Here is a 226,714-nt window from a genome sequence, read left to right as displayed (position 1 = left end):
GCCACGTAGGGAAATAACCCCATGAATAAGACACAAGCATAAGCAATAGTCATTTTTTCTCCTTATCTACTGTTGGGCTCTTTAGGTTTTGTTCTTTTTTGAACCAATTCGGCTTTCTGTGCCGTTGAGTAAATTTTGGATATTGCTACGATGGCGCCAGATTAAAAGTAGGCACACCACTAACAGTGCAATACCCATTGGCTGAAAACCAAACAAAAATACAAAATACATTGGGCCAAATACGGCGGCAGCCAAAGCGGCCAAAGAGGAGTAGCGCATGAATACAGCCACAATAATCCAGGTACCAAGAGTAGCGATACCAAGGATCACATTGACGCCGAACAAAATACCGCATGCGGTAGCAACGCCTTTGCCACCTTTAAAGCCATGAAAGATTGGAAACAGATGCCCCAAGAAAACGGCAAGCACTACACCACACAGCACCCATGAACCCAAGGAAGAAGTGAGCGATTGATCGCCCAACAAAAGTCGAGCCAGCATCACCGCAAAATAACCTTTAAGAGCATCTCCAAGAAAAGTGAGTCCGGCTGCCAACTTATTGCCTGTTCGCAATACATTAGTAGCGCCCGGATTGCCAGAACCATAAGAATGTGGATCAGGTAGGTTCATGCACTTACTGACTACCACGGCAAATGAAATAGAGCCGATAAGATAGGCAATCGGAATCAACAACAGGTCTAAGGTTAAAGTCATAACGCCATCTTAAACACTTTTAGCATTCCAATCATGAACCACGTGGGTGATGCTGCTGATGAATCGATTTAAGGCGCTCTCTAGCTACGTGGGTATAAATCTGCGTAGTCGAAATGTCTGCATGACCCAGTAATAATTGCACCACCCTCAAGTCAGCACCATGATTGAGTAGGTGCGTTGCAAAAGCATGCCGAAGAGTGTGTGGTGATAGTGCAACAGGGATATTGGCAACAGTTGCATAACGCTTAATCAGAGCCCAAAAAGCTTGTCTTGTTAGGCCTGTACCAGTATGGCGCCCCACAAACACCGCATCAGTCGTTTTACCCTCAAGAAGTGGTGTACGAGCTTCTGCAAGATATCTTCTTAACCACTGCCCCGCTTCGCCACCAAAAGGCACTAAACGTTCTTTACCGCCTTTACCATTGACGACACGTACGACGCCCTCATTCAAACCCAAGGCAACCGTCTTAAGAGAAACAATTTCTGAGACACGTAAGCCAGAGGCATACATGAGTTCAAGCATTGTGCGATCACGCAAACCCAGCGGAGTTTCTATATCGGGCGCATTGAGCAAAGCAGTGACCTGATCTTCGCTCAATGTTTTAGGAAAACGCAAAGCCTGCTTTGCAGCACGCAATCCAATGCACGGATCGCTCTTGACTAAGTTGATACGTAAAGCATGACGATAAAAACGTTTGAATACGGTAAGTCGTCGATTGGCAGTAGTTGCCTTGTCTGCTCTGCGATGCGCTATGTAGGCAGTGAGATCTTTTTCTTGAACCGAATATAGATCAGCGCCAGATTGCCGATATAGCCATTGCGCCAGTAACAACAGATCCCTTCGATAAGCAGACAGACTGTTCTTTGCCAGACCGTCCTCTAGCCAGCAAGCATCGCAAAAGCGCTCTATCGCCTCTTCGCTTGCTGGGGCTATCTTGGGAGATTCATTAGTCACGGAAATTATTAAAGCCCAATGGCGCTTCGGTCACGTCTTTTTTAAGCAGGGCCATTGTTGCTTGCAGATCATCTCGCTTTGCACCAGTAACACGAACCGCATCACCCTGAATACTCGCTTGCACTTTGATTTTGCTATCTTTAATAATACGGACTACTTTTTTAGCAAGCTCTGAAGTGATGCCTTTTTGAATCTTCATGGTTTGCTTGCGCTTATCGCTACCAATAGTCTCTTTTTTATCATCTTTCAGATAACGTACATCTACGTTGCGCTTAGCCATCTTGCCAAAGAGCACATCCCGTACTTGACCCAATTTAAAGTCATCATCACCAAATAAGATGAGAGTTTCATCTTTTTGCTCTACGCGACTATCAGAACCCTTAAAGTCAAAGCGATTGCTAATCTCTTTATTGGATTGCTCAATCGCATTTTTAAGCTCAACCATGTCCGGTTCGCAAACCACGTCAAATGAAGGCATTTTTTACTCCCTATTTATTCAATTACGTAATATCTTTAATTATCTGCGCACTTGGCAAACATTCGAATAAGATTGTGGCATGAACTCTGGCCAGAATGCATCCTCACACTCAAAATCGAGCCCAAACCTCGATCTTCGGGATCGTAATACCTTTGGGTTTGATACCAGTGCAGAACTGGCCTACGAAATTACTGCTGCAGATCAAATTCCAGGGGTAATGAAAGAAATTGCCGAGAAGCAATTGACTTGGCGGGTGCTCGGTGGGGGTAGTAATGTCATCCTGCCCAAGGTTCTACCTGGCGCAACCTTACTCATGAATATCACTGGTCAGCAGATAATTGCTGCTGATGCCAGCTCAACTGTAATAGCGGTTGGCGGCGGAGTGAACTGGCATGAATTCGTTGCCTGGACCTTGGAGAACGATTTTCCAGGTCTAGAAAACCTAGCCCTTATACCGGGCACAGTTGGCGCTGCACCCATTCAGAACATTGGTGCTTATGGTGTTGAGATAGGCGAGTACATTGATTCTGTTGAAGCTTTTGATTCTAAAAGCCATGCCTTTGTCACTCTTACAAAAGATGCTTGCCAGTTTGCATATCGCGATAGCTACTTCAAGAAAAATCCCCATCGCTATATTGTGACAAAGGTCGTTTTTAAAATCCCTAAACAATGGCAAGCGTGTATTCATTACGCGGATTTAGCTAAACAGTTTTCAAAAAACTCGTCCCCAAGCCCAGAAGATATCTTTTTGGCGGTTTGTAAGATTCGCACACATAAGTTGCCTGACCCCAAGGTAATTGGTAATGCAGGTAGCTTCTTTCAAAACCCAATTGTTCCAAATGAACAATACGAGACCCTACTTCATAAATACCCAGAGTTGGTTTCATACCCAGATGCTGTAGGTAAGCGCAAGCTTGCTGCTGGCTGGTTAATTGATCAATGCGGCTTTAAGGGTCAGCGCATGGGCAATGTTGGCGTTTACGGCAATCAAGCGCTTGTCTTAGTAAATCATGGCAACGGTACAGCCCAAGATATTTTAGGTCTAGCCAAATGCATCCAAGATAAAGTCAAAAAAGAATTTGGTGTGAGCTTGGAGATTGAACCCAATATTCTCTGAAGCTCTATTCGTAATGCGTCCACATTCTCAGAATGCGAACCGTTTTCTCTTTACGAAATACCTCATATACAAGCCGATGTTGAATATTAATTCTCCGCGAATATGCTCCCTTGAAATCACCCACTAATTTCTCATACGGCGGCGGATTTTGAAAAGGATCAGCCTGAAGAATATCAAGCAAAGCTTGAGTTTTATCTCTCAATCCAGCGGCTGATATTTTTTTTGCATCCTTTAGGGAGTATTTGGAATAAGCTAAATTCCAAACTACCACTTCAATACCTTTTTACTTTTAGCTAATGGCTCAGCCATTGCATCTTTAATTGATTCGCGCATTCCTGGTATTGACATAAGATATAGAGTCTCTTGAATAGCACTCCAATCTTCTTCAGAGATTAAGACAGCATTGGCACGCTTCCCCGAAATGACCACGGGCTTATGTGACTCGGCCGTCTGATCAATTAAACGGTAAAGACCCGCCCTAGCTTCGCTTGCAGTTAATGTCGTCATTATTAAACTCCTTTTGACATATGGTACGTAAAAACGTACGTTTTGTCAAATAATGTCCATTTGCAACTACGGGCTTATTTTGATATCGGCCAATCTAACTTCTGCCTCACCATCTGCCATCTGAATTTGAAATACTGTTTCAGTAGACAGTTCTCCTGGCCCCCTTACTGCGCGTAACTGATTGTCTTCTCTACTTAAAATCACTGAATAACCGCGCTCCAAAGTTCTCTGGGGATTAAGCATCTCTAGCTGAGATTGATAGTGCACTTGATTTCGCTTCCAGTTATCCATGCGCACAGCCCAGGCTTGATTGAGGCGCTGCTGCCAGTTGGTAATTTGTTCGCGCATACGATCGGGGTTAGGTAATGCATGACTTAATCTCAAGGCTAATTGGTCCAAGGTTTGCGCCTCGCGCTCAACACGTTGGTTAATCCGTTGAAGCAGTGCCTGCATGATGGCGTCAAGCTCCTGCAGCATCTGGTCTCTGCGTGGTGCCGCCAGCTCTGCTGCGCCCGTCGGTGTTGGCGCACGCAAGTCAGCAACAAAGTCTGCGATTGTGAAATCTGTTTCATGCCCAACACCACTTACAACGGGAATCGGAGAGTTTGCAATCGCATATGCTAATTGCTCGTCGTTAAAAGCCCAGAGGTCTTCAATACTGCCACCGCCACGAACCAGCAAGATCACATCAACTGCATGTTCTTTTTCTGCAGCCTTAAGTGCAGTAATAATTCCCGCTGGTGCATCGGGTCCTTGCACCAGTGTTGGGTAAATTACAATCGGAATATGTGGTGCACGTCTTGCTAATGTACTCAGCACATCTTTCAATGCAGCAGCTTGTGGTGAAGTAATAATGCCAATGGATCTAGGATGCGTTGGGATATCACGCTTACGATCCTCATCAAACAAACCTTCTTTTGCGAGTTTGGCTTTGAGCTTTAAAAAAGCTTCGTATAAACCACCCATGCCAGCGCGTCGCAAAGTTTGGATCGTGAGCTGGACGTCACCTCTGGGGACATACATCCCTAAGCTCGCACTAACCTCTACCAAATCTCCTGACTGAGGCATAAAGCCGACTTGACCATTCCGGCCACGGAACATCACGCAGCGAATCTGACCTTCTTCATCCTTTAATGAGAAGTACCAGTGCCCGCTGTCATAAGCCTTGAAGTTGGAAATCTCCCCGCTAACCCAAACAGTATCAAAACGATCCTCCAAAGAGGCAGCAATGGCGCGGTTTAGATCGCCAACTGACAGAATTTCCCTTGATATTTCCGACATTTTTTCTCTTTGCTCTCCAAGCTATCTTGCTTAGACGGTAATAAATATCCACAGAAGCCCATTGGCCCTTGGTTTAATGCCTATAAGTAAGTGATTACTGACCCTAAACGTCTCATAAATACTACAGTTAAATTGCAAGTCCATGATTTATATACTGAATTTATCCCTTCATCGAATGGCGCTTTTGGGCATATTTCACCACGCCGACGATCAATCAAGGACTTAGAGCATCTTCTCAAAAAAGTTTTGCACAGAGTTATCCACAGGCTAGCTTTCTGAAAGAGGCTTTTTAATTCAGCTAAAGTACTGAGCTTATGTACTCCATCTTACTATCCGCCGGCTGGCCCATTTGGCCTCTTTTGATCATCTCCATTATTGGCCTTGCCATCGTTATCGAGCGTAGCTGGTATCTACGGCGTGATCACATTTTTCCTAAGGGTAGCCTGGAAGCAGCCTTTACTCTTACCAATCAATTACTTGGCCAAAAAACCTTGGCCAATGAGCAACTTTCAGAATTAGCCCAACTCTCTCCCGCCAGCCCTTTACTTGCTTGCACTCTGACAGAGAAGCTTGCTGGCGCGAGCGCTGCATCAGCGCTTGAAGAGCTTCAAGCGCTGGCTCAGGCCACTTGGCACAAGTTTGATCGCTACCTAGGCGCATTAGCAACAATTGCCACCATAGCCCCATTATTGGGATTATTTGGTACCGTCGTGGGCATGATTGAGATCTTCGGCAGTCAAGGCGCAATCAATGGTGCTGGAAGCCCTCAACAACTGGCACACGGAATTTCTGTAGCGCTCTACAACACCGCTTTTGGTTTGCTGATTGCCATTCCTGCATTAGCGGCTTGGCGCGCCCTACGTGCAATTGCAAATCAACGCCAACGTGAGTGCGAAGAATTTACGCGCCAACTATTTAAAAAACTCTACCCAACAGAATCTGCGTAATGAGTTGGTTAGACACCCATTCAAAATCAGGAAAGCAATTTTCCCTAGGAATAGTATCCGTTTCTGCTGAGCCAGAAATTAATCTCATTCCATTCATAGATGTCTTATTAGTAGTGCTGATCTTTTTAATGATCTCAACTACTTTCACTCGCTATCAAGAATTAGCGATTACTCTACCCACCGCAAGTGGAGTTGAATCTCAGGCTGAGAGCAAGCAAGTTCACATTGCAGTGAGTCGTGATGGTCGCTTTGCCATTAACGGGAAGGTGACTGATTCATCTCAACTTAGCAATGCCTTGACACAATTAGGCAGCAAAGAAAGCAATCTGCAAGTCAACATTGATGCAGATGCTAAAGCACCTCATCAATCCGTCATGACAGCCCTAGAGGCTGCACGTGATGCGAACCTCAGTAATATAGTTTTTAGCAGTCAGACTAAAAAGTAACCATAAAAGTCATGGCACTTTCTATCTTCCGTAAAGCCCCGAAGTTTTGGGAGAGACGTGGCCCCACGAGTCTTTTGCTGTGGCCACTCTCTTTGCTATATGGACTTATATTGCGCATTCGAAAACTGATTCAGGATTTAGATCTTTCCAAAGCAAAGCCAGCCCCTGTGCCGATCATCATCGTTGGCAATATACGGGTGGGTGGTACGGGCAAAACGCCAATAGTGATTGCGCTTGCTCAGCAATTATCACAACTTGGATGGAAGCCTGGGATTATTAGCAGAGGCTACGGAGCATCAAGCCAAACTGCGCCGCTAGAAGTAAAAAGCGATTCTGATCCCTCGGTGGTTGGCGATGAACCTGTCTTACTTGCCAAACGTACTGGGGATGTATTTCCAATTTGGGTTTTTCCTAAGCGTCAGCAAAGCATTAAGGCTCTACTTAAAAACTCTCCCGAAGTAAATGTCATCATTAGCGATGATGGTCTTCAACACCAAGGATTGGTTCGCTGGCCAGCTCGTGAAGGTGGTCACGATATTGAATTTGTGGTGCGTGATGATCGTGGAGAAGGTAATTGCTTCTTGCTTCCCGCAGGACCGCTACGTGAACCTGCAACGCGCGAGCGTGATGCTACGCTCTTTACTGGCACACCCAAAAAACAAAAGAGTGGCATCCAAGACGAATACTTTTTGGGTCGCCGTTTTTTCAATCTCGCTAGCAATCTTGGTAAGCCCTACCAACTCATTAATACCTCAAACACCCAATCTTTTGAACAGATTGCTGAACAGTTCTTACCAAAAAGTATTACAGCAATTGCGGGCCTTGGTAACCCACAACGCTTTTTTGATGATTTAGCAAAACAGGGTGTTATCGGAAAACAGATTCCCCTTCCGGACCACGCTGCTTACACCCCAGAATTTTTTACCTCTATCAAAGCGCAATGCATTCTCATTACCGAGAAAGATGCCGTTAAATGTACCGACATCTCTGATGAACGCATTTGGGTTGTGCCGATGTCATTACGACTTCCCGAGAATCTGATGGAATGGGTGCAATCGATTTTGCAAAGACCCGATCCTCGTAGGTATACCCTATAGCCTTTGTAAGCCTGCTTAGATGCCCATTCAGATACCTCTTTATGCATTAAGCGCTACACTCTTTTCTCATACACTTGATTGAAATCATTATGGACAGACGACTACTCGATATCTTGGTTTGCCCTTTGTGCAAAAGCCAATTGCATTTAGATGCAGATAAGCATGAGCTGATTTGCAAAGCAGATCATTTAGCTTATCCAATTCGTGATGATGTGCCAGTGATGCTGGTTGAGGAAGCACGCAGCCTAAGCGCTGATGAAGTTCTCTAACTAATTCAGAATGAGTGCCTCTAAAGCCCCAGACTTTTTGGTTGTCATACCAGCAAGATTGGGATCAACGCGTTTACCGCGCAAGCCACTTGCGGATATTGGTGGTAAACCTATGGTGGTGCGGGTTGCAGAGCAGGCCAAAAAATCTTTAGCGCACAGCGTTGTAGTGGCGACAGACTCGACAGAAATTCAAGCGGCTTGTGATGAACATCGCATCGAATGTTTATTGACTAGCGAAAATCATCCAACCGGTACTGATCGCCTTGCTGAAGTAGCACAATTACTCAAACTTCCTAACAATGCATTAGTGGTGAATGTGCAAGGCGATGAACCCCTCATCCCACCCGAGCTCATTAATCAAGTTGCCCAAACTTTGGCCGATCATGTGGAGTGCGCTATTTCTACGGTAGCAGTGCCGATTCATGATGTTGCGGAAATTCAAAACCCAAATGTGGTTAAAGTAGTTTTGAATCGTGCTGGAGAAGCCCTCTACTTTTCAAGAGCCCCGATTCCTTTTGTTCGCGATGCGGAAATGCTAGATAAAACTAAACATTTACGGCATTTAGGCATTTACGCCTATCGCGCTGATTTTTTACAGGCCTACACCCGCCTTGATCCTGCGCCCCCAGAGCAAGCTGAAGCACTAGAGCAACTGCGTGCTCTATGGAATGGGTATCGGATTGCAGTACACATCGCAACAGAGGCGCCTCCTACAGGGGTTGATACCTCAGAAGACCTAGAACGCGTAAGACGATTACTTGGCGCCTCCTAAGCGTCCTTTTGGGGCCCTGGAGCGCATTAGGGCTTCTTGGGGATAATCCTAGGGATTAAATACTAAGGATCCCAACAAAATACGGGACAATTACAGCTCTTCTAAGGGGAAAAACAATGCGGTTGATTCTGCTAGGTGCACCTGGTGCCGGTAAAGGCACTCAAGCTCAGTTTATTTGCGAGAAATTCGCCATTCCACAAATTTCCACAGGCGATATGTTGCGCGCTGCGGTGAAAGCCGGGACTGAACTGGGTGTTGCTGCTAAAAAAATTATGGATGCCGGCGGCTTAGTTTCCGACGACATCATCATTGGCCTTGTAAAAGATCGCTTGACTCAGCCCGATTGCAGTAAAGGTTATTTGTTTGATGGCTTCCCAAGAACCATCCCTCAAGCGCAAGCTATGAAAGATGCTGGCGTACCAATCGACTACGTTTTAGAAATTGATGTGCCATTTGATGCCATCATCGATCGCATGAGCGGTCGTCGCGTTCACCCTGCCTCAGGCCGCACTTATCACATCAAATTTAACCCGCCAAAGGTTGAAGGCAAAGACGATGTCACAGGCGACCCACTCATTCAGCGTGATGATGATAAAGAAGAAACTGTTCGCAAACGTCTCCAGGTATATGACGATCAAACCCGCCCACTGGTTGAGTACTATTCATCATGGGCTGCGCAAGCAAGCTCCAGCGATAAAGTAAAGGCTCCAGCCTACCGAAAAGTTAACGGCACTGGCAGTGTTGATAACATTACCGCGTCAATCTTTGCCGTATTGAAGTAATTTTTTCTGACCAATAAAAAAGGACTGCAATGCAGTCCTTTTTTATTGGTCGCAGTAACCATTTGGATTATTTTTTTGCCATCGCCAAGTATCGGCACACATTCGATCTATCCCAAGCTTTGCCTCCCAGTTTAGGATTTTTTTTGCTAAATGTGCATCTGCATAATACTCAGGTAAATCCCCAGAACGGCGCCCGATGATTTCATATGGAATTGTGACTCCAGAAGCTTTCTCAAAAGCAGAAATCATCTCGAGAACACTATTTGGTTTACCTGTACCCAGATTCACGGTAATTAAAGAATTATCTTTGCTCAATGCATTAAGCGCAGCTAGGTGGCCTGCAGCAAGATCATCTACATGAATGTAATCCCGAAGACCCGTTCCATCCGGAGTTGGATAGTCATTGCCGTAAACCATCAACTTTTCACGCTTGCCTACAGCTACTTGAGAAATAAAAGGCATCAGGTTATTGGGAGTGCCAAAGGGACTCTCTCCAATGCGACCAGACTCATGAGCGCCTACTGGATTGAAATATCTCAGTAACGCAATTTGCCATTGGGGATTTGCCCACTTGATGTCTCGCAAAATATCTTCAACCATCAACTTAGTTTGACCATAAACATTAATGGGCTTTAGGGGCGTGGTCTCGGCATAGCAAACACATCCAGGATCTCCATACACAGTGGCTGAAGATGAAAAAATTAATTTGCTGATGTCTGCATTCATCATCTCTTCAAACAACACAATACTGCCTGACACATTATTATCGAAGTACTTTAAGGGCTCATTTTGTGACTCACTGACCGCCTTAAGTCCAGCAAAGTGTATGACAGCTTCATATGCGTTTTCGCTAAAAACGGCCCTCAGAGCATCTCTATCGCGGACATCAGCATGGATAAACTGAATCGTTTTACCTGTTAACTCTTCTAAGCGTGCGATCACGCCTCGACTGCTATTGGATAAGTTATCTAAAACCGCAACTTCTAAGCCTGCATGAGCCAGTTGAATAACGGTGTGAGAGCCGATATATCCAGCGCCTCCAGTGACCAATACTTTGCCCATGTTTTCTTAATTTCCTTGGAAGTAATCTGATTACTTCAGCTCTTTCAGGGCGCTCTCAAAAGACTCGATATCCGCAAAGCTTCGATAGACTGAAGCAAAGCGAATATAAGCCACCTTATCAAGGCGCTTTAGCTCACGCATCACAAGCTCTCCCACACGCTCACTAGGAATTTCTTTTTCACCCAGACTGAGTAGCTTTTCTTCGATACGCGCTATTGACTCATCTACAGAGTCGGAAGAAACGGGGCGTTTTCTAAGAGCTAATTTGATCGAACTTGCTAGCTTGTCATGACTGTATTCGACACGACTACCGTTTTTCTTAACAATAGCCGGCAGTACCAGCTCTACCCGCTCATAAGTGGTGAAGCGCTTATCGCATTTCGCACAACGGCGACGGCGACGAATCGTATCGCCTTCGTCCGATACCCGGGTATCGAGAACCTGGGTATCGTCGTTGTGGCAAAAAGGGCAGCGCAATCTAAGCTCTTTTCCGCTTCTTTGCTTACTTAACCGTAAACCGGAAAGCGTTTAGTTAGCTCAGCAACTTGAGCTCGAACCTTAGCGATATTGTCTGGGTCATTTGGATTATCCAAAACATCCGCAATGAAATTACCCACTTGTCTTGCTTCGGCTTCTTTAAAACCGCGGGTTGTCATTGCTGGCGAACCCAAGCGAATGCCACTGGTCACCATTGGTTTTTCTGGGTCATTTGGAATGCCGTTTTTGTTACAAGTAATGTGAGCTTCACCTAATACACGCTCAGCTTCTTTACCCGTCATCTTCTTCGCACGCAAATCCACCAACATCACATGTGAATCTGTTCCACCAGAAACAATACGTAAACCACGTGAGATTAAGGTCTCTGCCAATGCCTTAGCATTCGCAACCACTTGCTTTTGATAATCTTTAAAGCCAGGCTCTTGCGCCTCTTTGAATGCAGCAGCTTTAGCAGCGATGACGTGCATGAGAGGGCCACCCTGTAAGCCAGGGAAGACTGCAGAGTTAATCGCCTTCTCGTGCTCAGCCTTCATCAGGATGATGCCGCCACGTGGGCCGCGCAAGCTCTTGTGTGTTGTGGAGGTAACGATATCGGCATGTGGCACCGGATTTGGATAAACGCCAGCGGCAACGAGACCTGCATAGTGAGCCATGTCAACCATGAAAATCGCGCCCACTTCTTTTGCCAACTTACCAATGCGCTCAAAATCAATTTTCTTTGAGTAAGCAGAAGCACCGGCAATAATCAATTTTGGTTTGTGCTCACGAGCTAATCGTTCCATTTGCTCGTAATCAATTTCTTCATTCTTATCTAAACCGTAAGCAATAGGATTGAACCATTTACCGCTCATATTCAATGCCATGCCGTGAGTCAAATGGCCGCCTTCAGCCAAGCTCATCCCCATGAATGTGTCACCAGGTTTTAAAAAAGCCAAGAAAACCGCTTGGTTTGCAGATGCGCCGCAATGGGGCTGCACGTTAGCTGCTTCAGCACCAAACAGCGCCTTCACACGATCGATTGCCAATTGCTCAGCAACGTCAACGAATTCACAGCCACCGTAATAACGCTTCCCTGGATAACCTTCCGCATATTTATTGGTCAATTGCGAGCCCTGGGCTTGCATGACTGCTGGGGAGGTATAGTTTTCAGAGGCAATAAGCTCAATATGGTCTTCTTGACGCTTATTTTCGTTCTGTATGGCTGCCCATAACTCTGGGTCGGTTTTGGCTAAAGTGTTCTGACGGTCAAACATGGTAAAAATCCTGAAGAAGTTGGATTGCTGAATGAATTAACTTAGTAAAATCAACCTACATCATACAAAATCCACCATGACCACTACACAAGACCTCTCATTCCTCTCCCTAGTCCTCAATGCCAGCCTATTAGTCCAGTTGGTAATGGTGTTATTAATGGGGATGTCCATCGCCTCTTGGACCATCATTTTCAAGAAAACCGCTGTTTTACGAGGCGTTAGACAAGATACGGAGCGATTTGAACGTGATTTCTGGTCAGGCGGAGATCTCAACACCCTCCTTGAGTCAGCCCAGCGTAATACCCGCAGCGATGCCGTCTTAGAGCACATCTTTGAAGCGGGGATGCAAGAGTTCATGAAGGTTCGTGAAATCGATGCTGCTCGTCGCGCGATGAAGGCCACTTATCAACGCGAGATGGATGCCTTAGAAGCGAACCTGCCATTCTTGGCATCAGTAGGCTCTGTCTCTCCCTACATTGGTCTTTTTGGAACTGTCTGGGGAATCATGCATTCTTTCCGTGGCTTAGCAAATGTTCAAAATGCAACACTCTCTGCGGTTGCCCCTGGTATTGCTGAGGCATTGATCGCAACAGCAATTGGTTTGTTTGCTGCAATCCCTGCAGTGGTTGCTTATAACCGCGCTGCAACAGATGTAGATCGTCTAGCAATTCGTTTTGAAACTTTCATCGAAGAGTTCACCAACATCTTGCAACGTCAAACAGGGCGCTAATCGAGAACCTTATGGCTGGCTCCACAATGCGCAAATCAAAACGTCGGGCGATGGCCGACATCAACGTCGTTCCTTATATCGACGTGATGCTGGTATTGCTGGTGATCTTTATGGTCACCGCACCGATGGTCAATCCTGGCGTCGTGAATCTACCCACCGTCGGTGGTGCTAAGGTGCAATCGCTGCCTCCAGTCTTTTTAACAATAGATGCCAATGAGAATGTCATTGTTCGTAAAGATGGTGATCCTGTTCAAACCCTGAACCAATTTGAGCTTGGTGCATTTGCTAGAGCACAAGCTGAGAAGTCCGCTGAGCAACCAGTAGTTCTGGCTGCAGACAAGTCCATCAAATACGAAACCGTGATGAACGTGATGTCGAAGCTTAAAGAAAATGGTGTGAAGCGTGTTGGCCTCGCAGTCAAGAGCCAATAAATACTGATGCTAGATACTGATTTATTGATTCATGAATAGCGCATCCACTTTTCAATCACCCCTTTCTCCATTTAAGCGTGGGCGATTCACGAAAGAAGAAAGTACCAAGCGTGCATTTACCTTTTCATTAATCGCTCATTTAGGCTTACTCGCATTTTTAGTAATTGGTATTAGCTGGAACAACAGCACACCCTCTGGTGTTGAAGTTGAGCTATGGGACTCCACGCCGCAAATTGAAACCAAGCCTGAGCCTGAACTTAAAACAGTCATGAAAGAAGAAGCTGCTGATATCGCAGTCAAGAAAAAGAAAGTAGAAAAAGAGCCTCCTAAAAAGGAAGTGAAAGAAACACCTAAGGCCGTAAAACCGCCTCCACCCAAAGAGAAGGAGCAGCCGAAGAAAGAAGAGCCTAAAAAGGCCGAAGCCCCTAAAGCACTATCGCCTGCAGAAACCAAAGCAAACGCAGCGGCGGAAAAAGTTCGCGCCGATCAATTGGCAAGGCTAAGAGCTGCTGCTGGTGCTGAGGGTGGTAGCGGCGGTTCCGTAGGCAGTGGCGTTGGTGGTGGCGGTAATGCGCCCCCAGGATGGACCGATAAAGTTATCAAGAAAGTTAAACCGCTGATCGTCTTTAACCCAGAGTCTGTCACTGGCAATCCAGCGACTGTCATTCAAGTGAACCTTGCACCAGATGGGGCTATTCTTAGTACGAGCGTTTTAACTTCGAGCGGCAATCCTAGTTGGGACCGCGCAGTGCTCTTGGCGCTTTCTCGTGCAGAAAGCCTACCTAAAGATGACAATGGCAAAATTCCACAACGCGAAGTCAAGTTGACCTTTAAACCCAAGGACTAAAGCATGTTGCAGTTGATCAAAAAAATGGTTTTGAAATTACGTCTCCTTGGCATTGCTATTGCCGTCTTCACCTTTGGGCTTACAACTTCTGCGTTCGCGCAAATGAATATTGAAATTACCGGCGTAGGTCAATCTCTATATCCAATCGCTGTGATGCGCTTTAAAGACGAAAATAAATTACCCACAAGTGTTACTGAAATCATTCGTCAAGACTTAGCACGTAGTGGTTACTTTAAAAATACTGAGAACGGCAATGCTGTAGAGAACGATGATGGAACACCAAATTACAAGTCTTGGGCAGCACGCGGTGCTGATGCTTTAGTTGTGGGTTCTGTGGTGCAAACGGGTAACGAGCAATTTGAGATTCGCTACAAACTATTTGATATTCGTAAATCACAAAGTCTAGGCGGCCTGAACCTCAACTCCAGCGCTGATAATTTACGTGCAGCTGCACACAAAATTGCAGACGACATTATTTTTAAACTTCTAGGTGAGCGCGGCGTCTTCTCTACCCGCCTCTCTTATGTCATCAAGGATGGCAAGCGCTACCGCCTGGTGATCTCTGACGCAGACGGCCAAAATATTCGCAATGCCATGAATAGCGGCGAGCCAATTATTTCTCCATCATGGTCTCCTGATGGTAAGAAAGTAGCTTATGTTTCGTTTGAAGATCGCAAGCCAGTCATTTATGTTCATGAACTTGCAACGGGTCGACGCATTGCTCTTTCTAATCAAAAGGGGAATAACAGTGCGCCAGCTTGGTCGCCTGATGGTAAGAAATTAGCTATATCGCTTTCTAAAGATGGCAATACTCAAATTTACGGTATCAACGCTGACGGTACCGGATTGCATCGTTTAACTCGCGGTAGCACCATTGACACAGAGCCGCAGTACTCAGCAGATGGGCGCTATATTTATTTCACAAGCGATCGCGGTGGTAACCCACAAATCTATCGCATGAGTGCGGAGGGTGAGCAAGTTGAAGGCGCTAAACGCGTGACCTTCAAACAAGGCTTTGTTACTTCGCCCAGAATTTCTCCAGATGGAAAATATTTAGCCTATATCGCCAATATTGGTGGCGCATATCGTCTCTATATTCTGAATTTGGCTACGGGTGATGCTCAAGCTTTAACTGATGGCAGTAGCGATGAATCTCCGTCCTTCGCGGCAAACGGTCGCTACGTACTCTACTCAACGAAAGTCAATGGCAAGCGCGTATTGGCAGCCGTTTCAGTGGACGGCAACTCTAAGCAGGTACTGAGCATCCCAGGATCTGATGTACGTCAGCCTTCTTGGGGTCCTTTCATGGACTAAATGCCCTTTTTCAGGGCGAAATAGGCACTTTTGAGGCTCTTGGGGGCATAATATTATCTATAGGCTATATGCCCACTCAATTACGTATGAAATTTATTACCGAGCTTGTAGGAAAAGGAAAATCATGAAAGTTTCTATCGCACGCCGTGCAGCCACCCTGGCATTAATTGGAGCAACTGCATTTTTGATGGCAGCTTGCTCTAGCGTCAAGCTAGATGACACTGACGGCGCTAACGGAAGCGGTGGTAGTGGCAACTTTGGCTCACAACCTTGGAACGATCCTAAGAGCCCACTTTTTGAGAAGAGTGTTTACTTTGGCTTTGATGAATTCACAGTACAGACTAAGTATCAAAAGATGTTGTCTGCACATGCAAGCTACCTAAAAGCCAATCCTAAACAAAAGATTATTATTCAAGGTAACACTGATGAGCGTGGCACAGCTGAATACAACTTGGCATTAGGCCAGCGTCGTTCTGATGCTGTTCGTAAATCATTGAACTTGATGGGTGTTTCTGACGACCAAATGGAAGCAGTCAGCTTCGGCAAAGAAAAACCAAAAGCCGAGGGTGACAATGAAGCTGCTTGGGCACAAAATCGCCGCGCTGACATTGTTTACATCACGAACTAAATGATCATCTCTTTAAAGACATACAAACAAACGCTCTCACGAGCGTTTTGTTTAAGTGCGACACTAGTTTGCTTAAGTGCCCCTAATAGTGCTTGGGCGCTATTCTCTGATGACGAGGCCCGCAAGGCGATTTTGGATTTACGTAAATCCTTGGCCACCACCCAGCTTGAGCTCCAAAGCCAAATTGATAAGCTCAAAACTGAGAATGCAGAGTTGCGTGGGAAAGTAGAAGAGCTTGAGAAACAAGGCGAAGACATTACTTCTAGCCAAAAAACTTACTACCAAGATTTAGATACCCGTTTAGGCAACTTTGAGCCACGCACAATCACCATTGAAGGTGTCAGCGGAATTGTCCAGCCTGGTGAGAAAAAAGCGTATGACGATGCTTTAAAAGCATTTCAGGCAGGTAACTTGAAAAAGGCTGAGGATGGTTTTGCTGCATTTTCTGCTAAATATCCCAAGAGTCCTTATCTACCTCTCGCCCTCTATTGGAGCGGTAACAGCAAGTACGCCAACAAAGATTACGCTGGTGCGATCAGCCAATTACAAAGTCTGATCAAGAAATATCCCAATCATCCACGCATTCCCTCGGCAATGGTGACATTAGGCAACTCTCAATTAGAGAGTGGGAATAAAGTAGCCGCCAAGAAAACATTTAGCGAGATCATTGCAAAGTACCCAGATACTGATTCTGCTAAAGATGCTCAGCAGCTTCTAGCCGCTACAAAGTAATCCATGTCTAAGTTGTCTGCAGCATTTGCAAATCTTGCTCCACGTAAACCTGGAGCACCTGCAGTCATCCTCTTTTCTGGTGGTTTGGATTCAACGACTGTTTTAGCGCTTGCCAAAGATTTGGGGTACACCCCCTATGCGCTATCAGTAGGCTATGGTCAACGCCACTCTTCCGAATTAGCTGCTGCAAAACATATTGCCAAGCAAGTTGGCGTTGCTCGTCATGAAGTCGTGAACTTAGACCTAACCCGCTTTGGTGGCTCTGCATTGACAGATTCCTCTATCGCCGTACCCATCACCCCAGGCAAAGATCAAGAAATTCCAGTCACTTATGTGCCAGCGCGCAATACGATTTTGTTATCGCTTGCCTTGGGTTGGGCAGAATCGCTTGGTGGCTTAGATGTGTTCTATGGCGCAAATTCGGTGGACTACTCTGGCTACCCTGACTGCCGCCCAGAATATGTTGCCTCTTTTGAAACGATGGCCAACCTAGCCACCAAAGCAGGCGTAGAAGCAGTCAATAATGAAAATCGCTTCCGAGTTCACGCCCCCATTATCAATCTGACTAAAGCTGAAATTATTCAGCTAGGCAGTACTCTTGGAGTGGATTACTCGCAAACTGTCTCTTGTTATCAAGCCAATGATTTAGGTGAAGCCTGCGGTGAATGTGAATCTTGCCGCTTAAGGCAAATTGGTTTTAAGCAAGCCAACGTAAGCGACCCAACGCGATATCGCAAGAACAAATAAAGTAAAAGTTAGTTTTAGAATTTATTTAGCTTGAGTCTCAAGCATACGCGCAACATAGCGCGCAATCAGATCAATTTCTAGATTGACAGCATCGCCCTGCTTCAAATTTCCCAGTGTTGTACTTTGCAAAGTATGTGGGATCAAATTAATATCAACTAAACAAGCATTAGCAGCATCTTCTGTTTTGTTAACAGTGAGTGATACACCATTCACAACGATCGAACCCTTGTAAGCTAAGAATGGGGCTAATTCTTTTGGGGCTTCGATTCTCAAAAGCCAAGAGCCATAGGCGTCTTGAGCTACTTGAGCAAAGTGCGCCACCTTACCAACACCATCTACGTGACCGCTTACCAAATGACCGCCAAGACGATCATTTAAACGAAGTGCCTTTTCTAAATTGACTGGGCCAACTTTATCGAGGCCAACTGTTTTATTTAAAGATTCACGAGAAATATCCAAAGCGAAAGTGTTGCCATCAAACTGAGTGGCGGTCATGCAAGCGCCCTGAATCGCAATGCTATCGCCGAGCGCTACATCATCCAAATAACCAGATGGAACTTCAACCAGCAAATGCAAGCCATCGCCTTTTGCTTGAGCACTTTTGATTTGACCAACGGCAGTAATGATTCCAGTAAACATAGGATGATTTTAGTTCGTATCTAAGACTTGATTAATCTGAGCCTAAAATCCTCACCAATTAAGCCCTGCTCAATGATTTTCCAGTCTTGGCGCGACTTTAGGGACGGTAATGCCGGAAGATTTGCCATGCCAATACCTTCCCCCAGGAAGAATGGTGCGTAGTACAGCAAGAGCTCATCCACGCAACCCTCCCTAAGCATCGAGCCGTTGAGCTTAAAACCAGATTCCACATGAATTTCATTCATTTCACGCTCTTGGGCAAGATAAGCAAAGAGTTTGGGTAAATCTACTTTCCCAAATTCATTTGCCATGGCAATGACTTCAATGCCCCTTGCCTCATATGCCCTAGCTTTCTCTTGGCTTTCTGAACTATTCAAATTTGCACAAACAATCATGACGCCAGATGGATCTACGTGATTCAGAATCTTGGCAGCTAGTGGCGTCTCTAATTTAGAGTCCACAATAATTCGCCATGGTTGACGTTGCGTTTGAACTTCTCGCACATTCAAAGAGGGATCATCTTCTTTAACAGTGCCTACTCCAGTCACAATTGCACAAGCTTGTGCTCTCCAGTGATGTCCATCAGCCCTGGCAAGTGATCCCGTTATCCATTGACTCTCGCCATTGGGCAAGGCGGTTCTTCCATCAAGACTTGCGGCAATCTTCAAGCGCACCCATGGCAGACCACGAGTCATTCTGGAAATAAATCCACGGTTTAAAGTTTGGGCGTCTGATTCCATCAGGCCACACTGCACTTCGATACCAGCAGCTTTTAATTTCTCCAAACCATTTCCTGAGACGAGGGGGTTAGGGTCGCCCATTGCAGCAATGACTTTGGCAGGCTTTGCAGCAATCAAGGCATCAACACATGGCGGCGTTCGGCCAGTATGACTACATGGCTCTAATGTGACGTAGATAGTTGAGCCAGCCGGATCTTGTCCATTTGATTTTGCATCTGCAAGCGCTTGAATCTCAGCGTGCGGACCGCCAACACGCTGAGTAAATCCACGCCCAATAACTTGCCCATCTTTAACGATGACGCAGCCTACCCTAGGGTTGGGGTTAGCCAAATAAAGTGCTTTTTGAGCCTCGGCTAATGCCTCGCCCATCCATTGGTGATCAACAGCGGTGTACATGCATCTATTAAACCATTCAATGGCAATGCTTTGCATCCTGAGAAGGGTCGCAGATACGCCAACGCCCACCACTACCCAATATCAGTTGGCGCTCTAAGCTTGGAACCCTTTTGTGGCCCAAGATCAGACGATTGGCCACAAATCCCCCTTGGGCTGTTTTAGCAGCCCCAGCAGCATTAAAAAGAAGGCTCGCTTTACCTGTATGTGGATCAATAAAGTGCTTGCCTGCGCCCTTAAAGAAAATGGGGGGTGTCTCTTCTTGAGAAAACCACACTTTGGCGATGCAATCTGTTCGGATTTTTTTCCCCATGCATCCACTTGTTAAAGTCCAACCACTATCCCATTGACCATCCAATCTTGGCGCCAACCTCACAGACTCACCAAGGTGCAATGCCTGTTGACGAGCAAAGTGGGCATGCGCAATGAACCTTCTGGCAATAGAGTCAATTTCTCGGGCAGCGATCTTCTCTTGCAATAGCGGCATCGAGATTGTTGCTGTGATGGCAATGATTAAAATCACTGCCATCATCTCTAGCAAACTGGCGCCTGATTCATGGTGGTATTTATTCAAATGCTTGACGCCAATTGAGGCGAGTCACAGCACCAGATTTTTCATCGACCAAGACATGCACTTGAATAGCAGGCTTTTCTTTGCTGGAAATTAACCATTGATTCTTGCCTGCGGGCTGAATAAAACAAGGATGTTCGGTTAAGGCAGATAAGTTCGTGATATTGCTTTCACATTGAAGAACTGATTTTTCTGCAGCCATAAATCTTTCTTGAGAAAATTCAATTGATTTCACCTCAATCAATCGCATCGCCGTTAATCGCTCTAAAGACACAATCAAGGATGAACACAACAATATTAATGAAATCGCCCAAACTAAAATCATGGCAGATTTCTTGTGGTGAAAGTGCGCTCGAAATCTCTCTGAATCAAGGCACCATCCGTCATTTCAAGCCTGACTCTAAAGGCTTTCTGTCCCTCTACTGATTGGCTTTTTAGCTCATCAACGATAAAAGCATTGACGCCATTTGCTAAGGTCGTATTTTGTATGCGTCCTTGACGATCTAAGGACTGGCACATCAATGAGCCCCCATTCACCTTTACCCCTTTTGGAAAGCCAGCTTGTTTATCGACGAAAAAACCTTGAAGCGCTAGATTATTTTTTAGGCGATCACTTGTTAATCTATTTCCAATGCAATCAAAATCGACGCCATCCGATAGTTCATGTCTCGTAGTTAAGTAATCCGATCTCTGGTATCCAATTCCTTTCTGCACTTCAAGTGCTAGAGCATTATTTTTTCCGTTATTTCTTTGTTGCTTAGATTTCATATTTTGATAACCTGCCATGCGAATCGATCGACCTATCAACTCTAGCGCGCGCTCTGCTTCCGATGCTAGAGCTTGAGATTTTTCATATTCAATTTGCTTGACTAATAAGTCGGCACTAGTTTTTAAAAGTGGATTTAGTAACAGGATGCACAGAGCGATTCCGACTAGACACTCGAGAAGATTCATTCTTTATGCCCTTAGAAGAAACATTGGAGATGCTGGAGACGTTGGGAAGATTGGTTTGATTTTTATTGGCTCTAACTTGCTCTGCAAGTTCATAGATGTCAAAAGCCTGCCTAAGTTGGAACCGTTTACTTTCTTGCTGAGCCAAGCGCAGAGCTAAACCTTGATAAGCGCCTATCGAAGTCATCCAAACCCCTAAAATGAGCCCCATTGCCACCAAAACCTCTAGCAAGATGAATCCATTCTGGGTATCCGGGGAGATCAGGCGCATACGACATTTTCTAGGGCTTCGTTAGGCACTAAAACAGGCTTCAGAGGCTCTTGCTGTCTGAAATCTAAAAGATTCCTGTGGGAGGCTAACGACAATCGCCTGCTCGGCTTAAAATAGAGGGCTATGCCAAATACCCTTGCCTCCACAGAAGACATCATCGCCGAGCTCAGTGCTGGCCGGATGGTCATTCTGGTCGATGAAGAAGATCGCGAAAATGAAGGTGATTTAGTCTTGGCTGCCGATCACGTTAGCGCTGAGGCCGTCAATTTCATGGCCAAACATGGTCGCGGCTTGATTTGCCTCACCCTCACTCGTGAGCGTTGTCAGCAACTCAATTTACCGTTGATGGTCCGTGATAACGGTACCTCGATGGGGACCAATTTCACAGTATCGATTGAAGCCGCCAGTGGTGTCACTACTGGTATCTCCGCAGCAGATCGCGCACTTACTATTAAGACTGCTGTAGCGCCTCATGCTAAACCAAGCGATTTAGTTCAACCCGGACATATCTTCCCTTTGATGGCACAACCTGGCGGCGTACTGATTCGTTCTGGCCATACCGAAGCAGGATGTGATCTTGCTGCAATGGCAGGCTGTTCTCCAACATCTGTGATTTGTGAAATCATGAAAGATGATGGCAGTATGGCGCGTTTACCAGACTTACTTGAGTTTGCAAAAGAACATCAACTCAAGATTGGTAGCATTGCCGATCTCATTAAATATCGTAGCCAACATGAAAGTATTGTGGTGCGCGAAGGCGTTCGTGAATTTGTCACGCCATGGGGAAAATTTGATGGCATCATTTATCGCGATACCCCAAGCTCTTGCATTCACATTGCGCTCGTTCATGGCAAGCCTTCTGAAGCGCAAGAAACCGTAGTACGTGTTCATGAGCCTGTTACTGTTTTAGACTTTTTAGACTCCAATATCAGCACCCACTCCTGGCCACTGGCACAAGCCTTACAACAGCTAGCCTCGGCACCAGCTGGAGTTGCGGTTCTGCTGAATGCTTCTGGTATTGCAGCGCCTAATGACGAAGACTGGTTAGCGCAATTCCAAAAACTGAATCAATCAAAAGATGAGATCAAAAAACCCCTCGCTCGTAAAACCGATTTCCGCAGTTACGGCATCGGTGCACAGATTCTCAAAGACATAGGTGTAGGCAAGATGCGCTTATTAGCCAATCCAAGCCCAGTACCCAATCTTTCCGGTTACAAGCTTGAAGTGACTGGCTACACTCCTTATCAGCCCAAGTAATACCTTTTAATCCACTAGAAACTCATCATGACCGATTCGAATAACGACTTTGTAGGTGTATTAGAAGCAGACCTCAATGGCCAAGATTTGCGCATCGGTATCGTGCAGGCGCGCTTCAATGAAGATCATTGTCTAGCACTCACAAATGCTTGTATCAATGAATTAATTGCTTTGGGCGTATCCCAATCCGATATCAAGCTAGTGACTGTTCCTGGTGCATTAGAAATTCCATTCGCTCTACAAAAGCTCACTGAAACTGGTGAGTTTGATGGGCTGGTAGCCTTAGGTGCAGTCATCCGTGGCGAGACCTATCACTTTGAGCTGGTGTCCAACGAATCAGCCTCAGGCATTACGCGCATCTCGATTGATTCTGGCCTCCCTATTGCCAATGGAGTGCTTACCTGCGATACCGATGAGCAAGCTCAAGTGCGCGTGAATGTGAAGGGTGCTGATTGCGCTAAAGCGGTTGTAGAAATGGCCAATCTCGCTTTAGCACTGACTCCTGACATTGATTTTGAAATGAAGAACGGCGAAGAGTGATCATTGATATGAGCAAATCTACTCTAAACCCCTCCCAAGGACAGCCTGGCAAGGATAATTCTGACTCCAAGTCAGCCACACCAAAGCGCTCTCTGACGCCACGTCGTCGCGCGCGCGAATATGCACTTCAAGGCGTGTATCAAAGCTTAGTTGTGCGTCGTGCTGGCAGCCTTCCCAATAGTGCAGCTATCGCTAAACAGCTGGCGGAAGACCCTGCTTTCAAGCGCTGCCAACTCGAGCTATTTAATGGTATTTTTCAAGGCGTATTAGATCGTACCGACGAACTAGAGGCCATTATTACCCCTGCATTAGACCGCCCGATTAATGAACTCTCTCCGGTAGAGCATGCTGCTCTCTTAATCGGTACTTATGAGTTGGCTGCTGACCTGTCTGTACCTTATAAGGTGGCTATTAATGAGGCGGTTGAGCTCGCCAAAACATTTGGTGGCACTGATGGCCATAAATACGTCAATGGCGTTCTTGATCTTTTAGCCCAAACACTACGTACTGTCGAAACACAAGCAGGCTAGGCCACTTCATTTAGCGATATTAGCCCCACGAGTAAAAGCTTGTGGGGCTTTTTTCTTTCTAGGGATAAAATCATTCAGTACTGCATACCCCTCTGATCGGAAAAAGCGCATCATGCAAAAAATTGATATTCGTAGCCTTCTAAAAGATCCAAGCCTCCTCAAAGAGCACGCTTTTATCAACGGTAAATGGGTTGGCTCTCAAACTACCTTTGACGTCACTAATCCAGCTACTGACGAAGTAATTGCATCGGTGAGCAACCTTAGTAGCAAAGATGCAGAACTCGCTATCAAGGCGGCTGAGGAAGCGCTCCCTGCCTGGCGCAACAAAATAGGTAAAGAACGTGCCCAAATCATGCGCAAGTGGTTTGATCTCATTATTGAAAACACGCAAGATCTCGCCACCCTCATGACATTAGAGCAAGGCAAACCTTTAGCAGAAGCATCGGGTGAAGTTGCCTATGGCGCATCTTTTGTCGAGTGGTTTGCCGAAGAAGCAAAACGCGTTGCTGGCTCAATTCCAACAACCACTTGGGGCGATAAGCGCATGATGGTACTCAAACAGCCGATCGGCGTTTGTGTTGCCATTACCCCATGGAACTTTCCGATTGCCATGATTACACGCAAAATTGCACCCGCACTGGCTGCAGGTTGCACGATTGTGATCAAACCAGCAGAGCTCACACCCCTTTCCGCATTAGCTCTAGCAGAACTTGCAATACGCGCCGGAATTCCTGACGGGGTTATTAATATTGTTACTGCTGATGCAAATCAATCCATTGTGATTGGAAAAACACTATGCGCCTCACCAACGGTTCGTCACCTTTCGTTCACAGGCTCTACTGAGGTAGGACGTATTTTGATGGAACAGTGTGCCCCAACTGTTAAGAAGCTTGCTCTAGAGTTGGGAGGTCATGCCCCATTTATTGTGTTTGACGATGCCGATATTGACGCTGCTGTCATTGGCGCCATCTCGTCCAAGTTCCGCAACTCTGGACAGACCTGTGTTTGCGCCAATCGCTTTTATGTCCATAAAAAAGTTCAAGATCAGTTTGTTGAAAAATTTGCCAAGGCTATCGCCACAATTAAAGTGGGTAATGGCATGGAGCCAGGCATTACTCAAGGCCCACTAATTGAAGCTGCTGCCTTAGAAAAAGTGGAGAAACATGTCGCTGATGCCCTTAGCAAAGGCGCCAAACTGGTTACTGGGGGCAAGAAAAGTTTTGCATCTAAAAACTTCTATGAGCCCACCATCCTATCCAACGTCAACAATCAGATGCTGATTACCCATGAAGAAACATTTGGCCCGGTTGCACCGATTATTCCTTTTGAAACCGATGAAGAAGTGATCGCGCTAGCAAACAATAGTCAATTTGGTCTTGCTTCTTATTTCTATAGCCGCGACATTGGTCGCATCTGGAAGGTTGCAGAAGCTTTGGAATATGGCATGGTCGGGGTCAATACTGGTCTCATCTCTAATGAGGTGGCCCCTTTTGGCGGAGTGAAACAATCTGGCCTTGGTCGCGAGGGCAGCATCTACGGTATGGACGAATACCTCGAGATGAAATACGTCTGCGTTGGTTTATAAACGCAGAGCCACAAAGTCTTGCCTACTTCTTTTTATAGACTAAATCCCAAACTCCGTGACCTAGCTTGATGCCACGGTTTTCAAATTTTGTGACTGGGCGATAGCTTGGTCTATCAACATAACCCAAATGCTCTGCACTGAGTTGTGAAGTAGATGGCTTAAATTCATTCAACTCTTTTCCAGACTCATCTGGTTTGGCAATATCTTCTGCACCAAAGGTTTCGATCTTAATGAGCTGTCTGGAAGTATTTTGAAGGCTTAACTCAGCATTCAGCACCAAAAGCATCTGTTCTGCATAGTTATGCCAATCGGTTGCCAGATGCAGGTATCCGCCAATCTTCAAACGGCTTACCAGTAACCTAACAAATTCAGCCTGTATCAGGCGACGTTTGTGATGACGCTTCTTGTGCCAAGGATCTGCAAAGTAAATATGGATGCCATCCAAAGAGTTTTGGGTAATCATATTTTCTAAAACTTCAACGGCATCATGGCGAATGAGTCGCAAATTACTAAGCTCATTTTCCCCAATCAACTTGAGGAGCGCGCCCACGCCTGGGGGATGCACTTCAATTGCCAAAAAATCATCGTCACTGCGCAAGGCGGCAATCTGAGCGGTGGTCTCACCCATACCAAAGCCGATTTCCAGAATCTTAGGCTTGGTAGAGCCTGCAAACGTATCAACTAAATCAAGCGTTTTTTCTTGATAGGGAATCAAAAAGCGTGGGCCCAGATCATCTATTGCACGCTGCTGCCCCGCCGTAGTTCTACCAGCTCGTAATACAAATGAGCGAATACGCTCAAATCGCTTCTCTGCTTTTTTCCCTACTTGGTCTACCAACTTAGGCTACAACCTTTTTAAAGTAAGCAATCGTCTCTTTAAGGCCATCTTCAAGGTGGGCCTTAGGCTGCCAACCAAGCTTAGCTTTAGCTAAGTCAATATTGGGTTGACGTTGCTTAGGATCATCGGATGGCAGTGGTTGATAAACAATCTTTGATTTACTGCCTGAGAGCTTCAGAACCGTCTCCGCTAACTGCAACATCGTGAACTCACCTGGGTTACCAATATTCACCGGCCCAGTAAAGCCTTGTTCCGAATTCATCATGCTGACCATAGCATCAATCAGGTCATCTACATAACAAAAGCTACGGGTTTGTTGACCATCACCATAAATCGTAATGTCTTTACCTTGTAATGCTTGCACGATGAAGTTACTCACCACACGGCCATCATTGGGATGCATACGTGGGCCATAGGTATTGAAGATGCGAACAACTTTGATATCTAAGTTATGTTGGCGGTTGTAATCAAAAAAGAGTGTTTCAGCGCAGCGCTTACCTTCGTCGTAGCAAGAACGAATACCAATGGGATTCACCCTGCCCCAATATTCTTCGGGCTGAGGATGGATCTCTGGGTCACCATAAACCTCGCTAGTTGAAGCTTGCAAGATACGTGCGCGAGTTCTTTTAGCAAGGCCAAGCATATTGATTGCACCATGCACACTCGTCTTGGTTGTCTGCACTGGATCGTATTGATAGTGCACTGGTGAGGCTGGGCAAGCTAAGTTATAGATCTGATTTGTTTCTACATAGAGCGGGAAAGTCACATCGTGACGCATGAGCTCTAAACGAGGATTGGACAATAAGTGTGCAAGATTCTCTTTGGAGCCAGTGAAGTAGTTATCCACCACTAGTACATCATTTCCTTCTTTGAGGAGCTTTTCAGTGAGGTGTGAACCCAAGAAACCGGCGCCACCTGTGATGAGAATTTTGTTCATATTTTTAATATTAGGAAATGTATTAATAGCTTCTTGGGGAGTTCCAACCTGCAGATCTGTAGGCATACACTACTTCGGCTAGAACAATTGATAGAGATGTCATGAAGGATATCAGACCCAATACGAAGGTCCAAATCACATAACTTGTTTGCAAAGAGCGGACGGCCCCAGCCTGAAAGAAAAATAACTCAAGAACAGTCAGAGAGATAAAAACACCACTCAAGACGTCAAAAAAGATGGCTGCAGTACAGAGGCGCCCACGAATCTTAGCCTCATTAGCCTCAATCTCCATATGCTTCAGTGCTGCTTTATCATTAATTTTGCCATCGTAAATAGCGTTTTGGATTGCGCGCATACGATCCACCGTTCTTGCTAAGCGGGTGGAAATTGCATTAATTAGAGTAGCCACAGCCGTTAACAAAAACACCGGGGCCAAAGCTAACTGAATGTTATTTGTAATTGCATCTATTGATACGTCCATATTAAATTCTCAGTTCTTTGATTAATGAGACCAGGCAATTAAGCCGCTGTATGAAGTTATTAGCACCAACACACCAAAAACAATGCGATACCAGGCAAAGGGTATGAAATTATGATGCGCCACATAATGAATCAGCCAGCGCACACAAATAAAGGCTGAAATAAATGCAGCAATAAAACCAACTGCAATGGCAATAGTAAATTCACTAGAAATCGCGACGGGATTTTTCCAGATCTTTAACAACTCATAAGCTGTTGCACCACCAATCACTGGAATCGCCAGGAAGAATGAGAATTCAGTGGCGACTGTACGTGGTAAACCAAATAACATGCCGCCAATAATGGTTGCACCTGAGCGGGACGTACCAGGAATCAATGCGGCACATTGAGCTATACCAACCTTCAATGCATCTAAATATGACAAATCATCTACCGAATGAATATGACTGTGAGCAGTAGTGATTTTTTCTTGACGACGCTCAGCCCAAAAAATAATCAACGCCCCAACAATGAAAGCACTTGCAACCGGAACCGGTGAAAATAAAACTGCTTTGATGTGTTTGCCAAAGATAAATGCTAAACCCATCGCAGGGATAGAGGCAATAATGAGGTTCAGTACAAAACGTCGTGAATTAGCGCTCGTCATAAAAGAGGATGAAACCTTCAGAAGCTTGTCTCGGAACTCCCAGCAAACAGCCAAAATAGCGCCAAACTGAATAATGACTTCAAAGGCTTTTCCCCGTTCGTCATTGAAATCAAGCAAATCTCCAACTAAGATAAGGTGGCCAGTACTAGATATCGGCAAAAACTCGGTCAACCCTTCCACCACACCCAGAATGACTGCTTTCAGTAACAATATAAGATCCATACGACAAATTTTATAGGGATATGAATAATTCAAGCTTATTTGGCAAAATGGGGTCTAAATACCCGCCTGAAGCCATTTAGCCTTAAACTTCATGCACCTTAAAAGTAGATGAATTTGATGAACCCGCCCCGCTTTCGCCAATCTAGACAGACCGCCATTGGTCTTATCTTGTGCCAAGCGCTCGGCCTGAGTTCCTGGGGTTCAACAGTATTTGCGCAAAACCCGAATGGCGCTGCTATGTCCGCCTTGCCCACCCCAATTAGCGCCTCTTCGCTGGTAGGCTTGGATCAGCCACCGCAGTTTGTAATGCCCCCCAAGCCGGCACTTCCAAACACTTCAGCACCTTCCAATGTCACAGGCAGCAAAGCAAGCGACAGCAAAGCTCAACTGAGTAATTTGATCCAGCTATATCAGGAAGCCGCCTTTAGTGATCCAGTATTAAATGCAGCACGTTTTAATTACCAGGCAAGTAAAGAGCTTTATTGGCAAGGATTATCACTATTGCTACCTCAAGCTAGTGCTGTTCCAGCCGGAACTCGCTACTACCAACATACCGCAGGAAATGCTCCTGTTGGCGCAATTACTGGCTCACGAGTGTATGACCAAAAAAGCTATACGGTCACTTTGACCCAACCGGTATTTAACGTAGCTGCACTTGAGGCATTTAAACAAGGTGACTTAAATACGAAGATTGCAGATATGCGCTTCTTTTTGGCGCAACAGGATTTAATTATTCGCGTATCTCAAGCGTATTTTGACGCGCTCACCAGCCAAGATAATGTTGAGTTATTTCGCAATAAAAAAGGTTTAATTAAACAGCAGCTAGATGTCGCTCAGGCAAAGTTTGATGCTGGTCTTGCAACCATTGTGGATGTCAATACTGCACAAGCCGCCCTAGATTTAGCAAATTCTCAAGAAATAGCTGCCCAAGCAGACCTTATTGTCAAAAGGGGTGCGCTTGAGCAATTAGTTGGGCGCCCTGTGGGATCACTTCAACCATTGATAAAAGACGCGAAGATTGATGGAGTCCTCAAAGACCCGCGCTCCAAATCTAAGGATGGCAAAGGGATCCCAATTGCTGAAAGCGTGAATCCGGCGCTACCCCCTGGTCAAACTTTAGATGACTGGATTAATCAAGCAGAAGCGGCGAATTTCAACGTACTGGCAAGCCAGCTATCGGTAAGTCTTGCTGAGAGTACTTATCGGGCTTCGCAAGCACTGAACTACCCTTCATTAAGTTTTATAGGCTCAGCTGGTTACAACACCTCTAATGGCACTGCTAATAGCCTAACCCCTTCACAAACAAATATCTATAACAATACCGTTGCATTACAGATGACGATCCCGCTAGTATCAGGTGGATTCAATAGTTCAGTCATCAGACAGAATGCGGCATTGCTAGACACAGCAAAAGCAAACTACGACAACGCACGTCGAACTGCAGCCCAAAGTACGCGCACTGCGTTTACTGGTTTTTATGGTGGTTTAGCAAGCGTTAAAGCCTATGAAGCTGCTGAGCGTTCCTCAAACTCTGCGCTTGAGTCCAGCAAGCTTGGCTTTCAGGTGGGCACCTTAATCAACATTGATGTCTTGATTGCGCTCGATACTCTGATCACTACTAGATCACAGCTGCAACAAGCTCGCTATAACACCATACTCAATGCAATCAAGTTAAAGGCACATGCCGCAGCGCTCACCGATGAAGACTTAATTGCAATTAACTCTTTGTTGCGCTAATAGATTGGCTCAGCAGCTCTAAAGAAGCTGCAATAACTTCATCTGCCGTTGGTGGCGCTTGAATATCCCCAGTATTGCGAATCTGATTAGACCAGTAACCCTCGGTCTTCCATCTTGGCGAGTCACAATAAATCTCCACAGTCGGCTTATTCAGAACAGCAGCTAAATGAGTAAGGCCGGTATCCACCCCCACTACCAGAGCGGCATTAGCAATTACAGAAAAAGCCTCCTCAATAGAGAAAGCATTGGGCACAATGGATCCTGGAATTTGTAGTGCTAGTTCTTGGCTAATTACCTTCTCCGCAACACTACCCCAGGGAAGCACAATTTGATAGCCAAGCACCGCAAGCTTTTTGCCTAATTCAATCCAATGCGCATTACCCCAACGCTTAGCCTCTCGGGCAGTGGAATGAAAAAATAAAACATAAGGCTTCTGCAAACCTCTTGCAGCCATGTCAGAAATATCATCTATAAAACTTGCAGGATAAAACTTGGCTGTTTCAGACCTATCGATCAGTGGCCAGCCCAGAGCTGAGCAAGTGACATAACGTGAGCGATCAACTGCATGACACTGAAATGGGACTTGAACCGACTGGTTATAAAATGCCCGCGCTATTGGCTCATACCCAGAAAATTCAGTAGCATTTGCAAGTCCTGCCACCACAGCATGCGAACTTTTATTAGCCAGAGCACAGACTAACGCCGACTTTATTAATCCTTGAGTTTCAATAATGACGTCGTAAGTCACCTCTTGTAGCTCTTTCTTAAATGCAAAAAATTGCTCCCAAGAACGCAAGCTAAAGGGTAATTTTTTCCAGCGACGCAGACCAAAAGGAATAATGCGATCGATACCCCTAAAGCCCTCACTGCTTAGTAACGGCGTTAAGAGGTGGACATACCCTTCTTCAACCACCCAATCAATTTGTGCTTTAGGTAAGCGCGCCCGAATATCCCGAACAATTGGTAAGTTATGCAGCACATCACCAAGCGATGACAACTTAACCAGCAATATCTTGGGAGATGTACTTGAATCAATCATTAAAACTTCGGGGCTTGACCCCAAAAAAGGCCTGCCGAATCTTTAGCGTTGAGATTAGGCCTTGAATCTAATGGAAGCGGCCACTGGATTGCAACCGCGGGATCATTCCACGCCAAGCAAATCTCACTTTGAGGGTGATAGTAGTCGGTGGTTTTGTATAAAAACTCCGCAGTTGGTGAAAGAACTAAGAATCCATGAGCCAATCCAGCTGGAACCCATAACTGCTGATGATTTTCTGCGTTCAACTCTAGGCCCATCCACTTGCCATAGGTTGGTGAGCTCTCTCTGAGATCTACTGCCACATCATAAACAGCTCCAGATACGACTCGCACTAACTTGCCCTGAGTGTTCTCTAACTGATAATGCATGCCACGCAATGTAAATTGGCGAGAGAAAGAATGATTATCTTGTACAAATTCTACATTTAGGCCCGTTGCATCTGAAAAATCCAGCGCATTAAAGGATTCAGTAAACCAGCCACGCTCATCACCAAATACCTTGGGCTCAATAATCAAAACACCATCAATTGATGTAGGCGTTACGGTAATTTTAGGATGCTGTTTAAAGTCAGGCATTAAATCGCCTTTTTAGATATCAAAGTAGTAGGTTGCGCACCACTTTTCATTTCATTCAGAATCTTTATTAAATACTGACCATAACCACTTTTACTCAACTGTGAAGCTACTTTTTGGACAGCCTCAGCATCAATCCAACCCTGACGATAGGCAATTTCTTCAGGGCAAGCAACCATCAATCCTTGGCGTTTTTGCAAGGTCGCAATAAAACCAGCGGCATCCAATAAAGAGTCATGGGTTCCGGTATCTAGCCAAGCAAAACCACGGCCCATGATCTCAACACTGAGTTGATCTTTTTCTAGATAGATGCGATTGACATCTGTAATTTCAAGCTCACCGCGGGCACTTGGCTTAATTGAGCTGGCTATATCACATACTTGATTGTCATAAAAATAGAGGCCTGTAACCGCATAATTACTTCTAGGCTGCGCTGGCTTTTCTTCTATTGAAATTGCTTTGTGACTTTTGTCAAACTCGACTACACCATAGCGCTCTGGATCGGTTACATGATAAGCAAACACATTTGCACCGTTGTCACGCTTATCTGCACTTTCAAGGTTGGCTACTAACTCATGGCCATAAAAAATATTATCCCCAAGCACTAATGCACTTGGGTGATTATTAATAAAGTTTTTTCCAAGAGTAAATGCTTGAGCCAGACCATCAGGCGAGGGCTGCATACAATATTCAATATTGAGACCCCACTGAGAGCCATCACCCAGCAATTCTGCAAAGCGTGGCGTGTCATGTGGAGTGGAGATTAATAAGATATCTCGTATTCCCGCCAACATTAAAGTGGTCAATGGGTAATACACCATCGGCTTGTCATACACCGGCATCAGTTGTTTAGAAACCGCCTGCGTGACTGGATAAAGGCGTGTGCCCGACCCACCAGCCAATATGATTCCCTTGCGATTTTTTGTAAGGCTATCTGCCATCTTGATTCCTATTTACTAGGATGAAGCAAAACGTCAATTTTTAGATAATTGCTTGACGTAAGCGGTTACTTGCTCATCCCACGGTGTATTCCAATGGGGTAATTTTGACACAAGACCCAGACGTTCAAGCTCAATTTGCAGCTTATTCGTAGATAAACAAGAATTCATGGGTCTTGGGGCTGGCAAGGGATACCCTGAAGCAGGAATCGGAGAAATGGCAGTGGGAGAGACTTGCAATTGCTGGCAAGCATCTAATGCCGATTGAACCACCAAAGAAGCTAGGCCGTACCAATTCGTCTCGCCTAGTGGAACCGCATGATAAACACCGGAGGTAAATTGCTTAGGCTTTTCACCATCAATCGTCAAATAGCAGCCCACTTCTGCTAACCAGGTTGCGCTGGTGGGAACACCATATTGATCATCAATCACTTGGAGAGAAGTTCGCTCTTTTGCTAATTGCAAAATGGTGCGGATGAAATTGCCGCCATCACCATAAACCCAACTAGTCCTCAGAATGGCGTATTGGCCCTGAGAGTCATCAAAAAAAGCATGCTGTATTGCGCGTTCACCAGCTTCTTTTGACTTTCCATAGACGCTCAAGGGGTTGGTTCTATCTAGTTCCGTATATGAGCCTTGTTTAAATCCATCAAAGACATAATCCGTAGAAAAATGAAGTAGCGTTGCTTCATGGCTAGCGGCATATTGAGCCATCACTTCAGGAGCGGTTGCATTAATTGCAAAAGCTAAATCTGACTCTGTCTCCGCCTTATCGACTGCAGTATAGGCGGCAGCATTTATGAGTAAACGCGGCTGGAAAGTGTTTAGTAAATTAGTAATTTGACTGGTATCACTAAGATCGCATTCATTACGCCCAACAAAACGAATCATGTTACCCATCTGAAATGAAGAATGCTGAAGTTGCTCTTGAAAAGCCTTTCCCAGCTGACCATCTTTTCCAAACACAAGGATATTCATTGGCTAATAGGGTTAATTGCGATACTGTTTATCAAGCCAATCGCGATAAGAGCCTGTGACAACCCCTTTTACCCAAGTTGGGTTATCTAGGTACCACTCAACTGTCTTACGAATACCGGTATCAAAGGTTTCAGCGGGACGCCAACCTAATTCTTTTTCAATCTTACTGGCATCAATAGCATATCGACGATCATGTCCCGGTCGATCTTTAACAAAAGTAATCTGCTCTGTATACGATTTTTTATCGGCACGGGGTTTTAGCTCATCCAGAATTTTGCAGATGGTATTTACAACCTCAAGATTAGCTTTCTCATTCCAGCCACCAATATTATAAGTTTCACCTAGGCGACCATTAGCCAGTACTTCGCGAATCGCAGAGCAATGATCCCCAACATATAGCCAGTCGCGAATTTGTTGACCATCACCATAAACTGGAAGGGGTTTACCATCCAATGCGTTCAATATGACTAGGGGGATTAACTTTTCTGGAAAATGATACGGCCCATAATTATTGGAACAATTAGTTGTAACAACTGGCATGCCATAGGTATGAAACCAAGCGCGTACCAAATGATCGGAGGCAGCCTTAGAAGCCGAATAGGGACTATTAGGCTCATAAGGATTGGTCTCTCTAAATGCGTGATCTGATGCAGATAAGGATCCATAAACCTCATCAGTCGAGACATGATGAAAACGAAATTGCCGCTTTTCATCACCGAGAAGATTACCCCAATACTCTCGAGTACATTCCAATAGATTAAAAGTGCCCACTATGTTGGTTTGAATAAAATCTGCTGGTCCATAAATGGATCTATCTACGTGACTCTCAGCCGCAAAGTTCACGATAGCTCGAGGGCGATACTCCTCCAGCAATTGAGCTACCAGTAGCTTGTCTCCAATATCTCCATGGACAAAAGTGTGTCTTGCATCTTTTTCGAGGGTTTCTAGGTTCGCTAAGTTACCTGCATAAGTTAACTTGTCTAAATTCACAATGCCTTCAGCATTTGGCGACATAAGCCAACTTAGAACAAAATTGGCACCAATGAATCCTGCGCCGCCAGTAACCATAATCATCGAATATCCTTATCCATTAGATCAAAATTAACTTAGTCGGCATTAGAAATAGCTCTGTATGTAGCGCCCAAAGCGTTTAATAGATTTGAGCAACCGAGAAATTAAAGATTTTTGAGGCTGTCCAAGGGTGAGTTCAGATTCCCATGCAGACTGGTAAATGATGCCCAAATAGTTTTGCGCCAACTTAGCCTTAGTCTCTCCCAAACGCTTCATCAAGAAATATTGCCAATCATAGTGATACGTGCGAAATAAGGGCTCAATTGCAATCAATGGAATAGCGCGGTATTTGAGCAGTGCTTCCCCATAGATGAGAGTCTCAGGATACTCCGGGGTAATAAAATCCCACACACTCATGCTCTTAGACTGAAGATACTCCGTATCTAACGACATCCACACCCGAGCTGACCAGATAAATGGGGAGGGAGCGCAATAAAAATTTGGCCCTTTACGATCAAACAACCCTTTAACTCGCTCAGCCTCAATTCTTAGACCCCTCTCCACTTTCTCATGCCCACGATCGGTAGCAAGTTGAAACAGTTCCTTATTTTGATGTAGTACGGTATAAGGCACACCATCATTTGATAAGAAGTCAGATTTATAGAAATTTCGAATGAATAAACTATCGGAATCCAAGCATAAATAATTTTCTGCAAGTCCTAGTCGCCAAAATTCCGATTTGATAATTTGCTGAGACAGACCGCCAGACATTGCCTGGTATTTTGAAAAGTCGGCATTTGGGTTCGCAACAACAATATCTTCGTCTGCAATCCAAATGTATCCATCTTGACCCAAGATCTCCTCCAACAAACCTTTATCTGCACTTGGCGTAGAAATGTAGAAATCTAAGTGGTCGGCGTTAAATTGATTGATGGACTCCAGCAGCCGCTTTAGGCGCAAAAAATCTCTTGAGTAGGATTTACAGTAGAGAACAAAATCTTTCAAGCGGTATTCCTATGTTGATTACTAGCGATCTTGCGCCTGGGTCAATATGGTCTTTACTGCCTGATCTACTCCAATTGGCTTCCAAATGGGCTCAATCAAACTCTTTGCCTGCCAGTCTAACCAAATTCTCTCTAGTGTCATAGCAATACCCTCAGAATCACCTTCAGCGCTCAAATAAGCTCCGCGCTCTAATAGCATCTGATCAAGCTGTGGATTGCGATGGGTAATCCCCCAAATTGGCCTACCAGTCCAGAGATAGTCGTAAAACTTGGAGGGAATATACTCAGCGCACCACTCATCATTTCCATGGAGCAAAATCAATACAGCAGCCTCCTGCATCTTCTCTGCTACACGCTCCCTCCCTGATTTTCCGGTAATAGGGTCAATCTCAAGTCGACCATGCGCTAAGAGCACATCACTAAACCCAAGCTTCTCAACAGCTTCTATCGACAATGAGTCCAATGGTGCTCCATATGCATGCACCCGAATTAACTCACGTGCATGAGGATATTTCTTGAACAAAGGAATCAGAGCCCAAAGGACAGTTGATAACGAGCGATCTTTTGCTAAAGAACCAAAGTGACATAAATTTAATTTATCGCTGTACTGATGCTGATTTTTTGATTTAAGGCCACCAGGTGGTTGCGCACCTGGCGTCACCACAAAACCATGAGCATTATTTGGGGTGCTAAGATTGGGATTTCTTACCTTGGCATAATGTAAAGCACCATCAGTAAACCACCATACCTTATCGGAAAAACGTATAAGTTGTTTTTCCAAATAATGTCGAAATCGGGCATCGCGATTTTTAGGCCGCTCAAATCCTTGATCGTTTGGATTTTTTCTAATCACTAGCGGATCATGAACCTCTACGATTAATGGCAATCCTGTTGCCTTTTTTAACCATAGGCCTGCTAAATGCGCCGACCATGCCCCTCCAGTGGAATAAATTAGGTCTATCTTGCCTTGTCGGGCCAAAATGAAACCGTGAATAAAAGCAGGAAAAGCCCAAGACCATTGACTTGAATAACCCAGGATAAATTTTTCTAACCCAATTAAAGGCGCCAATAAAATCGAAACTGTTCTCGTTGTAAGCTTATAAAAGAATCCACGTCCATATTTGTTGGCAATCCAATGTCGAAAATCGAATCGAAATGCTGCAGGGCCCCAAGCTAAATATTGATAATGAGGAAATCTCTGATCTTTTATTCCAGTGATAGCGCTGAATACAACTGGCTCAATACCTGCATGCAAAAAATAAGGAATTTTATCTGTAATGGTTAAGCTTGAAGCACGGCCATCCATATTAAAACCATGTGACAAAATCAACCAACGCTTTTTTTTAATCACCATAGGAATATCAACGCTCACTAGTGATTCCACTTAACTTTTTTAATTACCAGCAACGATAGACATAACAGCCATCCGCACTGCGATACCAAATGTCACTTGATTCAAAATGACAGATTGAGGTCCATCAGCTACAACAGAATCAATCTCGACTCCACGATTCATAGGGCCAGGGTGCATGACGATTGCATCAGCCTTAGCTAGCGCTAAGCGTGAAGACGTTAAACCATACTGCTTAAAGAAGGCCTCACCCTCTGGAACTTGGCCTGCTTCCATACGCTCTTTTTGAATACGCAAAGTCATCACCACATCAACATCCTTCAAGCCTTCTTCCATGCTGTGAAAGACCTTAACACCAAGCATATCTAAATCTCTCGGTAACAAGCTTTCGGGACCAATCACACGAATATCTTCGCAACCCAAAGTCGTCAGCGCATGAATATTCGATTTAGCAACGCGGCTATGGACGATATCACCAACAATCGCCACCTTTAATCCTTTGAAGTTCTGCTTAAAGTGACGCATCGTATACATATCCAACAAGCCTTGGGTTGGATGTTGATGACTGCCATCACCTGCATTAACAACGTGCACATGCGCGGGCACATGATTAGCAATCTCGATTGGCGCCCTTGATACGCTATGACGCACTACAAAAATATCGGCCTGCATTGCAACTAAATTATCAATCGTATCGAGAAGGCTCTCACCCTTTGCAGTGGATGATGTAGAGATGTCTAAATTAATAACATCGGCTGACAACCTCTTGGCAGCGATTTCAAAGGTCGTTCTGGTTCGCGTAGAATTTTCAAAAAATAGGTTAAACACACTTTTTCCCCGCAATAGAGGTACTTTCTTTACCTCTCTAGAGGGGTCAGTCACACTAACAAATTGTTGGGCAGTATCCAAAATATGGAGGATCTGCTCTTTTGGCAAACCCTCTAAGGTCAAGAGGTGCGTCAACTCTCCAGCGGTATTAAATTGATTCACTAAGTTGCTCCCAGAACCCATTATTCACGCTCCTCAAGCTCAAAGCTAAACTTACCAGCGGCGTCTTTTTCTAAAACCAAGATTTGATTATCAGGAACTTGTACTTGCTCGCCCACAAAGTTCGCGCAAACTGGAAGCTCACGATTACCGCGATCTGCCAGCACCATTAACTCCACTTGTGCAGGTCGACCAAAGTCAAACAACTCATTTAAGGCTGCGCGTACTGTTCTACCGGTCAGCAAAACATCATCAATCAAAATAATATTGGCGCCATTCACGTCAAAAGGTAAATGCGTCGTCATTGTGCTCGCAGTCCGTAAAGCAGTCATCCCTTTCTCCGCATAATCATCGCGATGAAAGGCGACATTAATCACGCCAAAATGAGGCAATCCCAAATCTTTAGCTAAGCGCTCTGCAATCCAAGCGCCGCCCATAGCTAAGCCAGCGAGCTCATAAGGCCCTTGCTGTGACCTTGTACGCAGAGCTTCAAGTAGTTTTTTGTATAACAGTTCAGCGTTCATTCGTTTTTCAAAACTTCTCAAGTTCAATCAATTTAAGCCAGTGGCCGTTCTGCGAAATACTGCTCCAAAATCAAAGATGCAGAGTGCGCATCTAGATTGTCCCGCATCTGTGAGTCACCCTCCAAAATAGCGGATGTATAGCGCTCATCGACCCAGGACACTGGTAAATTCAACCTTCCATGCAACTGATTCCCAAAACGTGTCGCTTTCGCAGTCATTTCATGCTCTACTCCGTCGGGATAGACTGGGCGACCTACCACCAACTGCTGTGGCTGCCATTCTCTTATCAGGCCCTGAATCTCCTCAAAGAGCGCATCAATATTAGGCGCAGTAATTGTTTTTAATGCTTGACCTACTTGAGTTACTGAATTTCCTACTGCCACACCAACACGACGTGTACCGTAATCAAACGCCATTACAGTAATTGCACTCATATTAGGCATGCCCCGCTTCACCAGAAAGTGAAGACAAATCAAACCCAAGATGATTCATTGTTTTTTCATATCGCTGGCTTGATGGTGTATTGAAGATAATTTCCATCATTTGATCGCGTGACAAAGGGACATTCATCCAACCATTGAGAGTGATTTCTTCTTCAAGTTGACCAGCACCCCAACCTGCATAACCCAAGGTCATTAAAAACTTTCTTGGTCCGTTACCAATTGCCACCGCTTCAAGCACGTCCTTAGAAGTGGTCATCGTGAGACCGCCCGGAATAATCAGTGAGGAGCTATAAGAAAGATGGGGATTGGACTCATGTAGAACAAAACCACGCTCTACCTGCACAGGGCCACCAAAATAAACTGGTTGCTCCAGCAAAGGCGCGATTTCCAGTTTGAGCTCAATCTTGTCAAACAAAGTTGCTAAATCAACTTCAGTGGGCTTATTAACAACCAACCCCATTGCTCCTCTTGCATTATGCTCAAACAAATAGATAACGGAGTTTGCAAAATTGGGGTCCACCATGCCGGGCATGGCGATGAGAAACTGATTGGCTAAGTGATCGGCAGAATAGGAGATCAAAGACCCTGGGTCTGAATCATGGGGGGCTTTGTTGGCCTTAGTCATGTGACTATTTTACCGAATATCTAGATTTTTCCGGTAATCCAGTAGGCAATTATGCCAACCACCTCATGGAGTAAGTTGCCCCAATTATCTGCGCCCTCACCCAGATCGAAAGAAGTCCAGTGAATGCTATTTGTAGTTTGGTAATCTACTGACAACGGAAAGACGGCGACACCTTGTTTTTCGAATATCTTTACTGATCGATACATGTGACTAGCTGAAGTAATCAGCAACCAAGGTTTTGGAGCTCCAGCCTCATTCTTTAAGCCAAACTCCTGAATCATTGGCTTCATGTAGAGGACGTTCTCATAGGTATTGCGTGACTGATTTTCATAATGAGCCATCTTCTCGCTTAGACCTTGCTCAGCAACTAACCGCTTAAATGCATCAGATTCTGACGCCCCTTTTGGATTAATGCGCCCCGAGTAGCCACTAAAAATAAAAGGAAGACCAGGATATTTTCGGATCAACTCAAAAGCCTTTGTTACGCGCTCGGCAGCAGAACCAATGGATATCTCACCACGATCAAGTGCGATTTCCCCGCCTTCTATAGCACCGCCCAGAATAATAATTCCGCCAATATCATTTTCAGAAATATTTACTAGTGACGTTTTTGGAATCGCATCTTCGAGAGCGCTTAATCCTAACTCTGAAGTAGGCGCCCACCCCACTATCAGAAGATCCAATAGAGCGAGCAGCAGAAAGCGCTTGCACAAATTGAGCTTTCTGAGTGAAAGAAATAGCAAACTCAAAAGAACAAAAACAATAAGCCAATTGAGCGGCTCTATGCAGAACTGCACCACCTTCGAAAGAATAAAAAAGATCGTATCCATCATTAATCATGATCTTAACCCTTTTAACTAGGCCCTCCCCAAACAAAATCCCGCAATTGGCCCTAATATAGGGGCTATGCAAAAAGCACTTGTTTGGCTCCGCCGCGATCTCCGCCTGTATGACAATGCGGCCCTTCATCACGCCCTTAAAGAAAGTAAGCAAGTCTGGCTGACTTTCATTTTTGATACCGAGATCCTGAAGCCACTAATACAAGGCGAGCTCGATGCTAAGGGTTTAAAACATGATCGTAGGGTCGATTTCATTTGGCAAGGTTTAAAACAGATAGACGATGAGCTTAAAAAACAAGGTGGTGGTCTTATTGTTCGGTTTGGCAAGCCAACTGAATCCATCCCCCAAATCGCCAAAGAACTTGGTGTTGAAGCTGTTTTTACCAATCATGACTATGAGCCCTCTGCGATCGCCAGAGATGAACAAGTTAAAACTTTATTGGAAAAATTAGGTATTCAGTTTGAAAGCTATAAAGATCAAGTGATTTTTGAGAAAAAAGAAATTCTCACTAATTCCAATACTGTTTTTTCTATCTTTACGCCTTATAAAAACAATTGGCTAAAGACACTTCAAGAAAAAGATCTGGCTGCCTATGAATGCAATCCCAAGTCAGGGCAAATTGTCCCTATTCCTAAAAAAATAGACTTACCATTTCCCTCCCTAGAGTCCATGGGCTTTTGCCCTACTGGTATTGAGGCCTACCTTCCACCAGGATCAGAAGGTGGTCAAGCCTTTTTAGAAGACTTTCTATCCCGAATTGATCAATACCAAATTGGTAGAGACTTCCCTGCTATCAAGGGCGTGAGCTATCTATCTACCCATCTTCGCTTTGGCATGCTTTCTATTCGAGGCTTGGTTCGAGAGGCTCATCGTCGCATGCTAGCGGGAAGTATGGGTGCCACTATTTGGTTAAGTGAACTGATCTGGCGGGATTTTTATTTCATGATTCTTGCCAATCATCCACGCTTAGCCAGCGGTGCTTCATTCAAACCAGACTATGACAATATTGCTTGGGAGAGTGGCACTCATGCCAAGAAATTATTTAAGGCGTGGTGCGAAGGTAAAACGGGCTACCCACTAGTTGACGCAGCGATGCATCAACTCAATCAAAGTGGTTATATGCATAACCGTCTACGTATGGTGGTGGCGAGCTTTCTAACCAAAGATTTAGGGATTGATTGGCGTTGGGGTGAAGCCTACTTTGCCGAGCATTTGAACGACTTTGAGCTCTCATCGAATAATGGTGGTTGGCAGTGGGCATCCTCCTCAGGCTGTGATGCACAGCCCTATTTCCGAATCTTTAACCCGATTACTCAATCAGAAAAGTTTGACCCAGAGGGCAAGTTTATTCGCCGCTACTTACCCCAGTTAGAAAAACTCTCCAAAAAATCAATTCATGCGCCATGGAAAGCAGGTCATATCGAGCTTGAAGTTGCTGGTATCGCCCTAGGGCGAAATTATCCTTTACCTGTAGTGGATCATGATGAGGCTCGCAAGAAAACCTTAGTTCGCTATAGCGTTGTTAAAAAAGTCAGCTAAGGCAGTTAATAACTGATTAATCCGCTTTAAGATAGGTCATGAGCAAAATCTATGCTGTTGGTGACGTCCAAGGATGCGCGCCCTCACTAAAAGCCCTAGTCAAAAAACTTCCTAAAGAATCAAAAATGATTTTTTTGGGAGATCTAGTCAATCGCGGCCCAGACTCATTAGGTGCGTTACGTCAACTCAAATCATTACAAGAATCCGGTCGCGCTGAATGCATTCTCGGGAACCATGATCTTCATCTCCTCGCGATTGATGCAGGGATTCGGAAAACCAAAGGCCTCGATACGGTTGAACCAATCCTCCAAGCTCCAGACCGAAGAGAGCTCATTAACTGGTTACGCAAACGCCCTATGGCACTGAGTAACGGGCAAGTACTTGCCGTACATGCTGGGGTTCTTCCGCAGTGGGATCTACAACAATCCATTGAATGTGCTCAAGAGGTTGAAAAGGCCTTACGCAGTAAATCCTATAAAGAGTTCCTAGGAAATATGTACGGCAACACGCCAAACAAATGGAGTAACTCTCTCAAGGGTGATGAACGATTACGAGTGATTACCAATGCACTAACCAGAATGCGCTTTTGCACCCCTAGCGGACAGATGGAGTTTGAGAGTAAAGAAGGTTTAGAGGATGGGCCAAAAGGCTATATACCTTGGTTCAAAGTATCCAAACGAAAAACTCAAGATACTGTGATTTACTTTGGCCACTGGTCAACCCTAGGGTTGTTGCGCGACCAGAATGTTGTTGGCTTAGATACAGGGTGCGTATGGGGTGGAAAACTCACCGCCATGGAAATTTCTGACTCCAATAAAGATATGAAGAAGTCGAAAATTATTCAAGTGGATGGCTATGACCACCCACTAAGGATGTAAGGAAAGAAGAAAATTAATTCAGCGGATATTGCTTTTGAATTGCAGCGCCCTGCATATTTGATCCGGACTCTGACAAGTGATTAGAGTCAGTAAATAAGACCTTGCCATTCATCACGGCATTACATATCCCATTGGGGCATAAAAAATTGGCGGGATCATAAGTATTTACTCCCGGATATTTCTTCAAACTCTCGATGATGCTGGAGCGATATCCTGATTGCTTATCCAACTCTCTATCAATAGGGTAGGCACAGCTATTCAGAGGATTTTTTCTGCCGAGGGGTAGCTCCCCAACACAAAGACGGGGCTCAAAGTTTAACTCCGGTAATGCATATGCATAAACCACCCGCTTCTTAGCTCGCAACAGGGTATCGAATGTTTTATTGGCAGCCAGCTGGAAGCTTTCCCGTTCTGCATCACTCGAGATCTCGCGATTCCTATGAAAAATAAAGACTGTCTTAACTGAAGGATTGCTAGCAATCCAACTAATCTGTTTATTGATATTTTCTTTACAACTTGGATATTGGCCAAACTGACCAGCATCTAGAAACGGGAGGCAGGCTCCCTGTCCAATTAGCCTGACTACATGTTGGTCACCATAGGCTTTGGCTATACCCCAATAAGCACTAAAGGCGTGACTATCTCCGATAACAACAATATCAGCGTCCTTAGATTCATGACTTTGGGCGCATACATGCGCCTCAGGGTATATAAAACCAGGCTCGCAATTACCAGTAGGCAGCATCCCCTTTCGTTCCCACTTCACAAAATCCTGTTTCTGATCGGCTGGGATTTGAATATTTTTTGTAAGGCGATGTTCCAAACCTTCTCGGTGATAGGTGTTCCAGCCCTGAAACCCAATACCCACCATCAGCAAACAAAGGGTGATGACTGTTTTTTTACCTAGATATCGAATTCTCTTTTCAACCAGCGCATAGCTTAGATATGCCAAAAATAAACTAATGATCAATAAAAATATTGTCTCGAGCGTGGATAGTGGCATCCCCTTCATTAATCTGCCAAAACTCAAAACGGGCCAATGCCACAAATACAGAGGGTAACTAATAAGGCCTAAGGCAACAATCCAGCTTGTTGAAAAAAACTTCATCAGCAATACATCATTTTGGACGACTGCCAAGAATAAGGCAGCACCTAAAACAGGGGGAACAACTGACCATCCTGGAAAAATAGATTGTGGGGATAAATAAAAGATTGGGGCCAGCATTCCCACAAGACCCAGCAAGGCGATGAGATTATTGAATCTGGTAACTCGCGTACTTGAGCAGTAGATAGCAATTAGTCCGCCCAAACCCAACTCCCAGGTGCGAGCAAACGGTAAATAAAATGTCGCAGATGGGTAAGCCCTCACAAATAAAATATTTACTAAAAATGATGAAAGCACCAAGCCAACCAATACATTTCGCAAACTGAATCTTAATTTCATCAGCGCCAAAATAATACAAGGCCAAAAAATATAAAACTGCTCCTCCACTCCAAGGGACCAGAGATTAAGCAAAGGCTTTAATTCTGCTAATTCATCAAAATATCCAGCCTCCAGCCAATAAACCCAATTAGAAACAAAACTAGCGCCACCTAAAATATGCTTTCCAAGCTGCATGAACTCGCCAGGCAACATGACGAACCAGCCGAGCCCATAAACGGCAATAAAAACTAAAATTAAGGCTGGAAATATTCGCCTAATGCGACGCGAGTAAAAGTCAGTAAAAGAAAATTGATTGGATGCCGCCTGAGTAAAGATAATTTGGGTAATCAGATACCCCGAGATGACAAAAAAAATATCGACCCCTATAAACCCTCCAGGGAAGGTATTAGGAAAGCCATGAAAAAGAATGACTGATAAAACCGCCAGTGCACGCAAACCATCAATCGATGGAATATATTTATGTGTTGTCATGCAAAGCGGATGCTCAATTTAGTTAACTACTTAATCTTTGAAATGATTTACTGGCAGCAGCAATAATCGCATCTAAAACATCATTATCGTGAGCAATCGAAGTGAAGCCCGCTTCATAAGCTGATGGCGCGAGATATACACCCTCATCTAGCATGTGATGAAAAAATTTCTTGAAGGCTTCAATGTCTGTCTTTGTCACAGCCTCATAGGAAGTTGGTACTGCATTCGCAAAATAGAAGCCAAACATACCGCCAACGCTATCAACCGCAAATGGAATGCCTGCTTTGTCGGCGGCTTGTTTTAAACCAGCCATGAGTTTTTCAGTTTGACCAGCCAGACACTCATAAAAACCTTCTCTTGAAATGATCTCTAGTGTCTTGAGGCCAGCGGCGACTGCAACAGGATTACCAGACAGAGTGCCCGCTTGATAAACGCTTCCCAAAGGAGCTAACTTAGACATGATGTCTTTTTTGCCACCAAAGGCTGCCATCGGCATACCACCACCCATGACTTTTCCAAGGCAAGTTAAATCTGGAACAATCCCTTGCAATGATTGAGCGCCACCCAGAGCAACCCTAAAACCAGTCATCACTTCGTCGTAAATCAAAACACTACCGTACTTACTAGTGAGATTGCGAATCGCCTGCAAAAATGCTTTTGAAGGTTGAATTAAATTCATATTACCGGCAATGGGCTCAATAATGACTGCAGCAATTTGATCGCCCTGCTTTTTAAATACTTCTTCAATCGCCTCAACATCGTTATAGGGCAACACCAAAGTATGCTTCACCAGGTCTTGAGGAACGCCGCCAGAAGATGGCGCATTCTGAGTAGAATCTGCAAAGGTCAACAAACCTGAGCCGGCTTTGACTAAGAGGCTATCAGCATGTCCGTGATAACAGCCCTCGAATTTAATAATTAAGTCGCGACCAGTGTATCCACGAGCTAAACGTAAAGCGCTCATCGTTGCCTCGGTGCCGCTTGAGACCATGCGCACTTGTTCAACACTTGGCATCACAGCACAAATACGCTCCGCTAATTCAATTTCGCCTTCGGTTGGAGCGCCGTAACTAAAACTGGTTTCAGCAGCTTTTTGAACGGCCTCTACTACTTCTGGGTTTGCATGGCCAACGATCATAGGGCCCCAGGACATAATTAAATCGATATAACGTTTATTGTCAGCATCCCAAAAATAAGGGCCCTTGGCTTTAGTCACAAAACGCGGTGTTCCGCCAACCTGGCGAAATGCACGTACTGGAGAGTTCACTCCACCCGGAATAGTCTTTTGTGCTCGCTCAAATAAAACGTCATTTTGACTCATATTAGCCTCAATCAATTTCTAATCATCAATGACGACTTAAATCGCCATCATTTCAAAATCATCTTTACGGGCACCACACTCTGGACAAGTCCAATTCATTGGCACATCTTTCCAAAGAGTTCCAGGCGCAATTCCTTCATCAGGTAAACCAGCGGCTTCGTCATACACCCAGCCACAAATCAGGCACATATATGTTTTAAATTCCATGAATTTACTCTCCACTATGATCTCGCTTTTAGAGGAATCAGTTCCATTCTAAAGCGTATTAATCGTTCAAATTATCCTCTGACCCCATTACCCCAGAACGCTTCGCATGCATCTCAAACTTAAATAAGCGACATTCTAGGGGGCCGTTAAATAAGGGTGTGCGCTTTGACTCTTTAATTCGTAGCTGCCCTGGCAAAGCCATGTCTGCGGTCAGCACAAAGACATTCCAACCCCCAAAAGCATCTTTGAGGTGTTGACCAAACTGGCGCAAGAATTCCACAAACTTGGGATCCTGTTCTTCCTGGGCTTGGAGTTTCTTAAGAGATTCCCGGCTTGAGCGTTTAGCGCTTTGTCGCCCCGTTTCTAAATTCAGCTCAAAACGATTTTCTGGTTCTTCAGTTTCATAACTGGCATCCCGAGCGCCCTTTTCCTGACCACGACCACCCTTAATGACTAAGCGCTCGCCATAAGGAGGATTTAATAGCATGACACCATCTTTGGTATTTGCTGGTGGCTTGCTTGCCATAGCATCAATCTGACGCACGACTGGTTGATCAGGTAATTGAGCTCTTTGCCAGTTTCCGCGGAACATAGAAACCAGCTTCTCATTAATATCACTACCACTAATTCCGAGGGATTCGGCACTTGAATATTGCTTACGCTTTTCCAAAATTTCGGTGAGGGATGCCTCTTTTAAAGTAAGCCAACGCTTTTGTTCAGCTGCTTCGTTAAAGGGCTTTAACCTCTGAAAACCAAAACCATGTGCCGAGGTGACCAATGGGCGATAAGCCAGTCTGCTAGCTTTGACATCGTCACCATACATTCCCGCCCGAATTCCTCCAGGAGGTATGGCTAAAGCCATTTGTGCAGCTTCAATTAAAAAGGTCCCACTTCCGCACATCGGATCAAATAAAGTCTGTCCTGGCTGCCAGCCTGTAATAGACAAAATGCCAGCAGCTAAATTTTCTTTTAAGGGGGCGTCGCCTTTTTCATCTCGCCAGCCACGTTTAAAAAGAGCTTCACCTGAAGTATCTAAATAAATAGTGACTTGCGTTGCTGTTAAATGAGCCTGCACCCGAATATCCGGAAAGGCAGTGTCAATATTGGGACGATCCCCTGTGACATCACGTAAGCGATCCACAATGGCGTCTTTAATCTTCAGAGTTGCAAAATTGAGACTCTTTAAAGGCGAACGATGTGCCGTTACATCCACCCGTAATGTTTGCTTAGAGGTAAACCAATCCTCCCAAGCTAAACCGCTGGCTAACTTATAGAGATCATCTTCCTGCCTGTATGGGGCTTGCGCCATTTGCAACAACACGCGGCTGGCAATTCTGGAGTGGAGATTTAAAGCCATTGCGGCAGAGAGTGGTCCGGCAAGCCCGATACCACCAGTAGGACTGGTCGGGGTTGGATCAATCACCCATGCGCCTAATGCTTTGGAATCGGGACGCTTGGCAATCTCTGCGAGCTCCTGTGCAAGCGGAACTTCTAAACCGCCTGGGCAAACAACAAAAAATCTCATGGGGCTAACAGTCTCAAATAAGGGAAAGACAAATAAAGAAATTCAGAATAGTTATTTCATGCTTATGGCTTAAAAATTACTAATGCCACAACTACCAATAATAAGATGACTGGGGCTTCATTAAACCAGCGATACCAAACACCAGGCTTAGTATTGATACCAGCGCGAAACTTCTTTAATAAAGTAAAGCAGGCATGGTGATAACCAATAACTAGAATCACGAAAAATAATTTGGCGTGCATCCATACCTCGCCAGCACCAATTCCAAAAACTAGCCAAAGTATTAAGCCCAACAAGACTGCTGGCACGGCCAATATGGTCATAAATCGGAAGAGGCGATCAGCCATTCCCAAGAGACGAGCATAAGCCTCTGGATTTTTCTCATCCGCCAGATTCACATAAATTCGCGGAAGATAAAACAAACCAGCAAACCAAGAGGTGATCAGCACAATATGAAAGGTTTTAACCCAGAGGTAAGCATTCATCATGGTTTATTTAATTCAATTAATTACGGATCTCGCCATGACCCATGACGATATATTTCAGTGAGGTTAAGCCGTCTAAGCCTACAGGGCCGCGGGCGTGAAGCTTATCATTCGAAATACCAATTTCAGCACCTAAGCCGTATTCAAAGCCATCGGCAAAACGAGTACTGGCATTAACCATCACACTAGCACTATCCACTTCTCGTAAAAAACGATCTGCTTGTACTTTGTTATTCGTGATGATGGCATCAGTATGCTTACTGCCGTAGCGCTCGATATGATTCATCGCCTCATCAATATCAGCGACCGTCTTAATCGATAAAATTGGAGCCAAGTACTCTGTCTGCCAATCTTCCTCTGTAGCATCTACCAAATTTTTAAATCCACTAGCCTCGAGTGTTGATCGTGTTAAAGCATCTACGCGTAACTCAACACCCTTATCTTGATAAATTTTGCAAAGCTCAGGCAGAACCTTAGAAGCAATGCTTTTGTTGACCAAAAGGGTCTCCATCGCATTACAAGGCGCATAGCGCTGTGTCTTTGCGTTATCACAAACTTGAACTGCCATCGCTACATCCGCATCCGCATCAATATAGGTATGACAAATACCATCTAAATGTTTAATCATGGGGACGCGCGCTTCAGCCATAAGGCGGGCAATCAGGCTCTTGCCACCACGTGGAACGATCACATCAATATATTCGGTCATCGTAATCATTTCACCGACGGCGCTGCGATCAGTTGTTGTCACAACCTGAACTGCATCTTTAGGTAAGCCCGCTGCTGCAAGACCGTCTTGAATGATCTGGGCCAACAAGGTATTGGAATCTATCGCCTCAGACCCACCGCGCAGTATTACCGCATTGCCAGACTTTAGGCATAAGGCTGCTGCATCAATTGTGACATTAGGGCGTGACTCATAAATAATTCCGATTACACCTAGCGGAACCCGCATCTGACCCAACTCAATACCTGAAGCCTGTTTTTTCAAGGCAGTAATTTTTCCTATTGGGTCCTCTAGGGAAAAAATTTGCTCTAAACCCAAGGCCATATTTTCAATCGTTTTAGGCATCATGGTTAAGCGATCAATAAAAGCAGCGTCTTGACCATTTGCTTTTGCACGATCAACATCTACTTGATTGACCTTCTGGATTTCACCCGCCTTTTGACGAACCAACTTTGCAATATGCAATAAAGCCTGGTTCTTTTGCTCGCTTGATGCACGAGCCATGGCACGCGATGCACTACGTGCTCGCTTTCCAATATCCTGCATCAATACTTGAATCTCATTACTCATTTACTTTGTTCTCTAAATAACCGTCTAACTATTCTTCTACTTTTCTATTAACGCAATAAATTCCCAACTAAACGCAAGCCATCCCAAGGATCGCCCGGCAATTCTGCTGCAGAAAGCCCTTTCACCTGCCGATCAAGCCCAGCAGCAACCTGCATCGCTCTGCGCAACTTCAGTGGCTGCACCCTTCTTAATGCGGCTGGGTATAGGCGCTCTTTATTGCCCCAAATACGATTTGCCCGCATCAACTGCTGCACTGACTCCCCAGCATCGCTGGCTACCTTTAATTTAGATAGTAGCCTAAGCTCTTCTGTCACGCTCCACAGAATCAAAACCAATGGCTCACCCTCGCCTTTTAAGCCGTCAAGCATGCGATTTAACCTAGGCAAATCACCTGCAAGCATTGCCTCGGTTAATTCAAATACGTTATAGCGCGCCACTTTCAAGATTGAGGACCGAATCTGCTCTTCGGATAACACGCCCTTAGGGTAAAGCAGTCCTAGCTTCAGAATTTCTTGATGAGCCGCAATGAGATTACCCTCGACTTGATCTGCAATGAACTCCAAAGCATGCTGACCCTCAGTGCCGGCCTCGACCTCTTGCTCTTGCATCTTCAATCGACCCGCAATCCATCTAGGCAAATGACTGCGATCTAAAGAATCAACCTGCACTGCCATACCAACATCATCTAAGGCGCTAAACCAAGCTGAAGTCTTTGTCTTACTATCTAATCTTGGTAGCACAATGCACACAACCGTATCTGGACCATCTGGTGAACTTGCTTGTGATTCAAGTTGAGCAGCGAATTGTTTTAAAGCATCAGCACCATCGCGACCTGGTTTGCCAGTCGGTATCCGCAACTCCACCCAACGCTTATCACCAAACAAAGACATGGTTTGACCGGCACTCATGAGTGCACTCCAATCAAATCCGCGCTCTTGCAACATCACCTCACGCTCAGTAAAACCCAATTTCTTGGCGGTAAGACGTAATTGATCCATTGCCTCCATCATCAGGAGGGGTTCGTCCCCGCTAAAGACATAGAGGGGGAGCATCGCACCACCCGATCCCAAGGATTTGAGGTGCACTTGCAAGGCATCGACTTTAACCATGCGGCTTTATCTATCTCTAGAAAGATCTACTTCGTGGGGCTTTAGCGGCAGCAGAGACGCGGCGCAAAATCTGAACAGCTAAATCTTTACGCATCAAAGATAAGAATTGTTGCTGCTGAACATCCGTTGCCAACACGGTCGTATTAGAGAAGTCCATATCTCGGGTCATATAGATTTCACTATCAGGAATAATTTCAGCGCCAGCAAGATCGTAAGCCCTGAAGCCCACACGGATATTCAAACGATAAGCAGAAACTTGACCAGCAGAATTGTAGGCCAAAATCTCACGACCACTAATGTCATTGGTGATATCCAAAATTAAATCGGCATCTTTTGGATTAATAGCAACCTTCACATCCGTGCCCGTCAAAATTGCCGTTTGAATATCAGCACGCAATGGTGGCGATGGATTACCAGTAATCGCTATTGCCTTAAAAGGCAAGTCCACCATGCCGCGCAACCTATAGCCGCAAGCGAGCAAGCCACTGACGGGCGCACTAACAATGAAGCCAAGCATTACACGTCGGAGTAGATTTGCGCTCATATCTTTCGGTTCTCGAATGTTCTGTTCTTGACTATGCAACGATATTAACCAAACGACCAGGTACCACGATGACCTTTTTAGGAGCACCGCCGTTCAGCACTTTCACTGCAGGGTCGCTCTGCAGAGCCAAGGCTTCGATTTGTTCCTTAGAAGCTTCTGCCGGAACCTTAATATCGCCACGTAACTTGCCATTGATTTGCAACATCAAGGTAATTTCAGTTTGAATGAGAGCAGATTCATCCACCGATGGCCATGGGGCATCTAATAAAGGGCCAAAGGTTTTGACGTATCCCATATCCTTCCAGAGCACGTGGGTCAAATGCGGCACTACTGGATAAAGTACGCGCAATAAAATGCCAAGGCACTCACGCAAAACTGGTGCACTAATCGTAGCGCCTTGGTCCAATTTAATAGGCTCAAGAACATTGAGCATCTTCATTGCTGCAGACACCACCGTGTTGTACTGACGACGTTGATAGTCAAAATTTGCTTGCTTCAAAATAGTATGGACTTCGCGACGCAATTCTTTCTCAGCATCATTCAAAGTGCTTGGGATAGCATCCTGTGCCTCACGAATAGCATTCGCCTGACTACTTGAATACATCCAAACGCGACGTAAGAAACGGGAAGCACCATCAACTCCAGCGCCGGACCACTCCAACTGCTGCTCTGGTGGAGCTGCAAACATCACAAATAAACGTGCGGTATCAGCCCCATACTGATCAATCAAGGCTTGCGGATCAACACCATTGTTTTTGCTCTTAGACATCTTCTCAACGCCACCAATCATGACCGGCGTTCCTGAAGTGTCACCCTTTAACTTCGCACCTTGAGGACGACCTTTGTCATCAAGATCTAGCTCCACATCCAAAGGATTGAGCCAAGTCTTCTTGCCGGAGGCTTCTTCGGAGTAATAGGTCTCATTGAGCACCATCCCTTGCGTCAAGAGATTTTGGAAAGGCTCATCGAAGGTAATCAACTTGAGATCACGCATGACCTTGGTCCAGAAGCGTGCATAGAGTAAATGCAAGATCGCATGCTCGATGCCACCAATGTATTGATCCATTGGCATCCAATATTCATTACGCTCATCCACCATGGTCTTCGCATTGGGCCCGGTATAACGCATGAAATACCAAGAAGAATCTACAAAGGTATCCATCGTGTCAGTCTCGCGTCGTGCAGGTTTACCGCACTTGGGACACTTCACGTTCAAAAAGTCTGCACGTTTATTTAATGGATTGCCACTGCCATCTGGCACACAATCTTCTGGCAATACCACCGGCAAGTCTGCCTCGGGAACGGGAACCGCACCACAACCAGGATTGGCTTCATCGCCACAATGAATGATTGGAATCGGTGTGCCCCAATAACGCTGACGAGAAATACCCCAGTCGCGCAAGCGATAGGTCGTCTTGATTTCTCCGATACCCATCTTCTCTAAATCTTGAGCAACAACATTCACGGCTTCCTCATGAGAGAGTCCATTGTATTTGTCGCTATTAAAACAAATAACATCTTCTTTTTGGGCATACCAATCTTGCCAATGCGTGGCATTAAACATCGGCGATTCGCCTTTGAGCGCAACCACTTGCTTAATTGGTAAGTCGTATTTCAGTGCGAAAGCAAAATCACGCTCATCATGTGCAGGAACGCCCATGACGGCGCCATCACCATAAGACATCAAGACATAATTGCCAACCCAAACTGGCACTGACTCATTCGTTAATGGATGGATAACGTACAGACCAGTGAACATGCCCTCTTTTTCTTGAGTAGCTAAATCTGCTTCAATCACGCTACCGGTTTTGCACTTCTCTATAAATGTAGCTAAGGCAGGATTATTAGCTGCAGCTTTGGTGGCTAAGGGATGCTCAGCTGCCACGGCGCAGAAAGTAACACCCATAATGGTGTCAGCGCGGGTTGTAAACACATACAACAAGCCATCTTGTATAAAGTTGCCATGTGCATCAGCAATCTCATGCTTAAACGCAAAGCGCACACCACGACTTTTGCCAATCCAATTTTGTTGCATCGTTTTGACGCGCTCAGGCCAACCCAATCCATCCAAACCAGAAAGTAATTGCTCTGCATAGGCAGTGATGTTGAAGTAGTAGCCTGGAATTTCACGCTTTTCAACTAAGGCGCCTGAGCGCCAACCACGGCCATCAATCACTTGTTCATTTGCTAAAACTGTTTGATCAATTGGATCCCAGTTCACTACTTGGGTCTTGCGATAAGCAATGCCTTTTTCAAGCATCTTTAAAAAGAGCCACTGATTCCATCGGTAGTAATCAGGACTGCAGGTCGCCACTTCTCTTGACCAGTCAATCGCTAAACCCATCGCCGCCATTTGCTTCTTCATATAAGCAATGTTGTCGTAGGTCCATTTAGCTGGCGGCACTTTATTCTGAATCGCCGCATTTTCAGCGGGCATACCAAATGCGTCCCAGCCCATCGGCATCAAGACGTTATATCCCTGCATGCGAAGTTGACGTGCCATCACATCATTAATGGTGTAGTTACGTACGTGGCCCATATGTAACTTACCGGATGGATAAGGCAACATAGAACAGGCGTAATACTTTGGTTTTTTCTTACCGTCCACACCAACTGCGTTTTCGGCTACTTGATAGACTTGCGCACTTTCCCAATCAGCTTGCGCTGCCGCTTCAATACTGCGGTAGTCGTAATCCTTACTCATTCAAAACAACTCTTTTCTGATTTAATTTTTATTGATGTGATTATTTGCGCAAGCCAAGAACATCTTGCATGTCATAAAGACCTGAATTTTGCTTTTGTAAGAAGCGGGCTGCGCGCAGTGAGCCCTGGGCGTATGACTGGCGGCTTGATGATTTATGGCTAATCTCAATGCGCTCACCATCACCTGCAAACAATACGGTGTGATCTCCCACAATATCGCCACCACGAATGGTTGCAAAACCAATTGATCCTGCTTTGCGCTCACCAGTATGTCCTTCACGGGCGTAGACAGCAAGGTCATCTAATTTCTCACCGAGAGCCTCTGCAATTACTTCACCCATTTTCAAAGCAGTACCAGATGGCGCATCTACCTTATGACGATGGTGAGCCTCAATAATTTCAATGTCATATCCTTGATTGAGCATCTTGGCTGCAATCTCTAGCAATTTGAATGTGGCATTAACACCCACGCTCATATTGGGTGCAAACACGATCGCTAATGTTGCAGAAGCCTTTTTCAGATGAGCGATTTGGTCTGCGCTTAAACCAGTGGTACCAATGATCATCTTAGTACCCGTTTTTTCAGCCACAGCCAAATGCGCCATAGTGCCCTCAGGCCTTGTGAAATCGATCAGAAACTCAGCATTTGCTAATACCCCAGCAACATCCGATGAAATCTCGACACCCGTCTTTTTGCCCAAGAAAGCGCCAGCATCTTCACCCAATTGTGGGCAAGTTGAATGCTCAAGGGCACCTACAAGCTGAGCATCTGAGGTATTGAGAACCGCCTCAATCAACATCCTACCCATTCGACCCGTTGCTCCAGCAATTGCAATCTTCATCATGTGTTTCTTCGCTTCTTAATAAAAGTATCTAGGTGCTTTTAGACATTGATATATCTGAAAGCATCTATGTCAAAATTTCTACTGCTTTTTCTCAGTGGCTGGCGGGATATTCATCGCACCAGGCCCCAAAGTTTCAGGTTGCGATACTTGACCATCTGCCGTCTTTGATGAGCCAAAGAAGTCCCAAAAGGAACCTGTACTCGCAGCTGGTACGGGAGGTATCGCAGCCCCCTTAGGCAAGTTATCCGTTGGGCTTGGCACTAACCTTTCTGGCTGCTGCAAAGGCGGGGTCACTGGCGGCTTATTTGAACCTGTCATGACATCCCAAAAAGAACGCTTCGTTTTAGCGTAGTTATCAATCTCAGCAACTAGCTCCACATCTGTAGGCAATGCATCGCCTTCAAATTTAACTAATTTATCGCCATCAAAATAGACAGTGACAACTCGCTCTTTACCTATTCGCTGACCAGCGCGTTTAAATTCAAAAACATAATCCCAACGGTTCGCATGGAAATAGCTTGCTAACAATGGAGTACCCAAAATTTGGCGTACCTGCTCACGTGTCATACCCAGTTGTAATTTAGCGTATTGCTCACTCGAAATAAAGTTGCCCTGAACTATATCCGGAACATAGGGCTGAAAAATTTTGTTCATCCAGGCGCGCTGAGTTTCATTAACCGCCGAAGTACAACCGCCCATTCCTAGCAAGCCAAATATGGCAACGACCAAGACACCCCCTCTAGAGGAGGTAAAACACCCCTTCAGAAGCGGGTTAAAAAAACGACTAAAAAGTTCAAGGCAATTTTGCATGGCTGGCCGTATCATTAAGACATTGATTTTAGCTCCCAAAGCCATGAATACGAACCAAAACCCCACTCCCGAAAATTTGCGTGATATTGGCCTAAAGGCCACTGGTCCGCGTATGAAAATCCTCGATTTTTTTCACCAAAACGGTGGCACCCACTTTAGCGCTGAGGATGTCTTCATGGCACTAGCCAAGGATGACCAAGAAATTGGTCTGGCCACGGTATACCGGGTGCTGACCCAGTTTGAGCAAGCAGGGCTTTTACTTCGGAGTCATTTTGAATCGAGTAAAGGGGATAGTAGGGCTATTTATGAGTTGAATGAGGGTCGTCACCATGATCACTTGGTTTGCCTAGACTGCGGGCACGTAGAAGAGTTTGTGGATGAAGCCATTGAGAAGCGGCAGCGTGATATTGCCAAAAACCTCGGATTTAAGCTGCAAGAGCATTCTTTAGCAATGTATGGCCATTGTCAGAAGAAAAACTGCCGAAATAAGCAAAAATAAGTACTTTTCTGAGTTTTTAATTTGTTTACCAGGACAGAAAATATGAAAAAAGACCTCAAATTGAGGTCTTTTTTACTTTTTAGAAGCTTTTAACTACATTTAATGACTTTTAATTACCTTACCGCCATTAATGCCTCAGCTGCGTTGAGCATTTGAACAGAATAACCCCATTCATTGTCATACCAAGCCAATACTTTGACCAATTTGCCATCCGCTGAAACTCGAGTCTGCGAAGCGTCATAAATACTTGGGCGCGGGTCGTGGTTAAAGTCGATAGACACCAAAGGCAAAGTATTAAAGCCCAAGATGCCTTTGAGTTCACCTTCGCTAGCAGTCTTCAGAATCGCATTCACTTCATCCACACTCGTTGCACGACTTGCTGCAAATGTTAAGTCAACCACTGAAACATTGATTACTGGCACACGCATTGCAAAACCATCAAATCGACCTGCCAATGCTGGCAAAACCAAACCAACTGCTTTTGCTGCACCAGTCTTGGTTGGGATCATGCTGGTAACAGCAGAACGTGCACGACGCATATCCTTGTGATACACATCAGTCAAAACCTGATCATTTGTAAATGCGTGAATGGTTGTCATCAAGCCAGACTCAATGCCAATTTTTTCAAGCAATGGCTTTACCAGTGGCGCCAAACAGTTCGTTGTACAGCTCGCGTTAGAAACAACCACGTCGCTTGGCTTTAATACATTTTGATTAACGCCATAGACAATGGTGGCATCTACATCTTTTTCACCAGGAGCGGAAATTAAAACTTTCTTCGCGCCCTGCTGAATATGAATCATGGCCTTTTCTTTAGAGGTGAACTTACCAGTGCACTCTAAAACTAAATCAACACCCAACTCTCCCCATGGAGTTTCTGCTGGGTTGCGTGTACAGAACATCTTGATGCGATCACCATTCACGACCATGCAATCGCCATCAACTGAAACATCAGCAGGGAAGCGGCCATGGGCAGAATCATATTGAGTCAGATGAGCATTAATCGCAATATCACCCATTGCATTGATTGCAACAATCTTGATATCACGGCGCGGCTTACCGTTAACTTGATCTTCGTACAAGGCGCGTAATACCATGCGGCCAATACGTCCATAACCATTAATTGCGACACGAATTGTCATGTATTTCCCCTTACTAATATTGAATTTATTTCGAGATGCATTGCTGAACAGTCTTCGCAATTTGATCGACTGTTAGGCCAAAATACTCATATAACTGTCCTGCAGGCGCAGACTCACCAAAAGTATCTACGCCATGCACTGCTGCGCACCCATACTTCCACCAGAAATCACTTACGCCTGCTTCAACAGCAATGCGTGGAATATTGGTGGGCAATACTTTGGTTTTATAGGCAGCATCTTGCTGATCAAATACCGTGGTCGATGGCATTGAAACAACGCGCATACCAATTTTTCCTGCACTCTCTTTTTCTAAACGCTCCGCAGTTTGCAATGCCAGCGCAATTTCAGAACCAGTAGCAATAATGACCGCATCAATCTTTCCAGACTGAGGATCACGTAATACATAACCGCCACGTGCAATATCTTTAATCTGCTGACTATTACGTGAAACAAACGGGCAATTTTGACGGCTAAAGATCAGGGCGCTTGGACCATTCTTACGCTCAACCGCCGCGCCCCAAGCTACAGCGCTCTCGGTTGTGTCACAAGGACGCCAAACCATGAGATTTGGGATGAGGCGCAAGCTGGCTACATGTTCTACAGATTGATGGGTAGGGCCATCTTCACCGAGGCCAATAGAGTCATGAGTGAAGACAAAAATACTGCGCAGCTTCATCAATGCAGCCATACGGATTGCATTACGGCTGTAATCAGAGAAGGTTAAGAAAGTACCGCCAAATGGAATATATCCACCATGCAAGGCAATACCGTTCATGATGGCGCTCATACCAAACTCACGCACACCATAGTTAATATGGTTACCCCACTGGTCACCGCGCACCGCTTTGCATGCTGACCAATTGGTTAAATTAGAACCTGTTAAATCCGCAGAGCCACCCATAAATTCTGGCAAGACTGGAGCCAAAGCTTCAATTGCATTTTGACTTGCCTTACGAGTGGCAATGGTTTCTGCTTTGGATTGACAAGTTTTTAAATACGCATTGAGTGTCGATGAAAAATCTTTTGATAATTCACCTTGCATGCGACGCTGCAATTCAGAAGCAAGTTCTGGAAATTTATTTTTGTATTTCTGAAATTCTTTATTCCACTCATGCTCAGCAGCTTGTCCACGCTTTTTAAAATCCCAAGCAGCATAAATATCTTTCGGAATTTCAAACGGAGCATACGGCCAATTCAATGCAACGCGAGTTGCCGCAATCTCAGCTGCGCCCAATGGTGAACCATGCACTTTATCGCTGCCAGCCATATTTGGCGAACCTTGACCAATCGCCGTCTTGCAGCAGATCAGAGTTGGTTTGTCGCTCTTTTTAGCCTTGGCAATCGCCTTAGAAACAGCTTCGGCATCGTGACCATTCACATCCCGAATCACGTTCCAACCATAAGCCTCAAAACGCTTCGGAGTATCCTCGTTAAACCAAGAAACTACCTTGCCATCAATCGAAATACCATTGTCATCCCATAGGGCAATCAACTTATTGAGTTTTAATGTACCAGCCAATGAGCAAACTTCATGACTGATACCTTCCATCAAGCATCCATCACCTAAAAAGACATAGGTGTAATGATCAATGATATTCAGGCCAGGACGATTAAATTCTTCAGCCAGTAATTTTTCAGCAAGCGCCATGCCTACTGCATTGGAAATTCCTTGACCGAGTGGACCTGTAGTCGTTTCTACACCTGGAGTAATTCCGTACTCAGGATGCCCCGGAGTTTTGCTGTGCAATTGACGGAAATTTTTTAACTCTTCAATCGGTAAGTCGTATCCAGAAAGATGTAAGAGTGAATACAGCAACATCGAGCCGTGGCCATTAGATAAAACAAAACGATCACGATCAATCCAATGTGGATCGGTTGGATTGTGCTTTAAATGTTCATTCCATAATCCAACAGCAATATCTGCCATACCCATTGGCATACCAGGGTGACCTGAATTTGCCTGCTGAACTGCATCCATGGATAAGGCGCGAATGGCATTGGCCATGCGAATTTGAAGGTTTGACATCGTAAAAGTGGTCTCGAGGAAAATAAATTGGCTATATTTCAGTAATGCCTCAATTTTATCTTCCCGGACCATGGGAATCCCAAAAGCCCACTACTCTCAGCCCTGAGGTCGCTCACCATCTCCGTGTTCGCCGTATTCAGCCTGGGGAGTCATTTTCCGTATTTGATGGGAAAGGGCAAATTGCCAAGGCAGAACTTCTTTCTTTGAGCGGAAAAAGTGGTTCCGCCCAGCTTAGCGAGATCCACACCGATATCCACCGAGAAACGCCGTATGCCATCACTTTGGCCCAAGGTTTGGCTGGTGGCGACAAAATGGATTGGATTGTGGAAAAGGCAGTAGAAACCGGTGCGCAAAACATTGCGCCACTACAGTGCGAACGCTCGATTCTGAAACTCACACGCTCAAGTGATCAGGATCGCGCCCAAAAGCGACAGATTCATTGGCAAGGGATTATTCAAGCTGCCTGCGAACAATGTGACAGAACAGTATTGGCAGAACTAGAGCCAATTCAAACTTTTGAAGCCTATCTAAAAGCCAACCCAAAACCAGCACTGAAATTACTGCTAAGTCCAGATGCCACGAAAAGCATGTATGCCGTTTTGATGGAAAGCGAACCACAAGATATTGTCTTAATGATTGGTCCTGAGGGCGGTCATTCGCCGGAAGAAGAAGCGCAAGCAGAGGCTGTAGGCTATCAAATAGTTTCCCTAGGGGAACGGGTGCTACGCACTGAAACAGCCGGCGTGGTCGCTATTACAGCGGTTCACAGCGTGTGGAACCCTGAAATGCAAAATCGCCTCAAGTAGAGGCGATTTAAGGAACTTCAAAGCGTATTGCGATTAAGCAAAAGAGTAGAACACGCGATACGGTGTTCGACGCTCAGCCCAATAATCAACAGCATCACGGAAAACATCCAATAAAGTTTCGCGTGCTTCTTTGTCAAATTTTTGCGTACAAGGTAAACCTTCGAGCACGACTACAAATCCAGGCTGTTGACCCGCTTTATCAGTAGTTGTAGTCAAAGCATCTAACAAGGGATCAAAGTTTTTTGCTTGCTGCTTAGTAAAGGAGTAAGCGATAGCAATTGCCTCGAGAACCTCGCCTTTAGTCATTGCATTGGTGCAATTGGCATAGATGAAATGCTGACCGAGTTCTGTAGCTGCTTCCTGTAAATCTGGTGTACGGAAAGCGCGAATAGATTGCACGATATTAGTGCGCACACTGCGCAACATAGCCGGCGGTCCGGCATCACGAACGGCCAAAGCGGCACGCCAAGAAGCTGTCACTTTTTTCCCCGAAACTTGATTTGCTGCATAGGTTTGTAAACGAGATAAGCCGCCCTGGGCATAAATATTGGCAGCGGACGATTCGGTTTCAAGGCGATCATTGCTGTCCCAACTTTCAGCGCGGCTATGTTCTTCGAAGCTGGCTGTATTGCTGTTTTCAGAGCGATTATTCATGATGGGTGCTAGGTTACCCTTAACACGCCATCAAATCAAGCCCAAATACAGGGCTTTTTATATAAGTTATTGATTTATATAGGATTAATTTATGTAAGTCATTGCTAACTTACATAAATTAAAGAGCCTTAAGAGATGCCTCTGGCGTTGCTTGCGGCCTCAACTACAGCCAAAGTAGTCAAATTCACAATGCGACGAACGGTAGCCGCTGGAGTCAAAATATGAATCGGCTTAGCGACACCTAGCAACAGAGGTCCAATAGCGATGCCATTGCCCGCAGCCGTTTTTAACAAGTTGTAAGAAATGTTTGCGGCATCAATATTTGGCAGAACCAACAAGTTAGCATCGCCCTTTAATGGCGATGAGGTCACTGTGCCAGCACGAATGGTTTCGTCCAATGCGCTATCGCCATGCATCTCACCATCCACTTCTAAAGTTGAATCTGCCTTTTGGAGCAAAGCCAACACTTCTCGCATCTTCACTGCGGAAGGTGCATTGCTTGAGCCAAAGTTTGAGTGCGATAAAAGCGCAACTTTTGGAACCAGTCCTAACTTACGCATTTCACTAGCGGCCATTAAAGTCAACTCAGCCAATTCACATGCGCTTGGATCGAGATTAATGTGGGTGTCGACTAAGAAAACTTGGCGACCCGGCAGTATTAATCCAGACATTGCACCATAGACATTTGCCCCAGACTCATGGCCGATGACTTCATCAACATATTTCAAATGCGTCGCAGAATTTCCAATGGTTCCGCAAATCATGCCGTCTGCCATTCCTTTCTGGATCAACAAACTACCGATCAAACTATTGCGGCGACGTACCTCTAACTTAGCAAATGATTGGGTAACCCCTTTGCGCTCAGTGAGTGCAAGGTAGGTTTGCCAGAAATCACGGAAGCGCGAATCATTCTCTGGATTGACGATTTCAAAGTCATCGCCCGCCTTCATCCGCAGGCCAAACTTCTCAATACGATGCTCGATAACCGCTGGGCGACCGATTAGGATTGGCGTTGCCAAGTGCTCATCGAGAATGATTTGGACTGCGCGCAATACGCGCTCATCTTCACCCTCAGCAAAGACAATCCGTTTTTGATTTGCAGGAACTCTCTTCGCAATACTGAAGAGAGGCTTCATCAAAGTACCAGAGTGGTACACAAATTGTTGCAACTGATTGCGATACGCATCAAAGTCTTTGATTGGGCGTAAAGCTACACCATCATCCATCGCCGCTTTAGCAACCGCAGGAGCAATAACGGTAATTAAACGTGGGTCAAATGGTTTCGGAATCAAATACTCTGGGCCAAAGGAAAGGTTCTCAATACCGTAGACCGATGCCACAACCTCACTCTGTTCGGCTCGAGCCAGCTCTGCAACGGCTTTCACAGCTGCTACTTCCATGCCGCGAGTGATGGTGGTTGCACCAACGTCTAAAGCGCCACGGAAAATAAATGGGAAGCACAATACGTTGTTTACTTGATTTGGATAGTCAGTACGGCCAGTCGCCATCACTGCATCAGGACGAACGGCTTTCACTTCCTCCGGCAAGATTTCTGGGGTTGGATTTGCCAAGGCATAGATCAAAGGCTTGTCCGCCATCTTCTTCACCATGTCTTGCTTCAAAACACCGCCCGCTGAAAGACCTAAGAAAATATCAGCGCCAGCAATCACTTCATCCAGCGTGCGCAACTCAGTTTCTTGGCAGAAAGGCTCCTTCTCAGGATCCATCAATTCTTTACGACCTTTATAGGCAACACCTGCAAGATCGGTTACCCAAATATTTTTACGCGGAATACCTAAATCAACCAAGAGGTCTAAGCAAGCTAAAGCCGCGGCGCCTGCACCAGAGGTAACCAACTTCACATTACCCACATCCTTACCCACAACCTTCAAGCCATTGAGGATCGCGGCTGCAACCACAATCGCAGTACCGTGCTGATCATCATGAAAGACGGGAATCTTCATACGCGCTTGTAACTTACGCTCCACCACAAAGCAATCTGGCGCTTTGATATCTTCTAAATTGATACCACCAAAAGTTGGCTCAAGTGCTGCAATGATTTCTACTAATTTTTCAGGATCGTTTTCATTCACTTCAATATCGAAAACATCAATGCCGGCAAATTTCTTAAATAGGACCGCTTTGCCTTCCATCACTGGCTTACTTGCGAGCGGCCCAATATTTCCTAAACCTAAAACGGCGGTACCGTTCGTAATCACACCAACTAAGTTTCCGCGGGCCGTGTATTTGAAAGCATTCGCTGGATCTTTAACGATCTCTTCGCAGGGAGCGGCAACACCCGGTGTGTAAGCGAGCGCTAAATCGCGCTGGTTAGTTAATTGCTTGGTAGGTGCAATCTCGATTTTTCCAGGAACTGGAAACTCGTGATACTGCAGGGCAGCTTCTCTTAAAGCGGCAATTTGTTGCTCTTTGCTATTTTCTTTACTCATCCACTAACTCGCTAACTCGTTTTGACTTTTACGTATTCAGGCTTTAATTCTATTCCTCTCTCGCATTGCAGCCCCAAGAGCCATAAAATGGGGCATGTCTTCTTCATCTGGCCCAATGGGCGAATTCGATCTCATTGAACGTTTTTTCAAAACGGGAACTGCTTCGAACCCTTCTCTGAGTTTGGGTATTGGTGACGACTGCGCACTCATCAAGCCAATCCTCGGCGAAGAAATTGCTATTACGAGTGATATGTTGGTTGAGGGTAGGCATTTTTTTGCCGGAGCTGATGCCGAGCAATTGGGCCGCAAAGCCCTAGCGGTCAACCTTTCCGACTTAGCGGCTATGGGCGCAAAACCGCTGGGATTTACTTTAGCTATCTCCCTGCCAGCAGTCGATACCAAATGGCTAGAAGCCTTTTCTAGGGGGCTATTTGCCCTCGCCAATCCTTTTGCTTGCCCACTCATAGGTGGTGACACCACTGCAGGACCCTTGACCTTGTCGATCACCGCCATTGGCAGTATTCCAACTGGGAAAGCCATTCGTAGATCAGGGGCAAAAATGGATGATGATGTTTGGGTGTCAGGAACCCTTGGCGATGCAAGACTGGCTCTTGCTGCACTGCGTCAAGAAATCAACCTTCCAGACCAAGACTTGAAATCTATTGAACACCGCATGCACCAACCCTCCCCAAGAGTTGAACTTGGAATACAGCTCAGAGAAATTGCTAGTTCGGCCCTAGATATATCGGATGGCTTACTTGGTGACCTTATGCATATCCTGCGTCAATCACAGGTTGATGCTGAAATAATTTTGGAACAACTTCCCAAATCAGCAACTTTGCTAAAACAAAGCAAAGCAATTCAACATCAATTTGCTGCGAGTGGCGGCGATGACTACGAACTTTGTTTTACCGCGCCCAGCACAAATCGTGATGCTATTCTAAATATCAGTAAAGCACTCCAACTTCCTCTCACTCGCATTGGTCGCATCAAGCCAATGAAAAATAATGAAGTGCAGATTCATCTAGTGGGTGAAGATGGCAAATTCATGGATAGCACCAACACAGCTGCACTCCTCAAATCTTTTGATCACTTTGCAAAATGACGACTAGCTATCCATCGCCAGCACAACCGAGTTTGAAATGGATATTTCAGTCTGCTAGTCGCACCCTAGCCTTTGGTTTCGGTAGCGGCCTCAGCCCTGTAGCACCTGGGACTGCAGGGACTCTCTGGGCCTGGGCTGCATTCTTAATTGGAGAGTATTTCCTAAGCACAGAAGATTTTCTGTGGATTATCAGCACTAGCATTGTGTTGGGATGCTGGATATGTGGTCATGTCAGCGAAGAATTGGGTAAGAAAGATTTTGGCGGTATTGTTTGGGATGAAATAGTGGCATTCTGGCTAGTGCTGATCTTCATCACACCTACCAGCATTTGGATGCAAGTTCTTGCATTTGCCTTCTTCCGATTTTTTGATGCTGCTAAACCAGGGCCGATTGGCATGATTGATCGTCACTTTAAAAATTCAGAAAAATCTGATGCGCCATCAAACTTAATGCAAATATTGTGGCGCGGATTTGGCATCATGGTGGATGATCTTGCGGCAGCTTTCTTTACGCTCTTAATGATGGCTGTCATCCAAGTCATTAGTGCTCAAATGGGTTGGATCTAAATATGCCTGCACTGGATACCGTCAAAACCTTAGCTGAAATTTTGCTATCTAAAAACTGGAAGATGGCCGCCGCTGAATCCTGCACTGGGGGCCTAGTTTGCGCAAACCTTACAGAATTAGCGGGCTCAAGTGAGTGGTTTGAGCGGGGTTACATCACCTATAGCAATGAAGCCAAAGAAGAATCTCTAGGGGTGCCATCGGAACTCATTGAATCTTTTGGGGCTGTCAGCGAGCAAGTCGCCAAAGCCATGGCTGAAGGCGCGCAAGTGAATTCAGGGGCGAATACTGCCATCTCCATTACAGGTATTGCAGGCCCAAGTGGTGGCTCAGTAGATAAACCGGTTGGGACAGTCTGTTTTGGCTGGGCCATTCAAAGCGATGCCGGTGAAAAAAGGGTGCTGACAAAAACAATGCACTTTGACGGAGATCGTCAAGCGATCCGCGAGCAAGCTTGCCATTACGTACTGAACGAATTGGCGAAGCTACTCAAGAATTAAATTACTTCATCCAACCTTTGTGATAGAAATAAAACAGAGGAATGATGGCAGAAATAATCATTGCGCCGATTGCCATTGGATAACCCCAAGTCGCATCCAATTCAGGCATATGTTTATAGTTCATACCCCAAACACTAGCGAGCAAAGTTGGCGGCATTAAGGCAACTGATACCACCGAGAAGATCTTGATGATCTTGGATTGATTCAAGTTAATGAAACCGACTGTCGCATCCATTAAGAAGTTAATCTTATCGAATAAGAACGCTGTATGGTTCTCAAGAGAATCAATATCTCGCAAAATTTGCCGCGCTTCTTCTTGCTGCTCATCAGATAACAACTTGCTACGCATCAAGAAAGATAAGGCTCTGCGGGTATCCATCACATTACGACGAATACGTCCGTTGGTATCTTCTTCTTTTGCAATTGTTTCGAGCACTTGCTCTGCGTCGGCATCATTAATGTCGTCTTGCAACACGCGCTTACCAGCTTGTTCTAGGTTTTCATAAACCTCTTCCAAAGCATCGGCAGAGTACTCAGCATCGGTAGAATACAAATCGAGCAATACATCTTTTGCATTGCTTACTGAGCCTGGGCGCAGGCGCGCACGTAAACGCACCAAGCGGAATACCGGCAAATCTTCGTCATGAATCGAAAATAATACTTGCTTGGTAAGTACAAACGCTACTCGCACGTTGCGAGAAGTTTCTTCTTCATCCAATAAGAAATCGGTGCGGATATGGAGATGGCCATCATCGGCCTCAAAATAACGGGCAGAAGCTTCTAAGTCACCCAAGTCATCCAACTCAGGCAAAAGAACGCCAAAAGCCTCTTTAATCCAAATGAGCTCTTCTTCCTCTGGATCAACAACGTCAATCCAGATAGGATTGGCGTATTGCAATAATTCATTGCGATCTTCTACTTGCTCTTGAGAGAGGCGGCCATTTTGCAGGACGAACAAGTTGATCATGGTGAACTCCTAAGGAATGTGCGCTAGTTTATCCTATAGAACATGACAGTTTCACTAAAATAAGCCAAATCCAATGAACTCTCGCTCAAATACCTTTACCCAGCAACTCCAGTCTGCATGGGCTTCCCAAGGCAGCATGCTGTGTGTTGGTTTTGACCCAGACCCCAAGCGCTTGCCCCCAGCCCTACAAGGGAAGCCCGAGGGGATCTTTGAGTTCTGCCGTGAGATAGCTGATGCCACTGCAGATTTGGTATGCGCCTTCAAACCCCAGTTTGCTTACTTCGCCTCACAAAGGGCAGAAAGCCAACTGGAAAAGTTGATACGCCACATTAAGGATCAGTACCCGCATATTCCCGTAATCCTGGATTCCAAGCGTGGGGATATTGGCAGTACAGCTGACCACTATGCTCTCGAGGCTTTTGAGCGCTATGGCGCTGATGCCATCACTGTGAACCCTTATATGGGTTTTGACACGATCGAACCCTACCTCAAACATACTGGCAAAGGCGTCATCGTTTTATGTCGTACCTCTAATCCGGGTGGCTCCGATTTACAGTTCCTCAATGTTGCACCCAATGGTGAGCCTTTGTATTTACATGTCGCCAATTTGGCAGCCACGAAATGGAATAGCTCTGGCCAAATCGGACTAGTAGTCGGTGCGACATTCCCAGAAGAAATTGCCAAAGTCAGAGCGATTGTTGGTGACATGCCTTTACTGATCCCTGGCATTGGAGCTCAAGGTGGCGATATTGAAGCCACTGTTAAAGCTGGCAGCATTCCTGGAAAACCTGGAGCTGGCATGATTATTAATTCTTCAAGAGCGATTTTGTATGCCAGCTCAGGAAATGATTTTGCACAGGCTGCAAGACAAGTTGCGCAAACGACACGCGACGCTTTAAGAGCCGCCACCTAAGCGCAGTTACTTAAAGCAACTGTAACTAATTAGCGTTTTTGTTTGTACTCTTTGGCGCTGGAATAGGCGCCAAAGCTACGCGCCCCATATTTTCTAGAATAAATTCTTGGCGAGCAGCATAGTTAATGCTTCCTCTACGGCAATGCTGCTCCTTATCGAAACACTTCGGCGCTGGAAGTGCCGAAGCCAAAGCCGCGGACTGATCTAGGTCTAGCGCAGCTGGCGAAGTGGCGTAGTAGTGGGCAGAGGCGGCGCCAATCCCGAAGATCCCCTCACCCCACTCTACCGAATTGAGATAAATCTCAAATAATCTTTGCTTGGAAAGCGTTAGCTCTAAAAGCCCGGTAATGATCAGCTCTTGCCCTTTGCGGAAATAATTTTGCTCAGAAGATAAGAATAAATTTTTAGCGAGCTGTTGTGTAATAGTGGAACCCCCACGAAGAGCCGTTTTAGCTTTACCGCCAGACTGTGATTTTTGCTGATTTTTTTCCCAAGCTTTTTGCATGTCTTCAACACGAACTCCTTTGTGCTGAAAAAAGATATCGTCTTCGCTGACTAAAACGGCACGCTTCAAATTATTTGAAATCTTGTCATAAGGAGTCCATTTGGAATAAACCGGACAAGACCAATACCAAGAACATAAACGCCAGCGCTCAGCCCGCTGAAAGGCTGTGCTACCAGGATCGAAACTAATCCACAAGCCAATTTGGACAGCAAAGTACACCTGCATAGCCACAAAGCCAGCCAAGAGACATTTGACTAAATAAGCGATCCAGCGCATGAGTGAGACTGAATTAACTGCGTAATGTGGCTAAGACTGATCGCGGATCAATCTGCTTAGCGAGATCAGTTCCACGCCACAACAAGAATGCATCTGCGGCTTGCTCAACCAGCATACCAAGACCATCACTAATGCGAGCGCCACGCTGCAAAGCTTGCTGCATAAAAGCAGTCGTTTTACCGTAGACCATGTCGTAGGCAAATGAGCTTGGAGTAAAAACATTGACTACAGCAGCAGCGCTCAATGGGGATGCGTCTGATAGGCCGGCAGCAGTTGCATTAATCACCAAATCAAATGGATAAGGTGATTTTTCAGAATTCTCTAAATCAGATAAAGTGCGCGATTCCAAAGCAACCTCTTTAGCAGCAGCTAAATTTGCAAAGAGCTTCACTAACTCATCTGCTTTGGTGCTTGTGCGATTGGCTATTACCAAGCATTTTGGTGATTGCTCTAGTAAGGGCCCGATCACCCCGCGAGCAGCCCCACCAGCACCCAAGAGCAAAATACGTGACTCATGAATAGCAATACCTTGGGCCAATAAATCTCTTACTAAGCCAGCGCCATCAGTATTGTCACCATAGATTTTTCCATCTCGGACCCACAAAGTATTGACTGCGCCAGCCAACTGCGCACGCATCGTTAGTTCATCGGCAAATGCTTGTGCATCCAACTTGAATGGTACGGTCACATTCATACCTTTTCCACCAGCAGAAAAGAATATCTTGGCCGCCTTCACAAAACCATCCAAGTCAGGCTGTAATCGACCATAGTGGATGGCTTGTTTAGATTGCTCTGCAAAGCGCTGATGAATATTGGGCGACTTACTGTGAGCAATAGGATTGCCAGCAACTGCATAGACATCTAATCCCGAGTAGAGGCTAGGGTCAGTATGCAAATCAGCGGATGTATTCGAGCTCATCATGGATACAGAATAAGCGAAATTGTCAGAATGGATGTCGCATTAATGTCTCAACTCTAGATGATCATTGCCATCTCGGGTGAAATCAAAGGTAGAGATCCAATCAAGTACATCAATTTGATTACGCATTTCTGAAGGGAATGGGCCAAATGGGGCGGAGGCACGAACAATCGCTAAGGCTTGTCGATCCAATTCAGGGTTGCCAGAGCTACGCCCTATAGACACCCCATCTTTACCCTGAGCATTATTCGTAATACGGCCTTGAGAATCAACACTCACCACAATGACTAAGCTGCCATATAGCGGCCTACCATTAGCACGCGGGAAAAAGGTACTGCCGTAAGCCTCAATTTTTTGACGCATAGCATCGAAATAGTGCGCGAAGGTAACCGACTTAGTATTGGCCCCGGTGAGCACCTTACGACGAGGCTCGCGACCATCTGCCTGTAAACGCTTAGCAAGCTCTGCCTCTAAAGAATTCAGTTGCGGGGTAATCTTTTGCTCATCGCCACTTTTACGACCACCAGATTTAGCGCGTTGCTCATCTAACTTGGCTAACATTTGTTTTTGTTGTTTTTCTAATACCTCAAGACGTGCGTCGGTACCCAGTCTTGCTCGATGCAAAGCGGTGGCATCTTGATTTTCAGACTTACCGCCGCCCTGCAAATCGGCTTGGGCCAATTTATTTGCTTGCTTAGGAGGCGTCTTGTTGCTGGCATTTACCAACACCACACTCAATGGCGTATTGAGGCGACGATTCTGAATTTCACCAATACCCCAACGAAAAGACAAGAAGAGTGCGTGGATGATGAGTGAGACACACAGGGCCAATCGAAAAGGATGGCGACGCCAAGCATCTTGAAGATAGAGCAATGCTCGGTTGAATTTTTCCGAACGAGGAAGCTGTACAGACTTAATCTGGGCTAGCATCTTCTTCAGCCTCTTCAGCGGCTTTAGTCTCTGGCTCTGCCTTGGCTTCAATCTCGAGAACTCTCACGGCCGCGCTTAATTGCAAAAGATCTATATCGTCAACAACAACTTCTGCCCGCGTCATCCGCGGATGACTTGCCAACTCAGGAATAGGCAAGTGAAGCGGTACAAGCTCTACTCTGGACATGCCCTCTTTTAAATGGCGGACATAAACATTCTTTGCATCTCCATCTTGCACAATCCAGCGCAAGCACCAATACTTTTCTAAGCGATCCTGAAACTCACCATACGTTTGATAGCAAGATTCAAAATCCGCCGCAATTCCCATTAAGGTTGCATCTCGCGGTGGGAATGGCGCCACCATTTTTGCTGTCACGCCATGATTCGCTAATGCGATTAACTGCCATTGATTGACCAGATCTGAGTAACGACGCAAAGGAGAAGTACACCAAGCGTAGTAATCCAAACCCAGGCCCTCATGCGGTCCAGGGGTAGTCTGCATACGAGTACGTAGTGGTCCCCAACCCTTCTGAGTTCTAAATAACCCTGGCAATCCATGATCGGCCAACAATTGGCCGGAGGCGCTATTACAAAAGATCATCCATTCAGCTACGATCGTATCGAGAATAGAGCCACGCTGACGCGGAATAATGTCTACGCGCTGCACTCCATCTGCTTCTTGAATCTGAAAATGAAAATCTCTTGCTAAAGCATTAGGATCAATCATACCTAACTGCTCAGCACGTAGACCATTCGCAATTCGTTTCTCTTGGCGCCCTGCATGTAAGCGCTTTGCTGCTCGCCACAATATGGCTAGCTCTTTTCGATAAGGGTAGCTAGCACCCTCATCTACTAGACTTTCATCGCTCACTAAATGCTCAATATCCTCTAGACGAAGATTGGCGGTCATCGGCACCATCTCTGCCCGCATTTGTAAGGTATCTCGGTTCACAACCCCATCTGCGTCAACATCCACATAGATCGATAGTGCAGGTCTAGGAGCACCCTCATCTAAGGAAAATTGCTCAATTACCGAATCGGGCAACATCGTAATTTTGTCGCCTGGAAAATAAACGGTAGACATCCGATTGCGTGCCACTTGGTCCAAGGGGTCATCTTTAGTAATTGCTAAACCCGGGGCCGCAATATGAATACCAATACGATGCCCACTCCCTGCAAGTTCAGTGACGGAGAGTGCATCATCAATCTCCGTCGTTCCAGCATCATCAATCGAGAATGCCTGCACCTGCGCCAAGGGTAGCTCAGCAATTGCTGCAGCATATGCAGCTTGATCAACACCGATATTGGGGTTATGGGCGGCTCCATTTGGAAAATGGGCTTTCAAGAACATTCCCTGGTGATAGGCCAATGGAGATTCAATTGCAGCACAACGAATCATCAACTGCGCCGGGGATTCACCTGTTTCTGTGCATGCGGCTATGAGGGCCTTATAGGCAGAAGTATTTTTGTCTGGGGAAAACAGTAATTGCTGAGCAGATGATTTCAGGGTCTCTGGGAATGTGCCTGCGACTAATGCCTGTTGCCAGACTGACTGTTGCTCTAATTCTTTTTGCTTACGCTCGAGCGCAGCTAAGCCTGCCTGTAACTGCTCAAGTGGAGCTCTTTGAAAACGCCCTCTTCCTTTGCGACGAAAAAATACTGGGGCGCCTTGCAAAGCAATAGCTAATGCCGCTTGCTGGGGAATGGTTGCCTGAGCGCCAAAATACTCAAGCGAAACATCTATCAAACCAAACTCTTCTTCGGGGGCGCAATCCCAGAGTAATTGCAAGTCAATGTCTTTGGATAAAACCAGCGCCTCATCCATCACAGCCTTTGCTTCAGGCTTTTCAAAACGCAACCAAACTTCTTTCGCTTTGAGTTTTATCTTCTTGCCAGACAAGCTGGTTGCCTGCCAGGATTCGGTATCACCCGATCCTGTTGCAGACTGTACGGTAGCGATTTTGATATCGCCACCCTCTTCATATAAAAGATTCATGCTTAGAGGGAAATCCCGCCGCTAGCTTCTAATGCAACTCCATTGACGTAGCTTGCTTCATCGCTAGCCAAAAATAAATACACATTAGCCATTTCTTCTGGGGTGCCTAAGCGACCTAACCAACTGCGACGCTCAATGTCTTGGAGAATATTTTCTGGCATCGCTTTGACCATCTCAGTCGCGATAAAACCAGGGCACACCGCATTGACCCGAATGCCTTTGGGGCCGAGTTCTCGCGCCCAGGTCTTAGTAAAACCAATCACGCCGAACTTGGTCGCTGAATAATTGGTTTGTCCAAAATTCCCATATAAACCCACCACGCTAGAGGCATTCACAATTGCGCCAGAACCCGCTTCAAGCATATGCGGCACTACCAATTGTGTGCAGTTGAATACGCCTTTGAGGTTGACATCAATTACGGTATCAAATTGCGCCTCGGTCATCTTGATCAAGCGCGCATCTTGCGTGATGCCAGCGTTATTAATCAAGATATCAATACGACCATGCTTCTGCATCACCTGATCTACAACTGCTTGGATGCTAGCGCGATCTGTCACATTCATTACATACGCTTCAGCATTCGAAATTTGGGCTGCAGCACCCTTGACCGCCTCAAGATTGATATCGGCAACAATAACCTTTGCCCCCTCGTCTGCAAAGCGCTGTGCGGTTGCAAAACCTATTCCTTTTGCCGCTCCAGTAACGATTGCTACTTTGTCTTTTAATCGATTACCCATGTTTTGCTTTCAGTGTTAATTCATTCAGTTGCATTGATGCACATTAGGCCGCATCAAACAGATACTGCATTAAGTATTTTTTGATGCACACCGCCAAAGCCACCGTTACTCATCACCAAAATGTGATCGCCTGGTTTAGCCTCTTTGGCAACGGCGCTGACTAATGCACCTAAGTCATCAAAGGCATGGGCTTTCCCAATTGCTTTTGTATTGAGTGGAGCTAAGACTTCAGTCAAATCCCAACCTAAAGATTCCTTACCGCTGTTGGCGCCGTAAGCAAAGACCTTGTCAGCCTGCTGCAGACTATCCGGAAGTTGTGCCTTCATTACCCCTAGTTTCATCGTATTTGAGCGAGGCTCCAGTACCGCCAAGATGCGAGCCTTGCCAACTCGGCGACGCAAGCCATCAACCGTCGTTGTAATCGCAGTTGGATGATGGGCAAAGTCGTCGTATACCGTAATGTCGTTCGCAACGCCGATCGTTTCTAAGCGGCGTTTCACATTTTTAAATTCAGCTAAAGCACGCGCAGAATCTGCTGGTGAAATACCAATGTGATTTGCAGATGCAATAGCGGCCAAAGCATTCAGTTGGTTATGAGTACCCATCACACCAGAATCAGGCGCCCATTTCACAGTCGCCACTTCTTTACCTGACTTGCACACAATAAAACTATCGTTTTCTTGTGATATTAAAGACCACTCGTTCTTCGCATCCTGTCCGAAGCGCTCCACTGGAGCCCAGGCCCCACGGGTGACAACCCGCTCAAGCGCTGGCTCTTGGCCATTGACTACCAATAAGCCATCGCCAGGAACAGTACGTACTAAATGGTGAAATTGCGTTTCGATCGCAGCAAGATCAGCAAAAATATCAGCGTGATCAAATTCCAAATTATTTAATAAAGCAGTACGTGGCCTGTAGTGAACAAACTTACTGCGCTTATCAAAAAAAGCAGTGTCGTATTCATCGGCCTCGATCACAAAGTATTGACTCTCACCCAAGCGGGCCGATACCGTGAAATTTAGTGGCACTCCGCCAATTAAATATCCTGGCTTGTATCCATTAAATTCTAAAATCCAAGTGAGCATGGCTGAAGTGGTTGTCTTACCATGCGTACCGGCGACTGCTAATACATGTCGGCCGTATAAAACTTGCTCTCCCAGCCATTGAGGACCAGAGATATAGGGTAGGCCTTGATTCAGAATAGCCTCCATCAAAGGATTGCCGCGAGAAACCACATTGCCAATCACAAATAAGTCAGGCATGGTCTCAAACTGCAATAATTGGTCTGGTGAGAATCCTTCAATAAGCTCGATACCCTGAGCTTCAAGCTGGGTGCTCATTGGTGGATACACGTTGGCATCACAACCCGTTACACGATGTCCGGCTTGCCGAGCGATTGCGGCAATGCCGCCCATGAAAGTACCGCAAATGCCCAAGATATGTATATGCATTAGCGAATTTTAGCGAAGGAGTTGCAGTGAACCGAAGACAGTGGATCATGATTGGCGGAATTAGTCTTTTGGCGCTCCTTGCTGGAGTCTTTTCTTCGCAATGGATTTCTCAAACGGGCTTAGCTAGCGATCCTTCCATCAAAGCTTTTTTTGCTAACCCCTGGCAAACACCGGATGGAAAATCGGCAAATTCTGAAAATTGGCGTCAAAAAGTTCTAGTTGTGAACTTTTGGGCCTCCTGGTGCCCTCCTTGCGTCGAAGAAATGCCTGCTTTAGACAAAATTGCGCAGGAATATGCCTCTAAAAATGTATTAATTGTTGGCATCGGCATTGATTCACCATCTAACATACGCCAATTTCTTGAAATGACCCCCGTTTCATATCCTATTGTGATTGGTGGATTAGAGGGCAGCAATCTCTCCAAGCAAATGGGCAACACCCAGGGCGCCCTACCCTATACGGTCATCATCAATCAAAAGGGCAAAGCCATTTATACGAAATTAGGAAAGATAAGCGAAGAAGAGCTCAGAAAGGCAATTAACGGGGCTATATAATTACCTTTGACAGCAATTAACCAATAATATCTATTAAAAGACTGCTCAATAATTCAGCATTTAGGCCAATAATTTTCCTGATTTACACCTAAATATGATGAAATTTCGTTTTACCAAGCCCTATTTTGGACCTTTTCACCCCTTGTGAAGGTATACTCCCACCCATAGCAGGTGAAGCATGAAGTTGTGTATGGGTGGCTAAAAGCCAAATTAAACAATTGACACCTAACTGCCTTTAAAAACAGGGATCTATGTCTAAAAAAGCTTCAATTCTCGTCATTCAAGGCCCTAATCTCAATCTATTGGGCACCCGTGAACCTGAGGTTTACGGAAAAACTACCCTAGAAGATATACATCAAAAGCTGGGCGACCTTGCAAAAGCCCAGTCAGTTGACTTAAGTGCCTATCAAAGCAACCACGAAGGCGAGTTAATTGACCGCATTCAAAAGGCAAAACAGGATGAGGTGGATTTCATCATCATCAATCCAGGCGCGTTTACCCATACCAGTGTTGCGCTCCGCGATGTTTTAGCCGGGGTTGCCATTCCATTCACTGAAGTGCATTTATCCAATATTCACCAAAGAGAAGAGTTCCGCAAGCACTCTTATCTATCTGATATTGCTACTGGAGTGATTTGTGGCCTTGGCGCAATTGGCTACGAATTAGCGCTTCAAGCAGCAATCGACCGTTTACAAAAATAAGCATATTTAAAGAATTTCAAGAGAGGGCGTACTCATATGGATCTAAGAAAACTCAAAACTTTGATCGATCTCGTTTCTGAATCAGGCATTTCTGAATTAGAGGTAAATGAAGGTGAAGATCGTGTTCGGATCGTGAATGCCGGCTCTCCAGCTCCTGCAGGTCAAATGGTTTATACAAATCCTGCTCCAGCGCAAGCGATGCATGCGACTCCTGCCGCTACCCCAGCCCCAACTGCAGCACCAGCTGCCGAAGCGCCTGCAGAAGAAACCGGCTTTATTGCGCGCTCACCAATGGTTGGCACTTTCTACCGCGCGCCAAATCCAGAGTCTCCAAATTTTGTAAACGTAGGCGACACTGTAAAAGTTGGCCAAACCCTTTGCATCATTGAGGCTATGAAACTGCTCAATGAAATCGAATCAGAACAAGCCGGCGTCATCAAAGAAATTTTGTGTGAAAACGGTCAAGGTGTTGAGTTTGATCAGCCCTTGTTTGTCATTGCCTAATTTCTTCGTTTTTTCTTCCAATCCTTTTTACCTAACTCAGAGCCGACATGTTCGATAAGATTCTGATCGCCAATCGGGGAGAAATTGCTCTCCGTATCCAACGCGCATGCCGCGAGTTGGGAATTAAAACTGTGGTGGTCTATTCCACTGCAGATAAGGAGGCAAAGTATGTGAAGCTTGCTGATGAGGCCGTCTGTATTGGCCCAGCACCTTCACCGCTTAGCTATCTCAATATGCCAGCAATTATTTCTGCGGCTGAGGTGACTGATGCTGAAGCTATTCATCCTGGATATGGTTTTCTCTCTGAGAACGCTGACTTTGCAGAGCGTGTAGAGAAATCTGGTTTTGCTTTCATTGGCCCTACTGCAGCCTCGATTCGTTTAATGGGTGACAAAGTTTCTGCCAAACGCGCCATGATCAAGGCAGGGGTACCTTGCGTTCCTGGGTCTGAAGGCGCATTGCCGGACAATCCAAAAGAAATTATTGCTACCGCTAAAAAAGTGGGCTACCCAGTCATTATTAAGGCAGCTGGTGGTGGTGGTGGACGCGGCATGCGAGTGGTTCATACCGAAGCTGCACTCATCAATGCTGTCAATATGACAAGAGAGGAAGCGGGCCGAGCCTTTGGTAATCCAGAAGTCTATATGGAGAAGTTTTTAGAAAAGCCTCGCCACGTTGAGATTCAGATTCTGGCCGATACCCATGGCAACGCCATTTGGTTGGGCGAGCGTGATTGTTCTATGCAACGTCGCCACCAAAAAGTCATTGAAGAGGCGCCAGCCCCTGGCATTGATCGTCGCTTGATTGCTAAGATTGGTGAGCGTTGTGCTGAAGCTTGCAGAAAGATCGGCTATCGCGGGGCGGGTACCTTCGAATTTCTTTATGAAAACGGCGAATTTTTCTTCATTGAGATGAATACCCGTGTTCAAGTTGAGCATCCCGTTACTGAAATGATCACAGGTGTAGATATTGTTCAGGAACAAATTCGGATTGCAGCAGGTCTCAAGTTGTCTTATCGCCAAAAAGATATTGTTTTCCGTGGCCATGCGATTGAATGTCGCCTGAACGCAGAAGATCCGTTTAAGTTCACGCCAAGTCCAGGGAAAATTGGCTCATTCCACATGCCTGGTGGCCCTGGTATTCGTGTTGACTCACATGCCTATAGTGGCTATGTCGTACCCTCAAATTACGATTCCATGATTGGTAAGCTGATCTCATATGGCAACACTCGCGAACAAGCGATCCGCCGCATGCAAATTGCCCTATCTGAGATGGTGATCGATGGCATTACTACCAATGTGCCTCTGCACCGCGAACTCATGCTTGATCCCAACTTCATGGAAGGCGGCACCAGCATTCACTACTTGGAGCATCGCTTAGAAGAGCAAGCTGCAAGTCGCGGTAAATCCTAATAACCCCCAGTTAATGCGAGTGCCCCATGTCTTATCGTGAACTGATATTCACGGTAGCTGCTGAAACAGCAGAGCCTTTAGGCGATGCCTTGCTCGAGCTGGGCGCACTCTCTGTCACTGTAGAAGATGATTCTGCCGGTGGTTACGATGAGAACCCACTTTACGGCGAGCCTGGTCTTTCTCCTGAAGTTCAGGCCTGGGATCGATCTGCCGTTACAGCACTGTTTAATCCTGATATCGATGATTCAGATAGCGCAGAATTTATTCCTGAGCTACTAGCGTCCCTAAAAGAAGCAGGCTTTAAATTAGCGCCGCCGCAAGAAAAAACGGTTGAAGAACAAGATTGGGTGAGGCTGACACAAAGTCAATTCGCACCCATTCAAATTGGTAAGCGAATTTGGGTGGTGCCCTCATGGCATGAGGCACCAACTGATCCTAACGCAATTTGCCTAGCAGTCGATCCGGGTCTTGCATTTGGTACAGGCAGTCATCCAACAACACACCTTTGCTTGCTTTGGCTTGAAGAACATACTGATTTAAAAAACCAAAGTCTGCTCGATTACGGATGTGGATCCGGTATTTTGGCAATTGCTGCTGCAAAACTGGGATGTAATCCTGTTGTCGGAACTGACATTGATCCCCAAGCAATGATGGCAGCACGTAGCAATGCGGAAATCAACACCACCACCATTCGCTTTGTTCTGCCAACTGAAGGCGCACTAGAACTTGCTGCTGAAAGCAAATACGACATCGTGATGGCTAATATTTTGGCCAATCCACTGCAAGTGCTTGCACCAGCATTGGTCAATAAAATGCGCCCGGGCAGTCAAATTGTTTTGTCTGGAGTGCTTGCAAGACAAGCCGATGAAGTGATTGCCACCTACAGTCAATGGCTCAAGCTATCCGTTTGGAAAGAAAGTGAAGGCTGGGTCTGCCTGCATGGCGTCCTAGAGAATGACAAGCAAAGCACTTCATCCGCTGAGTTTGCTGCACCCGCTCAAAAAAAAAGTCTTAAACCCGTTCTCTTAACTTGCTTTTTTATGCTGCTCCTCGTTTTTGGAGAGCATTTATCCAGAAATGCTTTGTTACCAGCATTAGCACCACGGATTGATGGAACATCAAATTCATTTTCAGTTGCTGCATTTTCGCTTTTGCAACGCATCGATGAAAAATTATGTAGCGCACTAGGATGCTTTAATCGCCCTGTGAGCGATTTTGCAGCCTGGAAAATAACTTCAGCCACACTATCTCCTGAAAACGCGCGCGAGGGCCTTAAAAAGCCCGCAAATCAATCGATATTGCAAGTTGAAATACAAAATCGACTCGCAATTCCAATTTTGTTACCAAATTTAGAAATTTCTCTGACCGATGCAGAAGAATCTGAGTTGAAATCGATTGAATTAGCTCCAAAAGAATGGCTTCCACAATCCTGGCAAGAATCTCACCCCGATTTTTCTAAGTTTGGCGCTCCTGCTGGAGAAATAATTCAAGCCGAACTACCGATTACTCTGCCACCAAACGCTGCGGGATATCGAGTGCGCATTCTTTACCCTCAATAAACATCCTTTGATTCAATTTTTCTCTACCTCATACCTACAGAAAGTAATTTATGGCTAGTTTGATCTGCGGCTCTATCGCTTATGACACCATCATGAACTTTGAAGGCAAATTTGCCGATCAAATTCTGCCGGAACAGATTCATATCCTCAATGTGGCCTTCTTAGTTCCCACGATGCGCCGTGAATTTGGTGGATGTGCCGGCAATATTGCCTATAACCTCAGTCTTTTGGGTGGCGACCCCATCATCATGGCAACGGTTGGCGGTGATGCCGCCCCATACATGAACCGCTTAAAGCAACTGAACATTGATGCTAGCCATATCCGTCAAATTGATCATGCGTTTACTGCACAAGCCATGATCACCACCGATCAAACCAATAATCAAATCACGGCATTTCACCCTGGCGCCATGGGTGAGTCACACTTGAATCAAGTTTCTGCTGTGGTTGCCGAAAGAAGCAAAAACTCAAAAGGCGCAGCAAAGTTTGGCATTGTTGCCCCAGACGGACGCCAAGGCATGTGGGAACACTGTCATCAACTGGCTGAAGCAAACATTCCGTTTATCTTTGATCCAGGCCAAGGCTTGCCAATGTTTAATGGCCCTGAACTCCTTGAATTAGTCGATATCGCCAGCTATTTGGCGGTCAATGACTATGAAGGCGAAATGCTTTCTCAAAGAACTGGCCTCAGCTTGGCCAAAGTTGCCCAGCGAGTCAAAGCGCTCATCGTGACTAAGGGCGCTGAGGGTGCCGATATTTACGTGGATGGCAAATGCATCTCGATTCCACCAGTACCAGCAGCAAAAGTGGTTGACCCGACTGGGTGTGGCGACGCATTCCGCGGTGGATTGCTATTTGGTCTTGAGAATGGCATGGACTGGGAAACCACTGGTCGCCTGGCTAGCTTGATGGGCTCCATCAAAATCACCCACCAGGGACCACAAAACCATCAACTCAATAAAGCGCAGATTGCCGATCAATTTAAAGCAGCGTTTGGTTTTAGCTTCTGAAACTTCCCAGAAAGTCTAGGCAATAAAAAAGGGGTCTCGTGAGAGACCCCTTCTGATAACACCCGTCCGATTAAGGACGTGTGCCAGTTGGGAAGGGCCAAGCAGCGGCAGGATTCAACGCACTAGTCGCTGGTGCAGCTTTCTTAGCCGCGGGCTTTTTTACAGCAGAGCCCGCTTTCTTCGCAGCAGGCTTACTTACTTTTTTTTTGCTACGCGCTTTTTTGCAGCTTTTTTAGCAGCAGGCTTTTTAGCCGCAGCTTTTTTAGCTGGACGCTTTTTTGCAGCTTTTTTAGCAGCTGGCTTCTTAGCGGCTGCTTTTTTCTTAGCAGCAGGACGCTTCTTAGCAGCTTTCTTAGCAGCAGGCTTCTTAGCGGCTACTTTTTTCTTAGCAGCAGGCTTCTTTTTAGCTACTTTTTTAGCAGCTGGTTTCTTAGCAGCTACTTTTTTCTTAGCAGCTGGTTTCTTTGCAGCAGGTTTTTTCTTTGTTGCCATGTGTGTTACTCCTTCACGTGAGGATTAGTACAAACTACATTAAGAAGACCCGACCATCTAATTCCGCCTGGTTTTGCAACCTTTTGGAGCTGACGAGCGAGCCATTCATCGGCGCGCGGCTTGATGCTAAGTGCTGCACGCTAATGAATCCTGGAAAAAAAGCCGTGGCCCCGAAGGACAACGGCTTCTTAAATGTGCTGGAAAAAATAGAGAGAATAGCCCAGGCACCCTTGAACAAGGGTTTTCGGATTTGAGTCTGTTTTTGCTGACTTCTTAAACTATCCAACCGTCTAATCTCCTATTTAGCCGGCTGTGCGCTTACTTACTGCTGACTACTCCCAACTTAGCGCACCGCCAGTTTGATACTCAATAACGCGTGTCTCAAAAAAGTTTCGTTCTTTCTTAAGATCAATCATTTCTGACATCCATGGAAATGGATTCTCTTCATTTGGGAACATCGCGTCAAGTCCTATTTGCAAACATCTACGATTACAAATGTATCTTAGGTACCCTTTGAACATCGGAGCGTTCAATCCGAGCACTCCGCGAGGCATCGTATCTTCGGCATAACGGTACTCTAATTCGACTGCTTTTTCGAAGATCGATTTAATCTCGTCTTTGAACGCGGAAGTCCATAACTGCGGGTTCTCCAGCTTGATTTGGTTAATTAAATCGATGCCAAAATTGCAGTGCATTGACTCGTCGCGAAGGATGTATTGATACTGCTCGGCAGCACCCGTCATTTTGTTTTGACGACCCATTGCAAGTATTTGCGTAAAACCAACATAAAAGAACAAACCTTCCATTACGCAAGCAAAAACGATGAGCGAACGAAGTAAGGTTTGATCAGCTTCTAATGTGCCAGTCTTGAAATTTGGGTTAGTCAGAACGTCAATATATGGAATTAAGAATTGATCTTTGGCGCGAATAGATTCAATTTCGTTGTACGCATTGAAGATTTCAGCCTGATCTAAGCCCAAAGATTCCACAATATATTGGTACGCATGGGTATGAATCGCCTCTTCAAAAGCCTGACGCAATAGGTATTGGCGGCATTCTGGAGCGGTAATGTGGCGATAAGTGCCCAAAACAATATTGTTGGCAGCCAAAGAATCCGCGGTTGTAAAGAAGCCGAGATTGCGCTTAATGATGCGGCGCTCATCTTCAGTCAGACCGTTGGGATCTTTCCAAAGCGCGATATCGCGGTTCATATTGATCTCTTGAGGCATCCAGTGGTTTGCACAACCAGCCAAATACTTCTCCCATGCCCACTTATATTTAAATGGAACCAGTTGATTAACGTCAGTCTTGGCATTAATGACACGCTTATCAGCAGCATTGACGCGCAAAGCTGCGCCACCAGCTAAATTAGCTGCTGCTACAGATGCAGGCTCAGTCGCGGTTACTTGTGGTGCCATCGCCACTTGATCCGGCTGTGGGCGTTGTGGCTCCACTGCAACCGGCTGCGGTGCAAGACCAGCTTTCGCTAGTGCTGGAGCAACTTCCTCTTCCCAATTCAACATAACTTTCTCCTAAATTCTTCTTTTCTTATATCTGACCAATAAGCGAATAGCTTATTGGCATGCTTCACATTCTTCAAAGCCAGCATCACCTGGGCGCATTGTGCAAACTGGACCGTCAGCCTCTACTGCGCCACCAGCACCTGCGGCAGCTGCCGCATCCGTTCCGTTTACGCCACCACCGCTCGATACCGAGTTCAATTGACCGCTAGCAACAGTTGATTTCTCAACGTGGGTTGCAGCCATAGTGCGAAGGTAGTAAGTGGTCTTGAGACCGCGCAACCATGCCAACTTGTAGGTGTCATCCAATTTCTTGCCAGATGCGCCAGCCATGTAGATGTTCAGTGACTGAGCTTGGTCAATCCATTTTTGACGACGGGATGCCGCTTCAACCAACCAGCTGGGCTCGACTTCAAAGGCGGTAGCGTACAAATCACGCAAATCTTGTGGAATACGATCAATCTTGGACAAAGTACCGTCAAAATACTTCAAATCAGCAATCATCACTTCATCCCAAAGGCCGCGATCCTTCAAATCACGCACCAAGTACTCGTTTACCACTGTGAACTCACCAGAAAGGTTAGATTTCACGAACAAGTTCTGGAAAGTAGGTTCGATACAAGCAGAAACACCAATGATGTTAGAAATCGTGGCTGTCGGCGCGATCGCTACACAATTAGAGTTACGCATACCGTGTTGCTTGATACGGCTACGTAAACCACTCCAATCCATTGTGGATGAGTTATCAACCTCAACGTAACCGCCACGCTCTTGAGCTAGCAGGGCTACTGAATCTTGTGGGAGGATGCCGCGATCCCATAAAGAACCTTTATAGGTACTGTAGACGCCACGCTCTTCTGCCAACTCACAAGATGCTTGATAGGCGTAGTAGCAAACTGCTTCCATGGAAGAATCGGCAAACTTGACTGCCTCGTCACTTGCATAAGGAATACGCTGCATATGCAAGCAATCCTGGAAGCCCATGATGCCCATGCCGACTGGGCGATGCTTGAGGTTGGAATTACGTGCTTTAGCAACAGCGTAGTAGTTGATATCAATAACGTTATCGAGCATACGCATTGCAGTACGCACGGTTTTTTGCAACTTCTCGTGATCCAAGACCAACTTACCGTTTGCATCGGTAGTCATATGAGCAGTTAAGTTCACAGAGCCCAAGTTACAAACTGCAATCTCGTCCTCATTGGTATTAAGAGTGATCTCAGTACAGAGGTTAGAGGAGTGAACAACGCCAATATGCTGTTGTGGGCTACGGATGTTGCAAGGGTCCTTGAAAGTGATCCATGGGTGGCCAGTTTCGAACAACATACCGAGCATCTTGCGCCATAGTTGCTGCGCAGGAATTCTGCGGAATGGCTTCAACTCACCACGATCTGCCTTTTGCTCGTAAGCAACATAAGCTTCTTCAAACGCTTTGCCGAACTTGTCATGCAAGTCAGGGGTGTTCGATGGTGAAAACAAAGTCCAGTCACCGTTTTCCATGACGCGCTTCATGAACAAGTCAGGAATCCAGTTGGAAGTATTCATGTCATGCGTGCGGCGACGGTCATCACCAGTGTTCTTGCGCAATTCCAAGAACTCTTCAATATCCAAGTGCCATGTTTCCAAGTAGGCGCAAACCGCACCCTTACGCTTACCACCCTGATTAACGGCAACGGCCGTGTCATTCACCACCTTGAGGAATGGCACAACACCTTGTGATTTACCGTTAGTACCTTTGATGTGGCTACCTAAAGCACGGACGTTCGTCCAGTCGTTACCCAAGCCACCTGCAAACTTAGACAACAATGCATTTTCTTTCAATGCCTCGTAGATGCCATCAAGGTCATCCTCAACTGTCGTCAAGTAGCAGCTAGAGAGCTGAGGACGGGTAGTAGCTGAATTGAATAAGGTTGGGGTGCTGGACATGAAATCAAATGTCGAGAGGATTTCATAGAATTCGATAGCGCGGCGCTCGCGGTCCAACTCATTCATCGCCAAGCCCATTGCAACGCGCATAAAGAATGCCTGTGGCATTTCAATACGGCGATCTTCAATGTGCAAGAAATAGCGGTCATACAAAGTTTGCAAACCGAGGTAGTTGAACTGCAAGTCACGGCTAGCATTCAATGCAGCAGCCAATTTTGGCAAGTCAAAATCACGCATGCGTGGATCTAACAATTCTGCAGAGATGCCTTCGTTGATGTACTTAGCAAAGTAAGTGCTGTATTCAGCTTGTGTATCGCCTTGCAATACTTCCTTGCCAAAAATTTCTTTACGAATCACGTGCATCAAGATTCGTGCTGTGACTTGGCTGTATGCAGGATCTTTTTCAATCAAAGTACGGGAAGCCAAAATAGCGGAGTCATAGACTTGCGCCATTGGTACGCCGTCGTACAGATTCTTGATAGTTTCAGTGATGATTGGGGTTGCATCAATGTGATTACCAAGGCCTTCACAGGCAGCCTCGATCACTGTACGCAAAGCAGCCATATCGAGATACTTCTCAACACCGTTATCTGTGACTTTAATTCCAGATTCACCGGCTTGATTGGCGGCTTGTGTTTCTTGGCTGACTTCTTGTTGCGCAGCGCGCTCTTGATTACGCTTCTCACGATAGAGAACATATGCACGTGCAACGTTATGCTCACCGCTACGCATCAAAGCCAATTCAACTTGGTCTTGAATATCTTCAATATGGAAAGTGCCGCCATTAGGACGACTACGCAATAAAGCGCGCACTACTGAATGGGTTAATTGCTCAACTTGCTCACGCACACGTGCGGATGCTGCACCTTGACCACCATTTACTGCCAAAAAGGCTTTTGTTACTGCAATCGCAATTTTGGATGGCTCAAATGCAACAACTGAACCATTGCGACGGATGATTTTGTAGTCAGATAACTGGGTTGCCTGGGCGCCACCAACACCGCCAGCAACAAAGCTAGCAGAAGGGGTCTGATTTATTGCCCCTGCAGGACTCATTCCTGGGTTATTTGCTCCAGGTGTTTGACCTGCTGTCTGTGGATTTGCGTATGTCATGTTACTCCTGCGTATATATATAGTTATTTGGACAAAATATCGTTAAAAAACAATGGTGTATTGCTAGATTCAAACACTACATCTAGTGTCTCGAAGCGCATTAGGCACTAAGTATAGGGAAATATTTAGCTATTGGTAAGTTTTTTCTGACAAAAACTTATTAGTATTTTTACTAAGTAATCCATAATTTTTAGGGGTATTTTGGTGCGTAATTTTTAGCCCGTTTTAGGTAAAGGCTAAAAAAGTAAGCGGACACTCACATACAAAACGAGACTATCGAGAAGTGAGCCCGTAAGGAAGATTTTCCAGTGAAATATCTGTCTCTTTTTGGAACTTTTTCCAATCAAAATATTTCCCTGGATCCGTTTTTCGATCAGGAGCAATATCGCTATGTCCCGCGAACTGGAGATTGGGGTGGCAAGACCGCAATTTTTTAATCAAAGTAGCTAAGGTTTTGTACTGCGCCTCTTCAAACATAGATTCTCCGTCACCTTCAAGCTCAATGCCAATGGAGAAGTCATTGCACTTTTCTCTACCCATAAAAGAAGAGAGGCCAGCATGCCAGGCCTTGTTTTGAGTGGAAACAAACTGGATTAATTCACCGGAGCGAGTGACGAGAAAGTGGCTGGAAACTTTTTGTCCAGCAATTTCTGCAAAATAAGGATGCGCATTTGAATCCAGTTTGTTTTGAAAAAAATCAATGATGTATTGGCTAGCGCTCTTATTTTTAAATTCGCCAGGCGGCAGGCTAATGTGATGGATCACCACAAGATCTGGTGAAATATTTTCTGGTCTTACATCCTGATTCGGCGAGAGTCGCCAGTTGGCAGAGCCAATCCAACCTCGCTCATCGAGCGTATCGAGATGCTCTGGACAGCAGTAAAAACGTTGCTCATGCATAATCGCTTCTGATTTAGGAAGATGCACTTTGCAATGTTGACAAAGCACCATTGCTTCAGGCTCAACTACCTTACTAGCCTTATCTGAATTGGGTTTGGGGGTAGAAGCTTCTTTACTTTTGATTTGCTTTTTACCTTTAATCCAAAGATAAAAAAGATATGCGCCGGCAAATAAAAGAAGCCACTTAAACAAGGATCATGCTCTCTGAAGAATAACTTCCAAAACAAAGCGGCTACCAACATAAGCCAAAAGTAATGCGCTGTATGCACTTAATACCCAACGAATAGCGGCGCGACCTCGCAGCCCCACTCGCCAGCGTGCCAACAATAAGCCGGCAAATAAAAACCACGATATCAATGCAAAAATAGTTTTGTGATCAAAAACCAAAGGCTTACCAAATAAGGTTTGGGAAAACAGTAGTCCAGAAAACACTGTGAGGCTAAGCAGTGCAAAACCGACATAGAGCAAGTTAAATAAAATACTTTCCATTGTCATCAATGGCGGCAAATCTTCGAGCCAATGAGCGAATCGGCTATTAGGGATAATCGCAAGCTGGCGGTGCAAAGCCCGGTCCTGAACACTCATCAACATAGCTTGCATAGCAGCCAAACTAAGCAAACCTACTGCAATGGTTGCAACAATAAAATGCCCCTTGAACCAAGGGTCTGCAACTGCCTTTGGAGAAATCAATGTTCCAGAAAAAATATTGGGCAACAAAGAGCAGACTAAAGCAAACAATATCGCCAGCCAACGTAGACTTGAAATAGGCAAAAACCAAGATTGAAACCAATAAAAGGCCAAACCCACCCAGGCAATCAGGGATAGATCTTGAGCAAAGCCAAACACAAAGCCTTGCTCAGCAAAGACTGAGTCATGCAGTTCCTTGCCATGGATGATTAAAACGATCAAAAGGAGGACTTGAATAAGCCCTGAAAAGCGTGGCGATTCCTCTCCCCGCTTGGCTCTGAGGCTCAAAAAAATGAGGAGCAACAAATAAAGTGAAGGGGTAAGCAATCCGTATGCTGGGTGACCTAAAATATCCATCTGGAAAGTCTAATCTATAAATGCTAGAAAACCTCACCGATCGTCTATCTCGCGTTGTTAAAACAATGCGGGGTCAAGCCCGCCTTACCGAAGCCAATACCGCAGAAATGCTGCGGGAGATCCGCCTAGCCCTTCTAGAGGCGGACGTAGCCCTACCGGTAGTTAAGTCTTTACTGGAGCAAATTAAGTTCAAGGCGCTTGGTGAGGAGGTCGTGGGCAGCCTTAGTCCTGGACAAGCCCTGGTTGGCGTAGTCCAACGTGAACTTGCCCAAGTGATGATGGGCGATACCAACCAAAGTGGTGAACTGAATTTAGCGACTCAACCCCCAGCAGTCATCTTGATGGCTGGTTTACAAGGTGCCGGTAAGACTACCTCTGTCGGCAAGCTAGCCAAATGGCTTCAAGAGAAAAAGAAAAAGAAAGTGCTCACGGTTTCTTGTGACGTCTATCGTCCGGCTGCTATCGAGCAATTAGAAACAGTAACCAAGCAAGTTGGAGCCGAGTTTTTTCCCAGCAACATTAATCAAAAACCGAATGATATTGCGACTGCTGCATTAGATTGGGCGCGTCGCCATTATTTTGATGTCGTGATTGTCGATACCGCAGGTCGCTTAGGTATTGATGAAGCACTCATGCAAGAAATTAAAACCTTGCATACAAGTCTTCATCCAATTGAAACTTTATTTGTAGTTGATGCCATGCTGGGCCAAGATGCCGTCAATACTGCCAAAGCCTTCCATGAAGCACTTCCGCTGACGGGCGTCATTCTCACGAAATTGGATGGCGATTCCCGCGGCGGTGCCGCCCTCTCGGTCCGTCAAGTGACCGGTGTGCCCCTCAAATTTATTGGTGTGGCTGAAAAAATGGATGGCCTGGAAGCCTTTGATGCGGAGCGCATGGCTAACCGCATTCTGGGCATGGGCGACATTCTTGCCTTAGTTGAACAAGCTCAACAACACGTCGATGTTGCCAAAGCAGAAAAATTAGCGAGCAAGATTTCTAAAGGTGGATTTGATTTAGAAGATTTCCGAGATCAACTTCTACAAATGCAAAAGATGGGTGGTATGGCTAGCTTGATGGATAAACTCCCCAGTCAAGTAGCGCAAGCTGCTTCCAAAACAAATCTCAGTAACGCAGATAAACAAACCAAGCGGATGCGCGGAATCATTGATAGCATGACCCCGCGCGAACGCAGCAAGCCAGAATTACTAAAAGCCAGTCGTAAGCGTCGTATCGCCGCTGGTGCTGGCGTAGAAGTTCAAGAAGTTAATCGTCTGCTTGCTCAGTTTGAGCAAATGCAAACTATGATGAAGCAATTCAAGGGCGGGAAGATGGCCCGTACTATGGCAGCGATGGCTGCTAAAGGAGCCGCCAAGGGCATTGGCGGGCTCTTCAAAAAATAAATTGATGTATTAAGCGATTGTGTTTTTAGCTGCTTGGACAGCAGCGATCACTTTGTCTTTGATTTGCGCAAGCGGAATATTTTGGGACTCGGCATCGGTTCGGCCCTTAAATTCCACTTGAGAATCTGCCAAGCCACGATCACCAATCACCACGCGGAATGGCGCGCCAATCAGCTCCCAGTCAGCAAACATCGCGCCCGGACGCTCATTACGATCATCCAAAATAACATCGACACCAGCCCCAATTAATTCATCATGCAATTGATCGCATGCTGCTTTTACTGCTTCTGATTTTTCGTAACCCATTGGGCAAATGACAACCTCAAATGGCGCCATGGAGATAGGCCAAATAATGCCCTTCTCATCATGCCCTTGTTCAATTGCCGCACCAAGTAAACGCGTCACGCCAATACCATAGCAGCCCATCACCATAGGCTGTGCCTTACCTTGCTGATCGAGATATGTACAACCCATTGCTTCTGAGTAACGAGTGCCCAATTGGAAAACGTGGCCCACTTCGATGCCACGGCAAATATCAACCACCCCTTTACCGTCAGGCGAAGGATCGCCAATGACTGCATTACGAATATCAAGAACCAATGGCTCTGGTAAATCACGGCCCCAGTTCACGCCAGTCAAATGGTGCCCAGCATCATTAGCACCGCATACGAAGTCAGCCATATGAGCAACGGTACGATCAGCCACTACTGTGACGCCTGAGCTTACGCCGACAGGGCCCAAATAACCTGCGGGTGCATTACAAGCTTGTTTAATTTCTGCTTCAGTAGCAAAGCGTGATTCAGCCATGCCAGGAATCTTGCTAGCCTTCACTTCATTAAGCTCATGATCACCACGCACCAACAACATAAAGAGTTTTGCCGGCCCCTTTTCTTGATCGGCAGCAAATAGCAATGACTTCACTGTCCTCTCAAGAGGGAGATTGAGGAACTTTGCAACATCAGTACAATTGGTTTTTTCAGGAGTTGGCACTTTAGTCAGCGCTTGGGTAGCTGTCGCGCGAGTAGCGATCAATGATAAAGACTCGGCTGCCTCTAGATTGGCAGCGTAATCAGAGCTTGGGCAATACACAATAGCATCTTCACCAGTATCAGCAATCACGTGGAACTCTTGACTACCGGATCCGCCAATCGCACCATTATCTGCAGTCACCGCGCGGAACTTCAGCCCCATCCTTTTAAAGATGCGAGTGTAGGTATCGAACATGATTTGATAAGACTTCTTTAAACCTTCGGCATCGCGATCGAATGAGTAAGCATCTTTCATGCTGAACTCACGACCACGCATGATTCCAAAACGTGGGCGCCGCTCATCGCGGAATTTAGTTTGTATTTGATAAAAATTGACTGGCAACTGTTTGTAACTCTTAATCTCGTTGCGAGCCAAATCGGTAATCACCTCTTCTGAAGTTGGCTGAATTAAAAAATCGCGATCATGACGATCTTTAATACGTAGCAATTCTGGGCCCATCTTTTCCCAACGACCAGTCTCTTGCCATAACTCAGCAGGCTGGATCATTGGCATCAGCAACTCAATCGCACCAGCCCGATTCATTTCTTCGCGAATGATGTTTTCTACCTTGCGAATGACCTTTAATCCTAGCGGCAAGTAGTTATACACACCGGCACTGAGCTTGCGAATTAAACCTGCTCGCACCATAAGCTTGTGCGAAACCACCTCAGCGTCGGAGGGGGCTTCTTTTAGCGTGGCGAGAAATGATTGTGATGCTTTCATGTATGGATATAATCAAATCATTGATTTTAAAGGATTTGGGGCACGATCATGCTTGACCGTGAAGGGTATAGACCCAATGTCGGCATTGTCCTCCTTAACAGCCGTAACGAGGTTTTCTGGGGAAAACGCGTTGGGCAGCATTCGTGGCAGTTCCCGCAGGGCGGAATAGCTCATGGCGAGAGTCCTGAACAGGCAATGTACCGCGAATTGCATGAAGAGGTTGGCTTGCTGCCGGAACATGTCCAAATTATTGGACGAACCAGGGACTGGCTTCGCTACGACGTCCCTGAGGAATACTTGCGCCGTCAACATGCTACCCGAGTTCACCGCGCCGCTTATCGTGGCCAAAAACAAATCTGGTTTCTACTTCGTTTAGTTGGTTTGGATAGCGATATTCAATTACGAGCTACTGAGCACCCTGAATTTGATGCCTGGCGCTGGGTCCCATTTTGGATTCAACTCGATGCTGTGATTGGCTTCAAACGCGAAGTCTATCAACTCGCTTTATCCGAGCTTGCCCGCTATCTCTCAAAGGGAGTGCGTATGCAACAACTCGCTTGGGGCGCCCCTTTGGATCTTCTGCAATCTTTTTACTCCAAGGGCGATGAAAGCCCTAAAGAGTCCACCAATTCGGACAAGCAAAAATAATGAGCGCAATCTTTCGCACCCTTGGTCTTTATCTTGTCTGCATCTTCACAGCACTAAGCTTATTAGCTTGTGCTGGTGACCCCATCGAAAGCGGCCTTGATCCTTTTGCTCCGATGGTATTTAAGGAAGGCACAACCAAGATGCCGCTAAACCCACCTAACCCATCAACCCTTCTGCCCTTTTATGTATCCCAACACAGCATTTTCAAATTTGCAGTTGACACGGACTCTATTTTGATCGGCGCTGATGGCGTCACTCGCTATATTGTTGTGATGACCAATCCAAGTGGTGGTCAACAAGCGCAATACGAAGGTATTCGTTGCGACTCATTTCAATGGCGACTCTATGGAACTCTAGAAAATAATGCCTGGAGAGAAAATCCGCTCTCTAGCTGGAGAACAATTCAGAGCAATGTGCCTAATCGCTATCAAGCAGCTCTAGCTCAAGGAGCATTTTGTAACTTCAATTCTCAAGAAAAGAATATCAAGACCATTCTTCAGTCGCTAAATCCCAATGGCTTTATTGGTGGTGGCAAGCCAACCAACTCATTTGGTATTCAGTAAGTCCCTAGCGCTTTTTATTTGGCGCCTTTAGCGCTCAGGCAAGTACCAATTTTTTCGCCAGCCAGAAGTCTCGTCAATACTTCTGGCTCACGGCCAGAGGCAATCACTGTAGAGGCGCCGGTTTGCACGGCAACTTTTGCTGCCAGTACTTTAGTCAGCATGCCGCCCTTACTCAACTCGCTTGCGGCACCACCTGCCATTTTTTCTAAGGCAGGATCCCCCGCAATGGCATCTAGCAAAAGGGTTGCATCAGGATGTTGACGTGGATCAGCAGTAAATAAACCACCTTGATCCGTCAGAATCACTAAGAGATCTGCATGCACCAGATTTGTCACTAAGGCTGCAAGACTATCGTTGTCACCAAATTTAATTTCATCAGTTACTACTGTGTCATTTTCATTAATGATGGGCACTACGCCTAATGTCAATAGAGTTTCAAGCGTACCTTTTGCATTGGCATTACGCTCGGCATGAGCCAAATCAGCATTGGTTAGCAAAATCTGCGCACTGCGTAAATTGAAGCGGGCGAAACAGCTTTCATACACCTGCACCAAACCCATTTGACCTACGGCAGCAGCAGCCTGCAATTGATGAATCTCTTGTGGACGTTTAGACCAACCCAAACGTTGCATACCCTCTGCAATTGCACCCGAACTCACCATTAATACTTCATGGCCTGCCTTGAGTAAACCTGCGATCTGTTCTGCCCATTTAGCAATAGCAGCGTGATCCAAGCCCTCGCCATTATTGGTGACTAGGCTAGAACCAACTTTGACAACGATGCGTTTAGTTTGTTTATTGTTCATAGCAAATAAAGATGCTCAATTCACTTTTAATCTGGTGTTTTATCTTTGTCTTGCGCTTGATCTTGATAGCGTGGGTCTGCTGCGCGCTCCTCAGCATCATCACGATCACGGCGCACAGAATCTAAGTAATCCTGCAAGGAATAGCAAAGCTTGTCGCACCCTAAACCAGTCAGAGCGGAGATCTCAAATACAGGGCCTTTCCACTTAAACTTTTTAACAAAGTCAGCAACTACTTTCTTGCGATCGTCCTCTGGAATCATGTCGACCTTGTTGAGCACCAACCAGCGTGGCTTTTCAACCAAAGCCTCATCGTATTTGCGTAATTCATTCACAATAGCATTCGCATCCGCAACAGGATCCACGTTCTCATCAAATGGCGCGATATCAACCAGGTGTAAGAGCACACCTGTGCGTTGCAAGTGACGCAAAAAGCGATGACCCAAACCAGCGCCCTCTGCTGCGCCCTCAATTAATCCTGGAATATCAGCAATGACAAAGCTACGCTCATTACCTACACGCACTACACCCAAGTTCGGATGGAGAGTCGTAAATGGATAGTCAGCAATTTTTGGACGCGCATTGGAAACTGCGGTAATCAAAGTGGATTTACCCGCATTAGGCATACCCAGTAAACCAACATCAGCCAATACTTTTAATTCGAGCTTGAGTTTCCGACGCTCGCCAGGTTTCCCATTCGTCTTTTGACGTGGGGCTCTATTTGTCGAACTCTTAAAGTGAATATTTCCCCAACCGCCAACGCCACCTTGAGCCAAACACAAACGCTCACCGTGAGTTGTTAAGTCGGCAATGGGTTCACCAGTCTCATAGTCAGAAATAATAGTGCCTACTGGCATACGCAATTCAATATCGTCACCTGCACGGCCATAACAATCAGCACCACGCCCAGGCTCACCATTTTTTGCAGTGTGCGTTTTAGCATAGCGGTAATCAATCAGCGTGTTGATATTACGATCGGCAGTAGCCCATACGCTTCCGCCTTTACCGCCATCACCACCATCTGGACCGCCAAATTCAATAAACTTTTCACGGCGCATAGAGGCACTCCCGGCGCCACCCTGGCCGGCTATGACTTCAATGCGTGCTTCGTCTATAAATTTCATGAATAAAAAAGGCCTCGCTTAGCGAGGCCTGTTCCTAAGAGTTAAATTCGGAATAAATCTGAATCAAACGTGTCTCAGTCAGGCGCCTTATGAACGAGGCAAGACTGAAACTTGGGCTTTCTTCAAAGCACCCTTAACGCCGAATTCCACTTGGCCGTCAATCAAGGCGAACAAAGTGTGATCCTTACCAATACCAACATTAGCACCTGGGTGAACACGTGTGCCACGTTGACGAATGATGATGCTGCCAGCATTAATATGCTCGCCGCCAAATACCTTAACGCCTAGGCGTTTCGATTCTGAGTCGCGGCCATTTCGTGTTGAGCCGCCGCCTTTTTTCTGTGCCATATCTTTCTCCTACCCTGAATTAGGCTTTAATCGTGTTGATCAAAATTTCAGTGAAATTCTGACGATGGCCTTGGTGCTTTTGATAATGCTTGCGACGGCGCATCTTAAAGATTGTCACTTTATCGTGACGTCCTTGGGAGACGACAGTGGCCATCACAGCTGCACCATTAACCAATGGATCACCTAATTTCAGTGAAGCGCCTTCGCCAACGGCGAGGACTTGGTCAAGAGTGATTTCGCTGCCGATTTCCGCTGGTATCTGTTCTATTTTCAATTTTTCGCCTGCAGCAACTTTATACTGTTTGCCACCGGTTTTTATGACCGCGTACATGGTTTGAAACCTCAATTAATATCTACATTTAAGCTTATCCACCCTGGATAAGCTAAGCCCATTATTATATCTTGCATGACGAGCACTGTCAAAATCAATGAGTTAAGCCAAATCTTGGCCCCTATTTCCTTAGAATTCAAGGGCTTAGATGGGGTGATTCGCGAGCGTTTAGCCTCAAAAGTTGCCTTAATTGACCAAATTTCGAGCTACATCATCCAGGCTGGGGGCAAGCGAGTCAGGCCGGCCCTATTGATGCTGGTTGCCAAGGCCCTAGCCAATGGTAGGGCAACATCCCACACCTTGGAAATGGCTGCCGTTGTGGAGTTCATCCACACCGCCACCCTCCTGCATGACGATGTGGTCGACGAATCGACCCTCAGAAGGGGGCGTGAGACTGCAAATGCCGCTTTTGGTAATGCGGCCAGCGTTTTGGTGGGCGATTTTCTGTATTCCAGGGCATTTCAGATGATGGTTGGTCCAAATGACCTGCGGGTAATGCAAATTTTGTCAGATGCCACCAATACGATTGCTGAGGGGGAAGTTTTACAACTGCTCAATATGAATGATCCTGAAGTAGATGAAGCAAGCTACCTACAAGTCATTCGCTACAAAACTGCTAAGTTATTTGAGGCCTCTACCGAACTTGGTGCCATTTTGGCAAACGCTACCGATGCTCAACGCGGACAAGCCGCAGCATTTGGGCGTCACATTGGAACCGCATTCCAATTGATGGATGATCTTTTGGATTACACAGCCAACGCTGCACAAATGGGAAAAAATGCTGGCGATGATTTGCGCGAAGGTAAACCCACCTTGCCACTCATCTACCTACTTGAAAATGGCAGCAATGAAGAACGTTTATTAGTTCGTGCCGCAATCGAACAAAACCAAGATTTACCAGATGATGTCTTTGCACAAATTCTAAATGCCGTTCAAAGCTCTGGTGCCCTTGACTATACGCAAGCCACTGCTAAGCGTGAAGCAGACTTAGCCCTAAAATGCATACAAGATTTTCCAGCAAATGAAGCGACTTCCGCGCTTCGGGCGCTGTGCGAATACTCTCTTTCGCGCCAGACCTAAAGCAACTAATTGCCAACGCTTTTCATTCTCAGCTCACGCGCTGTAACGCGAGCTTGCTCAGCCTCATCACGCAATCGTTCAAGCTCAACCTTAGATAACTTTTCGATATTGGAATAATCCGATTTCCAGTTGGGATCTTTGGACCACACTAAGGGTGATTGCACCGTGGTTCGGGGGGTAGACGCAGACTCCAGCAGGCGTAGTGCTAATTCAAAATTCAGAGCCTGAGACTCAGGATCATGCGGTTTTGCAGCTGCATTTCCTAGGGGAAAATCACTGAATAAAAATCTAGGTACGCCACAGTACTCCACAATATCTTTTGCCGCACCGATCACCACAGTAGGAATTCCATTTGACTCCAAGAAGCGTGCCAATAAACTTTGGCTCTGATGGCAGATGGGGCAATTCGGAATCAAGACAGCGACATCCACTTTATCTGCACGCAGCATTTCTAATATGAGAGGCGCATCAATCTCTAGAGTATGTCGCTGACTACGATTGGTGGGTAAACCGTAGAAATGCGGTGAAAGTGATGCAATTCTGCCTACCTTTGCAGCCTCTTTCGCAACTGATAATGGAAACCAACAGCTAGCGTCTTCCATATTGGCATTTTTACGATCAATACCGACGTGCGCAATACGCAGATCGATATCGCCATCGATCGACTTTTGATAAGGCTGATAAAACTTTGCAGCTGCGTTGTAAGGGGCACCAGGACCCTGATTACCTTTATTGGGGTTATAGGGTACAGCCGTTGTTATTAGACCCAAAACTGATTGATTCAGTGGTTTCCGGAGCGGACTAAAAGGCACATCGATGTAATGGGCCCAAACATAGGGATTGTCGTATCCCAAGCCTAAATAATAGCTACGAGTACGCTCAATATAGCGAACAGGCTGATCCAATTCTGGTGCAAAAACGAGTTCAGAAGTCTTGGACATTCACTCACCCCTGTAAGATATTGAGTATCAAAATTTAAATATATAGGAATTCATTATGGCTCAATGGCTCAGATTTCAACATCAAGGAAAAAGTGGTTTAGGACAAGTCCAAGGCGACCAAATTACGGTTTACTCAGGCGATTTATTTAATAGCCCAAAACCGACTGGCGAAACCCTGAAATTGGCTGATGTCACGATTGATATCCCATGCACTCCATCAAAGATGGTCGCGATGGTAGATAACTTTCATGCGCTTGTAACCAAACTCGAGCATGCAGTCCCAGCGGAACCACTCTACTTTCTTAAAGGCAATAATTCCTTCTTGGCTGCCAATCAAGTCATTCGCACTCCTAAGTCGTATTCAGGGAAAGTGGTTTACGAAGGTGAGCTTGGCATTGTGATTGGCAAGCGTATTCATGAAGCAGATGAAACTGAAGCAGCTAAAGCTATTTTTGGCTATACCTGCATTAATGATGTGACTGCAATTGAAATTCTCAATCGCGATCCTGGATATGCGCAGTGGACTCGCTCCAAGAGTTTCAACACCTTTGGCGTATTTGGACCTTACATCGCCACTGATGTAGATCCTAGCAAGTTAACGATTAAAACGATTCTGAATGATCAAGAGCGTCAGAATTACCCAATAGCAGACATGATCTTTCCACCAGCTAAATTGGTCAGCTTAATTTCACAAGATGTGCCTTTGGAAGCCGGTGACATCATTGCCTGCGGCACCTCAGTAGGTGTCGGCTCAATGAAGCCCGGTAGCAACGTCAGCATCATTATTGACGGTGTTGGTCGACTCGATAATCGCTTCGAATAAATCGCTTATCTCCAAAACAAAAACCCTTGCTATGTTGAGTAGCAAGGGTTTTTTAATGCTGAAGATAAACTGTGATGCTTTTTTGCTTTTTAATATCCAGATACAGATGGCAATGCCAAACTACCTTTAGAAGCCTGCACGTTTTCATCTAGGTATTTCGTCAAAGCAAAGACGGTATTCAAACATGGTGTTGGAGTTTGAGTAATCTTGCCTAACTCAATTACAGAACCCAAGAGTGCATCGATCTCTAAGCTACGCCCAGCTTCCAAGTCTTGCAACATCGAGGTCTTGTGTTTGCCAACTTTCTCCGCCCCAGCAATACGACGCTCGATATCCACGCGGAAAGTAACACCCAATTTTTCAGCAATAGTTTGTGCTTCAGCCATCATGTTGCGGGCCAATTCTTTGGTTAATGGATATTGGCAAATACCTTCCAAAGTACCGTGAGTCAATGAGCTGATTGGGTTAAAGGTCATATTGCCCCACAGCTTGAGCCAAATCTCAGAACGAATGTCATCCAGAATCGGAGACTTAAAGCCAGCCGCGCCCATCATCTCTGACATCTTCTGAATGCGCTCTGTTGCCTTACCATCCAACTCACCCAATGGAAAACGATTGCCTTCGACGTGACGAATTACTCCAGGCGCTTGAGTAAAGGTTGCCGGATACACCACGCACCCAATGATGTTGTTTGGATTAATCGCATTCTTCGCAACTCCACCAGCATCGACTGTTTCAACGGAATGGTCTTGGTAATCGCCGCCAAGTTTCTGGAAGTACCACCAAGGAATTCCGTTTTGCATTGGAATCAAAATCGTTTCTGGCCCCATGATGGCTGCTAAGTCATCAATAATCGGCTCAACCTGATGTGCCTTCACCGCCAAGATCACCACATCTGGAGTTTCTGCGTCTCTGATTTTTTCTACCGCCTTGACTTCTGCAACTAATGGCTCTGGCTGGTCATCCATAATTAATGCCAAACCACGTTCTTTAATCGCAGCAAGCGTAGCGCCGCGCGCAACCACGGTTACTTCATTGCCGGCTCGCGCCAGCATGACAGCCAGGTAGCCGCCAATAGCGCCACCTCCACCGATCACACAGATTTTCATAGGAACCCCAAAAGAATAAAAAATTTTGTATTAATAGAATATTAGAGTAGAGGAAAACTTTGTGCGGTGCAACAAGTTTTAATTGCCTAATTTTTAAGCAATTATTGGTTTAAACTGCCTTTAAAAGGTCCTTTGGGACCAGGCTTCCTAAAATCATGCCTGCAATACTGGCCAATAAACCAGCCAACTGAGGTGGCATGATCGCATTCGGTGCCAATATTTCACAACTGATCCAAATTGATAGGCCCAACACTACTGCCAGTAATCCACCCAAGGAATTGGCTTTGGACCAATACACCCCAAATGCCAGTGGCACAAAAGCAGCAACTAGAGTTACTTTGTAGGCGCTCTCCACCATTTTAAAAATAGAGAGCTCAGAATTGATTGCAAAGAAAGTGACCACTACTGCGAAACACAATACGGTAATGCGCATAATTTTGAGTAAGTCATGATCAGATAGATGCTTAAAGAAGCCTCTCACAATATTTTCTGCAAAGGTCACAGAAGGCGCCAATAAAGTAGCACTAGCGCAACTCTTAATTGCTGAAAGCAATGCACCAAAAAACATGACTTGTGCAATGATCGGCGCATGATTCAAGATCAGTTTTGGCAAGATCATTTGTGGATCGGTATCCAAATACTCTTTCACCAACCCAGGATTAATCAGTGTTGCAGAGTAAGCCAAATACATCGGCACAAAAGCAAAGATAAAGTAGAGAACACCGCCCAAAATCGCAGCATTCACAGCAATATTGACGTTCTTACTGGAAGTAATTCTTTGGAAAACATCCTGCTGTGGAATTGAACCTAGCATCATGGTGCATAGTGCTGCCACAAAACCCAAGATCGAAGCTAGATTCATGTCTGGCCAGAAGTTACTAAATTGTCCAGCTGCTGCTGCATGCTCAATCACTACACCAATGCCACCTGTTTGAGTGGTCATCTCGCCACCGATATAGAGCATACCGATGACAATAATGATCATCTGAATAAAATCAGTAATAGCAACAGACCACATGCCGCCAAACAAGGTGTATATCAAGACGCTACCAGCGCCAATCAACATGCCACCTGTCTGAGAAATACTGCCTTCAGAGACAACATTAAAGACGAGACCCAAGGCTTTGATCTGGGCAGCCACCCAACCTAAATAGGACACAACGATACAAAGTGTTACTAAGACTTCGACAGTGCGGCCATATTTTTCCCGAAAGAAATCGCCAATGGTTAACATACGCCGGTTATAGAGATGGCGTGCAAAAAAGAGACCTACCAAAATTAAACAAAGGGAAGATCCAAATGGATCAGAGACCACGCCTCCCAAACCTTCCTTCAAAAAGGTAGCTGGAATACCTAAAACTGTCTCAGAGCCAAACCAGGTTGCAAAAACCGTAGCAGTTACGATGGGCATCGGCAGGCTATGACCTGCTGCTGCAAAGTCAGCGGTATTTTTGACGCGCAAAGCAGCCCATAAGCCGATGCCAACTGAGACTACCCAATAAATGATGACGAACCAAATCAGCACGCCCGATTTCTCCTTGCAGAATTTGGTGAAATTATATGGCTATGTCACTTTTGTTAGTAAGGAAATAAGTGCCAATTTAGGGCGAGATCGTCTGACATAATTGATGGGTGCGATCACCCAAATCCAACCCTACCGAGAATCTAGATGCCGATCTAGCCTATCAAAAAGCCATTTTGGGCTCGGTATCGCGAACCTTTGCACTCACCATCCCTTTATTGCCGCCCATTATCGAGACGGTGGTTGGCAATACCTACCTGCTTTGCCGAATTGTGGACACTATTGAGGATGCCGCAAGCCTCAATCCAGAAACCAAACAAGAGTTATCAAAATTATTTCTCGATGCCGTTTTGGAAAAAGCTCCTGTGCAATCTTTTGTCGATCCCTGCCTCGTAGCACTCAAGGATTATGGCAATCAAGATGAGTTAGATTTAATTGCTCATACCCCAACGGTTCTCAGAATTTTGCACACCTGCTCCAACAAAGACCAAGTAGCAGTGAGTCGATGCGTTTCCATCATGTCTGAAGGAATGTCCCATTTTCATGGGAAGCAAACTGAGATAGGTCTAAAAGATCTCCAAGAATTTGAGGAATATTGCTATGTCGTAGCTGGAGTTGTTGGAGAACTTCTAACAACCGTGTTTAGCAATCACTCCCCTGCATTTGCAAACAATATTCAGGGTCATGAAGCTCTAGCGATTGCTTTTGGTCAAGCCCTACAAATGACAAACATACTCAAAGACTCGCCAGAGGATGAAGCACGAGGGGTCTCCTGGAAGCCGGCCAATATGAGTCAAGCGGCGTTGCTTAAGATTGCATATCAAAAGCTACAAGATTCTATGAGCTACATCCTCCTCATCCCCAAAGAGGACGTGGGAATCAGGCGCTTTTGTTTCTTGGCTTTTGGTTTAGCAGTGATGACGCTATCTAAAATTGCTATGCGCGAGCGTTTTGATCACAAAGATGAAGTCAAGCTTTCCAGAAAAAACGTGATGGCTTTTTATGCCTTTACCAAAATAGCGGTTGGTAGTGATGTGCTGATGAAACTCTTTTTTCACACTACATCAAGCAGTCTTAGAAAAATAATCTGACCCTACAGCACACCTTCATGCTTTAAAAGCCAGACCTTAATTTGACGATAAAGACCCGGTGAGTCTTCTTTCATAAATCCGCCAATGCCTTGTGCTGACACCACACGATGGCATGGCGTGATCAATGGGAAGGGATTGGCTCCACATGCAGTTCCGACAGCACGAGGACCGCTCTTAATAGCGCTTGCGATCTCGCCATACGTTTTTGCTGATCCAGATGGTATTTCCCGAATACGCTGCCATACTTTTTGCTGATGGATGGTCCCCAAAGGTTTCATGGGTAAGTCAAATTGGAAATGTGGATCTTTAAAGTAAGCCTTGCACTGCTTTACCACTTCCTTTGCCAGCTCATTTTCTGGTTTAGACAAAGTTATTTTTGCTGGGAGGTAATCGATCTTTGACAACATCAGACTGCCGTCGACCAATTCAGTCAAAATCCCCAGCCTTCCAAAAGGGGCATCAATTACACAATAACGCGCACTTTCTGCAGCGGATTGGTTTTTAGATAAGGTCATGGGAATGATTCTCACATAATTTGGACTTAGGGATGACAAGCCTTTCTACCCTAGCTATAGCTTGTGAAATCTGACTTTGCTATATTGAATCATCCTAATATCTCCAGGCAACCCGATGGACAACTTTTTTGACGATTGGCCCCTATATAGCCAGGCTGCTTTAGTCCTATTTCTGCTTGCGCTCTCTGGCTTTTTCTCAATGGCCGAGACCAGCATGCTGTCATCGAACCGTCATCGTCTGCGCGCCATGGCAAACAGTGGGAATGCTGGTGCTGCCCTAGCAGAAAGACTGCTTAAACGAATTGACTCGCTCCTATCGGTGCTATTGATCTCCAATAACCTGATCAATACCATTCTCCCCATTTTGGTGACTGGTATCGCACTACATTTATTTGGTGAAAGCGGCCTGGTTCTTTCGATTGCCACACTGGTAGTTGCTTTGCTCATTATTATTTTTAGTGAGATCACACCAAAAGTCATCGGTGCCGCTTTTCCCGAAAAAATTGCTTCTAATGTTGGCTGGTTCATTCTGCCGCTGACTTTTTTATTAAAACCCCTGCTTTGGTTGATTAATAATTTTGTTTCTGGTTTGATGAAGGTTTCTGGTTTGCAATCTTCCTCCGATAGCAGAACGATGAGTAAAGAAGAGTTACGCAGCTTAGTTTTGGAGTCAAATCGCTTTGTTTCTACTCACCATCGCAATATTTTGCTCAATCTGTTTAACCTAGAAAACATCACGGTGGATGATGTGATGACACCTCGTTCAAAAATAGAGATCTTGGATCTTTCGAGACCAATTGACGAGGTTGTCCAGCAATTAGAGACTTGTTATCACAACAAGTTACCCGTCTGCGACGGCGACTCCGAACGTATTGTCGGGATCTTGTCTGTGAAAAAAGCACTATCTTTATTGGGCGACTCCGATCTCAAACATGAGGACTTCAGATCCCTAGTAAATGAACCCTACTTCATTCCTAGTGGCACACCAGTATTGCAACAGATGCAATTCTTTCAAGACAACCAACAACGTCTAAGCTTAGTCGTCAATGAGTATGGCGAGGTTCTTGGGCTTGTCACCTTTGAAGATATTGTGGAAGAACTCATCGGGGAATTTACAACTTCTTTCTCAAATCTATCAACCGATCCCCGTTGGCTCTCAGATGGTACCTATCTAGCAAGTGGTAGCGCATCCTTGCGAGACCTTAATCGCTTACTAAACTTAAACCTGCCGCTTGATGGGCCGCGTACCCTAAACGGACTAATTTTAGAAAAACTCGAGGCCATTCCCGATCATGATGTTAGCGTCAGAATTGCAGGCATCGTAATGGAAATCGTACAGTTTGATGACCAAGGTGTGAGGACCGTCAAACTCTATCGACCCACTCTCAACCAAGATCAAGATTGAGTATTTCAAATGATGACTCACTCATTATTCGCACTTGGTATGAAATCGCAGCGGATGCGCTTCATGCCAGGGCTAGCGACATTCATATTGAGGCCAATGCTCTAGGGACTTTAGTTCGTATTCGGGTTGACGGCTTGTTGCAAAACCACTCACAACATGCCGCCGATCTTCATGAGCGCCTGATTACACGTATCAAGGTATTGGCTCGTTTAGATATTGCAGAAAAACGCATCCCTCAAGATGGTCGCCTGTGTGTTGGTTTAGATTTCTCAAAACCAAATATTGATTGTCGCGTTTCCATACTCCCAACGCTGTATGGGGAGAAGGCAGTGATCCGAATCTTGCCTAACCGACTTGAAGAACTATCTCTTGATCACATTGGCTTATTACCAGAACAACTCGACATTTTGCGAGTAGCAATTGCAAAGCCTAATGGCTTAATTCTAGTTACGGGGCCAACAGGTAGCGGTAAAACGCGCACGCTGTACAGCTGCCTTCATAACCTCAATCAATCTCACCGCAATCTTTGCTCAATTGAAGACCCTATTGAAATTCGCCTACCTGGCGTAAATCAAGTCGCATACCACCCGCGCGCAGGACTCGATTTTTCAACGATCATCAAAGCCCTGCTCAGACAAGATCCGGATGTCATCATGATTGGGGAAATTCGAGACAGCCCTACAGCAGCACTTGCCATTCAAGCTGCGCAAACAGGCCATCTAGTCCTAAGCACTTTGCATACGCGAGATGCCAGGAGTGCGCTAGCCAGGTTAAAAAGTTTAGGGGTTGATCAAGAATCGCTGGAATCTTGCTTACGGAGCATCAGTTCGCAGCGCTTGGTTCGAAAACTATGTGGGCAATGTAAGAATTCAAGGGTCGACAGCGCACCCACTCTTTGTCTGGAGTGCAAAGGCAATGGATATTTTGGACGCATCGGAGTCCATGAGGTTTTAAGTAGTCGGCATCTTTTTGATGAATCCCTACAGTTCATCAGCATGGCTGAAGCTGGAGCACAACATATTCAAGAAGGTTGGATTGATGCCGCAACACTGAAAGCGGAGGTTTGCACGTGATACTGAGCAAACAATCTCAATTGGCATTTGCCCAACAATTACTGACCTTGCTCAATGCAGGCTTAGCATTATTAAATGCCATTGAACTGATCCAATCATCCGCACCAAAGAACTGGCAGCCTTGGTTGCAAGATGTACAAGCCCACCTAAGAAAGGGGAATAGCTTTTCTCAAAGCCTGATTGGTCAAGGCAATCTATTCTCCATGGAATGGATTAACCTGATTCGTGTGAGTGAACGCACCGGGGACATTGAGCTGGCGCTCAAAACGATTTGCCAGCAACTCGAAGCACAACTTGAATTAAGACTTAAGGTACAACAAGCGCTGAGCTATCCCATGATCACCTTGTGCAGCTCATTTTTCCTTGTGATTGTGATGATGATTTGGGTGGTGCCAGTATTTAAAGATGTCTTTGGCCACTTTCAAGCAGAGCTGCCGCCACCGACTAAAGCACTCATTCAAATCTCCACCATCATCAATCACTTCTTTTTAGAAATCGGCGCATGCATATGCTTGAGCATCCTGATTTTTTCGATCACTTGGGTTAAATCTACTTGGCTGCAAAAGCAATGTGATCGATTGGGTTTTCAAGCGCCATTGCTTGGTAAGCTATTTCGCTTAGCGACACTAACTTATTGGTGTCGCACACTTGGCCATCTCCTGGGATCAGGTTTACCGCTTCCTGATGCTTTACGTGTTACAGCGCAGTCCTCCAACCATTGGTTAAGCCATGACCTCAGTGCAGAAGTTTTTAAACACTTAACCCGCGGATGGCCTTTAGGGGAAGCATTGAAAAAGGCTGACCCAAAACACTTCTTTTTTGATCCTGAAACCTTGCAATTACTGCACATTGGAGCAGAGAGTGGCGCCCTTGCACGGATGCTTGATAAAAGAGCGAATGCCCTCGGCTCTCAATTGAGTAATCACCTTAATAATCTTGCTCAAACCTTAGAGCCTTTACTTATTATGACGGTTGGGGTCATTATTGGGGGTCTGGTCATCATCTTGTATCTGCCAATCTTTAACTTAGGACAGATTGTTTAATGAGCTCTTTCTTGTCTATCGATCTAGTGCGCAGCTTACTGATACTGATATTGGTGTACTTGGCTTATATTGATCTTCGAACTTTTCGACTTCCAAATGTAATCACTTTCCCAATGATTGCATTTGGCCTTGTCTTTAACTACTTTACCAATTGGGGGTTTACCAATTTTTCAAATTCACTGATTGGCGCCATTCTTGGGTATATCTTTTTATGGGGCCTGAATTTTCTTTATCGCCTAGCTAAAAAACAAAACGGAATTGGTATGGGGGATGCAAAGCTTTTTTCCGCCCTTGGAGCATGGCTAGGCGCAAGTGCATTACCAGAAATTCTATTGCTAGCATCCATTGGCGGCCTACTTGGAGGCGTCATTTGGTTGCGCTTTCAAAAGCAATCGATTTATTCAGCCTTTCCTTTTGGACCATTTCTCGCCTTTGCTGGCATCATTGAGTTGTTATGGCCTCGAATTCTGCAAACCTGGTTTCTGAACAATCCGATTTAAGCTGGCTGAAGGGTCGCGCGCCCCTCATAGGCTTAACTGGAGGAATCGGCTCAGGCAAAACTGCCGTCAGTGACTTGCTAGGAAAGCTAGGCGCTGGAATTGTAGACACTGACGTCATAGCCCATCAGATCACCGCCCCAAAAGGAATAGCGATTCCAGCTATAGAGCAGCAATTTGGTGCTAACTATCTAGATGCCAATGGAGCCTTAGATAGGGACAAAATGCGCGCCCTAGTATTTGCGAAGCCTGAGGCTAGGAAAACTTTAGAAGCCATCACCCATCCCCTAATTCGACAAGAAACCATCAAGCAAGCTGAGGTATTAATCGCCAAGGGAGTGCCCTACTTAGTATTTGTTGTGCCCCTCCTTATTGAATCAGGCTCTTGGCAAGGGCTAATTGACTACCTCGTAGTCGTCGACTGCCCCGAAGAGGTCCAAATTACCAGGGTGATGCAGCGCAGCAATTTACCGCGTCCAGAGGTTGAGAGAATTCTGAAGGCTCAGACCTCCAGAAAAGATCGTCTCGCTCGCGCAGATATTGTTATTGAGAATCAAGGCAGCTTCGAAGAATTAGATACTGAAGTAAACCGGCTGCACCAAAAAATATTACAGATTAAGAAAGATCAGCTCAGTTCGTCATAGAATATGGGCTTGTGATTGTCTACGAATACCCCTTTAACGAATTAGTTCGAAGCATGCTTCGACTGGAGTATTTGTTCGCCCGCTTTAATCATTTCCTTCGCTCAGATGACCCCGAACTACATCACAACGCTATCTCCATGTTGTTCGATCTTGGCGACATTGGTGCACGTGGTGACATCAAGTCACTACTCTTAAAAGAATTTGAGCGCCAGAAATATGCACTCAATGGGCTCAAGTCTTCGCAAAAAGTAGATCAAGAAGCACTTTCTCAAACCCTTTCTGAAATTGATGCTGTTGCATCTAAAATTAATCAATCAGCAGGCCGACCAAATCTAGTAATTTCAGAGAGCGAATGGCTGAATGGCATACGCACTCGCTTAAATATTCCAGGCGGCACAAGCCCGATCGATTTACCAAGTTACCATGCATGGAAAAATAGTCCGTCAACTGAGCGACGCACATTATTAGACAACTTCATTCGACCACTATTGCCATGGCAAGATGCTTGCCAATTATTTTTACGCTTGTTACGTCAGTCAGGTGAGGCAAAAGATGTTGTGGCGCACAGCGGATCATTTCAACAAGCCCCTTCTGGCAAGGTCTATCAGTTGATGCGCATTGCCGTAGAAGACGACACACTATTCTCCGAAATTAGCGCTAATAAATATTTATTATCGGTACGCTTTATGCAATGCGATCGTGATAAAAAAGCGCAGCCCGCCAACAAGGATGTACCCTTCAAACTGACACTCTGCCAGTTCTAAGCTAAAAGGGTCTTCAGCCTTTCCAGCATTGGCCAAGCGGCTGGTAGTAGCGGCTCCACACTAGGCTTTTCTGCACCCAGTAATTCCCAAGATAAAGCCTGTCCTTCACATCCTTTTGGGGTGCCCGTCCACTCTCGGATAATGCTCACATGAAGTCGAACATAAGCATGTGGGTAGTCGTGCTCTAGGATGGTTAACTCTTCACTCGATTGAATATCGATGCCAAGCTCTTCCTGCAGTTCACGTTTTAATGCCTGAAAAACAGATTCACCTTTTTCAATCTTGCCGCCAGGAACCTCCCAGTAACCGGCATACGGCTTACCTTCAGGTCTTTGCCCCAAGAGATAGCGTCCGGATTGATCTAGCAAGATTCCTGCGGCTACTTCAGTAACCGGTCGATTGACTTCGCTCACGAGAATCAACCCATCCTAGGCATGTGATCCGGCCCAATGTTTTGCGAATTGCCATGCGACACGACCTGAGCGAGAGCCACGCTCCAATGCCCAGACTAGGGCTTCAGAACGAGCAGCTTCGATTTGCGCAGGAGTCAAACCAAAGTGCTGTAGCCAATGCGCCACAATCGCTAAATATTCATCTTGCTTGGGCGGGTAAAACGAGAGCCACAAACCAAATCGCTCTGATAAAGAAATTTTTTCCTCCACCACCTCTCCAGGATGAATCTCGCCATCATCGCTGTGCACGTAACCCTCGTTGTCTTTCATGTACTCCGGTAATAGATGACGACGATTGGATGTGGCATAGATCAAAATATTGTCGACTTGAGCCGAGACTGAGCCATCAAGAGCTGATTTCATCGCCTTATAGCCAGACTCGCCGTCTTCAAAGGAGAGGTCATCACAGAAAACGATAAATCGCTCAGGGCGATCTGCCAATAGTTCAGTGATGTCAGCTAAATCGGCCAGATAGTCCTTCTCTACCTCAACTAAACGAAGACCCTGGCTAGCAAATTCATGCAAGCTAGCCTTAATCAGGGAGGACTTACCTGTTCCCCTCGCGCCAGTCAGCAGAATATTATTAGCCGGCTTTTTCTGAATGAAATTTTTGGTATTGTCCCGAATTGCATCTCTTTGACGGTCAATGTTTTTCAAATCCTCAAAGGTGATATCTGAGACGTATTTGACTGGTTGTAAAAATCCAATGCTGCCAAAGATACTATCTCTGCGGCGCCACCTAAACGCAGTAGACGACTTCCACTGCTCATCGGTTAACGGCTTTGGTAAAAAAGTTTCAAGATGGTCTAAAAGACGGTCTAATTTTTCATTCATAGGATGGATATCTTTTAAGAGCGATAGTCTGCATTGATCGAAACATAGTCATGCGATAGATCGCAGGTCCACATCGTTTGATTGGCAGATCCACGTCCTAGATCAATCTTGACCGTGATTTCTGAAGCTTGCATGACCCTTTGGCCATCAGCCTCTTGGTAGCTAGGGTTGCGTCCGCCATCTTTAGCAACCCAAACATCTCCGAGCCACATTTGAACGTGATTCACATCTAAATCTTTAATACCTGCATAACCAATAGCAGCAAGGATACGGCCTAAATTGGGGTCACTGGCAAAGAAAGCTGTCTTTACCAGTGGTGAATGGGCTACGGCCTTTGCTACTAAGCGACATTCTTCAGCATTCTTTCCGCCGACCACTTCAATGGTCATAAACTTGGTAGCGCCTTCGCCATCGCGCACAATCATTTGCGCCAAATTTCTGGCTAGCGCAATTAAGGCATCACGAACAATGGCGTAACTTGGATCACTGATCGACTTAATTTGCACCGATGATTGACCGGTTGCCATAATGATGAAGGAATCATTAGTCGAAGTATCGCCATCAATGGTGATCGCATTAAATGAAAGATCGGCGATCTCGCGAGTGAGGCTGCCCAATAAACCAGGAGCAAAACCAGCATCTGTGGCAATAAAGCCCAACATGGTTGCCATATTAGGGTGAATCATTCCTGCACCCTTGCAGATACCGGTCAATACAACCTGACCTGCTGGCGTTTGGATTGTCACAGAACTCGCCTTAGGCTGAGTATCTGTCGTCATAATTGCTTCGGCAGCATCAAACCAGTTATCCGCACCTAAATTAGCAACAGCCTTTGGCAAGGCGCTAATGATTTTCTGAATCGGCAAAGGCTCAAGAATCACGCCCGTAGAAAATGGCAAGATCTGTTCTGGATTGATCTTGAGATCCTTAGCCAAAGCAGCGCAAGTTTCTAATGCATGCTTCATACCCTGCTCACCTGTGCCGGCATTTGCGTTACCAGTGTTCACCACTAAGGCTCGGATTTCCCCATTACGACCGTCTTGCGCCAAATGCTCACGGCAGACTTGTACTGGAGCAGCGCAAAAACGATTTAAGGTAAAAACACCGGCAACCTGAGAACCGGGAGCAAGAGTCATCACTAATAAATCTTTGCGATTCGCTTTCTTAATTCCAGCTTCGGCGATGCCCATCTCAAAACCTTTTACTGGCCTGAGATCAGCTTTTTGGGGGAGGGATAAATTAACGGCCATAAGAAAACTCTATCAAGGTGGGTAAATAAGGCTGGAGGCCTAACCTCCACCCCTACGAGTATAAAGATCAAATCGATTTAAAGCCTCTTCAGTCTTTATAGAGCCGAGACTTTCAGAAAAGACTAGGTTTAGTTCGAGGACGGGAATATGAAGTAAGGCTATCTTTCGGCTAGGACGGCTAAATCCTGAAATTTCCACGAGGGGGTTTTCTGTTTGAAGCAAGGCCTGCCCATCTAATACTACAGTTGCCACTGAATAGAGGTCACCCAATGCTTGGGGCATCCAGCGCACCAAATCCTCTTTAGAACAACCCATCTCTCTTTTGAATTGATGCATAGAAAGCAAGAATGAATCTTCAGCCACCTGCAACTGGTGGGCAAATTGCTAGCGCATCCTTATCTTTCAGAACGTATTGGTCGCGTTGATCAGGTTTAACATAAACGCCATTAACCATCACAAGATGAGCAGATTTACTGGGAATGTTATAGAGCTTAATCATGTCGCCGATCGTACTACCAGCGACAACCTCGATGTCAGCCTCTATTCCATTCTTTTTGTTCGGAGGTAAATAGCTTGCCAAACTGGCAAACAGCTTTAGGGTAACTTGCATGCCTAAAGCTTAATTCATCCAAGTCGATTGTGCTTGGCCTTTGGCTAAATATGCCTCCATTGCTTTGGCGGGCTCTTCCATTAATACTGTTTTCCATTCACCTAAAGCTACTTTGCCCTGAATTAATCCCCGTAATACACCAATATGCTCCGTTGTCCCCACACAGGTTGCGCCGACCAATACATCCCCCAGAAACTCAAGACGAAGATACTTGTGTCCTACTACGTCAATCATCTCTACATGATCTCCTCCAGGGGCTCCAGACCATAAGCCAAAGGAAGAGGAGATTAATCCCAGGGTATCTAGCACGTTAATTTGCAGAGCACCTAAGCTTTGGACCTCACCACCTGTCATATTGATGGCGGCAATTCTGGCTTGCTCGGCCGCATTAGGCTGGATTGCATTCACAATCCGTGCGCCAGTAGAAAAATCAATGCTCTCGGTTACATCACCAGCAGCATACACATCAGCTACTGAAGTTTGCATCTGTTCATTAACAAAAATACCTTTCCCTATCTCAAGTCCTGAGGACTTCAAATAGTCAACATTAGGACGAACCCCAGTTGCAGAAATCACTAAGTCAACCTCAATCGATTTTCCATTGGATAACTTCACGCTCAAGCCAGAGCCTGACTTGGTAATTTCTTGAACCTTAGTATCGGTATAGACCTGTACACCTTTGTCTTGAACCCATTGCTTAATCATGCCACCGGCAGCCGCAGTCATCATGCGAGGAACCATACGATCACCCATCTCCACGACCGTAAGCTCGACTTTTTGACTAGCTAGAGCCTCCAAAATAATGCAGCCGATAAAACCTGCGCCCATTTGTAAAACCCGAGATCCGGGTTTTACCAACTTCGCAATAGAACGTGCATCCTCCAAAGTCCAGCAGGGATGAACACCTGGCAAATGAATTCCTGAAATGGGTGGCTGAATAGGAACCGAGCCTGTTGCAATCAAAAGCCTGTCAAAGGTAATTGGCTTACCTTCTTGCCCTTCTAGAAATAGCTTTTTCGCTTTAGCATCAATAGAGATCGCATTGCCACGAACTTGTTCAATCTTTAATCTTTCAAAATGATTTGACTCTTTTCGCAAGTAGGTGCCAGACTCGTCAATATTACCCATGAGCAAATAGGGAATGGCCATCCGAGAATACGGTGGTGCATTCTCAGAACCAATCATGACAATCTCATCTTGCGGAGCGCGCTGACGAATTGTTTCGGCAGCAATTACTCCCGCAGGCCCATTGCCCAATATGACGTGCTTCATAAGGTGAACTTAGAGGCCTAAGCGTTTCAAAGTTTCTGCGCTTGGACGACCCTCTGGATCCCAACCACGAATCTTGTAGTACTCAGGCAACATTTTATCTAATCCACTCACCGTACCTTTACCAGGACCAGTTTTCGCAGCTTCAGTCATCAAGCGTTTGGGTAATTTATCGTCTTTATTGGTAAAGCCTGCACGGTTATTGAAGTCACGCTCCATATTCCAGATACGCTCTCCGATAGTCGTTAAATTTTCGACTGTGAATTCATCCCCGCAAGCAGCTTGCAGTTGCGGCGCCACATCAGCGAGCGTCCAGGCAAAGCTGGTAAAGATACAAATTCCTGCTGCATCAAAAGCAGCGGTTGCATCTTGGAAGGCCTTCACGAGTTCTGGCTTACCTTGAGTATCTGCAGGCTCTGTTTTAACTGGTATTCCCAATACTTCAGATGCAATTGTGTAACCGCGCAAATGGCAGGCGCCGCGATTCGAAGTAGCATAAGCCAAGCCAATTCCCTGAATGACGCGACCATCATAGGCAGGGAATTCTTGCCCCTTTACACTCATCGACAAATCTGGATGACCATATTTTTTCGTAAGGCGTGCGGAGCCTTGACCAAGTTCCTTACCAAAGCCAGTGCCATTGGCTGTGATTTCAGCAAAATAACTAAGTGCTTTTGCAGATCCAAATGGTGCCTCAATTCCCAGCTGCTCTTTTGTCAAAACTCCCATTTCATAGAGCTCCATGACCGCACCAACAGTTGCCCCGAACGAGATAGGATCAAAACCATCTTCATTGCAAAGCATATTGGCATACTGCAATGCTTCGAGATCATTTACCCCGTTCGCTGCACCCAATGCCCAGGCAGCCTCATACTCTAAGCCACCACTCGCACCAAAGTATTGAGGCTTATTCTCTACTGTAAAGTGAGTTTCATCAATCTTAGAAATTCGACCACAGGCAATCGTGCAACCAAAGCAAGCTTGATTAGTAACTAAGTGTGCCTTGCCATCGGAGGCGCGTGGAGTAGCCATAGCTTCAGCAGAAATATCTTTCGCACCATCAAACTGAACATGTTGATGGTTATGCGTAGGCAAACCACCAACTTCATTAATCACATTCATCAATACCTGGGTGCCATAGGTCGGTAAGCCTTGGCCTGTCACAGCATTGCCAGCTAGCACCGCTTTTGCTGCAACAGTTGCAGCCATAAAGCCCTTTGGATCCTTGAGATTGCCAACGCCTTTAGTGCCTCTTACGGCAATCGCTTTAAGATTCTTGCTGCCCATCACGGCACCCACGCCAGAGCGGCCAGCAGCACGATGCAAGTCATTTACAACAGCAGCGTAAAGCACTTGATTTTCACCAGCACGTCCAATGCAAGACACTCGAATTTGTGGATCTTGATGCTTGGTCTTAATGGCAGGCTCAGTTTCCCAAACAGTCTTACCCCAAAGATCTGAAGCATCGATCAACTGAGCGTTGTCATTCTCGATAAACAGGTATACCGGCTTAGGTGATTTACCTTCAAAGATCACCATATCCCATCCTGCCATCTTGAGCTCTGCACCCCAATAACCACCAGAGTTTGAGCAAGCAATAGCACCCGTTAGGGGGCCTTTAGTAACTACGGTGTAGCGACCCCCGGTAGATGCCATGGTTCCTGTTAATGGTCCAGTAGCCCAAATAATTTTGTTATCGGCCGAGAGTGGATCTGTTTTTGGATCCAACTCTTCAACTAGATATTTAGAAGCCAGGCCACGCGAGCCTAAATAGTCTTTAGCCCACTTCATATTGAGTGGTTCAGATTGGCAAGTGCCCTTACTTAAATTAACGCGGAGAAGTTTTCCAGCCCATGACATGATATTTTTCCTATGCTTTATTTATTTGAAGCGGCTTGATTGCCTAGCTTGTCGGCCCATTCACGCATTTTGTCTAAACCGGTCCAATCAGAATCTACATAGGTAATGGCCTGAGTTGGACAAGCTGTTGCACATGCTGGGTCTCCCCCACATAAATCGCACTTCTGCACTTTTCCAGTGTCTTGAACATAGTTGATCGTGCCAAAAGGACAGGAGATTGTGCATACCTTGCAGCCAACACAGGTATCCTCAGAAACTACCTTAGCACCAGTTACTAGATCCACTCGAATAGCATCAACAGGACAGGCTTGTAAACACCAAGCCTCAGAACATTGAGTGCAGGTGTATGGAACTTTTTTACCAGTAAGGTGAAATTCAAATACCTTAATACGTGATTTAGAGGTATTGAATACGCCATAGTGCTCAAAACTACAGGCCATTTCACACTGAAGACAGCCGGTACATTTATCTGCGTTGATGTGCAGGGACTTTTGCATGCCGATTCCTTTTGCGTATAAATGCAATTTTTTGCATATAAGCGCTCATACTCAGCCAAATTCTACGGTCTAGCTAGCTAGGGAAAGCCCTAAAAAGAAAATTGGTATTTCAGAAAATGAAATGGGAGCCTAAGCTCCCTTGATTTCACTTGCGACAATGAGAGATCTTAAGTCAATGCACCGCAGCAATTTTTATACTTTTTGCCACTGCCACATGAGCAAGGATCGTTACGACCAATCTTAGGTCCAGTACGAACCGGTGCCGGTTGAATATCAATTAGTGCGCCGCGATCACCGGTAGAACCTGCAACCTCCATGTCAGCATCGGCATGTTGATACTGAAGATCTTTCAATTTAGCTAAGTCTTCATTCATGGATTCTGATGCTTGATCCAACTCACTTGCGCTACGAATCTGCACCGTCATGATGCTCTTAACAACATCATTCTTGATAACGTTCAAGAGTTCGCCATACAACTCAAATGCTTCACGACGATATTCTTGTTTTGGATCTTTTTGGGCGTAGCCACGCAAATGAATACCTTGACGCAGGTGATCCAAAGCAGCTAAGTGCTCACGCCAATGGGTATCGACACTATAGAGAAGTACAGAACGCTCAAAACCAGCAAAAGATTCACGGCCTGATAACTCAACCTTGGCTTCATAAGCCTCTTTGGCTGCTGCTAATATGCGGTCAACAATCTCTGCATCATCAACACTTTCGGAGCCCTCGACCCATTTCTGCAAATCAACGGTTAAGCCCCAGTCATTCGCCAGTACATTCTCCAGCCCGCTTAAGTCCCACTGCTCTTCCATGGACTCCAATGGAACGTAGAAGGAACAAACAGAACGCAATACATCTTCACGCAAGTTGGCGATTAGCTCACCAATATCTTTACTCTCAAGCACTTCATTTCTGAGGCGATAAGTTTCTTTACGCTGGTCATTTGCAACGTCGTCGTACTCAAGTAACTGCTTACGAATATCAAAGTTTCGACCTTCGACCTTACGCTGGGCGGACTCAATAGAACGCGTGACCATGCCCGCTTCAATTGGCTCACCGTCAGGCATCTTCAAGCGCTCCATAACAGCTCGCAAGCGATCACCAGCGAAGATGCGAAGCAATGGATCATCTAAAGACAGATAGAAGCGTGAGGAACCTGGATCGCCTTGACGACCAGAGCGGCCTCTTAACTGATTGTCAATACGACGGCTCTCATGACGCTCGGTACCAATAATATGCAAACCACCCGCAGCTAGCACTTGATCATGAATGCTTTGCCACTCATCTTGCAGTTGCTTAATCTTGGCCGCCTTGTCTGAATCCGAAAGCGCCTCATCAGCCTCAATTAATGCAGACTGCTTACCAACGTTGCCACCCAACACAATGTCTGTGCCTCGGCCGGCCATATTGGTAGCAATAGTGATCATTTTTGGTCGACCTGCTTGCGCAATGATCTCCGCTTCGCGAGCATGTTGTTTTGCATTCAAGACTTGATGCGGTAACTTGCGTTTCTCTAATATGCCGGAGATTAATTCTGAGTTTTCAATTGAGGTTGTGCCAACCAATACTGGTTGACCGCGCTCATAGCAATCTTCAATATCTTTAATTACAGCGTCATAGCGCTCGCGAGAAGACTTATAAATTTGATCTTGCTTGTCTTTTCTTTGGCTAATGCGATTTGGCGGAATGACCACAGTTTCAAGGTTATAAATTTCTTTGAACTCATACGCTTCTGTATCAGCAGTACCCGTCATACCAGCCAATTTGCCATACATCCGGAAATAGTTCTGGAAGGTAATGGTCGCTAGAGTCTGGTTCTCATTCTGAATTGGCACCCCTTCCTTCGCTTCCACCGCTTGATGCAAGCCATCAGACCAACGACGACCCTGCATTAAACGACCAGTAAATTCGTCAACGATGATGACTTCTTTATTTTGCACAACATAATGCTGATCACGGTTATATAAAGTGTGTGCACGTAGGGCTGCATACACGTGATGCATCAAGGTAATGTTTTGTGGGGAGTAGAGTGAATCGCCATCATTTAAGGCGCCAATCTGTACTAAGATCTGCTCAGCTTTATCGTGACCTTGCTCAGTTAGATAGACCTGCTGAGACTTTTCATCTACCCAATAGTCGCCTGGCTTTTCAACGCCAGTACCATCGGCTTTTTCTTCGCCAATCTGACGCTCTAAGTGTGCTGGCAGCGCATTGATTTTGATATACAAATCAGTGTGATCATCTGCCTGGCCAGAAATAATTAATGGTGTGCGTGCTTCATCAATCAAAATGGAGTCAACTTCATCAACGATGGCATACGCTAAGCCACGTTGTACGCGCTGATCCAAATCTTGAACCATGTTATCGCGCAAATAGTCAAAACCGAATTCGTTATTGGTGCCGTAAGTAATATCGGCCGCGTATGCCTCTTGCTTAGTCTTGTGATCCATCTGCGATAGATTCACGCCAACCTTCATGCCTAAGAAGTTATAAAGTGTCGACATCCATTCAGCATCACGTTGCGCCAAATAATCGTTTACGGTAACAACGTGAACGCCTTTTCCAGTCAAAGCATTCAAATAAACAGGCAGGGTTGCAGTTAAAGTTTTACCCTCACCAGTACCCATCTCAGCAATCTTGCCTTGATGAAGCGCAAGTCCACCCATCAATTGCGCATCGAAGTGGCGCATCTTCATGACGCGTACGCTAGCTTCGCGCACAACCGCAAATGCTTCAGGCGTAATGTCATCCAAAGACTCGCCAGCAGCAAGACGTGACTTAAATTCAGCAGTTTTAGCGGCAAGCGCAGCATCATCCAAAGATTGCAGGATTGACTCGAAAGCGCCAACCTTGGCAACGACTTTGCGATACTGTTTTAAGAGGCGGTCGTTACGACTGCCGACCAGGGTTTTAAGAAGACCGATTACCATGGGATATTGAAGAAAATTAAGTCCTTGAGTTTATCACCCGCAACCCTATTTTTTATGAACTTTGCCCCCAAACCATCCCGCAAGCACACAGCCCATGAGTGGCTGGATTACCTGCGCGAATCCAATGGTCTTGGTGGAATTCTGGCAAAGACCGAGGATTTAGCCAGAATCAAGTCCACACTGGGTATGGCCCTATCAAAACTGGGCTTAGAACACCTAAGCGCGAAGATTGAGGCTGGGTGGCGCTCAGGGGGCCAAAATGAGCTATTTTTACTAGTCAGTAGCGCCAGTATTGCCAGCCGTCTCCAGCAAAATTTACCTAGCTTAATCAAGGAGTTAGATATTCTAGGCCTCCAATGCAGTGCCATTAAAGTCCAAATGAAGCCTGCGCCTGCAGCGTGGGAAGTCAAGCCGCGTACAAACGACAAAATACGCGAAAAACCTCAAGGATTTAACGCTATTGCTCAAAAGTCCTGGGAAGATTTATTAGGGAAGTTGGAGCCCGACTCTGAGCTACGCAAGACTGTAGAGCGATTACTGCAACACAAGCCAAAGTAATTCAAAACCTAAAAGAACAGTGGCTGACTTTCTTGTGAGTAAGCTTCAGGCGCCTTGTTTTCAGCAAAGCCACTAATTTCATAAGAACTTGGGTCTTCCAAGAGCTTACGTAATAAAGCGTTATTCAGAGCATGGCCTGATTTTTCAGCTACATACGCGCCCACAATTGGATGGCCCACTAAGTAAAGGTCACCAATCGCATCCAAAATTTTGTGGCGCACAAACTCATCTTCGTAACGAAGTTCTTCGTTATTCAAAATACGATGCTCATCTAAAACAATCGCGTTATCTAAGCTACCACCACGCGCAAGACCCATCTCTCTGAGAGCCTCCACTTCGTGCGCAAATCCAAAAGTACGAGCACGTCCAATCTCACTTCGATAAGCATGCTCCGCAAAATCGACAACAAAGCGCTGTCCTGTTTTATCAACCGCAGGATGTTTGAAGTCGATTGTGAAATCTAACTTGAATCCAAAGAAGGGTTCGAGACGGGCAAGCTTGTCACTGTCGCGCACCTCAACTATTTTTTTAATCACGACAAATTGACGTGCAGCCTCCTGCTCAACTATGCCAGCAGACTCAATCAAAAATAAAAAGGAAGCAGCGCTACCATCCATGATGGGCACTTCTTCACCATCAAGTTCAATCAGTAGATTGTCTAGACCTAAGCCAGCACAGGCCGATAGTAGATGCTCAACCGTAGAAACTCGCACACCATCTTTTTGAATCACAGATGCAAGACGTGTGTCACATACAGCCAGGGCAGTTGCAGGCACTACTGACTGCTCTGGAGTATCGACACGCACAAACTGAACCCCTGAATTAACCGGTGCAGGTTTAATCGAAATCGTCACCTTCCGACCAGAGTGCAAACCAATCCCAACGGTTTTCACCGGAGTGGCAATGGTTCTTTGCTTCATCATGATGACGTCTCTAAATTCAGGGGAATTGATTAATAAATGTGAATTACAGTTTTTTCAGAATGGAAGCAGCATCACTTACTTCAAACTTGCCTGGAGCTTCACGATCTAAACTTTTCACTACGCCGTCTTCTACGATCATGGCATAACGATCTGAGCGCACACCCAAACCACGAGCAATCAAATCCAATTCCAAGCCCACTTTCTTAGTGAACTCGCCACTGCCATCACCCAACATGCGAATTTTCTTTCCAACCTTTTGATCACGACCCCATGCACCCATGACAAACGGGTCATTGACAGAGATGCACCAAATTTCATCCACACCCTTTGCTTTAATTGCATCGAAGTGTTCAACATATCCGGGAACATGCTTTGCAGAACAGGTTGGCGTAAAGGCGCCAGGCAATGCAAAGATCACAATCTTTTTACCAGCCGCAAGCTTCTCAACTTCAAAAGCATTAGGGCCTAATGCACAGCCTTCAGTCTCTTCATTCATAAATTCATAAAGAGTGGCGTTTGGTAGTTTTTGTCCAACAGCAATCATGGCGTCTCCAGTAAGTAATTGTTAGTAAGTATGCCAACGCAAGCGCGGGATTCGTCGTCCGGAGGGGCGCCGCGCTGGCATTTCGCAATTACCTATTGTATTAAGCAGTCAATTAATCTGCTTGCTTACGTAAAAAAGCAGGGATTTCATAGTAGTCAGCCCCTTTATCAAGCAAGGTCTTTGCCTGAGGGGAGCTATCTGCACCTAAAGTCGGCGCAGGAGTCGCCTCACGAGAGCTACGAAACACCCGAGGCAAATCATACTGACTGTAATCAACCCCAGTGCTTGCTGGTTGTGTTGCGATTGCAGGCGCAGTACCAGAACCAGTCAAGGCCATACCTGCACTAGTATTCAACGCAGAATCCAAGCTCACTTTACTAATCGCAGCTGATGCACTAGAGGGAGCAAAAGTATTGAGATCAGCCATGGTTGGCATTGCATCATGCGTACCAGTAGCTTGTCTCCAAACTACTTCTGGCTGATTTGCTTTGCGAGCTTGTGGATTATTCAAACCTGTAGCAACCACAGTGACGCGCAATGCATCGCCCAAGCTTTCGTCATACACAGTACCGAAGATCACGGTTGCATCATCAGCAGCATAACCACGAATCGCAGCCATTACTTCACGGGTCTCAGACAATTTCAATGAACGGCTAGCGGTGATGTTGACCAATACGCCACGAGCACCAGATAAGTCAACGCCCTCGAGGAGCGGTGAGGCAACTGCAGCTTCAGCAGCTAAGCGTGCACGATCCATACCAGAAACTGTTGCAGTTCCCATCATGGCTTTGCCTTGCTCACCCATCACAGTTTTCACGTCTTCAAAGTCAACGTTAATTAAACCTTGAACATTGATGATTTCTGCAATACCAGAAACCGCGTTATGCAATACATCGTCAGCACAAGCAAATGCCTTATCAAACTCAGCATCTTCGCCCATCACTTCAAAGAGTTTCTCATTGAGCACCACAATCAATGAATCCACATATGACTCAAGCTCAGCCGCACCATTTTCAGCAACCTTTAAGCGCTTAACACCTTCAAAGTCAAATGGCTTACTAATGACGCCAACGGTCAAAATGCCCATTTCTTTTGCTACCTGAGCTACGATTGGCGCTGCGCCAGTGCCAGTACCACCACCCATACCTGCAGTGATGAATACCATGTGTGCACCTTGCAGAGTATCGGCAATGCGAGCACGAGCCTCTTCAGCAGAAGCTGCACCGATTTCTGGTTTAGCGCCAGCACCCAATCCGCTAGAGCCCAGTTGCAAATTCACAGATGCTTCAGAGCGCTGCAATGCGCCAGCATCGGTGTTCATGCAAATGAACTCTACGCCATTTACACCGCGACGGATCATGTGTTGGACTGCATTACCACCAGCCCCGCCAACTCCAACCACTTTAATAATGGTTTTGCCGGCTATTTCTTGATCTAACATTTCAAATTCCATATACCCTCCTAGGTAAAAAACGAACTACATTGACGACGACGAAAAAACTTAAAAATTTCCTGCAAACCATTCCTTCATGCGCGAAATGACACCCTGTAACGCGCCTGATTGAGAAACACGACGGCCACGCAACAACTGCGCCTGACCTTCCATTAACAAACCAATGCTGGTAGCAAATCTTGGGCTACGTAAGACCTCATGCAGATGCCCGCGATATTCTGGAGTGCCGATACGAGCTGGTCTTAAGAACACCTGCTCTGCTAACTCGACCATGCCCGGCATTAAAGAAGTGCCGCCAGTCAGAACAATTCCTGAAGACACCATGTCTTCATAACCGGAGTCACGCACAACTCCACGGACTAACGTAAATAGCTCTTCGACACGAGGCTCAATAACGGCGGCCAGGGCTTGCTTAGACATTGGACGTGGCTCACGATCGCCCACACCCGGAACATCAATCATGGCTGTTGGATCAGCCATTTCTTGACGAGCAATGCCATGTGCAATTTTTAAATCTTCTGCATCAATCGTTGGGGTACGCAATGCCATTGCAATGTCATTCGTAATTTGATCGCCAGCAATTGGAATCACTGCCGTATGACGAATAGATCCTTGGCAATAGATCGCAATATCTGTTGTGCCGCCACCGATGTCGACTAGAACTACACCAAGCTCTTTTTCATCTTCGGTTAAGACTGCGAGACTAGAGGCCAAAGGTTGCAAAATCAAGTCATTGACTTCAAGACCACAACGACGCACGCACTTCACAATGTTTTGCGCAGCACTTACCGCGCCCGTAACAATATGTACCTTCACCTCTAAACGTAAACCACTCATACCAATCGGTTCACGTACATCCTCCTGTCCATCGATAATGAATTCTTGAACTAGAATGTGCAAAATTTGTTGATCGGTCGGAATGTTGATTGCTTTAGCAGTTTCAAGAACACGCTCAACGTCACCCGCACTCACTTCCTTATCGCGAATAGCAACCATGCCACTAGAGTTGAAGCTCACAATATGGTTACCTGCAATGCCAGTAAAAACCTGCACGATCTGACGGTCAGCCATGATCTCGGCTTCTTCCAAAGCTTTCTGAATGGATTGAACAGTCGCCTCAATATTGACGACAACGCCCTTCTTTAAACCCTTTGAAGCAGTTTGACCCACACCAACAACATTGAATTGACCATCAGGCGCCAACTCAGCAACCAAGGCAACTACCTTAGAGGTTCCAATATCTAAACCAACCAATAAATCGCGATTGTCTTTACTCATTCCCGTTCCTTCATTGCTTCAACTCGCTTTTCTTGCCATCAATATCATTCTTTTTCATGCTTGCGGAGGCAAGATGAACTGCAAATCCATTCGCATAACGCAAATCCACCGCATCAATACGGTTAGGCCACTTTTCTTGAACTTGAGGCCAAAATTTAAAGAGGCGCGCAACCCGCTCTTCGGTCAAGGTTTTATCTGAGCTCTCTTCATCGCGTCCAAATTCGACTTTCATGCCGTTAGAGAGTTTGATATGCCAGGCATAGCGATCGGTTAAAGCAAGGCTAACCACCTCAGCCCCCCAAGGCTTAAACCAGTTATTGGCTTTCTCATAAAGGCTCATCACTTCTTTGCCCGCATCATCAGGACCATGAAAGTCAACCAATCGCACATCATCGCCAACCTCAGAAACACGACCAGCAAAGATTTCGCCATGGCTATTAATCAGTGCATGACTATCAGGTCCGCCCCATGTACCAAATGGCTTTTGCTCTTCAATGCTCACTATCAAACCGTTAGGCCAAACTCGGCGAACATTGGCATGACGAACCCACGGCATACTTTCAAAACCACGCTTTACGTCTTCTAGGCGCACACTGAAGAAGTTGCCTTGCACGGTTTCTAGCACTTGCCGCTTCACAACGGATTTATTAATATGCTTCAGAGTTTGACCAGCCACCGGTTCAACCTGAACTTGCTTTAATGCAAACACTGGGCGCTGACTTAGCCACACCAAGATGCCAACGACCATCATTACTGCAAAGCAGCGCATCAAGAAACGGCTAAGCTTTTGCATGCGATCTGGATGATTCCAGAGCGGAGACATTAGCATGGCGAAAATTTCGCCGAACCGATCCATGAAATTACTCATGAAAATGCAACCTCTTTTTCTGGCAGGGTTTGACTGAGCAACCACAGCGCTAAATCTGCGTACTCAATACCAGCAGCTTTTGCAGCCATTGGCACCAAAGAATGTGAGGTCATGCCGGGAGAGGTATTCATCTCGAGTAAATAAGGTTTACCTGTCTTGTGATCTAACATCACATCAGCCCGACCCCAGGTGCGGCAACCGAGCGCTTTATAGGCTGCTAAAGCAAGTTCTTGCACTCGCTCATTTACCTCTGGAGCTAATCCTGTTGGACAGAGGTACTTTGTCTCATCAGAAAAATACTTATTGTGGAAATCGTAATTCGCTTGAGGTGGAATAATCTTAATAACGGGCAAGGCCTCGGCAGCATTACCTTGACCAACTAATGGGCAAGTTAGCTCATCACCTACGATGCAGGTTTCTGCAATCACTTTTTTATCGAGTCCGGCAGCCAATTGATAGGCGGCTGGTAACTCATCAACGGATTTCACTTTAGTCAAACCGAGTGAAGAGCCTTCATGGGCAGGTTTCACAATCAATGGTAGACCCAGATGTTTAACCACTGCATTCCAATCGCTATTAGCAGTCAATTCTTCATATTCAGGGGTGGCAAGTCCATTGCTAATCCATACTTGCTTGGTCACAATCTTGTCAATTGCTAATGCCGAGGCTAATACGCCACTGCCGGTATAGGGCAATTCGAGCAGATCCAATAATCCTTGGATGGTTCCATCTTCACCATAGCGACCATGCAGGGAAATGAAAACCCGATCAAATTTCTCAGATACCAATTCAGTCGGGTTACGCAAGCCAGGATCAAAGGGATGAGCATCAACACCTTTTGATAAAAGGGCCTGTAAGACACCATTACCTGACATCAATGAAATCTCGCGCTCACCAGAACGACCACCTAACAAGACGCCTACTCGACCAAACGATTTGACATCTAATTTGGCAAGCCGTGCTTTCACACGATCACCCCATGTGCTGAGATTGTGCTCAGACATTCTTTGCCTCCGACAAGGTGTGAGGCAAAGCAGAAATTGAACCTGCGCCCATCGTAATTAATACATCTCCATCTTTTAAAACCTGACTTAATTTTTCTGGCATCTCAGCGACATTAGATGCAAATACCACTGCAGCAGAATTGAGTGAGGCTTTGGACTGCTTATCCTCTGCTAAGGCAGCCTTCATCAAACTCTTGCCATCTGCACCAGGAATCTTTGCTTCACCTGCTGGATAAACCTCAGTTAATACAAGAGCATCAAAATTTCGCAGCACTTGGACAAATTCACCAAAACAATCTCGCGTTCTAGTAAAGCGATGTGGCTGGAATGCCAAAACCAAACGACGGTCTGGGAATGCACCACGTGCTGCAGCCAAAGTAGCAGCCATCTCCACTGGGTGATGACCATAGTCATCGATCAAGGTGAAGCTGCCGCCTGATGCAAGTGAAATATCGCCATAACGCTGGAAGCGCCGACCAACACCGCCAAACTCGGATAAGGCTTTCGTAATAGCCTCATCGCTGACACCCAATTCAGTAGCAATGCCAATTGCAGCAAGTGCATTACGTACGTTATGCAAACCCGGTAGGTTCAAAGTCACATTAAGAGGGCCTGGTGTATTGCCATGACGCCGAACGGTACGACGCTCAACTGTGAAGTGCATACGGGTGCCATCAGCACATACATTGCTTGCCCTAATATCAGCATCTTCTGAAATGCCATAACGCAATACAGGCTGTGAGACAAAAGGAATGATGTCGCGCACATTGGCATCATCAATACATAACACTGCTACGCCATAAAAAGGCATACGCTGGATAAACTGCACGAAAGCTTGCTTCAATCTCGCCATATCATGCTGATAGGTATCCATATGATCAGCATCAATATTGGTGACTACTTCCATCGCTGGGAATAGCTGTAAGAATGAAGCATCAGATTCATCCGCTTCAACCACAATGAAATCACCTTGACCTAGACGTGCGTTTGCCCCAGCAGAGTTAAGTTTGCCCCCAATCACAAAGGTTGGATCCAAGCCACCTTCAGCAAGTACCGAGGCTACCAAGCTAGTAGTTGTAGTCTTACCGTGCGTGCCTGCAATCGCAATACCTTGCTTCAAACGCATCAACTCGCCCAACATCACTGCACGCTGAATGACTGGAATTTTTGCCGCACGAGCAGCCAAAACTTCAGGGTTATTGCCGGCTACGGCGGTTGAAATCACAACTGCTTCTGCAGTACCTACATTTTTTGGATCATGCCCAATATGAATGACGGCGCCTAATTCTTGTAGGCGTTTAGTGGTAACGCTCTCAGCCAAATCAGAACCTGAAACTTGATACCCAAGATTCAGGAGCACCTCAGCAATGCCGCTCATACCTGCACCACCAATGCCGACGAAATGAATTTGCTGAACGATATGTTTCATACACCCACCCCCGCACAATCAGCACATACCTCAGCAACACGCTGAGTTGCATGAGGCTTCGCTAATGCATATGCACGTATCGCCATCTTTTTAAGATCGCTTCGATTGAAGTTTTGAATCATCAAAGCCAAGTCTTGAGGATTGAGATACTGCTGTGGCAATAGAACTGCGGCATCAGCATCTGACAAAAATTGGGCATTCGCAGTTTGATGATCGTCAATTGCATGTGGAAATGGAATCAAACAAGAGGCCACACCACAAGCTGCCAACTCAGAAACTGTCATGGCGCCAGATCTGCAGACCACTAAATCCGCCTGCGCATATGCCGCCGGCATATCGTCAATGAATGGACGAATGTCTGCTTCAACACCAAATTCTGCATAGCGTTTTTGTAGATCAAGCAAATGCTTATCGCCCGCCTGATGAATTACCTTAGGACGCGCATCTTTTGGAATTAATGCCAAAGCTGCAGGGATGTTTTCGTTTAAGGCTGCTGCACCTAAGCTGCCACCAACAACCAAAATAGATAAAGGTCCTTGGCGTTGTTCATAGCGCAGCTCTGGTTTTTGAATGTGATCAAACTCTTCACGAATAGGGTTACCAACCCACTCGGCATTTTCCATGGTGTTAGGAAAGCCCGTTAAGGTCCGCATCGCAATCTTGGTTAGCGCACGATTTGCACTTCCTGCGACAGAATTCGCTTCATGCAATACCAATGGTCGCTTCAAGAGTTTTGTTACCAGACCACCAGGGAAAGTAATGTAACCGCCCATTCCTAAAACAACACTAGGCTTTAAGCGACGCATAATCTTCCAACTCTGAAAGCATGCACGCGCCAAATTAATCGGCAGCAAGAGCTTTGCTTTTAGTCCTTTGCCACGCAAACCACCAAAGTCAACTGCCTCAAATGGAAAGTCACATGACTTCACGAGGCGATACTCCATGCCGCTTTGATTACCCAACCATGCAACATTCCAACCGCAGATCCGCAAATATTCAGCAACAGCTAGGCCCGGGAAGATATGCCCGCCAGTACCACCAGCCATCACCAATATTGAGGGTTTTGTCACAGCTTCCCTCCGCGCATCAGAATGCGATTCTCATAATCAATTCGCAGTAGCATCGCAATCGCGACTGCATTCATCAAAATTCCAGAGCCGCCATAACTCACCAATGGCAGCGTTAAGCCTTTTGTTGGTAGTAAACCTAAGTTCACACCCATATTGATAAAGGCTTGCCAACCAATCCAGATAGCAACACCTTTTGCCGCTAGGCCTGCGAAACTACGATCCAATTGCAAAGCAGTGCGGCCGATAATGAATGCGCGACGTACGATCCAATAGAACAAGAAAATCATTACTACTACACCCACAAAGCCAAGCTCTTCACCAATCACTGCCATGATGAAGTCGGTATGCGCCTCAGGAAGATAGTGAAGTTTTTCAACGCTTCCACCCAAACCAGTACCAAACCATTCGCCTCGACCAAAGGCCATCAGCGAGTGCGTCAATTGGTAACCTTTATTAGCTGCGTTATCTACTTGCCATGGATCCATGAATGCCAACATCCGGCCACGACGAAATGGCGAAAGAGCAATCATGGCAGCGCCACTTAGCAATCCGACCACAATCAAGCCACCAAACAGTTTTGCATTGATACCACCTAAAAACAAAATACCAAACGCAATTAAGGCAACCACAACGAAGGCCCCCATATCTGGCTCTTTCATCAAGAGGCCGCCAACCAGAGCAACCGCAATACCCATCGGTAGCATCCCTTTAGAGAAGGAATGTAAGTACTCTTGGCGTTGCACCGTATAGCTCGCTGCAAAAATCACTGCAGCAAATTTCATTAATTCTGAAGGTTGAAAATTCATTACACCTAGGGGTATCCAACGTCTTGCACCATTAACACCTTTTCCAATGCCGGGAATCAAAACCAAAATCAGCAATAAGACGGTAAAGCCAAAAATAACCGGTGAATAACGATCCCAAACCTTGGTCGGGATCTTGAAAGCCCAAATACCTACAACAATGGCAATCGTCAATGAGATCAAATGGCGGATCAAAAAGTAGTTGCTACTGTAATTGGCGTATTTAGGGCCGTCCGCCAATGTAATGGATGCGGAATACACCATCACTAAACCAATCAACATTAGCGACAATACCGCCCATACCAATAACTGGTCATATTCCATCATGCGTGAACGAGTTTGCTCTACGCCAGAAACCGCATCACGTAAACCGGTGCGGAAGTTATCAATGCCACCTCTGGAAAAATTCCAAAAACGATCTAAACCAAGGCGATTTTCTGGAAATAGTTTCTCTTTTAAGTTCATGCCTGAACTCCTTCAAAGCGCATTCCTAATTCTTCAACCTCTGATATAAATACCTGTGCACGTTCTTTGTAATCGCGGAATTGATCTAAGCTTGCACAAGCTGGTGACAGTAGAACTAAATCGCCTGAGACAGCTTGGGCTGCAGCTGCCTGAACTGCAGCCTGTAAATTGCCGCTATTAGTACAAGAAATGTCGCTACCCATTGCCTCGGCAATCCTTTCTCCATCTTTACCAATGAGAAAGACGCCTTTTACAAAGCGTAAGGCAGGCTCACGTAATGGACTAAAGTCTTGACCCTTACCATCGCCACCTGCAATCAACCAAATTCTTTTACCAGCTTCGTTATTGCCTAAACCGTTTAAAGCAGCAACTGTAGCCCCTACGTTCGTGCCTTTGCTGTCATCCACATACTCAACATCATTCACTATCGCAATGCTTTGTACTCGATGAGGTTCTCCATGGTAATCACGCAAACCATGAAGCAATATATTCATTGGTAAATTGGCAGCGCGTGCTAAAGCAAGGGCTGCGAGCGCATTTAATGCGTTATGACGGCCACGAATACGTAACGCATCTGCCGGAATCAAACGCTTTAGACGTAATGGCTCATCTTCTTCAAGCGCCGCAGACTTGCGACGACGCTTCGGCTTGGGTTCAACGTCTTCATCGACCTCGGCCCACACTAACCAATCAATTCCACCTGCACGTAAATCATGCTCAATACCAAAAGCACCTTGCTCGTCAGGGCGGTTTGAGCCAAAAGTCATCATTACCCTCTGTGCTTTTTGCTCATCATTTAACAAGCTCATGACTACTGGATCGTCGCGATTCAGAATACATACAGTATCAGCGCCAAATATTTTGGCTTTAGCTTCTGCATAGGCAGACATGTCGCCATGCCAATCTAAATGATCTTGGGAGATATTTAGAACCGTCGCGGCAGTTGCATTTAAAGAGTAGGTGTACACCAACTGGAAGCTAGAAAGCTCTAGCACCCAAATATCTGGCATGTCTTCAACTTGATCAGCACCCTCTAAGCAGGTCATGAGTTTATCGAGTGCTGCAGGGCTAATATTTCCAGCAACTGCCACCTTCTTGCCAGCTCGCTCACATAACTGACCTGTTAATGCAGTCGTTGTTGTTTTTCCATTCGTGCCAGTCACAGCCAATACAGATGTAGCGTAGCTAGATTGCCTTGCATCTGCCATACGTGACATAGCGGCGATTGCACGAGCAAAGAATTCAATTTCGCTCCAAACGTCTACCCTTGCTTTGCGAGCCTTAACTAAGAATGACTCTGTTGGCTCTTGAAGTGGTGAGAGTCCAGGACTAATACCAATCACATCAATGTCGGTGAGCAACTCATCGCTTAAGGGACCAAACTGCGCGTCTTTCAAACCAGCGAACTCTAACTCTGCAAGCCATGCTAATTGACGCTCTGAAAATTGTGATCGCTCACGTGTATCAACCAAGCGCACTGCTGCACCATTGCGCAAGCACCACTTTGCCATCGCAACGCCGGACTCACCTAGGCCCATAATCAAAAAACGATGTGGGGCTGTATAGCCAGTATCGGCTACAGCAGTAGGGTTAGCAAAAGGATTTTCTAAAGTCAGCATATTTACTCTATGGTTCACCTTAATTTCAGACTTGATAAACCAATTAATACCAAGAGGATCGTGATGATCCAAAAACGAACCACCACTTGTGTTTCTTTCCAACCACCTAATTCAAAGTGATGATGCAAGGGAGCCATGCGGAAAATACGACGCCCCTCACCAAAATGTTTTTTAGTGAGCTTGAACCAAAATACTTGCAGCATCACTGAAAGCGTTTCAGCAACAAAGATGCCGCCCATCACAAAGAGAACAATCTCTTGGCGCACAATCACTGCAATCGTTCCCAGGGCACCGCCTAATGCAAGCGCACCTACATCACCCATAAATACTTGAGCTGGGTGCGCGTTGTACCAAAGAAAAGCTAAGCCAGCACCACCCATAGCACCACAGAAAATTAATAGCTCACCGGCGCCAGGAATATATGGAAAGAGTAAGTATTTAGCGTAGATTGCATTACCCATCACATAGGCAAACGCGCCCAATGCAGCGCCAACCAAAATGACCGGCATGATCACCAAACCATCTAGGCCATCAGTCAAATTGACTGCATTGCTACTACCAACAATGACTAAATAACTCAAGATGATGAAACCCATCATCCCCAATGGATAGCTCACCTCTTTTATGAAAGGCAATAACAAATTTGTTTTCGCAGGAAGATCTAAGGCAAAGCCACTCTTTACCCATTCATAAAATAGTTGTAGCACCTTAAGGTTATTAACCTCAGAGACTGAAAATGCCAAGTAAATAGCAGCAAATAAACCAATCAATGTTTGCCAAAAGAATTTTTCTCTTGATGCCATCCCCTTAGGATCTTTACGAGCAACCTTGCGGTAGTCATCAACCCAACCTACCGCCCCAAATCCAAAGGTCACAATCATCACAATCCAAATAAAGCGATTACTCAGATCTGCCCACAACATGCAAGAAACAAAAATGCCAATCAGAATTAATACTCCACCCATCGTTGGCGTACCTGATTTCACTAAATGGGTTTGTGGACCATCAGTACGGACAGCCTGCCCCATTTTTAATGCTGTTAACTTACGAATCACCCAGGGGCCAGCAGCCAAACCAATCAGTAATGCAGTAACCGTAGCCATCACCGCCCTAAAGGTGATGTAGTTAAAGACTCGGAAGAATCCGAAATCATCCTGCAACCATTGCGCCAAAATTAAGAGCATGTTTTAGCCTCCTCTAACAAGGCTTGCACTACACGCTCCATGCGCATAAATCGTGAACCTTTAACCAAAATATTGAGATGCTGATTGCTGCCGGTTGACTGCGCATGTAATGCATCTCGTAACTGGACAATCAAACTATCCATATCAGAAAAGTGCATGGCTTTTGATGATGGAGTGGTTTTTGTAACACCGTCAAAACCCTTGATTGCGAATTGACATTGCTCACCAAGTGCAAATAATTTAGCAACCCCTTGCTCAGCTGCATATGCACCAACTTCACGATGAAACTCAGGCCCTTGGTTGCCGACTTCGCCCATGTCACCCAGAATCAACCAAGAGAGATTTCCAGACTGTTTGAGCGCATCAATAGCGGCCCGAACAGAATCTGGATTAGCGTTATAACTATCATCAATGAGGGTGTGATTAGGATCGATCTTTTTGGCTTGCATGCGTCCATTTACTGGTGCAAACGACTCAAGACCTTGCTTAATTTTTTCAAGACTAATGCCTGCAGCTAATGCCACAGCGCTTGCTGCTAATGCATTACGAACATTATGACTACCAAGAGTATTTAGCTGAATCTCAATTGTTCCAAGATCGGCGATCACTTCTACCAAACCGTTGCTTAATAAACGTCCTTTTACTGCGGCATTGGCGTTTGATTGAGCTGACAACAGCGCAAAGTCCATGACTTTTCTTGCGCCTGCAGCTTCTCGCCACACAGACGTAAACTCAGACTCTGCAGGGAATACAGCAATACCATCTTTCGGTAATGCGCGAATGACATCAGCATGCTCCTCAGCAACTGCAGCAACCGTTGCCATAAATTCTTGATGCTCGCGTTGTGCGTTATTGATAAGAGCAATATTTGCTTGTGCAATGGCTGCTAGCTGTGCAGTCTCACCAGGATGATTCATTCCTAACTCAACAACCGCAAGACGATCAGTAGCGCGAAGTTTCAATAAGGTCAGCGGTAAGCCAATCTCATTATTCAAATTGCCTTTAGTAACCAAGGTGTGAGCTTCACCTGCTGCAGCTTTGAAGATAGAGGCAATCATCTCTTTAACAGTAGTCTTGCCATTGCTTCCAGTCACCAGCGCCAAAGGAATTTCATAATTTGCACGCCATGCTTTCGCTAGATTGCCCAGGCCAACACGAGTGTCAGCAATACATACTGCTGGTAAATTTGTTGGACACTGCTCAGCATTACTAATCAAGGCGGCGCCTGCACCAGACTTGGCGACATCAATCAAGAAGTCGTGGGCATCAAAGCGCTCGCCTGATAAAGCCACAAATAGTTCACCAGCATCGATTTGGCGACTATCTGTGCCAACCCTAGATAGCACTATCATTTTTGCAGCCTCATCAGAAACATTTATCAACTTGCTTCCAGGCAACATGGTGTGCACTTGTGCGAGGGTCATCATTGACATCAGACATTACCTCCCGCAGCCAAGCGAATATGCTCTTGATCGGAAAAATCAAAACTCTTGCCCTTAATTTCCTGGGCGGTCTCATGGCCTTTGCCAGCAACAAGAACAATATCTCTCGGATCCGCATGTCTAATGGCGGCCATGATTGCTGCCGCACGATCTGCAATCACTTGTACATTTGCACCGGACGACTGAATCCCCCTGCGAATCATTTCCATAATCACATTTGGATCTTCGGAGCGCGGGTTATCGCTGGTAATAATGATTTGATCTGCAAAATTGGTAGCAGCCGCACCCATTTGAGGACGCTTGCCACTATCACGATCACCGCCACAACCAAATACACACCATAACTTGCCGCCACGTTGCTGCGCAATTGGACGCAATGCTTGTAATGTCTTTTGCAATGCATCTGGTGTGTGTGCATAGTCAACTACTGCCAAAGGGCCTTCAGATTTTAGGTTCTTACCTAATGGAACCAGCTCCATACGTCCGATTACTGGCTGCAGTTGACTCACTTTTTTACTGGCTTCATCACCAGTAAAGTCTTGCGTCAACAACGTTGTCCAAACAGCAAGTGCATTGCTTAAATTGAACTCACCAAGTAAAGGGATATGTAGAGAATGTGCGCCTACACCTTCGTATGTGAATACAGAATCATATCCAGCGTTATTGAGAACGCTTTCTGTCGCATAGATGCGGTTTAGACGGTCGCCAAATTTTTCAAAGCCTTTGAATGCAGATGGATTTAATGCATAAGCCCAAACTTTTAACCCTTCTCTAGCTAAAAGATTCATTGTCAGCTCACGACCAAAGGAGTCATCTAAATTCACTACAGCATGCACTAGGCCTGGCTGTTTAAATAACTTCGCCTTTGCCTCAGCGTAGTTGGCCATAGTTCCGTGATAGTCCAAATGATCTTGGGTCAAATTCGTAAATACTGCACACTGAAATGTAGTACCGGCAACGCGCTCTTGATGCAATGCATGAGAGGACACTTCCATTGCCACTTGTTTAGCGCCAGCATCTAATAACTCTTTTAGCTGAGTCTGTAACTTCGGTGCATCTGGAGTTGTGTAGCCAGTTTTTTCTAGAGCACCAGGAAATCCTGTACCTAATGTACCTAGCACTGCTGTTCGATGACTTGGTTGATCCAATGCTTTAGCCAACCACTGAGTAATACTGGTTTTACCGTTAGTACCAGTTACTCCAATCATATGTAACTGCTTGCTCGGCTTGCCATACCAATCAGCACAAAGCTTGCCTACCTTTTCTGCAAGATTTTCAACAGCAAAACATTGGGGATGATCTAAATATTTAGTACCTAACCCAACTGGATCAAATACTACTGCCGCTGCTCCATTTTGAAGGGCAGCATCAATAAACTGGCGTCCATCTCGCAGTGCATTTCCATGTCCGACTGGATATGCGAAAAAGATATCGCCAGACTGTATCTGGCGACTGTCCGCACTCACTTTAGCAGACGAATTTGCTAAGGAGCGAAGGTGGTCAATCAAATGATTGGGTTCTATATTCAATGCCACCCTCATCTTTTCAAAACCACATGCTGTGTCTGCGCATTTGCAGTACGAATTTCTCCAGGGCTCTTATCGTCAAGAACCATTTGCTTCACTTTGTTGTCAGGGAGCACATTGAGCGTTCTCAAAGTCTCGCCAACGATCGTTGAAAATACAGGCGCCGCTACATCACCGCCGTAGTGACTTCCGCCGGTTGGCTCATCGATCATGACTGCCACCACAATTCGTGGCGCACTAATGGGAGCCAATCCTGCGAAGTAGGCACGATACTTATTGCCATATCCTTTGCCAACTAATTTATGAGCAGTTCCTGTTTTACCGCCGACGCGATATCCCTCAGACTGGGCTTTAATTGCAGTACCGCCTGGCTGCGTTACGGTCTCCAACATTTCGCGCATTTCAATAGCGGTCTTGGCAGAAAGCACTCTTGTGCCAGGCTTAAATTCAGGGCTACGTTCAATTGTTAGGGGCACTAACTCGCCATCGCGCGCAAAGACGGTATAAGCACGCGCCACTTGAAATAAAGATGCGGAGATACCATAGCCAAATGCAATGCGCGCTTGATCAGTTGGCATCCATTTCTTAAATGGGTGAACGGTGCCAGCAACTGCACCAGGGAAGCCAATTTTTGGCGCCTGCCCCAATCCAACAGCGGTATAAAAGTCCCACATCTCTTCTGCAGAAAGATTATTCATCGCAATTTTTGCGGTACCGATATTGCTAGACTTCTGAATCACTTCAGCAACTGTCAAACTACCATAAGGATGCGTATCTGTAATAGGCTTAGGGCCAACAAGATACTTAGCACCAATCACCATATTTAAATTTGGCGTCACTGCGCCCTTTTCTAATGCGATTGCCACTGTGAGTGGCTTCATTGTGGAGCCAGGCTCAAACGTATCCGTCAATACACGGTTGCGCAATTGTTCACCGCTTAAATATTTACGATCATTGGGGTTATAGCTTGGGTAATTTGCTAGAGCCAGAATTTCGCCAGTCTGTGTATCTAACACTACTGCGCCACCGGCTTTTGCATGATGTTGCTCAACCGCATTCTTCACTGCGTTATAAGCGAGGAATTGAATCTTGCTATCAATAGAGAGCTGTAAATCCTTGCCATTTTGTGGAAGCTGCTCAATGGCAATATCCTCGACGACGCGGCCAAGACGATCTATCACAACACGTCTTTGGCCAGGGTGAGCAGCAAGATCTTTCTCTCTAGAAAGTTCCATGCCCTCTTGGCCCTTATCGTTAACGTTGGTAAAGCCCACAACGTGGGCCATCGCTTCACCTTCTGGGTAGAAGCGGCGATATTCATTATTTAGACCAATGCCTGGAATTTCTAATTGCTTGATTTGTTGAGCGATCACTGGATCCACTTGACGCTTCAAGAAAATCTGCTTGCGCTCTTCTTTCAATTTTTTACGCAGATCTGCTTCGCTCATTTGCAATAGGCTGGCAAGCTTTTGCACCTTATCAGCTGCCAAATCATCAGGAACGGTATCGTTATAAGCAATGATCGACTTAGCCTCAAGACTAGTTGCGATCACTTGACCATTGCGGTCCAAAATTTTTCCACGGCTAGCAGGCAACTCCAACTCACGTTGCGTACCACGCACCCCTTTGGCTTCATAAAATGCATTCCCCGGACCCTGGATCCAGAATGCGCGAAGCAACAGCAGCATGAAAACAAAAAATAAGAGGAACAACATGAGGCGTGACCGCCACATTGGCAGACGCAATACTAAATTTGGCGTTGTCGAAAAACCAACTGGCCTCATTGAGCCTCCTTCAAGTACAAAGTACGTTCGGGAGAGATCGGGACCATTCGCAGTTGATTGCGCGCTACATCACGAATTCGCGCAGACTTTGAAAGATTACGCTGCTCATACTCCAAGCGTAACCACTCTTGATTTAATTTGCGCTCTTCAATTTGCGCACGTTCTTGAGCAATAAATAATTTGCGAGCGCGTTGTTGTGCTGCTACTAAGGACAAGGCACAGATCAACAATAAGGCTAGTAAAGTTAAGGTGGCGCGATTCATAAAAACGCCCCCATACGCTTTTCTGCTACCCGCATAATGGCTGAACGTGCACGAGGATTTTCAGCAACCTCTAGATCACCAGGTTTAACGCGTCCGATAATTTCAAGTTCGCTTTGGGGTAAATCTTTTTCACGCACTGGTAAACCACGAGGAACTTCTACTTTTGCATGCGCTTGCAAAAATTGCTTAACAATACGATCTTCTAATGAGTGAAAGCTGATTACTGCGAGCCTAGCGCCAGGCTTTAATAATTTCAGAGCCGCTTTCAGACCCAATTCCAAATCTTCTAATTCGCGGTTGATAAAAATCCGTAAGGCCTGGAAAGTTCTAGTGGCTGGATCTTGGCCAGCTTCACGAGTGCGGACCACACTCGCAACGAGACTCGCTAATTGTGTAGTGGTTTTAGGCGACAAACCCTCTTCTCGCTTAGTCACAATGGCCCTAGCAATTTGAAATGCAAAACGCTCTTCCCCGTAAGTCTTAATCACGTGCGTGATTTCCTCCTGGGGCGCTTGCTCTAACCACTCTGCAGCTGTCAAACCATGATTGGTATTCATCCGCATGTCGAGTGGACCTTCGCGGCGAAACGAAAAACCTCGATGCGCTTCGTCTACTTGCGGCGAACTGATTCCCAGATCCAACAAAATTCCATCGACTGATTCTGCTTGTGCATACTGATCCATCTGCGCAAAACTGTCGTGCACTATTGTCAGACGCTGATCGTTGATTTGTTTCGCTACGGCGATCGCATCCAAATCCTTGTCGAACGAAATCATGCGAGCTGAGCTTGGCAGCTCCTTGAGCAAGGCCTGGGTGTGACCACCGCGCCCAAAGGTTCCATCGATTACGAGAATATTTTGTGTTGCGTTTTGTTTTTGAATGAGCGGGCCATTGGTTAGCGCCGTCACCGCCTCGGCCAGTAACACTGGGCGATGAGTTATGTTCATAGCACCCTGTCATCAAAAATTAAATTGCTTGAGTGCTTCAGGCATGCCTTGCGCAATCGCAGCCTGTTCTTTTGCAGCGTATGTTGCTGCGTCCCACAATTCCAAATGACTACCCATACCAAGCAAGATGACTTCTTTTTCTATTCCTGCTGCAGCACGCAATTCTGGACTAACCAATATGCGACCCGCACTATCGAGATCTATCTCGGCAGCATTGCCAAGAAAAATTCTGCGCCACCAATGTGCATCCATTGGCAGCTGAGCCACTCTTGATCTAAAGCTCTCCCACTCCGGCCTTGGAAAGAGAAGAAGGCATCCATCGGGGTGTTTTGTGAGCGTGACTCGGCCGTCGCCCTGAACTAACAGAGCGTCACGGTGCTTTGCCGGAATCGACATCCGACCTTTTGCATCCAAATTGAGAGCTGACGCGCCTTGAAACACTAATTACCCCACTTTTTCACACTTCCTCCCACTTTAGAGGATCGCAATAGGGGGGTCAAGTGTTTTTGGGTATTTTTTTAGGAAATTCTCTAGTGTTTACAAACACTTAGCGTCGTATGTTGATAAAATGGTGATAATAAAATAGCTACTTGAAACAATGGCTTGGAAAATATACTTAAGAATAGATCTTAGCTATATAGCTAGATAATCACAAAATCCACTGTATTTATAAACAGTATTTAAAAATAAATCAAAGAAATATTTTTAAAAATCCAAGTAAGGCATTCGAACCATTCAAATTTTGTAAGCGGTCGTGGTCATCACCTGAGACATTGCTTGCATCACTTTTTGAATCGGCTCAGGCAAAACTACTCCACCAGCATGTAAAGCTGCTTGTCCATGCTCAATTTCATCGATACGCATTTGTTCAATAATTGCACGTGAACGATGATCTTCTGAGGGTAGTTTTTCAAGATGACTCTCAAGATGATTTTCAACTTGCTTTTCTGTTTCAACTACAAAACCCAAACTCCATTTGTCGCCCGCTAAACCTGCAGCCAATCCAATTGCAAAAGATCCTGCATACCACAGTGGATTGAGATAACTAGTATGAGAACCCAATTCCTGTAAACGAGTTTCACACCATGCTAAGTGATCCATTTCTTCTTGAGCGGAGTGGTTGAGCATCTCTTGAATTTGTGGACTTCGGGCAACTAATTTTTGCGATTGATAAAGCGCCTGTGCACATACTTCACCAACGTGGTTAACGCGCATTAAACCTGCAGCATGTTTGCGTTCCGCTGCATCTAAAGATTGATTTGGCGTTACTGCAGAACCTGGTGTTGGACGACCTGAATTTGCTCCACCAACCACAGATCGTAGCGCGGTATCAAACTCAATAATCAGTCGATCAAGGGGTGACATTAGACAAAAGAACTTAGATTAAAACTTCGGCTTTGGAGCTTTGTTTAGTCTTGAGACCTAATTCAGCCAAGAGCGCACGGTCTTGTTCTGCCTCGGGATTACCGGTAGTGAGTAGTTGCTCACCATAGAAAATAGAATTGGCGCCAGCCATGAAACACATGGCTTGGACAGCCCTGCCAAGCTCTTGTCGACCAGCAGATAAACGCACGCGTGCCTTAGGCATCGTGATGCGAGCAACTGCAATCGTTCTTACAAATTCAAGTGGGTCTAAAGGCTTTTGATCGGCTAATGGAGTACCGGCAACAGGCACTAAATGATTAATTGGAACAGACTCTGGATAGGGACTTAAGTTCGCGAGGCGCGCTAAGAATGCAGCGCGTTGTTCGCGAGATTCACCCATACCAACAATGCCACCACAACACACTGACATCCCTGCTGAACGAACATGGGAAATCGTATCTAAACGATCTTGATAACCGCGAGTAGAAATTACTGAGCGATAAAAATCTTCGCTGGTATCTAGGTTATGGTTGTAAAAATCTAAGCCCGCATCAGATAGCGCTTTCGCTTGATCTTCTTCGAGCATGCCTAAGGTAGCGCAGGTCTCAAGACCTAGAGCTTTAACACCCTTAATCATGGCAGTGACTTTTTCAATATCGCGATCTTTAGGTTCGCGCCATGCAGCACCCATACAGAAGCGATTAGAACCTGCGGCTTTAGCTGCTTTAGCAGCCTCTAGAACTTCTTCCAAGCCCATTAACTTTTCTGCTTTTACATCGGTGTCATAACGGGCGGCCTGGGGGCAATAACCACAATCCTCTGGGCAACCGCCAGTCTTGATCGACAACAAAGTGGCTAACTCCACATCTCCCTCTGGGAAATAGGCTTTATGAGTCTCTTGAGCCTTGAGCATCAATTCATTGAAAGGCAGGTCAAATAGAGCCTCAATCTGGCCAACTGTCCATTGACCAGACGCATCGAGCTCCTTGCGCAAATCAGCCTTGGATTTGACATGAGTCAGGGGTTTTTCTACGGTTTGGGCGTCCAGCATGGGTAAATTCCAGAAAATAGGTCAATCCAAGGCATAAACATAACAGATACAGGCCTGAATTAGGAAAAACTAGTGGTCAAATATCAAACATGAAGGTTATTTCTGATCTAAATCAAGCCACCCTCGTTGACCGCAGTCTGACTGCCGTTTGGCACCCCTGCACTCAGATGAAGCACCATGAGACTTTTCCGCTGGTGGCCATTACCAAAGGTCAAGGGGCTTGGCTCTATGATGAGCAGGGAAAAGCGTTACTCGATTGCATTAGTTCATGGTGGACAAATCTCTTTGGTCACTCCAATCCCAAAATTAATCAAGCGATTACACAGCAATTGGAAAAAATTGAACATGTGATGCTCGCTGGTTTTACCCATCCACCAGTAGTTGAGCTTTCTGAAAAATTAGCGGCGCTGACTGAAGGAAATTTAGGCCACGTCTTCTATGCATCTGACGGCGCATCTGCGGTAGAGATTGCCTTAAAGATGAGTCACCACTTTTGGCAGCTCAGCGGCAAACCGGAGAAAAAGAAATTTGTCTGCCTTGAGAATGGCTATCACGGTGAAACACTTGGCGCACTCGCAGTAACAGACGTAGCTATTTTTCGTGATGCATATGGATCGCTATTGCAAGATGTTTACACAGTAAGCTCACCCGATGCACGTAAAGCAAAAAAAGGTGAGAGTGCAGAAGATGTTGCAAGAGAAGCAGCCAAGGTACTTGAACAACTATTTGCAACAGAACATGAGCACATAGCAGCAATCATCATTGAGCCGCTAGTTCAATGCGCCGGTCAAATGGCTATGCATTCGCCTGAATATTTACGGCTCGTTAAAGATTTATGCGAGCGCTATCAGATCCATCTGATTGCTGATGAAATTGCCGTGGGATGCGGGCGTAGCGGGAGGTTCTTTGCCTGCGAACACGCTGGAATTTGGCCTGATTTTTTAACCCTATCCAAAGGTATTAGTGGTGGCTATTTACCGCTTTCGCTCTGCATGACCACTGACGCAATTTATCGCGCGTTCTACAGTGATCAAGCCAAGCATGGGTTCTTGCATTCCCACTCTTACACTGGCAACCCACTTGCCTGTTCAGCAGCACTAGCCTGTCTCGAAATCTTTGAAACAGAAAAAGTGCTTGAAAAAAATATTGCTCGCTCCCAGGATTTAGCTAAGGCATTTACCTGGGCAAAGGCAGATGAACGCATTGAGCACTGGCGTCAACAAGGCATGATCTTAGCGTTCGACGTCAAACCATCTGCACTTAAAAATGCCAATGTCTTTCCGCGTGAAATGTTTACTAAAAGTTTAGATGAAGGTGTATTAATTCGACCAATTGGTAATACGGTTTATGTCATGCCCCCTTATGTTTTGTCTACACAGGAGACTGAGCAAATGGGACAGGCTGTACAACGTGCATTGAATCGGGCTTTGAATGGCTAACTCTTTTAATGCACTCAAGCTAGCAGAAGAGCAAATTGCAGACCTAGACCTGCAGTTACTCAAGCGCAAACTTCGCTCAACCAAGTCTCCCTGCGATACCAGGGCATGGGTAGATGAACGTGAACTCAAAGCTTTTTGCAGCAATGACTATCTTGGTCTTGCAAACCATCCAGAGATCGCACAGGCATTATCCGAGGGCGCCCAAAGATATGGAGTAGGAAGCGGCGCATCTCACCTGATCAGCGGCCATAGCATTGCGCATGACTTATTAGAAAATCGCTTGACCTCCTTTGAGAGTGCCCATATCCCCAAAGCGCGCGCATTATTTTTTAGCACTGGCTACCTTGCAAATCTAACAGCTGTAACAACTCTAGCAAGACTTGCGCCACATGGTAATACCAGTATTTACTCAGCAAAACTCAATCATGCATCACTCATTGATGGTATTCGACTAGCGAGTACACAAAGCAATGCTGCGGTGACGCTGTTTGATCACACTCAACTAAACTCATTGAGCGAAGCACTCAAAAAAGATACCAGAGCCCTTAAGCTCATTGTGACTGATGGTGTTTTCAGTATGGATGGCGATCTCGCGCCTATCAAAGAGCTATTGATCATTGCGGAGCGATACGATTCACTCTTGTTAGTTGATGATGCCCATGGATTTGGTGTCTTAGGTAAACAAGGTCACGGTATTTTGGAGCAAGACAGTATTTGCTCAGAGCGAATCATCTACATTGGCACACTCAGTAAGGCGGCTGGTGTCAGCGGTGCTTTTATCTGTGCACAAGATTCTTTTATTGAATGGATGATTCAAAAGGGTCGACCCTATATCTACAGTACAGCCACGCCACCAGCAATTGCGCATGCCCTACTCAAGAGCCTAGAGATTATTGAATCAGATGAGGGTAAACAACGGCGCACTCATCTACACAAACTCATTGATATCTGGCAACAAGAAATGAAATTCTCTCAATGGGAGAAGGTATCTTCATGCACACCCATCCAACCCCTCATTCTTGGTAGCAATACGAACGCCTTAATGGCTGCCAAACTATTAGATGAAGCGGGTTACTGGATTCCAGCAATTAGGCCCCCTACCGTGCCGGTTGGTAGCTCACGTTTACGCATTACTTTCTCTGCAAACCATAGTGAGGATGACTTGCGCAATCTCATCAACACACTGCAGCTAATTGAGCAAGAAGTGATTGAGAAAAATCGCTAATGAATAAGAGCTCTGGATACTTTATTACTGGAACCGATACTGAAGTTGGGAAAACTTTGGTTAGCGGTGCTCTGATTCTTAAATTGCGTGAGCAAGGAAAAAAGGTTCTGGGCTTTAAACCTGTAGTCGCAGGCACTTACCAAAGTAATGATGGTCAATTGCTTAATGAAGATTTAGAGACCTTACGTCTTGCTTTAGGCTTGACCCCAGGTCAATTCAGCCTATGTCCATACGTTCTCGATACTCCAGCAGCGCCCCACTTGGTTGCCCACTCCAAAGGTATTCGCCTTGAGCTAGACGCCTTGATGCGGGAATACAGCGAGATTCAAAAACAAAGCGAGTGGATTGTGGTTGAAGGAGCGGGTGGGTTTTTAACTCCCCTCAACGATCAAGAAGATTTGGGAGACTTTGCAGAGCAAATCGACTTACCCATGATTCTGGTCGTGGGTATGAAACTCGGCTGCATTAATCATGCCCTCCTCAGTATGGAGGCATTCAAGACGCGCGATTTGAAAGTAGCTGGCTGGATTGCAAATGCCCTCTCCCCTGAAATGCATTTATTAACTGAGAATATTGAAACGCTCCGCTCCAAAATAAACGCGCCCTTTTTAGGCTTGATTCCTCAATTGCCGCCTGCAATTAAAAAGCCGGATAACAGCCCCTATTGCATTGAAGCGCTCTCATTTGCTGCACAGCACATTCAATTGCCCAACGAATAAATTGAACAATAAATCGCTTTAATTACCCTACAAAGCCCGACTAGAGTGCGCTTTGAGCCACTTTCAGATAAGATGAAGGGATGCATTTACTCCCTGAAATCCTTGAATCCGCAGATGTAATCCAAGACATTCGTCGCAATATTCATGCTCACCCTGAGTTGCGTTTCGAAGAAAACCGTACAGCCGATCTCGTTGCAGAAGCTTTATCGAGTTGGGGGATTAGCGTATCTCGTGGCATGGGTAAAACAGGTGTTGTTGGCAGACTCAATGGTGACCTAGGGCCAGGCAAAATGATTGGTCTTCGTGCAGATATGGATGCACTACCACTCCAAGAACATAACAACTTTGCGCATACCTCACAAAATCCAGGAAAGATGCACGCCTGCGGTCATGATGGCCACACTGCCATGCTTCTGGGGGCTGCTCAGTATTTATCCAATCACCGTGATTTCAAAGGTACGGTGATTTTTATTTTCCAACCAGCCGAAGAAGGTGGGGCTGGTGCTCGCGAAATGATCAAGGATGGTTTGTTTGAGCAATTTCCGTGTGATGCAGTATTTGGATTGCACAATTGGCCTGGTCTAGAGGAAGGTCACTTTGGTGTGACTGCCGGTCCAATGATGGCATCAAGCAATTCTTTTGAAATCACGATTACCGGCAGAGGCGGTCATGCTGCTCTACCGCATAACAGCGCTGATCCCGTTCTTGCTGGCGCACAAGTAGTGCTAGCACTCCAAAGCATCATTACACGCAATAAGCGCCCCGTAGATGCAGCCGTGCTTTCAGTAACACAATTTCATGCAGGCGAAACTAGCAACGTGATTCCCGATAGTGCATTTATTGGTGGTACTGTGCGTACCTTCACGCTTGAGGTTTTGGATTTAATTGAGCAACGTTTACGTGAGATTTCTCAGAGCGTCGCAGGCGCATTTGATTGTCATGCAGAAATTCAGTTTGCTAGAAACTATCCGCCCTTAATCAATCATGAAAAAGAGGTTGAGTTTGCTAGCGAAGTAATGAGTGAATTAGTGGGCAAACAAAATGTAAACACCTCGATTGATCCAACCATGGGTGCAGAGGATTTTGCTTTTATGTTGCTAGATAAACCCGGTTGCTATGTCTTTTTAGGTAATGGTGACGGGGATCATCGCTCAGTAGGTCATGGCATGGGGCCGTGCCATCTTCATAACCCCTCGTACGACTTCAATGACGCCCTCATACCGGTAGGCGTGAGCTATTGGGTCAAACTAGCTCAGCGCTACCTCGAAAAAAATTAATTTTCAGTCTTAAGAGTTTGTAAATTTGGCGGGGCGTTTTTCAATAAATGCCGTCATACCTTCTTTTTGATCATTTGTTCCAAAGCAAGTATGGAACAAGCGGCGTTCAAAATGAATACCCTGTGAGAGCGTGGTTTCATAAGCGGTATTGACAGCTTCTTTCACCATCATCGTTGTCAATAAAGGCATATCAGCAATATCTTTTGCAATTGCCCTCACTTCCTTCAGTAAATCTGCTTTGGGAAATACGCGTGATACCAAGCCCGAACGCTCAGCTTCAGCGGCATCCATCATGCGACCTGTTAATGCCAAATCCATGGCTTTGGCTTTAGATACCGCACGCGGTAAACGTTGTGTACCACCAGCGCCCGGAATGATTCCTAACTTAATTTCTGGTTGAGCAAATTTTGCATTATCTGCCGCCATGATGGTGTCGCACATCATGGCCAATTCACAGCCGCCACCAAGCGCGTAACCAGATACTGCCGCAATTACCGGCTTACGAACTTTTTGCATATGCTCCCAATTGCGGGAAATAAAATTGTGGCGATAAACATCTTGAAAATTGCGCTTTGCCATCGATGCAATATCAGCGCCAGCAGCAAACGCTTTTTCGCTACCCGTAATGATGATGCAACCAATATTGTCATCTGCATCAAAACTCAATAGTGCTGCGCCAAGCTCATCCATCAATTGATCATTAAGCGCATTGAGCACCTCAGGACGATTTAAAGTAATGGTGGCGACCTTACCATCGACTTCAGTCAAAATTGTTTTGTAGCTCATAGCTTTCTTTCTAAGATGTCATTAATTAACGCGGCAACAATACCCACATCTTGCCATTTTGCTTCATGCGCCCAGCCATTTCTCCAGCGGCATCACCAGACCCCCAATAGTAATCAGCTCTGACGCCACCCACAATTGCCTTGCCAGTATCTTGCGCCATCACTAGCTTTTGCAGGGGCTGACTACTTAAAGGCTTGGTAGTAGCCAAGAATACAGGGGCACCCAAAGGCATAGCCTGAAGATCAATCGCAATACTCCGCTCACTTGTTAAGGGCACTCCCAAGGCGCCATTGGGCCCCAGATCTGCCTCTACATTACCCGGCAGTTCTTTGAAAAAAACGAAGCGAGGATTGGCATTGAGCATTTCGTTGACGCGATCAGGATTACGCTTAGCCCATTGCGAGATACCTTGCATCGTCGCCTCACTGCGTGTAATTTCTTTGCGATCAAGCAACCATTGCGCAAAAGATTTAAAGGGTTGGTCATTAGTGCCGGCATAACCTAGACGCAAAACTCGGCCATCTTCAAGTCGAATTTTTCCAGAGCCTTGTATTTGCATAAATGCAGCTGCAACCGGATCTTGTACCCAGGCAATCTCAGACCCCTTCAGCATTCCCGAACCGATTAACTCTGCGCGTGTTGGACCTGGATTGGGTTTAGATTTTCTCCATGCGCTGGGATAAGAGTAAAGCGGGACGTTATAAACACTGGTTCGAGTAAGAGCCCCGTTCATTACCGGCTCGTAGTAGCCCGTGATTAAACCCGTTTCACTTCCGGAGCTATTCCGAATTTCATAAGCCTGGAAATTATTTTCGAAGTAGCGACGAATCGCCTGACTATCACGATTAGATACCCTCGTAGCTTGCTCACACACTTGACGCCAATTCACTTCGCCGCTGCGCCTACGTAAGGCATCACAACTCTTGAGCCAAGCAGGCCATGCTTGAGAAACATCATCATCCTGCCAGCCTGGCAAGGTCTGCCAAGAAACAGCGCTAAAACTCGCAATAGATGAGCTATAAGAAGTTGGTGCAGCACCAGATCCACTGGTTCGATACCCCGTTCCGCGAGTAGGAGGTGTTGAACAAGCCACGACTACACTAGCAATCACAATAGCGAATACACTTGTCTGGAACAATTTAATTTTAGAAATCATGATTGCCAATTTACTCGATGAATACCCAATGCTACTGTTTGTCATTGAAGGCGCTCTTGCCTTAGGACTTTTATTGTTCATCGTGCTCTGGACCGGCAAGGGGAAGAAGTAAGGCCCCCAGCGAATACACTTTTTTTAGTGGAGTGTGCGCGGCATCACTAAGGCAAACTCTGGAATAGGCGCCTGAAAAAACTGAGCATCCTCGGTCACGCAAAAATACTCTCCTCGCATTGTCCCCGCAGGCGTTGGCAGGGTAGCCCAACTGGTGTACTCAAAATGCTCACCAGAACGCAACAATGGCTGCTGACCAACCACCCCTAGGCCTCGGACCTCCTGAACATCGTTATCCCCGTCCGTAATGAACCAATGACGGGCTATCAGCTGAATACTGGCCGACCCGGTGTTGCGGATCGTGACCGTATAGGCAAAGGCAAATTGGCGATTATCTGGGTCAGATTGGTCTGGAAGGTACTGGGTCTTGACCGTAATGCTGATTTCATGGGGGTTCATGCTCGAATTCTGCTCCATCCCAAGGCCAACTGCAAGCTAGAATCTAGGGATGGAAAGCCAAAAAACCCCATCTAATCGTCAATTTCTGATTGCCCCCTCCATTTTGTCGGCTGACTTTGCCTGTCTTGGCAAGGAAGTACAAGATGTTTTAGTAGCTGGCGCTGACTGGATTCACTTTGATGTGATGGATAACCATTACGTTCCCAACCTCACTATTGGCCCTCTGGTATGTGAGGCTATTCGCCCTCATGCAGTCAAAAATGGCAAGCCTGCCGTCATCGACGTTCACTTAATGATTGAGCCAGTTGATCGCATTGTTCCTGATTTTGCAAAAGCCGGCGCAAATCTGATTAGCTTTCATCCCGAGGCAAGTCCTCATGTGAATCGCACATTGAATTTGATTCGTGATCAAGGATGCCAAGCAGGGCTCGTATTCAATCCTGCAACACCACTTGATCATTTAGATCACACTTTAGAGTTATTGGATCTCGTATTACTCATGTCAGTCAATCCAGGCTTTGGTGGTCAATCATTTATCCCAAGTACTCTGCAAAAAATTACTCAAGTGCGTGCACGCCTTGATCGCTATGCATCAGAGACTGGTCGCCATATTCGTCTTGAAGTGGATGGTGGGATTAAGATCGACAATATTGCGCAAGTTGCTCAAGCAGGGGCGGATACTTTTGTTGCTGGCTCAGCCATTTTTGGAAAAGACGATTACAAGCAAGTCATTGATGCAATGCGCACAGAGTTAGGAAAGCAAGGAAAAGCCTAATGTTGCGCGAAGAATTTAATGCCCTAGCAAAGCAGGGTTTCAATCGTATTCCTCTAGTGAAAGAGGTCTTGGCTGATTTAGAGACACCGCTCTCGCTCTACGTCAAATTCAGCCAAGCATTTGGCAAGAAAAATACCTACCTTTTGGAATCGGTTTTAGGTGGCGAGCGCTTTGGTCGCTTCTCCTTTATCGGCCTACCTGCCAACACTATTATTCGCACAGTAGGCAGCCCATCTCAACCCCTTAACGAAGTGGTGACAGATGGCAAAGTGGTTGAGACCAACACAGATAATCCGCTTGATTTTGTGGATGCTTATTTCAAGCGCTTTCGGGTTGCAGTAGAAGCAGGTCTTCCACGTTTTTGTGGGGGCTTAGCGGGCTACTTTGGTTACGACACAGTTCGCTATATTGAATCTCGTCTTGCAAAACATGATTTACCAGATGAGCTTGGTGTGCCCGACATTCAACTCATGCTCACTGAGGAATTGGCAGTCGTTGACAACGTCGCAGGAAAAATTTATCTCATCGTTTATGCTGACCCGGGCATCGTCGATGGTTTTGAGAAGGCGCAAGCTCGCTTAAAAGAATTGCTTGCCTGTCTTAGCAAGCAAGTGAGCATGCCGCCTTCCTTGGCAAGCACCAAAACTGAACTCGTTCGTAAATTTAAAGCCGCAGATTTTGAAGATGCCGTTCGCAGAACCAAAGAATATATTTTGGCTGGCGATTGCATGCAGGTGGTGATTGGTCAACGCATCAGCAAACCTTTTACTGATTCACCACTCGCACTCTACAGGGCCTTACGTTCTCTAAACCCATCGCCATACATGTATTTTTATGACTTTGGGGATATGCAGATTGTTGGTTCTTCACCTGAAATCTTAGTGCGCCAAGAAAAACGTGCTGCAGAAAAAATTGTCACGATTCGTCCGCTTGCTGGCACACGCCCGCGCGGAGCCAATCCAGAAGAAGATGAGCGTCTTGCGAAAGAACTCTTGGCGGATCCGAAAGAAATTGCTGAGCATGTCATGTTGATTGACCTAGCTCGCAATGACGTTGGTCGTATCGCCAAAACTGGCTCAGTCAAAGTGACTGACTCTATGTCGATTGAGAAATACTCTCATGTGCAACATATTGTGAGCTCCGTTGAAGGGGATCTTTTAGATAAGATGAGCAATATGGATGTGCTTCGCGCTACATTCCCAGCGGGCACCCTATCCGGCGCCCCTAAAATTCGGGCGATGGAAATCATTGATGAGATGGAAATCGTGAAGCGTGGAATTTATGGTGGAGCGGTAGGCTACCTCTCCTTCTCCGGCGATATGGATGTCGCCATTGCGATTCGTACGGGCGTCATTCGTGACGGCATGTTGCATTCCCAAGCTGGCGCTGGTGTCGTGGCCGACTCAGACCCAACAGCTGAATGGAAAGAAACAGAAGCAAAGGCACGCGCAGTGCTAACAGCAGCTGATTTAGTTCAAGGAGGACTCGATGCTCCTAATGATTGATAACTACGATTCATTTACCTACAACCTTGTGCAGTACTTTGCCGAGTTAGGCGAAGAAGTCAAAGTGTTTCGTAATGATGAAATTGCCGTGGGTGATATTGCAAAACTCAATCCTGCACGTATTTGTATTTCACCTGGACCATGCAGTCCAGCTGAGGCTGGTATTTCTGTCGAGACGATCAAACAATACGCCGGAAGAATTCCAATTCTGGGCGTGTGCTTAGGCCATCAAGCAATTGGCGAGGCTTTCGGCGGTAACGTCATTCGCGCGCAGAAAGTGATGCATGGTAAGACTGATAGCATCCATCATACTGGCGTTGGTGTATTTAAAAACTTACCAGATCCATTTAAAGTAACTCGCTATCACTCTTTAGCAATTGAAAAGCATTCATTGCCAGCATGCTTAGAAGTTACTGCGACATCATCTGATGGAGAAATCATGGGCGTGCGTCACAAAACCTTAGCGGTTGAAGGCGTTCAGTTTCATCCAGAGTCGATTCTGTCTGAGCATGGTCACGCCCTGCTCAAGAATTTTCTACAAAACCAGTAAGTTAGAAAATAAAACCTCATGTCCATTACTCCACAAGAAGCCCTTCAACGCTGCATCGAACATCGCGAGCTCTTTCATGATGAAATGACGGCGATGATGCGTCTCATCATGAGTGGCGAGATGTCGCCAGAGCTAGTGGCTGGTCTATTAGTCGCCCTGCGGACCAAAAAAGAAACCGTTGGTGAAATTGCAGCAGCAGCACAAGTGATGCGTGAATTTGCTACCGCTGTTCATGTTGAGGATCGCGCCCATTTAGTGGATGTCGTTGGAACTGGCGGAGATGGAGCACATACCTTCAATATCTCTACTGCAGCTATGTTTGTAGCTGCAGCGGCTGGCGCAAAAATTGCCAAGCATGGTAATCGTAGTGTCAGCAGTAAATCTGGTAGTGCTGATGTATTAGAGGCGCTAGGCGTTAATCTTGCCCTGTCCGCAGACCAAGTTGCTCAGTGCATTTCCACAGTAGGTGCTGGATTCATGTTTGCACCGAATCACCACCCCGCAATGAAAAACGTAGTCCCCATTCGCAAGCAACTAGGTGTGCGCACTATTTTTAATATCTTGGGCCCCTTAACTAACCCAGCCGATGCAAAACGGATCTTGATGGGCGTATTTCATGCAGATCTTGTTGGCATTCAGGCTCGCGTACTTGAAGCTCTAGGCATGGAACATGCTTTGGTGGTCTATGGACGGGATGGCCTTGATGAAATTTCTCTTGAAGGCCCTACCCTGGTTGGTGAACTCAAAAATGGCTCCGTGCGCGAATATGAAATCCATCCAAAAGACTTTGGTTTAAATACAGCGCCAACTAATACCTTTAAGGTTGCTAACGCAGAAGAATCCAAGAACATCGTTCTTAGCGTAATTGACAATAAACCAGGCGCAGCAAGCGATATCGTTTGTCTCAACGCAGGTGCCACCCTGTATGTAGCTGGCGTAGCACCTGATATTGCTGGCGGCATCGCTAAAGCCAAAGCAGCGATTGCATCTGGGGCAGCCCGTCAAAAATTAGATGCTTTTGTTGCAGCAACCCAATCCAAATAAATTACTGCTCATGAGCGATATTCTCGAAAAAATTGTTGCAACCAAAAAGATTGAGATTGCGCATAACCTAAAACAGCTTTCTCTTGCGAATCAACGTGAGAGAGCTCAAGCTAATAATCAAGATGCGGCATTAAAACCTAGAGGATTTATTCGCTCGATTGAACAGAAGATTGCTTCAGGCAAAGCGGGCGTTATTACCGAGATCAAAAAAGCAAGCCCAAGCAAGGGCATTCTGCGTGAAAATTTCAAGCCTGCAGAAATTGCCCAATCTTATGAAAAATATGGGGCTGCTTGCTTATCAGTATTGACTGACGTTGATTACTTCCAAGGCTGCAATGCCTATCTGCAAGAAGCGCGTGCTGCTTGCAGCATTCCCGTTCTCCGCAAAGACTTCACCATTGATCCTTATCAAATCTATGAGGCGCGGGCAATTGGTGCAGACGCCATTTTGCTCATCGTGGCATGTCTTGAGCTTAATCAGATGAAAGAGCTTGAAGCTTGTGCCCATGAATTAGGGCTTGATGTATTGGTAGAGGTACATAACGCTGCTGAACTTGATCAAGCACTGGAACTCAAAACTCCACTTTTGGGAATTAATAATCGCAATCTCAAAACGTTTGAGGTCACACTACAAACTACCTTATCCCTGCTGCCTTCTGTTCCAAACAACAAGACTTTAGTAACCGAATCCGGAATATTAAATCGTGCAGACGTTCAACTCATGCGCAATAACCAGGTAAATGCATTCTTGGTTGGCGAAGCATTTATGCGTTCCGCCGATCCTGGTATCGCTCTCAGTGAGTTGTTTTCCTAAATCTTCTGAAGCAGTCTAGACTGCTCTTGATAAGAGAAATGAGCAGCAATGACCCCAATACATCGCCAATAAACATCACCAAAAAGTGACTGAGCGTGCCTGCGTCATCTAGCTCAACAGTGGCATACCAAAATTGGTGCAAGCCCGCACTCAATAGCGCGTAAATCAAAATACAAATCAATAGCTTTGGCAAACTCAGATTACTCAAATCCGTCTCAAGCTTCATGTTGCTGAAAACTAAAATCCTAGCAAGATAAGGCGCGAAACCTGAGATAAATCCAGTGCCAATGCAAATCGCTAAATCATTAGAAAGAGCGCCGGAGTAACTGATTAAAAAGGAAGCAAAAACAATGCCAAGGGCGCCAGGTAAGCCAAAGATTAAAGTTAAGAAAAGACGTAAGCCGGCAGGCAAATAAATCCAATTCACCCCCGAGCCAAAAATTAGCTCACTAGTGAGCCAAGAATTGATATAAAAAAGTGCTGCGTACGCTAGTGCACTGATTGCAAATCCAGTAACGCCTGTGCGCATAAGCGAGAAGAATTTAAGCATTACTTTTAATATGGATTAATGTATTTAGTATAAGAATACTAAAATGTACTGCCGTCTAGTAAATATAATTCTTCTAATCACACAATTAAGCCTACACTCTTGGCATGACAAACATTAAAGCCTCCTATCTTCGTTTCCTAAATTTGATCGACGCTCTTGATCGCATGAACCCTGGCAAAAAACTGGATGCCATCGAAGAAAGTTTGTTGGACAAAATTGTCACTGCCGCACACTCAAGTCAGTCCATCTTGGTCGGAGATCTCATTTCCATGGCTGAGCTAGGCTCACAAGCTACCTTGCACGGACGCCTAAAAAATCTCAGCGCCATGGGCTATATTAAGATGGCAGCGAATGAAGATGGTCGCAAAAAAGAAGTGTTACCAACCAAGCTAGCGCTCAAACGTTATGAAGAGATTTCCAAGTGTCTAGAGAAAGCGGCTAGATCAACTTAAGCTTTTTGCCTCTGAAGTAGCCAATAAAAAAGCTCTGAGTTCAGGGCTTTTTCTTTTGACCAAGCAGTGCCACAAGATTAAACATTGAACAAGAAGTTCAAGACATCTCCATCCTTAACAACATACTCTTTACCTTCGGCGCGCATCTTGCCGGCCTCTTTTGCGCCAGACTCACCCTTAAATTGAATGAAGTCATCGTAAGAGATGGTTTGCGCACGAATAAAGCCACGCTCAAAGTCCGTATGAATTACACCGGCAGCTTGAGGAGCAGTATCGCCTTGATGAATAGTCCAAGCACGTACTTCTTTCACGCCTGCAGTGAAATAGGTATGCAGGCCTAACAATGCATAGCCTGCACGAATGACGCGATCAAGACCCGGCTCATCCATACCTAAGTCAGCCAAGAACTCAGTTTTATCGGCATCATCTAAATCCGCAATCTCCGCTTCAATAGCCGCGCATACAGCCACTACAGGAGCCTTCTCTTTAGCGGCATGCTGTCTAACCGCTTCAAGGTGAGGATTGTTTTCAAACCCATCCTCTTTCACGTTAGCCACATACATTGCAGGCTTAGCGGTAATTAAGCACAAAGGCTTAATTAAAAGTTTTTCATCATCACTTAAATTCAAGCTGCGCACGGGTAGCGCAGAATCCAAATGTGCCTGCACTTTAGTGAGCACTGCAACTAAAGCAGCCGCTTCTTTATCATTACCAGATTTGGCGGCTTTACTTGAACGGTTGAGCGTTTTCTCAACAGTCGCTAAATCAGATAGCGCTAGCTCAGTATCAATCACGCCGATATCTGCGATAGGATCAATCTTGCCTGCGACGTGAATGACATTCGGATCTTCAAAACAACGCACCACATGGGTAATAGCGTCAGTTTCCCGAATATTGGCCAAGAATTGATTGCCGAGGCCCTCACCTTTTGAGGCGCCCGCAACCAATCCCGCAATATCGACAAATTCGACTGCAGCAGGCAGTATGCGCTCAGGCTTCACGATCTCGGCCAAAGCAGCAAGACGGGGGTCAGGAACCTCGACAACACCCACATTAGGCTCGATCGTGCAGAAAGGATAGTTTTCCGCTGCGATTCCAGCCTTGGTAAGCGCATTAAAGAGGGTAGATTTGCCGACGTTAGGCAGGCCGACGATGCCACATTTCAAAGACATGAGCTTATTGTAAAGGGGCTGGTTTCGATATCATCGAGTTATGTCAGAAGCTAGCCCTAATTATTTATCCAAAATGCCCGCCAATTCCAGTCAAATTCGCCCCGTTGATGTCGTTGTGGTGGGCGGAGGCATTGCCGGCAAGGCCTGTGCCCTAGGCATGGCTCAACTTGGCCTTCAGACCTTAGAAATTGCCCCTGATTTAGGGCAAACGGTGCCTAGCCCCGAAGGCAGTCAATGGGGTCAAAGAATTTATGCATTTTCACCAAGCTCCCAAAAACTCCTAGCCCATCTTCAGGTTTGGGACGCACTCGACCACGGTCGCCTGCAAGTTGTCCGTGATATGCGCATCTACGGTGATCGGGGTGAAAAAAATGATCAGCTACACCTCTCTGCATTTGAAGCTGGCGCCCCACAATTGGCATGGATCGGTGAGGCGAATTTAATCGAGCACACACTTGATCAAGCATCACGCTTTCAGAATAAGTTAGAGCGAATTGCTGATGTAGTTGAAAGCATCAATGTTGATGCAGATGGAACTACTTTGATCTTAAAAAGTGGTTCCATCATTCGCGCCCAACTCGTGATTGCAGCTGATGGTGCAAACTCACCCATTCGCTCTGAGATCGGCATCGCCACTAGCGAAGAAAGTTATGCACAAAGCGCAGTAGTAGCAAACTGGACTTGCACCTATCCCCACCTTGAAACCGCCTTCCAGTGGTTCTTGCCAGGCGGAGATATTGTGGCCATGCTCCCCTTACCCAATAAACAAGTATCGATGGTGTGGTCGACCTCACCTGAGTACGCCGCAGAACTTTTACAGCTCAACTCTTCTGAGTGGCTTGATCGTTTCGCATCCATTGCAAATGGTGCAATTGCAAAACAACTGGGTGAGTTGAGCCTGAACTCCACCCCCGCAGCCTTTCCATTAAGAAAGCTACGCGCAGCTCGCTTCATTGGTCCAGAGACAAATCCAAAAGTAGTATTAATTGGTGATGCAGCTCATGTGATGCACCCATTAGCGGGCCAAGGCCTGAACTTGGGATTGCGAGATGTTGCCGTATTACTCAACATCTATAGCAAACGTGAATCATTTCGCTCGCTAAGTGATTTGAATTTATTGCGCCGTTACGAGCGCCAGCGACAAGGTGACACAAGTGCACTTTTATGGGTTACTGATAAGTTGAAAAAGTTATTCTCGGGTGGAAGCAGCACTGAAAAGCAATTACGCAATTGGGGTTTAGGCTTAGTGAACAAAAGCCACTTCATTAAACAGCGCCTTATTGAGCGCGCATTAGGGGACATTGATTTTGACTAAATTTTTATCTGTAGCAGTTGCTGTCTTTGCAATTCTTTGTACCAGTACAGTATTTTCTGGTACGGCTCATGCTCAAGCCGATCAGCAAATAAAAGCGGAGATACAAAAAAAATTGGGCAGTAACGCAAAAGTGCGTAGTGTTACCCCTGCACCAGTATCTGGCCTGTATGAAGTACTTGTTGGGAACGATATTTTCTATACCGATAGCACCGGCAAATACCTAATTCAAGGTGAAATTATTGAGCTCGCTACTGGAAAAAATATTACGGAGCAAAGACAAGCCGACCTCAATCGAATCAAATGGACCGACCTCAATCAAGCAAATGCCTTCAAGGTAGTGCGGGGTAATGGCACTCGCCAATTGGCAATTTTTTCAGATCCAAATTGTGGCTATTGCAAACGCCTAGAAAAATCTCTGCAACAATTAGACAATGTCACCATTTACACCTATTTAATACCCATACTCTCTGCAGATTCGATACAAAAATCAAAACAGATTTGGTGTTCATCTGACCCCAACAAGGCTTATACGGATTGGATGATCAATGGAGTTGCCCCCAGTGGGAAAATAGATTGCAGCAATCCATTGGATAAAAACCTGACATTTGCCAAAACCTACGGCATTACTGGTACGCCAACACTTTTCTTTACTGATGGCAGTCGTTTTCCAGGTGCTGTACAGATTGCTGACATTGAAAAGAAATTTGCATCACTGAAATAACGGATCGAAGAATCATGAATAAAACAGATCTGCCAGAAATTCAATACACCGTATGGCCTGCAGACCTTCATGGCCATCGTTATCAAGTAAAGCTTCATATTGCCCGCCCTGATCCCAAAGGACAGGTTGTACAAATGCCTGCGTGGATACCAGGCAGCTATTTAATTCGAGATTTCTCAAAACATATTGAATCTATCGAAGCATTTAGTTCGGGGCCAACAAAGAAAAAAATTGATCTGGAGCGTATTGATAACGATCATTGGCTTCTGCCACCAATGGATAGCGCTGTAGATATCCTAACAACGGTTTATGCTTTTGATAATTCAGTTCGTGCGGCCTACCTTGATACAGAGCGTGGATTTTTCAATGCAACTAGCCTCTGCCTGCAAGTAAAAGGGCAGGAGCACCTCCCATGCTCTCTAGCTATTACCTCTCCTGAAGAGGTATTTGCTGATCACTGGTCAGTACAAACAAGCTTAAGATCAGCAAAGACAGATGAGCGCGGTTTTGGGTTTTACCTTGCCCAAAATTATGATGACTTGATTGATCATCCAGTAGCCATGGGCGAATTCCAGATAGTACGCTGGTCTGCCAACAATACGTCTCATAGCATGGCCATACAGGGATGCATACATCCGATTGATGCGGCACGCCTAGCGAGCGACTTGCAAGCCATTTGCTCTTGCTCCATTAATCTGTTTGAGCCTAAGACTAAAAAGGCGCCATTTACTCACTACCTATTTTTGGTGAACGCAGTTCTCAATGGCCATGGTGGTCTTGAACACCGTAACAGCACTGCACTTCTGTGCCGTCGAGACCAAATTCCACAAAAAAATATTCCCTTAGACGAAACCACTTATCGTGAATTTTTAGGCTTATGCAGTCATGAGTATTTTCATGCCTGGTTAGTAAAACGTATTCAGCCAAAGGCTTTCCAGCCATACATACTAGGCAACAGAAACCACACCCGCTTACTGTGGCTATTTGAGGGCTTCACAAGCTACTACGATGATCTGCAACTCTTGCGTAGTAAACGAATTGATCTCACTACCTATTTAAAGCTGGTTTCTGATAACTGGAATGGTGTCTTGCGTGGCCCCGGAAGATTGAAGCAAAGCCTAGCTGATAGCTCATTTGATGCCTGGACCAAGTACTACCAAGCAGACGAGAACACCCCCAATACTGTTGTTAGCTATTACGGCAAAGGCGCCCTGCTAGCACTAGGATTGGATTTGCAAATTCGTGCATTCTCGAAGAATAAAAAATCTTTGGACGATCTCATGCGCCTCATTTGGCAAAGACACGGCATCACATTAGATGGAATTTCTGAGAATGGCTTAGATGAGTTGATCTATGAGCTACTAGGGAATGGCTTTAGCAAAATATGGGGCGACATCAAATCACGCTATGTATTTGGAGCTGAAGATATCCCAATCCAAAAGTGGATTGCTTCAAAGCTAGTGTCAGTGAAACCGAAAATACAAACTAAGCTGGAGAAAATCAAACTGCAATTAGGTATGCGCCATACAGATAGTGGTGGCTGGCTCAAGGTCACTCATGTTTTGGATGGTGGGGCCGCCCAGACTGCAGGTTTGTCCTCGGGAGATTTACTGGCAAGCATCAATGGTCAACGCATCACTAGCAGTCGCTTGGATCAGGTGCTAAATGGCCTTACAGAAAACCAGAGCATTAACTTATCGTTTTATCGTGATGACCTCGAACACGAACGCATTTTAGTTTTAGAGTCCCCTCAGCTACCTGCGCAATATGAGCTTGCGCCAGCAAAAACTAGCCCCCGATAAATTAATGCCTTCTTTTTCTAAAGACGATATTCCTCAGGACTGGCGTGCACTATTAGGCGACTATTTTGATACTCCGGCTTGGAAAAATTTAGAAGGCAATATTCAAACGGTCTTAGATGCTGACTTTGCAAGCGTTCGTCCTGAGCCACAAAATTTTTTTAAAGCGCTCAAACTAACCCCGGTTGATTCGGTCAAGGTCGTAATCATCGGGCAAGACCCCTATCACTCACCCGGGCTTGCACAAGGACTTGCATTCTCAATCCCAGAAAATATTGCAAGTACTTCACGTGAGTTTCCAAGCTCACTTCGCAACATCAGCAAGGCTCTAGCTCTTGAGGGCTTTGGCTCACTAGCAAATGGTGACTTGCATCATTGGGCCGAACAAGGGGTGCTTCTTCTCAATACAGCGTTAAGCGTCAAATTGGGTGAAGCCGGCAGTCACGCCAAGCTTGGATGGCAGCATTTGATTGATCGCTTAATTTCTGCGCTAGCAATCAAGAAGTCTTTAGCTTGGATGCTTTGGGGTGGGCACGCACAATCCAAATTGCCCCTGATTGAGACGGGAATTGAGGCCAGAATAAATCCATTCATTTTGCAATCCTCACATCCTTCTGGATTGGGGGTTTATAAAACTGATAAGCCTTTTTTAGTGCCTGGTGGGACGGCCAGCTGCAATCACTTCACCAAGACGAATGAATGGTTAATTGCTAATCAGCTAAATCCCATTCAATGGATTGGGACTTCAGAGAAGGTTCCCGTAAATGCTGGGCAAATCGATCTATTTGGCTAAAGACGTGTAGATAAAACCAATAAAGCAGGAAGCCAAGACAGCGCTAACCCACTCAAGCATTTGGCCAGATTGAAAAAGGCCTATGTATTGACCCAAGTAAGCACTAGCGCTTGCCGCCAAAAACCCTAAAAATGCCGCTATCAGCACCCCCTTGCCACTCGAGCCTTTGGATCGCCGAGGGTAAAAAATCCAGGCAGACGCCCCGGATGCACCCCCAATTAGCAGAAAAGCCAAAAACCCCATTCTTACCCCCATTAATGACGTCATCAAATCTATAATCACCATTATGAAGTTGTTGACACTCGGCATCAATCATCACACAGCGCCGGTCGCCATTCGGGAAAAGGTCGCCTTTGATCCTGAATTTCTTCAAGAAGCGTTGCACGATCTCCGCCAGCATTTGCTGGGGGCGAATCAATCTGGCCTGCCCGAAGCTACTATTTTGTCTACCTGTAATCGCACTGAAGTCTATTGCGCAGCTAACGATGCGAATGCCGCCGGCATTCTTCATGAGGCAACATTTGATTGGCTGGCTAAAACCCAACAACTAGCACCAAGCAGTCTTGAGCCTCACATCTACTCCCTCCCCCAATCCGACGCGGTACGACATGCTTTTAGAGTGGCTTGCGGTTTAGATTCCATGGTGATTGGAGAAACCCAAATTTTGGGCCAGATGAAAGATGCTGTTCGTACCGCAAATGATGCTGGTGTTTTAGGGACCTATCTCAATCAGCTATTTCAAAAAACGTTTGCCGTTGCAAAAGAAGTTCGTGGATCTACAGAAATCGGTGCGCATTCAATTTCTATGGCTGCAGCATCTGTGCGACTTTCTGAACGGATCTTTGAAAAAATTTCTGATCAAAAAATTCTGTTCATCGGTGCCGGTGAAATGATTGGCTTATGCGCAACTCACTTTGTTGCACGCAAACCAAAAAATGTTGCAATTGCTAATCGTACGACTGAGCGCGGACAAGAACTAGCTGACTCTATTGCCGCACAAGATACGCAAGCCGAATCATTTAAGTTATCAGAGCTTCCTGGACGCCTACATGAGTTCGACATCATTGTTTCGAGTACTGCTTCGTCCCTGCCCATCATTGGTCTTGGCATGGTGGAAAGCGCCCTGAAACAGCGTCGCCATAAACCTATGGTGATGATTGACTTGGCAGTGCCACGTGACTTTGAGCCAGAAATCTCTCGACTCGATGATGTGTACCTCTATACCGTTGATGACCTAGGCGTCATGATTCAAACAGGCGCAAGCTTGCGACAAGCTGCCGTAAGTCAAGCCGAAGCGATTATTGAAGATCGCGTTGGTAACTTTATGCATTGGATGCAAAGTCGTAATGCAGTTCCCTTGATTCAAGATATTCAACAGCAAGGTGAGCGCTTAAGACAACTTGAATTAGAGCGCGCTATGAAGCGCTTGATGCGTGGCGATGATCCACAAGAAGTGCTCAATGCGATGGCTCAAGGACTGACTAATAAATTTTTACATGGCTCACTTCATGCGCTACAGCACTCGAATGGTGCTGAGCGTGACGCTCTGATTAAGCTGTTACCAAAACTATTCGCATCACACTCCAAACCAGAAGACCATTAGATGAAGCCCAGCATGCGGGCTAAGCTAGATCATCTAGACACGCGCTTAGCCGAACTCAATTCCCTTTTAACATCTGAAGAAGCGACCAAAGATATGGATGCTTATCGGAAACTCACGCGCGAGCATTCTGATATTGCAACTGTGGTGGAGCAATTTGGCCTCTACAAACAAGCTGAGGCAGATGCGCAAGCGGCCGAAGAAATGCGCAAAGATCCGGACATGAAGGACTTTGCGGATGAGGAGCAGAAGCAAGCTCAAGCAACGATGGAGGAGCTAGAGGGCACCCTGCAAAAGCTCTTACTACCAAAAGATGAGAACGATGAGCGTAACGTGTTCTTGGAGATTCGCGCAGGAACCGGTGGCGATGAAAGTGCTCTATTTGCTGGCGATCTTTTACGGATGTATACCCGCTTTGCAGAGCGTCAAGGTTGGAAGGTTGAAGTAGTCAGCGCCGCCGAATCAGATCTTGGGGGCTATAAAGAGGTTGTCCTGCGTCTAGTAGGTCAATCTGTCTACTCACGCCTGAAATTTGAGTCTGGTGGTCATCGCGTTCAACGCGTGCCACAAACAGAGACACAAGGACGCATTCATACATCAGCCTGCACAGTCGCAGTCATGCCCGAGGCCGATGAACTAGAAGCGGTCAAAATTAATCCCGCCGAATTGCGTATCGATACCTTCCGCGCCTCTGGCGCAGGTGGTCAGCACATTAACAAGACGGACTCTGCCGTTCGCATTACCCATCTCCCAACAGGTACCGTAGTGGAATGTCAGGATGATCGTAGCCAGCACCGTAATCGTGAACAAGCGATGAAGGTTTTGGTTTCCCGAATCATGGATGCACGTGAGCGCGAAAAACATCAACTTGAAGCGCAAACTAGAAAATCTTTGATTGGCTCTGGCGATCGTAGCGACCGTATTCGGACTTATAACTTCCCACAAGGTCGCATCACCGATCACCGCATTAATCTCACTCTGTATAAGATCGATGCCATGATGGATGGTGACATTAATGATCTATGCAATGCACTAGCATCTGAGCATCAGGCTGAATTACTTGCCGCCCTTGGTGACAGCTAAGCGACAACAAAAACATTTCATGAGTGATGATTTCAGTTTGCGCTCCTTATTGAGCGCCACCTCGCTTCCCTCAAACGAAGCCCGAGTTCTGATGGCTCAGGTGCTGGATAAGCACTACCAACTTCCTCGCTCTGCCCTACTATCGCGCGACGATATGGAGCTCAATGTTAAGGCGCTTGATGATTGGAAATTGCTGGAATCCAAAAGACTTCAAGGGGAGCCGATTGCTTATCTCATCGGCAAACGGGGCTTTCATAACATTGAACTTCAGGTTGCGCCTGGAGTATTAATACCCCGCCCAGAAACTGAGCTCCTAGTTGAAATTGGGCTGCATGAAATTGAGCGTATTAAAAATGAAGTTACCAAGGTTCATGTTCTTGACTTAGGAACGGGCTCAGGGGCGATTGCCTTAGCAGTTGCACATGCAAGCTCGAGCACTCTCATTACCGCAACAGATCAATCTTTCGATGCTCTTGTCATTGCTCAAGCCAATGCCAAACATTTAGACCTTGAATCTCGCGTCCGATTTATGCAGGGGAGTTGGTATGAGGCCTTGGGAGATAACACTCTTTTTGATGTCATCTTAAGCAACCCTCCATATATTGCCAATCAAGATCCCCACCTCACGCAAGGTGATCTCCGGTTTGAGCCGCTCTGTGCACTTACGGATAACGCCGCTGGCCTAAGCTGCCTTGAAGAGATTATTCAGGGGGCAGCAGATCATTTAAAACCCCTGGGTCTTATTGCGGTTGAACATGGATTTGATCAATCGGAGGCCGTGGTCGATCTTATGAAAACCGTAGGAATGCGCGAAATTCAAATTCACCAAGATTTAGCTGGTCACAATCGAGTGGTATCTGCCCGAAAATAAGACCCTAAATAAGATACTGAGTTACCCTTTTTTGCATTAGGTCTTAAAATCAAACCGATAGCAGTTCCAAATCATTTTTACCGCTTTATTGCCTTTCTAGAAAGAATTTATGGATACTCAAGCTCAAATCAAAGAAATTGTTACTAGTCACCCTGTTGTACTCTTTATGAAGGGTACCGCTCAATTCCCGCAATGTGGATTCTCGGGTAATGCGATCAATATTCTGCGCGCTAGCGGTGTAGAAAAACTGCATACCGTCAACGTGTTAGAAGATGCAGGTATTCGCCAAGGCATTAAAGAATATGCTAATTGGCCAACTATTCCTCAGCTCTACATCAATGGTGAATTTATCGGCGGCTCTGACATCATGACCGAAATGTTTGAGTCTGGTGAATTGCAAAAGTTAGTTAAAGCTTAATTTCATTTTCTATAGTGACATTTGATTTAAGTTCGCTTCTACTATTTGGCCTGCCACTGGGATTGTGCGCAGGCCTTTTGGTTTATGCGCTCAATTTGCGCTCTAGTCTTGCGCGAGCTGAACTACAAGCTCAAACAGAAAGTGCTTTAGCCTTAAGTCTTAGATTAGAACGAGATCAAGCACTACAAAATGCCATTCGCTTTGAAGCTGAGCTTGATTCAGAGCGCAAGCAAGGTTTGGGACGTATTGAGTCACTGAATGAAGCAAAAGAAGCGCTGACTAGCCAATTTAAAAATCTTGCTAATGAAATTCTGGAAGACAAATCTAAGCGCTTCACAGAACAAAACGCGGCTAGCCTTGATGCTCTCTTAAAGCCGCTACAAACCAAGCTCACTGAATTTAAAGAGCAGGTCAATAACTCTTATGGCAATGAAGCGCGTGAGCGCTTTGCCCTGAAAAGTGAAATTGAACGCCTAGCGAACTTGAACTTACGGATGTCTGATGAGACACGCTCTTTGACCCAGGCGCTAAAGGGTGATTCTAAAGTCCAAGGTAACTGGGGTGAGTTGGTCCTCGAATCGATTCTTGAGTCGTCTGGCTTACGCAAAGGCGAAGAATATGTGGTTCAGGATAGCCATACACAAACAGATGGCTCACGACTACAACCCGACGTAGTAATCAAACTGCCTGAGGGTAGAAGCTTAGTGGTTGATAGCAAAGTCTCCATTACAGCCTATGCTAGGCATGCTGAAACCACGGATGCAGATACCGCTGAACGAGAATTAGCTGCCCATATCCAATCATTACGTCAGCATATCCAAGGACTTTCTGGAAAGAACTATAGCTCGCTCTATGGCGTTGGCTCTGTAGATTTTGTACTCATGTTTGTACCTATTGAGCCTGCTTTCTTGCTAGCGCTTAAAACCGCTCCGAATCTATATCAAGAAGCGCTTGCCAAAAATATTGTGTTGGTATGCCCAAGCACATTGATGGCAACACTACGAACTGTTGCGCACCTCTGGAGACAAGACCACCAAAATCGCAATGCTTTAGAGATCGCCAAACAATGTGGCAGTCTTTATGACAAATTTGTAGGTTTTGTAGAGGATCTTGAAAAACTTGGTCAGCGTTTAGATCAAGCTCAAACTAGCTATCACGATGCGTTCAATAAATTGAAGACTGGCAAAGGCAATCTGATCCGTTCCGCAGAAAAGGTGCGTGAGCTAGGCGTGAAACCTAGCAAGAATCTATCCGCCCCTTTAATTGAATCCTCCTCAGATTCTGAATAAATTGAACAGTCTTCAAAAGATAGGTCAGATAAGAAGTACCCAGCATTTCAGGAAGGTAGCTATTGCAGCCTGCTTTGGGACTTTTTTAGAGTGGTACGACTTTCTCACCTTTGCAACCCTAGCGGTTGTTTTGGGGCCCCTATTTTTCCCTTCTAATGACCCCAATGCAGGCCTTTTGGCTAGCCTGGCAACATTTGGTGTTGGAATGGTAGTCAGACCCATTGGGTCAGCCTTATTTGGCTCTTTAGGCGACCATATAGGGCGCAAACCGGTCTTCATGATCACAATTGCCTTAATGGGCCTGGCAACTGTCAGTGTCGGCTTTTTACCCACCTACGCCCAGATTGGTATTTGGGCCCCGATTCTTTTAGTTGGCCTTCGACTTATGCAAGGCCTCTCTGCCGGGGGTGAAATCGGCGGAAGCGCCGTCTACCTCACGGAACACGCTGGCAATGAAAACCGGGGATTTAAAACAAGCTTTTTACAGTTGATGGGCCCACTGGGGATTCTTGTGTCTACGCTACAAATAGCTTTCCTGCAGCAATGGCTATCGCCAGAAGAATTTGAGGCATGGGGTTGGCGCGTACCGTTTTGGATTTCGATACTCCTGTTACTCATTGCATTTAAAGCACGCATGGCACTGGAGGAGACCCCTGTATTTTTAGAACTCAGCAAGCATGCTGAAAAAAATGAGTCTCAGCTTATGAATAATTTTAAAGATCCAGAAATTCGCAAGAGAATGTTTCTATTATTTTTTTGCATCTCATCGAGCGGCGCAATTCTATTCTTTTGCGTACAGGTATACACCACGATCTTTTTAAAAACATCCGTTAGACTCAATCCTGCGTTGGTTGATCAATTGAGCATTTTTGCAACGATGATGCTTTTTCCGCTGACGATATTCGCAGGATGGCTATCAGATCGTATTGGGAGAAAACCAGTTGTATTGGGCGGCATTCTTCTTGGTGTTATTTTTATACGCCCCGCATTTCAACTGCTTCAATACTTTGGGGGGCTCTATATTCAATTTTCCACCAACAGTTCAATCGCAGGAATAGGGGTCATACTAACGCTTCTCTCGCTAACTCTTGGACTGGTGGTTGGACCTCAAACAGCACTTCTAGCCGAACTATTTCCAGCTAAAAATCGCAATAGTGCCGCGACACTCCCTCATAATTTAGCTGCAGGTTGGATTGGGGGATTGTTGCCACTGATTGTGACTTGGTTAAATCAAGTTTGGGGGAATAGTCTTGCGGGGCTTTGGTATCCAACCCTTTTTCTTGGGGCAGCTGGAATAACAGCATTTTTTTATTTACCAGAAACAAAATTGACTAAACTAGCAAAGTAAATCTACAAAGTCTGAATTCTTTGGGCTATTTTGCGTTGTATAGCAATCTTATAATCAGTCCACCATGCAATACAACGAGCTTGCATATCATCCAACTCTCTCGGAGAGGAACTCACTTTCTCTTTTATGGACTTCAAAAAAGTAGGTAGTTCATTCCATGAGTTAAGAATTGGAAAGGGGGCTGGCCCAATCAACCCTAATGCATTGGGTGAAATTATGAAATCGTGAGATAAGGAAATTGGTATGCAACCCAATTCAAGGGCGTCATACAAACGGATTGTTTCTGGAGCATTCCCTGCTGGACAAGGTGCAAATACCGAACTCTCCATTGCAATTGAATAAAGGCCAATGTTCCAGCCCATAGCGAAACCGGATGTAGCCTGCAAGAATAGATCTTCTCCGCATTCTGGCGCAATCCTTGCAAAACCTTCACGTTCACCATTATATGAAGCCGAGTTCTCGAGCCAACCAAAAAAAGATGAGCGCCATTGTCGTTTACTAGCAGGCTTTATATAGACGCTTTCTCGAGGGCCAATACCAGTTTTAAAGCCACATGGGGCCCAAATAACTTCAACGTCTTCTTTGCTTGAAAAAATCTCATCAAAATAATAATTGCGAATAACTAAATCACAATTCCTATACTGTTCTCGACTCATTCGCCCAAATTCATCGCCCATATGGTAGAGAACAATCTTATTTTTCTCCAATCGCAATTGTTTAATCAGTTCGCCGCTGATCTCATTCAATTCTAAGTAAATTACAGTCTGATCCCTTAATATATTTGGGCTATACCCTATATTGATTTCGGATCCAGAAAAAAGAATGTTTTGTATAAACCAAATTTCCTGAGCTGCATTTAGATCATGTGCGTTACCAATGATTGTTGATTTCATGGTCTAGCCCTGATGAAACTGAATTACTGAGTCAGTTTTAGAATAGTAAGCATTTATCTCATCAAAAAAAGGCGGCGGATCAGAGTAATCATGCCAAATTTTTATCGGACCAAAGAAGCTTCGATGCCAAAGCGGCCTGAAATTCCAATTATGTGGCAGCACGAAAGGATTGAAACCCGTCTGCTCCACAGCGAGCGCAAATGAACCTTGATCATTTGCTGACATTCTAAAAATCTGGCCGTTATCAACACCAACCATCTCTGAATCAACCTCACCTGCAAGCTTTTTCCAGCGATCAAAAACATCTTGGGATTTATTTGTAAAGAAAATAACGCCAGTATTGTATTCAACTTCATCGCCACTAAAGATTTTAGAGTAACGGCGACCCCAAGGGTTCTCGCATATTGCAAGAGCCAATCCAAAAGTCTTGGCTTTTTCAAAACCATAATCCAAGTTCCCCATGACAACAGTATCAAGATCTAAAAACAGAGTTTCACTAAAGGGAGAAAGATCTAGAATTTCTGACTTTCGATTGAGGCTGCTAGCTTGACCACTCGGCGCATCAATCTTAATAATTTCATGTGGTAAATCTGGGTGAAACTTCTTTACCGAGGTTTTTAAACGCTCAATTGGAAGCTTAGATTCATCGCCCCAGTAGATTGAAAGAATTCCGCGGGTCATGTTGCCCTCTTATTAAATATGAATTAATGAACAAATCATGCCATGAAAAATGCCTCACATCGTGAGGCATTTAAGAATTTTGGTGCCCCTTGTCCGACTCGAACAGACCACCTACTGATTACAAATCAGTTGCTCTACCAGATGAGCTAAAGGGGCAACGGTGATATTTTAGCCTATTTCACAATCTTCAAGGATGGTCTGGTGGTTTTGGGCTTTTCAAGAGCCCCATCAGTTGCGTCAGCTATGTGTAAATCTCGCATTTGGGATGGGTCAAACGGAAAAGACATTCCTTGGCCGTTTTCTCTGGCATAAATTGCCAACACATGACTAACGGGCACCATAATCTTTTTGGGGACACCCCCAAACCTTGCCTGAAAACTAATCCAATCATTCTCCATCTGAAGCTGATGACATGCCTCAATAGAAAGATTTAAAACGATTTCATCGTTCTTAACAAACTCCATCGGCACCTCAACCCTGGCATCTACGAACACGGCTATGAAGGGCGTAAAACCAAAATCCGTACACCACTGATGTAGGGCACGGATTAGGTAGGGTTTATTGCTTGGAACGTCAGACATACCGACTTGTAACGAATCGCTGTAAATTGCTTAGCGACGCATTACCTTCTCTGAAGGGGTTAATGCCTCGATATAAGCAGGTCTGCTAAAAATACGCTCAGCGTATTTCAAGAGAGCGGCTGCATTGCGTGAAAGATCAATGCCGTAGTGCTCGAGACGCCATAACAATGGAGCAATAGCCACATCCAACATTGAGAATTCATCACCAAGCATGTACTTATTCTTAACAAAAATTGGTGCCAACTGAGTTAAGCGATCACGAATAGCTAAACGTGCTTTTTCATGAGTTTTCTCAGCAGCTTTACCTTTTTCATTTTCCAAGGCAGCAACGTGAACAAAGAGCTCTTTCTCAAAATTAAAGAGGAAGAGGCGTGCGCGTGCGCGTGCTACTGGATCAGGCGGCATCAACTGTGGATGAGGAAAACGCTCATCAATATATTCATTGATGATGTTAGATTCATACAGAATTAAATCGCGCTCAACCAAGATTGGTACTTGGCCATAAGGGTTCATCACTGAGATGTCTTCCGGCTTGTTAAACAAGTCGACATCACGGATTTCAAAATCCATGCCTTTTTCAAAAAGCACCAAACGGCAGCGTTGCGAGAATGGGCAATTAGTACCCGAGTACAACACCATCATAAATTTATTTCCTTAAATTTCTACTTCAATACAACAAACGCACAACAGCGTTAAATCTTTATATTCATGGGCTTTAGTTGCAAAGCCCATCCAATTTAATTAATGAATATCTTTCCAATAGGCTTTGTTCAAACGCCAAGCCAAGAGGGTGAAGATCGCCAAGAACAATAGAACCACTACACCAAGGCGCTTACGCTCTAACTGCACAGGCTCAGCCATCCAAGACATGAATGCAACTAAGTCGGCAATATTGTCGTCGTACTCTTGTGGCTTCATCGTACCTGGAGTTAACTGCTCAAAACCAACGAATACTTTTTCTGTTCTGCTCTCGTCGTGCGGATCTTTGCGCTCTTCAAACTTCGCAGCACGCTCACCCTGCAACTGCCAAAGCACATGTGGCATACCAACGTTTGGATACACCAAATTATTCCAACCCGTCTGGGTGGTGTCGTCTTTATAGAAAGTGCGGAAGTAGGTATAGAGCCAATCCGTTCCACGAGCACGTGCCTCTACTGATAAATCAGGTGGGGTCTTGCCAAACCACGCCTTACCCTCTTTTGGAGTCATAGAAATGGTCATCAAATCACCCACTTTGGCATCCGTCAAAATGAGGTTGTCTTTGATCTGTTGATCAGTTAAACCGATATCGCGCAAGCGGTTGTAACGCATGCTTGAAGCTGCATGGCAGTTTAAGCAATAGTTCACAAAGATCTTGGCGCCATTTTGTAAAGACGCATTATTACTGACACGATTTGGTGCCGTATCTAATGGGTAGCCACCTTCGTTTGCATTAGCATTCAAGCCAAAACCTAAGGCGGCAACCAATACCGCTGCCTGGCAGAGACCCATCAATGTTTGCAGAATTCGTTTCATACTAGTTCCTAATTTTTCTTAGCTAATATCTCAGGCGTTAATTAATGGGACTCAAAAGTAACTCGGTCTGGAACTGGCTTGAAAGTGCCAAGCTTGCTCCAAAACGGCATTGCCAAGAAAAAGCCCAAGTAGTAAATCGTGCAGATCTGAGAAATCTTTTCAAATACCGGTGATGGTGGCTCGATTCCCAAGTAACCCAAGATCACGAAACTCACCACAAAAACCCCATAAATGTATTTATGGAACTTTGGACGATAGCGAATAGATTTCACAGGTGAATGGTCCAGCCAAGGCAAGAAGAACATGATGACCACTGAACCGCCCATAATCACAACACCCCAAAACTTGGCATCAAACAAGTAAAAACCTCCGGCCAATACCAACGCAATTGCAGCGCAAGCACCTTTGACCTTGATATCGCTAGAGCTCTTAGCAAACATTCCTAAAATCACTGCTAAGAAAATCCACAAGGGCAACAAGAAGTTGGAGGTGGTCGCACGCAACATGGAATAGAACGGCGTGAAATACCAAACTGGCGCGATATGAGATGGCGTTACAAATGGATTTGCAGGTATGAAGTTATTGGCTTCAAGGAAATATCCACCCATTTCTGGAGCAAAGAATACGATACAAGCAAATACCATCAAAAAGCCGCCCAAATACATCACATCGTGGACGCTATAGTAAGGATGGAACGGAATACCATCAACAGGATGGCCTTGCGCATCTAAGGTATTTTTGATCTCAACACCATCAGGATTGTTAGATCCAACTTCATGTAATGCAAGGATGTGGGCTGCTACTAAGCCAATTAAGACTAATGGGATAGCAATCACATGGAATGCAAAGAAGCGATTGAGGGTGGCATCGCCCACTACATAATCGCCACGCAACCATAAGGAGAGGTCTGGACCAATAAATGGAATGGCAGAGAACAAGTTAACGATCACTTGGGCGCCCCAATAGGACATTTGACCCCATGGCAGCAAGTAGCCGAAGAAAGCTTCGCCCATTAAGCACAAGAAGATTGCACAACCAAAGATCCAAATAAGTTCACGTGGCTTGCGATAAGAACCATAGATCAAACCACGGAACATATGCATATACACCACGACGAAGAACATAGATGCGCCAGTGGAATGCATATAGCGAATCAGCCAACCGAATGGAACCTCACGCATGATGTATTCGACTGACTCGAATGCCTTAGCAGCATCAGGCTTGTAATTCATCACCAGAAAAATTCCAGTAATAATCTGAATCGCCAAAACCACGATTGCGAGCGCACCAAAAATATAGAAAAAATTCAAATTTTTTGGAGCATAGTATTCGCTCATATGCCTCTTAAAGGCATCTGTAACTGGGAGCCTAGAGTCAACCCAGGCCATTAACTTTTGGGCCGCAGAAGCGTCAGCAGGAACTTGTTTTTCTTGAAATGCCATTTATTTCTCCTTAGGCCTTCTTATCTTCGCCAATCAGAATCTTGGTATCGCTCAAATACATATGTGGCGGCACTTCAAGATTATCTGGGGCTGGTTTGTTCTTATAAACACGGCCTGCCATGTCAAAAGTGGAGCCATGACATGGGCATAGGTAGCCACCCGGCCAACTAGTCGGCAAGGAGGGCTGTGCACCCGATTCAAATTTAGGTGTTGGAGAGCATCCCAAATGAGTGCAAATGCCTACTACTACAAAATATTCAGGCTTGATTGAGCGCCATTGATTTTGAGCGTATGGAGGGGTGAATTGAGATGGGTCTCTTAATGAATTAGGATCAGCCAATTCCCCATCAATTTTAGATAATTCAGCAACCTGCTCAGGAGTACGACGCACAACCCAGACTGGCTTACCGCGCCATTCTGCGGTCCTCATCTCATCTGGCTTCATACCAGTGATATCGATCTCTACAGCGGCTCCAGCGGCTTTTGCGCGCTCAGAAGGCTCAAAACTATCAACAAAAGGGTAAAGGGCTGCGGCCGCGCCTACGCCACCTACTGCGGATGTGGCGATCAACCAATTACGGCGATCCTTGTCCATACAGGGCTTGTCACTCATTTACAAAATTCCTAGAAAGGGTATTTATGGGTGGAAATTGCTTAAACCTAGCATTTTAAAGTAAAAAGTGGGGTAAGCAAGAAAGTTATGGGGTTAATCTCGGGTTAATCAATATTCAGACAAAAAAGGAAGCGTTTATGGGCGTTTTAAAGGAATTTCGGGACTTTGCGGTCAAGGGCAATGTGATCGATTTGGCAGTCGGCGTCATTATTGGCGGGGCTTTTGGGAAAATCGTCGACTCCTTGGTTAATGACATCGTTATGCCAGTCATTTCTACCCTTTTAGGGGGTCATATTGACTTCACCAACCTCTTTATTGTTTTGGGGCATGCTCCAGAGGGAGTACCCAGAACTTTTGATGCCCTCAAAAAGGCTGGGGTGCCAATTTTCGCTTATGGAAACTTCATCACCATTTCCATTAATTTCATCCTGTTGGCTTTTGTTATTTTTCAAATGGTGAAGGTTGTTAACAAGATCCGCTTGCTAGATGCACCCGCAACCCCGCCCGTTCCTGAGGACGTAGTTTTGTTGCGTGAAATTCGTGACAGCCTGAAAAAATAATTTAATTCATTGCTAGCCAAGTCACCCTCTTCTTTAGGCAGTAAAAATTGATCACTGAAAATTCGTCTTCAGAAGAGGGTGGAGATGCAAGACTTCTTTTGCAAAATAGTTTTGCACTACTTCAAAAAAGTGAATTTGAAAAAGCAGATGCCCTACTGGCAAAAGCGTACGAACTGCAACCGAATAACGCTGATGTTTTAAATCTTCTTGGAATTCGCTCATACCAAAAGCAACAATTTGAGAGTGCATTGGCGCTTTTGTATAAAGCCAATTTACTAGCGCCTCATTCCGCACAAACCCTCGGGAATATTGGGCTTGTATACAACGCACTAGAAAAGTACTCAGAGGCGCTTCGCTTTTTTGATCTGTCTATTGCCGTAGACGAACGCATTCCAGAAACCCACAACAATAGAGGTAATGCCTTGAAGGGCTTATCAAATGATCAGGAAGCGTTTGTAGCATATGAAAAAGCAATCTCCCTGCGCCCTAATTATGCCGAGGCCCTCAATAATCAAGGGGTTATTTTTTTAGAGGCAAAAAAATTGCCCGAGGCGAATTCTCTATTTGAACGCGCCATTGAGGCAAACCCCAACTTTGCCATTGCCTATAACAATTTGGGGAATGCACTTACACAACTAAGGAATTATGAATTTGCATTTCAATGTTTTGAGCGTGCCATTCAATTACATCCAAGCTATATAGATGCTTATATCAATTTTGGCAATAGCTTAAAGAAATTCAAGGCCTATAGCGGTGCTGTTGATTGCTATCAACACGCACTTACAATCGAGCCGCGCAATGCACTCATTTTTAATCTATTAGGTGATGCGTACTATGAAGTGGGTGACGCAGATTTAGCCAAGACTTATTATGCAAAATCACTAGAGCTCAATCCCAATAACTACGAAGCTCGATTGGCATTAATGGTTGCACAAATTCCAAAGGTGTATAGAGATCAAGCTGAAGTTTCAGAATCTAGAAGAGCATTCATTCAGCAGTTAGAGTTTTTGCAAGCAGATAGCGACCTCGCATGGATATTCCAAACAAACGAAAATATACTATCTCGACATCCTTTTTATCTTGCGTACCAGGATGCGAATAATGAAGCGATTCTCTCGAAATTTGGGGAAATCAGCGTCCAGCTAGCGCAACTTGTTCAGAAAGAGATCGCGCTGCCCCAAAAATGCACCGGATCTCCTGGCAAAATTCGTGTTGGGATTGTGAGCAATCACTTTAGTAATCACCCTGTTTGGCATGCCATTACAAAGGGGTTGGTAAGCCAACTAAACCCAGATTTATTCGAGCTTCTCCTCTTTAATACAAACGGTTCAGAGGATCTTGAAACCGTAATAGCCAAATCAAAAGGAGAATACTTTTATCTCAATCAATCGGTTGCCGTTTCAGCCCAATTCATTAGAAATGAAAATTTAGACGTATTGCTCTATCCAGAAATTGGCATGGATACGGTCAGTAGAGCCTTAGCCTGCTTTAGATTGGCGCCACTACAAATTGCTGCATGGGGGCATCCCGAAACTAGCGGCTTGCCAACAATTGACTGCTACTTATCCGCCGACCTGTTTGAAACTAGCTCTTCCAATCTCTTTTACAGCGAGGAATTAATTAGACTGCCAAATCTTGGGGCTTACGTTGAATTTCAAGCGGTACAAAAGACGGATGTCCATTTAACTAGTCTTGGAATCAATCCTGATAAGCCTATGTTGATATGCGCAGGATCACCCTCTAAGTACGCTCCCGAGCATGACCATATCTTCACCGATATAGCTAGGCGACTCGGTTCCTGTCAATTTATCTTTTTTGATTTTGAAGAAAACCTCACTTCGATCTTAAAAGATCGATTAAAAACGGCATTCTCCAACGCAAATCTTGAGATGACGCAATTTGTACATTTCATTCCCTTTCTTAAGAAAGAGGAATTTCATGGTCTGATGCAGAAAGCGCATCTTTATTTAGACACCATTGGATTTTCTGGTTTCAATACAGCAATACAGGCGTTGCTATGTGATTTACCAATCATCACCATAGAAGGTGAGTTTATGCGTGGCAAACTGGCCAGCGGAATTCTCCGTCGCATGGGAACGCCCGATCTAATCTGCCACTCAACTGCTGAATATATTGATAGAGCAGTTAAATTCATTCAAAATCAAGACATGCGAAATGGATACAAAAAGCAAATTTCTGAAAATCTTCATATCATTTTTGCTGATCAAGAACCGATTCGTTCTCTGGAAACTTTATTATTAACCCGAACTAAAAAAGCGATTAATACATAGATGAATATGAACAGGCTCTGGCTAGTATTTACACAAGCAGTGACTGTTTTGTTGGCCGCTTTATTTATCGTTGTCGCACTAAAGCCAGAATGGCTTAATACTTCATCAAGCAAATCTTTGGTAAACACTATTTTAATTAACCAAGTAAGCCAAGATGGGCAATTAAGTCCAGGTTCATATCATGATGCTGTGAAACGATCTATGCCTGCTGTGGTCAATATCTTCACAAGCAAATCCCCAGCCAAGTCTAGTGCGCGTGCGGGCAAAAACCCGAATTCAGTCGACCCTCTGTTTAAGTTCTTTTTTGGTGACCAGCCACCAGAAGAACCCAGTGCAAGCCTTGGGTCTGGAGTCCTAGTAAGCGCTGATGGATACATCCTCACCAATCATCATGTCATTAGTGACGCAAACAGCATTGATGTTGCCCTATCTGATGGGCGCAAGATAAAAGCGCGAGTTATTGGCAGCGATCCAGAAACAGATATTGCAGTTTTAAAAGTCGAAACCAAGCAATTACCTACAGCCATTACGTTGGGTAATGTAGATTCAATCCATGTGGGTGATGTAGTGCTGGCTATTGGCAATCCCTTTGGAGTTGGGCAAACCGTAACATCTGGAATCATCTCTGCCCTGGGGCGTAATCATCTGGGAATTAACACCTTTGAAAATTTTATTCAAACTGATGCGGCAATTAACCCAGGTAACTCAGGAGGCGCATTAGTCGATACTCGAGGCAACTTAATTGGAATAAATACAGCAATCTTTTCAAATAATGGTGGGTCCATGGGAATCGGCTTTGCAATTCCGATTGATTTGGCTAAGCAGGTAATGAATTCAATCATTGCCAGTGGTAGCGTCACCCGTGGATGGATAGGAGTGGAGCCTCAAAACTTAAATCCCGAACTTTCAGACTCTCTAGGGCTGGCAGCCAATATAAAAGGAGTTTTATTATCAGGGGTACTCAATGGGGGGCCAGCATTCCGCAGCGGAGCAAGGCCCGGTGACATTCTCATTTCTGTTGATGGCACACCAACTCATGATGTTAGGGGGCTATTAGACAAAGTTTCTAGCATTAATCCTGGCAATGAGGCTGAACTGAAAATTCTACGCAAGGGTAAAGAGTTAGATCTGAAAGTTCAAATAGGTCAACGCCCTAAACCTAAGAAATTATTAAACTAATTTTCTAATATCCTCCTGCTTAGCGATTAAATCAATTTTATTCAATGACTGAAAACTTAGAACTAGCACGTCACCATTTTGAATTAGCACTCATTGCCCTAAATCAGAATAATGATGTGCAGGCAGAGATTGAATTGCGCAATGCGTTGCAACACTCGCCCTCAAGACCATCAATTCTTGCTAATTTATCTGCAGTACTGATACGCCAACAAAAATGGATTGAAGCTAAAAAGATTTGCGCTAACCTGCTGGAAATCGAGTCCAATAGCCTTGAAGGGTGCATCAATCTTGGAATTTGTGAACAACATACCGACAATCTGGAAGCTGCCCTTCGACACTTCAACCGCGCACTTGAAATCAACCCAAAGTCTGCTACAGCGTTGGTTAATAAAGGCAACATTCTCTCAGAAAAAGAAATCTTTGATGCAGCACGCACCTGTTTTGAGAGCGCTCTGAGACTGGAACCAAACTCAGAGGAAGGTCATATAGGCTTAGGTAATTTGCTTAATGAGCTCAAGGATTACGATCTAGGTTTAGAACACTTTTCTAAAACGCTATCCATTAATCCCAATAATTTTCAAGCTCAGTGGAATAAATCCCTTTCGCTCTTACGTTTGGGCCAATATGAAGAGGGTTGGAGGCTATATGAATCCCGCTGGCAAATCTCTGGAATGGCGGAGCATGCAAAACACCAAGATATCCCATTATGGTTGGGTGAAAGCCCCTTGGCTGGAAAAACTATTTTGATTCATGCAGAACAAGGCTTTGGTGATGCCATTCAAATGAGTCGCTACTTACCAATTCTTGTCAATCAAATGGGTGCCAGGGTTATCTTCGAGGTGAATACAGCGCTGATAGATTTAATGCGGCCCTTAGATTCCAAGATAAAAATCATTAATTCGAACATTCCCCTCTCACAACAAGTCAGTGGGCGTCCTGATTTTCAATGTCCAATCATGAGTTTACCTTTTGCACTTAGAACTACGCTTGACTCGATCCCGAACCACACTCCCTACCTTTATGCTAATCCAGAAAAGCGTGACTTGTGGCGCAAAAGATTAGCCAACATCTCATCAAGAAATAGACCCTTCCGAATAGGTATCACGTGGTCTGGATCAGGCCATTATGCTGGCAAAAAAAATTCCAAGCGGGATCTTCCTTTTGATTGTGTCAGATCCCTTGTAAATGATCTATCGGCACATTCAATCGAATTTCATGCCATCCAAAAAGAATTTAAAAATGATTACCTATTAAAGCAACCTCATAATCTTTTCTTGCATCACGACTTCTTGGATAACTTTGCAGATAGTGCGGCCTTGATAGCGGAGCTAGATTTGATTGTTTCCATTGATACTGCTGTTGGACATTTAGCGGGCGCCCTTGGGCAAAGGACTCTACTATTAATTCCTGACCCACCTGACTTTATGGCAATGCGCAATATAAATCATAGTCTATGGTACCCAAGCGTCAGCCTGATTCGACAAGAGAGTCGAGGCATTTGGCCATTAGAGAATATTAAATCGACAATTTTAAAGACTGTAAAAATTGGCAGCATCTAGCTGATAAGATCATTCAGCATATTTTAGGCGTAAAAAAACCACCCCGAAGGGTGGTTTTTTGTCTTGCTTTTCTAAAATCAAGTGGATCAAGTCCACCAAAAAATTAGAATGTGTGACGCAAACCTAAAGCGTATTGGTTAGCTGTAGAACCTGAACCAGCGATACCAAGTGAACCAGAGGTTGACTGTTGCTGACCATAGATTGCATACAAGTTTGTACGCTTGCTGAGGTAGTAGTTACTACCCAACTGCCAGCCTACGAAGTTAACATACGCTGGTGATTGGATGGTAGTAGTAGGTGTGCCCTTGTACTTACCAGAACCAATACTTGCCCATGATTCAATAGTTGGGGTGATGTAGCTACGAACACCGATCTGCTGAGCAGTACGGTTAGCTTGTTCGCCAGCCAATACTGAAGTAGCAGTAGCAGCACCAAGGAGGGCCGCTGACGAAGCTGTATCTTGTTGAACTTTACGACCAACCCACTGAGCGTATGCCTTCAGGATACCAAAGTCATAAGTACCGCCAGCATAAGTTTGCTTATCAGACAAGTTAGATGGAGCAAATAAACCGGTTGTAGCAGCAGAAGCTTGACCGGTTGTACCACCAACACCACCAGTGTTAAGAACAGTACCTGTCAAAGCATAAATACCATTGCTGTACTGAGTCTTGAATGACTGGTATGCAGCTGTCAAATACAATTTTTGCCATGTAAAGTCAGCAGCCAAGCCCCAACCATTCCAGTTAGTGTTACCACCACCAGAAGATGTGTTAGCAATTTGTGTTTGTGTGTAGTTCTGGTTGTTTAATGCATAGATACCTGAAGCTGTGAAACCTGCAAATTTGTCAGTCTTAAATGACAATGCGTTTGAAGCACGGTTTGTAAAGCCAACGTTGTTACCTGTACCAGCTGATACTGTATCGCCAGAAGCATATACAGAACCAGAGCTATAAATAACGTTACCAGCTACGTTGTTGTATTGACCAGGATCAGTTGCGGCACCAGAGTTAAATACTGGAGTGTATTGGCGACCAAAAGCAGCTTGACCTAAGCCGTTCTTTTTCAAACCAACAAAAGATTGGCGGTTGTCTATTGCGGAACCAGAACCCTGTGAAGTACCTTGAATTGCATCACGGTCTGTACCACCAGACAAGTTACCGTTTTGTGGCTGGAGGCCTAATTCAACAGTGAAGAATGCAGATGTGCCGCCACCCAAATCTTCAGTACCTTTGAAACCTAAACGGTTAGTTTGTTCAGCAGATGCACCGAAAGCGCTCTTTTGAATTTTGTTAACAGAGCCGTTACCGTAGCCAAGACCGTTAGCTGAAGAACCAGTTTCACGTGCATTGGAACCAATGTAGCCCATATCCAAGATACCGTATACGGTTACGCTGGATTGAGCTTGAGCTGCGCCAGCGATTGCTGTCAAAGCTGCTGCTGCGAATAGCGATTTTTTCATTCTGTAAATCTCCATAAATTGAAAGTAATGCCCAAATAAAGCCGGGACCATTGAATTTTCGGTCCTTTGCCCTACTAGACTGAGTATAAGGGTATTTATGAGCTCTTTTTGCTTGTCAAAAGGTAGTTTTTTGGCTTTCTTCGTTGTATCTCGACAACAAGAGCTCAGATTTCTGCCTTTTAAGGCATCTAGATGCCAAAATTGTCATATGGCAAGTCGCGAATTCTTAAAAATCCTTAGCTCAGCACGTCTTGGTGATGTATTGGCACAACAAAAGCTGGCTGAAGCCTACCTTACTGGCGCCTTTAAAACCCCAATTCAGCCCTCTAACGCATTGATTTGGCTAGAAAAATCTTATTTATCTATTCAAAATCAGCGCCCTGAGGGGGGCAACTCAAATAGCGATGAAACTCTTGGGATATTGAGGCAAATGGCCCAAATTCCACTTGCACAAACCTTTAACACGCCTGCATTTACCTTTGGTTGGACCTCTTTCTGGGAGCTCGCGCATAGCAATGCGGAAGCAGAATCTTCACTCGCTGCCAAATGGCAGCTGATAGATTTACTCATTAACCCCTGCAATCAAGAGATTCAATCCCAGCTTGTAGATTGGCTAAAGAAAAATACCTCGATAGCCTTAGGGGAAGAATTAGCAGGGCAAGATTTGAATGGCTTTCAAAAAATAGCTCAACAGTATCTTCAGGAGCTTGCTGATGGGAGCTCACAGTTTGCCAACTCTGCAAAAGAATTGCTGATTCAGTTGCAACCAAAGAATGAGGCGCTCTCATCCTTGTGGGATATTTGGCTCCAAGATCAAAATAAGGGGGCATTAATCCAAGCTGCTGAATTAGGGCTTACTGCCGCAAAGTTAGCTTTGGGATTGCGACTAGCTCAATTAGACGGCGATGTAGTAAAAAATAAATCTAACGCCTCTCTCAAGAAAGCAGCCCATTGGTTAGAGCTGGCAGCAAAAGATGGGGATCGTGATGCCTGGTATGCACTCGGTGAAATTTATCGTCGTCCGCAATTTTCTGGCTATAGCGCTACAGAGAGTGATCGTTGCTTTGATCGTGCAGCCGATCTCGGTCATGCGCAAGCACAGTTGCGTAAAGGGGCTAATCTATGGCGTAAACGCGAAAAGACCGATGAAAAGGTTCGCGGCTTACAAGCATCTTATTGGGTTTGGCAAGCCCATCAACAAGGCGTTACTGAGGCAAAAGAATTGCTCAGCAAAATACTAACGAGCTGTCCCGATCCCAAGAAAAATGATTGGTATGAGCTCGCAGTATGCGCAGATCAAGTCATCAACCACCATGCGGAACATAAACTCGATGAAGACTGGGTACTACTGTGCCATCGCATCATCATTGCAAATCAATTTAACTTTAGTAAAGCAGAGCTTTTACTCTCTGAGGTCGGGCAACTGCAACATGAGCATTGTGTAGTCGTCGACATTCGCTGGGAGCTCCCAAAAATATTACCTAGACTCATTCAGATTGAAACTATTCAACAGCGTCGCGCATTATTAGCTGCTGGTAAGGCCTTTGCTGGATCTGTTCTTGAGATAGAAGGCAATTTACGTCAAAGACGCTATCGCTTTGATCAAGTGGCCGACTGGTTAAGCACTACTTTTTCGAAAAGCAATATGAATCAAGCAAGTACCGAGCTAGCTTAGCTAGTTGCTTTGGCTTCATCTTCTTCAGGTGGCTTTGGCACATAGAGGCGTGCCACCAACAAGCCCAACTCATATAGCAGGGTCATAGGCACTGCCAGTAGCAACTGGGATAGCACATCTGGTGGCGTAACAATCGCCGAGATAACAAATGCGCCAACAATTACATAGGGACGTATCTCTCTTAGCTTTGCTAAAGGGACGATACCCATCCGAACTAAAACTACGACCACAACCGGAACTTCAAAAGTAAGACCAAAAGCTAGAAAGGTATTCATAGCAAAGCTGAGGTATTTATCAATATCAGTGGACATCTCCGCACCTAATGGCGCGTTATAACTAGCCATGAAATTAAATACCGTCGGAAATACCAAGAAATAGGCAAATGCCATGCCGAAGATAAATAGGCTGTAGCTACTAACCACTAATGGAACAACCAATTTGCGCTCATGTTGATATAAACCAGGCGCAATAAAAGCCCATAACTGATACATCACTACCGGCAAGGCAATGACGAAAGCTACCAGCATCGTGACTTTCATGGGCACAAAGAAAGAGCCCGTAACATCGGTCACGATCATCTTGCCACCAGCAGGCAATGAGTCTAGTAGCGGCTGAGAAAACAGATGAAAAATATCAGGCGCCCAATACACTAAGCATACAAACACCACAATAATTGCCAACGCAGATTTGATTACGCGATCGCGTAGTTCATATAAATGCGATAGAAAAGATTCTTGCAATCCTGAATCTTCAGTAGAGTTATTTTCTGTCATGCCAATCTAAATTATTTACCAGAGCTATGGTGAAAGCGCTTCATTCTAGCGGCGCCTGATTGCACGCGAGTCCGCACACCTGCTGAACGCTTAAACCAAATGGGTCTTGCTGCGCGCCTTACGCCCCAGCTATTACGGCCCTGGCGCTTCGTCTTGCGTAGAACCTCTTTTTCATCAAGCGGTGGTTTTTCAAAGTGAGTTTCAAAAATATCTGCTTGATCTGTGAGATTTGCATTTGCTTCACTAGCAACTGAACTAATACTGTTTTCAACTTCTTTTAAGACCGAGGTGCTTTCTTCGCGGAATTTTTTAAATTCCTCAACTTCCATCTGTCGATTTACTTCCGACTTAACGTCGGCCATGTAACGCTGCGCACGACCAAATAAATTTCCGGCCATACGGGCTACTTTTGGCAGGCGCTCTGGTCCAACTACCACCAAAGCAACCACTGCAATGAGCGCAAGTTTTGAAACCCCTAAATCAATCATCTCAGGGAGCTAAATGAGGACCGCACGAATTTCAATTGCGCTTTGTAAAAATTATTTATTGAGGTCTTTAGCTTGCACATCCACAGTTTTATCTGTAGCTGCGGAAGCTTGCTGAATTTGATCTTTAGGTTGAGCCGCAGGATCTTCAGATGTTTTCATACCATCTTTGAAGCCTTTAACAGCGCCACCCAAGTCTTGGCCAATATTGCGCAATTTCTTGGTACCAAATACCAACATCACGATGACCAAAACAATTAACCAATGCCAAATGCTAAATGAACCCATCTCTAATCTCCTTGGATTATTTTTTCCAGGGACGCGGACCGCCCATCACATGCAAGTGCAAGTGATAAACCTCCTGCCCACCATCTACTCCGTTATTTACCATCAACCTAAAGCCGCCATCCCTTCCAGGTCGGCAGCCCTGCTCTTTGGCAAGACGGGGCGCTAACTCCATCATTCTACCTAGCAAAGGGGCATCCACGCTTTCCGCTAACTCCAGCATGGGAATATGTTTCTTGGGAATCATTAAAAAATGGACCGGGGCAGCAGGGTTAATGTCCTTAAAGGCATAGATCTCTTCATCCTCATAGACTTTTTGAGAGGGGATTAAGCCCTGAGAAATCTTGCAAAAGAGGCAATTAGGATCGTGACTCATCTTGCTTGTTTGCCCTTATTCCTTGTTGGCAGCTTTGCGAGCAGCCTTTTCTTCAATCCCAGACGTACCTAAGCGACGATCAAGCTCGGCAATCACGTCTTCTGGACGTAAATTGAACTGTGAGAGCGCAATTAAACAGTGGAACCAAAGATCCGCCATCTCTCCAACCAAAAGCTTTTGCTGCTCTGAAGCCAGGTTAGAACTGCGTGCATCCTTAGCAGCCATTACAGTCTCGGTTGCTTCCTCGCCAATCTTTTTGAGAATGCCATCATCACCTTTTGAAAAAAGCAAAGCGGTGTATGACGTTTTTGGGTCAGCATTGCCTGCCTTAAACGCATCACGTCGTTGATCCACAACATCAGCCAAATGGGCTAATGCAGAATCTAAATTAGAGGGTTTATTCGCTGAGCTACTCATAGGTTTATTTTATGTCTTTTACTCAAAGACCTTAATGATCTGTTATTTCTTGGGCTTTGACTCATCGACCCAAGTGGTTTTATTCGAATCCCACTGCTGGAAAAAACAGCTATGTTCACCAGTGTGACATGCGATACCGTCTTTTTGCTCAACCACGAGCAAAATCGTATCGCCATCACAATCTAAGCGAATTTCTTTCACCTTCTGGGTGTGGCCTGACTCTTCACCTTTATGCCACAGTTTCTGACGTGAGCGAGTCCAGTAAACAGCTTCACCCAAACGCAAGGTTGCTAATAGTGCATCGCGATTCATCCATGCCATCATCAAGATGTCGTTGCTGCCAAACTCTTGTGCGATGACGGGAACCAAGCCTTGCTCATTCCAGGCGACGGCATCAAGCCAAGGTCCTGCCTGAATAGATTCAATTGGGGTAAATGTGCTCTTAGGCTTGTTCATACCTAAACTTTACCGTGAAAGTGGTGAATTCTGAAATTCGACTAAATACGAACCGGAATTCCTTGGGCGGCCATATATTCTTTTGCCTGACCGACGGTGTACTCGCCATAGTGAAAAATGCTGGCAGCCAGCACGGCATCAGCGTGACCCTTGGTAATGCCATCAACCAAGTGCTGCAAGTTACCTACGCCGCCCGAAGCGATAACTGGAACAGAGACCGCATCACTCACTGCGGCAGTCAGCGCTAAATCAAAGCCGTCTTTGCTGCCATCGCGATTCATGCTTGTAAGAAGAATTTCACCAGCACCCCGTTTGGTAACCTCCCTAGCCCAGGCGACTACATCCATACCGGTTGCCGTTCTACCTCCATGGGTAAACACCTCCCAATTACCGGCCTCGGTTTGTTTTGCATCGATTGCAACAACAATACATTGCGAGCCGTAATAAGCGGCGGCATCTGAAACCAAATCTGGATTAGCAACAGCAGAAGAATTCATACTCACTTTATCTGCGCCTGCATTAAGCAAACGACGCACATCAGCGACTACACGAACGCCACCGCCAACGGTCAGCGGAATAAATACTTGGGAAGCGACATCTTCAATGATGTGCAAAATGAGATCGCGCCCATCTGAAGTTGCAGTGATGTCTAAGAAGGTCAGTTCATCCGCACCTTGAGTGTCATAACGTTTGGCAATTTCTACAGGGTCGCCTGCGTCACGTAAACCAACAAAGTTCACACCCTTAACAACGCGCCCTGCTGTGACATCTAAACAAGGAATAATTCTTTTGGTTAACACTAGATAATTTTCTTTTTATATTTGAGTGTTAACTCGTCTGCATATTTTTGAGCCGCAGCAAGATCAAGGTCACCCGCATAAATGGAGCGGCCAGCGATCACGCCCATGACTCCCTCTTCCTCAGCCTTACAAAGCGCTTCAATGTCTTGATTATTAGAGAGTCCGCCGCTGGCAATTACTGGGATTCGAATAGCTTGAGCCAACTTCATCGTGGCATCGATATTGACACCTTTGAGCATGCCATCGCGACCAATATCGGTATAGATAATGGCTTCTACGCCCCAGTCCTCAAACTTCTTAGCCAGATCAATCACTTCATGGCCTGTAATCTTGCTCCAACCATCCGTAGCGACTTTGCCATCACGCGCATCAAGACCAACCATCACGTGACCAGGAAATGCAGTGCAAGCATCTTGTACAAAGCCAGGATTTTTGACTGCAGCAGTACCAATAATGACAGTACTGATACCGTCATCTAATAAACGTTCAATCGTTTCTAGATCGCGGATACCTCCGCCAAGCTGAACCGGAATTTCATCTCCGACAGCTTTCAAAATCGATTTGATAGCAGACTCATTTTTGAGCTTTCCGGCAAAAGCACCATTGAGATCTACCAAGTGCAAACGTCGGGCACCTTTGCTAATCCAATGCGCAGCCATCGCACCCGGGTCTTCAGAAAATACTGTGGCTTTGTCCATATCACCTTGTTCTAATCGAACGCAGTGGCCGTCTTTAAGATCAATTGCAGGAATGAGCAGCATAGTGAGGCGTTAGGAAGTAATTAAGGTTGCCAAGAAACAAAATTTTGATAAAGCTTTAATCCGTATTCTGCACTTTTTTCAGGATGAAATTGTGTTGCAAAAATATTATCTCTTGCAACGGCAGAAGTAAACCAATCGCCATATTCAGTCGATCCAGCACAATCTTCTTTACGTTGCGGCACAACATAGTAGCTATGGACAAAGTAAAAACTCGTTAAATCTGGAATTCCAGCCCAAATAGGATGCTGGCGGTCTTGGCGAACTTGATTCCAGCCCATATGCGGAACTTTATAGGCCGAGCCATCAGCTTGCTTTTTTCCCGCCAATTCAAAGCGGCGCACTTCACCAGGAATTAATCCTAAGCAAGGAGTCCATTGTTCATTAGTACGGACTTCTGCGCTTTTATCGAATAGCATTTGTTCGCCGACACAAACACCTAGCAAGGGTTTATTTTTTGAGGCCTCCAGCAAAGCCTCCAGCAACCCTGATTCCTCTAGATGCTTCATGCAGTCTGGCATACCACCTTGACCTGGCAAAACCACGCGATCGGCAGAACGAATTTCCTCTGGCTTATGAGCAATCAATACATTGTCATCGGGTGCAACGTGATGACATGCCTGATATACGGAACGAAGGTTACCCATTCCGTAATCAACGATCGCAATAGTTTGCGCCAAAATTTAGCCTATCTTTGCTGTTATTAAACGGGCAACTAGAAGATCTAGATTAGAGGCTGCCTTTGGTTGAGGGAACAGCACCAGATGCACGGGGATCAATTGCTAAAGCCATGCGCAGTGCACGACCGAAAGCCTTGAAGACCGTTTCAATTTGGTGGTGCGCATTAATGCCGCGCAGATTATCAATGTGCAAAGTTACTCCCGCATGGTTTACAAAACCACGGAAGAATTCAATACTCAGATCCACATCGAAATCACCAACCCGCGCACGAGTAAATGGGACATTGAACTCTAGGCCTGGGCGACCAGAAAAATCCACCACTACACGAGAAAGGGTCTCATCCAAAGGAACATAGGAGTGGCCATAACGGGTGATGCCTGCTTTATCGCCAACAGCCTTTGCAAAAGCTTGGCCCAATGTAATACCCACATCCTCAACGGTGTGATGATCATCAATATGGGTATCACCCTTGGCAACCACTTTGAGGTCAATCATGCCGTGACGGGCAATCTGATCGAGCATGTGGTCTAAGAAAGGTACGCCTGAGGCCAGCTCAGCCTTACCAGTACCATCTAAATTGATGGAAATTTGAATTTTGGTTTCCGAAGTGTTTCGGGTAACGTCGGCTTGCCGCATGCTTCATTGCGCCGCGAGGCGAAGTGTTGATTGAAGCCTCATAATATCATTCCTAGAAGGCGTATAAATGCTGAAATTGCTTCACTTTCTTTCTGATTTTTGACCCGAGTACCCTGATGAGCCGTTTTTGGAGCCCTGTTGTTCAAACTTTGACCCCCTACGTTCCTGGGGAGCAACCGCAAATGCAGCGGTTGGTAAAGCTCAACACCAACGAGAGCCCTTATGGGCCATCGCCCAAAGCACTTGCAGCTATCAAAAGCGAAACAAATGATGATCTACGTCTATATCCAGATCCCGAGGGTGCAGCCTTAAAACAAGCCGTTGCCAAATTACATGGCCTGAACCCAAACCAAGTGTTTTTAGGGAACGGGTCGGATGAGGTTCTAGCCCACGTTTTTGCCGGACTACTCAAACAAAGCAAGCCTGTTCATTTTCCAGATATCACCTATAGCTTCTATCCGGTCTACTGCAAACTCTTTGGCATCAATTACAAAACTGTAGCGCTTGGACGAGATTTTGAAATTAATGTCGATGATTACAGTGCGCCCAATGGTGGAATTATTTTCCCCAATCCCAATGCTCCAACCGGTAGATCGATTACGCGCTCAGCAATTGAAAAACTTCTAGCAAAAAATAAAGACTCCGTATTGGTCATTGATGAAGCTTATGTTGACTATGGAACAGAATCTTGCATTCCACTTTTACGTGGCACGACCTGCCCTGAAAACCTTTTGGTAGTGCACACACTTTCTAAATCCAGAGCGTTAGCGGGGCTTCGCGTTGGCTTTGCCATTGGCCATCCTGCCTTGATTGAAGGGTTGGAGCGCGTTAAGAATAGCTTTAACTCTTACCCTTTAGGGCGTCTGGCTCAGGTAGGCGCAATTGCTGCAATTGAAGATCAAGCACACTTAGAAGAAACCAGCGCCAAAGTCATTCAGACGCGCGCAAAATTAGTTGAACAATTAAATGCCTTAGGCTTTGATACCTTGCCATCAACAGCAAACTTTATTTTTACTCGTCACCCAAAGCATGCTGGGGTAAAGTTATATCAAGCCTTAAGAGATCGTGGCATCATCGTGCGTCATTTCAAATCGCCACGCATTGAAGAATTCTTGCGCATTACGATCGGCACAGATGAACAAAGCGACGAACTCATCGCCGCTTTAAAAGAAATACTTTCTTAATTTCGTTTTTTAATTCGAAAGTAATTCGAATTTACTTCTTCAGGCGCATCTCAGCTGCACGTGCATGTGCCTGCAAACCTTCGCCATGGGCAAGCGTGCTTGCTACTGCACCTAGGGCTTGAGCACCAACTTCACTGACTTCAATCATGCTAGAACGCTTGATGAAGTCATATACGCCAAGTGGTGATGAGAAGCGGGCTGTCCGTGCCGTTGGCAATACATGGTTTGGGCCAGCACAGTAGTCACCAAGCGACTCACTGGTGTAGTTGCCCATAAAAATAGCGCCAGCATGACGAATTTGCTCAGCCCATTTGCGTGGATCTGCAGCGCAAATCTCTAAGTGCTCAGCAGCAATTGCATTCGCAATCTCGCATGCCTCAGCCATATCTTTAACCTGAATAAGCAGTGCTCTATTAGTCAAAGAAGCTTCGATCACTTTTGCTCTTGGCATCTCAGAAAGCAAATGATTAATACTGGCCTGTACTTGTTCAATATAGACAGCATTGGGACATAACAAAATCGATTGAGCTTGCTCATCATGCTCTGCTTGAGAGAACAAATCCATTGCAACCCAATCGGGATTGGTGGAGCCGTCACATAAGACCAATATCTCTGATGGACCTGCAATCATGTCGATACCAACTGTGCCAAATACTCTGCGCTTTGCAGCAGCAACATAAGCATTGCCAGGGCCAACGATCTTATCAACCGAGGGAATCGTTTTTGTACCAAAGGCTAAAGCGCCAACTGCCTGAGCGCCACCAATGGTGAACACGCGATCGACACCAGCCAAATAGGCTGCCGCCAACACCAATGGATTACGTGCACCATCAGGAGTTGGTACCACCATAATCACTTCAGCAACCCCAGCCACCTTTGCGGGAATCGCATTCATCAAAACAGAGGATGGATACGCGGCTTTGCCACCCGGCACATAAATACCAACGCGATCTAAGGGTGTCACCTTTTGGCCAAGGCGCGTGCCATCAGCCTCTTCATATTCCCAAGAGTGACAACCAGCTTCAATCTTTTGTTTCTCGTGATAGGCGCGCACTCTTTTGGCAGCGATATCTAAGGCATTTTTTTGCTCAGCAGATAAGGTGTTATAGGCTTGCTCTAAATCTTTAGTAGGAATTTCTAATTCAGAAACGTTAGCAACACTTAAGCGGTCAAATTGCTTCGTGAATGCAAGAACAGCTGCATCACCCTGCTCTTTTACAGCAGCCAATATTTTGACTACCGCTGCATCAATCGCCTCATCATCAGCCATGGGCAAAGAAAGGCTCGATAGCAGCGTTTCTTTGAAACCTGCATCCTTGCTATTGAGACGCTTAACCTTAACTTGTGAAGACATTGGATGGTTTACTTCAGCAACTCAAAAATCGGTTGTAGTTGTGTACGCTTACGCTTGTAGGACGCTTGATTTACTACCAAACGTGCACTGATATCTGCAATCGGCTCTACCTCTACCAAGCCATTTGCTTTAAGGGTATTTCCTGTGGAGACTAAATCTACAATCGCATCAGCTAAACCCACTAATGGCGCAAGCTCCATCGAGCCATAAAGCTGTATGGTGTCGATGTGTACGCCTTTATTGGCAAAGTGCTCACGTGCACAATTAACATACTTGGTTGCAACTTTTAAACGGGAGCCTTGTTTCACTGCTGCAGCGTAATCAAAACCTTCGCGAACTGCGACAGACATGCGGCATTTGGCGATGTTCAAATCAAAAGGAACATACAAGCCATCAGTGCCTTTTTCCATTAAGACATCCAAGCCTGCAACACCAAAATCGGCGCCACCAAATTGCACATAGGTAGGAACATCCGAAGCACGCACAATAATCAAGCGCACATCTGGATTGGATGTCTCAATAATGAGTTTGCGAGACTTCTCAGGATCTTCTTTCGGCACAATGCCGACCTTAGATAGGATCTCTGCAGTCTCTTCGAAGATGCGCCCTTTGGAGAGGGCTAAAGTCAATTTCATGACTTAATTATCACTCAGTTATGCCGCTGGGTTACTTCACTCGCTCAATGTTAGCGCCTAAGAGGGTTAACTTTTGCTCCATACGGTCATAACCGCGATCCAAATGGTAAATCCGGTCTACCTGTGTTTCACCTTGGGCTGCAAGCCCGGCAATGACTAGACTGGCAGAGGCACGTAGATCTGTAGCCATCACAATCGCACCAGAGAGCTTATCTACACCCTGTGCAATTGCAGTATTGCCTTCAATCGCAATATCGGCGCCCAAGCGATTGAGCTCTTGAACGTGCATAAAGCGATTCTCAAAAATCGTTTCGGTAATCGTCGAGCTACCGCTTGCCACCGCATTGACCGCCATGAGTTGAGCCTGCATATCTGTTGGAAATGCAGGGTATTCAGAGGTGCGGAAACTGACCGCTTTAGGCCTAGTCTGCATTGAAGCTTTAATCCAATCAGGGCCCACTTCCATTTGCAAGCCGGCTTCTTTTAGCTTCACGATTACCGCATCGAGCGTATCAGGGCGACAGTGCTTCACCAATACCTCACCACCAGCAGCAGCAACTGCACATAGGAAGGTTCCTGCCTCAATACGATCCGGAATAACTGAGTGCTCAGCACCGTGTAGCTTCTCAACACCTTCAATCACTAAACGATCGCTACCGATCCCAGAAATCTTCGCGCCCATCTTGACGAGAAGTTCAGCCAAATCACCGACCTCTGGTTCACGTGCTGCATTTTCTAGAATGGTCGTGCCTGAAGCTAATGTGGCAGCCATCAATAAATTTTCTGTGCCAGTGACCGTAATCATGTCTGTCAAAATCGATGCGCCCTTTAGGCGATCTGTTTGTGGCTTCGTTTCAGCTTGAATGTAGCCACTCTTAATCTTGATGCTCGCACCCATCGCTTTTAAGCCTTTGATGTGCTGATCCACAGGCCGTGCACCAATTGCACAACCGCCTGGCAAAGATACCTTAGCGGTATGCATTCTAGCGAGAAGCGGGCCAAGCACCAAAATAGAGGCACGCATGGTTTTCACCATCTCATAGGTTGCTTCTGAGCTCTTGATGACTGCAGCATTCAGTACAACATGATTGCGATTACCTGCATCCGGAAAGCTCACCATTACACCAATCTCTTGTAAGAGCTTGAGCATGGTGCGTACATCTTGCAGATCTGGCAGATTTCGCAAGACCACTGGTTCGTCGGTTAATAGACAAGCACATAGGATTGGCAAAGCAGCATTTTTAGCTCCAGCAATCTTGACCTCACCCTTCAGTGGAGTCCCGCCAACCATTCGTAATTTATCCATGAAACGATTCCAGTAAAAACTTTTTAATGTGATTTAAATCTGATCGCTGCTTTTATGCGGCCGAGTTTTGTGCAAACTCATCTGGTGTAAATGCCTTAATAGAGAGGGCGTGCACTTCAGCTTTCATGCGATCACCCATTGCACCATAGACTAGTTGATGGCGTTGCACTAAGCGCTTACCTTCGAACTCAGGACTCACGATCGTTGCAAAGAAATGCTGCCCATCACCCTCCACCTGAATATGGGTGCACTGAATACCTTGTTTGATATAGTCCTCAATCTGCTCGGGGGTTGGCAGCATACTTCTCTCCTAATAAAGCTTTCAGTATTAATAATTAATGTCGGAGCTTATAGCCCTTTTGCAATAAGCGCAAAGCAATGGCTGAAACCACCACAAAGAAACATAGGACAATAGCTAGGCTGCTCCATGGGGATACATCAGAGACCCCGAAGAATCCATATCTAAACCCATCAATCATGTAAAAGAATGGGTTGAAATGCGATACAACTTGCCAAGCTGGCGGTAAGGAATGAATCGAATAGAAGACCCCCGACAACATCGTGGCCGGCATGATGATGAAATTTTGGAAAGCGGCTAGCTGATCGTATTTATCTGCCCAAATCCCTGCAATTAATCCTAAGCTTCCCAAGATAGCAGCGCCCAAGAAAGCAAAAGTCAAAATCCAAAGCGGATATTCTAGGGAGGGCAATCCAAACCAAATCGTAATAAGGAAAACTCCCAAGCCCACCACAACGCCTCGGAAGACTGCAGCCAAAATATACGCTGCATAAAACTCGAAGTGACTTAACGGGGCGAGCAATACAAACACCAAGTTGCCGGTAACTTTTGATTGAATCAGAGATGAAGAAGTATTTGCAAACGCATTTTGCAATACGCTCATCATGACTAAGCCTGGAATTAAGAATGCGGTGTAGCTTAAGCGCCCATAAACTTCTCTACCTTCTAATACATGACCAAAAATCATGAGGTATAGAACTGCTGTTAAGACTGGGGCAGCAACCGTCTGGAACCCTACCTTGTAGAAGCGCTTGACCTCTTTCAATAAAAGGGTCGGAAAGCCGCTACCGTATTCAAGCGTTGGCCTGCTTAAGGCTTTATTAAGCTTGTCACTCATAGAGCACCTCCCGACATAATGTTGACAAACACATCTTCGAGATCGGTTTTACCTTCGCCATCTTTTTTAACTGAGCCATAACGAGCGAGCAAATTAGCGGTTGTATCTAAGGCAACAATCTTGCCTTGCTTGAGCATCGCAATACGCTGACACAAGGCCTCAGCCTCTTCTAGGTAATGTGTAGTCAGAACAATCGTGTGACCATCTTGATTTAGGCGACTAATAAATTGCCATAAAGACTGACGTAACTCCACGTCAACACCCGCTGTAGGCTCATCCAAAATAATCACAGGAGGACGATGCACTAGAGCCTGAGCAACTAATACACGACGCTTCATGCCTCCAGACAAAGCACGCATATTGCTATCGGCTTTACCAGTGAGATCCAAATTAGCCATGATTTCATCGATCCAAGCATCGTTGTTACGAATTCCAAAATAACCTGACTGAAAACGCAAGGTTTCACGAACGGTAAAGAATGGATCGAAGACGAGTTCTTGTGGCACAACACCAAGCATCCGACGCGCTTCACGAAACGCAGTTTGAACATCTGCGCCCAAGATAGCAGCCTGTCCTTTGTCGGCCCTGACTAAGCCAGCTAAGATCGAAATTAGAGTGGTCTTACCTGCACCATTGGGCCCAAGAAGCCCAAAAAATTCTCCAGGCTCAATGGCTAGAGAAACATCATTAAGGGCTTGAAGTGCTCCGTAATGCTTTGAAATGTTTTTAATGGAGATGGCTGAATGCATGCCGTTACAAGCCTAGCAATGCAGAGACGCCATAAACATTAGCCAATACTTTTAGCTTTTCAGGGGGCTGCACGACTGTTAAAGACTGTCCATCAGCCTGTAATTTTTTTTGCCATGCCAGCAACACTGTCAAAACAGTGGAATCAAAATCTTTGAGCGCAGAACAATCAACCATTTTTAAAGTGGCAATATTCAATAAACCCTCTTTCTGCAACTGCAGAGCGTTTTCTTGCGTAACTGTTTGCGGCAAAAGAAAGGGCATCTTTTCTAAACTTAAATTAATTGGCTGGCTTAGCTGTAGCCAACTGCTTGTTACGATCTTGCAAAAATTTCACAAGGCCTTCAACGCCATTCTGACTAATCTGATTTGTGAATTGATTGCGGTATGCCTCTACCAACCAAACACCCATAATATTCATGTCATAAACCTTCCAACCCTTATCCGTTTTTTCTAAACGGTAATCCAAAGGTACTGGATCGCCACGACCAAGCACTACGGTTTTCACAACCACTTCTTTATCATCTGGCGCGGCGCGTAAAGCCTTAAATTGCACAGTCTGATCACGTAACTGACTCAAAGCCCCAGAGTAAGTGCGAATGAGTAAATTCTTAAATTCGGAAGTAAGTTGCGCCTGTTGTTCAGGAGTCGCTTTTTTCCAATTGGGCCCCATTGCCATTTCAGTAGTGCGGCGCATGTCGGTATACGGAACAATTTTCTTTTCGACTAAATCTACAATCTTCGGAATATTGCCTTTTTGAATTTCTGGATCGGCCTTTACTGAAGCCATCACATCAGTCACAACCATCTTAATCAGGGCGTCGGGTGGAGTTGCCTGATCAGGCACTTGTGCAAATAGCATTCCAGAAAAAAATAAGCAGCTCAATGCCAGGCATTTAGAAGCAATCTTGAAGCTTTTCATATATCTATCTCGTTTGATTTATCTTGTTAAGGCTAATTTTAGCCCCTCACACACGGTGCTTACTGATAAGGGTTTTCGTAAACCGGCATCTGAGGCTCCTCATCATCACGACCCTCATTAATCTGGTACTCACGCCTCTGAATGTAGGCATCGCGCATAAAGCTGTATTTATCAATTGCAGCTCCATCTAAAAGATCGCCGGCCTCGTAATAAGTATTGCGGGCATTTACTACGCGTAGGCCGGTAATGCTGTTACGGAGGGCAACATCTGGAAGCAATCTAAATAAATAGTCAGACTCTAAGTCCGCAACCGTACCGAAGGTATCGCGTACATTACTTGGACCAAAGAAAGGCAATACAACATAAGGCCCCGCGGGTACCCCCCAAACGCCTAATGTCTGACCCCAATCTTCTTTATGTTTCTCAAGACCGCCTGGGGTTGCTAAATCGATGAAGCCACCCAAACCCATTGTTGTATTAACGACCACGCGCATTAAATCATTGAAGGCATAACCTGGCTTTCCTTGTAGCAAGTTATACGCAACGTTATAGATATCGCCGTAGTTGCTAAAGAAGTTATAGATGCCCTCACGCACAAACTCGGGCAACACAAAACGGTAGCCCGCTACTACTGGCTTTAATAAGTAAGCGTCTAAGCCTTCATTAAATTCAAATACAGAGCGATTGAAGGACTCCCAAGGATCATGGGGAGAAGGCTCAACACCCGCAGGAATAGAGGCACAACCTACCAACATAGCAGCCATGCAAAGCAAAACGTATTGCCTAATCTTGCTCATGAACTTGACTACCAAAAACATTACTTTGCCGCGCTCTTCTCTTGGCCGCTATCGGCAGCTTTGTTATAGAGGAACTGGCTGATTAAATTCTCGAGAACAATTGCTGATTGAGTTTGTGAAATCTTTTCACCATTGGTCAACATATCATCAGACCCACCAGCTTCTAGGCCAATGTACTGCTCACCCAGTAAACCTGAAGTCAAAATCTTTGCAGAGGAATCTTTAGGAAACTTATAGGGTTCTTCGATCGTCATCACCACGGTTGCTTGATAGGTTTTGTCATCAAAAGAAATATTAGCGATCCGGCCCACAACCACGCCTGCACTCTTGACTGGTGCGCGTGGCTTTAGGCCGCCAATATTGTCAAAACGTGCCGAAATTTTGTATGTTGGGGCAAATGACACAGCATTCATATTGCCAACTTTCAACGCTAGAAATAATGCTGCCAATAAACCAATGGCAACAAAAATTCCTACCCAGATATCAATTGCACTTTTTCTCATAAGAGCCTCAGTTTATTCTTTCTAATTTGAGAACATCATCGCGGTTAGCAAGAAATCCAATGCCAAAACCGACAAAGAAGAAATCACTACAGTACGTGTAGTTGCCTGTGAAACACCCTCAGGCGTTGGTTTGGCTTCATATCCTTGATACAAGGCTATAAAAGTCACCGCTACACCGAATACCAAGCTTTTAATCAAGCCATTACCAATGTCGGAAAAGAGGTCTACTCCACCCTGCATTTGCGACCAGAATGCTCCGGAATCCACCCCAATCAAAGGCACGCCCACAAAATAACCACCAATCACGCCGACAGCCGTAAAGATTGTGGCCAAAATAGGCATAGAAATAATGCCGGCCCATAGACGTGGGGCGATCACACGACCTAATGGATCTACAGCCATCATTTCCATGGCGCTTAACTGTTCGCCAGCCTTCATCAAGCCAATTTCTGCAGTCAATGAAGTACCTGCACGTCCAGCGAACAATAAGGCGGTAATGACAGGGCCTAGTTCACGAGTGAGAGATAAGGCAACCAATAAACCTAAAGCCTGTTCAGAGCCGTAACGATTTAAGGTGTAGTAACCCTGAAGACCCAAAACAAATCCAACAAACAAACCAGAAACAGCAATGATCACAAAGGAGTGATTGCCAACAAATAAGATTTGATCCACCACTAAGCGTGGTCTTTTCAATAAAAAACCTGAGCGCCAAATGACTGCAGAAAACATGCGTGCAGCCAGACCAAGACTCGCTAAATTGCGACGAATAAAAAATCCGAGATCGCCGAAAAGATTAAGGATTGAAATCATCAAATCTTTACTCCAAAATCTTCAGTCAAACTTTGTCCTGGATAATGAAATGGCACAGGACCATCCGGAGCGGCATCTAAAAACTGTCTTACAAAAGGATCTGTGGATCGACTTAATTCTTCAGGAGTGCCCTGTGCACCAATTTTTCCATTGGCAATGAAATAGACGTAATCCGCGATTTCAAAGGTTTCCTCAACATCGTGGGTGACCAATAAACTCGTGGCTCCCAGAGCATTATTCAAATCACGAATCAGCCTTGCAGTAATGCCCAAAGAAATCGGATCTAAGCCTGCAAAGGGTTCGTCATACATGATGAGCGGAGGATCTAATGCAATTGCTCTTGCTAAGGCAACACGTCTTGCCATGCCACCAGAAATTTGGGATGGCATTAAATCACGAGCACCACGCAGGCCCACTGCATTGAGTTTCATTAACACTAGCGAGCGTAAAAGCTCTTCACTCAGATTAGTATGTTCACGCAACGGAAATGCAACGTTCTCAAAAACACTCAGGTCAGTGAACAGTGCACCGAATTGGAAAAGCATACCCATGCGACGACGGGCAGCCATGAGTTCATCGCCACTCATCTTGCCGATGTCTTGGCCTTCAAATAACACTTGTCCAGATTGAGCGGTGAATTGACCGCCAATTAATCGAAGAATCGTAGTCTTGCCGCAACCAGAACCACCCATGACGGCAACCACTTGACCGCGGCGAAACTCCATATTGAGTCCCGACAGAATTTGTCTCTCGCCAGGAGCATAGGAAAAGTTGACGTCTTTAATAGAAACGACAACTTCACCTAGAGGCTTTTTGACATCCAATGCGCTTGGCTGAGAACTATTCATATCCCCGATATTATCGGGGCAAAACAGATGACCCCATCAAATACTGGTCTACTGCTTGCGCACATTGACGGCCTTCACGAATCGCCCAAACCACCAAGGATTGACCGCGACGCATATCTCCAGCAGCAAATACCTTAGGAACATTCGTTTGATAGGCGTTTTGGCCCTCTACCGTTGCTTTGGCATTGCCGCGAGCATCTTTTTCTACGCCAAAAGCATTGAGCACTTGCTGGACTGGAGATACAAAACCCATAGCTAAAAGTACCAAATCTGCCTTGATCTCAAATTCAGAATTAGGAACTTCAGCCATCTTGCCGTCTTTCCACTCCAAACGAACACCAATCAATTTTTCAACTTTGCCGTTTTTACCCTCAAAACGCTTGGTGCCAACTGACCAATCGCGATCACAACCTTCTTCATGGGAAGAGGAGGTGCGCAACTTGGTTGGCCAATAAGGCCATACCAAAGGCTTATTCTCTTCTTCAGGAGGTTGCGGAAGTAATTCGAACTGAGTGATCTTGGTCGCGCCATGACGATTAGATGTGCCAACGCAATCAGATCCAGTATCGCCGCCACCAATCACCACAACGTGCTTGTCAGTTGCACGAATTTCGTTTTTGAAGTCGCCGGCGTTTTCTTTATTTTGAGGAATCAAAAATTCCAATGCGTAGTGCACGCCAGCTAACTCACGACCTGGTACAGGAAGATCACGCGGTTGCTCTGCACCACCAGTAATTACCACTGAATCAAAATCTTTCATTAACTGCTCAGGTGAGACAGTCTTCGTAGAGTAATTTTTGACTTCTACGCCAATCGCCTCTTTGCCAACAAAAACGCCGGTTTCAAATTTCACGCCTTCGGCTTGCATTTGTTCTACGCGACGATCGATGAGCCACTTTTCCATCTTGAAGTCTGGAATGCCGTAGCGAAGTAAACCACCAACACGATCATTCTTTTCATATACGGTTACATCATGGCCAACGCGAGCCAATTGCTGAGCAGCTGCCATACCAGCAGGACCACCACCAACAATCGCTACCTTCTTACCAGTCTTGGTTTTTGATGGCTGGGGCTTAACCCAACCGCTTTCCCAACCCTTATCAATAATCGCGTGCTCAATAGACTTAATGCCAACTGGTGCACGGTTGATTCCCAATGTACAAGCAGCTTCGCAGGGTGCCGGGCAGATACGGCCAGTGAACTCCGGGAAATTATTGGTGGATTGCAAAACATCTAAGGCGTTTTTCCAATCGTTATGGAAAACCAAGTCGTTGAAGTCCGGAATGATGTTGTTGACTGGGCAGCCGTTGTTACAGAATGGAATACCGCAGTCCATACAACGCGCGCCCTGAACTTTGGCTTCTTCATCCGTTAAAGCTGCAACGAACTCTTTGTAATGGTGAAGACGTTTAACAGGCGCTTCATATGTCTCATCGACGCGCTCAAACTCCATAAATCCAGTGACCTTGCCCATATCTAATCCTTAATATCTTTTCTTAATATCCGTCTGTCTGTTTGATTCAGTTGCTTAAGCAGCAACCGTCTTCTTCTCAGCCTTTTCCCATAACTCGCCTAAGGCACGCTTGTATTCGGTTGGGAGAACCTTCACAAAACGACCGCGGGCATTTTCCCAATCCGCTAAGAGTGCTTTAGCGCGCTCAGAACCGGTGTAACGGAAATGACGCTCAATCAAGCTCTTCAAGATTTGCTCATCGGTTAAGCGCTCGCCACCGTCTTTAACATCAATGGGAGCATGCCACTCCGACTTCGGCATTTTGGCGTTTTGTTCTGCAGAAGGCAGTACTTTTTCCAAGGTCGCCATGCTGGTATTGCAACGCTTATCAAACAAGCCATCTTCGTCATAGACATAAGCAATGCCACCACTCATACCGGCAGCAAAGTTACGGCCGGTTGTACCAAGAACGACTACAGTTCCACCCGTCATATATTCACAACCATGGTCACCGGTGCCTTCTACAACAGTAGTCGCACCAGAGTTACGTACCGCAAAACGCTCACCAGCAACCCCGTTAAAGAATGCTTCACCAGCGATTGCGCCGTATAACACCGTGTTGCCAACAATGATGTTCTTCGCAGTATCACCACGGAATTCATGGGGAGCGCGAACGATCACACGGCCACCTGACAAACCTTTGCCAACGTAGTCGTTACCATCGCCCACCAAATCCAAAGTAATGCCGCGAGCTAAGAAGGCCGCAAAGCTTTGACCGGCTGTACCATTTAACTGAATATGAATCGTGTCATCAGGTAAGCCAGCATGGCCATAACGCTGAGCCACTTCACCAGAAAGCATTGCGCCGACAGTGCGGTTTACGTTCTTAACTGGAACAATAAAAGAAACTTTCTCGCCACGCTCTAATGCGGGCTCGCTCTTCTCAATCAAGATGTTATCTAGCGCACTAGTCAGACCATGATCTTGAGTGAGTACTTGATAACGCGGAACGTCAGCAGCTACCTGGGGTTCAGCAAAAATCTTACTGAAATCTAAACCATGAACTTTCCAATTCTCAATGCCTTTGCGAGTGTCTAATAAGTCAGCACGACCGATCAAATCATCAAACTTACGAATGCCGAGTTGAGCCATGATTTCGCGTGCTTCTTCTGCAATAAAGAAGAAGAAATTCACAACATGCTCTGGTTTGCCAGAAAACTTCTTACGGAGTTCTGGATCTTGAGTTGCTACACCTACTGGGCAAGTATTCAAATGACACTTACGCATCATGATGCAACCCTCAACAACTAATGGAGCAGTCGCAAAACCAAACTCATCCGCACCTAATAAAGCACCTATCACCACGTCACGACCGGTCTTCATTTGGCCATCAGCCTGAACACGAATACGGCTACGCAAGCCATTGAGCACCAAGGTCTGCTGTGTTTCAGCCAAACCTAATTCCCATGGTGAACCTGCATGCTTAATAGAAGATAGTGGTGAAGCACCAGTACCGCCATCATGACCAGCAATCACAACGTGATCCGCTTTGGCCTTAGCAACGCCAGCAGCAACCGTGCCAACGCCTACTTCAGAAACCAACTTGACCGAAACGTCAGCTTTTGGATTAACGTTCTTCAGATCGTGAATCAACTGAGCGATATCTTCAATTGAGTAAATATCATGGTGCGGAGGGGGAGAAATCAAACCAACGCCCGGTACAGAGAAGCGCAACTTACCAATGTAGTCAGATACTTTTCCGCCTGGTAATTGACCGCCTTCGCCTGGCTTTGCACCTTGCGCCATCTTGATCTGAATCTGATCAGCAGAGCGCAGATACTCAGTAGTCACACCGAAACGACCAGAAGCTACTTGTTTAATCTTAGAGCGTAATGAGTCACCATCCTGCAATGGAATATTGGCTTCAACCACATCACTACCCAAAATGCTGGAAAGGGTTTCACCTTTCTTAATAGGGATACCTTTGAGCTCGTTCACGTAACGGTTTGGATCTTCGCCACCCTCACCAGTATTGGACTTACCACCAATACGGTTCATCGCAATCGCTAAGGTAGCGTGCGCTTCTGTAGAGATAGAACCCAAAGACATCGCGCCCGTTGCAAAACGTTTTACGATTTCTTTTGCCGGCTCAACTTCATCTAGTGGAATCGCTTTGCTTGGATCAATCTTGAACTCAAACAAGCCACGCAAAGTCATCTGACGCTTAGTTTGGTCATTAATGATGTTCGCGTACTCTTTATAAGTCTGGTAACCCTTCTCTGCACCGATACGCGTAGAGTGCTGCAATTTCGCAATCGTGTCAGGAGTCCACATGTGGTTCTCGCCACGAATACGGAATGCGTATTCACCACCTGCATCGAGCATATTGGTTAACACTGGATCATTACTAAATGCAGCGCTGTGCATACGCAAGGCTTCTTCAGCCACCTCAAATACCCCAATCCCACCAACATTCGATGGAGTGCCCTTGAAGTACTGATCAATGATGTCGCGGTTTAAACCAATCGCTTCAAAAATCTGTGAGCCGGTATAAGACATATAGGTAGAGATGCCCATTTTGGACATGACTTTTTGCAAACCTTTACCAACTGCTTTTACAAAGTTCTTCACTGCTTTTTCAGGAGATAAATCACCTGACAAGCCTTTGGCCATCTCAGACAAGGTTTCCATCGCGAGGTATGGATGAATGGCTTCCGCACCATAACCAGCTAAGAGTGCAAAGTGATGGGTTTCACGCGCGCTGCCTGTCTCGACCACCAGACCTACGCTAGTACGCAAGCCTTTTTCAACTAGATGTTGGTGAATTGCTGATGTAGCCAACAATGCAGGAATCGCTACGTGCTTTTCGTCTACTTGACGATCGCTCACGATCAAGATGTTGTAACCAGAACGCACGGCATCAGCAGCCTCAGCACACAAAGATGCCAAGCGCGCTTCAATGCCAGCCTTACCCCATACCGCTGGATAACAAATATCTAACTCGTAAGAGCGGAACTTGCCATTGGTGTAGTGGCCAATGTGACGAATCTTAGTGATATCGTCAAAATCCAAAATCGGCTGACTCACTTCCAAGCGCATTGGAGGATTGATATTGTTGGTATCCAACAAATTAGGTTTAGGCCCAATGAAAGAAACCAGAGACATCACCATGTTTTCACGGATTGGATCAATCGGAGGATTGGTCACCTGCGCAAACAATTGCTTGAAGTAGTTGTAGAGAGGCTTATTCTTATTTGAAAGCACTGCCAACGGGCTGTCATTGCCCATTGAACCAATCGCCTCTTCACCATTCATGGCCATTGGAGCCATGAGGTACTTGATATCTTCTTGGGTGTAGCCGAATGCTTGTTGACGATCGAGTAATTTTGCTGCTGGGCGGATGGTCATTTTTTCATCAACCAAATCAGCCTTGCTAGCATCAACTTCATCCAGCTTCACCCGAACTGCATCAATCCAGCTCTTATATGGCTTAGCTTTTGATACGGCATTCTTGAGCTCAACATCATCAATGATGCGACCTTGCTCCATGTCAATCATGAACATTTTGCCTGGCTGTAAACGCCATTTTTGAACAATCTTATTCTCAGGAATTGGCAATACTCCGGCTTCAGAAGCCATGATGACCAAGTCATCATCAGTAACGTAATAGCGCGCAGGACGCAAACCATTGCGATCTAAAGTTGCACCAATTTGACGGCCATCTGTAAATGCCATTGCAGCAGGGCCATCCCATGGCTCCATCATTGCCGCGTGATATTCATAGAATGCGCGACGATTATCGTCCATCAATGTGTGCTGTTCCCATGCTTCAGGAATCATCATCATCATGGCTTGTGCCAACGGGTAGCCCGACATGACCAACAACTCTAAACAGTTGTCAAAGCAAGCTGTGTCTGATTGGCCTGGATAAATTAATGGCCAAAGTTTTTGCAAATCATCACCAAGTACTGGGGAGCTAATAGCACCTTCGCGCGCATTCACCCAATTGACGTTACCTTTAACTGTGTTGATCTCACCGTTATGCGCAATCATGCGATACGGGTGAGCCAACTCCCACGCAGGGAAGGTATTAGTGGAGAAGCGCTGATGCACCAAGGCTAGAGCCGATACAGTGCGTGGATCTTGCAAATCTTGGTAGTAGGCGCCGACTTGATTTGCTAAGAGCAAGCCTTTGTAAACAATCGTACGCGCAGACATCGAGGCTACGAAATATTCTTTGCCATGCTTCAAATGAAGATCTTGAATTGCATGGCTTGCTGTTTTGCGAATCACATACAACTTACGCTCTAGGGCATCAGTTGTCATGATGTCGCGTCCGCGACCAATAAAAATCTGGCGAATGAATGGCTCTGTCATTTGTACAGTTGGGGACATTGGCAATTTCACATCGACTGGAACATCTCTCCAACCTAAAACAACTTGTCCTTCTAAGCGCACTGTGCGCTCTAATTCTTGCTCGCAAGCTAAACGTGACGCATGTTCTTTTGGCAAGAAGATCATGCCAACGCCATATTCGCCTAGAGGCGGCAATGTGACTCCTTGCTTTGCCATCTCTTCGCGATACAAAGTGTCTGGAATTTGAATCAAAATGCCGGCACCGTCACCCATTAATGGGTCGGCACCAACGGCTCCCCGGTGATCTAAATTTTCAAGAATCTTCAAACCTTGAGAAACAATCTCGTGAGATTTCTTTCCCTTGATGTGGGCAACGAATCCTACGCCGCAGGCATCATGCTCATTTCGAGGGTCGTATAGACCTTGAGCGATTGGACGAAGATCTGATTTGAATTGTGTAGTCATAGTATTTCCGAGGGGCGACAAAGGCCTAATTACTTTTGGAGGATCAAATATAGGTGAATACCCATACCGATGCAATAGAAATAAAATGAGTCTGTCCCATTTATTATGAGCCCGCACCAAAATGAATTTTAAAATTGGGGACAGAGTCAAAGTTGCCCTAACTACACCGAAGTCTGATTAAATCCTATCCTACTGAATTTAAAGGATTTATTTTCTTTGGGCGGCCTCGATGGCGAATCTGAGTCAACTCAGGGGCATTTTTAAATAACTTCTTGGCATAAATATCGCTTACCCAAGGCTTGGATCGAATCAAAGATTCGGTAATTTGTCGGTCTTCCCAGTGTGGGGCGCCCTCTTTTACAAAGTCCGCCCATTTCATCTGTCGCTCGAATGGGGTGTTACCTAACTTCCAAAAATGTTGGTGGTCAACTAGCCAAGGTTCTGCATTTTCACCAATATGAGTCGCAAAGCTAGTCCAAGCAGAATCCTGGGGGCTGGATTCAAAACCAGCCCTGACCGGATTTAACTCAATGTAACGCTGACAACGTAAAAAATAATCAGGGTCAATCAAGGATGAACGATATCTACCCTCCCAAATGGTCCCAGAACGGTGATGTTGGTGATTGAAGTATTGGGCATAACGACGGCCCAAAGATTGCATGGTCTTTGCCAATGAGTCTTCATTTTGCGGTGTCAACAATAGGTGCACATGATTGGGCATTAATGCAAACGCATGAACTGCGCAAGCAAACTGTCTTGCAGCATCACGCAACCACTCTAAATAAATCCGACGATCATCATCGCTAAAGAAAAGCGTTTCGCGATTGTTACCACGTACCATGACGTGCATTGCTTGGCCAGGAATGACAGTACGCGCTTGCCGAGCCATGATGATGGCGAACTACTGTAGTTCGCGAACCCCAGCGCCGCGAGAAAACTCAGGAATAAACCAATCACCATCTGCTTGCGTCACACCTTCAGGAACGGCGCGCGCTTCTTGTGGAACATCTTTAAGTGCTGTGGACATATACGAAATCCACATTGGCAAAGCTAAGCCACCACCGGTTTCACGATCGCCCAAGCTGGCTGGCTTATCAAAACCAATCCAGGCGATAGCAACGACTTTGGGGTTGTAACCGGCAAACCAAGCATCGTGAGATTCATTAGTTGTACCGGTCTTACCGGCGATATCGGTACGTCCGAGCTTGGCACGGGCTGAAGCAGCAGTACCGGTTTTAGTAACCTCTTGCAACATACTATCCATGACAAAAGCAGTACGCGCATCTAATACACGAGGAGCTCCATCACCAACTCGTGTTGGTTTGGCTTCAAATAAAACTGCGCCCTTAGAGTCAATCATCTTATCAATCAGGAATGGATCAACCCGATAACCGCCATTTGCAAACACGCTATATGCAGATGCCATTTGTAGCGGGGTTACTGATCCCGCACCCAAAGCCATGGTCAGATAAGGCGGATGCTTCTCTGGCTCAAAACCAAATCGCTGAATATATTCTTGAGCATACGAGGGGCCAATTGCACGAATAATACGAACAGAAACTAAGTTCTTAGATTTAGCTAAAGCATTACGCAAACGCATCATCCCATCATATTTACCGTCGTAGTTTTTTGGCTCCCACGCTTGGCTACCGGTCTCAAGACTGCCAATTGACAAAGGCGCATCATTGACCATCGTGCTCGGCGTAAAGCCCTTTTCAATCGCCGCGGCATAGATGAAGGGCTTAAATGAAGATCCTGGCTGACGTAATGCTTGCGTCACGTGATTGAATTGATTCCGACGGAAATCAAATCCGCCCACCAAAGAAAGAATTGCGCCCGTATCAGCATTCATAGAAACGAAGGCGGCCTCAACCTGCGGTAATTGAGCCAACTTCCAAGCGCCCCCATCAGAAAGCAATCTCACCACCGCGCCAGGACGAAGGCGCTTTTTAGGCTGCGCACTGTCGGTCAAAGATGCTGTGGCCAACTTCATGCCCTCGCCTTTTATGGTGATCGTATCGCCTGTAGAAATCATCACCTGCATTTCTTTTGGTTTTACATCCAGCACGACACCAGACTGCAAGTCATCCAGTTGAGGATAGGCCAACAACGCTTCATCGATTGCGCGCTGGCGTTTCACTGGATCTTCGGGTAACTCAATAAAGCCTTCTGGTCCACGGTAAGCATGGCGCAAGTCATATTCAAAGATGCCGCGACGCACTGCTTTATAAGCGGCGTCCTGGTCAGCTTTTAAGATGGTGGTGTACACATCAATTCCTTGAGAGTAGATCGCTTCGCCATATTGACTAAAGAGCAATTGACGAACCATCTCGGCAGGGAAATCAGCGCGCACTGCAAACTCATTACCAAGTCCACGAATATGCAACTCTTCGGCCATCGCCTTTTGATACTCATCGGTACTGATGTAGCCAAGATCGCGCATGCGCTGCAGAATATATTCTTGACGAATCTTGGCGCGCCTAAAGTTCGTCACTGGGTTATAGGCCGAAGGGGCTTTAGGTAAGCCAGCTAACATTGCTGATTCTGCAATCGTGATGTCTTTTAATTCTTTACCAAAATAAATTTGCGCCGCACTAGAAAATCCATATGCACGTTGACCCAAGAAAATTTGGTTCATATAGATTTCAAGGATCTTGTCCTTGGTTAGCTGGGATTCAATTTCCCAGGCCAACAGAACTTCATAGATTTTTCGGCTAAAGGTCTTCTCATTACTCAAGAAAAAGTTGCGGGCAACTTGCATCGTAATCGTCGAGGCGCCCTGAGAGAGGTGACCACGTAAGTTTGTAGCGGCTGCCCTCACAATGCCTACATAATCCACACCACCATGAGAGTAGAAGCGATCATCCTCAATAGCCAGTACCGCATTTTTCATACTGGCCGGGATTTCATTTAAGGGAATGACCTTGCGACGCTCTTCACCAAACTCACCAATTAAGACCTTATCAGCCGTATAAATACGCAAAGGTGTTTTAGGGTTGTAGTCCGTTAAAGCAGAAATTTTTGGCAAATTGGGCTTTGCCACCAAAAAGGCATAACCCAACAACAGCGTTACTACTAAGGCAGCGGCTACACCAATAATGAGCAAGGCCTTGACAAGGGGGCTACCAGAAGGTTTGCGAGGTGTGCTCGAATCTCCTCCAGGTTGACGCGGACGTCTGTCGGGCTGACGAATAGGACGACGATTAAACGTCGGCTTGTCTTTTGGGGGGAGCGCCATAAGATTAAATTATAGGGTGCTTAGGCAATTTCACCGAAAGCTTCAAAACCCTTGTTTTCTGACTAATAGCTCAATAAAGTCTGATAGTTTTTTGCCTCACATATTCCCAGAATATGGGCATGCCAGCACGCCAAATCTCCCCGCAGTCTTTTGATGAAATTTTGAGCGAACTTGGGGATGATCCTGCCATCCCTGATCCCCATGGAATACGCAAACCCAGTAGTCCCAAGCCTCATCCAAAGCCGGAGATTCCCCGCCACATTCCGAGCCCAGAAGATCTAAAAAAAATTGCTTTATTTACAGGGATTGGAATTGGGGTCATTGGCCTAATCCTTGCCCTATTCACCTCTTACGGGCCCATGAATTTACCCCAAGATACTCATCTCCAGGAAACCCAAAAAGACCTTTTTGAACTTAAAAAGGAGTTTACATCTTTGCGCGAAGAAATTCTGGAAATTGAAGATAGTCTATATGAATCAATTCAATTATTAGAAGTAAGTGTTCACTCATTAAATAAAAGTAAGACTTTAATCACCTCAAAACCTAAGCCCCAAGCGATCCCCTTCGAAACTGAACTGCGCCGTTGGCGTTACTTAGGGCTTAGTCAAATCGGCTCCTCTCAACGAGCCTTTTTTCACAATGGCAAAGGCACGATCATGCTTGAAAAAGGGTCCCCCGCACTGGGCGAATGGAAGCTTACAAACCTCGATAAGGAGCTTGCCAGCTTCTCTCACGCCCAGGGTAAATCCTTCACCCTCAAACCCTCAAAAGCCGAATGATCTTACAACTCAAAAATCTCGCCCTTGGGATGCTCATATTGGGGTTTTTATTGAATCCACCTGCTCAAGGCAGCCTTGCAGAAAATAGCCCATTGGAGTCTCCCATTAGCTTGCAATTTACCGACATAGAGGTCGCTGAGCTTTTACAAATTCTTGCCAAACTGGGCGGTACCAACTTTTTGCTCAGCGAGTCCATTAAGGGCAAGATCACCGTCGACCTCAACAACACGCCTTGGCAAACTGCGTTGCATTCTATTTTGGCAAGCCGTGCTTTGCGCTTAGTCAGAAATGGTGACATCTACTGGATTGGTCCGCATGCAGAGATTGCAGCATTTCAAAAATATCGTCGTGAAGATGCTGCCCTGCCTTTTGGTGGTGATCACATCAATAGCCCACAACAAATTTTGATTGAAGCACGCATTGTTGAGGCGGACGAACGCTTTGCCCGAGAGCTGGGTGCCAAGTTGGGTTATCAAGCAAACTCCATGGGCGGATCTCCAAATAACAAGTTGAGCGGCGACTTTAATTTGGCGGGTGCCGGACTCAATGGCTTTAACCCTGCCGCCGTGGCTGCGACTTTAGTTTCTAAGAATGCTAGCCGTCTTTTGCAAATAGAACTCTCTGCACTTGAGTCGGAAGGTCAGGGCAAGATCCTCTCTAACCCACGCATCATGACTGGTGATCAGGTGAAGGCGACCATTGAGCAAGGCACTGAACTGCCCTATCAAACCACCTCGCAAAATGGCAGCAAGTTGCAGTTCCGAAAGGCCAACTTGCGTTTAGAGGTCTTACCCAAAATTCATCCAGATGGAAAGATCTCCATGCTGGTGGGTATCAATAAAGACACGATTGGCATGAAAACCGAACAAGGCTATGCCATCGACACCAAGAGTCTCAGCTCCGAGGTAACCGTTGAGAACGGTGGCACTGCAATTATTGGTGGAATCTTCCAAACCACTGAAAGAGAAGATGAGGTCAAGGTACCCCTGCTAGGAGATATACCCCTTATTGGCCATTTATTTCGCCATAAATCCAAATTAAAAGATAAAACTGAACTCTTAGTCTTCCTAACCCCTACCGTTCTAGATAAACCCTAATAAAATCAAAGGGTGAACTCTGCGACAAACAATATCTTTTTGATCGGCCTCATGGGCGCGGGAAAGTCGACCGTTGGTAAAGTACTAGCCAAAAAATTAGGGCGTCGATTTTTAGATGCGGATCATGTTATCGAAGAGCGTTGTGGCGTAAAAATTCCGGTCATCTTTGAGATGGAGGGTGAAGAAGGCTTTCGTAAGCGTGAAGCGCAGGCCATTCGCGAAGTGACGACTGAAAAAAATATTGTCCTAGCTACAGGTGGTGGCGCAGTGCTAATGCCAGAAAATCGCAAGGCCTTAAGTGAACAAGGTACAGTGATTTACTTACACGCTAATCCAATTGAGCTATGGCATCGTACGAAGGGTGGCGAAGGGCGCCCCCTCCTCCGTAATGGGGATGCAAAAAAAATTCTCGAAAACTTATATGCAATTCGTGATCCTCTCTATCGCGAGATTGCAGACCATGTGATTGAAACTGGCAAGCCCAGCGTTAATCAACTGGTAAACACCTTAATCATGCAGCTTGAACTTTCCACTTGAAACTTATGATGAAAACCCTTGAAGTTGATCTTGGCAATCGCAGCTACCCTATATATATCGGCACAGACTTAATCGATCAGCCCCAGCTGTTTAACGCTTGTGAAAAATCAACCTCAATTTACATCGTTACCAATACAACGGTTGCCCCACTGTATGCAGATCGCTTAACTAAAACCTTAGAAACATTTGGCAAGCCAGTAAGAACGATTATTCTTCCAGATGGTGAGTCATACAAGGATTGGAAAAATCTTCAACTCATTTTTGACGACCTTCTCAAATTTGGCGCTGACCGTCAAACCATGTTAGTTGCCTTAGGAGGCGGTGTCATTGGGGACATGACCGGCTTTGCAGCTGCAAGCTTCATGCGTGGCATTCGCTTTATTCAAGTACCGACCACACTCTTAGCTCAAGTAGATTCTTCTGTTGGCGGCAAAACTGGTATCAATCATCCCTTAGGTAAAAATATGATTGGGGCCTTTCATCAGCCTGTTGCTGTGGTTGCCGACCTCAATACTTTGAAGACTTTGCCTCCACGTGAACTATCTGCAGGACTTGCGGAGGTAGTAAAACATGGTGCAATTGCGGATGCTCAATTTTTAGATTGGATTGAAGCCAACGCAAAATCATTGCTCGCCTGCGATACCGATGCGATGAGTCATGCCGTACTGCGCTCATGTGAAATTAAATCAGCAGTGGTTTCTGCCGATGAAAGAGAAGGCGGAATCCGAGCAACTCTGAACTTTGGACATACCTTTGGGCACGCAATTGAAGCTGGCATGGGTTATGGCGAGTGGTTACATGGTGAGGCCGTGGGATGTGGCATGGTCCTCGGAGCAGATTTATCGTGCCGCCTCAATTTCATCAGCAAGGCGGATGTTGAGCGCCTCACCAAAATTATTCAGTCAATGAATCTTCCAATTGTTCCGCCAAAATTTGGTGCCGAGCGTTATATGGAACTCATGCAGGTGGATAAAAAAACGGAAGGCGGCCAAATCCGTTACGTAGTACTAGAAAAAATTGGTAAGGCTCAGATTAAAAGCGTGCCAGATGCACAGGTGATTGAAACTTTAAAAGCAACTGGCGCCGCTTAATCTAGCTTTAGGTTTTCATGAGTTGAATTTTGACTGGCTGCCCAGCTTGGGCGCTAGCAAATTCTGACAAATCACTTAATAGTTCTTTGCCAGTCTTGGTGTCGAGCCATAGAGGCTGTGTCATACTTCCTGCCCAGCGATAGTGATACCCGCCTGATTTAGCAGCCACCCAAATTTCATGAAGAGGGGGCTGGGTATTGACCACAATCACGCTTTTATCCCGAAAACGAATATTGATAACATTGCCACCTTGGCGCTCTACATCCAAATCAAGATCTAACGCATCATCAGCCGCCTCTAATGCCACTTCAATTGATTGCAGCAAATTGCTGCCCAATTGGTAAAACTGCTTATCGTCAATGGTTTCGACGCCTGAATTATTTGGATTCATAACCGAGCCCTGCATGCTATATTCAATCATTCGTTTTAGAGACATTCATGATAGCGATTCTTAATAGAGCCCTCGGTATTAGCCTCCTAATATCCCTTGTTGGATGCGGGGTTAGGGGTCCTCTATATATGCCAAATGTACCCCCAGCCCCTACGGCGCCGACAGAGCCTGAGCCTAAAGGCAAACTCTATCCCCCACCTACAAGCGCTGCCCCTTCTTCATCGGTTAAGCAATGACAAGCAAAGCATTTCCTATTCCTACATTATCTGGATTTACTGAACGTGATGGCAATTGGTATGCCGAAGAAATTCCGCTCGCAGATTTAGCAAAAGAATTTGGTACACCACTCTACGTCTATAGTAAAAAAGCATTGGCTGAGGCATACCAAGCTTATGACAAAGCTTGCGTAGATGCAAAAGGCAAGCGGCGTGCACGCGTCCATTACGCCATGAAAGCAAACAGTAATTTAGCAGTGATTGATTATTTCAAACAACTCGGCGCAGGCTTTGATTTGGTCAGTGGTGGTGAGCTAGCTCGTGCATTAGCTATTGGCGCAGATCCTAAGAGCTTGGTATTTGCAGGAGTTGGTAAATCTGCTGCTGAAATCGCGATGGCTCTCAAGGCCGGCGTCAAATGTATCAATGTAGAATCCATTGCAGAGCTTCACAAAATTAATCGCGTTGCAACTGAGCTCAGTCTGCGTGCGCCTATTTCTTTGCGAGTCAATCCTGATGTGGATGCGCAAACACATCCCTATATTTCTACGGGTTTAAAAGGAAATAAATTTGGCATTGCTTATCACGAAGTATTAAAAACCTATCGCGAAGCATCGCAACTTTCTCAAATTGATGTTGTTGGCATTGATTGCCATATTGGCTCTCAAATTACAACGACTGCACCTTACTTAGATGCGCTCGATAAAGTTTTAGATTTAGTAGAGCACCTCAAAAAAGAAGGTATTGTGATTCATCACCTCGACTTAGGTGGAGGCTTGGGGATTGCGTATAGCGATGAAACCCCACCCGATATCACTGAGTTCACCAATACTCTTTTGAACCATGTGGCAGAACGTGGATTTGCTCATCTAGATGTGGTTCTTGAGCCCGGCAGATCTTTAGTGGGTAATGCTGGTGTCTTGCTGACTACCGTTGAATACCTCAAGCCTGGCGCCGAAAAGAACTTTTGCATCGTAGATGCAGCAATGACTGAATTAATGCGCCCCGCACTGTATGAAGCGCATCACGGCATCGTGCCCGTGAAAGCCAAAGAAGCAAAGGGCCTCACCTATGATGTTGTGGGTCCAGTTTGTGAATCAGGCGATTGGCTAGGCAGAGATCGTCACCTCGCTGTTGAAGAAGGCGATCTTTTAGCCATCCTTTCAGCTGGCGCCTATGGATTTGTGATGGCCTCAAACTACAATACGCGCCCTAAACCAGCAGAAATTATGGTTGACGGAAAGAAGGTTTACGTCATTCGCGCTCGCGAAAAAACAGATGACTTGTTTGCAAGTGAAAATGTTTTACCAAAACAATAGTTAAGAAAAAATTTAGACAAATAAAAACCCCGCTCATGTAGCGGGGTTTTTATTTAAAGCTTAAAAATCTCTTAATGCAAACCAGCGATGTAATCGGAAACGGCTTTCATTTCTTGATCAGAAAGCTTGGTGGCAATCGCTGTCATTTGGCTGCTGTTCTTGCGAACACCTTCACGGAAGGCGAGCAATTGAGCATTGGTGTAATCAGCCCACTGACCACCTAAGCGTGGGTATTGCGCAGGAATGCCAGCACCAGTCGGGCTATGGCATGCCGCACAAGCAGGAACGCCTTTTGCCGCAATGCCGCCACGATAAATACTTTGGCCTAATTCAATGGTGTCTTTGTTTTGTGCAACACCTTCGGAAACTGGTTGCTTTACCAAGAATGCAGAGATATTTTGCATATCTTGCTCAGTCAAGGTTGCAGCCATGCCCATCATGATTGGATTAGCGCGAGTACCTTCTTTGAAATTTTTCAATTGCTTGGTTGTGTAGGCCGCATGTTGTGCAGACAACTTAGGCCAGGTGGCAACAGCACTTTGACCTTTAGGACCATGGCAAGTCAAACAGGCAGTTACGCCACGGCTTGCATCGCCATTGGAATACAAAGCTTCACCAGCAGCAGGATCAACCTTTGGCTTACCTGGCACTGCAGCTTTGGCTTCTGCAGCAGGGGCCATTGGAGCAGCATCAGCTGCAATTGCTAAACCAGAAACGCCAATCAAGGCGAAAATAGAGAAAACAGCAAAACCAGCACGCAAGCTAGCGAATTTGGAGATTTGGGAGGTTTGACGCATTATGTTTACCTTGGCAAAAATTCCTAAAAGTGTTTGGGCCCTACATTTACAACCTTTTTACCCAACACCATGAGATATTTCATGATTTGGCGTGATTTTACAATAGCTTCAGGACATGTCTAAACTCTTTCAAGCCCGCTTTGCCACCACAGTCAATGACACCCATTGCCTGCCTGCCACTCCCCTGCGTGAGGTAGCCTTCGCTGGTCGCTCAAATGCGGGTAAATCGAGCGCCATTAATGTCCTTTGCAACCAAAAAAGGCTCGCTTTTGCCAGTAAGACCCCTGGTCGTACCCAACATATCAACTATTTTGGCCTGTTCTCAAAAGACGATCTTTTAGCCTATTTGGTGGACTTGCCAGGCTATGGCTATGCCGCCGTAAACCATGAAACCAAATACCACTGGAATGCTCTTCTCAGCGACTATTTACAGGAGCGCGAGCAATTGGTTGGCATGGTCCTGATTGTGGATGCAAGACGTGGCATTACCGATCTAGATGAACAAATGATTCAATGGTTTGTTCCAACCGGCAAGCCAATCCACATTTTGCTCAGCAAGTGTGACAAGCTCAATAAGAGCGAGTGCAAACACGCTCTAGAGGCGGTGCGCAAGCAACTTCAACAATATGATCCTGCCCTATCAGATGGGGCTGGTGACTCAAAGCAACTTACGGCACAATTGTTCTCAAGCACGAAGCGTATTGGCCTTGAAGAGGCAGATAATTTAATTATTAAATGGCTATTTGAAGCAGAAACTCATGAAGATGAAATCACCAGCTAACTCTTTGCTTAATTTTCCAGGGCATCGCCCACGTCGTATGCGTCGCGATGATTGGTCACGCCGACTCATGCAAGAGAACTCTGTTTCTGCAAATGATTTAATCTACCCAGTGTTCTTGCTTGAAGGCCAAGGTAAATCTGAAGCCGTTGCTTCAATGCCTGGTGTCAGTCGTGTTTCATTAGACCTACTCATGCCAGTTGCGCAAGAGTGTGTTGATCTAGGCATCCCCGTTTTAGCTTTGTTCCCGGTGATTGACTCAGCGTTAAAAACACCTAATGGTAAAGAAGCATTTAATTCGACTGGCCTTGTTCCTAATGCAGTTCGCGAACTCAAAAAACGTTTCCCGAGTTTAGGCATCATGACCGATGTGGCGCTTGATCCATATACAAGTCATGGTCAAGATGGTGTACTCGATGAGCAAGGTCGCATTCTGAATGATGAGACTACAGCGATCTTGGTAAAACAAGCCATTGCACAGGCAGAAGCAGGTGTCGATATCGTTGCACCATCAGACATGATGGATGGTCGCATCGGAAAAATTCGTGAAGCGCTTGAGCAAAAGAATTTAATTCACACGCGCATCATGGCGTACTCAGCCAAATACGCATCTGCTTTTTATGGCCCATTTAGAGACGCTGTGGGCTCAGCTAAAAACCTTGGTAAGGCCGATAAAAAAACTTACCAAATGGATTGCGCCAATGGGGACGAGGCTTTGCGGGAGGTCGCTCTCGATATTAGCGAAGGTGCTGATATGGTCATGGTTAAGCCAGGCATGCCCTATTTAGATATCGTGCGTCGCGTCAAAGAAGAATTCAGTTACCCTACTTATGCCTATCAAGTGAGCGGTGAATATGCCATGCTCAAAGCAGCCGCCCAAAATGGTTGGCTAGATCACGATGCCGTAATGATGGAATCTTTGCTGGCATTTAAACGTGCTGGCGCAGATGGTGTTCTGACTTACTTTGCACTAGAAGCAGCGCGGCTACTCAAGAAAAATAATTAACGAGTGATTATTTGCTGGTAGCTTTTTTTAAACGCTCAGCAAATCGCTGGGGTGGCATATAGCCAATTACGCGTTGCTCTTTTTGCTCTTCTGATTGTTGATTGAAGATCAAAATGCCCGGAGGGCCATACAAACCAAAGCGCTTTAGCAATGCCTGATTGTCAAGGCTATTGGCTGTGACATCGGCTTGTAATAAAACAAACTGCTTGAGCACTTTGCTCACCTCTGGGTTTGTGAAAGTGTTTACTTCCATCTCCTTACAACTGATACACCAGTCGGCATAGAAATCTAGCATGACTATTTTTTGTTCTTGCTTGGCCTTCATCAGTTGCGCATCTAACTCAGCTGGAGAATGAATAACAAGGAATGACAAATCTCCTACTTGATGAATCTTCTGTCCATTAATAGTGTTTACCGATCCACTAGGGTCATTTTTTTGGATTAATGGGGAAGCTATCCAAGCAGCAGTCGCCACTAACAAGACACCCAGGGTGCGCTGTAGCCAAACCATCCAAATACCCGTTGAAGGAATCAAAATACGCGCTTCAATCGCAATAAAGAGCAGTGGTAAACCCATTCCCAAGGCCATGACAAAGAGCAGTCCTGCGCCTAGACTCATAGAGCCTGTTTGAGCAATAAAGGCTAAAACACCCGCCAATGGGGCCGTAATACACGGGCTAGCAACAAGAGTAGAAATGCCCCCCAAGGCAAAGGCGCCAAAGACGCTACCGCCCTCTTGACGACCTGCCAGCCGATCCACATGTTGATGCCATGACTGAGGTAATCGCAGGTCATAAAGACCAAACAAGCTGCCCGACAAAAGCAGGAGCAGGAGTGCAAAAGCAGATAGAGCAAGTGGGCTCTGTAGCGCTCTTTGCACACTACCTCCTAGAGCCGCCATCAGCACGCCAGCCAAGGCGTAGATGAGGGCCATACCCAAGATATAGGCAAGCGCCAATATGCTCGCACGGCCCTTTGAAATCGCTTTGCCACCCTGCGTACCAAAGATCACACTCGACAAAATTGGGAGCATTGGCAAAACGCAGGGCGTGAAAGCCAGCGCGAGACCTAAAACAAAAAAGGCTAAAAATAAATAAGCTGTGGAAGTATTTTGTAAGAAACGGCCGATTGCATTCACATCATCACGCTCACGCCACAAATCACTCAAACTCAATTCCGTTTGAGTGGTTGACAAAGCTTGCGATCCTTCAAGCGCCTCTGGTATTGGCGCCGCCTTCACACCAGGCCCAGCTAATAGAAATTTTAAGGTCATTGGTGGATAGCAAATTCCAGCTTCTGCGCAACCCTGAAGATTGACATCAATATGAATTGGCTTGCCGGGGGTCGGATTAACATCGAGCAACACCATGAATGCTTGCTTATAAACTTGCAATTTTTTCTGAAAAGTTTCATCAAACTTTTCCACACCCAATGGCAATGTAGGCCTTATTTTATATAGCTTCCCAGCTTCTGAGCCCGCCTCAAATTGCAAGGATTCTTGATAGAGGTAATAGCCTTTGGCAGGTATGAACTCAATCTCAATTTGATTGGATTTATCTAACCAGGTTGCCTCTACCCGAAATGCTTTTTCTGGTGACAAGAATTCTTGTGCAGCAAAAACTTGTGTTGATAACAGCACAAGCAATGCGATGAACATTTTCAGAAGGGATTGCATTCTCATTACTGTGAATTTACCTCAGCCTGTACCCATTCACCGTATTGCTGCGAATATTGCTCTGGTGAAAAAGCTAAAATCTCAGGCAAATCGTAAGGATGGCTTTCTTTTATAAAAGCAGAAATCGCTTCCCATTGGTGCGCAACCGTTTTAGCAGACAAGAGAATCTCATGCTCTTCGCAAACTCTTCCTTCCCAACGGTAAATTGAATAAACCCCTTCACTCATTTGCACACAAGCCGCAAGATGATTCTCTACTAGGGCCTTAGCCAAGGTTCTAGCAGCCTCAATATTGGGAAGACTGGTTACAACCACCAATAGGTCATGGGATTTAGCTGGGATGTTCTGGGGCATGCCGTATTTATAACCCGTAAATGAAAAAAGCCAGACCGGAGCCTGGCTTTTCAATCGCTGGGAGACTTAAGCCTCTTCAGCTACAACTGCTGTTTCTTCAACTTCTGGGCGATCTACCAACTCAACCAAAGCCATTGGTGCATTGTCGCCATGACGGAAGCCGAACTTCAAAATACGAAGGTAGCCACCTGGACGTGTTGCATAGCGTGGGCCGAGTTCTGTGAAGAGCTTAGCCACGATATCGCGATCACGAGTGCGATCAAATGCTAAGCGACGGTTTGCTAAGTTGTCTTTTTTACCCAAGGTAATCAAAGGCTCAACAACCATGCGCAATTCTTTTGCTTTTGGCAAAGTCGTTTTAATGACTTCGTGCTCCAAAAGAGAATTGGACATATTGCGCAGCATCGCCAAGCGATGTGAAGATGTTCTATTTAGTTTGCGTAAGCCGTTTCCGTGACGCATGATGCTTCCTTTCTAATTATTTCTCGAGGTTAGCTGGAGGCCAGCTTTCGAGTTTCATGCCAAGACTTAAGCCACGAGCAGCCAATACGTCTTTGATTTCATTCAAAGACTTACGACCCAAATTAGGCGTCTTCAACAATTCATTCTCTGTACGTTGAATCAAGTCACCGATGTAGTAAATGTTCTCAGCTTTCAAGCAGTTTGCAGAGCGAACTGTGAGCTCAAGATCATCAACTGGACGCATCAACATTGGATCAACCATTGAAGAGCGGCTTGGTGCGAGATCACCAGAAACTTCGCTGCTCTCAAGAGCTGCAAATACAACTAACTGATCAACCAAGATGCTAGCAGCTTGACGAATTGCTTCTTCAGGAGATAACACACCGTTAGTTTCAATAGTCATTACCAAACGATCGAGATCGGTACGTTGCTCAACACGAGCGGACTCAACAGCATAGCTAACACGGCTTACTGGGCTGAATGAAGCATCCAACACAATGCGGCCAATAATCTTAGTTGCTTCGTCGTTGTATTGACGAACATTACCTGGAACATAGCCACGACCTTTTTCAACCTTGATCTGCATATCCAACTTACCACCAGCAGACAAGTGAGCGATCACATGATCAGGATTGATAATTTCAACATCGTGCGGCAAGTCAATATCTTTTGCGGTAACGACGCCTGGGCCTTCTTTACGCAAATTGATGGTGACTTCATCACGAGACTGTAATTTGAATACGATACCTTTGAGGTTCAACAAGAGGTTTACTACGTCCTCTTGAACACCATCCAAAGTGGAATATTCATGAACTACACCTGCAATAGCTACTTCAGTTGGTGCATAACCAACCATCGAGGACAAGAGTACACGACGTAATGCGTTTCCGAGTGTGTGGCCATAGCCACGCTCGAACGGCTCCATAACAACCTTAGCTTGGTTGGCGGTAAGCGCTTCAACAGAAATAATCTTTGGCTTGAGCAAATTTGTTTGCATATTTTTTCCTTGAGAGTGCCTAAATTAGCGTGAATACAATTCGACGATCAAACTTTCATTAATTTCACCGCTAATATCTTCGCGGTCAGGCACTTGCTTAAATGTTCCTTCCAGCTTAGTTGCGTCAACTGAAACCCAGGTAACTGCAGACATTTGCTGAACCAAATTGAGTGATTCCGTAATACGTGCTTGCTTCTTCGCTTTTTCACGAATCGCAACAATGTCACCAGGCTTAACCTGGATAGATGGAATATTCACAGCGCTGCCATTTAGCATGATGGCGCCGTGAGAAACCAACTGACGTGCTTCTGCACGTGTAGAACCAAAGCCCATGCGATAGACCACGTTGTCGAGACGTGACTCTAGCAACTGGAGCAATGTTTCACCAGTGTTGCCCTTACGACGCTCAGCTTCTGCGAAGTAACGACGGAACTGACGCTCTAATACGCCATAGATACGCTTAACCTTTTGCTTTTCACGCAATTGATTACCGTAATCCGATGTTCTTGAGCCAGATGTGCGACCATGTTGACCAGGCTTAGTATCTAACTTGCACTTGTCTGACAGGGCGCGACGTGCGCTCTTTAAAAATAAGTCGGTACCTTCCCGACGTGCTAATTTGGCCTTAGGCCCTAAGTAACGTGCCACGATGCTTTCCTTTCTTTACCGCAGTCTTACGACCGGCGGTGAGTTCACCCTTTAAATCAGGTGAACAGTGGGCTTTAATAAAAAACTACTAAAACTTGTACTACCAACTTCCTAGCTTAGATACGACGACGCTTAGGAGGACGGCAACCATTGTGTGGAACTGGAGTTACGTCTTGAATCTCAGTGATCTTGATGCCCAATGAGTTCAATGCACGAACTGCTGATTCACGACCTGGGCCTGGGCCTTTGATCTGAACTTCCAAGTTCTTAATACCGCATTCAATGGCTGTCTTACCAGCAACTTCTGCAGCTACCTGAGCAGCAAAAGGTGTTGATTTACGTGAGCCTTTGAAGCCTTGGCCGCCAGAAGTTGCCCATGAAAGCGCATTTCCTTGACGATCAGTGATCGTAATGATGGTGTTGTTAAAAGAAGCGTGAACGTGTGCGATACCGTCAGCAACGTTCTTTTTAACCTTCTTACGAGCGCGCTGTGAAGCGGCGGAAGCGGATTGTTGTTTTGCCATGTCAATAAACTTTCTTGATTATTTCTTCAGTGCGATGCCGGACTTACGTGGGCCCTTACGGGTACGCGCATTGGTCTTGGTACGTTGACCACGTACAGGCAAGCCCTTACGATGACGCACACCACGGTAGCAACCTAAGTCCATCAAACGCTTGATGCTCATAGTTACTTCACGACGAAGGTCACCTTCGGTGATGAACTTACCTACTTCATCACGCAACTTTTCCAAGTCAGCGTCGGTAAGATCTTTAACTTTTTTGTCGATTGCAACACCTGTGGTCTGGCAAATTTTGTGAGCACGAGTTGTGCCAATGCCAAAAATTGCTGTTAAACCGATAACAGTATGTTGATGATTTGGGATGTTTACCCCAGCGATACGTGCCATGAGATTTCCTCTTAATTAACCAGATCAGCCTTGACGCTGCTTATGACGTGCGTCTGAAGAACAGATCACGCGCACAACGCGTTTGCGCTTAATGATCTTGCAATTTCTGCAAATACACTTAACGGATGCTAAAACTTTCATAACTCACCTCTTAAAAATAGGTACTACTTAATCTTTACTTCGCGCGGAAAATGATTCTGGCGCGCGTCAGGTCGTAAGGAGTCATCTCCACCGTCACCTTATCTCCCGGCAAAATACGGATGTAATGCATCCGCATCTTTCCGGAAATGTGCCCTAGAACCACATGTCCGTTTTCCAGCTTCACGCGAAACATCGCGTTCGGCAAATTCTCTACAACTTCTCCCGCCATCTGAATTACATCGTCTTTAGACATTCAGTTAAGCGCCCATCTTAAAGTTGGCTTTTTTCATCAAAGAGCCGTATTGCTGTTGCATCACAAATGACTGAACTTGAGCCATGAAATCCATTGCAACGACAACAATAATCAACAATGAAGTACCACCAAAATAGAAAGGCACGTTGTACTTCAACACTAAAAATTCTGGTAATAAACAAACCAAAACCATATAAATCGCACCAGCCAAAGTTAAGCGCACCAAGATCTTGTCGATATAACGCGCTGTTTGGTCGCCCGGACGAATGCCAGGAACAAAGGCACCGCTTTTCTTCAAATTCTCAGCAGTGTCGCGGCTATTAAATACCAAGGCGGTATAAAAGAAGCAGAAGAAAATAATTGCAGCTGCGTACAGGATGGTGTACACGGGTTGACCTGGAGCCAAAGTCGCTGCCAAGTCCTTAATGATTCTGCTGAACATATTGGTTGGCTCGCCGGATGTGAACCAGCCAGCAATGGTTGCAGGGAACAAAATAATCGAAGAAGCAAAGATTGGAGGAATAACACCTGCCATATTTAACTTCAATGGGAAGTAAGAAGATTGGCCGCCGTAGATCTTGTTGCCAACTTGACGCTTAGCGTAGTTCACCAAAATACGACGCTGGCCGCGCTCTACAAATACCACAAAATAAGTTACTGCCACGCAAATCACAACGATCAGCAATGCAGAAATAATATTCATTGAGCCAGTACGCACCAACTCTAATAAGCTAGCTAAAGCATTTGGCAAGCCAGAAACAATACCGCCAAAAATAATGATCGAAATACCGTTGCCTAGGCCACGCTCAGTAATTTGCTCGCCAAGCCACATCAAGAACATCGTTCCGGTTACTAAAGTCACAACCGTATTGAGTTCAAACATCAGACCTGGGTTAATAACCAAGCCAGGTTGAGCTTGCAAAGCAACGGAAATACCCATTGCCTGGAAGGTCGCCAAAAGTACAGTGCCGTAACGGGTGTACTGAGTAATCTTGCGCTGACCAGCTTGGCCTTCTTTTTTCAAAGATTCCAATGAAGGGACAACAATAGTCATTAGCTGCATGATGATCGATGCAGAAATGTAAGGCATGATTCCCAAAGCAAAGACTGTAAAGCGAGATAAAGCGCCACCAGAGAACAAGTTAAACATTCCCAAGATGCCGTCTTTTTGACCAGCAAATAACTGTGCCAATTGGTCTGGATCAATGCCTGGAACAGGTATATGAGCACCCAAACGGAACACGAGCAAAGCCAACACCAGGAAGACCAAGCGCTGACGTAATTCGCCGAACTTGCCTCCTGCTGATGCAGTATTTGCGTTATTGGTAGGTGCTAATGCCATATCTACTGAAAAGACCTATTAAGCCAAATCAACTAGTTTGCCGCCAGCTGCTTCAATAGCTGCTTTAGCGCCGGCAGTTGCTGTAATACCCTTGAGGGTTACAGCAATCTTGAGTTCACCAGTCTTGATAACCTTAACTGCATTGATTTGCTCACCAGCAAAACCGTGAGCCTTCAATACCAACAAGTCCACTTCTGGCAAGTTGATTTTTGCTAAGTCGTTCAAAGTAATTTGACCAACGTGACGACGTGTCAAAGACACGAAACCGCGTTTTGGCAAACGACGATACATAGGCATCTGACCGCCTTCGAATCCAACTTTGTGGAATCCACCGGAACGAGATTTTTGACCTTTGTGACCGCGGCCTGCAGTTTTACCAAGACCAGAACCAATGCCACGACCTACGCGACGACGGTTTTTCTTGGAGCCCTCTGCGGGTTTGATTGTATTGAGTTGCATATTATTCGCCTATTTACTTGCTAGTTATTAGCCAATGACTTTAACTAGATAAGAAACTTTATTAATCATGCCGCGAACAGCTGGAGTGTCTTCCAATTCAGAAACTGAATTGATACGACCAAGGCCTAAGCCGCGTACAGTTGCACGGTGGCTTTCGCGTGTACCGATCAAGCTGCGCACTAATTGCAGTTTGACTTTGGAGTTTGATTTTGTCATTTGTAGATTCCTAATCTTTTGGTCTTAGCCGAGAATCTCTTCAACTGACTTACCGCGCTTAGCAGCAATCTCAGCAGGAGTACTCATCTTGTTCAAACCATCAATCGTTGCGCGAACCAAGTTGTACGGGTTTGTAGAACCGAGTGACTTAGCAACCACATTGGTTACACCCATTACGTCAAAAATTGCGCGCATTGGACCACCAGCAATAATTCCAGTACCGTCTTTAGCTGGAGAAATCAAAACGCGTGACGCGCCATGTTGACCAGTAACGGTGTGCTGCAAAGTACCTTTACGTAAAGTCACTTTGATCATCTTGCGACGAGCTTCGTCCATTGCCTTTTGAACAGCAACTGGAACTTCTTTTGATTTGCCTTTACCCATGCCGATGCGGCCATCGCCATCGCCAACTACAGTGAGTGCAGCGAAGCCGAGAATACGACCACCCTTAACCACTTTAGTTACACGATTAACAGCAATCATCTTCTCGCGAAGACCATCATCACGCTCTTCGTTTTGCATCTTAGTTTGCATTTTTGCCATGTTTTTTCCTAAACCCTATTAGAACTTCAGGCCGGCTTCACGCGCAGCTTCAGCTAAGGCCTTAATACGGCCGTGGTAACGATGACCGGAACGATCAAAAGCAACATCAACAACGCCTGCCTTAACAGCACGCTCAGCAACTAACTTGCCGATTTGTTTTGCCGCATCAGCGTTGCCGCCGTTTTTGATCGCTTGGCGCAAATCTTTTTCCATTGTTGAAGCAGCTGCTACAACTTTGGTTCCGCATGGGCTATATACCTGTGCAGAAATATGTGAATTGCTACGGATAACTGTTAAGCGATTTGCCATTGCTTCGGCAATGCGAATACGAGTCTGCCGAGCACGTCTTTGTCTGGATTCGTCTTTATTCATTTTCTAATCTCGCTTACTTCTTCTTGGTTTCTTTCAGATGCACAACCTCATCCACGTAGCGAACACCCTTGCCTTTGTATGGCTCTGGTGAACGGTATGCGCGAACTTCAGCTGCGACCTGGCCAACTTGCTGCTTGTTGGAGCCTTTAATAATGATTTCTGTTTGCGATGGAGTCTCAGCTTTTACGCCCTTAGGAAGGTTGTAAATAATGTCGTGTGAGAAACCGAGTTGCAACTTCAATGTTTCGCCTTGGGCTTGAGCACGGTAACCAACGCCTACCAAGCTGAGCTTGCGCTCAAAGCCTGAAGTTACGCCAACAACCATGTTGTTAACCAAAGCACGCGCTGTACCTGACTGTGCACCAGCTTCTGGTGAGTCGCTGTTTACAACCACTGTCAACACGCCATCTTCTTGTTTCAAACCAACTGTCGGGTGCAAGTTATGTGTCAATGTGCCCAGTGGACCTTTGACAGTAATGTTTGCACCGTTGATGCTGATTTCAGCGCCCTTAGGAACTGTAATTGGTGATTTACCTACGCGGGACATATTTCGCTCCTTAAGCTACGTAGCAAATAACTTCGCCGCCCACGCCTGTTGCACGTGCTTTACGGTCTGTCATTACGCCTTGAGGGGTTGAAATAATTGCAATGCCCAAGCCATTCATTACCTCTGGAATGTCATGACGGCCTTTATAGATACGTAAACTTGGTGTAGAAACACGGTCGATACGCTCGATAACAGGACGGCCTGCATAGTATTTAAGATCAATGTGGAGCACTGGCTTAGCTGCTTCACCTTTGATTTCAAAACTTTCGATATAGCCTTCATCTTGCAAAACTTTTGCAATAGCTACTTTAACTTTTGACGACGGCATTGTGACTAGCGGCTTCTGCACTGCTTGCGCATTGCGGATCCGGGTCAACATGTCGGCGATTGGATCGCTGATACTCATGAGTTCTCCTAATTCTTTCGCCGCTTACCAGCTGGCCTTGGTTAAACCGGGGATTTCGCCACGGAAGGCGATTTCACGAATCTTGCTACGAGCCAAACCGAATTTACGGAATGTGCCACGTGGGCGACCGGTTAATGAACAACGATTTCTTTGACGAATCGGGCTTGCGTTACGTGGAAGTGCCTGTAGTTTCAAGCGAGCTTCATAGCGCTCTTCATCGCTGCGTGATTGATCAGCAATGATCGCTTTGAGTTCGGCACGCTTTACAGCGTACTTCTCTACAGTTTTTGCGCGCTTATTCTCGCGCTCAATCAGGGATAGTTTTGCCACGTTAGCCTCTTAATTGCGGAAAGGGAATTTGAATGCTGCCAACAAAGCTTTTGCTTCTTCGTCGGTTTTAGCAGTCGTCGTAATACTGATATTGAGACCACGGAGGGCATCAATCTTGTCGTATTCGATTTCAGGGAAAATGATCTGCTCTTTAACGCCGATGTTGTAGTTACCACGGCCGTCAAATGCTTTACCGGAGATACCACGGAAGTCACGTACGCGTGGCAATGCAACAGTAACGAAACGATCCAAGAATTCGTACATGCGTTGACCACGCAATGTCACCATGGCACCGATTGGGTAGCCTTGACGAATTTTGAAACCTGCAATCGCTTTTTTCGCTTTAGTTACAACTGGCTTTTGGCCTGCAACCTTAGTTAAATCTCCAACTGCATTTTCGATAATTTTCTTGTCGTTCACTGCATCGCCCAGGCCCATATTCAGAGTTACCTTGGTAATGCGTGGAACTTCCATTACAGACTTGTAGCCAAACTTGGCAATCAAATCAGCAACAACTTTAGCTTGATAGTGTTCTTGAAAACGTGTGCTCATAATTTCTCCGTGCCCCTTATGCGCTTAATGTCGCGCCAGTGGTTTTGAGGAAACGTTGCTTTTTACCGTCAACGAGTTTGATACCAACACGTGATGGTTTGCCGTTACCGTCAACCACAGCCACATTAGAAATGTGAACAGGCATCGTCTTGTCAATCATGCCGCCAGTAACACCGGCAGCTGGATTTGGCTTAACGCTCTTTTTATAAATGTTTACGCCTTCGATCACTAATTTGTTCTCGAGAACGGCTGTAACAGTTCCTTGCTTGCCTTTATCGCGGCCAGTCAAGAGAACTACGGAATCACCTTTACGAATCTTTTTCATATCAGCCTCTTAAATAACTTCGGGGGCGAGAGAAACGATCTTCATGAACTTCTCAGTACGCAATTCGCGTGTAACTGGTCCGAAGATACGTGTGCCAATTGGCTCTAACTTAGCGTTGAGCAATACCGCAGCGTTTGCATCGAACTTAATCAATGAACCATCTGGACGGCGAACACCCTTAGCTGTTCTAACAACAACAGCGTTATAAATATCACCTTTTTTTACACGGCCACGTGGAGCAGCGGACTTTACAGTCACTTTGATGACATCACCGATACTGGCGTAACGACGCTTAGAGCCGCCCAATACCTTGATGCACAAAACTTCACTGGCGCCTGTGTTATCGGCGACCTGCAATCTACTTTCGGTTTGTATCATTTCTAATCCCCAACTTATTGGCCAGAGGCAAACAGTCTTGGTTCCGTCTATGGGCTTTAACGAAAGCTAAAACCCGGAATTAATGAAAAACACTGCTTCTCCAATAAAACCAGAGAAGCCTTCTATTCTACTACGTAAAACAGGGATTTGGGAAGAAACTTCGCCAAAATCCCTTAAAAATACCTTAAATACCCTTTGAAGCCTCAACCAAACGGGTCACAACCCAAGATTTGGTGCGTGAAATTGGCTTAGATTCAGCAATTTCAACAGTATCACCCATCTTGTATGTGCCAGCTTCGTCATGAGCGTGGTACTTTTTGGATTGGCCAACGTACTTACCAATCACCGGATGCTTCACTTGACGCTCAACTAAGACCGTCACAGTTTTTTGCATTTTGTCGCTAACAACGCGGCCCACAAGGGTGCGGCGCAAGGGTTTAGATAACTCTGTCATATCCCTTTTTCCTTATTTCTGTGCAGTCTTTTGGGTAATAAAAGTCTTTACACGAGCGATGTCGCGCTTAGTCTTACCCAATTGGCTGGTATTAGTGAGTTGCTGAGTACCCTTTTGCATACGGAGCTTAAAGTTGGTCTTTAAGAGCTCTGTCAATTCTGCATTCAAGGCAGTCAGATCTTTGGCTGCTAATTCTTTATTTTTCATAATCTCTATCCCGATCAACCTAAGTGGCGAATCACGAAAGTGGTCTGTAAAGGCAACTTAGCTGCAGCAAGCTTGAAAGCTTCGCGCGCCAATTGCTCATCAACACCGTCCATCTCGTAAAGCACTTTGCCTGGTTGGATTTCAGCTACGTAGTACTCTGGATTACCTTTACCATTACCCATACGTACTTCAGCAGGTTTTTGTGAAATTGGCTTATCTGGGAAAATACGAATCCAGATACGACCACCACGTTTAATGTGACGGGTCATTGCGCGACGTGCTGACTCGATTTGACGAGCAGTCAAACGACCACGGCCAACGGCCTTCAATCCAAAGTCACCAAAGGCTACAGAACTACCGCGTGTTGCCACGCCAGTGTTACGGCCTTTTTGTTCCTTACGATACTTGCGACGCTTTGGTTGTAGCATGCTTACTCTCCTGACTTCTGCGTATCTGCGGCAGGTGTTTCAACCTTGCGCACACGCTTTACTGCTGGCTTAGCAGCAACTAATGGCTTGTCAGCGCCAGCAGCTGGTTTACGAGCAGCTGTTTTGCTTGGAGCACGACGAGTTTTCTTTTCTTCGGCAGCTGGCTCAGCAGATGGAGCAGCTACTTGAGCTTCTGCACCACGACCCAATGTATCGCCTTTATAAACCCAAACTTTTACACCGATGATGCCGTATGTTGTTTCGGCTTCTGATGTTGCGTAATCAATATCAGCCTTCAATGTATGAAGTGGGACACGACCTTCACGGTACCATTCGCGACGGGCAATTTCTGCACCGTTCAAACGACCGGAAGACATGATCTTGATGCCTTGTGCGCCAAGACGCATTGCGCTTTGCATTGCACGCTTCATAGCGCGACGGAACATAATGCGCTTCTCTAACTGTTGAGTAATAGAGTCAGCGATCAATTGTGCGTCAACTTCTGGCTTACGAATTTCTTCAATGTTCACATGAACTGGAACACCCATGCGCTTTTGTAATTCACGACGGAGAACTTCAATGTCTTCGCCTTTTTTGCCGATGACAACGCCTGGACGTGAGCTATAAATAGTGATGCGCGCGTTCTTAGCAGGACGCTCAATCACAACTTTGCTTACTGATGCATTCTTTAACTTCTTCTTCAAATAGCTACGGACATCTACGTCCTCTTTCAGCATCTTTGCGAAGTCAGTATTGTTTGCATACCAACGTGATGTCCAATTCTTCGTTACCGCGAGTCGGAATCCGGTGGGGTTAATCTTTTGGCCCATATCTTTCCTTAGTTACTCAAGGTCACGCTAATGTGACAAGTTTGTTTTTCGATTTGATTGCCACGACCCTTAGCGCGTGCAGTGAAGCGCTTTAAGGAAGTGCCTTTATCAACGATGACCGCCGATACCTTGAGCTCATCAATGTCAGCACCTTTATTGTGTTCAGCATTTGCAATCGCTGATTCAACTACTTTTTTCACAATGAAGGCAGCTTTCTTGGGGCTGAAGTTCAAAATGTTTAATGCGCGAGCAATCGGCAAACCACGAATTTGGTCGGCGACCAAACGTGTCTTTTGCGCAGAAATGCGGGCACCCTTGTGAATAGCTTTAACTTCCATCATCATCCCCTTACTTCTTCGTTACTTTCTTGTCAGCAGCGTGACCTTTGAAAGTACGGGTCAAGGCAAATTCGCCTAACTTATGACCCACCATGTTTTCTGATACATAAACCGGAACGTGTTGACGACCGTTATGTACAGCAATCGTCAGACCAATAAAGTCTGGGAGGATTGTTGAACGGCGTGACCAAGTTTTGATCGGCTTTTTGTCTTTGTTGGCTTGTGCAACTTCAACTTTTTTTACTAAGCTGGCGTCGCAGAATGGGCCTTTTTTAGCTGAACGTGTCATATCTATTTATCCTTATCGCTTAACGTTTTTGACGACGTTGAACGATCATCGAAGTTGTACGCTTATTGCGACGTGTGCGATAACCTTTGGTTGGAGTGCCCCATGGAGATACAGGTACACGGCCTTCGCCAGTTCTACCTTCACCACCACCGTGTGGGTGATCTACTGGGTTCATTGCCACACCGCGAACGGTTGGGCGAATACCACGCCAGCGATTTGCGCCTGCTTTACCAATTTGACGCAAGCTGTGCTCTTCGTTACCAACTTCACCAATAGTGGCGCGGCACTCAATCAAAACACGGCGAACTTCACCGGAGCGCAAACGCACTTGAGCGTATACGCCTTCACGAGCTAGCAATACTGCTGAACCACCAGCTGAACGTGCAACTTGCGCACCTTTGCCTGGGAGAATTTCAACGCAGTGAATGGTGCTACCAACTGGAATATTGCGAATTGGCAAGTTATTACCAGATTTGATTGGTGCTTCAGAACCATTCATGATTGCTTGACCAACAGTCATGCCTTTAGCAGCGGGAATGTAGCGACGCTCACCATCCGCAAACACGATCAATGCAATATTTGCACTGCGGTTTGGGTCATATTCCAAGCGCTCAACTTTTGCAGGAATACCATCTTTGTCATTGCGTTTGAAGTCAACAACACGATAGTGATGCTTATGACCACCACCTTTATGACGGGTAGTGATGTGACCGTTGTTATTACGGCCCGCTTTTTGAAACTGTGGCTCTAGCAATGGTGCAAAAGGCTTGCCTTTATGGAGGTCAGGGTTGACCACCTTGACCATTGAGCGACGACCTGGTGAGGTCGGTTTTGTTTTCATCAAAGGCATGATTAATTCGCCTCCGCTTCAAAGTTAATTTCTTGACCTGGTTTCAAATTCACATAGGCCTTCTTAGTGTGGTCACGACGACCTTCAAAACGGCCATAGCGCTTAGGCTTACCCTTTTGATTCACGATTTGAACTGAGTCAACTTGCACTTTAAAGAGCAACTCAACTGCTTGTTTTACATCGCTCTTGTTTGCATCGCGAGCTACTTGGAAAACTACTTGTTCATTTTTCTCTGCAACCATAGTGGCTTTTTCAGAGATAACAGGACCAAGCAGAACCTTCATCAGGTTGTGATCGTTTTTACGGACTTGGCTCATTTCAGCAACTCCTCAATTTTTGCGATCGCTGCTTTGCTTACCAATACTTTTTTGTATTGCACCAAAGCTAATGGATCAGCGTGCTGTGGCTCACATACAGCAACCTTATGCAGGTTGCGTGATGCCAAGAACAAATTCTCGCTAACCTGATCAACGATGATCAAGACTGAATCCAAGCCCATTGCTTTAACTTTGTCAGCTAAAACTTTAGTCTTTGGAGCATCAAGATTGAATTGATCAACTACATTCAAACGGCCTTCGCGTGCTAACTGAGACAAAATAGATCTCATACCAGCGCGGTACATTTTCTTGTTTACTTTTTGGCTGAAATTCTCTTCTGGAGAATTCGGGAATATACGACCACCTCCACGCCACAGCGGGGAAGAGCTCATACCAGCACGTGCACGACCAGTACCTTTTTGACGCCAAGGCTTCTTGGTTGTGTGCTTAACTTGCTCACGGTCTTTCTGTGCACGGTTACCGCTACGTGCATTTGCTTGGTAAGCCACTACAACTTGGTGTACCAATGCTTCGTTATATTCGCGCTCGAATACTTCTGGTGAAGCTTGTACGCCTGCACCTAAAGTACCGTTATCTTGGAGAAGCTTAAGTTCCATATTCGCTCCCCTTATTTCTTCTTCAACGGTGTTTTCACCGCTGGAGTAACAATAACTTTACCGCCTGGGGCGCCTGGAATAGCGCCTTTAACCATGATGAGATTACGTTCTGCATCAATGCGTGCGATGACTAAATTTTGTACGGTACGGGTAACGTCACCAAGGTGGCCAGTCATGCGCTTACCTGGGAAAACACGACCTGGATCTTGCGCCATACCGATAGAGCCTGGTACGTTGTGTGATCTAGAGTTACCGTGGGATGCACGACCAGAAGCGAAGTGATAACGCTTGATGGTACCGGCATAACCTTTACCGATTGAAACGCCTTGTACGTCCACTTTTTGACCAGCTGTAAAAGCAGCGTCAGCAGGAATTACTTGTCCTGGTGTCATTTCTGCGATTTTTGCTGCGTCTAATTGGAATTCGTTGAGACCGTTACCAGCCATCACTCCTGCTTTGGCGAAGTGACCAGCCATTGCTTTGGTAACGCGAGTAGCTCTACGTGTGCCATGTGCCAACTGGATAGCATCATAGCCATCAGTTGCCTGGGTCTTGATTTGAGCGATTCTGTTGTCGCTCACGTCAATTACGGTTACAGGGATTGAATCCCCTTCGTCCGTAAATAGACGGGTCATGCCGACCTTGCGGCCGATTAAGCCTAAGCTCATATTCATGCTCCACGCCGACTTCGATTGGTCGGCAAAATTAATTTAAGTGATTTACAAGTAAAAGTACTTCTAAATCAATAACTTACAACGTTTTTAATGCTGATAAAGCCTAAAATTTCGCCCAAATAATTGAGCGAAGCCTTAGATTCTATCCCGAAATGCCGATCTTGACAAGCAAAAAGACCGGAAACAACAAATTACTGCAACTTAATTTCGACGTCCACACCTGCTGGAAGGTCTAATTTCATCAAGGCATCCACAGTTTTCTCTGTAGGATCAACGATATCCATCAAACGAAGATGGGTACGGATCTCTAATTGATCACGGGAGGTCTTGTTCACGTGTGGTGAA

Annotated in this window: 245 protein-coding genes, 1 tRNA gene and 3 pseudogenes (2 of these 249 only partly in view); 81 read left to right on the top strand and 168 right to left on the bottom strand. The window is 45.7% G+C overall.

Annotation, left to right across the window (positions count from 1 at the left end):
* The 4 genes in view from FD968_RS01535 to FD968_RS01520 are tightly spaced (at most 31 nt apart) and all read right to left on the bottom strand, a layout consistent with a single transcriptional unit that may run on beyond the window.
* Positions 1 to 53: the 5' end (the start) of an MAPEG family protein gene (locus FD968_RS01535; protein WP_215367016.1), read on the bottom strand. Its footprint begins 319 nt before the window's first position; 53 of the gene's 372 nt are visible here — the first part of the coding sequence; its start codon is at positions 51 to 53; its stop codon lies beyond the left edge, outside the window.
* Positions 54 to 81: 28 nt separating this feature from the next.
* The gene (gene plsY / locus FD968_RS01530; RefSeq protein ID WP_215367014.1) at positions 82 to 714 is read right to left on the bottom strand and encodes a glycerol-3-phosphate 1-O-acyltransferase PlsY; all 633 of its coding nucleotides are present in this window, start codon (positions 712 to 714) and stop codon (positions 82 to 84) included.
* A 31-nt stretch (positions 715 to 745) separates the two neighbouring features.
* Positions 746 to 1,669: a site-specific tyrosine recombinase XerD gene (xerD, locus tag FD968_RS01525; protein ID WP_215367012.1), complete on the bottom strand. Its 924-nt coding sequence runs from the start codon at positions 1,667 to 1,669 to the stop codon at positions 746 to 748.
* The gene (locus tag FD968_RS01520; protein WP_068947903.1) at positions 1,662 to 2,147 is read right to left on the bottom strand and encodes a YajQ family cyclic di-GMP-binding protein; all 486 of its coding nucleotides are present in this window, start codon (positions 2,145 to 2,147) and stop codon (positions 1,662 to 1,664) included. Before FD968_RS01520 ends, xerD begins: the two co-directional genes overlap by 8 nt.
* 79 nt (positions 2,148 to 2,226) lie before the next feature.
* Between FD968_RS01520 and murB the strand changes: the two genes are divergently transcribed.
* Positions 2,227 to 3,264, top strand: a complete 1,038-nt coding sequence (gene murB, locus FD968_RS01515; RefSeq protein ID WP_215367010.1) for a UDP-N-acetylmuramate dehydrogenase — start codon at positions 2,227 to 2,229, stop codon at positions 3,262 to 3,264.
* Between the two features lie 4 nt (positions 3,265 to 3,268).
* Here murB and FD968_RS01510 read toward each other — a convergent pair whose 3' ends face one another.
* The 3 genes from FD968_RS01510 to xseA all read right to left on the bottom strand — a co-directional run bounded on the left by FD968_RS01510 (position 3,269) and on the right by xseA (position 5,052).
* Positions 3,269 to 3,535, bottom strand: coding sequence for a Txe/YoeB family addiction module toxin (locus FD968_RS01510; RefSeq protein WP_068947901.1), 267 nt, complete (start codon positions 3,533 to 3,535; stop codon positions 3,269 to 3,271).
* Positions 3,529 to 3,771 carry a type II toxin-antitoxin system Phd/YefM family antitoxin gene (locus FD968_RS01505; RefSeq protein ID WP_068947900.1) on the bottom strand — a complete coding sequence of 81 codons (243 nt, stop codon included), beginning with the start codon at positions 3,769 to 3,771 and terminating at the stop codon, positions 3,529 to 3,531. Before FD968_RS01505 ends, FD968_RS01510 begins: the two co-directional genes overlap by 7 nt.
* A 66-nt stretch (positions 3,772 to 3,837) precedes the next feature.
* Positions 3,838 to 5,052: an exodeoxyribonuclease VII large subunit gene (gene xseA / locus FD968_RS01500; protein ID WP_215367008.1), complete on the bottom strand. Its 1,215-nt coding sequence runs from the start codon at positions 5,050 to 5,052 to the stop codon at positions 3,838 to 3,840.
* 314 nt (positions 5,053 to 5,366) lie between these two features.
* Here xseA and FD968_RS01495 point away from each other — a divergent pair, with 314 nt between their 5' ends.
* From FD968_RS01495 to adk, 6 genes are all read left to right on the top strand, one after another.
* A complete protein-coding gene (locus FD968_RS01495; protein WP_215367006.1) occupies positions 5,367 to 5,999 on the top strand; it encodes a MotA/TolQ/ExbB proton channel family protein in 633 nt (210 codons plus the stop codon).
* Positions 5,999 to 6,445, top strand: coding sequence for a biopolymer transporter ExbD (locus FD968_RS01490; protein WP_215367004.1), 447 nt, complete (start codon positions 5,999 to 6,001; stop codon positions 6,443 to 6,445). Before FD968_RS01495 ends, FD968_RS01490 begins: the two co-directional genes overlap by 1 nt.
* Positions 6,446 to 6,456: 11 nt before the next feature.
* Positions 6,457 to 7,542 (top strand): tetraacyldisaccharide 4'-kinase, encoded by a 1,086-nt coding sequence (lpxK, locus tag FD968_RS01485; RefSeq protein WP_215367002.1) that lies wholly within the window; start codon positions 6,457 to 6,459, stop codon positions 7,540 to 7,542.
* An 89-nt stretch (positions 7,543 to 7,631) separates the two neighbouring features.
* On the top strand, positions 7,632 to 7,811 hold the full coding sequence (locus tag FD968_RS01480) for a Trm112 family protein (RefSeq protein WP_215367911.1): 180 nt from the start codon (positions 7,632 to 7,634) through the stop codon (positions 7,809 to 7,811).
* Between the two features lie 10 nt (positions 7,812 to 7,821).
* Positions 7,822 to 8,583 (top strand): 3-deoxy-manno-octulosonate cytidylyltransferase, encoded by a 762-nt coding sequence (gene kdsB, locus FD968_RS01475; protein WP_215367000.1) that lies wholly within the window; start codon positions 7,822 to 7,824, stop codon positions 8,581 to 8,583.
* Between the two features lie 116 nt (positions 8,584 to 8,699).
* On the top strand, positions 8,700 to 9,365 hold the full coding sequence (adk, locus tag FD968_RS01470) for an adenylate kinase (RefSeq protein ID WP_215366998.1): 666 nt from the start codon (positions 8,700 to 8,702) through the stop codon (positions 9,363 to 9,365).
* Between the two features lie 42 nt (positions 9,366 to 9,407).
* Here the strand turns inward: adk and galE are convergent, their stop codons facing one another.
* From galE to glyA, 3 genes are read right to left on the bottom strand one after another with little or no spacing between them, the layout of a single operon-like run.
* A complete protein-coding gene (galE, locus tag FD968_RS01465; protein ID WP_215366996.1) occupies positions 9,408 to 10,427 on the bottom strand; it encodes a UDP-glucose 4-epimerase GalE in 1,020 nt (339 codons plus the stop codon).
* A gap of 30 nt (positions 10,428 to 10,457) precedes the next feature.
* Positions 10,458 to 10,904: a transcriptional regulator NrdR gene (nrdR, locus tag FD968_RS01460; RefSeq protein ID WP_215366994.1), complete on the bottom strand. Its 447-nt coding sequence runs from the start codon at positions 10,902 to 10,904 to the stop codon at positions 10,458 to 10,460.
* A 29-nt stretch (positions 10,905 to 10,933) separates the two neighbouring features.
* The gene (gene glyA / locus FD968_RS01455; protein WP_215366992.1) at positions 10,934 to 12,178 is read right to left on the bottom strand and encodes a serine hydroxymethyltransferase; all 1,245 of its coding nucleotides are present in this window, start codon (positions 12,176 to 12,178) and stop codon (positions 10,934 to 10,936) included.
* 76 nt (positions 12,179 to 12,254) lie between these two features.
* Here glyA and tolQ point away from each other — a divergent pair, with 76 nt between their 5' ends.
* The 7 genes from tolQ (at position 12,255) to queC (ending at position 17,607) form a co-directional block, all read left to right on the top strand.
* Positions 12,255 to 12,908 (top strand): protein TolQ, encoded by a 654-nt coding sequence (gene tolQ, locus FD968_RS01450; protein ID WP_215366990.1) that lies wholly within the window; start codon positions 12,255 to 12,257, stop codon positions 12,906 to 12,908.
* 11 nt (positions 12,909 to 12,919) lie between these two features.
* A complete protein-coding gene (gene tolR, locus FD968_RS01445) occupies positions 12,920 to 13,339 on the top strand; it encodes a protein TolR (RefSeq protein WP_215366988.1) in 420 nt (139 codons plus the stop codon).
* A gap of 31 nt (positions 13,340 to 13,370) precedes the next feature.
* Positions 13,371 to 14,186 (top strand): energy transducer TonB, encoded by an 816-nt coding sequence (locus tag FD968_RS01440; RefSeq protein ID WP_215366986.1) that lies wholly within the window; start codon positions 13,371 to 13,373, stop codon positions 14,184 to 14,186.
* 6 nt (positions 14,187 to 14,192) lie between these two features.
* Entirely contained in the window at positions 14,193 to 15,500 is a 1,308-nt protein-coding gene (gene tolB, locus FD968_RS01435; protein WP_371817752.1) for a Tol-Pal system beta propeller repeat protein TolB, read from the top strand.
* Positions 15,501 to 15,624: 124 nt separating this feature from the next.
* Positions 15,625 to 16,128, top strand: coding sequence for a peptidoglycan-associated lipoprotein Pal (pal, locus tag FD968_RS01430; protein ID WP_215366982.1), 504 nt, complete (start codon positions 15,625 to 15,627; stop codon positions 16,126 to 16,128).
* Positions 16,129 to 16,860 carry a tol-pal system protein YbgF gene (gene ybgF / locus FD968_RS01425; protein WP_215366980.1) on the top strand — a complete coding sequence of 244 codons (732 nt, stop codon included), beginning with the start codon at positions 16,129 to 16,131 and terminating at the stop codon, positions 16,858 to 16,860.
* Between the two features lie 3 nt (positions 16,861 to 16,863).
* Positions 16,864 to 17,607 carry a 7-cyano-7-deazaguanine synthase QueC gene (gene queC, locus FD968_RS01420; protein WP_215366978.1) on the top strand — a complete coding sequence of 248 codons (744 nt, stop codon included), beginning with the start codon at positions 16,864 to 16,866 and terminating at the stop codon, positions 17,605 to 17,607.
* A gap of 21 nt (positions 17,608 to 17,628) precedes the next feature.
* Here queC and FD968_RS01415 read toward each other — a convergent pair whose 3' ends face one another.
* Genes FD968_RS01415 through FD968_RS01390 form a run of 6 tightly spaced genes read right to left on the bottom strand, consistent with a single transcriptional unit; the run spans position 17,629 to position 21,172 of the window.
* Positions 17,629 to 18,246, bottom strand: coding sequence for a riboflavin synthase (locus tag FD968_RS01415; protein ID WP_215366976.1), 618 nt, complete (start codon positions 18,244 to 18,246; stop codon positions 17,629 to 17,631).
* Positions 18,247 to 18,266: 20 nt separating this feature from the next.
* Positions 18,267 to 19,382 (bottom strand): bifunctional diaminohydroxyphosphoribosylaminopyrimidine deaminase/5-amino-6-(5-phosphoribosylamino)uracil reductase RibD, encoded by a 1,116-nt coding sequence (gene ribD / locus FD968_RS01410; protein ID WP_215366974.1) that lies wholly within the window; start codon positions 19,380 to 19,382, stop codon positions 18,267 to 18,269.
* A gap of 16 nt (positions 19,383 to 19,398) precedes the next feature.
* Positions 19,399 to 19,953, bottom strand: coding sequence for a Tfp pilus assembly protein FimT/FimU (locus tag FD968_RS01405; protein ID WP_251367597.1), 555 nt, complete (start codon positions 19,951 to 19,953; stop codon positions 19,399 to 19,401).
* Complete coding sequence (locus tag FD968_RS01400; protein WP_215366972.1) at positions 19,946 to 20,275, bottom strand: hypothetical protein; 330 nt, start codon at positions 20,273 to 20,275, stop codon at positions 19,946 to 19,948. Before FD968_RS01400 ends, FD968_RS01405 begins: the two co-directional genes overlap by 8 nt.
* Positions 20,272 to 20,904 (bottom strand): hypothetical protein, encoded by a 633-nt coding sequence (locus tag FD968_RS01395; RefSeq protein ID WP_215366970.1) that lies wholly within the window; start codon positions 20,902 to 20,904, stop codon positions 20,272 to 20,274. The genes FD968_RS01400 and FD968_RS01395 overlap by 4 nt, the downstream gene beginning before the upstream one ends.
* The gene (locus FD968_RS01390) at positions 20,834 to 21,172 is read right to left on the bottom strand and encodes a hypothetical protein (protein WP_215366968.1); all 339 of its coding nucleotides are present in this window, start codon (positions 21,170 to 21,172) and stop codon (positions 20,834 to 20,836) included. Before FD968_RS01390 ends, FD968_RS01395 begins: the two co-directional genes overlap by 71 nt.
* A 123-nt stretch (positions 21,173 to 21,295) precedes the next feature.
* Between FD968_RS01390 and ribBA the strand changes: the two genes are divergently transcribed.
* From ribBA to FD968_RS01370, 4 genes are all read left to right on the top strand, one after another.
* Positions 21,296 to 22,429: a bifunctional 3,4-dihydroxy-2-butanone-4-phosphate synthase/GTP cyclohydrolase II gene (gene ribBA / locus FD968_RS01385; RefSeq protein WP_215366966.1), complete on the top strand. Its 1,134-nt coding sequence runs from the start codon at positions 21,296 to 21,298 to the stop codon at positions 22,427 to 22,429.
* A 27-nt stretch (positions 22,430 to 22,456) separates the two neighbouring features.
* Positions 22,457 to 22,969, top strand: coding sequence for a 6,7-dimethyl-8-ribityllumazine synthase (gene ribH, locus FD968_RS01380; RefSeq protein ID WP_215366964.1), 513 nt, complete (start codon positions 22,457 to 22,459; stop codon positions 22,967 to 22,969).
* An 8-nt stretch (positions 22,970 to 22,977) separates the two neighbouring features.
* Positions 22,978 to 23,499 (top strand): transcription antitermination factor NusB, encoded by a 522-nt coding sequence (gene nusB, locus FD968_RS01375; RefSeq protein ID WP_251367596.1) that lies wholly within the window; start codon positions 22,978 to 22,980, stop codon positions 23,497 to 23,499.
* Positions 23,500 to 23,611: 112 nt separating this feature from the next.
* The gene (locus FD968_RS01370; RefSeq protein ID WP_215366962.1) at positions 23,612 to 25,084 is read left to right on the top strand and encodes an NAD-dependent succinate-semialdehyde dehydrogenase; all 1,473 of its coding nucleotides are present in this window, start codon (positions 23,612 to 23,614) and stop codon (positions 25,082 to 25,084) included.
* A 22-nt stretch (positions 25,085 to 25,106) separates the two neighbouring features.
* Here FD968_RS01370 and trmB read toward each other — a convergent pair whose 3' ends face one another.
* Genes trmB through FD968_RS01350 form a run of 4 tightly spaced genes read right to left on the bottom strand, consistent with a single transcriptional unit; the run spans position 25,107 to position 28,207 of the window.
* Positions 25,107 to 25,922, bottom strand: coding sequence for a tRNA (guanosine(46)-N7)-methyltransferase TrmB (gene trmB / locus FD968_RS01365; protein WP_215366960.1), 816 nt, complete (start codon positions 25,920 to 25,922; stop codon positions 25,107 to 25,109).
* A 1-nt stretch (position 25,923) separates the two neighbouring features.
* Positions 25,924 to 26,859 carry a UDP-glucuronic acid decarboxylase family protein gene (locus FD968_RS01360; protein WP_215366958.1) on the bottom strand — a complete coding sequence of 312 codons (936 nt, stop codon included), beginning with the start codon at positions 26,857 to 26,859 and terminating at the stop codon, positions 25,924 to 25,926.
* Positions 26,860 to 26,881: 22 nt separating this feature from the next.
* The gene (locus FD968_RS01355; RefSeq protein WP_215366956.1) at positions 26,882 to 27,340 is read right to left on the bottom strand and encodes a DUF2721 domain-containing protein; all 459 of its coding nucleotides are present in this window, start codon (positions 27,338 to 27,340) and stop codon (positions 26,882 to 26,884) included.
* 21 nt (positions 27,341 to 27,361) lie between these two features.
* Positions 27,362 to 28,207 carry an undecaprenyl-diphosphate phosphatase gene (locus tag FD968_RS01350; RefSeq protein WP_215366954.1) on the bottom strand — a complete coding sequence of 282 codons (846 nt, stop codon included), beginning with the start codon at positions 28,205 to 28,207 and terminating at the stop codon, positions 27,362 to 27,364.
* A 108-nt stretch (positions 28,208 to 28,315) separates the two neighbouring features.
* Between FD968_RS01350 and FD968_RS01345 the strand changes: the two genes are divergently transcribed.
* Positions 28,316 to 29,944 (top strand): TolC family protein, encoded by a 1,629-nt coding sequence (locus tag FD968_RS01345; protein ID WP_251367595.1) that lies wholly within the window; start codon positions 28,316 to 28,318, stop codon positions 29,942 to 29,944.
* On the opposite strand, the gene waaC is transcribed toward FD968_RS01345, so the two are convergent.
* The 12 genes from waaC to FD968_RS01285 all read right to left on the bottom strand — a co-directional run bounded on the left by waaC (position 29,925) and on the right by FD968_RS01285 (position 40,249).
* Positions 29,925 to 30,983, bottom strand: coding sequence for a lipopolysaccharide heptosyltransferase I (gene waaC / locus FD968_RS01340; protein ID WP_215366952.1), 1,059 nt, complete (start codon positions 30,981 to 30,983; stop codon positions 29,925 to 29,927). The two genes, FD968_RS01345 and waaC, sit on opposite strands and share 20 nt — an antisense overlap.
* Positions 30,983 to 31,558, bottom strand: a complete 576-nt coding sequence (rfbC, locus tag FD968_RS01335) for a dTDP-4-dehydrorhamnose 3,5-epimerase (RefSeq protein WP_215366950.1) — start codon at positions 31,556 to 31,558, stop codon at positions 30,983 to 30,985. Before rfbC ends, waaC begins: the two co-directional genes overlap by 1 nt.
* The gene (gene rfbA, locus FD968_RS01330; RefSeq protein ID WP_215366948.1) at positions 31,558 to 32,496 is read right to left on the bottom strand and encodes a glucose-1-phosphate thymidylyltransferase RfbA; all 939 of its coding nucleotides are present in this window, start codon (positions 32,494 to 32,496) and stop codon (positions 31,558 to 31,560) included. Before rfbA ends, rfbC begins: the two co-directional genes overlap by 1 nt.
* Positions 32,497 to 32,529: 33 nt before the next feature.
* Positions 32,530 to 33,471: a dTDP-4-dehydrorhamnose reductase gene (gene rfbD, locus FD968_RS01325; RefSeq protein WP_215366946.1), complete on the bottom strand. Its 942-nt coding sequence runs from the start codon at positions 33,469 to 33,471 to the stop codon at positions 32,530 to 32,532.
* A 12-nt stretch (positions 33,472 to 33,483) separates the two neighbouring features.
* Positions 33,484 to 34,545, bottom strand: a complete 1,062-nt coding sequence (gene rfbB / locus FD968_RS01320; protein ID WP_215366944.1) for a dTDP-glucose 4,6-dehydratase — start codon at positions 34,543 to 34,545, stop codon at positions 33,484 to 33,486.
* Between the two features lie 42 nt (positions 34,546 to 34,587).
* Positions 34,588 to 35,487, bottom strand: a complete 900-nt coding sequence (locus FD968_RS01315; protein WP_215366942.1) for a DUF6492 family protein — start codon at positions 35,485 to 35,487, stop codon at positions 34,588 to 34,590.
* 21 nt (positions 35,488 to 35,508) lie between these two features.
* A complete protein-coding gene (locus FD968_RS01310) occupies positions 35,509 to 36,870 on the bottom strand; it encodes a glycosyltransferase (RefSeq protein ID WP_251367594.1) in 1,362 nt (453 codons plus the stop codon).
* Positions 36,871 to 36,879: 9 nt separating this feature from the next.
* Positions 36,880 to 37,848 carry an aspartate carbamoyltransferase catalytic subunit gene (locus tag FD968_RS01305; RefSeq protein WP_215366940.1) on the bottom strand — a complete coding sequence of 323 codons (969 nt, stop codon included), beginning with the start codon at positions 37,846 to 37,848 and terminating at the stop codon, positions 36,880 to 36,882.
* On the bottom strand, positions 37,848 to 38,348 hold the full coding sequence (gene pyrR / locus FD968_RS01300; protein WP_215366938.1) for a bifunctional pyr operon transcriptional regulator/uracil phosphoribosyltransferase PyrR: 501 nt from the start codon (positions 38,346 to 38,348) through the stop codon (positions 37,848 to 37,850). Before pyrR ends, FD968_RS01305 begins: the two co-directional genes overlap by 1 nt.
* 32 nt (positions 38,349 to 38,380) lie before the next feature.
* Positions 38,381 to 38,782: a Holliday junction resolvase RuvX gene (ruvX, locus tag FD968_RS01295; protein WP_371817088.1), complete on the bottom strand. Its 402-nt coding sequence runs from the start codon at positions 38,780 to 38,782 to the stop codon at positions 38,381 to 38,383.
* 1 nt (position 38,783) lies between these two features.
* Positions 38,784 to 39,323 carry a YqgE/AlgH family protein gene (locus FD968_RS01290; protein ID WP_251367662.1) on the bottom strand — a complete coding sequence of 180 codons (540 nt, stop codon included), beginning with the start codon at positions 39,321 to 39,323 and terminating at the stop codon, positions 38,784 to 38,786.
* Between the two features lie 113 nt (positions 39,324 to 39,436).
* On the bottom strand, positions 39,437 to 40,249 hold the full coding sequence (locus FD968_RS01285) for a YdcF family protein (protein WP_251367593.1): 813 nt from the start codon (positions 40,247 to 40,249) through the stop codon (positions 39,437 to 39,439).
* A 73-nt stretch (positions 40,250 to 40,322) separates the two neighbouring features.
* On the opposite strand from FD968_RS01285, the gene FD968_RS01280 reads away from it, so the two are divergent.
* Both FD968_RS01280 and FD968_RS01275 read left to right on the top strand, forming a co-directional pair.
* Complete coding sequence (locus FD968_RS01280) at positions 40,323 to 41,795, top strand: deoxyribodipyrimidine photo-lyase (protein ID WP_215366934.1); 1,473 nt, start codon at positions 40,323 to 40,325, stop codon at positions 41,793 to 41,795.
* Positions 41,796 to 41,833: 38 nt separating this feature from the next.
* Positions 41,834 to 42,673 (top strand): symmetrical bis(5'-nucleosyl)-tetraphosphatase, encoded by an 840-nt coding sequence (locus tag FD968_RS01275; protein WP_215366933.1) that lies wholly within the window; start codon positions 41,834 to 41,836, stop codon positions 42,671 to 42,673.
* Positions 42,674 to 42,686: 13 nt separating this feature from the next.
* On the opposite strand, the gene FD968_RS01270 is transcribed toward FD968_RS01275, so the two are convergent.
* From FD968_RS01270 to FD968_RS01220, 11 genes are all read right to left on the bottom strand, one after another.
* A complete protein-coding gene (locus FD968_RS01270; RefSeq protein WP_215366931.1) occupies positions 42,687 to 44,588 on the bottom strand; it encodes an acyltransferase family protein in 1,902 nt (633 codons plus the stop codon).
* Positions 44,589 to 44,610: 22 nt separating this feature from the next.
* Positions 44,611 to 45,909, bottom strand: coding sequence for a glutamate-1-semialdehyde 2,1-aminomutase (hemL, locus tag FD968_RS01265; RefSeq protein WP_215366929.1), 1,299 nt, complete (start codon positions 45,907 to 45,909; stop codon positions 44,611 to 44,613).
* A 36-nt stretch (positions 45,910 to 45,945) separates the two neighbouring features.
* Positions 45,946 to 46,116: a rubredoxin gene (locus FD968_RS01260; protein WP_068947854.1), complete on the bottom strand. Its 171-nt coding sequence runs from the start codon at positions 46,114 to 46,116 to the stop codon at positions 45,946 to 45,948.
* Positions 46,117 to 46,174: 58 nt separating this feature from the next.
* Entirely contained in the window at positions 46,175 to 47,641 is a 1,467-nt protein-coding gene (locus FD968_RS01255) for a class I SAM-dependent RNA methyltransferase (protein ID WP_215366927.1), read from the bottom strand.
* Positions 47,642 to 47,703: 62 nt separating this feature from the next.
* Positions 47,704 to 48,129, bottom strand: a complete 426-nt coding sequence (locus FD968_RS01250; protein ID WP_215366925.1) for a CopD family protein — start codon at positions 48,127 to 48,129, stop codon at positions 47,704 to 47,706.
* Positions 48,130 to 48,145: 16 nt separating this feature from the next.
* Positions 48,146 to 49,423, bottom strand: a complete 1,278-nt coding sequence (locus tag FD968_RS01245) for a glutamate-5-semialdehyde dehydrogenase (protein ID WP_215366923.1) — start codon at positions 49,421 to 49,423, stop codon at positions 48,146 to 48,148.
* A gap of 47 nt (positions 49,424 to 49,470) precedes the next feature.
* Entirely contained in the window at positions 49,471 to 50,532 is a 1,062-nt protein-coding gene (holA, locus tag FD968_RS01240; RefSeq protein WP_215366921.1) for a DNA polymerase III subunit delta, read from the bottom strand.
* Between the two features lie 16 nt (positions 50,533 to 50,548).
* Complete coding sequence (lptE, locus tag FD968_RS01235) at positions 50,549 to 51,076, bottom strand: LPS assembly lipoprotein LptE (RefSeq protein ID WP_215366919.1); 528 nt, start codon at positions 51,074 to 51,076, stop codon at positions 50,549 to 50,551.
* Positions 51,077 to 51,107: 31 nt separating this feature from the next.
* Entirely contained in the window at positions 51,108 to 53,780 is a 2,673-nt protein-coding gene (gene leuS / locus FD968_RS01230; RefSeq protein ID WP_215366917.1) for a leucine--tRNA ligase, read from the bottom strand.
* Between the two features lie 40 nt (positions 53,781 to 53,820).
* Entirely contained in the window at positions 53,821 to 54,621 is an 801-nt protein-coding gene (gene dapB, locus FD968_RS01225; protein ID WP_215367899.1) for a 4-hydroxy-tetrahydrodipicolinate reductase, read from the bottom strand.
* 81 nt (positions 54,622 to 54,702) lie between these two features.
* Positions 54,703 to 55,353: an outer membrane protein assembly factor BamE gene (locus FD968_RS01220; RefSeq protein WP_251367592.1), complete on the bottom strand. Its 651-nt coding sequence runs from the start codon at positions 55,351 to 55,353 to the stop codon at positions 54,703 to 54,705.
* A gap of 124 nt (positions 55,354 to 55,477) precedes the next feature.
* On the opposite strand from FD968_RS01220, the gene fur reads away from it, so the two are divergent.
* A complete protein-coding gene (gene fur / locus FD968_RS01215; protein WP_068949652.1) occupies positions 55,478 to 55,933 on the top strand; it encodes a ferric iron uptake transcriptional regulator in 456 nt (151 codons plus the stop codon).
* 113 nt (positions 55,934 to 56,046) lie between these two features.
* On the opposite strand, the gene gap is transcribed toward fur, so the two are convergent.
* Together gap and tkt are read right to left on the bottom strand one after the other, a co-directional pair.
* Entirely contained in the window at positions 56,047 to 57,075 is a 1,029-nt protein-coding gene (gene gap, locus FD968_RS01210) for a type I glyceraldehyde-3-phosphate dehydrogenase (RefSeq protein ID WP_215366913.1), read from the bottom strand.
* A 25-nt stretch (positions 57,076 to 57,100) separates the two neighbouring features.
* Positions 57,101 to 59,101 carry a transketolase gene (tkt, locus tag FD968_RS01205; protein ID WP_251367591.1) on the bottom strand — a complete coding sequence of 667 codons (2,001 nt, stop codon included), beginning with the start codon at positions 59,099 to 59,101 and terminating at the stop codon, positions 57,101 to 57,103.
* Positions 59,102 to 59,145: 44 nt separating this feature from the next.
* Between tkt and FD968_RS01200 the strand changes: the two genes are divergently transcribed.
* Positions 59,146 to 59,907, top strand: coding sequence for a 16S rRNA (uracil(1498)-N(3))-methyltransferase (locus tag FD968_RS01200; RefSeq protein ID WP_215366911.1), 762 nt, complete (start codon positions 59,146 to 59,148; stop codon positions 59,905 to 59,907).
* A gap of 33 nt (positions 59,908 to 59,940) precedes the next feature.
* On the opposite strand, the gene FD968_RS01195 is transcribed toward FD968_RS01200, so the two are convergent.
* Together FD968_RS01195 and FD968_RS01190 are read right to left on the bottom strand one after the other, a co-directional pair.
* Complete coding sequence (locus FD968_RS01195) at positions 59,941 to 60,561, bottom strand: barstar family protein (protein ID WP_215366909.1); 621 nt, start codon at positions 60,559 to 60,561, stop codon at positions 59,941 to 59,943.
* Positions 60,562 to 60,689: 128 nt separating this feature from the next.
* Positions 60,690 to 63,011 (bottom strand): NADP-dependent malic enzyme, encoded by a 2,322-nt coding sequence (locus FD968_RS01190; RefSeq protein ID WP_215366907.1) that lies wholly within the window; start codon positions 63,009 to 63,011, stop codon positions 60,690 to 60,692.
* 94 nt (positions 63,012 to 63,105) lie between these two features.
* Here FD968_RS01190 and thiL point away from each other — a divergent pair, with 94 nt between their 5' ends.
* The 3 genes from thiL to FD968_RS01175 are packed head-to-tail and all read left to right on the top strand — an operon-like array spanning position 63,106 to position 65,179.
* Positions 63,106 to 64,116: a thiamine-phosphate kinase gene (gene thiL, locus FD968_RS01185; RefSeq protein WP_215366905.1), complete on the top strand. Its 1,011-nt coding sequence runs from the start codon at positions 63,106 to 63,108 to the stop codon at positions 64,114 to 64,116.
* The gene (locus FD968_RS01180; protein ID WP_215366903.1) at positions 64,113 to 64,682 is read left to right on the top strand and encodes a phosphatidylglycerophosphatase A; all 570 of its coding nucleotides are present in this window, start codon (positions 64,113 to 64,115) and stop codon (positions 64,680 to 64,682) included. The genes thiL and FD968_RS01180 overlap by 4 nt, the downstream gene beginning before the upstream one ends.
* A gap of 2 nt (positions 64,683 to 64,684) precedes the next feature.
* Positions 64,685 to 65,179: a CinA family protein gene (locus FD968_RS01175; protein WP_215366901.1), complete on the top strand. Its 495-nt coding sequence runs from the start codon at positions 64,685 to 64,687 to the stop codon at positions 65,177 to 65,179.
* Position 65,180: 1 nt separating this feature from the next.
* On the opposite strand, the gene corA is transcribed toward FD968_RS01175, so the two are convergent.
* Positions 65,181 to 66,146: a magnesium/cobalt transporter CorA gene (gene corA, locus FD968_RS01170; protein WP_215366899.1), complete on the bottom strand. Its 966-nt coding sequence runs from the start codon at positions 66,144 to 66,146 to the stop codon at positions 65,181 to 65,183.
* A 73-nt stretch (positions 66,147 to 66,219) separates the two neighbouring features.
* Between corA and pyrF the strand changes: the two genes are divergently transcribed.
* Complete coding sequence (gene pyrF / locus FD968_RS01165; RefSeq protein WP_215366897.1) at positions 66,220 to 67,059, top strand: orotidine-5'-phosphate decarboxylase; 840 nt, start codon at positions 66,220 to 66,222, stop codon at positions 67,057 to 67,059.
* 25 nt (positions 67,060 to 67,084) lie between these two features.
* Here pyrF and mtgA read toward each other — a convergent pair whose 3' ends face one another.
* The 6 genes from mtgA to mpl are packed head-to-tail and all read right to left on the bottom strand — an operon-like array spanning position 67,085 to position 73,873.
* Entirely contained in the window at positions 67,085 to 67,840 is a 756-nt protein-coding gene (mtgA, locus tag FD968_RS01160) for a monofunctional biosynthetic peptidoglycan transglycosylase (RefSeq protein ID WP_215366895.1), read from the bottom strand.
* Between the two features lie 13 nt (positions 67,841 to 67,853).
* Entirely contained in the window at positions 67,854 to 68,759 is a 906-nt protein-coding gene (aroE, locus tag FD968_RS01155) for a shikimate dehydrogenase (protein WP_215367895.1), read from the bottom strand.
* Between the two features lie 42 nt (positions 68,760 to 68,801).
* Entirely contained in the window at positions 68,802 to 69,689 is an 888-nt protein-coding gene (locus FD968_RS01150; protein ID WP_215366892.1) for an energy transducer TonB, read from the bottom strand.
* Positions 69,673 to 71,685, bottom strand: a complete 2,013-nt coding sequence (locus tag FD968_RS01145) for a ribonuclease catalytic domain-containing protein (RefSeq protein ID WP_215366889.1) — start codon at positions 71,683 to 71,685, stop codon at positions 69,673 to 69,675. The genes FD968_RS01150 and FD968_RS01145 overlap by 17 nt, the downstream gene beginning before the upstream one ends.
* Before the next feature lie 2 nt (positions 71,686 to 71,687).
* On the bottom strand, positions 71,688 to 72,422 hold the full coding sequence (fabG, locus tag FD968_RS01140; RefSeq protein ID WP_215366886.1) for a 3-oxoacyl-ACP reductase FabG: 735 nt from the start codon (positions 72,420 to 72,422) through the stop codon (positions 71,688 to 71,690).
* 53 nt (positions 72,423 to 72,475) lie between these two features.
* The gene (mpl, locus tag FD968_RS01135; RefSeq protein WP_215366883.1) at positions 72,476 to 73,873 is read right to left on the bottom strand and encodes a UDP-N-acetylmuramate:L-alanyl-gamma-D-glutamyl-meso-diaminopimelate ligase; all 1,398 of its coding nucleotides are present in this window, start codon (positions 73,871 to 73,873) and stop codon (positions 72,476 to 72,478) included.
* Positions 73,874 to 73,899: 26 nt separating this feature from the next.
* Here mpl and FD968_RS01130 point away from each other — a divergent pair, with 26 nt between their 5' ends.
* The 7 genes and pseudogenes from FD968_RS01130 to FD968_RS01105 all read left to right on the top strand — a co-directional run bounded on the left by FD968_RS01130 (position 73,900) and on the right by FD968_RS01105 (position 79,613).
* On the top strand, positions 73,900 to 74,427 hold the full coding sequence (locus FD968_RS01130; protein ID WP_215366880.1) for a TlpA disulfide reductase family protein: 528 nt from the start codon (positions 73,900 to 73,902) through the stop codon (positions 74,425 to 74,427).
* A 251-nt stretch (positions 74,428 to 74,678) separates the two neighbouring features.
* On the top strand, positions 74,679 to 75,128 hold the full coding sequence (gene aroQ / locus FD968_RS01125) for a type II 3-dehydroquinate dehydratase (RefSeq protein WP_215366877.1): 450 nt from the start codon (positions 74,679 to 74,681) through the stop codon (positions 75,126 to 75,128).
* A gap of 36 nt (positions 75,129 to 75,164) precedes the next feature.
* Positions 75,165 to 75,632 (top strand): acetyl-CoA carboxylase biotin carboxyl carrier protein, encoded by a 468-nt coding sequence (gene accB, locus FD968_RS01120; protein ID WP_215366874.1) that lies wholly within the window; start codon positions 75,165 to 75,167, stop codon positions 75,630 to 75,632.
* Positions 75,633 to 75,679: 47 nt separating this feature from the next.
* Positions 75,680 to 77,044 (top strand): acetyl-CoA carboxylase biotin carboxylase subunit, encoded by a 1,365-nt coding sequence (accC, locus tag FD968_RS01115; RefSeq protein WP_215366871.1) that lies wholly within the window; start codon positions 75,680 to 75,682, stop codon positions 77,042 to 77,044.
* A gap of 26 nt (positions 77,045 to 77,070) precedes the next feature.
* Positions 77,071 to 77,988: pseudogene (gene prmA, locus FD968_RS10535) on the top strand (50S ribosomal protein L11 methyltransferase); the annotation flags it as partial.
* Positions 77,989 to 78,084: 96 nt separating this feature from the next.
* A complete protein-coding gene (locus tag FD968_RS10530; protein WP_251367661.1) occupies positions 78,085 to 78,603 on the top strand; it encodes a DUF3426 domain-containing protein in 519 nt (172 codons plus the stop codon).
* A gap of 50 nt (positions 78,604 to 78,653) precedes the next feature.
* Positions 78,654 to 79,613, top strand: a complete 960-nt coding sequence (locus FD968_RS01105; protein ID WP_215366865.1) for a carbohydrate kinase family protein — start codon at positions 78,654 to 78,656, stop codon at positions 79,611 to 79,613.
* Positions 79,614 to 79,808: 195 nt separating this feature from the next.
* Here the strand turns inward: FD968_RS01105 and FD968_RS01100 are convergent, their stop codons facing one another.
* The 5 genes from FD968_RS01100 to FD968_RS01080 form a co-directional block, all read right to left on the bottom strand.
* Positions 79,809 to 80,105, bottom strand: coding sequence for a hypothetical protein (locus FD968_RS01100; RefSeq protein WP_251367590.1), 297 nt, complete (start codon positions 80,103 to 80,105; stop codon positions 79,809 to 79,811).
* 332 nt (positions 80,106 to 80,437) lie between these two features.
* Positions 80,438 to 81,628 carry a ribonucleotide-diphosphate reductase subunit beta gene (locus FD968_RS01095; RefSeq protein ID WP_215366862.1) on the bottom strand — a complete coding sequence of 397 codons (1,191 nt, stop codon included), beginning with the start codon at positions 81,626 to 81,628 and terminating at the stop codon, positions 80,438 to 80,440.
* Positions 81,629 to 81,679: 51 nt separating this feature from the next.
* On the bottom strand, positions 81,680 to 84,607 hold the full coding sequence (locus FD968_RS01090) for a ribonucleoside-diphosphate reductase subunit alpha (protein ID WP_371817751.1): 2,928 nt from the start codon (positions 84,605 to 84,607) through the stop codon (positions 81,680 to 81,682).
* A 330-nt stretch (positions 84,608 to 84,937) separates the two neighbouring features.
* On the bottom strand, positions 84,938 to 85,756 hold the full coding sequence (gene ampD / locus FD968_RS01085) for a 1,6-anhydro-N-acetylmuramyl-L-alanine amidase AmpD (protein ID WP_256441470.1): 819 nt from the start codon (positions 85,754 to 85,756) through the stop codon (positions 84,938 to 84,940).
* 3 nt (positions 85,757 to 85,759) lie between these two features.
* On the bottom strand, positions 85,760 to 86,473 hold the full coding sequence (locus tag FD968_RS01080) for an inner membrane protein YpjD (protein WP_251367589.1): 714 nt from the start codon (positions 86,471 to 86,473) through the stop codon (positions 85,760 to 85,762).
* 155 nt (positions 86,474 to 86,628) lie between these two features.
* On the opposite strand from FD968_RS01080, the gene ffh reads away from it, so the two are divergent.
* Positions 86,629 to 88,011 carry a signal recognition particle protein gene (gene ffh / locus FD968_RS01075; RefSeq protein ID WP_215366854.1) on the top strand — a complete coding sequence of 461 codons (1,383 nt, stop codon included), beginning with the start codon at positions 86,629 to 86,631 and terminating at the stop codon, positions 88,009 to 88,011.
* Between the two features lie 9 nt (positions 88,012 to 88,020).
* Here the strand turns inward: ffh and FD968_RS01070 are convergent, their stop codons facing one another.
* Complete coding sequence (locus FD968_RS01070) at positions 88,021 to 89,763, bottom strand: proline--tRNA ligase (RefSeq protein ID WP_215366852.1); 1,743 nt, start codon at positions 89,761 to 89,763, stop codon at positions 88,021 to 88,023.
* 48 nt (positions 89,764 to 89,811) lie between these two features.
* Here FD968_RS01070 and FD968_RS01065 point away from each other — a divergent pair, with 48 nt between their 5' ends.
* Positions 89,812 to 90,411: an RNA pyrophosphohydrolase gene (locus tag FD968_RS01065; protein ID WP_215366849.1), complete on the top strand. Its 600-nt coding sequence runs from the start codon at positions 89,812 to 89,814 to the stop codon at positions 90,409 to 90,411.
* Positions 90,411 to 90,974, top strand: a complete 564-nt coding sequence (locus FD968_RS01060; protein ID WP_215366847.1) for a CNP1-like family protein — start codon at positions 90,411 to 90,413, stop codon at positions 90,972 to 90,974. Before FD968_RS01065 ends, FD968_RS01060 begins: the two co-directional genes overlap by 1 nt.
* Before the next feature lie 29 nt (positions 90,975 to 91,003).
* Here the strand turns inward: FD968_RS01060 and proB are convergent.
* The 4 genes and pseudogenes from proB to rplU form a co-directional block, all read right to left on the bottom strand.
* A pseudogene (proB, locus tag FD968_RS01055) lies at positions 91,004 to 91,780 on the bottom strand (glutamate 5-kinase); the annotation flags it as partial.
* Positions 91,781 to 91,806: 26 nt separating this feature from the next.
* Positions 91,807 to 92,901: an Obg family GTPase CgtA gene (gene obgE / locus FD968_RS01050; protein ID WP_215366841.1), complete on the bottom strand. Its 1,095-nt coding sequence runs from the start codon at positions 92,899 to 92,901 to the stop codon at positions 91,807 to 91,809.
* A gap of 87 nt (positions 92,902 to 92,988) precedes the next feature.
* On the bottom strand, positions 92,989 to 93,249 hold the full coding sequence (gene rpmA, locus FD968_RS01045) for a 50S ribosomal protein L27 (RefSeq protein ID WP_011902041.1): 261 nt from the start codon (positions 93,247 to 93,249) through the stop codon (positions 92,989 to 92,991).
* A gap of 19 nt (positions 93,250 to 93,268) precedes the next feature.
* A complete protein-coding gene (gene rplU, locus FD968_RS01040; RefSeq protein ID WP_011902040.1) occupies positions 93,269 to 93,580 on the bottom strand; it encodes a 50S ribosomal protein L21 in 312 nt (103 codons plus the stop codon).
* A gap of 75 nt (positions 93,581 to 93,655) precedes the next feature.
* Here rplU and FD968_RS01035 point away from each other — a divergent pair, with 75 nt between their 5' ends.
* Positions 93,656 to 94,660 carry a polyprenyl synthetase family protein gene (locus FD968_RS01035; protein WP_215366838.1) on the top strand — a complete coding sequence of 335 codons (1,005 nt, stop codon included), beginning with the start codon at positions 93,656 to 93,658 and terminating at the stop codon, positions 94,658 to 94,660.
* 5 nt (positions 94,661 to 94,665) lie between these two features.
* On the opposite strand, the gene FD968_RS01030 is transcribed toward FD968_RS01035, so the two are convergent.
* On the bottom strand, positions 94,666 to 95,601 hold the full coding sequence (locus tag FD968_RS01030; RefSeq protein WP_215366835.1) for a glycine/betaine/sarcosine/D-proline family reductase selenoprotein B: 936 nt from the start codon (positions 95,599 to 95,601) through the stop codon (positions 94,666 to 94,668).
* Positions 95,602 to 95,656: 55 nt separating this feature from the next.
* Here FD968_RS01030 and FD968_RS01025 point away from each other — a divergent pair, with 55 nt between their 5' ends.
* Positions 95,657 to 96,424 (top strand): fumarylacetoacetate hydrolase family protein, encoded by a 768-nt coding sequence (locus FD968_RS01025; protein ID WP_215366832.1) that lies wholly within the window; start codon positions 95,657 to 95,659, stop codon positions 96,422 to 96,424.
* Between the two features lie 89 nt (positions 96,425 to 96,513).
* Here the strand turns inward: FD968_RS01025 and FD968_RS01020 are convergent, their stop codons facing one another.
* Both FD968_RS01020 and FD968_RS01015 read right to left on the bottom strand, forming a co-directional pair.
* Positions 96,514 to 97,533 (bottom strand): 2-dehydropantoate 2-reductase, encoded by a 1,020-nt coding sequence (locus FD968_RS01020; RefSeq protein WP_215366829.1) that lies wholly within the window; start codon positions 97,531 to 97,533, stop codon positions 96,514 to 96,516.
* A 109-nt stretch (positions 97,534 to 97,642) separates the two neighbouring features.
* Positions 97,643 to 99,058 carry a sodium:solute symporter family protein gene (locus FD968_RS01015; RefSeq protein WP_215366826.1) on the bottom strand — a complete coding sequence of 472 codons (1,416 nt, stop codon included), beginning with the start codon at positions 99,056 to 99,058 and terminating at the stop codon, positions 97,643 to 97,645.
* A 107-nt stretch (positions 99,059 to 99,165) separates the two neighbouring features.
* Here FD968_RS01015 and FD968_RS01010 point away from each other — a divergent pair, with 107 nt between their 5' ends.
* Positions 99,166 to 100,146: a squalene/phytoene synthase family protein gene (locus tag FD968_RS01010; protein WP_215366823.1), complete on the top strand. Its 981-nt coding sequence runs from the start codon at positions 99,166 to 99,168 to the stop codon at positions 100,144 to 100,146.
* Positions 100,147 to 100,148: 2 nt separating this feature from the next.
* On the opposite strand, the gene FD968_RS01005 is transcribed toward FD968_RS01010, so the two are convergent.
* Positions 100,149 to 100,661 carry a methylated-DNA--[protein]-cysteine S-methyltransferase gene (locus tag FD968_RS01005; protein ID WP_215366820.1) on the bottom strand — a complete coding sequence of 171 codons (513 nt, stop codon included), beginning with the start codon at positions 100,659 to 100,661 and terminating at the stop codon, positions 100,149 to 100,151.
* A 115-nt stretch (positions 100,662 to 100,776) separates the two neighbouring features.
* Here FD968_RS01005 and FD968_RS01000 point away from each other — a divergent pair, with 115 nt between their 5' ends.
* Genes FD968_RS01000 through zapD form a run of 6 tightly spaced genes read left to right on the top strand, consistent with a single transcriptional unit; the run spans position 100,777 to position 106,087 of the window.
* Positions 100,777 to 102,066, top strand: a complete 1,290-nt coding sequence (locus tag FD968_RS01000; protein WP_215366817.1) for an HlyC/CorC family transporter — start codon at positions 100,777 to 100,779, stop codon at positions 102,064 to 102,066.
* Positions 102,063 to 103,139: a GspE/PulE family protein gene (locus FD968_RS00995; protein ID WP_215366814.1), complete on the top strand. Its 1,077-nt coding sequence runs from the start codon at positions 102,063 to 102,065 to the stop codon at positions 103,137 to 103,139. Before FD968_RS01000 ends, FD968_RS00995 begins: the two co-directional genes overlap by 4 nt.
* Entirely contained in the window at positions 103,136 to 104,182 is a 1,047-nt protein-coding gene (locus tag FD968_RS00990) for a type II secretion system F family protein (protein ID WP_215367891.1), read from the top strand. Before FD968_RS00995 ends, FD968_RS00990 begins: the two co-directional genes overlap by 4 nt.
* Entirely contained in the window at positions 104,182 to 104,682 is a 501-nt protein-coding gene (locus FD968_RS00985; RefSeq protein ID WP_215366811.1) for an A24 family peptidase, read from the top strand. The genes FD968_RS00990 and FD968_RS00985 overlap by 1 nt, the downstream gene beginning before the upstream one ends.
* On the top strand, positions 104,637 to 105,323 hold the full coding sequence (coaE, locus tag FD968_RS00980; RefSeq protein ID WP_215366807.1) for a dephospho-CoA kinase: 687 nt from the start codon (positions 104,637 to 104,639) through the stop codon (positions 105,321 to 105,323). The genes FD968_RS00985 and coaE overlap by 46 nt, the downstream gene beginning before the upstream one ends.
* A 53-nt stretch (positions 105,324 to 105,376) precedes the next feature.
* Positions 105,377 to 106,087 (top strand): cell division protein ZapD, encoded by a 711-nt coding sequence (gene zapD / locus FD968_RS00975; RefSeq protein WP_251367588.1) that lies wholly within the window; start codon positions 105,377 to 105,379, stop codon positions 106,085 to 106,087.
* Here zapD and FD968_RS00970 read toward each other — a convergent pair.
* From FD968_RS00970 to secA, 8 genes are all read right to left on the bottom strand, one after another.
* Positions 106,084 to 106,500 carry an NUDIX domain-containing protein gene (locus FD968_RS00970; RefSeq protein WP_215366800.1) on the bottom strand — a complete coding sequence of 139 codons (417 nt, stop codon included), beginning with the start codon at positions 106,498 to 106,500 and terminating at the stop codon, positions 106,084 to 106,086. The two genes, zapD and FD968_RS00970, sit on opposite strands and share 4 nt — an antisense overlap.
* Before the next feature lie 15 nt (positions 106,501 to 106,515).
* Entirely contained in the window at positions 106,516 to 107,373 is an 858-nt protein-coding gene (locus FD968_RS00965) for an ATP-binding protein (RefSeq protein WP_215366798.1), read from the bottom strand.
* 14 nt (positions 107,374 to 107,387) lie between these two features.
* Positions 107,388 to 108,623 (bottom strand): bifunctional glutamate N-acetyltransferase/amino-acid acetyltransferase ArgJ, encoded by a 1,236-nt coding sequence (gene argJ, locus FD968_RS00960; RefSeq protein WP_215366795.1) that lies wholly within the window; start codon positions 108,621 to 108,623, stop codon positions 107,388 to 107,390.
* Between the two features lie 355 nt (positions 108,624 to 108,978).
* The gene (locus tag FD968_RS00955) at positions 108,979 to 109,233 is read right to left on the bottom strand and encodes a MoaD/ThiS family protein (RefSeq protein ID WP_215366792.1); all 255 of its coding nucleotides are present in this window, start codon (positions 109,231 to 109,233) and stop codon (positions 108,979 to 108,981) included.
* Between the two features lie 9 nt (positions 109,234 to 109,242).
* A complete protein-coding gene (locus tag FD968_RS00950; protein ID WP_215366788.1) occupies positions 109,243 to 110,505 on the bottom strand; it encodes an NAD(P)/FAD-dependent oxidoreductase in 1,263 nt (420 codons plus the stop codon).
* Positions 110,506 to 110,514: 9 nt separating this feature from the next.
* Complete coding sequence (locus tag FD968_RS00945; RefSeq protein ID WP_215366785.1) at positions 110,515 to 112,362, bottom strand: aldehyde ferredoxin oxidoreductase family protein; 1,848 nt, start codon at positions 112,360 to 112,362, stop codon at positions 110,515 to 110,517.
* 17 nt (positions 112,363 to 112,379) lie between these two features.
* Positions 112,380 to 112,859: a 4Fe-4S dicluster domain-containing protein gene (locus FD968_RS00940; protein ID WP_215366782.1), complete on the bottom strand. Its 480-nt coding sequence runs from the start codon at positions 112,857 to 112,859 to the stop codon at positions 112,380 to 112,382.
* A gap of 167 nt (positions 112,860 to 113,026) precedes the next feature.
* Positions 113,027 to 115,792 (bottom strand): preprotein translocase subunit SecA, encoded by a 2,766-nt coding sequence (gene secA, locus FD968_RS00935; RefSeq protein WP_215366779.1) that lies wholly within the window; start codon positions 115,790 to 115,792, stop codon positions 113,027 to 113,029.
* 24 nt (positions 115,793 to 115,816) lie between these two features.
* Here secA and FD968_RS00930 point away from each other — a divergent pair, with 24 nt between their 5' ends.
* Positions 115,817 to 116,350 (top strand): hypothetical protein, encoded by a 534-nt coding sequence (locus FD968_RS00930; RefSeq protein ID WP_251367587.1) that lies wholly within the window; start codon positions 115,817 to 115,819, stop codon positions 116,348 to 116,350.
* A gap of 8 nt (positions 116,351 to 116,358) precedes the next feature.
* Here FD968_RS00930 and lpxC read toward each other — a convergent pair whose 3' ends face one another.
* The 19 genes from lpxC to bioB all read right to left on the bottom strand — a co-directional run bounded on the left by lpxC (position 116,359) and on the right by bioB (position 137,368).
* Positions 116,359 to 117,273, bottom strand: a complete 915-nt coding sequence (lpxC, locus tag FD968_RS00925) for a UDP-3-O-acyl-N-acetylglucosamine deacetylase (RefSeq protein WP_215366777.1) — start codon at positions 117,271 to 117,273, stop codon at positions 116,359 to 116,361.
* A gap of 43 nt (positions 117,274 to 117,316) precedes the next feature.
* Positions 117,317 to 117,817 (bottom strand): peroxiredoxin, encoded by a 501-nt coding sequence (locus FD968_RS00920; RefSeq protein ID WP_215366774.1) that lies wholly within the window; start codon positions 117,815 to 117,817, stop codon positions 117,317 to 117,319.
* A 112-nt stretch (positions 117,818 to 117,929) separates the two neighbouring features.
* Positions 117,930 to 119,270: a cell division protein FtsZ gene (gene ftsZ, locus FD968_RS00915; RefSeq protein WP_215366771.1), complete on the bottom strand. Its 1,341-nt coding sequence runs from the start codon at positions 119,268 to 119,270 to the stop codon at positions 117,930 to 117,932.
* Positions 119,271 to 119,318: 48 nt separating this feature from the next.
* Positions 119,319 to 120,548: a cell division protein FtsA gene (ftsA, locus tag FD968_RS00910; protein WP_215366768.1), complete on the bottom strand. Its 1,230-nt coding sequence runs from the start codon at positions 120,546 to 120,548 to the stop codon at positions 119,319 to 119,321.
* Positions 120,549 to 120,558: 10 nt separating this feature from the next.
* Complete coding sequence (locus FD968_RS00905) at positions 120,559 to 121,416, bottom strand: cell division protein FtsQ/DivIB (protein ID WP_215366765.1); 858 nt, start codon at positions 121,414 to 121,416, stop codon at positions 120,559 to 120,561.
* Positions 121,413 to 122,420, bottom strand: a complete 1,008-nt coding sequence (locus tag FD968_RS00900) for a D-alanine--D-alanine ligase (protein ID WP_215366763.1) — start codon at positions 122,418 to 122,420, stop codon at positions 121,413 to 121,415. Before FD968_RS00900 ends, FD968_RS00905 begins: the two co-directional genes overlap by 4 nt.
* Complete coding sequence (gene murC, locus FD968_RS00895) at positions 122,413 to 123,849, bottom strand: UDP-N-acetylmuramate--L-alanine ligase (RefSeq protein ID WP_215366760.1); 1,437 nt, start codon at positions 123,847 to 123,849, stop codon at positions 122,413 to 122,415. The genes FD968_RS00900 and murC overlap by 8 nt, the downstream gene beginning before the upstream one ends.
* The gene (gene murG, locus FD968_RS00890) at positions 123,846 to 124,919 is read right to left on the bottom strand and encodes an undecaprenyldiphospho-muramoylpentapeptide beta-N-acetylglucosaminyltransferase (protein ID WP_215366757.1); all 1,074 of its coding nucleotides are present in this window, start codon (positions 124,917 to 124,919) and stop codon (positions 123,846 to 123,848) included. Before murG ends, murC begins: the two co-directional genes overlap by 4 nt.
* Positions 124,916 to 126,187, bottom strand: coding sequence for a putative lipid II flippase FtsW (gene ftsW, locus FD968_RS00885; protein ID WP_215366754.1), 1,272 nt, complete (start codon positions 126,185 to 126,187; stop codon positions 124,916 to 124,918). Before ftsW ends, murG begins: the two co-directional genes overlap by 4 nt.
* Entirely contained in the window at positions 126,184 to 127,725 is a 1,542-nt protein-coding gene (gene murD, locus FD968_RS00880; RefSeq protein WP_251367660.1) for a UDP-N-acetylmuramoyl-L-alanine--D-glutamate ligase, read from the bottom strand. Before murD ends, ftsW begins: the two co-directional genes overlap by 4 nt.
* 95 nt (positions 127,726 to 127,820) lie before the next feature.
* The gene (gene mraY, locus FD968_RS00875) at positions 127,821 to 128,990 is read right to left on the bottom strand and encodes a phospho-N-acetylmuramoyl-pentapeptide-transferase (protein WP_215366748.1); all 1,170 of its coding nucleotides are present in this window, start codon (positions 128,988 to 128,990) and stop codon (positions 127,821 to 127,823) included.
* Entirely contained in the window at positions 128,981 to 130,423 is a 1,443-nt protein-coding gene (gene murF, locus FD968_RS00870; RefSeq protein ID WP_215366746.1) for a UDP-N-acetylmuramoyl-tripeptide--D-alanyl-D-alanine ligase, read from the bottom strand. The genes mraY and murF overlap by 10 nt, the downstream gene beginning before the upstream one ends.
* Complete coding sequence (locus tag FD968_RS00865; protein WP_215366743.1) at positions 130,423 to 131,973, bottom strand: UDP-N-acetylmuramoyl-L-alanyl-D-glutamate--2,6-diaminopimelate ligase; 1,551 nt, start codon at positions 131,971 to 131,973, stop codon at positions 130,423 to 130,425. Before FD968_RS00865 ends, murF begins: the two co-directional genes overlap by 1 nt.
* The gene (locus FD968_RS00860; protein WP_215366740.1) at positions 131,970 to 133,742 is read right to left on the bottom strand and encodes a penicillin-binding protein 2; all 1,773 of its coding nucleotides are present in this window, start codon (positions 133,740 to 133,742) and stop codon (positions 131,970 to 131,972) included. Before FD968_RS00860 ends, FD968_RS00865 begins: the two co-directional genes overlap by 4 nt.
* Positions 133,739 to 134,005: a cell division protein FtsL gene (gene ftsL / locus FD968_RS00855; protein WP_215366737.1), complete on the bottom strand. Its 267-nt coding sequence runs from the start codon at positions 134,003 to 134,005 to the stop codon at positions 133,739 to 133,741. The genes FD968_RS00860 and ftsL overlap by 4 nt, the downstream gene beginning before the upstream one ends.
* Positions 134,002 to 134,952, bottom strand: a complete 951-nt coding sequence (rsmH, locus tag FD968_RS00850) for a 16S rRNA (cytosine(1402)-N(4))-methyltransferase RsmH (RefSeq protein WP_215366734.1) — start codon at positions 134,950 to 134,952, stop codon at positions 134,002 to 134,004. The genes ftsL and rsmH overlap by 4 nt, the downstream gene beginning before the upstream one ends.
* A 12-nt stretch (positions 134,953 to 134,964) precedes the next feature.
* Positions 134,965 to 135,393, bottom strand: a complete 429-nt coding sequence (mraZ, locus tag FD968_RS00845) for a division/cell wall cluster transcriptional repressor MraZ (RefSeq protein WP_215366731.1) — start codon at positions 135,391 to 135,393, stop codon at positions 134,965 to 134,967.
* A gap of 294 nt (positions 135,394 to 135,687) precedes the next feature.
* Positions 135,688 to 136,317, bottom strand: a complete 630-nt coding sequence (gene coq7 / locus FD968_RS00840; protein ID WP_215366728.1) for a 2-polyprenyl-3-methyl-6-methoxy-1,4-benzoquinone monooxygenase — start codon at positions 136,315 to 136,317, stop codon at positions 135,688 to 135,690.
* Positions 136,318 to 136,330: 13 nt separating this feature from the next.
* Complete coding sequence (bioB, locus tag FD968_RS00835; RefSeq protein WP_215366725.1) at positions 136,331 to 137,368, bottom strand: biotin synthase BioB; 1,038 nt, start codon at positions 137,366 to 137,368, stop codon at positions 136,331 to 136,333.
* Positions 137,369 to 137,457: 89 nt separating this feature from the next.
* Here bioB and bioA point away from each other — a divergent pair, with 89 nt between their 5' ends.
* From bioA to FD968_RS00815, 4 genes are all read left to right on the top strand, one after another.
* A complete protein-coding gene (bioA, locus tag FD968_RS00830; RefSeq protein WP_215366722.1) occupies positions 137,458 to 138,807 on the top strand; it encodes an adenosylmethionine--8-amino-7-oxononanoate transaminase in 1,350 nt (449 codons plus the stop codon).
* Positions 138,800 to 140,032: an 8-amino-7-oxononanoate synthase gene (locus FD968_RS00825; protein ID WP_215366719.1), complete on the top strand. Its 1,233-nt coding sequence runs from the start codon at positions 138,800 to 138,802 to the stop codon at positions 140,030 to 140,032. The genes bioA and FD968_RS00825 overlap by 8 nt, the downstream gene beginning before the upstream one ends.
* A complete protein-coding gene (bioD, locus tag FD968_RS00820) occupies positions 140,032 to 140,751 on the top strand; it encodes a dethiobiotin synthase (protein ID WP_215366716.1) in 720 nt (239 codons plus the stop codon). Before FD968_RS00825 ends, bioD begins: the two co-directional genes overlap by 1 nt.
* 80 nt (positions 140,752 to 140,831) lie before the next feature.
* Positions 140,832 to 142,028, top strand: a complete 1,197-nt coding sequence (locus tag FD968_RS00815) for a M20 aminoacylase family protein (protein ID WP_215366713.1) — start codon at positions 140,832 to 140,834, stop codon at positions 142,026 to 142,028.
* Positions 142,029 to 142,037: 9 nt separating this feature from the next.
* Here FD968_RS00815 and FD968_RS00810 read toward each other — a convergent pair whose 3' ends face one another.
* The 3 genes from FD968_RS00810 to apaG all read right to left on the bottom strand — a co-directional run bounded on the left by FD968_RS00810 (position 142,038) and on the right by apaG (position 144,480).
* The gene (locus tag FD968_RS00810) at positions 142,038 to 142,814 is read right to left on the bottom strand and encodes an enoyl-CoA hydratase (RefSeq protein ID WP_215366710.1); all 777 of its coding nucleotides are present in this window, start codon (positions 142,812 to 142,814) and stop codon (positions 142,038 to 142,040) included.
* A 25-nt stretch (positions 142,815 to 142,839) separates the two neighbouring features.
* Positions 142,840 to 143,970 carry a murein transglycosylase A gene (locus tag FD968_RS00805; RefSeq protein ID WP_215366706.1) on the bottom strand — a complete coding sequence of 377 codons (1,131 nt, stop codon included), beginning with the start codon at positions 143,968 to 143,970 and terminating at the stop codon, positions 142,840 to 142,842.
* Between the two features lie 135 nt (positions 143,971 to 144,105).
* The gene (gene apaG, locus FD968_RS00800; RefSeq protein WP_215366703.1) at positions 144,106 to 144,480 is read right to left on the bottom strand and encodes a Co2+/Mg2+ efflux protein ApaG; all 375 of its coding nucleotides are present in this window, start codon (positions 144,478 to 144,480) and stop codon (positions 144,106 to 144,108) included.
* A 49-nt stretch (positions 144,481 to 144,529) separates the two neighbouring features.
* On the opposite strand from apaG, the gene rpe reads away from it, so the two are divergent.
* The 5 genes from rpe to trpC are packed head-to-tail and all read left to right on the top strand — an operon-like array spanning position 144,530 to position 149,168.
* A complete protein-coding gene (gene rpe, locus FD968_RS00795) occupies positions 144,530 to 145,255 on the top strand; it encodes a ribulose-phosphate 3-epimerase (protein WP_215366700.1) in 726 nt (241 codons plus the stop codon).
* Positions 145,255 to 146,760, top strand: coding sequence for an anthranilate synthase component I (trpE, locus tag FD968_RS00790; RefSeq protein WP_215366697.1), 1,506 nt, complete (start codon positions 145,255 to 145,257; stop codon positions 146,758 to 146,760). The genes rpe and trpE overlap by 1 nt, the downstream gene beginning before the upstream one ends.
* Positions 146,744 to 147,310, top strand: a complete 567-nt coding sequence (locus tag FD968_RS00785) for an aminodeoxychorismate/anthranilate synthase component II (RefSeq protein WP_215366694.1) — start codon at positions 146,744 to 146,746, stop codon at positions 147,308 to 147,310. The genes trpE and FD968_RS00785 overlap by 17 nt, the downstream gene beginning before the upstream one ends.
* An 18-nt stretch (positions 147,311 to 147,328) precedes the next feature.
* Positions 147,329 to 148,354, top strand: coding sequence for an anthranilate phosphoribosyltransferase (trpD, locus tag FD968_RS00780; protein WP_215366690.1), 1,026 nt, complete (start codon positions 147,329 to 147,331; stop codon positions 148,352 to 148,354).
* Between the two features lie 10 nt (positions 148,355 to 148,364).
* Positions 148,365 to 149,168, top strand: a complete 804-nt coding sequence (gene trpC, locus FD968_RS00775; protein ID WP_215366686.1) for an indole-3-glycerol phosphate synthase TrpC — start codon at positions 148,365 to 148,367, stop codon at positions 149,166 to 149,168.
* Here the strand turns inward: trpC and FD968_RS00770 are convergent.
* The gene (locus FD968_RS00770; RefSeq protein WP_215366683.1) at positions 149,149 to 149,697 is read right to left on the bottom strand and encodes a hypothetical protein; all 549 of its coding nucleotides are present in this window, start codon (positions 149,695 to 149,697) and stop codon (positions 149,149 to 149,151) included. The two genes, trpC and FD968_RS00770, sit on opposite strands and share 20 nt — an antisense overlap.
* A gap of 125 nt (positions 149,698 to 149,822) precedes the next feature.
* Between FD968_RS00770 and FD968_RS00765 the strand changes: the two genes are divergently transcribed.
* Complete coding sequence (locus FD968_RS00765; protein ID WP_215366680.1) at positions 149,823 to 150,170, top strand: hypothetical protein; 348 nt, start codon at positions 149,823 to 149,825, stop codon at positions 150,168 to 150,170.
* A 77-nt stretch (positions 150,171 to 150,247) separates the two neighbouring features.
* Here FD968_RS00765 and ychF read toward each other — a convergent pair whose 3' ends face one another.
* Positions 150,248 to 151,342 (bottom strand): redox-regulated ATPase YchF, encoded by a 1,095-nt coding sequence (ychF, locus tag FD968_RS00760; RefSeq protein WP_215366677.1) that lies wholly within the window; start codon positions 151,340 to 151,342, stop codon positions 150,248 to 150,250.
* Positions 151,343 to 151,382: 40 nt separating this feature from the next.
* On the opposite strand from ychF, the gene FD968_RS00755 reads away from it, so the two are divergent.
* From FD968_RS00755 to FD968_RS00710, 10 genes are all read left to right on the top strand, one after another.
* Complete coding sequence (locus FD968_RS00755; protein ID WP_215366674.1) at positions 151,383 to 152,657, top strand: FAD-dependent monooxygenase; 1,275 nt, start codon at positions 151,383 to 151,385, stop codon at positions 152,655 to 152,657.
* Positions 152,650 to 153,378, top strand: coding sequence for a DsbC family protein (locus tag FD968_RS00750; RefSeq protein ID WP_215366671.1), 729 nt, complete (start codon positions 152,650 to 152,652; stop codon positions 153,376 to 153,378). The genes FD968_RS00755 and FD968_RS00750 overlap by 8 nt, the downstream gene beginning before the upstream one ends.
* A 14-nt stretch (positions 153,379 to 153,392) precedes the next feature.
* Positions 153,393 to 155,180: a M61 family metallopeptidase gene (locus FD968_RS00745; protein WP_215366668.1), complete on the top strand. Its 1,788-nt coding sequence runs from the start codon at positions 153,393 to 153,395 to the stop codon at positions 155,178 to 155,180.
* 4 nt (positions 155,181 to 155,184) lie between these two features.
* Complete coding sequence (locus FD968_RS00740; protein ID WP_215366664.1) at positions 155,185 to 155,970, top strand: uracil-DNA glycosylase; 786 nt, start codon at positions 155,185 to 155,187, stop codon at positions 155,968 to 155,970.
* A 286-nt stretch (positions 155,971 to 156,256) separates the two neighbouring features.
* Positions 156,257 to 157,573 (top strand): glutamyl-tRNA reductase, encoded by a 1,317-nt coding sequence (gene hemA, locus FD968_RS00735; RefSeq protein WP_215366661.1) that lies wholly within the window; start codon positions 156,257 to 156,259, stop codon positions 157,571 to 157,573.
* Positions 157,574 to 158,653: a peptide chain release factor 1 gene (prfA, locus tag FD968_RS00730; protein WP_215366658.1), complete on the top strand. Its 1,080-nt coding sequence runs from the start codon at positions 157,574 to 157,576 to the stop codon at positions 158,651 to 158,653.
* 19 nt (positions 158,654 to 158,672) lie between these two features.
* On the top strand, positions 158,673 to 159,524 hold the full coding sequence (gene prmC, locus FD968_RS00725) for a peptide chain release factor N(5)-glutamine methyltransferase (protein WP_215366655.1): 852 nt from the start codon (positions 158,673 to 158,675) through the stop codon (positions 159,522 to 159,524).
* A gap of 109 nt (positions 159,525 to 159,633) precedes the next feature.
* A complete protein-coding gene (gene grxD, locus FD968_RS00720) occupies positions 159,634 to 159,942 on the top strand; it encodes a Grx4 family monothiol glutaredoxin (protein WP_215366652.1) in 309 nt (102 codons plus the stop codon).
* Positions 159,943 to 159,956: 14 nt separating this feature from the next.
* Entirely contained in the window at positions 159,957 to 161,231 is a 1,275-nt protein-coding gene (rmuC, locus tag FD968_RS00715; protein ID WP_215366649.1) for a DNA recombination protein RmuC, read from the top strand.
* Between the two features lies 1 nt (position 161,232).
* Complete coding sequence (locus tag FD968_RS00710) at positions 161,233 to 162,579, top strand: MFS transporter (protein ID WP_215366646.1); 1,347 nt, start codon at positions 161,233 to 161,235, stop codon at positions 162,577 to 162,579.
* Between the two features lie 2 nt (positions 162,580 to 162,581).
* On the opposite strand, the gene FD968_RS00705 is transcribed toward FD968_RS00710, so the two are convergent.
* From FD968_RS00705 to petA, 8 genes and pseudogenes are all read right to left on the bottom strand, one after another.
* Entirely contained in the window at positions 162,582 to 163,472 is an 891-nt protein-coding gene (locus FD968_RS00705) for an exostosin family protein (protein WP_215366643.1), read from the bottom strand.
* Between the two features lie 3 nt (positions 163,473 to 163,475).
* On the bottom strand, positions 163,476 to 164,153 hold the full coding sequence (locus FD968_RS00700; RefSeq protein ID WP_215366640.1) for a hypothetical protein: 678 nt from the start codon (positions 164,151 to 164,153) through the stop codon (positions 163,476 to 163,478).
* A gap of 80 nt (positions 164,154 to 164,233) precedes the next feature.
* A tRNA-Thr gene (locus FD968_RS00695) sits at positions 164,234 to 164,309 on the bottom strand.
* Positions 164,310 to 164,332: 23 nt separating this feature from the next.
* Positions 164,333 to 164,734 (bottom strand): annotated as a pseudogene (locus FD968_RS00690) (ClpXP protease specificity-enhancing factor); the annotation flags it as partial.
* A gap of 30 nt (positions 164,735 to 164,764) precedes the next feature.
* Positions 164,765 to 165,376, bottom strand: coding sequence for a glutathione S-transferase N-terminal domain-containing protein (locus FD968_RS00685; protein ID WP_028819209.1), 612 nt, complete (start codon positions 165,374 to 165,376; stop codon positions 164,765 to 164,767).
* Positions 165,377 to 165,475: 99 nt separating this feature from the next.
* Positions 165,476 to 166,249 carry a cytochrome c1 gene (locus FD968_RS00680; RefSeq protein WP_215366634.1) on the bottom strand — a complete coding sequence of 258 codons (774 nt, stop codon included), beginning with the start codon at positions 166,247 to 166,249 and terminating at the stop codon, positions 165,476 to 165,478.
* Between the two features lie 41 nt (positions 166,250 to 166,290).
* Positions 166,291 to 167,691 carry a cytochrome bc complex cytochrome b subunit gene (locus FD968_RS00675; protein ID WP_215366631.1) on the bottom strand — a complete coding sequence of 467 codons (1,401 nt, stop codon included), beginning with the start codon at positions 167,689 to 167,691 and terminating at the stop codon, positions 166,291 to 166,293.
* A 10-nt stretch (positions 167,692 to 167,701) separates the two neighbouring features.
* The gene (gene petA, locus FD968_RS00670) at positions 167,702 to 168,304 is read right to left on the bottom strand and encodes a ubiquinol-cytochrome c reductase iron-sulfur subunit (RefSeq protein WP_215366628.1); all 603 of its coding nucleotides are present in this window, start codon (positions 168,302 to 168,304) and stop codon (positions 167,702 to 167,704) included.
* Between the two features lie 137 nt (positions 168,305 to 168,441).
* Here petA and mscL point away from each other — a divergent pair, with 137 nt between their 5' ends.
* From mscL to FD968_RS00650, 4 genes are read left to right on the top strand one after another with little or no spacing between them, the layout of a single operon-like run.
* A complete protein-coding gene (mscL, locus tag FD968_RS00665) occupies positions 168,442 to 168,864 on the top strand; it encodes a large conductance mechanosensitive channel protein MscL (protein ID WP_215366625.1) in 423 nt (140 codons plus the stop codon).
* Positions 168,865 to 168,911: 47 nt separating this feature from the next.
* A complete protein-coding gene (locus FD968_RS00660; RefSeq protein WP_215366622.1) occupies positions 168,912 to 171,155 on the top strand; it encodes a glycosyltransferase family 41 protein in 2,244 nt (747 codons plus the stop codon).
* Entirely contained in the window at positions 171,156 to 172,334 is a 1,179-nt protein-coding gene (locus FD968_RS00655; protein WP_251367586.1) for a Do family serine endopeptidase, read from the top strand.
* A 44-nt stretch (positions 172,335 to 172,378) separates the two neighbouring features.
* Positions 172,379 to 173,893, top strand: coding sequence for a tetratricopeptide repeat protein (locus FD968_RS00650; protein ID WP_215366619.1), 1,515 nt, complete (start codon positions 172,379 to 172,381; stop codon positions 173,891 to 173,893).
* A gap of 103 nt (positions 173,894 to 173,996) precedes the next feature.
* Here FD968_RS00650 and FD968_RS00645 read toward each other — a convergent pair whose 3' ends face one another.
* Positions 173,997 to 175,352, bottom strand: coding sequence for a porin (locus FD968_RS00645; protein WP_215366616.1), 1,356 nt, complete (start codon positions 175,350 to 175,352; stop codon positions 173,997 to 173,999).
* Positions 175,353 to 175,560: 208 nt separating this feature from the next.
* Here FD968_RS00645 and FD968_RS00640 point away from each other — a divergent pair, with 208 nt between their 5' ends.
* Positions 175,561 to 177,027 (top strand): tetratricopeptide repeat protein, encoded by a 1,467-nt coding sequence (locus tag FD968_RS00640; protein ID WP_215366613.1) that lies wholly within the window; start codon positions 175,561 to 175,563, stop codon positions 177,025 to 177,027.
* Here the strand turns inward: FD968_RS00640 and tatC are convergent.
* Genes tatC through hisB form a run of 10 tightly spaced genes read right to left on the bottom strand, consistent with a single transcriptional unit; the run spans position 177,024 to position 182,694 of the window.
* Positions 177,024 to 177,800 (bottom strand): twin-arginine translocase subunit TatC, encoded by a 777-nt coding sequence (gene tatC / locus FD968_RS00635; protein ID WP_215366610.1) that lies wholly within the window; start codon positions 177,798 to 177,800, stop codon positions 177,024 to 177,026. The two genes, FD968_RS00640 and tatC, sit on opposite strands and share 4 nt — an antisense overlap.
* 11 nt (positions 177,801 to 177,811) lie before the next feature.
* The gene (gene tatB / locus FD968_RS00630; protein ID WP_215366607.1) at positions 177,812 to 178,288 is read right to left on the bottom strand and encodes a Sec-independent protein translocase protein TatB; all 477 of its coding nucleotides are present in this window, start codon (positions 178,286 to 178,288) and stop codon (positions 177,812 to 177,814) included.
* Between the two features lie 51 nt (positions 178,289 to 178,339).
* Complete coding sequence (tatA, locus tag FD968_RS00625) at positions 178,340 to 178,573, bottom strand: Sec-independent protein translocase subunit TatA (protein ID WP_215366604.1); 234 nt, start codon at positions 178,571 to 178,573, stop codon at positions 178,340 to 178,342.
* A 16-nt stretch (positions 178,574 to 178,589) separates the two neighbouring features.
* Positions 178,590 to 178,946: a histidine triad nucleotide-binding protein gene (locus FD968_RS00620; protein WP_215366601.1), complete on the bottom strand. Its 357-nt coding sequence runs from the start codon at positions 178,944 to 178,946 to the stop codon at positions 178,590 to 178,592.
* 15 nt (positions 178,947 to 178,961) lie between these two features.
* Positions 178,962 to 179,363, bottom strand: a complete 402-nt coding sequence (locus tag FD968_RS00615; RefSeq protein ID WP_215366597.1) for a phosphoribosyl-ATP diphosphatase — start codon at positions 179,361 to 179,363, stop codon at positions 178,962 to 178,964.
* 42 nt (positions 179,364 to 179,405) lie between these two features.
* Entirely contained in the window at positions 179,406 to 179,819 is a 414-nt protein-coding gene (gene hisI / locus FD968_RS00610; RefSeq protein ID WP_215366594.1) for a phosphoribosyl-AMP cyclohydrolase, read from the bottom strand.
* A gap of 41 nt (positions 179,820 to 179,860) precedes the next feature.
* On the bottom strand, positions 179,861 to 180,619 hold the full coding sequence (hisF, locus tag FD968_RS00605; RefSeq protein WP_215366590.1) for an imidazole glycerol phosphate synthase subunit HisF: 759 nt from the start codon (positions 180,617 to 180,619) through the stop codon (positions 179,861 to 179,863).
* Positions 180,619 to 181,380, bottom strand: a complete 762-nt coding sequence (gene hisA, locus FD968_RS00600) for a 1-(5-phosphoribosyl)-5-[(5-phosphoribosylamino)methylideneamino]imidazole-4-carboxamide isomerase (protein WP_215366587.1) — start codon at positions 181,378 to 181,380, stop codon at positions 180,619 to 180,621. The genes hisF and hisA overlap by 1 nt, the downstream gene beginning before the upstream one ends.
* A 20-nt stretch (positions 181,381 to 181,400) precedes the next feature.
* Positions 181,401 to 182,057 carry an imidazole glycerol phosphate synthase subunit HisH gene (hisH, locus tag FD968_RS00595; RefSeq protein ID WP_215366584.1) on the bottom strand — a complete coding sequence of 219 codons (657 nt, stop codon included), beginning with the start codon at positions 182,055 to 182,057 and terminating at the stop codon, positions 181,401 to 181,403.
* A gap of 49 nt (positions 182,058 to 182,106) precedes the next feature.
* Positions 182,107 to 182,694 carry an imidazoleglycerol-phosphate dehydratase HisB gene (gene hisB / locus FD968_RS00590; protein WP_215366581.1) on the bottom strand — a complete coding sequence of 196 codons (588 nt, stop codon included), beginning with the start codon at positions 182,692 to 182,694 and terminating at the stop codon, positions 182,107 to 182,109.
* 116 nt (positions 182,695 to 182,810) lie between these two features.
* Between hisB and hisC the strand changes: the two genes are divergently transcribed.
* The gene (gene hisC, locus FD968_RS00585; protein ID WP_215366578.1) at positions 182,811 to 183,878 is read left to right on the top strand and encodes a histidinol-phosphate transaminase; all 1,068 of its coding nucleotides are present in this window, start codon (positions 182,811 to 182,813) and stop codon (positions 183,876 to 183,878) included.
* 31 nt (positions 183,879 to 183,909) lie between these two features.
* On the opposite strand, the gene hisD is transcribed toward hisC, so the two are convergent.
* From hisD to FD968_RS00505, 16 genes are all read right to left on the bottom strand, one after another.
* Entirely contained in the window at positions 183,910 to 185,232 is a 1,323-nt protein-coding gene (gene hisD, locus FD968_RS00580) for a histidinol dehydrogenase (RefSeq protein ID WP_215366575.1), read from the bottom strand.
* Between the two features lie 8 nt (positions 185,233 to 185,240).
* The gene (hisG, locus tag FD968_RS00575; RefSeq protein WP_215366572.1) at positions 185,241 to 185,867 is read right to left on the bottom strand and encodes an ATP phosphoribosyltransferase; all 627 of its coding nucleotides are present in this window, start codon (positions 185,865 to 185,867) and stop codon (positions 185,241 to 185,243) included.
* A gap of 31 nt (positions 185,868 to 185,898) precedes the next feature.
* Positions 185,899 to 187,173, bottom strand: coding sequence for a UDP-N-acetylglucosamine 1-carboxyvinyltransferase (murA, locus tag FD968_RS00570; protein WP_215366569.1), 1,275 nt, complete (start codon positions 187,171 to 187,173; stop codon positions 185,899 to 185,901).
* A 52-nt stretch (positions 187,174 to 187,225) separates the two neighbouring features.
* Positions 187,226 to 187,474, bottom strand: coding sequence for a BolA family protein (locus FD968_RS00565; protein ID WP_215366566.1), 249 nt, complete (start codon positions 187,472 to 187,474; stop codon positions 187,226 to 187,228).
* 34 nt (positions 187,475 to 187,508) lie between these two features.
* A complete protein-coding gene (locus FD968_RS00560; RefSeq protein WP_215366563.1) occupies positions 187,509 to 188,309 on the bottom strand; it encodes an ABC transporter permease in 801 nt (266 codons plus the stop codon).
* Positions 188,306 to 189,058 (bottom strand): ABC transporter ATP-binding protein, encoded by a 753-nt coding sequence (locus FD968_RS00555; protein WP_215366560.1) that lies wholly within the window; start codon positions 189,056 to 189,058, stop codon positions 188,306 to 188,308. Before FD968_RS00555 ends, FD968_RS00560 begins: the two co-directional genes overlap by 4 nt.
* Positions 189,059 to 189,062: 4 nt before the next feature.
* Positions 189,063 to 189,320: a lipid asymmetry maintenance protein MlaB gene (locus FD968_RS00550; RefSeq protein WP_215366557.1), complete on the bottom strand. Its 258-nt coding sequence runs from the start codon at positions 189,318 to 189,320 to the stop codon at positions 189,063 to 189,065.
* A gap of 16 nt (positions 189,321 to 189,336) precedes the next feature.
* Entirely contained in the window at positions 189,337 to 189,978 is a 642-nt protein-coding gene (locus FD968_RS00545; RefSeq protein ID WP_215366554.1) for a phospholipid-binding protein MlaC, read from the bottom strand.
* A 59-nt stretch (positions 189,979 to 190,037) separates the two neighbouring features.
* Positions 190,038 to 190,775 (bottom strand): VacJ family lipoprotein, encoded by a 738-nt coding sequence (locus FD968_RS00540; RefSeq protein WP_251367585.1) that lies wholly within the window; start codon positions 190,773 to 190,775, stop codon positions 190,038 to 190,040.
* Positions 190,776 to 190,795: 20 nt separating this feature from the next.
* A complete protein-coding gene (gene mlaD, locus FD968_RS00535; protein ID WP_215366547.1) occupies positions 190,796 to 191,278 on the bottom strand; it encodes an outer membrane lipid asymmetry maintenance protein MlaD in 483 nt (160 codons plus the stop codon).
* A gap of 21 nt (positions 191,279 to 191,299) precedes the next feature.
* Positions 191,300 to 192,088, bottom strand: a complete 789-nt coding sequence (gene mlaE / locus FD968_RS00530; RefSeq protein WP_251367659.1) for a lipid asymmetry maintenance ABC transporter permease subunit MlaE — start codon at positions 192,086 to 192,088, stop codon at positions 191,300 to 191,302.
* The gene (locus tag FD968_RS00525) at positions 192,088 to 192,936 is read right to left on the bottom strand and encodes an ABC transporter ATP-binding protein (protein ID WP_215366544.1); all 849 of its coding nucleotides are present in this window, start codon (positions 192,934 to 192,936) and stop codon (positions 192,088 to 192,090) included. The genes mlaE and FD968_RS00525 overlap by 1 nt, the downstream gene beginning before the upstream one ends.
* A gap of 10 nt (positions 192,937 to 192,946) precedes the next feature.
* On the bottom strand, positions 192,947 to 194,410 hold the full coding sequence (locus FD968_RS00520) for a glutamate synthase subunit beta (protein ID WP_215366541.1): 1,464 nt from the start codon (positions 194,408 to 194,410) through the stop codon (positions 192,947 to 192,949).
* A gap of 54 nt (positions 194,411 to 194,464) precedes the next feature.
* Positions 194,465 to 199,210 (bottom strand): glutamate synthase-related protein, encoded by a 4,746-nt coding sequence (locus FD968_RS00515; protein ID WP_215366538.1) that lies wholly within the window; start codon positions 199,208 to 199,210, stop codon positions 194,465 to 194,467.
* Between the two features lie 184 nt (positions 199,211 to 199,394).
* On the bottom strand, positions 199,395 to 200,099 hold the full coding sequence (locus FD968_RS00510; protein ID WP_215366534.1) for a transposase: 705 nt from the start codon (positions 200,097 to 200,099) through the stop codon (positions 199,395 to 199,397).
* Positions 200,100 to 200,111: 12 nt separating this feature from the next.
* Positions 200,112 to 202,448: a penicillin-binding protein 1A gene (locus tag FD968_RS00505; RefSeq protein ID WP_215366530.1), complete on the bottom strand. Its 2,337-nt coding sequence runs from the start codon at positions 202,446 to 202,448 to the stop codon at positions 200,112 to 200,114.
* A gap of 359 nt (positions 202,449 to 202,807) precedes the next feature.
* Here FD968_RS00505 and FD968_RS00500 point away from each other — a divergent pair, with 359 nt between their 5' ends.
* The 4 genes from FD968_RS00500 to aroB are packed head-to-tail and all read left to right on the top strand — an operon-like array spanning position 202,808 to position 205,952.
* Positions 202,808 to 203,227, top strand: a complete 420-nt coding sequence (locus FD968_RS00500; protein ID WP_215366526.1) for a hypothetical protein — start codon at positions 202,808 to 202,810, stop codon at positions 203,225 to 203,227.
* Complete coding sequence (locus FD968_RS00495; protein WP_251367584.1) at positions 203,224 to 204,324, top strand: secretin and TonB N-terminal domain-containing protein; 1,101 nt, start codon at positions 203,224 to 203,226, stop codon at positions 204,322 to 204,324. The genes FD968_RS00500 and FD968_RS00495 overlap by 4 nt, the downstream gene beginning before the upstream one ends.
* Positions 204,325 to 204,375: 51 nt before the next feature.
* The gene (locus FD968_RS00490; protein WP_251367658.1) at positions 204,376 to 204,861 is read left to right on the top strand and encodes a shikimate kinase; all 486 of its coding nucleotides are present in this window, start codon (positions 204,376 to 204,378) and stop codon (positions 204,859 to 204,861) included.
* A gap of 8 nt (positions 204,862 to 204,869) precedes the next feature.
* Positions 204,870 to 205,952 (top strand): 3-dehydroquinate synthase, encoded by a 1,083-nt coding sequence (gene aroB, locus FD968_RS00485; RefSeq protein ID WP_215367881.1) that lies wholly within the window; start codon positions 204,870 to 204,872, stop codon positions 205,950 to 205,952.
* 7 nt (positions 205,953 to 205,959) lie between these two features.
* On the opposite strand, the gene cyaY is transcribed toward aroB, so the two are convergent.
* Positions 205,960 to 206,343 carry an iron donor protein CyaY gene (cyaY, locus tag FD968_RS00480; RefSeq protein ID WP_215366518.1) on the bottom strand — a complete coding sequence of 128 codons (384 nt, stop codon included), beginning with the start codon at positions 206,341 to 206,343 and terminating at the stop codon, positions 205,960 to 205,962.
* Positions 206,344 to 206,390: 47 nt separating this feature from the next.
* On the opposite strand from cyaY, the gene FD968_RS00475 reads away from it, so the two are divergent.
* Positions 206,391 to 206,579: a lipoprotein gene (locus tag FD968_RS00475; protein ID WP_215366513.1), complete on the top strand. Its 189-nt coding sequence runs from the start codon at positions 206,391 to 206,393 to the stop codon at positions 206,577 to 206,579.
* The gene (gene lysA / locus FD968_RS00470; protein ID WP_215366509.1) at positions 206,576 to 207,877 is read left to right on the top strand and encodes a diaminopimelate decarboxylase; all 1,302 of its coding nucleotides are present in this window, start codon (positions 206,576 to 206,578) and stop codon (positions 207,875 to 207,877) included. Before FD968_RS00475 ends, lysA begins: the two co-directional genes overlap by 4 nt.
* A 71-nt stretch (positions 207,878 to 207,948) precedes the next feature.
* On the opposite strand, the gene FD968_RS00465 is transcribed toward lysA, so the two are convergent.
* The gene (locus tag FD968_RS00465) at positions 207,949 to 208,674 is read right to left on the bottom strand and encodes a cytochrome c (RefSeq protein WP_215366506.1); all 726 of its coding nucleotides are present in this window, start codon (positions 208,672 to 208,674) and stop codon (positions 207,949 to 207,951) included.
* A 115-nt stretch (positions 208,675 to 208,789) separates the two neighbouring features.
* On the opposite strand from FD968_RS00465, the gene yihA reads away from it, so the two are divergent.
* On the top strand, positions 208,790 to 209,455 hold the full coding sequence (gene yihA / locus FD968_RS00460) for a ribosome biogenesis GTP-binding protein YihA/YsxC (protein WP_215366503.1): 666 nt from the start codon (positions 208,790 to 208,792) through the stop codon (positions 209,453 to 209,455).
* Positions 209,433 to 210,458: a porphobilinogen synthase gene (hemB, locus tag FD968_RS00455; protein ID WP_215366500.1), complete on the top strand. Its 1,026-nt coding sequence runs from the start codon at positions 209,433 to 209,435 to the stop codon at positions 210,456 to 210,458. Before yihA ends, hemB begins: the two co-directional genes overlap by 23 nt.
* Positions 210,459 to 210,465: 7 nt before the next feature.
* On the opposite strand, the gene dsbD is transcribed toward hemB, so the two are convergent.
* The 31 genes from dsbD to rpsJ form a co-directional block, all read right to left on the bottom strand.
* Positions 210,466 to 212,139 (bottom strand): protein-disulfide reductase DsbD, encoded by a 1,674-nt coding sequence (dsbD, locus tag FD968_RS00450; protein ID WP_215366495.1) that lies wholly within the window; start codon positions 212,137 to 212,139, stop codon positions 210,466 to 210,468.
* A complete protein-coding gene (cutA, locus tag FD968_RS00445; RefSeq protein WP_215366491.1) occupies positions 212,139 to 212,486 on the bottom strand; it encodes a divalent-cation tolerance protein CutA in 348 nt (115 codons plus the stop codon). The genes dsbD and cutA overlap by 1 nt, the downstream gene beginning before the upstream one ends.
* Before the next feature lie 66 nt (positions 212,487 to 212,552).
* Complete coding sequence (rplQ, locus tag FD968_RS00440) at positions 212,553 to 212,948, bottom strand: 50S ribosomal protein L17 (RefSeq protein ID WP_215366488.1); 396 nt, start codon at positions 212,946 to 212,948, stop codon at positions 212,553 to 212,555.
* A 16-nt stretch (positions 212,949 to 212,964) separates the two neighbouring features.
* Positions 212,965 to 213,945, bottom strand: coding sequence for a DNA-directed RNA polymerase subunit alpha (gene rpoA, locus FD968_RS00435; RefSeq protein WP_215366484.1), 981 nt, complete (start codon positions 213,943 to 213,945; stop codon positions 212,965 to 212,967).
* 24 nt (positions 213,946 to 213,969) lie between these two features.
* The gene (gene rpsD, locus FD968_RS00430) at positions 213,970 to 214,593 is read right to left on the bottom strand and encodes a 30S ribosomal protein S4 (RefSeq protein WP_215366479.1); all 624 of its coding nucleotides are present in this window, start codon (positions 214,591 to 214,593) and stop codon (positions 213,970 to 213,972) included.
* A gap of 116 nt (positions 214,594 to 214,709) precedes the next feature.
* Entirely contained in the window at positions 214,710 to 215,117 is a 408-nt protein-coding gene (gene rpsK / locus FD968_RS00425) for a 30S ribosomal protein S11 (RefSeq protein WP_015420254.1), read from the bottom strand.
* Between the two features lie 18 nt (positions 215,118 to 215,135).
* Positions 215,136 to 215,501, bottom strand: a complete 366-nt coding sequence (gene rpsM, locus FD968_RS00420; RefSeq protein ID WP_215296111.1) for a 30S ribosomal protein S13 — start codon at positions 215,499 to 215,501, stop codon at positions 215,136 to 215,138.
* Between the two features lie 24 nt (positions 215,502 to 215,525).
* A complete protein-coding gene (gene rpmJ / locus FD968_RS00415; protein WP_012357167.1) occupies positions 215,526 to 215,642 on the bottom strand; it encodes a 50S ribosomal protein L36 in 117 nt (38 codons plus the stop codon).
* Positions 215,643 to 215,676: 34 nt separating this feature from the next.
* The gene (gene infA / locus FD968_RS00410) at positions 215,677 to 215,895 is read right to left on the bottom strand and encodes a translation initiation factor IF-1 (protein WP_068320132.1); all 219 of its coding nucleotides are present in this window, start codon (positions 215,893 to 215,895) and stop codon (positions 215,677 to 215,679) included.
* Between the two features lie 4 nt (positions 215,896 to 215,899).
* Positions 215,900 to 217,237: a preprotein translocase subunit SecY gene (gene secY, locus FD968_RS00405; protein ID WP_215366475.1), complete on the bottom strand. Its 1,338-nt coding sequence runs from the start codon at positions 217,235 to 217,237 to the stop codon at positions 215,900 to 215,902.
* A gap of 18 nt (positions 217,238 to 217,255) precedes the next feature.
* Complete coding sequence (gene rplO / locus FD968_RS00400) at positions 217,256 to 217,696, bottom strand: 50S ribosomal protein L15 (protein WP_215366471.1); 441 nt, start codon at positions 217,694 to 217,696, stop codon at positions 217,256 to 217,258.
* 27 nt (positions 217,697 to 217,723) lie between these two features.
* Complete coding sequence (gene rpmD / locus FD968_RS00395) at positions 217,724 to 217,912, bottom strand: 50S ribosomal protein L30 (protein WP_068947704.1); 189 nt, start codon at positions 217,910 to 217,912, stop codon at positions 217,724 to 217,726.
* A gap of 24 nt (positions 217,913 to 217,936) precedes the next feature.
* The gene (rpsE, locus tag FD968_RS00390; RefSeq protein ID WP_215366468.1) at positions 217,937 to 218,455 is read right to left on the bottom strand and encodes a 30S ribosomal protein S5; all 519 of its coding nucleotides are present in this window, start codon (positions 218,453 to 218,455) and stop codon (positions 217,937 to 217,939) included.
* An 18-nt stretch (positions 218,456 to 218,473) separates the two neighbouring features.
* Entirely contained in the window at positions 218,474 to 218,827 is a 354-nt protein-coding gene (rplR, locus tag FD968_RS00385) for a 50S ribosomal protein L18 (protein WP_215366465.1), read from the bottom strand.
* Positions 218,828 to 218,840: 13 nt separating this feature from the next.
* Positions 218,841 to 219,374 (bottom strand): 50S ribosomal protein L6, encoded by a 534-nt coding sequence (gene rplF, locus FD968_RS00380; protein ID WP_068947701.1) that lies wholly within the window; start codon positions 219,372 to 219,374, stop codon positions 218,841 to 218,843.
* Between the two features lie 10 nt (positions 219,375 to 219,384).
* Entirely contained in the window at positions 219,385 to 219,780 is a 396-nt protein-coding gene (rpsH, locus tag FD968_RS00375) for a 30S ribosomal protein S8 (RefSeq protein WP_068947700.1), read from the bottom strand.
* A 24-nt stretch (positions 219,781 to 219,804) separates the two neighbouring features.
* Positions 219,805 to 220,110 (bottom strand): 30S ribosomal protein S14, encoded by a 306-nt coding sequence (rpsN, locus tag FD968_RS00370; RefSeq protein WP_011901913.1) that lies wholly within the window; start codon positions 220,108 to 220,110, stop codon positions 219,805 to 219,807.
* 9 nt (positions 220,111 to 220,119) lie between these two features.
* The gene (gene rplE, locus FD968_RS00365; protein ID WP_015420243.1) at positions 220,120 to 220,662 is read right to left on the bottom strand and encodes a 50S ribosomal protein L5; all 543 of its coding nucleotides are present in this window, start codon (positions 220,660 to 220,662) and stop codon (positions 220,120 to 220,122) included.
* 16 nt (positions 220,663 to 220,678) lie between these two features.
* Complete coding sequence (gene rplX / locus FD968_RS00360; protein ID WP_011901911.1) at positions 220,679 to 220,987, bottom strand: 50S ribosomal protein L24; 309 nt, start codon at positions 220,985 to 220,987, stop codon at positions 220,679 to 220,681.
* Between the two features lie 9 nt (positions 220,988 to 220,996).
* Positions 220,997 to 221,365 carry a 50S ribosomal protein L14 gene (rplN, locus tag FD968_RS00355; protein WP_087908804.1) on the bottom strand — a complete coding sequence of 123 codons (369 nt, stop codon included), beginning with the start codon at positions 221,363 to 221,365 and terminating at the stop codon, positions 220,997 to 220,999.
* Between the two features lie 184 nt (positions 221,366 to 221,549).
* Entirely contained in the window at positions 221,550 to 221,819 is a 270-nt protein-coding gene (gene rpsQ, locus FD968_RS00350) for a 30S ribosomal protein S17 (RefSeq protein WP_011901909.1), read from the bottom strand.
* A gap of 12 nt (positions 221,820 to 221,831) precedes the next feature.
* Positions 221,832 to 222,026 carry a 50S ribosomal protein L29 gene (gene rpmC / locus FD968_RS00345; protein WP_215366462.1) on the bottom strand — a complete coding sequence of 65 codons (195 nt, stop codon included), beginning with the start codon at positions 222,024 to 222,026 and terminating at the stop codon, positions 221,832 to 221,834.
* Positions 222,027 to 222,040: 14 nt separating this feature from the next.
* A complete protein-coding gene (rplP, locus tag FD968_RS00340; RefSeq protein WP_011901907.1) occupies positions 222,041 to 222,454 on the bottom strand; it encodes a 50S ribosomal protein L16 in 414 nt (137 codons plus the stop codon).
* Positions 222,455 to 222,456: 2 nt separating this feature from the next.
* Positions 222,457 to 223,284: a 30S ribosomal protein S3 gene (rpsC, locus tag FD968_RS00335; protein WP_068947696.1), complete on the bottom strand. Its 828-nt coding sequence runs from the start codon at positions 223,282 to 223,284 to the stop codon at positions 222,457 to 222,459.
* An 8-nt stretch (positions 223,285 to 223,292) separates the two neighbouring features.
* Complete coding sequence (rplV, locus tag FD968_RS00330; protein ID WP_197712017.1) at positions 223,293 to 223,625, bottom strand: 50S ribosomal protein L22; 333 nt, start codon at positions 223,623 to 223,625, stop codon at positions 223,293 to 223,295.
* 7 nt (positions 223,626 to 223,632) lie between these two features.
* Positions 223,633 to 223,911, bottom strand: coding sequence for a 30S ribosomal protein S19 (gene rpsS / locus FD968_RS00325; protein ID WP_011901904.1), 279 nt, complete (start codon positions 223,909 to 223,911; stop codon positions 223,633 to 223,635).
* A 19-nt stretch (positions 223,912 to 223,930) separates the two neighbouring features.
* Positions 223,931 to 224,761 carry a 50S ribosomal protein L2 gene (gene rplB / locus FD968_RS00320; RefSeq protein ID WP_068947694.1) on the bottom strand — a complete coding sequence of 277 codons (831 nt, stop codon included), beginning with the start codon at positions 224,759 to 224,761 and terminating at the stop codon, positions 223,931 to 223,933.
* Between the two features lie 2 nt (positions 224,762 to 224,763).
* Positions 224,764 to 225,078 (bottom strand): 50S ribosomal protein L23, encoded by a 315-nt coding sequence (gene rplW, locus FD968_RS00315; RefSeq protein WP_068947693.1) that lies wholly within the window; start codon positions 225,076 to 225,078, stop codon positions 224,764 to 224,766.
* Positions 225,075 to 225,695, bottom strand: a complete 621-nt coding sequence (rplD, locus tag FD968_RS00310; protein ID WP_215293447.1) for a 50S ribosomal protein L4 — start codon at positions 225,693 to 225,695, stop codon at positions 225,075 to 225,077. Before rplD ends, rplW begins: the two co-directional genes overlap by 4 nt.
* A gap of 11 nt (positions 225,696 to 225,706) precedes the next feature.
* Positions 225,707 to 226,363, bottom strand: a complete 657-nt coding sequence (gene rplC, locus FD968_RS00305; protein WP_215320696.1) for a 50S ribosomal protein L3 — start codon at positions 226,361 to 226,363, stop codon at positions 225,707 to 225,709.
* A 197-nt stretch (positions 226,364 to 226,560) separates the two neighbouring features.
* On the bottom strand, positions 226,561 to 226,714 hold the 3' end of the coding sequence (rpsJ, locus tag FD968_RS00300; protein WP_011901899.1) for a 30S ribosomal protein S10. The gene runs 158 nt beyond the window's last position; 154 of the gene's 312 nt are visible here — the last part of the coding sequence; its start codon lies beyond the right edge, outside the window; it ends in the stop codon at positions 226,561 to 226,563.

Origin of the sequence: Polynucleobacter sp. AP-Titi-500A-B4, from assembly GCF_018688095.1 — a bacterium.
Taxonomy (GTDB): Bacteria; Pseudomonadota; Gammaproteobacteria; order Burkholderiales; family Burkholderiaceae; genus Polynucleobacter.
The sequence above is the reverse complement of the archived record's forward strand: the minus strand, read 5'-3'. Positions and strand labels throughout refer to the sequence as shown.

What these genes read in the sequence shown, in the direction of transcription:
- FD968_RS00985 (WP_215366811.1), top strand. Translation starts at nt 104,182, where the DNA reads ATGAGCTCTTTCTTGTCTATCGATCTAGTGCGCAGCTTACTGATACTG.
- FD968_RS00680 (WP_215366634.1), bottom strand. Translation starts at nt 166,249, where the DNA reads ATGAAACGAATTCTGCAAACATTGATGGGTCTCTGCCAGGCAGCGGTA.
- dsbD (WP_215366495.1), bottom strand. Translation starts at nt 212,139, where the DNA reads ATGAGAATGCAATCCCTTCTGAAAATGTTCATCGCATTGCTTGTGCTG.
- FD968_RS00655 (WP_251367586.1), top strand. Translation starts at nt 171,156, where the DNA reads ATGAATATGAACAGGCTCTGGCTAGTATTTACACAAGCAGTGACTGTT.
- ribBA (WP_215366966.1), top strand. Translation starts at nt 21,296, where the DNA reads ATGCCAAATACCCTTGCCTCCACAGAAGACATCATCGCCGAGCTCAGT.
- FD968_RS01370 (WP_215366962.1), top strand. Translation starts at nt 23,612, where the DNA reads ATGCAAAAAATTGATATTCGTAGCCTTCTAAAAGATCCAAGCCTCCTC.
- FD968_RS00495 (WP_251367584.1), top strand. Translation starts at nt 203,224, where the DNA reads ATGATCTTACAACTCAAAAATCTCGCCCTTGGGATGCTCATATTGGGG.
- ftsW (WP_215366754.1), bottom strand. Translation starts at nt 126,187, where the DNA reads ATGAACTTAAAAGAGAAACTATTTCCAGAAAATCGCCTTGGTTTAGAT.
- FD968_RS00640 (WP_215366613.1), top strand. Translation starts at nt 175,561, where the DNA reads ATGGCAAGTCGCGAATTCTTAAAAATCCTTAGCTCAGCACGTCTTGGT.
- rfbB (WP_215366944.1), bottom strand. Translation starts at nt 34,545, where the DNA reads ATGATTATGGTTACTGGCGGCGCAGGATTCATTGGTGCCAATTTTGTT.
- hisB (WP_215366581.1), bottom strand. Translation starts at nt 182,694, where the DNA reads ATGCGGCAAGCCGACGTTACCCGAAACACTTCGGAAACCAAAATTCAA.
- cyaY (WP_215366518.1), bottom strand. Translation starts at nt 206,343, where the DNA reads ATGAATCCAAATAATTCAGGCGTCGAAACCATTGACGATAAGCAGTTT.
- FD968_RS00645 (WP_215366616.1), bottom strand. Translation starts at nt 175,352, where the DNA reads ATGAAAAAATCGCTATTCGCAGCAGCAGCTTTGACAGCAATCGCTGGC.
- FD968_RS00620 (WP_215366601.1), bottom strand. Translation starts at nt 178,946, where the DNA reads ATGAGTCACGATCCTAATTGCCTCTTTTGCAAGATTTCTCAGGGCTTA.
- FD968_RS00540 (WP_251367585.1), bottom strand. Translation starts at nt 190,775, where the DNA reads ATGAGCAAGATTAGGCAATACGTTTTGCTTTGCATGGCTGCTATGTTG.
- rplO (WP_215366471.1), bottom strand. Translation starts at nt 217,696, where the DNA reads ATGCAACTCAATACAATCAAACCCGCAGAGGGCTCCAAGAAAAACCGT.
- rpsK (WP_015420254.1), bottom strand. Translation starts at nt 215,117, where the DNA reads ATGGCAAAACAACAATCCGCTTCCGCCGCTTCACAGCGCGCTCGTAAG.
- trpC (WP_215366686.1), top strand. Translation starts at nt 148,365, where the DNA reads ATGAGCGATATTCTCGAAAAAATTGTTGCAACCAAAAAGATTGAGATT.
- FD968_RS01280 (WP_215366934.1), top strand. Translation starts at nt 40,323, where the DNA reads ATGCAAAAAGCACTTGTTTGGCTCCGCCGCGATCTCCGCCTGTATGAC.
- ruvX (WP_371817088.1), bottom strand. Translation starts at nt 38,782, where the DNA reads ATGAGTGCAATTACTGTAATGGCGTTTGATTACGGTACACGTCGTGTT.
- FD968_RS01000 (WP_215366817.1), top strand. Translation starts at nt 100,777, where the DNA reads ATGGACAACTTTTTTGACGATTGGCCCCTATATAGCCAGGCTGCTTTA.
- rplR (WP_215366465.1), bottom strand. Translation starts at nt 218,827, where the DNA reads ATGAATAAAGACGAATCCAGACAAAGACGTGCTCGGCAGACTCGTATT.
- secA (WP_215366779.1), bottom strand. Translation starts at nt 115,792, where the DNA reads ATGGTAATCGGTCTTCTTAAAACCCTGGTCGGCAGTCGTAACGACCGC.
- FD968_RS01255 (WP_215366927.1), bottom strand. Translation starts at nt 47,641, where the DNA reads ATGAGATTTTTTGTTGTTTGCCCAGGCGGTTTAGAAGTTCCGCTTGCA.
- FD968_RS01030 (WP_215366835.1), bottom strand. Translation starts at nt 95,601, where the DNA reads ATGTCCAAGACTTCTGAACTCGTTTTTGCACCAGAATTGGATCAGCCT.
- FD968_RS00765 (WP_215366680.1), top strand. Translation starts at nt 149,823, where the DNA reads ATGACAAACATTAAAGCCTCCTATCTTCGTTTCCTAAATTTGATCGAC.
- murA (WP_215366569.1), bottom strand. Translation starts at nt 187,173, where the DNA reads ATGGATAAATTACGAATGGTTGGCGGGACTCCACTGAAGGGTGAGGTC.
- FD968_RS00475 (WP_215366513.1), top strand. Translation starts at nt 206,391, where the DNA reads ATGATAGCGATTCTTAATAGAGCCCTCGGTATTAGCCTCCTAATATCC.
- cutA (WP_215366491.1), bottom strand. Translation starts at nt 212,486, where the DNA reads ATGCCCCAGAACATCCCAGCTAAATCCCATGACCTATTGGTGGTTGTA.
- FD968_RS01180 (WP_215366903.1), top strand. Translation starts at nt 64,113, where the DNA reads ATGACGACTAGCTATCCATCGCCAGCACAACCGAGTTTGAAATGGATA.
- FD968_RS01305 (WP_215366940.1), bottom strand. Translation starts at nt 37,848, where the DNA reads ATGGGTTCTGGGAGCAACTTAGTGAATCAATTTAATACCGCTGGAGAG.
- FD968_RS00755 (WP_215366674.1), top strand. Translation starts at nt 151,383, where the DNA reads ATGTCAGAAGCTAGCCCTAATTATTTATCCAAAATGCCCGCCAATTCC.
- hisC (WP_215366578.1), top strand. Translation starts at nt 182,811, where the DNA reads ATGAGCCGTTTTTGGAGCCCTGTTGTTCAAACTTTGACCCCCTACGTT.
- ribH (WP_215366964.1), top strand. Translation starts at nt 22,457, where the DNA reads ATGACCGATTCGAATAACGACTTTGTAGGTGTATTAGAAGCAGACCTC.
- rfbA (WP_215366948.1), bottom strand. Translation starts at nt 32,496, where the DNA reads ATGGCAGATAGCCTTACAAAAAATCGCAAGGGAATCATATTGGCTGGT.
- apaG (WP_215366703.1), bottom strand. Translation starts at nt 144,480, where the DNA reads ATGAACCCCCATGAAATCAGCATTACGGTCAAGACCCAGTACCTTCCA.
- murB (WP_215367010.1), top strand. Translation starts at nt 2,227, where the DNA reads ATGAACTCTGGCCAGAATGCATCCTCACACTCAAAATCGAGCCCAAAC.
- mraY (WP_215366748.1), bottom strand. Translation starts at nt 128,990, where the DNA reads ATGCTCTTAATTTTGGCGCAATGGTTGCAGGATGATTTCGGATTCTTC.
- FD968_RS00865 (WP_215366743.1), bottom strand. Translation starts at nt 131,973, where the DNA reads ATGAGGGTGGCATTGAATATAGAACCCAATCATTTGATTGACCACCTT.
- FD968_RS01250 (WP_215366925.1), bottom strand. Translation starts at nt 48,129, where the DNA reads ATGATGAATGCTTACCTCTGGGTTAAAACCTTTCATATTGTGCTGATC.
- FD968_RS01285 (WP_251367593.1), bottom strand. Translation starts at nt 40,249, where the DNA reads ATGATGGATACGATCTTTTTTATTCTTTCGAAGGTGGTGCAGTTCTGC.
- FD968_RS00560 (WP_215366563.1), bottom strand. Translation starts at nt 188,309, where the DNA reads ATGAGTGACAAGCTTAATAAAGCCTTAAGCAGGCCAACGCTTGAATAC.
- rpsC (WP_068947696.1), bottom strand. Translation starts at nt 223,284, where the DNA reads ATGGGCCAAAAGATTAACCCCACCGGATTCCGACTCGCGGTAACGAAG.
- FD968_RS01190 (WP_215366907.1), bottom strand. Translation starts at nt 63,011, where the DNA reads ATGAGTAAAGAAAATAGCAAAGAGCAACAAATTGCCGCTTTAAGAGAA.
- FD968_RS01005 (WP_215366820.1), bottom strand. Translation starts at nt 100,661, where the DNA reads ATGACCTTATCTAAAAACCAATCCGCTGCAGAAAGTGCGCGTTATTGT.
- FD968_RS01200 (WP_215366911.1), top strand. Translation starts at nt 59,146, where the DNA reads ATGCCTCAATTTTATCTTCCCGGACCATGGGAATCCCAAAAGCCCACT.
- FD968_RS00615 (WP_215366597.1), bottom strand. Translation starts at nt 179,363, where the DNA reads ATGAGTAGCTCAGCGAATAAACCCTCTAATTTAGATTCTGCATTAGCC.
- queC (WP_215366978.1), top strand. Translation starts at nt 16,864, where the DNA reads ATGTCTAAGTTGTCTGCAGCATTTGCAAATCTTGCTCCACGTAAACCT.
- FD968_RS01390 (WP_215366968.1), bottom strand. Translation starts at nt 21,172, where the DNA reads ATGCGCCTGATCTCCCCGGATACCCAGAATGGATTCATCTTGCTAGAG.
- FD968_RS00950 (WP_215366788.1), bottom strand. Translation starts at nt 110,505, where the DNA reads ATGAAGCACGTCATATTGGGCAATGGGCCTGCGGGAGTAATTGCTGCC.
- hisA (WP_215366587.1), bottom strand. Translation starts at nt 181,380, where the DNA reads ATGCTGCTCATTCCTGCAATTGATCTTAAAGACGGCCACTGCGTTCGA.
- lptE (WP_215366919.1), bottom strand. Translation starts at nt 51,076, where the DNA reads ATGAGCGCAAATCTACTCCGACGTGTAATGCTTGGCTTCATTGTTAGT.
- mscL (WP_215366625.1), top strand. Translation starts at nt 168,442, where the DNA reads ATGGGCGTTTTAAAGGAATTTCGGGACTTTGCGGTCAAGGGCAATGTG.
- FD968_RS00955 (WP_215366792.1), bottom strand. Translation starts at nt 109,233, where the DNA reads ATGCAAGTTACCCTAAAGCTGTTTGCCAGTTTGGCAAGCTATTTACCT.
- trpE (WP_215366697.1), top strand. Translation starts at nt 145,255, where the DNA reads ATGTTGCGCGAAGAATTTAATGCCCTAGCAAAGCAGGGTTTCAATCGT.
- FD968_RS01270 (WP_215366931.1), bottom strand. Translation starts at nt 44,588, where the DNA reads ATGACAACACATAAATATATTCCATCGATTGATGGTTTGCGTGCACTG.
- FD968_RS01395 (WP_215366970.1), bottom strand. Translation starts at nt 20,904, where the DNA reads ATGAATCTTCTCGAGTGTCTAGTCGGAATCGCTCTGTGCATCCTGTTA.
- FD968_RS00860 (WP_215366740.1), bottom strand. Translation starts at nt 133,742, where the DNA reads ATGAGGCCAGTTGGTTTTTCGACAACGCCAAATTTAGTATTGCGTCTG.
- FD968_RS01065 (WP_215366849.1), top strand. Translation starts at nt 89,812, where the DNA reads ATGCTTGACCGTGAAGGGTATAGACCCAATGTCGGCATTGTCCTCCTT.
- rplV (WP_197712017.1), bottom strand. Translation starts at nt 223,625, where the DNA reads ATGATGGAAGTTAAAGCTATTCACAAGGGTGCCCGCATTTCTGCGCAA.
- FD968_RS01245 (WP_215366923.1), bottom strand. Translation starts at nt 49,423, where the DNA reads ATGAGTAATGAGATTCAAGTATTGATGCAGGATATTGGAAAGCGAGCA.
- obgE (WP_215366841.1), bottom strand. Translation starts at nt 92,901, where the DNA reads ATGAAATTTATAGACGAAGCACGCATTGAAGTCATAGCCGGCCAGGGT.
- FD968_RS00685 (WP_028819209.1), bottom strand. Translation starts at nt 165,376, where the DNA reads ATGATGGTGTTGTACTCGGGTACTAATTGCCCATTCTCGCAACGCTGC.
- FD968_RS00965 (WP_215366798.1), bottom strand. Translation starts at nt 107,373, where the DNA reads ATGAATGAAAAATTAGACCGTCTTTTAGACCATCTTGAAACTTTTTTA.
- ffh (WP_215366854.1), top strand. Translation starts at nt 86,629, where the DNA reads ATGCTAGAAAACCTCACCGATCGTCTATCTCGCGTTGTTAAAACAATG.
- FD968_RS01145 (WP_215366889.1), bottom strand. Translation starts at nt 71,685, where the DNA reads ATGAATCTTTTATATGAAGAGGGTGGCGATATCAAAATCGCTACCGTA.
- ychF (WP_215366677.1), bottom strand. Translation starts at nt 151,342, where the DNA reads ATGTCTTTGAAATGTGGCATCGTCGGCCTGCCTAACGTCGGCAAATCT.
- FD968_RS01360 (WP_215366958.1), bottom strand. Translation starts at nt 26,859, where the DNA reads ATGAACAAAATTCTCATCACAGGTGGCGCCGGTTTCTTGGGTTCACAC.
- hemL (WP_215366929.1), bottom strand. Translation starts at nt 45,909, where the DNA reads ATGAGTCAAAATGACGTTTTATTTGAGCGAGCACAAAAGACTATTCCG.
- rpe (WP_215366700.1), top strand. Translation starts at nt 144,530, where the DNA reads ATGGAAAGCCAAAAAACCCCATCTAATCGTCAATTTCTGATTGCCCCC.
- tatB (WP_215366607.1), bottom strand. Translation starts at nt 178,288, where the DNA reads ATGATTGATTTAGGGGTTTCAAAACTTGCGCTCATTGCAGTGGTTGCT.
- rplD (WP_215293447.1), bottom strand. Translation starts at nt 225,695, where the DNA reads ATGGAACTTAAGCTTCTCCAAGATAACGGTACTTTAGGTGCAGGCGTA.
- FD968_RS00700 (WP_215366640.1), bottom strand. Translation starts at nt 164,153, where the DNA reads ATGACCCGCGGAATTCTTTCAATCTACTGGGGCGATGAATCTAAGCTT.
- rplW (WP_068947693.1), bottom strand. Translation starts at nt 225,078, where the DNA reads ATGAGCCAAGTCCGTAAAAACGATCACAACCTGATGAAGGTTCTGCTT.
- leuS (WP_215366917.1), bottom strand. Translation starts at nt 53,780, where the DNA reads ATGAGTAAGGATTACGACTACCGCAGTATTGAAGCGGCAGCGCAAGCT.
- FD968_RS01025 (WP_215366832.1), top strand. Translation starts at nt 95,657, where the DNA reads ATGGCTCAATGGCTCAGATTTCAACATCAAGGAAAAAGTGGTTTAGGA.
- fur (WP_068949652.1), top strand. Translation starts at nt 55,478, where the DNA reads ATGAATACGAACCAAAACCCCACTCCCGAAAATTTGCGTGATATTGGC.
- rpmJ (WP_012357167.1), bottom strand. Translation starts at nt 215,642, where the DNA reads ATGAAAGTTTTAGCATCCGTTAAGTGTATTTGCAGAAATTGCAAGATC.
- FD968_RS01490 (WP_215367004.1), top strand. Translation starts at nt 5,999, where the DNA reads ATGAGTTGGTTAGACACCCATTCAAAATCAGGAAAGCAATTTTCCCTA.
- FD968_RS01355 (WP_215366956.1), bottom strand. Translation starts at nt 27,340, where the DNA reads ATGGACGTATCAATAGATGCAATTACAAATAACATTCAGTTAGCTTTG.
- tkt (WP_251367591.1), bottom strand. Translation starts at nt 59,101, where the DNA reads ATGTCAAACCTTCAAATTCGCATGGCCAATGCCATTCGCGCCTTATCC.
- hisG (WP_215366572.1), bottom strand. Translation starts at nt 185,867, where the DNA reads ATGAAATTGACTTTAGCCCTCTCCAAAGGGCGCATCTTCGAAGAGACT.
- ftsL (WP_215366737.1), bottom strand. Translation starts at nt 134,005, where the DNA reads ATGAATCGCGCCACCTTAACTTTACTAGCCTTATTGTTGATCTGTGCC.
- rplQ (WP_215366488.1), bottom strand. Translation starts at nt 212,948, where the DNA reads ATGCGTCACGGAAACGGCTTACGCAAACTAAATAGAACATCTTCACAT.
- mpl (WP_215366883.1), bottom strand. Translation starts at nt 73,873, where the DNA reads ATGCATATACATATCTTGGGCATTTGCGGTACTTTCATGGGCGGCATT.
- mlaD (WP_215366547.1), bottom strand. Translation starts at nt 191,278, where the DNA reads ATGAGAAAAAGTGCAATTGATATCTGGGTAGGAATTTTTGTTGCCATT.
- rsmH (WP_215366734.1), bottom strand. Translation starts at nt 134,952, where the DNA reads ATGAACATAACTCATCGCCCAGTGTTACTGGCCGAGGCGGTGACGGCG.
- mtgA (WP_215366895.1), bottom strand. Translation starts at nt 67,840, where the DNA reads ATGCGCTGGATCGCTTATTTAGTCAAATGTCTCTTGGCTGGCTTTGTG.
- bioA (WP_215366722.1), top strand. Translation starts at nt 137,458, where the DNA reads ATGAAGGTTATTTCTGATCTAAATCAAGCCACCCTCGTTGACCGCAGT.
- FD968_RS00490 (WP_251367658.1), top strand. Translation starts at nt 204,376, where the DNA reads ATGGGCGCGGGAAAGTCGACCGTTGGTAAAGTACTAGCCAAAAAATTA.
- waaC (WP_215366952.1), bottom strand. Translation starts at nt 30,983, where the DNA reads ATGATTGATTCAAGTACATCTCCCAAGATATTGCTGGTTAAGTTGTCA.
- fabG (WP_215366886.1), bottom strand. Translation starts at nt 72,422, where the DNA reads ATGGGTAATCGATTAAAAGACAAAGTAGCAATCGTTACTGGAGCGGCA.
- FD968_RS01060 (WP_215366847.1), top strand. Translation starts at nt 90,411, where the DNA reads ATGAGCGCAATCTTTCGCACCCTTGGTCTTTATCTTGTCTGCATCTTC.
- FD968_RS01415 (WP_215366976.1), bottom strand. Translation starts at nt 18,246, where the DNA reads ATGTTTACTGGAATCATTACTGCCGTTGGTCAAATCAAAAGTGCTCAA.
- tatC (WP_215366610.1), bottom strand. Translation starts at nt 177,800, where the DNA reads ATGACAGAAAATAACTCTACTGAAGATTCAGGATTGCAAGAATCTTTT.
- coq7 (WP_215366728.1), bottom strand. Translation starts at nt 136,317, where the DNA reads ATGTCACCCCTTGATCGACTGATTATTGAGTTTGATACCGCGCTACGA.
- FD968_RS01095 (WP_215366862.1), bottom strand. Translation starts at nt 81,628, where the DNA reads ATGTTGAATTGGGAAGAGGAAGTTGCTCCAGCACTAGCGAAAGCTGGT.
- prfA (WP_215366658.1), top strand. Translation starts at nt 157,574, where the DNA reads ATGAAGCCCAGCATGCGGGCTAAGCTAGATCATCTAGACACGCGCTTA.
- FD968_RS01480 (WP_215367911.1), top strand. Translation starts at nt 7,632, where the DNA reads ATGGACAGACGACTACTCGATATCTTGGTTTGCCCTTTGTGCAAAAGC.
- FD968_RS00675 (WP_215366631.1), bottom strand. Translation starts at nt 167,691, where the DNA reads ATGGCATTTCAAGAAAAACAAGTTCCTGCTGACGCTTCTGCGGCCCAA.
- FD968_RS00555 (WP_215366560.1), bottom strand. Translation starts at nt 189,058, where the DNA reads ATGCATTCAGCCATCTCCATTAAAAACATTTCAAAGCATTACGGAGCA.
- yihA (WP_215366503.1), top strand. Translation starts at nt 208,790, where the DNA reads ATGTCTAAACTCTTTCAAGCCCGCTTTGCCACCACAGTCAATGACACC.
- FD968_RS00545 (WP_215366554.1), bottom strand. Translation starts at nt 189,978, where the DNA reads ATGAAAAGCTTCAAGATTGCTTCTAAATGCCTGGCATTGAGCTGCTTA.
- hemB (WP_215366500.1), top strand. Translation starts at nt 209,433, where the DNA reads ATGAAGATGAAATCACCAGCTAACTCTTTGCTTAATTTTCCAGGGCAT.
- FD968_RS01020 (WP_215366829.1), bottom strand. Translation starts at nt 97,533, where the DNA reads ATGAAAATCTGTGTGATCGGTGGAGGTGGCGCTATTGGCGGCTACCTG.
- FD968_RS00525 (WP_215366544.1), bottom strand. Translation starts at nt 192,936, where the DNA reads ATGAATAGTTCTCAGCCAAGCGCATTGGATGTCAAAAAGCCTCTAGGT.
- rpmD (WP_068947704.1), bottom strand. Translation starts at nt 217,912, where the DNA reads ATGACAAAATCAAACTCCAAAGTCAAACTGCAATTAGTGCGCAGCTTG.
- FD968_RS01495 (WP_215367006.1), top strand. Translation starts at nt 5,367, where the DNA reads ATGTACTCCATCTTACTATCCGCCGGCTGGCCCATTTGGCCTCTTTTG.
- FD968_RS00550 (WP_215366557.1), bottom strand. Translation starts at nt 189,320, where the DNA reads ATGCCCTTTCTTTTGCCGCAAACAGTTACGCAAGAAAACGCTCTGCAG.
- aroB (WP_215367881.1), top strand. Translation starts at nt 204,870, where the DNA reads ATGAAAACCCTTGAAGTTGATCTTGGCAATCGCAGCTACCCTATATAT.
- aroE (WP_215367895.1), bottom strand. Translation starts at nt 68,759, where the DNA reads ATGAGCTCGAATACATCCGCTGATTTGCATACTGACCCTAGCCTCTAC.
- xseA (WP_215367008.1), bottom strand. Translation starts at nt 5,052, where the DNA reads ATGTCGGAAATATCAAGGGAAATTCTGTCAGTTGGCGATCTAAACCGC.
- FD968_RS00705 (WP_215366643.1), bottom strand. Translation starts at nt 163,472, where the DNA reads ATGAAATCAACAATCATTGGTAACGCACATGATCTAAATGCAGCTCAG.
- FD968_RS00905 (WP_215366765.1), bottom strand. Translation starts at nt 121,416, where the DNA reads ATGAGTAATTTCATGGATCGGTTCGGCGAAATTTTCGCCATGCTAATG.
- rplN (WP_087908804.1), bottom strand. Translation starts at nt 221,365, where the DNA reads ATGATACAAACCGAAAGTAGATTGCAGGTCGCCGATAACACAGGCGCC.
- FD968_RS00500 (WP_215366526.1), top strand. Translation starts at nt 202,808, where the DNA reads ATGAATTTACCCCAAGATACTCATCTCCAGGAAACCCAAAAAGACCTT.
- rplX (WP_011901911.1), bottom strand. Translation starts at nt 220,987, where the DNA reads ATGAAAAAGATTCGTAAAGGTGATTCCGTAGTTCTCTTGACTGGCCGC.
- kdsB (WP_215367000.1), top strand. Translation starts at nt 7,822, where the DNA reads ATGAGTGCCTCTAAAGCCCCAGACTTTTTGGTTGTCATACCAGCAAGA.
- FD968_RS00815 (WP_215366713.1), top strand. Translation starts at nt 140,832, where the DNA reads ATGCATTTACTCCCTGAAATCCTTGAATCCGCAGATGTAATCCAAGAC.
- nusB (WP_251367596.1), top strand. Translation starts at nt 22,978, where the DNA reads ATGAGCAAATCTACTCTAAACCCCTCCCAAGGACAGCCTGGCAAGGAT.
- mlaE (WP_251367659.1), bottom strand. Translation starts at nt 192,088, where the DNA reads ATGATTTCAATCCTTAATCTTTTCGGCGATCTCGGATTTTTTATTCGT.
- corA (WP_215366899.1), bottom strand. Translation starts at nt 66,146, where the DNA reads ATGATCAACTTGTTCGTCCTGCAAAATGGCCGCCTCTCTCAAGAGCAA.
- FD968_RS01195 (WP_215366909.1), bottom strand. Translation starts at nt 60,561, where the DNA reads ATGAATAATCGCTCTGAAAACAGCAATACAGCCAGCTTCGAAGAACAT.
- rpmA (WP_011902041.1), bottom strand. Translation starts at nt 93,249, where the DNA reads ATGGCACAGAAAAAAGGCGGCGGCTCAACACGAAATGGCCGCGACTCA.
- FD968_RS01105 (WP_215366865.1), top strand. Translation starts at nt 78,654, where the DNA reads ATGGCTAGTTTGATCTGCGGCTCTATCGCTTATGACACCATCATGAAC.
- hisI (WP_215366594.1), bottom strand. Translation starts at nt 179,819, where the DNA reads ATGAACAAGCCTAAGAGCACATTTACCCCAATTGAATCTATTCAGGCA.
- FD968_RS01350 (WP_215366954.1), bottom strand. Translation starts at nt 28,207, where the DNA reads ATGGATCTTATATTGTTACTGAAAGCAGTCATTCTGGGTGTGGTGGAA.
- FD968_RS01345 (WP_251367595.1), top strand. Translation starts at nt 28,316, where the DNA reads ATGAATTTGATGAACCCGCCCCGCTTTCGCCAATCTAGACAGACCGCC.
- FD968_RS01290 (WP_251367662.1), bottom strand. Translation starts at nt 39,323, where the DNA reads ATGCCCGGCATGGTGGACCCCAATTTTGCAAACTCCGTTATCTATTTG.
- dapB (WP_215367899.1), bottom strand. Translation starts at nt 54,621, where the DNA reads ATGAAGATTGCAATTGCTGGAGCAACGGGTCGAATGGGTAGGATGTTG.
- adk (WP_215366998.1), top strand. Translation starts at nt 8,700, where the DNA reads ATGCGGTTGATTCTGCTAGGTGCACCTGGTGCCGGTAAAGGCACTCAA.
- FD968_RS00825 (WP_215366719.1), top strand. Translation starts at nt 138,800, where the DNA reads ATGGCTAACTCTTTTAATGCACTCAAGCTAGCAGAAGAGCAAATTGCA.
- ribD (WP_215366974.1), bottom strand. Translation starts at nt 19,382, where the DNA reads ATGTACACCGCTGTTGATCACCAATGGATGGGCGAGGCATTAGCCGAG.
- pal (WP_215366982.1), top strand. Translation starts at nt 15,625, where the DNA reads ATGAAAGTTTCTATCGCACGCCGTGCAGCCACCCTGGCATTAATTGGA.
- pyrF (WP_215366897.1), top strand. Translation starts at nt 66,220, where the DNA reads ATGAACTCTCGCTCAAATACCTTTACCCAGCAACTCCAGTCTGCATGG.
- galE (WP_215366996.1), bottom strand. Translation starts at nt 10,427, where the DNA reads ATGGGCAAAGTATTGGTCACTGGAGGCGCTGGATATATCGGCTCTCAC.
- FD968_RS01035 (WP_215366838.1), top strand. Translation starts at nt 93,656, where the DNA reads ATGACGAGCACTGTCAAAATCAATGAGTTAAGCCAAATCTTGGCCCCT.
- lpxC (WP_215366777.1), bottom strand. Translation starts at nt 117,273, where the DNA reads ATGATGAAGCAAAGAACCATTGCCACTCCGGTGAAAACCGTTGGGATT.
- ybgF (WP_215366980.1), top strand. Translation starts at nt 16,129, where the DNA reads ATGATCATCTCTTTAAAGACATACAAACAAACGCTCTCACGAGCGTTT.
- ftsA (WP_215366768.1), bottom strand. Translation starts at nt 120,548, where the DNA reads ATGAGTAAAGACAATCGCGATTTATTGGTTGGTTTAGATATTGGAACC.
- zapD (WP_251367588.1), top strand. Translation starts at nt 105,377, where the DNA reads ATGCTTCGACTGGAGTATTTGTTCGCCCGCTTTAATCATTTCCTTCGC.
- secY (WP_215366475.1), bottom strand. Translation starts at nt 217,237, where the DNA reads ATGGCATTAGCACCTACCAATAACGCAAATACTGCATCAGCAGGAGGC.
- rplU (WP_011902040.1), bottom strand. Translation starts at nt 93,580, where the DNA reads ATGTACGCGGTCATAAAAACCGGTGGCAAACAGTATAAAGTTGCTGCA.
- rplF (WP_068947701.1), bottom strand. Translation starts at nt 219,374, where the DNA reads ATGTCCCGCGTAGGTAAATCACCAATTACAGTTCCTAAGGGCGCTGAA.
- infA (WP_068320132.1), bottom strand. Translation starts at nt 215,895, where the DNA reads ATGTCTAAAGACGATGTAATTCAGATGGCGGGAGAAGTTGTAGAGAAT.
- tatA (WP_215366604.1), bottom strand. Translation starts at nt 178,573, where the DNA reads ATGGGTTCATTTAGCATTTGGCATTGGTTAATTGTTTTGGTCATCGTG.
- FD968_RS00920 (WP_215366774.1), bottom strand. Translation starts at nt 117,817, where the DNA reads ATGATTGCTGTTGGACAAAAACTACCAAACGCCACTCTTTATGAATTT.
- rpmC (WP_215366462.1), bottom strand. Translation starts at nt 222,026, where the DNA reads ATGAAAAATAAAGAATTAGCAGCCAAAGATCTGACTGCCTTGAATGCA.
- FD968_RS01070 (WP_215366852.1), bottom strand. Translation starts at nt 89,763, where the DNA reads ATGAAAGCATCACAATCATTTCTCGCCACGCTAAAAGAAGCCCCCTCC.
- rpsS (WP_011901904.1), bottom strand. Translation starts at nt 223,911, where the DNA reads ATGACACGTTCAGCTAAAAAAGGCCCATTCTGCGACGCCAGCTTAGTA.
- FD968_RS01520 (WP_068947903.1), bottom strand. Translation starts at nt 2,147, where the DNA reads ATGCCTTCATTTGACGTGGTTTGCGAACCGGACATGGTTGAGCTTAAA.
- lpxK (WP_215367002.1), top strand. Translation starts at nt 6,457, where the DNA reads ATGGCACTTTCTATCTTCCGTAAAGCCCCGAAGTTTTGGGAGAGACGT.
- aroQ (WP_215366877.1), top strand. Translation starts at nt 74,679, where the DNA reads ATGTCTAAAAAAGCTTCAATTCTCGTCATTCAAGGCCCTAATCTCAAT.
- FD968_RS01090 (WP_371817751.1), bottom strand. Translation starts at nt 84,607, where the DNA reads ATGAGTCCTGCAGGGGCAATAAATCAGACCCCTTCTGCTAGCTTTGTT.
- rpsQ (WP_011901909.1), bottom strand. Translation starts at nt 221,819, where the DNA reads ATGACAGAGTTATCTAAACCCTTGCGCCGCACCCTTGTGGGCCGCGTT.
- rpsH (WP_068947700.1), bottom strand. Translation starts at nt 219,780, where the DNA reads ATGAGTATCAGCGATCCAATCGCCGACATGTTGACCCGGATCCGCAAT.
- rpoA (WP_215366484.1), bottom strand. Translation starts at nt 213,945, where the DNA reads ATGCAAACAAATTTGCTCAAGCCAAAGATTATTTCTGTTGAAGCGCTT.
- plsY (WP_215367014.1), bottom strand. Translation starts at nt 714, where the DNA reads ATGACTTTAACCTTAGACCTGTTGTTGATTCCGATTGCCTATCTTATC.
- FD968_RS10530 (WP_251367661.1), top strand. Translation starts at nt 78,085, where the DNA reads ATGCTGCTCCTCGTTTTTGGAGAGCATTTATCCAGAAATGCTTTGTTA.
- petA (WP_215366628.1), bottom strand. Translation starts at nt 168,304, where the DNA reads ATGAGTGACAAGCCCTGTATGGACAAGGATCGCCGTAATTGGTTGATC.
- lysA (WP_215366509.1), top strand. Translation starts at nt 206,576, where the DNA reads ATGACAAGCAAAGCATTTCCTATTCCTACATTATCTGGATTTACTGAA.
- bioB (WP_215366725.1), bottom strand. Translation starts at nt 137,368, where the DNA reads ATGCTGGACGCCCAAACCGTAGAAAAACCCCTGACTCATGTCAAATCC.
- rplB (WP_068947694.1), bottom strand. Translation starts at nt 224,761, where the DNA reads ATGCCTTTGATGAAAACAAAACCGACCTCACCAGGTCGTCGCTCAATG.
- ftsZ (WP_215366771.1), bottom strand. Translation starts at nt 119,270, where the DNA reads ATGGAATTTGAAATGTTAGATCAAGAAATAGCCGGCAAAACCATTATT.
- rpsM (WP_215296111.1), bottom strand. Translation starts at nt 215,501, where the DNA reads ATGGCACGTATCGCTGGGGTAAACATCCCAAATCATCAACATACTGTT.
- FD968_RS01150 (WP_215366892.1), bottom strand. Translation starts at nt 69,689, where the DNA reads ATGCTAGCCCAGATTAAGTCTGTACAGCTTCCTCGTTCGGAAAAATTC.
- murC (WP_215366760.1), bottom strand. Translation starts at nt 123,849, where the DNA reads ATGAAACATATCGTTCAGCAAATTCATTTCGTCGGCATTGGTGGTGCA.
- bioD (WP_215366716.1), top strand. Translation starts at nt 140,032, where the DNA reads ATGAATAAGAGCTCTGGATACTTTATTACTGGAACCGATACTGAAGTT.
- FD968_RS00510 (WP_215366534.1), bottom strand. Translation starts at nt 200,099, where the DNA reads ATGGCTCGGCAAGCGCGTACTGTCATTCCTGGCCAAGCAATGCACGTC.
- argJ (WP_215366795.1), bottom strand. Translation starts at nt 108,623, where the DNA reads ATGGCCGTTAATTTATCCCTCCCCCAAAAAGCTGATCTCAGGCCAGTA.
- FD968_RS00940 (WP_215366782.1), bottom strand. Translation starts at nt 112,859, where the DNA reads ATGCAAAAGTCCCTGCACATCAACGCAGATAAATGTACCGGCTGTCTT.
- murD (WP_251367660.1), bottom strand. Translation starts at nt 127,725, where the DNA reads ATGGGCCTAGGTGAGTCCGGCGTTGCGATGGCAAAGTGGTGCTTGCGC.
- rfbC (WP_215366950.1), bottom strand. Translation starts at nt 31,558, where the DNA reads ATGCCTGACTTTAAACAGCATCCTAAAATTACCGTAACGCCTACATCA.
- murF (WP_215366746.1), bottom strand. Translation starts at nt 130,423, where the DNA reads ATGTCAATGATGACCCTCGCACAAGTGCACACCATGTTGCCTGGAAGC.
- rplC (WP_215320696.1), bottom strand. Translation starts at nt 226,363, where the DNA reads ATGAGCTTAGGCTTAATCGGCCGCAAGGTCGGCATGACCCGTCTATTT.
- tolQ (WP_215366990.1), top strand. Translation starts at nt 12,255, where the DNA reads ATGACCACTACACAAGACCTCTCATTCCTCTCCCTAGTCCTCAATGCC.
- trpD (WP_215366690.1), top strand. Translation starts at nt 147,329, where the DNA reads ATGTCCATTACTCCACAAGAAGCCCTTCAACGCTGCATCGAACATCGC.
- FD968_RS00810 (WP_215366710.1), bottom strand. Translation starts at nt 142,814, where the DNA reads ATGAGCTACAAAACAATTTTGACTGAAGTCGATGGTAAGGTCGCCACC.
- FD968_RS00505 (WP_215366530.1), bottom strand. Translation starts at nt 202,448, where the DNA reads ATGGCGCTCCCCCCAAAAGACAAGCCGACGTTTAATCGTCGTCCTATT.
- FD968_RS00900 (WP_215366763.1), bottom strand. Translation starts at nt 122,420, where the DNA reads ATGTCTGAGCACAATCTCAGCACATGGGGTGATCGTGTGAAAGCACGG.
- FD968_RS00805 (WP_215366706.1), bottom strand. Translation starts at nt 143,970, where the DNA reads ATGATTTCTAAAATTAAATTGTTCCAGACAAGTGTATTCGCTATTGTG.
- hisD (WP_215366575.1), bottom strand. Translation starts at nt 185,232, where the DNA reads ATGTCTTCACAAGTTAAGGTTAAGCGTCTCAATAGCAAGGATGCAGGT.
- FD968_RS01175 (WP_215366901.1), top strand. Translation starts at nt 64,685, where the DNA reads ATGCCTGCACTGGATACCGTCAAAACCTTAGCTGAAATTTTGCTATCT.
- accC (WP_215366871.1), top strand. Translation starts at nt 75,680, where the DNA reads ATGTTCGATAAGATTCTGATCGCCAATCGGGGAGAAATTGCTCTCCGT.
- rfbD (WP_215366946.1), bottom strand. Translation starts at nt 33,471, where the DNA reads ATGAATATCCTTGTGTTTGGAAAAGATGGTCAGCTGGGAAAGGCTTTT.
- FD968_RS00740 (WP_215366664.1), top strand. Translation starts at nt 155,185, where the DNA reads ATGCCTTCTTTTTCTAAAGACGATATTCCTCAGGACTGGCGTGCACTA.
- FD968_RS00565 (WP_215366566.1), bottom strand. Translation starts at nt 187,474, where the DNA reads ATGCTGCCAACCCCCGAGCAGATTGAGGACTATATCAAACAAGGTATT.
- accB (WP_215366874.1), top strand. Translation starts at nt 75,165, where the DNA reads ATGGATCTAAGAAAACTCAAAACTTTGATCGATCTCGTTTCTGAATCA.
- FD968_RS01275 (WP_215366933.1), top strand. Translation starts at nt 41,834, where the DNA reads ATGAGCAAAATCTATGCTGTTGGTGACGTCCAAGGATGCGCGCCCTCA.
- FD968_RS00770 (WP_215366683.1), bottom strand. Translation starts at nt 149,697, where the DNA reads ATGCGCACAGGCGTTACTGGATTTGCAATCAGTGCACTAGCGTACGCA.
- FD968_RS01505 (WP_068947900.1), bottom strand. Translation starts at nt 3,771, where the DNA reads ATGACGACATTAACTGCAAGCGAAGCTAGGGCGGGTCTTTACCGTTTA.
- hemA (WP_215366661.1), top strand. Translation starts at nt 156,257, where the DNA reads ATGAAGTTGTTGACACTCGGCATCAATCATCACACAGCGCCGGTCGCC.
- pyrR (WP_215366938.1), bottom strand. Translation starts at nt 38,348, where the DNA reads ATGAACGCTGAACTGTTATACAAAAAACTACTTGAAGCTCTGCGTACA.
- FD968_RS01400 (WP_215366972.1), bottom strand. Translation starts at nt 20,275, where the DNA reads ATGATTTTAGTTTGGGCGATTTCATTAATATTGTTGTGTTCATCCTTG.
- rplE (WP_015420243.1), bottom strand. Translation starts at nt 220,662, where the DNA reads ATGAGCACACGTTTTCAAGAACACTATCAAGCTAAAGTTGTTGCTGAT.
- FD968_RS00650 (WP_215366619.1), top strand. Translation starts at nt 172,379, where the DNA reads ATGACTGAAAACTTAGAACTAGCACGTCACCATTTTGAATTAGCACTC.
- thiL (WP_215366905.1), top strand. Translation starts at nt 63,106, where the DNA reads ATGTCTTCTTCATCTGGCCCAATGGGCGAATTCGATCTCATTGAACGT.
- FD968_RS00515 (WP_215366538.1), bottom strand. Translation starts at nt 199,210, where the DNA reads ATGACTACACAATTCAAATCAGATCTTCGTCCAATCGCTCAAGGTCTA.
- FD968_RS00785 (WP_215366694.1), top strand. Translation starts at nt 146,744, where the DNA reads ATGCTCCTAATGATTGATAACTACGATTCATTTACCTACAACCTTGTG.
- FD968_RS00520 (WP_215366541.1), bottom strand. Translation starts at nt 194,410, where the DNA reads ATGGGCAAGGTCACTGGATTTATGGAGTTTGAGCGCGTCGATGAGACA.
- holA (WP_215366921.1), bottom strand. Translation starts at nt 50,532, where the DNA reads ATGGTTAAAGTCGATGCCTTGCAAGTGCACCTCAAATCCTTGGGATCG.
- FD968_RS01440 (WP_215366986.1), top strand. Translation starts at nt 13,371, where the DNA reads ATGAATAGCGCATCCACTTTTCAATCACCCCTTTCTCCATTTAAGCGT.
- FD968_RS01100 (WP_251367590.1), bottom strand. Translation starts at nt 80,105, where the DNA reads ATGGCAACAAAGAAAAAACCTGCTGCAAAGAAACCAGCTGCTAAGAAA.
- rplP (WP_011901907.1), bottom strand. Translation starts at nt 222,454, where the DNA reads ATGCTACAACCAAAGCGTCGCAAGTATCGTAAGGAACAAAAAGGCCGT.
- tolR (WP_215366988.1), top strand. Translation starts at nt 12,920, where the DNA reads ATGGCTGGCTCCACAATGCGCAAATCAAAACGTCGGGCGATGGCCGAC.
- grxD (WP_215366652.1), top strand. Translation starts at nt 159,634, where the DNA reads ATGGATACTCAAGCTCAAATCAAAGAAATTGTTACTAGTCACCCTGTT.
- FD968_RS00945 (WP_215366785.1), bottom strand. Translation starts at nt 112,362, where the DNA reads ATGTCATGGGCTGGAAAACTTCTCCGCGTTAATTTAAGTAAGGGCACT.
- rpsE (WP_215366468.1), bottom strand. Translation starts at nt 218,455, where the DNA reads ATGGCAAAAATGCAAACTAAGATGCAAAACGAAGAGCGTGATGATGGT.
- FD968_RS00745 (WP_215366668.1), top strand. Translation starts at nt 153,393, where the DNA reads ATGAATAAAACAGATCTGCCAGAAATTCAATACACCGTATGGCCTGCA.
- coaE (WP_215366807.1), top strand. Translation starts at nt 104,637, where the DNA reads ATGGCCTCGAATTCTGCAAACCTGGTTTCTGAACAATCCGATTTAAGC.
- FD968_RS00465 (WP_215366506.1), bottom strand. Translation starts at nt 208,674, where the DNA reads ATGCGTCAAACCTCCCAAATCTCCAAATTCGCTAGCTTGCGTGCTGGT.
- FD968_RS01260 (WP_068947854.1), bottom strand. Translation starts at nt 46,116, where the DNA reads ATGGAATTTAAAACATATATGTGCCTGATTTGTGGCTGGGTGTATGAC.
- glyA (WP_215366992.1), bottom strand. Translation starts at nt 12,178, where the DNA reads ATGTTTGACCGTCAGAACACTTTAGCCAAAACCGACCCAGAGTTATGG.
- prmC (WP_215366655.1), top strand. Translation starts at nt 158,673, where the DNA reads ATGAGTGATGATTTCAGTTTGCGCTCCTTATTGAGCGCCACCTCGCTT.
- gap (WP_215366913.1), bottom strand. Translation starts at nt 57,075, where the DNA reads ATGACAATTCGTGTCGCAATTAATGGTTATGGACGTATTGGCCGCATG.